Below are 169,972 nucleotides of genomic sequence, written 5' to 3' on the forward strand. Positions count from 1 at the left end.
TCCTCGTGCGTGTAGTAGCGGTAGAACATCACGACGAACGTGACCGCGCCGATCACCGCCCCCATCACACAGGACCTGATGATGGCCGCGCCGGCCTCGCTGTACAGGAATCCGAAGGCGGCGCCCACGAAGGCCGCCCACACGATGGCGTGCAGCTCGCGCCGCATGTGCGGAGCGAGGGCGCGGACGCCGACGTAGGCGATCATGAACACGGCCGCGGTGACGAAGCCGAAGAGCAGGTTCCAGCCGGTGATCTCGCCGCCGGAGCGCCGGTTCGCCGCGGCCCAGTAGCCGTAGACGAGCCCGAGGACCACCGGTGTCACGATGCCCGCGACGCGGTGGGTCCGTGCGCTGAAGACGTCGGGCAGCGGGGTGAGCGCCACCGGGGTCCGTGCGCCGGGCGTGGGTGCCGCGTGAGCCATGAGAGCACTCCTCTCTCCTCGCCCCCGCCATCAAGGGCACACCCGGGAGCGGTCGGACGGCAAGTCGGCGTGCGTGCCGGCCTCGGCGCCGCGGGACCGGGTACCCGGATGCGGCGCGCCGGACGCCGTGCTTGTCTGAGGCGCATGAGGGCCGTCAGCGACGGTGCATCCGGCCTGAAGAGCGACGCACGCCGGCAGGACCTGCTGCGCGTGCGGGGCCGCAGCGTCGCCTGGGTGCCGCCGCTGGTGCTGCTCGTAGGCATCGTGGTGGTCGACTTCTACACCAGCAGAGACTTCCGGGTGCTGTCCTGGATAGTCCTGGTCCCCGGTATCGCCGCCGCGATCTGCGGGGTGCGGGGCACGGCCGTCTTCGCGGTCCTCGCGCCCGCCACGTACGTAGCAGCCGACGCCCTCCTGCCGCACCAGTACCAGGCCGGGCTGCCCGACCTCGTCCTCGCCGGCATCGGTGGCGTCCTCGCGACGGCGGCCTGCGTGGTCCGGGTGCGCGGCGAGCGCCGCATGGTGCACATCCAGGACGTCGCCGCCACCATCCGCCGCACCGTGCTGCGCCCGTTGCCGCCGGGCTGGGGCGGCCTGGAGCACGCCGCCGTCTATCTCGCCGCCGACAGCGAGGCCAGGGTCGGCGGCGACTTCTACGACATCCAGATCGGCCTGCACGGCACCCGCGTCATCCTCGGCGACGTGCAGGGCAAGGGGCTGGGCGCGGTGGAGGTGGCGGCCGCGCTGCTCGGCACGTTCCGGGAGGCCGGGTACCACGAGCCGGACCTGGCGACGGTCGCCCTGCGTCTGGAGGAGCGGCTCCAGCGGCACGTCCTCATGCGGGAGGCCCTCGGCCGGGAGGAGTGCGACCGTTTCGCCACCGCCGTGCTGATCAACTTCTCCGACCGGCAGCCGGAGGCCGTCGAAGCGGTCGTTCTCGGCCACGACTGCCCGCTCGTCGTCGGCCCCGACGGCGTACGGCGCCTGCCGCCCGGCCACGGCCTCCCGCTCGGCATGGCCGAACTCGACCCCCGCGGCGAGTTGTTCCCCGTGCTGCACGCCCGCCTGCGTCCCGGCGAGACCCTGCTGCTGACCACGGACGGCGTGACCGAGGCCAGGGACGGCGAAGGCACCTTCTACCCGCTCGCCGACGACCTCGTCGCGGCCGTCGCCGCGGACCCGGGCATCGTGCGGCCCCGGCGGCTGGTGGCCTTCGTGCGGGAGCACACCCTGCGGCACTGCGGCGGGCATCTCGCCGACGACACCACGGTGTTCGCGGTGCGGCGGAGCACAGGTGCCGGGAAAGGTGGGGGGAATGGGGACGGAAATGGACGTTCGCGGGGCTGAGAACCCTTCTTCGCACCCGCAGCGGTTACGGTGCTGCCGTAAGTGATCGACGGGGGATGGGGAGGGACCGATGCCCGGAACCGTGCTGTTGCTCGCCGCCTCACCGGCCGGCAAGGGCTGTCTGGTGGACGCCGCCTCCGTGCTTCCCGTCCTCGCCGCGGTGCCGCCCCCGGTGCTCTCGGGCACCGACACCGCGAACGTCGTCGAGCTCGCCGACCCGCTGGAGCCGCAGGCCGTCCTCACCCGGCTGCGTGCCGCCGCGACCGCGCCGGGGCCGCTCACCGTGTTCGTCGCCGGGCAGCTCCAGCTGGACCGGCGCCAGCACCTGCCGCACCTCGCGCTGGCCCGCTCGACCCCGGCGACCGTGCGCTACACCGGGTTCCCCTGGCACTGGTTCCGTGAGGAACTGCGGCTGCGCCCACCGGGTTCGACCTCGCTCGTCGTCGATCTGCACGCGGATGCGGAGACCTGGGAGTGGCTGCTGGCCAACCCCCTCGACTCGGGGCGCACCAGTGCCGTGTACGGCCGCGTCGCCCCGCCGCCGAACCGCCGTACGGTGGCGGGCCCGGCGTACATGAAAGCCGTCGCGACCCTTCTGCGCAGCGGCCATCGCCCGCCCCTGGACCAGCTGCACCAGCAGGCCCTCACCCGCATCGCGCCGGAGGCCGGCGTGGGCACGGACATCGTGCTGACGGCCCAGGCCCCCGCGCCGGCCTACATCCCGAGCCCTCCACCGTCCCCGGCACCCGCCGTGCAGGCCTCCGTGCCGGCCGGCCCGCCGCCGACGCCCGAACCGGCTCGCGCGACTGTCGCCCCGCCGACCGTCGTGCTGACGCCTGAACCGTCCCCGGTACCCGCCGTGCAGGCCCCCGTGTCGGCCGTCCCGCCGCCGACGTCCGTGCCGGGTCCGTCCCGCCCCGCGCAGCGCCCCGTGCCGGCCGGCCCGCCGCCGACGCCCGAACCGGCTCGCGCGACTGTCGCCCCGCCGACCGTCGTGCTGACGCCTGAACCGGCCCCGGTACCCGCCGTGCAGGCCCCCGCGCCTGCCGTCCCGCCGCCGACGCCCGTGCCGGGCCCGCCCCGCCCCGCGCAGCGCCCCGTGCCCGCCGCCCCGCCGCCGGCCCTCGTGCCGATGCTCGTGCCGGGTGCCCCGCCCCGCCCCACGCGGAGCCCCGATCCCGTCGACCCGCACGCCGCGATCACCGCCGCCGTGCAATCCGGGCAGCACGGTGACGCAGACGCGCTGGCCGCGCTGGAGGAGCACGGGGCGATGCGGGCGCACGGGCCCGCGTCGCCGGAGGCGCTGCACTGGAGCGAGGTGCGGGCGGACCTGGCGATGCTGGCGGGCGACCCGGCGCGCAGCTGCCGTACCTGGCTGACCGTCGCCTCGGCCCGGCTCGGCGCGGGGCAGAGCCCGGACACGCCCGCGGTGGAGGCCGCGGTGGACCGGGCCCACCACCAGTGGGGCCTGATCCGCGACGCGGTGCTCGCGCGTGAACTGGGCACCGCCCTGGCCGAGTTGCGCAGCCGGGTGCCGGGGCGCCGCAGGGGCGCCCTGGCCAACGTCCATCAGCGCCTGAAGGAGCTTCAGGTCAGCGGGTGAAGGCCGAGCCAGCCTACGGAAATCGGCTCCACACGCAGCCCTACGGGACTCCGCTCGTGCTCAGCACCGAACTGGGCGCGTGGAAGCTCGACACGAGCGATCCGCCGCTGTACAGCCGTAGGGACATGACGCTGGGACCCGAGAGTTCCTCCTAGCGGCGCCGGAGCGTCACCCGGACGGCTCGGCGCGCTGGTGGTGGTCCTCCCGGGGTGGTGCCTTATGAAGACGTGCCGATCTTGGGCGCGTCCTCGACACCAGCTCAGGAGGCCCGCGATGCCCCGTCCCCCGGTCCGTGCCGTCATCGTCTCGGCGCTCTCCGCAGGCGCGCTGCTGGCCGCGCCCGCGTGCTCCGTCTCGTGGCCGGACAGGGCGGCCTCGGCCCGGCCCGCCTCCCCCGCGGCACCGAGCGGCGGGACGACACGGGCGCCCGCCGCCGCCCCGACGCTCACCGAGGCGCAGGCGCGGTCGGCGCTCATCACCGAGGCCGACCTCGGTGAACCCTGGGTGGCCACCGAGGGGTTCGCCACCTGGCGGGACACCATGCTGAAGGCGTCCACCGGCTCGGCGGAGTGCCGGCGGCTGCTCGACGCCCTGTACGCGGAGGACTTCTTCGGGCCGGACGCCCGCACCCGCGCCTCGACCGGGCTGGACGACCCGTGGGACGGGGCCCAGCTGCGCTACCGGATCGTGGCCCACCGGCCCGACGACGTCGACGCGACGCTGGCCTGGCTCGGCAGCCTGCCCTACGAGTGCGGGCAGTTCACCGCGTCCGCGCGCGGCGGGCAGCTGGAGGTGGAGGTCAGTGAGGCCGAGATGCCGCAGGTCGGGGACGCCCGCCAGGGTCTGCGGATCGTCCTGCGCGGTGTCTCCGACTCCGACGAGGCGCCCACGCTCACCCTGCACCTCGCCGCCGTCCGGGTCGGCGACGACGCGATCACCGTCACCAACGGCGGCCTCGCCGACGTACCGGCCGACGCGACCTGGGCGGCCGTCGAACTCGGCGCCCACCGCCTGCAGGAGGTCCGGAAGCAGGGCCGGCAGGACGTCTAGGGCAGCCCTAGGCCATGCGCTCGACGGCGTCCTTGGCCTCCTTCAGGCCCGCGCCGGTGATCTCCCGGTAGACCTTGATCGCCTGGATCTTCTTGTCGTTCCGCAACAGCGCGACGACCTCTTCCATGCGCGGGTCGACGGGTTCGCGCAGCCCCAAGTGGTCGATGATCAGGTCGAGTTTGCGCTCGACCCGGGCAACGCGCTTGTCGGCCCGGTCGATCCGGCTCTGGACGCCCATGACGGCCAGGACACCGACGAGGATGAAGAAGACACCCGCTATTTCCATGGTCGACGATCCTAGGGGGCGGATCCTCCGCACTCCTCGCCCTGTTCCTCGTCGAACCGCAGTCGGTGCGTCACCACGTCCCGTGCCGTGTCCAGTGCCGTACGTCCGTGCGCGAACGCGTGGGCCCGCAGCCGGGCCAGCGCCTCGTCCGTGCCGACGCGCAGCTGGGCCATGATCATGCCGGTGGCCTGGTAGACCTGGTCATGGTCGGTGGCGAGGCCGCTCAGCCACCGCTCGTCGCCGGGCTCGCCGGCCTCCTCCAGGTGTGGCAGCGCCATCAGCGCCACGGTCATCATCCCGGCCACCGTGCGCGCCGTGAGCAGGTCCCGGTCGGTGAGGCCGCCGGGGGACTCGCGGTAGAGGTCGAGCGTGCCCACGCACACCGTCGCGCTGCCGAGCGGCATCGAGTACACCGCCCGCACCCCGGCGGCCGTGGCCTGCTGCGCGAAGACCGGCCAGCGCTGCACGTCCTGTCCGGCCGTCAGGTCGCGGGCCAGCACGGGGGCGCCGCTCTCCGCGGCCGACCGGCAGGGCCCGTCGCCCAACGTGGCCTGGATCTCGGTGACATACGCCGCCTGCGCGCTGCTCGCGCCCAGCTGTACGGGCAGGCCGTGGCTGTGCAGCGACACGCTCGCGCCGCTCACGGGCAGCAGTTCCACCGCCACGTCGCACAGCCGCCCCGGTATCTCGCCCGGCCCCACTCCGCGCACACCCTCGGCGACGGCGTCCGCGGCGCCGGCCCCTTCCCGCTCACCACAATGCTCGTCTCTGGGCCGCACGGCTGCCTCCTCGCTCCCGAGCGCGGCCTACTGGTCCAGCCTTCCGACCCCGCCCGACTACCCCTGCGACCCCCTATGAAACCCGCCCGCACGCCACGCCCCGGGCCATGGAGACCCGCCCGCACGCCACGCCCCTCAAGCCGCCTGATCCCGCCTGACTGCCAGGCAGGGAGGGGGCGCGACTGCCAGGCAGGGAGGGGGCGCGGGGAACCGCGCGATCAACCCCCATCGGCCCGCGGACGACCGACGACCCGGCCGCTGTCACGGCTCCACGGAGGGACCGCCCGACTGCCACGCCCTGCAGGGGTGCGGGGCGGTGTCGATACGCGGCTCCGCCGCGTGGGTGCGACAGGTCACGACGGCGCCGCACCTGCCCGACTGCCCACCTCGCCACTCACCGCTTCTCATACGGATCAGCCGGCTCCCCGACCCGCCGCACCGCCCCGGCATCCACCACCGGCGGCCAAGCCGCATCCGTCCCGAGCGAGCCCCGCGGACGCCACGTCCCGGTCACCGTGACCCACGAGTCGACCGGCGGAGCCTCGCCACCCCGCACCTCGACCTTGCTGGTGGTCGCGTCGGCGGCACAGCAGGCCACCAGGAGCCGCGTGACGTACCAGGTGCCGTCGTCGTCCCGGGTGACGAACCCGGTCAGCGTCACCGTCCGCCCCGCCAGCGACCGCCCGCTGTCATAGATCGCCCGTGAACTGAACTCCGCGAGCGTCAGCTCCACCGGATTCCCGGCGGGCAGCGCCGGGAAGCGCCCCACTCCCTGGGCCGCTCGCTGCGCCGCCTCACGCTCGGCGCTGTAGGAGCCGAGGGCGGGTGGCGGGAAGAGGAGAAGGGCGAGGGCGGGGAGGGTGAGGAGCCAGGCGATACGGGGGCTATGGTGGCCGCCGTGCTGATCGTGGGCGTGGGAATCGTCGCCGGAATCGTCGTGCTCGCCGTGCTCGCGTTGTTGATCGCGGCCGGCGTGTTCGCCGTGCTCAGCGTGCTCGCCCTGCTCGGCGTGCGGTTCCTGTTCCGGTCGCCCGACGACCGCCGCGGCCACCGCCAGCAGCACCAGCAGGAACCCCGACACGACCAGGTATGGCCGTAGTCCCGCCTGCACGTACCGCAGATACAGCTCGCTGAACAGCGAGATCCGCAGGATCGCCGCCCCCGTCAGGAGCAGCAGCACCGCCGGCCCGTACCGCCTCACAGCAGCCACCACCCCACGAGCACGCTGCTCACCACGGCCACCACCCACGTCACCGCCGAGAACCGCACCGCGAAGGACCGCCCGAAGGTCCCCGCCTGGAGGGCGATCAGCTTCAGGTCCACCATCGGGCCGACCACCATGAACGCCAGCCGTGCGGTCGGCGAGAAGCCGCTCAGCGACGCGGCGACGAACGCGTCGGCCTCGCTGCACACGCACAGCACGACCGCGAGCAGCGCCAGGAGCAGCACCGACACCCACACCGACCCGGTGAAAAGGTCCAGTACCGAGCGCGGCACCACGATGTTGAAGGTCGCCGCGGCGGCCGCGCCGAGGACGAGGAAACCGCCCGCGTGCAGGAAGTCGTGCTGGAGCCCGGCCGCGAACGCGCGCAGCCCCCGGGCGCCGTGCCCGGCGTGCCGCTCGGGCGGACGCAGCCACTCCTCGCGGCCGAACCGCGCCCACAGCCAGCCCATCACGACCGCCGTGGCCAGCGAGGCGACCAACCGCCCGAGCACCATCTCCGGCTGCCCGGGAAAGGCGACGGACGTGGCGACGAGAACGACCGGGTTGATGGCGGGCGCGGAGAGCAGGAACGCGAGGGCGGCGGCCGGAGCCACCCCGCGCCGCATCAGGCTCCCGGCCACCGGCACGGACGCGCACTCGCATCCCGGCAGGACGACCCCGGCGGCTCCGGCGACGGGCACGGCGAGGGCCTGGTTGCGCGGCAGCAGCCGGCTGAACACCTTCTCCGGTACGAAGGCCCCGATCGCCGCCGAGACGACCGTGCCCAGCAGCAGGAAGGGCACGCCCTGCACCGCGATGGCCGTGAAGACGGTCCACCAGGCGGCGACGGCCGGGGTGTACAGGTCCAGGGCGAGCAGCGGCCCGAGGACCGAGGCGACCGTGGCGATGGCGATGAGCGCGGCACCGCCGACCACGGCGTACACGAGTGTGCGTACGACGAGCCGCAGCCCGTCGACCACGGTCCGCTGGTTCTCCACCGTGCCTGTCCCCACCTGTTCGAATTGCTCCGCGAAGGCTAACCGGTGGGGGCTGTGGGCGCGCTGGGGTTCCTCACAGAGGAGGCTGTGCGGGTGCGGGGCCCAGGGTGGTGGTGCCGGGTGCCGTACGGTGCCCGAGCCCGGTGCGGTACGCGTCGAGCGCCGCCTCCACCCGGCCGGTGCGGCGCAGCAGGTCGCCGAGCAGCCGGCACAGGTCGGCCAGGTCACCGGCCGCGCCCGCCCGCTCCAGCAGGCTCAGGGCGCGGACGTAGTGCTCCTCCGCGGTCTCGGTGTCCCGGGAGTCCTCGGCGATGATCCCGAGCAGCCGGTGCGCGGCGGCCGCGTGCAGGGCGCCGCGCTCGGGGCTGAGGTCGCTGAGCACCTCGTGCAGCAGGGCGGCGGCCTCGTCGGACTTGCCGCGCCGGTGCAGTACGTCGGCGAGCTCGACGGCGACCTGGCTGGTGTACAGCGCGGCCCGCTTGGCGGTGAGCATGGTCCGGGCCTCGCGCATCTCGGCCTCGGCGCGCTCCAGGTCGCCGTTCTGGGCGTAGACGTAGCCGCGCATCCAGTGACAGTTCGCGAGTTCGGTACGGATCTGGAGCTGCCGGTACAGCTCGGCGGCCTTGGCCAGGGAGGCGTCGGCCTCGGCGATCCGCCCCTCGGCGAGCAGGGTGCGGGCGACGGACCGGTGCATCCGGGCGACCAGGGCCGGGTCGCCGGCCTGCGGGGCGAGCGCGAGGGCGTACTCGGCGGCCTGGGCGGCCCGCGCGTGGGCGCCCATGTCCATGTACGGGCCGATGACGCTGGCGTAGAGCAGCAGCAGGGCGTCGGGGTCGTGCAGCCCGCCCCGGTTCAGCTCGTCGAGGGTGGATTCCAGCAGGTAGACCGCGTAACGGAGTTCGCCGGTGAGGTAGTGCGAAACGGCTCGCCCGCGCAGCGCCGGGACGCGGGCCGGCAGGGGGGCGCCGGCCTCCGCGAGCACCTGCTCGGCGCGCTCGAAGTGGTGCCGTGCGGAGGTGAGTTCCCCGGCGTCGATGCCGCACTCGCCGAGTCCGAGCAGCGCCGCCGCCCGCTCCTCGGCGAACCCGTTGCCCTCCGCCTCCGCGAGCAGCGCGGTGTACTGCTCCGCTGCCGCCTCGGTGTCACCCGTGGCGAGTATCCGCTGCGCCTCGGTCAGTCGCAGCCGCAGATCCGTGACGAGGTGCGCGGCACGGCCGGTGGCCAGCTCCTCGAAGGCGACGCCGAGCCGCTCGGCGATGTGCCGCAGCGCGTCGTCGGAGGCGCGCACCCGGCCGGCCTCCAGGGTGGAGATGTAAGCAGGGGTGTACGCCGGCTCGGCCAGCTGCTTCTGCGTCAGCCCGCGGTCGGCCCGCAGCTGCTGCACTCTGCGCCCGATGGTCCCGGGATCATCACGATCCGACATCGCTCACTGCCCCCAACTCGCCCTGTGCCTCTTGCCGTTCGAGTCTGACAGCGCTTAGGTTAAACCGCGTATTAAACGTGGTTAACCCATTGCTGTTGCGAGGTCGCCATGCAGGAAAGCACCAGCACCACCGAGCGCTACACCCGAGGCGTGGCCGCCGCGCTGGTAGCTGTGGCGACGCTGATCCTGGCGGCGAACGCGGGCCCGGCGCGGGCGACGGTGCCGGAACCGGAACAGCAGCGGACTCCGCAGGTCAACCCGGTTCAGTCACTGCCGTAGACCTTGAAGGACATGCATTGACGACCCACGCCCGCATTCCCGAGACCACGGCGCCGGGAACGGTCGTCCTGCTCAACGGCACGTCCAGCTCGGGCAAGAGCAGCATCGCCCGCGCGCTGCTCGACGTCCTGGACGGATCCTGGTTCCACCTGCCCGTGGACGCGTTCCACGCCCTGCGCGGCGGAAGCCCCATCGCCGACGAGGATCTCCAGGCCGAGATCGACCGCACCGCCAAGGGTTTCCACCGCGCGGTCGCCGGGATGGCCGCGGGTGGCAACAACCTCGTCGTCGACTACCCCCTCAGCCGCCGCTGGCGGCTGCTGGATCTTCTCGACCTGCTGGTGCCCGAGCACACGGTGCTGATCGGCGTCCGCTGCCCGCTGCCCGAACTGGAGCGCCGGGAGCGTGCACGCGGGGACCGCCAACCGGGCTTGGCGGCCATGCAGTTCGATCAGGTGCACGCTCACGGCCGACACGACCTCGACGTCGACACCAGTGTCCTCACGGCAGCCGAGTGCGCCGACCGCATCCGCGCGTTCCTGCCGGACCGGCGCCGCCCGACGGCGTTCGAGGAACTGCGCCGGACGCTTCGGAGCCCCGTGCCGCGGATCCGGACCGCGGACTCCTCGGGCTCGAATTAGAACTCCGCTGTGTCCAGCTCGAAGCCGAGGGGCTCGGGCAGGGGCACGGCGAGGCCGAGCTTGTACTTGGGGTTCTGGGTGTAGGCGTCGCCGGACGGGTCTGAGTGGACGGTCACGTCACCCTCCTCCCGGTCGATCAGCAGGTAGACGGGGATGCCGGCGCGGGCGTAGCCGTGGATCTTCTTCTCGCGGTCGCGTTCGGCCGTGCTGTCCGAAGTGACCTCGGCGACGAGGAGAACGGAGGGCGTCTCGTGCCACTCCTCGCCGTCGTCGAAGCTGCCTTTCGGGGCGATGACCAGGTCGGGGACAACGTGGCCGGTCTCGGAGGCGCCAGGGACATTGAGGCCGATGCCGGTATACCGGCCCACTCCTTTGTCGTGGTCCCTGAACTGCCCGCTGAGCTCGGACACGATCTCCTCGTGCTCCCCGTTGGCGGGTGGCGTCACGCAGATCTCTCCTTCGATCAGCTCCACGCGCCAGCCCAGGGGGGCCGCCGCGCTGATGCGCTCGAAGGCTGTCTCTACGCTCGTGTCCGAGTGGTCGGGCACGTCGCTGTCCGCATCGCTCTCGCCGTCGGGGTCGTCGTACGGCCCGTAAATGGCCTCGCCCTGATACCCCGGCATGATGATCGGCTCCGCCGTCGCCATGACAGACCTCCTTCGCTCGCCGCGACGTTCTCAGGGTAGACGCGGAGCGCGTACGAGGAATCCGGAGCCGTTCACTCGAACGGGCGTGCTGTTACGTTTCGGCGATGTGCTTCACGAAGACGGCGTACGCCTCCGGTGAGAGCGTGAGGTTGCCGACCTCGGGGTTCTTGGAGTCACGGACGGCTATGTGGGGGGTCAGGTCGGCGACCTCGACGCATTCGCCCCCTGTGTTGCCGCTGTAACTGGACTTACGCCAAAGGACGTTGACCTGTGCCGGCTTGCTGTCCATAACGCTCCTCCAGTACGCCCTTGATCAGTTCGGCCGAATCCTCCACGGAGAGGGCGGCTCCCTGCAAGCCAGCGTAACGAAGGGCGGCTTCGCGGATGGTTTCCGAACTGGCCGTCATATGGCCGGAGATCAGGTCCTCTGTATAGACGACGTCCGGGTCGTCATCGAAGCGGAGCAGGGTGAACGACCCGGCCAGACTCACATGCTCACCCACACGGAACGGCAGCACCTGGAGACGGATCCAGCGCTCGTCCCTGAGGCTCAACAGGTGGAGGAGTTGGTTCCGCATGACCTCCACGCCGCCGATGGGCCGATGCAGCACCGCCTCGTCGAGCGCCACCAAGGTCAAGGGAGGCCGCGTCCGCTTGAGGATGCGCTGTCGTTCCATGCGGGCTGCGAGTAACTCGTCGAGCTTCTCCGGCTGACCTGTGGCCAGCACGGCACGCGCGTACTCCTTCGTCTGAAGCAGTCCGTACACCAGCTGACACTGATAGGTGGAGACGTAGGTCGCTTTCGCCTCCATGTCGGCGAAGGGCTGGAACCACGTCGGCAACTGGCTGCGCAGCACCAGCCCCACCAGCCGCGAGAACATCCCGTCCGTCACCAGCGCCGCATCCACCCGCTCGGCGAATTCCCTGGTCGGAACCTTCAGCGTCGTCTCGATCTGGCCGATCAGCGAGCCGGAGCAGAACAGCACCGAACCCAGTTGCTTCAGTGTCAGCCCCGCCTCCTCCCGCTTCCGGCGCAGCTCGTAGCCGAAGTAGTCCAACGGAGAAGCCGTGGGGTCGAGTTGACGAATGTGAACCAAGGCCTGCCACCCCCAAGTCGGTCTGTTGCCGAGCGTAACCACATGACTTCGCAGTGGTGACGAGAACTGCAAAAATCACCCGCGCCCGAGCGACCGCCCCTGTTACCGTCGCCCCATGCAGCGCGCCAATCCGTCTCTGACGACGACGCCGGACCCCGTCCCGGCGCCGCGCTGAAAGCTGAGCGAATCCGAAGCCCCGGGGCGAGTGCCCCGGGGCTTCGTCGTGGGCGCTCGTCCCTTCATCCGAAGGAGCAGCCATGCACGATCACCGCCGCCTCGGCCGCGAGCTGGGCATCTTCGACACCGATCCCCTGATGGGCGCCGGCCTGCCGTACTGGCTGCCGGACGGGGCGACCGTCCGGCATGTGCTGGAGGAGTACATCCGGGACGTGGAGCGCGAGGCCGGGTACCGGCACGTGTACTCGCCGGTGCTCGGCAAACGGGAGCTGTACGAGACCTCCGGGCACTGGGACCACTACAGCGACGACATGTTCCCGCCGATGGAGCTGGGCGCCGAGCAGGTCGTCCTGCGTCCGAGCCTGTGCCCGCATCACGCCCTGATCTACCGCTCCCGCGCACACAGCTACCGCGAACTACCCCTGCGCATGGCCGAGCTGGGTGGCATGTACCGCTCGGAGCTGTCCGGCGTCCTCGGCGGCCTCACCCGCGTGCGGGCGATCCACCTCAACGACGCCCATGTCTTCTGCACCCTGGACCAGGCGGCGGAGGAGGCCGGGGCGGCGCTGGAACTCATCGCGCGTGCTTACGCCGATCTGGGGATCAGGGCCGTACGGCACCGTCTCTCCCTCCCCGGCGAGGGCGGCAAGTACGTCGCCGACCCGGAGTTGTGGGCGCGGGCCACCGCCCTGCTGCGAGAGGTTCTCGACGCCACCGGGATCGCGTACGAGGCCGTCGAGGGCGAGGCTGCCTTCTACGGTCCGAAGATCGACGTCCAGATCGCCGATCCGGCGGGGCGTGAGGCGACCCTGTCGACCGTTCAGATCGACTTCCACCAGCCCGAACGCTTCGACCTGCACTACATCGGCCCCGACGGCGCGAAGCACCGCCCGGTCATGGTCCACCGCAGCATCATCGGCAGCGTGGAGCGGGCGGTGGCTCATCTGCTGGAGCAGCACGGCGGCGCGTTCCCGGCCTGGCTGGCGCCCGTGCAGCTGCTGATCCTGCCGGTGGCGGAGGCGCAGTACGGGCAGGCGGGAAAAGTTCTGGACCGGGCCCGCCGAATGGGTCTGCGCGCGGAGCTGGCCGGTCCCGAGCAGGGCACCCTGGGCGCCCGCGTGCGCGAGGCACGGCTCGTGCCGTACGTGGCGGTCATCGGCGAGCGGGAGGCGGCGGACGGCGACCTCGTGGCCGTACGGCTGCGGGACGGGCGCAGGCCGGGGGCCGTACCTGCCGAGGAGCTGATCGCCCGGATCACCGCTCGCGTCGCGGCACGCGGCGCCGAGCTGTGGGAGGAGTCGTAGAACGGGAAAAGACGTCGTACGGCGCCGCGCGCACATGCCTGCACGGCGGCGCCGTACGACGACGCACTCCACCTGTACGACACCGTAAGGTCGCTCCCGTAGGGGCGCCACCGCACCCGTGACGAGGGGAGCCACTCGTGCCGAACGACGGCCTGCCGATTCCGGTGATCATCGACTGCGACACGGGCGTGGACGACGCCCTGGCCCTTTTGTTCGCCGTACGCCATCCGGGGCTGGACCTGCGCGCGGTCACCTGCGTGGCGGGCAACACGGACGTGGACGGCGTCGTGCTCAACACCCTGACCGTGCTGGAGCAGGCCGGTGCCCCCGGGATCCCCGTGGCCCGGGGCGCCGCCCGCCCGCTGATCGAGCCCTCGCGCTCGGCGCGGCACGTGCACGGCGAGGACGGCATGGGCGACCTCGGCCTGCCCGCGCCGGGTCGCCGCGCGGCGGACGTGGACGCGGTGACGCTGCTGCGCCGCGAGATCCTGGCTTCCCCGCGCCCGGTGACCCTGATCCCCACGGCGCCGCTGACCAACATCGCCCTGCTGCTGCGCACGCACCCCGAGGTCACCCGCAACATCGAGCGGATCGTCTTCATGGGCGGCGCGGTGGCCTGCGGGAACGCCACGCCGGTCGCGGAGTTCAACGTGTGGCACGACCCGGAGGCGGCGGCGATCCTGCTCACCGCGGGGGTGCCGGTCACCATGTACGGACTGGACGTCTTCCAGCGCGTCGTGGTCCCGGGCGCGGACGTACGGCGCCTGCGCGAGAACCCCGAGCCCGGCACCCGCCTCGCCGGCGAACTCCTGGCCCACCGCCCGTCCGCGCCGGACGTCACCGCCGACCCCGAGGCGGGCGGCATCGGCGACGCGGGCGCGGTCTGCGCGGTCGTGGACCCGGCGGGCATCACCACCCGCCTCCTGCCCGTGGAGGTCTCCCTCGCCCCCGGCCCGACCCGAGGCCAGACCATCGTCGACCGCCGCCCTCGCCCCGGAGAATCAGAACTCCACACAGGCCCCCGCGAACAGGCTTTGGTGGACGTGGCCTTGGACGTGGACGTCGAACGCTTCGCGAAGTTGTATCTGTCGACGGTGGAACGCGCATGATGCCCCGCCGCGATGCGCCGACCGGCTGAGGCGGTCCGGCCGACTGCACACGAAAGGGGCCCGGGGATCACCCTGGGCCCCTTCGCGTGGGGACGGTCAGGAGTTGGAGGTGCGGCGGCGCTTGGAGGCCACGACGAAGGCTGCTCCGCCTGCGAGCAGGACGACCGCGCCGATCGCGATCGGGCCGGTCGCGCTGCTGCCGCCCGTCTGGGCGAGGTCTTCGTCGCCGCCGTTGGGGGACGGGGCGGGGGCCGACGGGGAGTCGGAGGGCTGCGGGGACGGGGGTTCGGTGGAAGGGGTGTCCGAGGCGGGCGGGGAAGTCTCCTCGGCCGGGGTCGACGGCTCGTCGGTGGCCGGCTCGGACGGCTCCGCCGGCGGGGTCGCCGGGGGCTTCTCGGTCGCCGGGGGCTCCGTCGTGCAGTCCTTCGAGCCGCCGTTCCAGGCCGCGATCAGCTTGTCCTTGATGACCGGGCGATCCGGTCCCTTGGGCAGGTCACCGTGCTCGAAGCCGTCCTTCGCGTCGAGCTTGCCGTCGAACTTCACCGCACCGCGGTACAGGTCGATCTGTGCGAAGCAGCCCGCGTCCGGCACGGCGATGTCGAGGCTGTCGGTGCCGCCCGGCTTGACCGTGACGGTGTCGAAGTCGACGAAGACCTGCTCGCCGGAGGTCGCGAAGGTCGCCCCGTGGGCGAGGTAGGAGGCGAGCGAGGCCGTGCAGGTCGCCGCGTCGGCGGCGGCACGCACCTCGATGTGCACCTTGCCGTCGTCGGTGACCTTCAGGTTCTGGTCGTCGACCTTGACCGAGTCGTAGAAGTTCGTGCCGTCGAGCGAGAACTGGCAGCGATCGGTGGCCGTTTCCGTGCCGGCGCCGGTGCCGGGCTCGTAGGTGCCGCCGGACTTCCAGCCGTCGCCCCCGTGCGACCCGTTGGCCCAGGCGCCGGAAGCGGCGGCGACGGTGGCCGCGCACAGGGCGAGCGACGCGGCGCCCGTCCCCAGCAGGCGTCGCGCGATGACACGTCTCGCTATGGACATGCGTATCCCCTCGTGGGGTGAGTGGTCGAAGAAGAAACACTGGGCTCATTGGTCACATGCGCCACAGCGTGTGCACATCGTCGGGGGACGGGCGAAACGCTGTCAACCTGCGGTGACGCAAGGGAAGTTCAAAGGTCAATTACGATTCCGTCACGCGCGGAATGATCCGGTCCGCTCTTCGCGGTGTTCGCTTTCCCGGCCAAGTGGACAGAGTTCTCACTGTCGCCCGTACACGCCCCGAGGAGACCGCGTGAGCGTCCGCACCACCACGCCCGACCTCTCGTCCAGCAACCCCGACTGGTGGCGCCAGGCCGTCATCTACCAGGTCTACCCTCGCAGTTTCGCCGACGGCGACGGCGACGGCCTCGGCGACCTGAAGGGTGTCGCCCAGCGCCTCACCCACCTCGCCGCCCTCGGCGCGGACGCCCTGTGGCTCAGCCCCTTCTACCCCTCCGAACTGGCCGACGGCGGCTACGACGTCGCCGACCACCGCGACGTCGACCCGCGCCTGGGCACCCTCGACGACTTCGACGCCATGGTCACCGAGGCCCACCGCCTCGGCCTGAAGGTCATCGTCGACCTCGTCCCCAACCACACCTCCCACCAGCACGTCTGGTTCCAGGAGGCGCTGCGCGCCGGCCCCGGCTCCGCCGCCCGCGAGCGCTACGTCTTCCGCGACGGCCGCGGCCCGCACGGCGAACTCCCGCCCTCCGACTGGCAGTCCGTCTTCGGCGGCAGCGCCTGGCGCCGCGTCCCCGACGGCCAGTGGTACCTCCACCTGTTCACCCCGCAGCAGCCCGACCTCAACTGGGCGCACGAGGAGGTGCGCGCCGACTTCCGCACCACCCTGCGCTTCTGGTCCGACCGCGGCGTCGACGGCTTCCGCGTCGACGTGGCCCACGCCCTCGCTAAGGACCTGAGCGAGCCGCTGCGCGACCTCGGCACGCCCGAGCTGAGCCACGAGGACGCCCTCCCGGACCTGCCGCCCGGCACCCACCCCTTCTACGACCGCGACGAGGTCCACGAGATCTACCGCGACTGGCGCAAGATCCTCGACTCCTACCGCCCGCCCCGCATGGCCGTCGCCGAGGCCTGGGTGAACCCCAGCTCCCGCCGCGCCCTGTACGCCCGCCCCGACGAACTCGGCCAGGCCTTCAACTTCGAGTACCTGCAAGGAAGCTGGGACGCCGAGGAGCTCAGGCGGATCATCACCGACTCCCTCGACACGGCCCGCGCGGCGGGCGCCTCCGCCACCTGGGTGCTGTCCAACCACGACGTCGTACGCCACACTTCACGCCTGATGCTCCCGCCCGGCACCGACGTGGGCTCCTGGCTGCTGTCCGGCGGCCGTGCCCCGGCCGTCGACGAGGCGGCCGGCCTGCGCCGCGCCCACGCCGCGACCCTCCTCATGCTGGCGCTGCCCGGTTCGTCGTACGTCTACCAGGGCGAGGAGATCGGCCTGCCCGAGGTCGCCGACCTGCCCTTCGAGGTCCTCCAGGACCCGATCTGGGAACAGACGGGACGGGTGCGCAAGGGCCGCGACGGCTGCCGGGTGCCGCTGCCGTGGACGACGACAGGGCCGTCGTACGGCTTCGGCGCGGGCGGTTCCTGGCTGCCGCAGCCGTCCGGGTTCGCGGCGTACGCCGTCGAGGCCCAGGACGGCGTGGAGGGCTCCACCCTGGAGCTCTACCGCCGGGCCCTGCGCCTGCGCCGCAAACTGCTGGACGGCGAGGATCTGACGTGGGTGGCGGACACCCCGCCCGGCGTCCTGCACTTCGCGCGCTCGGCGGGCTGGCGCTGCGTGGCCAACCTCTCCGCCACGGAGGTGGAGTTGCCGGCGGGCGAGGTGCTGCTGGCCAGTGGTCCGCTCGAAGGCGGGCTGCTGGGCCCGGACACGACGGTCTGGCTGGCGTAGAGCCGTGTTCCGGGGCTTCAACGTCACCTGAGGTTCGCCCGATGCCGGAGGGGGCGGGGTCACCTGGTCGGCCGGGAGCCTGGGCGAGGTCGTCCCCTTCTGGAGGGCCGGCTTCCCCACCGGGTATTCCCACAGCCCGGCCGCCCGCACCTTCACCACGAAGTCCCGGTCGGCCTCCGTGAGCGGACCCTGCGGGGTCTGGGCGATGACATGGTCCGCCGAGCTGGAGACGGTGCTGAAGCCGAGCATCGACGGACAGGCGAGCGCGGCGAGCGTGAGACTCGGCGCGCCGCCCACGAAGAGAGATCCGATCACGCGCCGCGAGATGCGCACGGTGCTGCCTCCTGCCCGACGGCCCGAGGGCCCGCCCCACGGTGGGGACGGGCCGGGTTGTTCGTACGGGGGTACGGATCGCGTAGCGCCGGAAACCCTTTGGCCTGGCATCGGCTCCGTATAGCCCGGTCCGGGCGGCTCAGCGCTCGGCGCCCTTGCGGAACGTCGCCCGGGCCCACAGGAAGCCGATCAAGGCCAGGCCCGCGCACCAGGCGAGGGCGATCCAGGCGTTGTTGCCGATGCCGGTGCCGAGGAGCAGGCCGCGCAGGGTCTCGTTGATGGGGGAGAAGGGCTGGTACTCGGCGAACCAGCGCAGTCCGGTGGGCATCGAGTCGGGGGTGACGAAGGCGCTGCTGAGGAAGGGCAGGTAGATCAGCGGCATCGGGGCGTTGCTCGCGGCCTCGACGGTCTTGGAGTTCAGGCCCATCGCGGCCGACAGCCAGCTCAGGCCGAACGCCAGGAACATCAGCAGACCGAGGGCGGCGGCCCACTCGACGGCACCGGCCTCCGGGCGGAAGCCGATCGCGTACGCCACCCCGGTCACCAGCGCGAGGATCGCGACGACCTGCACCATGTTGCCCAGCACATGCCCGGTGAGGACCGAACTTCGTGAGATCGCCATGGTGCGGAAGCGGTTGATGATGCCCTCGGTCATGTCGGTGCAGACGGAGATGGCGGTGGTGATCGTGCCGGAGGTCACCGCCATCACGATGATGCCGGGGACCAGGTAGTTGATGTAGGCGTCCCGGTCGCCGACGCCGATTCCCTCGCCGATCGCGCCGCCGAAGACGTACACGAACAGCAGCAGCATCAGGACGGGCAGCGTGACGATCTGGACCGTCAGGGACGGGTAGCGCTGCATGTGCTTGAGGCTGCGCCGCAGCATCGTCATGGAGTCGCGGAAGGCGTAGGAGCGGTTGGCGGAGGGGGCGGAGGCGGGGGCAGTGGTGGCGGTGGTGGCCATCGAGGGGTCCTCTCGGGGCAGGTAGGGCAGGTAGGGCAGGTGGGTGGAGCAGGTGGGGCAGGTGGGGCAGGTGGAGCAGGTGGAGCAGGTGGAGCAGGCGGAGCAGGTGGCGTAGGTCGGGTAGGTGGGGCATGTGGGCAGGTCGGGTAGGTGGAGCAGGTGGAGCAGGTGGAGCAGGTGGTGCAGGTAGGGCAGGTGGGGCAGGTGGTGGAGCAGGTGGGGCAGGTGGGGCAGGTGGGGCAGGTCGGGCGGAGTGCGGTGGAGGCAGGTGCCGCGGGTCAGGCCGCGGCGGGCGCGTGGGTCTCCGTCAGCGCCAGGAACACGTCGTCCAGGTCGGGCGTGTGGACGGTGAGGGACTCGGCCTCGACGCCGGCCGACTCCAGCAGGTCCAGGACGGCCCGCACGGTGGCGGGGCTGCCGTCGCCGGGGATGTTCAGGGCGAGGTTCTCGGGGTCGCTCTGGGCGACGTCGAACACCGCGGCGGCGGCGTCCAGTTGATCCTCGGCGGCGAACCGGAGGCGGATGTGGCTGCCGGGGATGCGCCGCTTGAGCTCCTCGGCGGTGCCCTCGGCGACGATCCGGCCGCCGTTCAGCACGGCGATGCGGTCGGCGAGCTGGTCGGCCTCCTCCAGGTACTGCGTGGTGAGGAAGATCGTGATGCCGCGGTCCTCGACCAGGCCGCGGATCAGCGCCCACAGCATGCGGCGGCTGCGCGGGTCCAGGCCGGTCGTGGGCTCGTCGAGGAAGATGATCCGCGGATCGCCGACCAGGGTCATCGCGAGGTCGAGCTTGCGGCGCATGCCGCCGGAGAAGGTGGCGGCGGTCTTCTTCGCCTCCGCCGCCAGGTCGAACCGGTCCAGCAGGTCCGCGGCCCGGCGGCGGCCCTCGGCGCGGCTCAGGTGGTGCAGGTCCGCCATCAGCAGCAGGTTCTCCTCGGCGGTCAGCAGCCCGTCGACCGCGGCGAACTGGCCGGTGACGCCGATCGAGCGGCGCACGTCGTCGGCCTGCCGGGTGAGGTCGTGTCCGGCGACGCGGGCCTGGCCGCCGTCGGCGGAGATGAGCGTGGACAGGATCTGGACGGTGGTGGTCTTGCCGGCGCCGTTGGGGCCGAGCAGAGCGAAGACCGACGCCTCGGGGATCCGCAGATCGATGCCGTCGAGCACCTGCTTCTCCCCGTACGACTTGCGCAGGCCCTCTGCGTGGATGGCGGTCATGACTCTCCCCGGTGACGTGAGTGGTGGTGCCGGTCGGCGACGTGAGTGGTGGTGCCGGTCGGCGACGTGAGTGGTGGCGCCGATGGGCGACTTGAACGGTGTGCAACTCGAAGACTTGAACACCGTAAAACCAGACTTGCACGGTGTGCAAGTCCTTTCGCCCAAGAACTTTTACGGTGTGCAAGTGGCGGTTAGTCTGGACCCATGGCGCGAGAGACCCTGAACCGAGAACAGATCGTGCGAGCGGCGATCGAGCTGCTGGACGCGGAGGGCATCGACGGCCTGAGCATGCGCAAGCTCGGCCAGAGGCTGGGCTCGGCGGCGACGGCGATGTACTGGCACGTCGGCAACAAGGAGAACCTGCTGATCCTCGCGGCCGACGAGGTGTGGAGCGAGATCACGCTGCCGGACGTCCCGGCGGTGGGCTGGCGGTCGGCGGCGCGCGAGCTGATGTACGCCGTGCGCGGGCTGTGCGACCGGCACCGCTGGCTGGTGCGCGTGATCACCACGTACTACGCCGCCGGCGAGGGCATGGCCCGCTTCCAGGAGTGCGCGTACGAGACCTTCGACGCCGCCGGGTTCCGGGACGCCGACCTCGACTGGGCCGTGAGCACCCCCTTCATGTTCGTGACGGGGATGGCGTTCATGAGCGGCAGCGAGGTCGCCGGGATCAAGGAGCGGGCGGAGCAGGAGTCGGCCGAGCAGCCGGAGAAGGAGGCCGAGGCCATCGCGCAGATCAACGCCCTGGCGGCGAAGTACCCGCGGCTGAGCGCCAGCATGGAGGCGCAGGCGCAGCGCGGGCAGGGCTTCGCCGAGCAGGTCGACGAGGTCTTCGCGTTCGGCGTGGAGACGATCCTCGACGGACTGGCGGCCCGGCTCGCGGGGCGGTCCGACGCCGTCTGAGTGAGATCCGGCCGCGCGGCGCGGACCGCGGGCGTGGCACACCGGGCGGCGCCGTCCCGCTGCCCGAGGATCCGGACGCGTGGCAGGCACCTTCGACGAACTGGTCGCGATGCAGCGGGCGGCGGACCGGGCCCACAGCCGGGTGGAGGAACTCCGGGACGAGTACGGCCCTCCCACCCGCACCCCCTGGACCGGGCCCCGGACCGAGACCTACGAATCCGCCTGCCGCACCTGCCGCACCTGCCGCGCCTGCCGCACCTGGCGCACCCTCGCCCAGGAGGTCCAGTCGGCCATCACCACCCACGCCGCGGAACAGGGCACGGCACGCAGCCGGACCGAATCGGACGTGAAGAAGGCGGCCCGGCATCCAGGGGCGGAGATGGAGGCGGAGGCGGGTGGGTGACCGTCCCGGCGTCCGGGTGCGGATGCCGGGGGGCGAGGGGTCGGCCTGGCATCCGGATGCGGAGGCGCAGGGCGGCGGGTGGCCGGCCTTGTGCGGTCGGGGCCGCCGCCTCGCGCCCGGACGGGTGGTGTGCGTCGCTCCGACGGCTCCTACGGCCGGTCGGCGCGTGTCATCGGCGGGTGCGGCCGGGAAACTCCCCGGTGAGGGTGGGGTGCCGCCGAGGTGTGTGAGGAGCTCCGCCGCGATGAGCTGGTCCCGCAGGTCTTGGAAGACGCCGGTGCTTGTGTCGCTCGCGGTGGCGGGCGCGGTGCTCGTGCCGGGGACGGCATACGGCGGTGAGGGACCGGGCGGGCCGGGTGGGCCGGCGGGTCGGGGCGGGCCGGGCGGCCAGGGGCTGTGGGCCTCCGCAGCCATCGAGCCCGGGCGGAAGGGCGTCGTCGAGGTCGGCGGCTATGAGGGCGAGCCGCTCGGCGAGGGATCGGTGCTGACGTTGACGGCGCCCGCCAAGGCGCGGGTGACGGGTGTGCCGTTCGCCGGGCTCGGGTACCGGGGCGCGGTGACGCCGGGCGGGAACAGCGGGACGTACGCCTTCGTGGGTGGGGCGGTGTCGACGTGGAGGGGGCACACGTTCCCCTTCGTCGTGTCCGTCGACCCGGACGCCGAACCCGGCACCCGTCTCCCCGACTGCACCCTCGCCCTGAGGGACGCCGAGGGCACCGTGGTCCGGCGCGGCACCTGCTCCGTGACGGTCGCACTGCCCGCTCCCGTCCTGTCCCACCCCGCGTCGGGCGTACCGCTCGGCGCGCTGCCGGAGACGTCGGGCACGGCCTATCCGGGCGCCCAGATCACCGTCCGCGACGCGCAGGAGGACGAGGTCTGCGCGACGACGGCGGCACCGAACGGCACCTGGTCCTGTGTACCCGCCCGCGTCCTCCCCGCCGGCGCGGGCCGCCTCCAGGCGACGGCCACGCTGAACGGGGTCAGCGCGACGAGCGAGCAGATCGACATCGTGGTGACCGGGTCGGCGCGGGATCAGCACGACACGGTTTCGGATGGTGGGGGCGGGCGGCGCCAGGTCCTTCCGCGGGTCTGAGTGGCATGAGGTGGCGCCGTGGTTGGTGCCGTAGTGATGTCGAGTGATGTCGAGTGGCGTCATCCGGTGCCACTTCGGTGTCACGTGGGGCGCTCCATGGTGCCCGGGCGGGCGTGATGCCGTGACGATGGCGGTTGCCTTCTCCTTGTTTCCGCAGGTCGGTGACGCCAATGGCGTTCACACCTCTTCTGTGGCACCAAGCGGGGTTGCGCGTGGCGCCATGATGGCGTCATGGCCCCGGCCGACGGCGACGAGGGCGGCACCGCTCGTGTCAATCTGCGTCTGCCCGCCCACCTCAAGGCGCGCCGAGGAGGCCGGCCTGGAGGAGTTCGGCGCGGACTTCTGGGCGGACGTCCTCGCCAACCCGCCGTTGGTGATGCTGCGCTGCCGCGCCTGACGGCGGGCCGGGCCTCGGGGCCGCCGCGCGGCAGGCGCCACTTCCGCACCAGGCCCTAGCTAGTAGCGCACCGCCCGTTCCACCTCCGCCCGCACGTCCCCGCTCAGGTCGCGGGTGCTGCGGGCGGTGCCCTTGCCGGACTGGTTCGCCGGCACGTCCGACACCGTCACCACGGACGCGTCGAGGAGGTTGCCGTCCTGGTCCTTGAAGTTGATCTGGACGGCGAAGGACTTCGTCGAGTCGGTCGTGTTCTCCGCCGTGACCTCCACCGAGGCGCGGCCGTCGGAGTCGGTCGTGGTGTCGCCCAGCTGCACCGAGCTCTTGGCGTCGATGCCGCCCTTGATGTCCTCGAACCGGCGGCCCGCCTCCGCCGTCGCCGAGGCGAAGGCCGACGCCGCCCTGCTGGCCACCGAGGCGGGCGTGTCGTCGTCGGAGCAGGAGGTCAGGGCGGTGACGGCCAGGGCGACGGTCATCAGGAGGGTCGTGGTCGTTCGCCGGTGGGGGCGGTGAGCGGGCATACGGGCTCCAAGGGTGCGTTCCGGTCCCTTCAGTGAAGATCCGTGCCGGCCCGTCCGCACTCCGGGCGTCACCCGATCGGCGTCTCCCCCGTGGTGGACGCCCCCTGTCCGGCCGATCGTCGTACCGACCCAGGAACCCGACCGCGGATCACGCGAGAAGTGGGGTACGGCAGCCATGAGCCAGCAGCAGTCGCAGTCGCAGCCGCAGCTGCAGTCGCATGCGAGCGATGCCGCCCACAGCCCTCCGGGGACCGGGGCGGCCGGCGGGGCCGGTGGATCAGGTACGTCCCGGGCGACCTGGCCCTCCGCCGGAGCCGGCACCGAGCCGTCCGCCGCCTCCGGCGGCGCCCCGACCTCCGACCGGGTCACCGGCGGACTCGTCTTCGCCGGTGTGCTGATGCTGGTGAACGGGCTGCTGGCCATCCTCCAGGGCATCTCCGCCATCGCCGAGGACGACGTGTACGCCCGGATCGGCGACTACATCTTCAAGGCCAACCTCACGGCGTGGGGCTGGATCCTGCTCGGCCTCGGCGTCCTCGCCCTCGGTGCCGGCTACGGCATCCTCCAGGGCGCCTGGTGGGCGCGGATCACCGGCATCTTCCTGGCGTCCCTGAGCATGGTCGCCCACTTCCTGTTCCTGCCGTACACCCCGGTCTGGTCGGTGATCATGGTGGGCATCGACTTCTTCGTGATCCTCGCCCTCGCCCTGGCCCCGGACCCCTCCGACACGGCTGCCGCTGCAAGGCGCGGCACCGCCTCAGCAACTCGCTGATCCTGGCCGGGTCGATCAACCCCCAGCCACCCTGTCCGGATGCGGGCAGGGTGGCATGGGCATCGGGCCGTACCCGGGTGCTCAGGTGGTGCGGCTCAGGCGTGGCCTATTCCGCCGCCGCCGAAGGAACCGCTCTTGCCGGGGAGCCAGCGTTTGCGGTGCTGGTCCTCGCTCCGTCTGCTGCCCGCGTGGTGCAGGTCGTGCGGCAGCAGGCGTTCCCGGCCCTGCGCGTGCGGGACCTCGTCGGGTTCGCGCACCTCCCGGAGCTCATGGACCGGGCCGGTGTCGGGCAGGTGCGTCTGTTCATCCGGAGTGGGCCGTGGCAGCTCCCGGTCACGGACCCGCATGCCGAACTGCACCGCCCAGACCAGTGCGCCGGCGATGACCATTCCACCAACGAAGGCGGCGATCACGTTGAGTACTTCGCTCGACGTGGCCGCGAGTTCAAACGTCGCCGTACTCATGCCCCAATTATCACCGAAACGGGCGAATAAGCTCCCGGAGGAAGGAACGGGTCCGCGCTCCGGCGGGTCTACGCGCGTTCCTCCCACTCCTCCTCGTCGCCCAGGTCCGTGAACAGCGTCAGCTGGAGGGCTCCCGGCGCTTCGAGACGCGAATTCAGGGAGTTCCACGGCGTACGGGTCGGCTCCGCCAGGACCTCCGCCCCGGCCGCCGCCAGTCTCGCGGTCGTGGCCGGGGAGTCGTCCACCTGGAAGGCGACCCTGATGTGCCCGGCGACCCGGCGGCCGACCTCCACCTCGTCGATGAAGTCGGCGTGGCCGGGGTCGGTCAGTTCCAGGGTCGCCCGGCCGGCGTCCAGGATGGTCACCCTGCCGTCGGGCGAGGAGAACGCGGCACGCTCCGGGAGCCCGAGTTCGTCACGGTAGAAGCGCAGCGCCTCGTCGTAGTCGGCGGCCGTGACCACCAGGCGGAGCTCGTGGACGCGGGCGGGACGTTCGGCCGGGCTTACGGACTCGGACATGAGCGGCTCCTCTTCGGCGGTCGTCCTCGGTCAACCAGGTCGCGGAGGCGGTTGATTCCGCCGGGGCCGTACGCCCCGCACCGCCCAGGCCCGTGCCGTGAGCGGGACGGAACCGTCCGGCGCGACGGTCACCCGCGCACGCAGTGCGTCGCGCAGACGGTCGCGGGCGGCCGGGGCGAGGGTGGCGACGAAGCCCGGGGCGGGGCCCTGGCCGGCGAGGAAGGGGTCCCACAGGTCGGCGAAGTCCGCGAAGAGCGTCGGCACCTCGACCGGGGTCGTCGAGACGTCGGCGAGTCCCGCGTCGGTCCACAGCCTGTGGAGAGCCTCCGGGCCGCAGCCGGGGAAGCGGCGGGCCTCGTCCAGCGCGGCGGCGGCCGGGTCGGTCGCGGCGGCCACCGCCCAGAAGGCGTGCAGAAAGCATATCGAGCGGTTCGGGAAGCCGCGGATGTGCCCGCGCTGCCACGACCACAAGCTCCGGCTGCGCGTCGGCCGGCGTATCCACAACGCGTGGCGCCGCACCCACCAAGCCGGCGCCCGCTGAGGCATCGACCGCGCTGCCGAGGGGCAGCGTCCATCAGATCGCCCCGATGCGAAGGAGCATGCGCATGAGCAGCAAGCCACCCTCCCGTATGGCCACTTAGCTGTGCCCGCCGACCTCTTGGCGACCGCCCTGTACGGGTTCGGCCAGTACGAGGCGGCCGCGATCGAGCAGCGGGCCGACGGGCTGCGACCCAGCACCAAGACGTGCGAGGCAGTCGTATGGCTGTGGGAGAACGGGCACCAGGACGAGGCCACCAACCTGATCGGCACGGTGTGCGCGGTCCTGCGCGGCCGGCCTGTGCCGGGAGGCGTCGGCCGTATCACGCACGGCGCAGTCATCGACGCGTTCGGCGTGGAGCTCGGCGAGCTCGGCATGACGCCGGACGGCGGGTGGGCGCCGATCGCCGCGCACCTCAACCGCGAGGTGCCGCGCGGGTTCTGACCCCACGCGCCTTCAGCCCCCTGCATGGCTCACACGGTCATGCAGAGGGCTTCGGCGTACCCGGCCCAGGTGTGCACCGTCGACCTTGGCCTCTCCCCGCGCTACTTTGATTGAAGCCCGCGCCAAGGCACTGAGCGCATCACGCGCTCCTGATCGAAAGTGACTTGGCCATGGGCATGTCCCTCACCCCGGCGCGTACAGCGCGTCTCTTCGCCGGCCTCGGCACCCAGCAGCAGGCATTCCCCAGCAGCGGGCGGCCCGTTCCGCTGCCGCACTGCCCGGCCTGCCGCCGCCGACCGTCCGAGATCGTGCTCAAGGCGGACGGATCCGCCGTCGACTTCGACGAGTGCGGCCACCGCTTCACCCTCACACGGGCGGCGCTCCTCGCCGGCCTCGCGGCGCAGCGTTCAGTCTGAGCCGCTAAAGCGCCCGCCTCGATCCGTCGGGGCGGGCGGCCTCGGCATGCGCCAGGGGAACGGGTGTCAGAGCTCGACGTAGCATCGGAGTGGGCGCGGGGCCTGACAAAAGGACATCCCCATGTCTGCGCCCTACATCCCTGACGGCGTCATCCTTCGCGGCGGCCCCTACGACGGCCGCACACTCCCGTTGCTCGGCGACCCGCTCTGCCCGGCCGATGTGCTGGCGTACCACGACGACGCCGACCGCCACGTCCATACACCGCGCCCCCTCGTCGAGGAGGACGACGGTCCGCTGTGGCTGTACGTGTGCCTGCGTACCGAGCCGCTCAGTTGAGGAGCACGTGCCCAGAAACCCCGCGCCGAGAGCCGTGCCAAGCGTGTGCCATCTGGCCGCAACGTCGCAGGTCAGGACCGCCCCACCGCATCGGTCAGTGCTTCTCGCCCATGGCCGCTCGCAGCCAGTCGAGCGGAGCTTGGGCCAACAGCTGGTCGGCGAGCAGCTGGCCGGACTTGGTGACGATCCGGGCCCGGCTGTTGTCCACCCACCGCTGGGCCGCCTCGTACCCCTGCCCCTTGTACTCCAGGCCCTGCAGCATGCACTCCAGCTTGTCCGCGTCGCGCGCGCAGATGGCCTCGGGTGTCTCGCGCGCCTCGTACTCGGCGACGACCGCACGGACCACGTCGCGCAGGACCTCGGGCATGCCGGCCGTCTGGTCCGCCGTCACCGCTACCGGGTCGCCCGGGGCCGCGTACTTCTTCCCCAGGTGGTTCACGTCGCCGGTGCGCGTCTCCTGCGAGTCGTGCCACACCGCCAGGTGCGCGGCACGCGCGGCGTCGGCGCCCTCCAGAGTGGCGATGACCGAGGCGATGACGGACGTGCGCCACGCGTGCTCGGCGACGCTCTCGGGGTCACGAACGCCCGCCATCCACCAGCCCGTTCGCCGGGCCGTCTTCAACGTGCCCGACTCCCACAGGAAGTGGGCCACGTCCGCCAGGTCCTGGTCACCCACTGGTGTCCCCTTTCACGCCTCGGCGAGGCGGATTGCGTACCGGATGCCCTCCAGCTCCCGCCGAGCCTTCGGCGAAAGCCCGGAGTCATCCAACATCACAGGCAGGCGTTTGCGCAGTGCCTGCCCGGCCGCCGACTGTGCGCGCAGCAGGATGGGGCGCGCGGCGAGCAGGGTCCACAGCGTGTGAACGTTGAGGTCAAAGAAACCGTGCTGCGGGGTGAGGCCGCGGACCAGGTGGGCCATCAGCCGGTTGCCGTGCCAGGGGCCGGGCGTCGCCTCGCCAATGAAGTCGTCCGACAATTGGACGTGCGAGGACTCACCGACCCAGTACGCCCAGTAGTTCAGGTTCGCCGCCTCGGCCTGGTGGTCATCACCGAGGGTGCGGCCGATGAAGTGGGCCATGCGGTCCCGGTCGCCCTGCCGCGCTGCCACGGCCGCGACGGAACGGGAGTTGAGCCACCGCGTCAGCCAGTCGTCCGGCCGCTCGGTCCGCTGCTGGTGCGCCAGCCACTCGGAGGTGTCGGCGTCCCGGTCGAACCCGGCGAGGTGGAGGGCCTGCCGACGCAGCAGGAAGTCCCGGCCCCCTCGTGCCTGTTCGGCCGTCGCGCGCATGCGGCTGAAGAAGCGGCGTCGGTCGACCGTGGGCAGTTCCGGCGCCGTCGGCACCGGCCCGCGGCGCGGACGAGGGGGCGCCGGAAGGTCCCGCACAGGGCCGGGCGGAACACCGTTGAGCGGCCAGGTCAGCACCTCTACGAGGTCGCGCTGCATGACCCAGGCCCCGAGTGGATTGGGCCCGGCGGGCGCCTCGTCCTCCAATGCGCTGGCCAGCAGCATGTCAGCTGCCATCGCCCGTTCGAGGGCGGACAGTAGGGCGGGCACCGCGCCCATCTGCATGAGTAGGTGGCGGTGTACCAACATCTGCCCCACTGGCAGGGAAGTCAGCGGCCGACGCCCCGTCTCCCAGCCAGCGACCGTGTCCGCCGCCACCCCGAACAGCTCCGCGAGGCTGTCCTGCGTGTGCCCTGACTGCTCACGGATGACCCGGAAGACGTAGCCCGAGATGATGCCCGCGCGGCCTCGCCCGGGCGTTCCCTGACCACTGGTCGGGGTTCCGTGCGCCTGCTGCCCCATGGCGTCCCCCTTGCCCGCTCACGACGGGCTCTTACCCGTACTCACGGTCACTACAGGCGGCAATCACGCCTACCTACTGTCATGGGTGATTACCGGGCAACTCAGCGTAGTGGGAGTGATGTCGCCATGACCGCCTCCAGCGGAGAAGGAACCCGAGCGGGCGGGGATCCGCCAGACATCGCCACGATGCGCGCCACGGCGGCGCCCGTCCTCGGTCCGGACGATGGACCGGACGCGTTGCCGCCGAACGCTGCGGGCTTGAAGACGCTGGATAGCACCCTGCGCGGTCACCTTGAGGTGCTCATCCCCGAGGTGCAGAAGGCGGCCGGTCCGCGCCCCGAGAACGTACAGACGTATTGCGCACTCGCCTGCGTGGGCGAGGCGCGCGGGAAGCTGACCGTGGCTGCCGGCGACGCGCTGCCTTCCCGCGTCCGCCACGCCCGGCGCCTGGCCCGCGTCCTGCTCGCCCTGTGCGAGCACTACGAGCGGCTCACCGGCAGCGGGGAGACGGCTGAGCAGACCGCCCTGCGGCTCATGGGAGAGCACGCTACGACGTGCCCGACGTGCCGGACGCGGGACGACGAGGGGCACGCTGACGTCCCCTGCGCCGACGCCGACCGGCTGTACGACGCGTGGCGGCAGACGCGGCGCGGCGCCTTCGCGCATGTCGGCTGACGAGCTCCCGCACTCGGCAGCGCGCGGCGCGCCGGCAGCGGGATGACCGCGGCCGCCTCTGCCCCCTTCGGGGCCGCCGCCATGAGCTCCCGTCCGCCCTCTCAGTGCTCCACGCGTTACGAGAGGACGGGCGGGCCAGCGCCTCGCATCCGAGGCGTCCGTCCACATGAGGAGGAAGAGCGTGACCATCGCGTTGGAACGTCCCGTGGGCACCACCGACCCGATCACCCTGGTTGAACCCAAGGTGGCGAGCCGGCTTGTCTACCGCATCACCACCGACCACCCGGAGATCAGCGACGAGACCGCGCGCCGCATCGTCGGCCAGGCCGCCGCGTTCGTCGCCGCCTCCGGCCAGCGGCCGAGTCGGGGCCACGTACCGAGCGAGCTGGTCGACTACGGCTGGCACGCGTTCATCCTGCACACCGTCGACTACGCCGCGTTCTGCGAGCGCGTCGCCGGCCGGTTCGTCCACCACGTCCCCACAGGCGAAGACGAGCAGGTGCCCGGCGGAGCGGCGGCCGCGCGTGAGCGCACTATGGCCGCGATCGAGGCCGCCGGATACACCGTGGACGCCGAGCTGTGGAACTCAGCGGCCGACTGCAACCAGTGCCACGCCGGATGCCACGACAGCCCGAAGAGCGGCTGACAGCACAGTGCCAGCTGTAAGACACTCCAGCCGTCCGGCCTTGCGTCGGGCGGCTGGCCCTGTGAGCGGAGACCACGTGACAGACACGGCGATCGCCTGGGACACCTACGCACGCCAGCGGCCAGAGCGTCGGCCGGTGAACTCCCGCGGCGAGACAACCTGGTTCAACTGGACCCAGTACGAAGACCACGGCCCCGGCGCCGAACTGCTCGACCTGCCCGCGGGCGGGCGCGTCCTGGACCTGGGCTGCGGCAAGGGCGGCAACGCGGTCCACCTGGCCTCGCTCGGCATGCAGGCCGTCGGCGTGGACGTGTCGCACGTGCAGCTGCGCGCGGCCGGCCAGCGGTGGGGCGAGGTGCCGGGGCTGGAGCTGCACCACACTGAGGCGATCGCCTACCTGCAAGACCCCGGGGAGCCGTTCGACGCCGCTTACTCGGTGTACGGGGCCGTGTGGTTCACCGACCCGGACCTGCTGCTGCCCCTGGTACGTGAGCGGCTGCGCCCGGGCGGCCGCCTGGTGTTCTCCCAGCGTCCGCCGGTCGAGGGCTGCTACGGCTGCCAGGCCTCCTACATCCCGCGCGGAGACGACGAGGACCCACTCGTGGTGAAGCGCTGGGACTACGAGCCCGCGGTGTGGGTGCAGCTGCTCGCCGAGTACGGATTCGGGGAGGCACGGGCCACCGTGCTCGATGCGCCGCCCGGTCGGCGCAAGGTCGGAACGCTGATCGTGTCCGCCCGCGCCTGATCACTCGCTGCGGACACGACGATGGCCGGGTTCCCGCTGGCACACGAATCCGGCCCCGCGGACCGGCGCGGCGGCGGCCGCGGCCACGAAAGCCCCGGAGCGGTCGCAGCCCAGCACCCGGCGCGGGTCGTGCCGCTCCGCCACCAGCGCCGACAGCGCGCCCGTGCCGCAGAAGAGGCACCGCGAGCGACGATCGGTCGGCATGCGCGGCGATCGTGGACCGGGCGGGGCCGGGGGAGTCGTACCGGAGGACCTCGGGGCTGCGGTGACGAGGTGGCGGGCGGCGGCCACGGGAACGGGGGAGGGCCGCCGCCCGCCGGGGCGTCAGCCGCCGGTCTTGCCGAGCAGCTTGTTCATCTCCTGGATCTCGGCGGTCTGGGCGGTGACCACGGCGTCGGCGAGCTCGGTCGACGGGCCGTGGCGGCCCTCGCCCTTCTCGGTCTCGGCCATCTTCACGGCGCCTTCGTGATGTTCGACCATGAGGGTGAGGAAGAGGGTGTCGAAGGCCTTGCCGGACGCCTTCATGAGCTCGTCCATGTCCTTCGCGTCCATCATCCCGGCCATCCCCGAGCCGCCGGAGTGACCGGCGTGGCCCGTGCCGGGCGCGGCCGACGGCACGTCCTCACCCCAGGCCCTCAACCAGCCGGACATGGTCTTGATCTCCGGGTCCTGGGCCTTGCGGATCCGCTCGGCGAGGTCCTTGACCTCGGCGGACGAGGCGCGGTCGGCGGCCATCTCCGCCATCTGCAACGCCTGCTGGTGGTGCGGGATCATGCCCTGCGCGAAGGTGACGTCCTGCGCGTTGTGCGCGTCGGCGCTCGCGGTGGACGAGGAGGACGCGTCGGCCGCGGCGTCCGAGCCGCCGCCGTCCGTGCCGCACGCGGCGAGGACGAGGGCGGCGGTGACGGCCGTGGCGGCCAGGACGGTCCGGCGGACGAAGGTACGTGTGCTGGTCATGCTGAGAACTCCTGCGGTGTGCACGGGATGCCGCGCCCTCGCGGGGCGTGGCACGGACATGGCTGAGCGCCGTACGCCCCGGTGGTGACGGGGACGGCCCGGCCTTGTCCTAGGTCCGCAGGATCTGCAGTTCGGCCAGTGAGGGAGGCGCGCGGTCGCCGTCCGGCACCGCGGCCGGTGAGCGGCGGTCGAGGTCGCCCGTGACGCCGGTCCCGGCCGGGGAGGGCACCAGGGCCGGGAGCACGGGACCGGTGGCGACGGCGCCGGAGGCACAGGTCGGGTCGGCGTGCCGGTCGTGTCCGCCGCTCGTGCCGTCGCCGCTGCAGACGGCCTCGTCGGTCATGGCCGCCGGATGCCCGCTCATGGCGCGGGCGTGCCCGTGCCCCGGTGCGGAGTGCGACGCGTCCGTGCCGCCGGGCCCGAGTCCGTGCATGCCGAACAGCCCGGCGAGCAGCCCGAGCAGCAGAAGCATGCGCCACGGTCCCGGGATCGGGAGCCGCGGCGCACGGTGATGCTGTGCACGGGCTGTCACGCCCTCATCGTACGTACGCCGTGCGTGAGCGACTCAACAGACCTCCGGCAGACGGCCCTACGGTGACTTTGCCATCTCTTTACAACCCGTCCCCCCGCTGCCTCGTCTCTCCGCTCGACCCGTCACCCAGCCCGCCGGACACGGCAGTACCGGCGGACCGACGAAAGAGAGCGAGTCCATGCGCCGCACCACGTTCAGCGCCCTGGCACTGACCTGCACGGCCCTCCTGGCCGCCGCCACCCCCGCGTTCGCCGACTCGGCCACCCCGAGCCCCGTCCCCAGCCCGACCCGGGCCCCCTCGGCCACCGCCTCGCCGACCCCCACCACCGAGCCGACCCGGCACCCCTCCCCCGTCCCCTCGGCCCCGTCGGCCGAGCCGACCCGGGCGCCGGGCGGCGGTCAGGTCTCCGTCCGGCCGTCCGGGGCGCCCGACACCGGCGTGACGCCGGCCTCGGGCACCGGGAGCGACAGGGGCGGGCTGATCGGCGGTGGCGCGGCCGCGCTGCTGCTGGCCGGCGGCGCCACGACGTTCGTCGTACGGCGTCGGAGGGCGACCGGCGCATGACGGGGCTCTCCAGGCGGGCGTTCACCACGGCGGCGCTGGCGTCGCTGCTGGTGGGCTGCGCCGGACAGGCCACCGAGCAGGACGCGAGCGCGAGCGCCAGAAGGTCGAGAGGGCGGGACGGGACGGGCGACGGCTCGTCCTCCGACTCCTCGGCGTCGGCGAACTCGGCTCGCGCGCTGGGCCGTTCGGTGCCGGTCCGGCTGCGGATCCCGGCGATCGGCGTCGACACCCCCGTCATGGGGCTCGGCCTGGCGCGGGACGGCACCGTGGAGGTGCCGCCGATCACCGCCGACGACCGGGCGGGCTGGTACCGGCACTCGCCGACGCCGGGCCAGGTCGGCCCGTCGGTGATCCTCGGCCATGTCACGGTCGGCGCCTACGGCGACGGTGTCTTCCGCCGCCTGGGGGAACTGCGGCGGGGCGACCGGATCGTGGCGCGCAGGCAGGACGGCTCCTCGGCGGAGTTCACGGTCGGCGCCGTCCGGACGGTGGCCAAGGCCGACTTCCCGGCGGACCGGGTCTACGGGGACGTCGACCGCCCGGAGCTGCGTCTGATCACGTGCGGGGGCCCGCGCGAGGGCCAGGAGTACCGCGACAACGTGATCGTGTTCGCGTCGCTGAGCCCGGCGGCCCCTTGACCGAGGAAGAGGGATCCGGATCCGGGCCGGGCGGCCGGGGGAACGCGAGCCGACGGCCCGGCATCCTCCCTCATGGGCCCGCAGGAGCCGGCCCCGCGAACGTCGTTCCGCCGTCCCGATCATGGAGTGCGTTGAAACGGTCCCGAGACAGGGCAGCGTCCGAGCTGTTCGCTGCCCTGTACCCGCGCCTGGCCGGCTGGTGCCGCCGTCTCGTCGACGACGACGAGACGGCGCACGAGATCGCCTCCGAGGCCTTCACCAGGCTGTGGGCCCGCTGGAACCGGGTGGAGGAACCGCGCGGCTTCCTCTACGTCACCGCCGCGAACCTCGTCCGGGACCACTGGCGCAAACTGGAGCGCGAGCGCAGGGCGATGCGGCGGGCCACGACGGAGGCGGCCGTCAACGCGCACACGGAACAGACGGACCCGTCGGTGCGTCTGCTGGTCCAGTCCCTCCCCGAACGGCTCCGCACCCCGATCCTCCTCCACTACTACGCTGACATGCCGATCCGGGAGGTGTCCGTGCTGACCGGACGCAAGGAAGGGACCGTCAAGGCCGATCTGCACGCGGCCCGCGAACTGCTCCGCGTCCACCTGAGGAGAAGCCTTGACCACACGCTTTGACGAGGACGACGTGGACGGCCCGGAGTTCGGCCCCGACGATCCCCTCGCGGTCATCCTCCGCCCGCCGGCTGACCACCTCGCCCCGCCCTCCGGCCACTACGAGACGCTGCGCCGCAAGGCGTCCCGCCGGCGCCTGCTGCGTACGGCGACCGGGGTGGGCGTGACCTGCGCCGTGGCGCTGCTGGTCGCGCTGCCGTTCACCACGGGCCGCTCCGACGGGCCGGCCGACCCCGCGCCCCCGCTCGCGCCCCCGTCCACGAGCGACCGCACGACACCGCCCTCCCCCTCGCCCACCACCCCGCGTCCCTCGGCGTCCGCGACCCGCACCCCGCCCCCGGGCCGGACGGCGTCCCCGACGCCGACCGCGCGGCCCGGGACACCGACCTCGGAGCCCACCCGCAATCCACAGGCTGTGGGTTCCCGGACGCCGGACGCGACGCCGACCCCCACGCCCCGGCCGTCTACGGAACCGACGCGCAGGACCGGCGACGAGGCGACACCGTCCGCCGGGTAGTCAGGTGGCGGCGGGTCAGTGCGCCGCGAACTGGACCCCGGTCGGCTGCGCCACGTCGGGACGTATCGCGAGCCCGTCGACCGTCAGCGTCTCGCCGTAGATGTCCGTGAGCCGGATCGCCGCCCCGCAGCCCGCGCCCTGCCCGGACAGGAAGTAGTTGTACTCGGTGCGCGTCAGCCGCTGCCAGCCGCCGGCCGTGCGCACCTCCAGGCGGGCCAGGGGGTTGCGGTGGCCCACCGCCTGGATCTCGCACCAGTAGCGGCTGGAGCCGGTCTTGTAGCGGACCGAGATCTTCTCGGAGACATCCGGGCTCAGCAGCCGCCAGGTGATCGGGATCTGTCCCGTGACGGGCGCGGCCAGCCTGGCGAAGGCCTGGGCGCTGAGGTCGAGTTGGCCGGGGGCGCAGGGCAGGGGGCACTCGTTGGTGATCCGGACCGTGACGGTGGCACCGCTCGCCGCCCGGACCCGGACGTACGCCCCACAGGCCTTGGAGGTCTCGTAGTCCGTGGTGTTCATCGCCGCGGTCATGACGTCGTCGGTCGGGCCGAACAGGCAGGCCCCGTCGCCGTCACCGGTGTCGTAGAAGGTGGCGGTTCCCTTGTGGTCGACGCCGGGGCGTATCCGCCCCGCCAACGGGGCGGAGGCCGAGGCGGGTCGAGGGGTGGCGGTGGGGGACGCCTTGGTGGGCTTCGGCGCCGGCTTCTTCGGTGTGGACGTCGGCTCGGGCGTGGGCTTCGGCTTCGGGGCGGGTGTCGAGGGCGGGGTGGCCGAGCGGGCGGTCGCGGCGGCCGGCTCGGCCGTCGACGCGACCACCTTGGTCTCACCGTCGGGGCGCAGGGCCACGACCAGGGCCACGGCCACGGCGACGGCCGCCACGACGGCGGCGGAGACGAGGGCCGTGCGCCGCTTGTCCGGGGACCGGCGATGGGGACGGGAACGGGGACTGGATGCCACGGGTGGGTCCTTACGCGATTCGGTGAGAGCTGGCCATGTGTCAGTGGTCGCCGAGGGCGGAAAGGTTGCCGCGCGTTCCGGGGTACGCGGAAATTCCCTCGCGCCGTCCGCGAGCCGGGAGTTACGCTCGCCGCGATGACGACTCATTCTGCTGACAGATCGGGGGTCCCGTCCGCGCAAGGTGAGTGCTGATGGGCACTCCGAACGCGAACGGGGAACCCCGGGTTTCCTTCTGGCCGCGCGTGCGCGAGTTCGCCGTGCCGGCCTCCATGATCGAGACCGCGACCGCCCGCCGGCTCGCCGGGGACTGGGCGGGGGCCTGTGCCGCCGCGGGTGTCGACGTCGATCTCAATCTGCGCTCCCTGGTCCGTGACCACGGGCGGGAGGCCGCCGCCCGGGTCCGCGAGGACCTGCGCGCCCTGGCCCCCGACCTGCTGCGCTGGCACATGCCCCGCATCGCCCCGGACGGACTGCTGCGCCCGGGGGTGACGCTCGCGCTCGCCCGTTACGGCGGCACGGGACGCGGGCGCCGGCAGCCGCTGCAACTCGTGGTGCGGACTCCGCCCGCGTGGGCGGACGCCGGCCAGCGGATCAGCCTGGCGCTGTGGGACGGGGGACACGGGCGCGGCGGAGCGGCCCCGCCGGACGGACCTGCCCCTCCCCACCCGCATCCCCGGCCCAGCCGGCGGTTCCGGCTCGATCTGCACCGGCATCTCTGGGACGCCGGCCGCGCCGGTGAGCTGCGGATCCGTGCCGGGGCCGGGGCGGGTTCCGACCTGCCGGGCGACGGCGTGCCGTACGGGTTCCTCTGTGCCGTCGACCGGTGGGCCGACGAGGCGTCGCTGCTGCTGCGTGCCGAGGGACGCTCCCGCGGTGCCGTGGTCGTGCGGCTGGGGGACCGGCACCGGGTCCTGCTGGAGGTGCCCGCCGGGGACGGGGACGGGGACGGACACGGGGACGGGGACGGAGCGGGCGGGCCGCGGATCGTGGAGTGCGCCGGGCGCCGGGCCTGCGCGTCGCCCTCGCTGCCCGTGCTGCCCGACGCCGCGACCTGGGTCCTGCCCGACCTGGAGCTGCTGCGGGCCGGTGCGATCGACGCCGGCCGGCTGCATCCGCTGGTCGCCTCCGCGCTCGTACCGGAGCGTTCCGGGGCGGGAGACGCCCGGTCCGCCGAGGGGCACGGATCGGCGCGGTACGTGACGTGCCGGGGCGACCGGCATCGGATCGGGCTGGTCGACGGGGTGCTCGCGCCCCTCGACCACGCGCCCGACGAGATCCGGCGCGAGGAACTCCTCGCCGCGCTCACCGGCACCCCGCTGCCCTGTCTCCAGGCCATCGACGACGCACACCGCCGTCCCGAGTGCCTGCCCGACGTCCGCGAACGCCTCTGGCACGGCGACATCGCCGGGGCGTTGGCCGTCGTCGAGGGGCTGTTGGGGCCGGACGCGGTGCTGCGGGCCGGGGCACTGCGGGACGAGCTGGAGGCGATCGCGCGGCGCCGGGTCGCCCACGGGCTCTTCCGGGCCGGGCTGGCCGGCCCCCGGCCGGGACCCGTCCGCTACGACGAACGCGTCCCCCGACGCTCCGGCGCCCACCGCGCCCGCCCGCGGCACGCGACCTTCTCCTGACCCGCGCGACCGATCCTCTGCCCACTCCGCACAGACCCACGGTGATGACACATGCCTGCTTCCACCCTGCCCTCCTCGCCCTCCACCTCCCAACTCGACGTGGCCGCCGACCTGTTGGCGCTCCTTCGGGACACCACGACCGAACCCCGTCCCGACCCCCGGCTCGAAGCCCTCACGCTGGCCGTGGCCGCCGATCTGCCCGTCCTGCTCTGGGGCGAGCCGGGTATCGGCAAGACGGCCGCGCTCACCCAGCTCGCCGCCGAACTCGACCTGCCGCTGACCACGGTGATCGCCAGCGTCCACGAACCGTCCGACTTCTCCGGGCTGCCCGTCGTCGGGGACGACCCCGCCGAGCAGGGCGTGCCGATGGCCCCGCCGGACTGGGCCGTACGGCTGGTGCGGGCCGGGCGGGGACTGCTGTTCCTGGACGAGCTGTCGACCGCGCCGCCCGCCGTGCAGGCCGCGCTGCTGCGGCTGGTGCTGGAGCGCAGGGTCGGCGCGCTGCGGCTGCCGCCCGGGGTGCGGATCGTGGCCGCCGCCAACCCGCGCTCCTCGGCCGCCGACGGCTGGGAGCTGAGCGCGCCGCTGGCCAACCGGTTCGTGCATCTGCAATGGGCCCACGACCACGAGGTCGTCGTACGCGGACTCGGCGGGACCTGGCCACGGGCGACCCTGCCGCGGCTCGACCCGGAAAAGCTGGCCGGGGCCGTGGACTTCGCGCGGCGCGCGGTGCGCGGGCTGCTGTCCGGGCGGCCGGCGCTCGTGCACCGGCTGCCGAGCGGGGAGGCGCGCCGGGGCGGTGCCTGGCCGTCGCCGCGCAGCTGGGAGATGACCCAGTCCCTGGTCGCCTTCGCCACCGCCGCCGGGTCCTCGCGGGAGGTGCTGTCGATGCTGGTGCGGGGCACCGTGGGCGACGGGCCGGGACTGGAACTGCTGGCGTGCGTGGACCGGATGGACCTGCCCGACCCGGAACTGCTGCTGGCCGACACCGCGGGTGCCGAGCTGCCCGAGCGCGGGGATCTGCGGCAGGCCGCGCTGGACGCGGTGGTGGAGGCGGTACGGTCCCGGCCCGACAGGTCCCGCTGGGACGCGGCCTGGGCCCTGCTGGTCCGCGCCCTGGAGACGGGTGCCCCGGACCTGGTCGTCGTCCCCGCGAGCACCCTCGCCTCCCTGCGCCAGGAGGACTGGGACGTCCCGACGACGATCGAACGCCTCTCCGGCGTGGTGACCCTGTCCCGCCGAGCGGACCGGGCGGCGGCCCGGACAACGGCGATCACGGAGAAGCAGAAGGCCCACCGATGACCCCCGACCACGAGCGGCCCTCCCCGCCCGCCCCCGGCACGTCGCCCGGTCCCGACCGTGGCAGCCCCTCGGCCCGTGCCGGTGACGGGCTTCCCGACCCCGCCCGCGACCGGTCCGGGCGCCCGGGACGCGAGCGGACCTTGTCCCCCGGCCCCGGCGGAGTCACGTCCCTCGATCGGGACAAGCTCTTCTCCGCCCGGTTGCATGCCGCGCGGGTGCGGCCCTATCTGGCGACCGCTCTCTTCGCGCTGCACGTCGTCGAGTCGAGGTCGGTGCCGACGATGGCGGTCGACCGGCAGTGGCGGTGCTACGTGTCGCCGGCGTTCGTGGCGCGGACGCCGGTCGAGGAGCTGGCCGGGGTGTGGGTGCACGAGGTGTCGCATCTGCTGCGCGACCATCACACGCGCAGCGACCGGGTGGCACGCGAGCGCGGGCTGACCGGGCCGGGGGAGCGGCTGCGGATGAACATCGCCGCGGACTGCGAGATCAACGACGACGTGTACGGCGACGGGCTGGCCCGCCCCGAGGGCGCCGTCGACCCGGCGAGCCTGATGCTGCGCGACGGCGAGCTGATGGAGGACTATCTGCGTCAGTTCCGGCTGGGCCCGCGGATGCAGGACCTGGCCTGGCTCGACTGCGGCAGCGGCGCCGACGGCCTGGAACGGGTGTGGGACCTCGGGCCGGACGGCGCGCACGGGCTGAGCTCCCAGGAACGGGACGCCGTCCGGTTCCGGGTGGCGCAGGGCATCACCGGCCGCCCGGGCAGCGTCCCCGACAGCTGGCAGCGGTGGGCGGAGGAGGCGTTCCATCCGCCGCAGCCCTGGCGCGAGTTGCTCGGCGCGGCCGTACGGTCGGCCGCCTCCGGGCCCGGCGCGGGCGAAGACTACACCTACGGCCGGCTCTCGCGCCGTTCCGCCTCCGTGCCCGGCGCCGTGCTGCCGAGCCTGCGGCGAAGGCCGCCGCACGTCTGCGTCGTCATCGACACCTCCGCCTCGGTCAGCGACGCCGAACTGGGCAGCGCGCTGCTGGAGGTCGCCGCGATCTCCCGTGCCGTGGGCGGGCGCCCCGACCTGGTCAGCGTGGTGTCGTGCGACGCGGCGGCCGGGGGCGTGCACCGGGTGTGCCGCGCCGAGGGGATTCCGCTGGTCGGGGGCGGCGGCACGGATCTGCGCGAGGGCTTCGCGACGGCGCTGCGGGCCCGGCCCCGGCCGGAGGTCGTCGTCGCTCTGACGGACGGTCAGACCCCGTGGCCGAGCACCCGGCCGCCGTGCCGGACGGTCGTGGGGCTCTTCCCCCGCTTCCCGCGCTCCCGCGGCCGCACGCGCGACGAGGACGCCCCCGAGTACGCGCCGGACACCCCGCCGGCCTGGGCGCGGGTGGTCGAGATCGGGGCGGGCGCCACGGGCAGGTGAGACCTGGGTCCCATCGGGCGCTCGTACTCCCGGCGGACCCGCACCCCGCCCGTACTGCATTCTCAGTACCGGCGATTGTCGGCAGCCGCACGACGACACGGCACCCCCCTCCCCGAGAGCCTGGGCACACGTTCGAGTCCCAGATGTGGAGACCCCTTGCCGTGGCTACTTTCCTGTATCGACTGGGCCGTCTGGCCTTCCGGCGGCGCTGGTACGTCGCCCTGGTCTGGGCGGCCGTCCTGGCCGCCGTCGGCCTGGGCGCGCTGAAGGCCCCGGCCGCCGCCGACGAGGGATTCTCCATGCCGGGGATCGAGTCCCAGAAGGCGTTCGACCTGATGGAGGAGCGCTTCCCGGGGGCGACGGCCGACAGCGCGACCGCGCGGGTCGTCTTCGTCGCGCCGGGCGGCGAGAAGGTCACCGCTGCCGACAACAAGAAGGCCGTCGAGGAGGCCGTGGCCGAACTGGGCGACGGCTCGCAAGTGGCGTCCGTCGTCGACCCGTTCCGGGCGAAGGCCGTGAGCCGGGACGGCACCACCGCGTACGCGACCGTCACCTACAAGGTCGCCTCCGCCGACCTCACCGACGCCGGCCGCACCCATCTGGAGAAGGCCCTCGACGACGCCCGCGACAGCGGACTGACCGTCGAGGCCGGCGGCAGCGCCATGGACGACGGCGGCGGCGCGGGCGGGGCCGCCGAGGCGATCGGCATGGCGATCGCCGCCGTGGTCCTGCTCGTCACGTTCGGTTCGCTGGCCGCCGCCGGGCTGCCGCTGCTGACCGCCGTCGTCGGCGTCGGCGTCAGCATGGCCACGATCCTCGTCCTGGCCGAGGCGCTCGGCCTGTCCACCACGACCGGCACCCTCGCGATGATGCTGGGCCTCGCCGTCGGCATCGACTACGCCCTGTTCGTCGTCTCGCGCTACCGCGAGGAGCGCGCCAAGGGCCGCGCTCCCCAGGAGGCCGCCGGACTCGCCGCCGGTACGGCCGGTTCCGCGGTCGTCTTCGCCGGACTCACCGTCGTCATCGCGCTCGCCGGACTGTCGGTCGTCGGCATCCCGATGCTCACCAAGATGGGGCTGGCCGCGGCGGGCGCCGTCGTCGTCGCCGTGTTCATCGCGCTCACGCTGGTCCCCGCGGTCCTCGGCTTCTGGCCCAACGCCGTGCTCCCGAGGCGGGCCCGCAGAAAGGGCCGTATCGAGGAGACCGCCGACAGCAACGGCGGCACCCGCTGGGCGCGGTTCGTGCTGCGCCGGCCCGTACCGGTGCTGCTGCTCGGCGTCGTGGGCCTCGGCGCGCTCGCCGTACCGATGACCCAGCTCCAGCTGGGCATGCCCGGCGACGAGGCCAAGGCGACGTCCACCACCGAGCGGCGGGCCTACGACGCGCTCGCCGACGCGTTCGGGCCGGGCTTCAACGGGCCGCTGACCGTCGTCGTGGACGCCAAGGGCGACAGCGACGCCAAGGGCGCCGTCACCACCGTCTCCGAGAAGATCGCCGGCACCGAGGGTGTCGTGTCCGTCTCTCCCGCCCGCTTCAACGAGGCCGGGGACACCGCCGTCTTCTCCGTGGTGCCGTCCACCGCGCCGACCGACGAGAGGACCAAGGACCTGGTGACCACCATCCGGGGTGAGCGCCCGGCGACGGAAGCCGAGACCGGGGCGACCTTCGAGGTCACCGGCACCACCGCGATGAACATCGACATCGCCGACAAGGTGCAGGCCGCGCTGGTGCCGTACCTGGTCGTCGTGGTCGGCCTCGCGGTCGTGCTGCTGCTGGTGGTCTTCCGGTCGCTGCTCGTCCCGCTGAAGGCGGCCGCCGGCTTCCTGCTGTCGGTGCTGGCCTCGCTCGGCGCGGTCGTCGTGGTCTTCCAGCAGGGACACGGCGCCGAGCTGCTGGGCGTGGAGCAGACCGGGCCGATCATGAGCCTGATGCCGATCTTCCTGGTGGGCATCGTCTTCGGGCTCGCCATGGACTACGAGGTCTTCCTCGTCTCGCGGATGCGGGAGGCGTACGTCCACGGCGAGTCCGCCACCGAGGCCGTCACGTCCGGCTTCCGGCACAGCGCCCGTGTGGTCGTGGCCGCCGCCCTGATCATGATCGCGGTGTTCGCCGGGTTCATCGGGGAGAGCGACTCGATGATCAAGATGATCGGGTTCGGGCTCGCCTCCGCCGTCCTGCTCGACGCGTTCGTGGTCCGGATGGCGATCGTGCCCGCCGTGCTCGCCCTGCTCGGCGACAAGGCGTGGTGGCTGCCGAAGTGGCTGGACCGGGTCCTGCCCCGCGTCGACGTGGAGGGCGAGGCGCTCGGCGGCCGCTCCGCGGCACCGGATCCCGCACCGGCCGACCTGGAAGTGGCGCGCACCTGATCCGCCCGTCCGCCCCCGGGGACCGTCCGTGACGAAGGACACGGGCGGTCCCGTCGGCCGTTCCCGGCAGGGGCGGACACCATGGACCCAGCCCACCGACCGGAGAGCACGATGACCACCACCCCGGAGCGGCGCTACGCGGACCGCCTCGACGAGTTCGCGGGCCGGCACCCCTTCGTCGTCGACCTGGCCCTGGTCGCGGCGCTCATGGGCTGCGCCACCCTCGGCGCGATGCTCACCCTGCCCGGCGCCGATCCGCCGGACCAGGACGGGACGGCCTCCTGCCTGATGGGCGTCGCCTGCCTCGCCCTGCTGAAGCACCGCAGCCACCCGCGTCTCGCGGTCGTCGTGTCCGCGGTCTGCGCCGCGATCGTGGTGGCCTTCGGGTACCTGCTCACCCCCTTGCTGCTCGCCCCCGTCATGGCGGCGCTCTACTGGCTGGCCGTCCTGACCGACCGCAGGACCACCCGCGCCTACGGCATCGCCACCTTGGTGGCGGTGATCGTCGCGGCGGCGATCTCCGACTCCATGGAGCATGTGTCGCTGCTGCTCAGGACGATCGGCCCGGTCTTCTGGCTGCTGCTGCCGCTGGCCGTCGGCAACATGACCGGGCTGCGCCGCGCCTACCTCAGGGCGGTGCAGGCCCGCGCCGAGCACGCCGAACGCACCCGCGAGGAGGAGGCCCGGCTGCGGGTCACCGAGGAGCGCATGCGCATCGCCCGTGAGCTGCACGACGTCGTCGCCCACCACATGGCCCTGGCCAACGCCCAGGCCGGCACGGCCGCGCACCTCGCGCTCACCGACCCGGAGCAGACGCAGAAGATCCTCACCGACCTCACCGGCACCACCTCCTCCGCGCTGCGCGAGCTGAAGGCCACGCTGGGGCTGCTGCGGCAGAACGGGGAGGCGGACTCCGCGCCCCTCGAACCGTCGCCCGGACTGGCCCGGCTGCCCGAGCTGGTGTCGGCCTGCGCGTCCGCGGGCGTCACCGTCACCGTCGCCACCGAGGGAGAGCCCCAGCCGCTGTCCCCCGGCGTGGACCTGACCGCGTTCCGCATCGTGCAGGAGGCCCTCACCAACGTCACCAAGCACGCCACCACGGAAGCCGCCTGCGTACGGCTCGCCTACTCCGGCTCCCGCCTGGAGATCACGGTCACCAACGACGGCCCCGCCACCACCCGCGTCCTGCTGACCGGGACGGCGGACAGGCACGGCTTCGGCGTCATGGGCATGCGCGAACGCGCCCAGTCCATCGGCGGTGAACTCAGCGCGGGCCCCCGTCCCGAGGGGGGCTTCGAGGTCACCACCGCCCTGCCGTTGCAGCCGCACGGCGCCGGGCAGCGGGAGGCGACCGCCTGAGCGGCGCGGACCCCGCGTGCGAGAATCCGCGTACCCCCGTCCGCATCCGATCCATCGAGGTTCCCGTGACCAAGCCCGTCGCCCGCGAGCCGTTGCGGCGCAATGCGCGGGCCAACCGGGAGCGCATCCTGGCCACGGCCCGCCAGGAGCTCGGCCGCAACCCGGACGCCACGCTGGAGGAGCTGGCGCGGGCCGCGGGTGTCGTACGGCGCACCCTGTTCGGTCACTTCCCGGGGCGCGAGGCGCTGCTCGAAGCCCTCGCGGACGAGGCGTCCGAGGCGTTGCGCAGCGCGCTGACGGAGGGGACCGCGTTCGCGGAGACCGAACCGGCCGAGCGGGCGTTCGCCGGGTTCGTGTTCTCGCTGTGGCCGGTCGGCGACCGCTACCGGCTGCTGCTGGCGCTGGCCAGGCGCGACCTGGGCGTGCAGCGGGTGGCCGAGGTGCTGGCCCCGGCGCGTGCGACGGCCACGGCGATCCTGGAGCGCGGGCAGCGCGAGGGCGTCTTCCACACACATCTGCCGGCCGAGGCGATGAGCGGCGGCCTGGAGGCGATGACGGTCGCGCTGCTGGAGTCGGTCAACGACGGACTGCTTCAGGACGACGGGACACGGGTCGCCGTCGCCCTGCTGATCGCGACCGGTGTGCCGGAGGAGCGGGCGAGGTCGGTGGTCGAGGCGGTCGCGCCGGCCTCCGAGGCGCAGCGGGGCGGGGCCGACGACTGAGCGGGGCGCTGCCGACGACTGAGCGGGGCGGGAGGGCGAGTGGGCCGGGGCAGCTGGGGCTCGGCGCTGGGCGCGTCCCTTCCCGGCCGGCGCGTTCCGAGGCGGCCGGATGTGCGGGGCCGCAGGGCGAGCGGGGCCGGACGGGAAGAAGGACGGGAAGAAGGACGGAAAGAAGGACGGGAAGTAGGACGGGAAGTAGGACGGTGCCGGGCGTCCCCTCCCGGCACCGTCCGGGGGCCGTGCGCCGCTCTAGGCACGGCCCGTTCCGGGGTGGCTGTCGCTCAGGCGGTGCCCGAGCGGGCCTCCTGCGGCTCGGTCGGCTCCGTCGACTTCTGTGCCACCTCCGATGCTTCTGACTCCCGCGACCGCCCGGACTCATCGGTCGTGCCGGCCGCGGCCCGCTCCGGCCGCGCCGCCCGGCGGCCCGGCAGGACCGCGAGGACGATCAGCGTGCCGGCGGCCATGATGATCCCGCCGATCAGGCTGGTCTGCGCGACGCTGTGCGCGAAGGCCTCGTGGACGGCGTCGACCAGGGCCTGGGCCTGCTGGGCCCCGCCCGCCGGGTTCTGCGCGACCTCCTGGGCCACCGCGAGCCCGCCGCCCACCGAGTCCCTGGCCGCCTCCAGCGCGGTGTGCGGGAGCTGTCCACCGATCAGGTCCGTGAGCTTGTCGCGGTAGGCGGTGCCCAGCAGCGAGCCGAGGATCGCGATGCCGAGGGCGCCGCCCAGCTCCAGCGAGGTGTCGTTGGCGCCACCGCCGACGCCCAGCTCGGACTCGGGGAAGGAACCCATGATCGTGTCGGTGGCCGGGGACACGCTCAGACCGATCGCGAAGCCCAGCATGAGCAGCGACGCCAGGAAGTCGGTGTACGTCGAGCCCGACTCGATCCGGGCGAGCAGCAGGACGCCCGCCGTGCCGATCAGCATGCCGGTGGCGACCATGGCCTTCACACCGAGCTTCGGCGTCAGCCGCCCGGTCACCGCGGCGCCGACGAACACGGCACCGGCCAGCGGCAGCAGCCGTACGCCGGTCTCCAGCGCGTCGTAGTCGAGCACGAACTGGAGGTACTGGGTGGCGTAGTAGAGCGCGCCGAAGGTGCCGAAGAAGAAGAACAGCACCGCGAGCATCGAACCGCCGAACGGCCGCTGGGCGAACTTGCGCACGTCCAGCATGGGGTGCGGGTGGCGCAGCTCCCAGGCGACGAAGGCCGGCAGGCCGACACCGGCTGCCACGGCCGCGGCGATCGGGCCGGGGCCCCAGCCGAAGTGCGGGCCCTCGATGGCCGCGTAGACCAGCGAGCCGACGGAGACGATGGACAGCAGACCGCCGACGTAGTCGATCCGGCCCATGCCCGGTGCCTTCGACGGCGGCACCAGCGCCAGCGCGCCGACGGCGGCGACGACCGCGATGGGGACGTTGATCAGGAACGTCGAGCCCCAGGCGTGGTCCTCGAGGAGCCAGCCGGCGACCAGCGGGCCCACGGCGATGGCGAGGCCCGAGGTGGCGGTCCAGCCCGTGATGGCCCTGGCGCGCTCCTCCCGCGGGAAGATCGCGACCAGCAGCGACAGGGTGGCCGGCATGACGACGGCGGCGCCGACGCCCATGACCGCGCGGGCGGTGATGACCAGGGCGGTCTCGTCGACGAGGCTGCCCATCACCGAACCGCTCGCGAAGATCAGCAGGCCGGTGACCAGCGCGCCGCGACGGCTGTACTTGTCGCCGATCGCGCCCAGCACGAGCATCAGCGCGGCGTACGGGACGGTGTAGCCGTCGATGACCCACTGGAGGTCGCTGCTGCTCAGGTGCAGATCTTGGGTCATGTCCGGCGCGGCCACGATCAGTGACGTGTTCGCCATGACGACGATCAGCAGGCTCAGGCAGAGCACGAGCAGGGCCCACCAGCGCCGGGTGTACGGCCCGGTCATCTTCTCGACGGGTGTGTTGGCAAGGAAGGGCACGGGGACTCCCAGGGAGCTGCGAGTTAATTGCACATCGATGAGCAGACTAGTTTCTTGCTCGTCGATGTGCAAATATCTCGGTCAGCCCCCTTGAACCCCTCCCCTCGCACCGAGGTGCCGCCGTGAGCAGCCCGACCGACCGGCCACCCGCACGACAGCGCCGCAGGACGCGTGCCACGCGCGCCCGCATCCTGGACGCGGCCCTGCGGGAACTGGGCCGCAACCCCGACAGCAGCCTCGGTGACATCGCCGAGGCCGCCGGGGTGGCGCGGCGCACCCTGTACACCCACTTCGCGGGGCGCGCGGCACTGGTGAGGGGCCTGACCGAGGACGCGGTGCGGGCGATCGGGCATGCGATGGCCGACTTGAGCGCACTCGATGCCGGGGCGGGTTCCGGTCCCGGGGTGGGCTCCGGTCCGTGCTCGGATCCCGACCTTGGCGCGGGCTCCGGCCCGGTCCTGGGTCCCACCTCCGGCTCGGGGTCCACCCCCTGCTCGGGTCCCACCTCCGGCTCGGGGTCCACCCCCTGCTCGGGTTTCGGCACCGGCTCGGGGTCCACCTTGGGCTCGGGTTTCGGCACCGGCTCGGCTCCCACCTCCGGTTTGGGTTTCGGTGCCGACTCGGGTCCCACCTCCGCCTCGGATGCCACCCCCAGCTCGGGTTCCACCCCCGGCCCGGACCACGACCCCGCGAGTGCCCTGGCCCGCTTCGTCCTCACCCTCTGGCCGGTCGGTGACGCCTATCGCACGCTGATCGGCCTCGCCCCCCAGGACCTGGGCCCGGACCGACTGAGGGAACTCCTCGCCCCGGCCCGCGAGACGGTCGCCGGCATCCTCGCCGAGGGCCAGAGCCGGGGCGTCTTCCACGCGGTCGTCCCGCCCGGCCCGCTCAGCGTCGCCATCGAGGCCCACCTGCTCGCCCTCCTCGGCACCGTCAACGCCGGGATCTGGGCCGACGACGGTTCCGGCGCCGCGACCTCCGCGCTGATCGCCGCCGGCGTCGACAGTGCGACCGCCACCGCCACGGTGCGCCGCCTGCGCGCCCCGGGCCGCTTCCCGATGGCCCGACACCACTGACCACCCCGAGGAGGGCAACTCCCACGCATCGGACGCGGCACGGACACGACGACCACGCCTACGACCACGACTTCGACCACGAGTACGAGCCCTCGCGGGAAGAGGCGGGCGTTGCGCGTCAGCCCGACTGCGACGGGGTCTGCTTCATCCCGTCGACGACGGCCCGCTGCATGATCGCGTTGGTGAACAGCACCGTGCCGGGGGTGATCAGGGCGTCCGTGCCGGTGCCCTTGCGGACCTGGACGGAGCGCTCACCGAGGAAGACATGGGTCTTGCGGTCGAAGATCCACTCCTCGCGTTCTCCGCTGGTCTCGTCGAGCCGGGCCACCGCGATGCCGTGCCGTCCGGCGGCGTCCACCGCGTCGTCGACCACGACCACACCGGGGATCTTCGCGGCGGCCTTGAACAGCGCCGGGTACAGCTCCGCCGGCGGGTAGCTCTCGATGAGCAGGTCACCGATGGTGGTGAACGCCTGCTGGTCGGGAGTGTTGCCCATCCCCTCGGTCTCCTTGTAGATCTTGGCGAGCAGCTCGTCCGGGTCGGTGGTCAGCGCGGCCAAGTAGTCGTACGAGGGGGCGTTCAGCGTCGCCTCGGGGGTGTTGCCCTGCTCGTCGGGCAGGCTCAGGGTCTCGCCCTCCGGGCTGTCGTTGACCGTGGGGTCGATGAGCCAGCCCTCGGTGCCGTCGGCGGACTCCCACACCTGACGGGTGTGCAGCGGGTGACCGGCCAGGCTGGACTTGTCGCCGACGGTCTTGATGAAACTGTCGGCGGACTTGGACTCGATGTAGATGAACTGCCCCGGCTTGACCTCCGGGTGGGAGGTGTCGGCCGCCGCCAGCGAGATCCGGTCGATCAGCTGGGGCATGCCCTTGGTGGTCGCCGTGCCGATCTTCGTCGTGAGTGCGGGTCCGGTGGCGACGCCGCTGTCCCTGACGCCGCCACTGCCGGACTGCCACACCCCGGCGACGACCGCCGCGGCCACGGCGACCGCCGTCAGGGGCAGCGTGATCGCCGGGCGGGGGAGGCGCGGGCGGCGCTTCGGCGCGGGTGCCGGCGTCACGGTGCGCTCGGCGCGCTGCATGTCGTGGATCTGGGCCATCAGACGCTCCTTGTGGAACTCGTGGCGGCCCGACGGCAGGTCACGCGCCGTTCCCGAGAGCAGTTCGGAGGTGCTCCGGTCGGTCTCGGCCGGGTGCGGCCGGGGCGTGTTCGCGTTCATCGGTGTCCCTCCTGTGCGGGCCGGATCACGTTCGTGTGATCACCTCTTGTCTGTCGGGCGGGCCGGCCGCCTTCCCGATTTCCGTGAACTTTTCCGTACGGCGTCCCGGCCACGGGGCGGGTCGCCGTGTCTTCTGCGTCCTCTGCGTCCTCTGCGTGCGCGCGCAGCTTCTTGCGGGCCCGGGACAGCCGGGAGGCCACCGTGCCGACGGGGATGCCCAACGCCAGCGCGGCGGCCTCGTAGTCCAGGCCCTCGCCCAGACAGAGCGTGACGACCTCGCGTTCGGGTCTGCGCAGCCTGGCCAGCGCGGACAGGGCCAGCGTCAGCCGGTGCCGGTCGTCGAGCCGGTCGGCGACCTCGTCGGCGTGGTCGGGCACCGACAGCTCGGCCGCCGCGGCGGCGGTGGCGGCGGCCCGGTAACGCCGGTTGCTGCGGTACTGGTTGCGGGCCGTGTTGGTGGCGATGCCCAGCAGCCAGGGCCGCAGCGACCCGCCCTCGGCGTCCACCCGGTCCCGCAGCCGCCATGCCTCCAGGAAGGTCGCGGCCATCACGTCCTCGGCCACGGACCAGTCGGCGGTCAGCCGGAAGGCATGGTTGTACACCGCACGGGCGTAGCTGTCGAAGAGCTCCGCGAACGCGCTCGATTCCCCGGCCCGTACCCGGGTTCGCATATGAGTGCTCACTTCAATGAGCTGTCCGGAACCATGGACCGACTTCCCGTGATCTGGGTCACAGGGTGATAGCCGCCCCGGGCGTTCGATCTGGAGCTCCGGAACCGGGTCTCAGGCCCGGCGCGCAGCGCCGTTGCCGGAAAGGCGGTGTTCACGTATCGCATTTGGCCCCAGCCCGCCAAGACGGCCGCGTCACCCCGCCCGCGCATCGCGGACGTCGGCTGACACGGCCGTTGGCCCCACTACCGTGGGCCGGAGACCTGACTGTCGCTCAGAGACCGAACTCCTGCGCGGAAAGCCCGAGTACCGAGCACGCCTCGCGCAGGACCTGTTCCTCGGCCGGGGCGATGTAGCCGTCCGCGCCCGCCACGACGAAACCGGTCTGTACGACCGCGCGGGCCTCCGCCGGCTTCTTCGCGGCCTTCGCGATCTCCTGCAGGGCCTCGGCCTTGCCCTGCTGGAAGTTGAACGACATCTGGTCGACGTGCTTGTTGAACCGCTGGCGCAGCTGCTCGGACGGGAAGTTCTGCAGGACGTCGTTGTTGAGGATCAGCGACTCCACGTGCTGCCGCTCGGCCGGGTCCACGTTCCCGTCGGCGGCGGCGACCAGGGCGCACATCGCCATGCTGGCGTCACGGTAGGCGCCGCTCTTGAGCTCCGTCTTGAGCGAGGTGAGCTGCGACTTCAGCGCGCTGACCAGCTGCGCCTTGGATCCCCCGCCGGACCGTCCGGGTCCGCCGGACCCCGTCCCGGGCCGCCCGTGTCCACCGGTTCCCCGTGCGCCCTGGGCCTGCTGCTGCAACCCCTTGGCCTGGTCCTTGATCCGATCCCACATCGCCATCCGTGCCACCTCGGCTTCAGCCCGGTCGTTCCGGTAGTCCTCGTGCGCTTCGCGTGTCATCCGGCCAACGTCCGCCCTGCCCCAGGAGTTCCACGGAGCCCCGAGGCCGTTCAGGCGCAGGAGGCGGCCGGCTAGGACCCCGGCGCGCGGAACGCGACCTGGCGGCGGGACGCCTCGTCGATCTCGTCGACGGTGAGGAGGGGAGTGGCCCGGGTGTGGAGGGCGCCGCTGGCCTTGACGGTGAGGCTGACGGCGGCCATGGACACCGGGTCGGGGAAGTCGACGATCATGACGATGTCGTCCTGGCCGAAGGCGAAGTACATGGCCTCGACCTTGCCGCCGAGGCCGCTGACGACCTGGTCCACGGCGGCGCGGCGGCCGCTGGCACCCTCCTTGAGCAGCCCCTTGGTGCCCTCGGACGTGTAGGTCGCCTGGATGAGGAACTTCGGCATCGGGACGCTCCCTGCCCGTCGCTGGTCCGGTATGCGCAAGGGCCTTCCCGCTGCCGGCCCGGCCGCCACCGCCGGCCCGGCAGGTTCACCCGTTGGCAGCCGCACCTCTTTCCAGGACGCCCGTCACCAGGTCACGGGCGTAACCGGTTCCCCGTGGCCGTCGCGGCGATCCTGGTCGTGCCGCCGGTCGTCGACGAGAGCCGGGCCGAGCGTCGCGTGCCCGGCGGCATACCGTCCCGGTGGGCTCGTGTGCCGTCGTGGTGTTCCAGGTCGGCCCACCAGTCGGCGCCGTCCTCCAGATAGCGCAGAAGGATGCCCTCGCGCAGTGCCCACGGGCAGATCACCAGGGACTTCACGGCGCTCAGCTTCATCGCGGCATGGCCGATGATCGCGCCGGCCAGGCTCTGCCGGGACCGCGGGCCGGAGATGCCGGGCAGCGCGGCCCGCTCGTCGGCGGTCAGCCCGGACAGCTGCTCGATCGCCCGGCGCAGATCCTGCCGGCGCAGGGCGCGTTCGACGAACGGACCGTGCCGGCCGGGAGCGGCGCCGCACAGCCGCGCCAGTTGCTGGAACGTCCGTGAGGTCGCGACGGCGGTGTGCGGATGCTCCCAGCGGATCCGGGCGGAGACGTCCCGCAACTGGTGGCGCACCTTGCGGCGCATGGCGACCATGGCGGCCGGCGAGGGCGGGTCCGCGGAGCCGAAGAACTCGTTGGTGAGGCGGTTGGCGCCGAGCGGCAGCGAGGCCGCGAAGTCGGGCGTCCGGCCCCGGCCGAAGGCGACTTCGAGGGTGCCGCCGCCGATGTCGAACAGGGCGAGCGGGCCGGAGCGCCAGCCCATCCAGCGCCGGGCGCCCAGGAACGTCAGCCGGGCCTCCGCCTCACCCGGCAGGACGCGCAGGCGCAGGCCGGTACGGCTGTGGACGGCTCCCAGGACGTCCGCCCGGTCGGGTGCGTCGCGCACCACGGCGGTCGCGAACGCCAGCGGCTCGGGGGCGTCCCACTGCCGGGACATCTCGCAGGCCGCGAGGAGCGCCTTGACCAGATGGTCCGTGGCCTCTTCGCCGAGGGAGCCGTCGGCGCCGACCTGTTCGGACAGGCGGAGCTTCCACTTCGCGGTGTGCACCGGAAGCGGCACCCCGTCCCCGACGTCGCACACGGCCAGTCTGACCGTGTTGGAACCGATGTCCAGCACACTTATTCTCATGGGTGCGGCGTACCCCGGACGGCATGCCTGATGCACCGTCAACAACACGCCGGGCCCGAGCGGTGTCCCTCGATGCCCTCAGTCCTCACCCCGGACGATGTTCCACTCGGTGCCGGAAGGGGCCGAGCGCGGGGAACTGCGGTCCTCGACGGGCGCGAGGCAGGTGCGTATCGCCTTGCCGCGCCGATGACGGGCCGCCTTCGTCCAGCCCGTCTCGGGCACGTGCAGGACATCTCTTTTCGCGGTGCGCGCGGTCACGGCGCTTCAACTTCTCTCTCCGTGCGAATGGGGGCCGGACCCGGCTCCCGATGGACGCGAGGCCGGGTTCCCCGCGACCACGGCCGTGAAACATCAGAGGCCGGGTCGCCCGCCGGCGCCGAGCCGGCCCCGAGCCCGCCCGGCGCCCGTCACGGCCGTCGGCTGTCCGGCAGATGTCAACCCGTGCAGGACCGTTGACACCCGGCTGCCCCCACCCGAGACTCATGGTCCGCCGCCTATGAAGGAATTTTCACCTAGCGAGCAAAGGTGCGTCGGCGATCTGGTTCCTCCTGACCGCCGCCGGCGCCCTGCTGCTCAAGGCCCACCTGCCGCTCGGCGTGACCTACGTCGTCGTCGCCGTCACCGGAGTCTGGCTGTTCAGCGCGCAGGTGATGGTCTACGCCGCCACCAACACCGTCTACCGCGACAGCGAGCGGGCCGCGGGCCTCGGCTGGGTCACCGGAGTCGGCCGTACCGGAGCCGTCGTCGGACCCTGGCTGATCGGCGAGCTCGCCGCGAGCGGCAACGAGAGCTGGGGCTTCACCACCTTCGCCCTGGCCGGACTCGGCGGCGCGCTCGCGATCTGCCTGGTCCCGGCGGCGCGCAGGTCCGGCCGCGGCGGCAGCCCGGCCCCCGCACCCGTGGCGGCCAACGCCGGCTCGTGACACGGGTGGTGGGCGGAGGGGGAGCGGAGGGGGCGCGCCCTGTCCGGGACACACTCCCTCCGCCGCCGTCCCGTTCCCGGAGCGCTCTCTCACCGCCGCTGCCCTTCCCGGGTCACCGTCCCTCCGCCGCTGCCGCTCTTGGGTGACTCGCCCTCCGCCGGATGCCCTCCCGGGTCACTCTCCTTGCGCCGGATGTCCTTCCCGAGTCACTCGCCCTCCGCCGCTGCCGCTCTTGGGTGACTCGGCTTGCGCCGGATGCCCTCCCGGGTCACTCTCCTTGCGCCGGATGCCCTTCCGGGTCACTCCCCCTTCGCCGCCCCGTCCCGTGCGTCCTCCGCCGAGCCGTCCTTCGTCGCCGCCTCCCAGATGCCCGTCGCCACCCGCTCCGCGAACTCCGTCGGTGGTGGGTCGTTCGGCAGCCGGGCCGGGACCGTCGTGCCCTTGCGGGGGCCGGCCCGGTCGGCGAACAGGCTGACGGTCAGGGCGAGCCGGGGGTCGTGGCCGGTGGTCCACACGGTGCGCCGGGTGGAGCCGCCGCCCGCGCCGCCGGTGGTGAAGACCGCCGGCTCCGCCGGAACCAAGCCGGCGCCCGGTTTCGCGCCGACGGCGACCGGCGTGGCCCCGTCCCCCGTCCGCAGGCCGGCCAGGAACGCCTCCTTCTCGTCCAGCACCCGCGACACCTCGGGGCGGGCCCGGTAGACGGTGCGGCCCTCCCGCGTGACGCGCGAGACGGTGTACGGGGCGGCGTACCGGCCGTCCGCCGCGACCGTCGCGTACGCCGAGGCCAGGTTGAGCGGTGTCGGCGCCGCCGTGCGCAGCAGCCGGCCGAGCGGGTCGCCCACCTTCACCCTGCCGAACGGCTCCAGCGCCGTGCCGCCCTCCACCGCCCCGCTCACCGCGTCGTTGAACGGCTGGCGGGCGTAGTCCGAGCCCCCGTACAGCAGCCGTACCGCGCCGTCGCCGGGCACCATCCCCACCACGGCGGTGTGCACCCGCACACCCTTCTCGCGGCCGGGACCATCCTGCGCCAGTTGTGTGGCGCGGTCCTGGAGGGCCAGGTCGAAGGTGGTCGTCACGCTGTAGCCACCGCTCGCGAGCTGGTCCTCGGTGATACCGAGCCGGTCGGCGGCCTCCTTGGCGGCGACGTCGATCAGATACTGCCGCTGACCCTCCGTCTCGCCCGGCGGATAGAACCGGAACGCCGGGAAGCGCGCCTCGGCCCGCTGCTTCGCGGTGATGGCGCCGCTCGACGCCATCGCGTCGAGCACCCACTCCCAGCGGTCCGCCAGCTTGGTGGTGACCTTCGCGTCGGAGCCCGCCTTCTCGTAGTACGAGGGGATGTTGACTATGGACGCCAGCGCCGCGCCCTGCGCCACGGTCAGTTCCTTCGCGTCCACGCCGAAGTAGTTGCGCGCGGCGGACTGGATCCCGGCCGCGCCCCGCCCGAAGTACACGGTGTTGAGATAGCCCTCGAGGATCTCGTCCTTGCCGCGGGTGCGGTCCAGCTTGATCGCGATGAGTGCCTCGCGGGCCTTGCGGGTCAGCGAACGCTCCGGGCTGAGCAGGGCGTTCTTCACGTACTGCTGGGTGATGGTGGAGCCGCCCTGCTGGTCGCCGCCCGTCAGCGTGGCGAGCGCGGCCCGGGCGATGGCCCGCGGCGAGATCCCCCGGTCGGTCCGGAAGGACCGGTTCTCCGCGGCGATCACCGCCTCCTGCACATGCCGGGGCACCGAGGACAGCGGCACGTCCTGCCGGTCGACCGGCCCGCGCCGGCCCAGATAGTCACCGCCGGAGTCGAGGAACACGGTGCTCTGGGTGACGGTCTCGGGGTGCGGCCTGGGAATGGTCGTCAGCTGGTACGCCACGACGGCCGCCGCGCACAGCAGTGCGACCAGGGTGAGGAAGGCGTACAGCAGCCGGCGCAGCCGCCGGCCCCGGGTGCGCCGGAACCTGATCCGCAGCGGGGTGCGCTCACGGTGCCGCCCACCGGACGGGGACCGCGGTGCCGTCGTCGTCCCGTTCATATCCGCCACCACTCAAGGGCCGAGCGTGCGGCGACCTGGCCGGAGGCGTCGTACACCGTGACGATCCGCTCGTCCTTTCCGCCCTTGCCGAGGGAAAGGACCGATTTCATGTCGTCGTCGGACACGGGCGCGCTCGCGTACCACAGGCCCCACCCCGGACTGCCCGCCAGCACCAGGACTTTCGCGGTGCTCCTCCGCTCGCCGGTTCTCACCTCGATGCGGTCCGGTTCGCCGTCCAGCCCGTGGAAGACGCCCGACAGCAGGAACCCGCCGCTGACGCCGTCCATCCGCAGCGAGACGCCGGGTTCGTCGCGCGGTACGCCGGTGTCGTCCTGTCCGCCGGGGCCGACGGTGGGGACGGGCACCGCCCAGTGCGCGCCGTCGGCCGTCAGCCACACCCGCACGCCGGGACCGGCGGTCACCCGCTCGCCCGGCGCCACCACCCGGACCGGACTGGCCGCCCCGCCCTCGTCCCGCACTCCGTACGCCCCGTCCTGCTCCATGCCGGCGCCGATCCGGTCGGCGGCGAACAGGGCGGCGGGCACGAACACCGCCGCGCACGCGAGGGCGGCCACGGTGACGCGGCGGCGCCGCAGCTCCCCGCCCCGCGCCCGGACCTCCGACAGCGGCACCTCGGACACGACGACGTCCGCGGCGGCGCGGGCGTACGCCTCGCGCAGCTGTCCCGCGTCGGCGCCGGACGCCCGCAGCCCGTGCCGGACGTGAGCCCGCACCGCGCCCACCGAGCAGCCCAGCAGCTGCGCGGTCTCCGCGTCCGTCAGCCCCTCCCAGAACCGCAGCACCAGCACGGCCCGCCGGCGCGCGGCCCGCCGTCCGCGCAGCCGGCGCAGATGGCCCCGCACCAGGCAGCGCCGGACGTGGAAGTCCACGTCGTCCCGCGGTACTCGGCGCCACGACGCGCTCATCCGCGCCAGCGTTCTCCGCACCAGTTCCCGAGCCGCGGCGGGGTCGTCGGTGAGCAGCCGCGCGGTCACCACCAGCCGGGGCCAGTGGGTGCGGGCGTAGGCGGCGAAGTCATGGCCCGCGGGGAGCACGTCGTGGGTCGGGGGCACGTGGGGGTCCTTCGGTCCGGGAACACGGTCGGGGCCGCACGCACCGGCGTCCGGCCTGGTCGGCACGGGCAACCTCCCGCTCGTGCCGGTAGGTTGAACAGCCGTCGGGCCGTACCGCCGCGGATGTGGCCAACACCGCCTGCGGAAGAGGGAGCCGGGAACCCGTGTGCGCCGTCTTCCTGGTGGGGTTGCGTCGCGCGTGGTGCGACCTGAGTGGATGGAGCGACCTACGGGACCTGTACGCACGGCAGAGGTGGCCGGGTTGCACGAGAAGGCCGGCGAATCCGGTGGGGGCATGACCGACGACGAGTTCGACGCGTTCTACGCCGCCGCGTTCCCCCGGCTGACCGGCCAGCTCTACGCCTTCACCGGGGACCACGGCGAGGCGCAGGACGTCGTGCAGGAGGCGTTCGTACGGGCCTGGGACCGGCGCCGGCAGTTCCTGGCGGACAGCGCCCCCGAGGCATGGATCCGTACGGTGGCCATGCGCCTCGCGGTGAGCCGCTGGCGGCGGGCGAGGCGCTGGCTGGAGCTGGTGCGGCGCACGCCGCCGCCGGATCCCGCGCCGGGGCCGGGGCCGGAGTACACCGCTCTGGTCGCCGCGCTGCGCGAACTGCCCGAGGCACAGCGGATGGCGATCGTCCTGCACCATTTGTGCGACCTGAGTGTCGAACAGGTAGCCTCCGAGACCGGTGCCCCCGTGGGGACGGTCAAGGCGCGGCTGTCGCGGGGGCGGGCGGAACTGGCGAAGCGTCTTGCGGGGGACGAGGCCGACGGGCCGGTCCGGAAGGAGCGCGGCCGTGTCCGATGAACTCTCCGCCGCACTGCGCGAGCTGGCGGCCGAGCAGGCGACCGCGCCGGTTCTCGACGGCCCCGGGATCCGGGCCCGCGCGCTGCGCCGCAGACGCCGTCGCCGTACGGCCGTCGGCCTCGGCGCGGGGACCGCGGCCCTGGCGGTCGTGGGCTTCGCCGTGCACGTGAACCTCGGCGGGCAGCCGGACGGTCCGCCCGCGAGCCGGATCCCGCCCGCGGCCTCGCACTCCGGCTCGGTCCCGCCGTCCACGGCGACCCCGATGCCCGCCGCCGGCACGCTCGACCTGCTCCGGTTCACCCTCACCGTCGACGGCCGGGACCTGCCGGTGGTGTCGAAGTACGCCGACAGGAACGGGTTCTCCGGCCCGCTGACGGTCGTCGCCAGGCACGCCTCGCGCGACCTGCCCTTCGAGGTGCGCTCCAAGGGCCCCGTCAAGGTGAACGTGCCCTACGTGGTCGAGCTCCGTGACACCGAGGACCGGCCTTTCTACATCGGTGCCTTCACCAAGCCGCTGGCCCTGGGCGACTTCGAGACCCGCAGCGACTGGATCGGCCTGGACACCGGGGACGCCGCGTGGTTCTACGCCCGCACCCGGATCGGCGACGCCCTCGCGGTGACGACCTTCGACTCGCCGGCCGGCACGCCCTCGGCCGGTGCCGCGGAGTCCGCGGCGGGAGCGGGCCGGTCCCCGGGTGGCTAGTGCCCCGGCAGGCAACGTTCGCCCCGTCGCGACGCCCGGCACGCACTCTCGCCGCACCGGGTACAAGCCCAAGTACGTCCAGTACGAGGGCTTGCACCCGGCACGCCGAGAGCACGCACCGGACGCCGCTCCTTGACGGGCAAACGTTGCCTGCCGCGGCACTAGAGGAAGGCGGCCAGACCGTCGAGGAAGCGGTCCACGTCGTCCTCGGTGTTGTAGGGGGCGAGGCCCACGCGCAGTGCGGGATTCTCCAGCTTCAGCGCGGTGAACGGCTCGTACGCGTAGAACGACCCCGCCGGCGCCACCACCCCGCGCCCGGCGAGATGCGCCTGAGCCTCGCGCGCGTCGCGGCCCTCCAGGGTCATCAGCAGGGTCGGGGTGCGGTCGGGCGCCTTCGAGTGCAGGGTGACCGCGTCGCCCAGGGCCGCCAGGCCCTCCTGGAGCCGCGCCCGCAGCACCCGCTCGTGCTCGTGCAGGGCACCCAGCGAGTGCGTCAGCCGCTCCCTGCGCCCGGTCCCGGTACCCGGGTCCATCGCGGCGAGGAAGTCGACGGCCGCGGTCGTGCCCGCGAGGATCTCGTACGGCAGGGTGCCGAACTCGAACCGCTCCGGCACGGTGTCCGGCGAGGGCAGCAGCTTGTCCGGGCGCACACCGGCGAGGAGTTCGGGCGCCGCCGCGAGCACCCCGCAGTGCGGTCCGAGGAACTTGTACGGCGAGCAGACGAACAGGTCGGCGCCGAGCGCGGGCACGTCGACCAGGTGGTGTGCGGCGTAGTGGACGCCGTCCACATACACAAGGGCGCCGGCCTCGTGGGCGCGGTCGGCGATCCGGCGTACGGGCGGCTTGGTGCCCAGCACGTTGGAGGCCGCCGTGACCGCGACCAGCCGGGTCCGAGGCGTCAGCGCCCGCTCGCAGGAGCCGAGGTCCAGCTCTGTCGTCTCCGGGTCGATCTCGATCCAGCGGACCGTCACCCCGGTGCGTTCGGCGGCCTGCACCCAGGGGCGGACGTTGGCGTCGTGGTCGAGCCGGCTCAGCACGATCTCGTCGCCCGCGTTCCAGTCCTTGGCCAGGTGGCGGGCGAAGTCGTACGTCAGCTGGGTGGCGCTGCGCCCGTGGACGACGCCGTCCGCCGGCACGTTCAGCAGGTCGGCGCAGGCGGCGCGGAACCCGGCGACGGCGTGCTCGGCGTTGAGCTCGGACGGGCTGACGGTGCCCCGGTTGGACAGGGGGCCGGTGAGCGTCGCGGCGATGGCGTCGGCGACGGGCCGGGGGGTCTGCGTGCCGCCCGGCCCGTCGAAGAAGGCGAGTCCGCTGTCCAGGGAGGGGAAGTGGGCCCGCAGGGCGGTGACGTCGATGGCCATGGTCTCGGCTTTCTGTCGGGCGGTGTTCCGGGCGTCGGGCTGCCCTTACTCTGGCGGCGACCTCGCGACACGTAAAGCGATGGATTCCGAAGAGAGAGTTCATGTCCCGTGAAGTCCTTGCCATGAAGTCCCAGCCGGATCTGAAGCTCCTCGCGACCTTCCTGGCCGTGGTGCGCCGGGGCTCGATGGCGGAGGCCGCGGCGGAACTCGGCTATGTGCCCTCGGCGGTGTCCCAGCACATCGCCGCGCTCGAACGCGACATGGGCGTCGAGCTGATCGTCCGTCGTCCGGGCAGCCGGCTGATCCTCACCGCGGCCGGCCGCTCCCTGGCGCGGGCGGCCGGGACGCTCTTCGACGCGACCGCCCGGTTCCAGGACGCCGCCCACGGCATCGCGAGCCGGGAGATCGCCGAACTGCGCGTCGGGATCTACCCGAGCGCGATGACGTATCTGCTCCCGCCGATCCTGGCCACGCTCAGGGACCGACGACCGGGGCCCCGGATCCGGCTCGTGGTCGTGGAGACGGACGAGGGCGTGCCGAGGGTCAGGTCGGGGGACATCGACCTGCTCGTCGCCTACCGCTATCTGCCCGAGGACCCGCCGGCCCCGTCCACCGCGCTGACCGTCACCGCACTGGGACGCGAACCGCTGCTCCTGGTCGCCGGTGCCGAGCCCGGCCGGCGGCGCCCGGTGGAGCTGGCCGAGTGCCTGGAGGGGGAGTGGGTCTCGGGCCATGTCCACAACCCCGACCGGCGGTTGCTGCTGCGCTGGGCCGGAGAGCTCGGGATCGCGCCCCGGGTGACGCTGGAGACCGACGACCTGCACAGCATGCTCGCGATGATCCGGGCCGGTCTCGCGGTGGGCCTGATCCCCGCCACGCTGCTCGGCCGGGGACCGGACACCGGGGTCGAGCGGGTGGTCCTGCCGCCCGGCGTCGCACCGCTGCACCGGGAGATCCTCGCCGTCGGCAGGCCGGGTGAGCGTCCCCCGGTCGTCGACGAGCTGGTCGCACTTCTGCGGGCGGCCGTGCGGGGCCTGCGGCCGCGGCACTGACGGCGCCGCCACTCGCTAGTGCAAAGTTCATCCGGTGGGGCGCACTCCACATTTCGGGATCGATGGTCACGTCCCCCGGGAAAAACCACGCTCGTCCGGGGCCCATGGGATCCGGCCGGTACTGCTGCACCCGCGAACGCACGTGTTGACTCAAGCGACGCCTATCACATGACGTTGCTCGCGTCGCCCCTCGAAGAAAACATTCTCGATCGTTCTGTCATGCAGCACCGCAGGTGACAGCACGCAGACCCTGGAGTAGCCTTCACGGCAGTCCGGCGGCATTCTTGTTGCTCTGCTTCACGGCAAAAGAGAAGTGGCACGGCGAGTGAGATCCGTATTCCAAGGAACAGCGCAGGTGGGAGCGTTGGCGATTTCTCGGGAGAGGATTCTGCAGTGGATTACGCGGGGGAGGCTCTTGTTGATGAAAAGGGTCAAGCGGATGGCGATGAGATTCCTGGCCGGCAGACCGGGACGCGGAACGGCTTATCGGTTGAATTGAGTCCGGTCGAATCCGTCCCGACGAAATCGATCCGGCCCGGTGATTCTCCCCGACTGGAAGGGGAGGATCATTCGCATGCCCAGACTCTTGCGGATGTCGAACACTCGCTGCCGCCGATCATCGTGCACCGCCCCTCGATGCGCGTGATCGATGGATCGCATCGCCTCCTGGCGGCGTTGATGAAGGGCCAGGAGACCATTGAGGTCCGGTTCTTCGAGGGCCCCGAGGAGTTGATGTTCCTCATCGCGGTGCAGGAGAACGTCACGCACGGCCTGCCGCTTTCCCGGGCCGACCGCGAGGCGGCGGCACGCCGGGTGCTCGCCGCGCAGCCCCACTGGTCCGACCGGGCCGTCGCGGCGGTGACCGGGCTCGCCGCCAGAACCGTGGCCGCGCTGCGCAGGACGATCATGGAGCGTTCAACTGCGAACCAGACGCAGTTGAACGTGCGACTGGGGCGGGACGGCCGGTACCGGCCGGTCAACTACAGCCAGGGCCGGCTGCGCGCCAGCGAGGTGGTCGCGGCCTACCCGGAGATGCCGCTGCGTGAAGTGGCACGTCAGGCCGGGGTTTCGGTGGCCACTGCACGCGATGTCCGCCAGCGGATCCAGCGGGGGGCTGATCCGCTCCCGCCGAAACTGCGGCCGGCCGGGCAGGATGCCGTGTCCGACGGCGAGGGCACACTCGAGCCACCCGCCGACCGAACGGTCGGTGAGCAGCCGCCCGCCGTCCGCCAGCGGCCGCCCGTCTTCGCGCCCGCCGACTGGTCGCTGCTGCGCGCCAAGCTCCTCCAGGACCCCCTGCTGCGGTACTCGGAATCGGGCCGGACCCTGTTCCGCTGGTACGACACGCACACCATCGGCACCCGGGACGTGGTGGCGGGCGTCGAGGGAGTGCCCCCGCACTGGGTCAACGAGATCGCGGCCGTGGCGCGTTCCTGCGGGGAAATCTGGCTGAATATAGCGAGAGAGCTGGAAGGTCAACGGAGAGAGACGTGATGTGCGCCCCGGGAATGCCGGTGGCCGGGACCCGAATAGGTTCCCGGCCACCGGCATTCTTATGCTCTCCTTGACGCTCGAACCGGGTCGTACGACGATTCTTTCGCCTCTCGCGAAAGGAAGGTCGTATGCCAAGTCTGACCCGCGAGGAAGCACGGGAACGCGGTTCCCTGCTTCTGGTCCGCGCTTATTGTGTCGACCTCGATCTGACTTCCGGATCGGACACTTTCCGCTCGACGACGAAAATCCGCTTCGACGCCCGGGAGTCCGGGGCGGAAACTTTCTTGGACATCGAGCCGAAGACGCTTCGGTCCATCACGCTCAACGGCCGGGAACTGGATGCCGAAAAATTGTCGGACGGCAGGTTTCCGCTGACCGGACTCGACTCCGAGAACGAACTCGTCGTGGTGGCCGACATGAGCTACTCGAATGAGTGCGAAGGGCTCCACCGCTATGTCGACCCGGCCGACGGCGAGACGTATGTGTATTCCTTCGTCTACGTCGACAACGCGCCCCGCGTCTTCGCCTGTTTCGACCAGCCCGACCTGAAGGCCCCGTACGAGTTCGACCTGACGGTCCCCGAGACCTGGCAGGTGCTCGGCAACAGCGAGGCGGTCCGGACCGGCCCGGGCCGCTGGAAGCTCACCGAGTCGCCGGCGCTGGCCACCTATCTGACCGCCCTCGTCGCCGGGCCGTACGCCTCCTTCCGGACCGAGCACAACGGCATACCGCTCGGGCTGCACTGCCGGGCCTCGCTCGCCGACTCGCTGAAGACCGACGTCGACGAGGTCTTCGAGATCACCGCCCAGTGTCTGGACGCGTACACCGAACTCTTCGGCGTGGGACACCCCTTCGCCAAGCTCGACCAGGTCTTCGTGCCCGAGTTCAGCGTCCTGTCGCTGGACCACCCCGGCTGCGTACTGCTGCGCGAGCAGTACCTGTTCAGCTCGGCCGCCGCCGACAGCGAGCGCGAGACCAGGGCCGTCGTCCTCGCCCACGGCATCTCCCTGCTGTGGCTCGCCGGACTGGTGACCAACGCCTGGTGGAACGACCTGTGGCTGGGCCAGTCCCTCGCCGACTACATGGCGCACCGCGTCACCAGCGAGGTCACCCGCTTCCCCGGGCCGCCCACGACGTTCGCCGCGCGCCGCAAGGGCCAGGCCTACCTGCCCGACCAGCGTCCCTCCACCCACCCGGTCAGCATCGAGGGCCCCGACGTGCGCACGGTGCAGCTGGAGCTGGACCGGATCTCGTACTTCAAGGGCCACTCGGCGCTGCGCCAGCTCGCCGCGCACATCGGCGACGACGCCCTGACCGCCGGACTGCGGACCTACTTCGACCGGCACGCCTACTCCACCGCGACCTTCGCGGACTTCCTCGCCGCGATGGGCGAGGCGGCCGGCACCGACCTGACCGACTGGGCCGAGAAGTGGCTGCACACGCCCAACGTGAACACCCTCACCCCCGAACTCACCGTCGCCGACGGCCGCATCACCGCCGCCGCCGTCCTCCAGGGCGCCCCCGACAGCCACCCGGTCCTGCGCCCGCACACCCTGGACGTGGGCCTCTACTACGCCGACGACAGCACCACCGTCCGGGTCCGGATCGACGGCGCGCGCACCGAACTGCCGGAACTCGTCGGCCGCCCCGCGCCGGACTTCCTCCTGCTCAACGACGGCGACCTGACCTACGCCAAGATCGGCTTCGACCCCGTCTCGCGGGCAGCCCTGGCGGACACGCTGCCCGGGCTGTCCCCGCTGAACCGGGCGATGGTGTGGTGCGCCCTGCTGCTGGGCGTCCAGGACGGCACGTACCCGGCCTCCGCCCATCTGGCCCTGGTGAGCGGGATGGTCCGCCAGGAGACCGAACTGTCGATCCTGGCCGAGGTCCTGGAACAGGCCCGGCACGACGTCGCCGACCGGTTCCTCGCCCCGCACCAGCGGCCCGCGGCGACGGCCCGGATCGCCGCCGCCCTGCGCGAACGGCTCGCCCGCACCGACGCCGACGACGAGCGGCTGATCACCCTCTTCCGGGGGCTGGTCGACTTCACCGCGGACACCATGGAGCTGTCCGGCTGGCTGGCCGGCGACGGACTGCCGCCGGGGCTGGGGCTCGACACGGACATGAGCTGGCGCATCCGCTACCGGCTCGCCGTGCTGGGCGGGATGGACACGGCCGACATCGCCGCGGCCCTGGAGGCCGGACCGGGCGCCGTCGCCGAGCAGTTCGCGGCCAAGTGCCGGGCGGCGCTGCCCGAGGCGTCCGCCAAGGAGGCGGCGTGGCACGCGATCACGCGCGGCACGGACCTGTCCAACTACGAACTGTGGTCCCTGGCCGAGGGGTTCTGGCAGCCCGAGCAGACCGCGCTCACCGAGCCGTACGTCGAACGGTTCTTCAGGGACATGCCGGCCGCCGCCCGGCGGCGCGGTGATCTGGTGCTGGACCTGCTGCTGCGCTTCCTCTACCCGCGCTACGCCGCCACCCCCCGCACGCTCGAAGCGGCGCAGGGGATGCTCGCGCTCGACGGGCTCCCGGTGACGCTGCGCCGCCGGGCCGCGGACCACACCCACGATCTGCGGCGGGTGATCGCGGCACGGGCGGCACGGGCGGATGAAGGGTGACGCCGTGAGGGTCGCGATCGTCGGCGGCGGGGTCGCGGGCACCCTGCTCGCCTGGCGGACGGTGCGGGCGCCGGGCGGCGCGGAGGTGGACCTGTTCACCGACGGCACCGGGGGGCGGGCGGACGCGTCGAGGGTCTCCGGCGGGCTGGTCCGGGGGTTCGAGCCCACGGTGGCGGCGACCGGGCCGGCCGCCGAGAGCCTCGCCGAGATCAGGGGCAGCGACGTCCTGCGCGAGTGGTCCGGGTACCGGGAGACCGGCGCGCTGTACGTCCTGCCGGCGGGTGCCGACGCGCGGGAGCCGGCCGAGGTCGTGGACGCCTATCTGCCGGGCTCGGCCGAAGTCGTCGGCCGGGACGGGGTGGTCGGCGCGTTCCCCTTCCGGACCCTGCCCGCCGGCGCGGTCGCCGTGGTGGAGCGGTACGCCGGGCACATCTCCCCGCACCGGCTGCGCACGGCGGCACTGCGGGCGGCGGCGCAGGCGGGCGTCACCGTCCACGAGGCGCCGGTCGGCGAGGTGACCCAGGACCCGGCGGTGCGCACGGCGGACGGCCGTACCCTCCGCTACGACCGGGTGGTCGTCGCCGCGGGCGCCTGGACGCCGAAGCTGCTGGCCCGCAGCCGGCTGCCGGTGGCGGGGCTGCGCACCAAGCACATCCAGTACAGCCTGTGCCAGGCGCCGCTGGAGGGGCTCGGGCCGTTCGTCGAGGAGAACTCCGGTCTGTACGGCCGGCCCCACGAGGACGGCGGCTTCCTGCTCGGGCTGCCCTCCGACCGGTGGGGAGTCGACCCGGACGTGATGGCACCGGACGAGGCGCTGGCGAGGCGGGTCGCCCAGAGCGCGCGGCGGGTGTTCGGTGTGCCGGTCGCCGTGGGGCGCACCGTCGCCTCCTGCGACTGCTATCACGACCCGGCGGGGCTGGAACTGCGTTCTCTCGGGCCGGGTCTGCACACTTTCACCGGGGGCAGCGGAGGCGCGGCGAAGACGGTCGTCGCCGCGAGCAGGAAGGCCGCCGCGGCGCTGCTGGCCTGACTTCCGTACGCGATTTCGAGGCAGTCCGCAATGAGTGCGGGCCGGGAACAATCCCGGCCCGCACTCTTTTTTTGTGCGTGTTCAACTTCCCTGATCTACGCGCGTTCAACTTCGCTTTTCCGTTCAACTCCGGCTGCCCGACCGCTGTTGATTCGGCCATCCGGACCCGCGAAGATTTCACGCGGCCGCAGGAATCGCAGCGAGAGAGAGATATCAATGGCGCAGCTTCCGCATGGCTTCGGAATTACTGGTTTCGGTTACTCGTTCGGAGCGGACCAGAATGTCGAAGAAGTAGCGGGAACTTATGTCCCCGACCCGGAACGCATTGTGCGGTGGGGTTACCACACCTTTCACCGGGCACCTGACGACATCACCACGACCGACCTCGCGGCCCGGGCCGCGCGCGACGCCCTGTCCCGCACCTCGATGACCGTCGACGACGTCGACCTGCTGGTGCTGGCCACCTCCGAGCACCCCGAGTACCCGCACTGGGACGGGTCGGCGGCGCTGGGCCGGGCCCTGGGGATGGAGAGCCGGCAGACCCTGCTGCTGAACGAGGGCTGTGCCTCGGGCGTCACCGGACTGGGCATCGTCGCCGGGGTCCTCGCCGTGCAGCCGGAGATCAGCACCGTGCTGTTCGTCGCGGTGAACAGGGTCAGCGAGTTCCACCGCAACCGCATGACGGTCAACAACGCGGTGCACAGCGACGGCGCCGTCGCCGCGGTCCTGCGCCGCGGCCACGAGCGCAACGCCTGGCTCGCCACCGAGCAGTTCACGATCCCGGACCTGTGCGACTGGTTCCGCACCGACTACGGCGGCGCGGTGGCCCCCGTGCCACCGGAGGGCTGGTCGAGCAGGACGGCGCCGGCCGGTCACGTGCGCGTGCAGGAGCACTTCCGCAAGGACCCCGCGCGGCTGCGCGAGTTCGGGCAGGCCGCGATCACCCGCACCCTCGACGTCATCGACGGGGCGTGCAAGCGGGCCGGGGTCGGCCGCGACGAGGTCACGCACGTCATCTACATCAACGACCCGGACGGCATCGCCGACATCGCCGAGCCGCTCGGCCTGCCGCTGGAGCGCACCAACGCCGCAACGGCCAAGGTCCACGGCCACATGGGCTCCGCCGACCAGCTCACCGCGCTCGGCGAGCTGATCGAGCAGGGCGTCGTCGCACCCGGCGACCTGGTCGCGCTGACCGGGATCTCCATCGGGATGCGCTGGTACTGCTCCCTCGTCCGGGCCTGACCCGCGTCCCACAGGAAGGCATCGCACCGTGAGCGAGAGCGACAACCCGGCGGCGGCGCTGCGTGCGGCCGTACGGGAACGACGCATGCCCGACCACCGCACCAGCAGGGCAGTGCTGGAGAGCGACGACCCGGCCCTGGCCCGCCAGGCCGGCCGGATCCTGAAGGACCTGGCCGTGGACGGGGACCGGCCCCGCGAGGTGTCCGTGGCCGTCCTGGCCACCTGCACCGTCGGCCCGTTCGAGCCCCTGCTGCGCGCCCAGTTGGTGGGCGCCGGGCTGCTGCCCGCCCTGCGCAGCGCGGACTACGGCACCTTCGGCATGTCACTGGCGACCGGGTCGTTCACCCGCGACGGGGACCCCGGCCTGGTCGCCGTGCTGCTGGACGCCGGGTACTTTCTGCCGGGCGACTTCGGCGCCGCCGAGCCGGACGTACTGGAGAAGTACGTCGACGCCCGGCTGGAGGAACTGCGCACCCTGCTGGCCGGCGCCCTGAAGCACACGGCCGCCACCGTCGTCGTGCACACCGTCCCGCTGCCCGCCCAGGTCCGCAACGGGATCATCAGCGTGCGGGCCCGCGCCCAGGTGGCCCGCTCCTGGTACCGGCTGAACGCGGCCCTCCTCGCCCTCGCCGAGGAACACGACCAGCTGGTCGCCGTGGACCTCGTCGGCGAACTGGCCGAGACACCGGTCCAGGCGTGCGACGTACGGCTGCACCGGTACGGCGATCTGCCCTACAGCGACGACGCGTTGCTGCTGCTGGCGCGGCTCGTGCGCCGGGTCGCCCAGGCCCGCGCGGGGCTGTCCCGCAAGGTCCTCGCCCTGGACCTGGACAACACCCTGTGGGGCGGCGTCCTCGGCGAGGCCGGGCCGCAGGGCGTCCAGGTGGGCGGGCTGTACCCCGGCAACTGCTACACCGAACTCCAGCGCACGGTGGCCGCTCTGCGCGAGCAGGGCGTCGTGCTGGTCCTGGCCAGCAAGAACGACCGGGACCAGGTCGAGAAGGTCCTCACCGAGCACCCGGACGTGCTGCTGCGGCCCGAGGCGTTCTCCGTGCGGATGGTCGACTGGGCGGCGAAGGCGGGCAATCTGCGCCGGGCCGCCGAGGCGCTGTCCCTGTCGACCGGGTCGTTCGTCTTCATGGACGACTCCGACTTCGAGCGTGCCCAGGTCGGCGACGAACTGCCCGAGGTCGCCGTGGTCTCCGCCGCCGGTGACCCCGCCCACCTGGTGGACTCGCTGCTGCGGCACGGCTGGTTCGACGTCATGGCGCTCACCGACACCGACCGCAAGCGCCCCGAGCTGTACCGCAACCGTGCGCTGCGCGGCGACTTCTCGTCCGGGTTCGACTCCTCGGAGGACTTCCTGCGGGCGCTGGACCTGAAGGTCGAGGTGGCGCCGGCGACCGAGTACACGATCGGCCGGATCGCCCAGCTCGCCGCCCGCACCAACCAGTTCAACCTCACCGGGATCCGCTACGACGAGGCGGCCACCCGGCGGATGAGCGAGGACGCCGGGCATCTGGTGCTGTCGGTGTCGGTCGCCGACCGCTTCGGCGACGAGGGCATCGTCGGCGCCCTGTGGGTCGAGCGCACCGACGAGGTGTGGCGGGTCCTCAACCTCGTCCTGAGCTGCCGGGTGCTCAGCCGCGGCGTGGAGCGGGCGGCCGTCGGCCGGCTCGCCGACCTGGCCGCGCGGGCCGGCGCCCGGACCGTCGAGGGGCACTACCGGCCCTCGGACCGCAACGGCGTCGCCGCGGACTTCTGGACCGGCGCCGGATTCACCCCGGCCGCCTCCCCGCAGGAGACGGAGACACGGGTCTTCACGCTCGACGCGGCCACCGCGAGAGAAATCGCACCGGAATGGATCGCACTGAACGAAAGGAATGGATCCCCGCATGAGTGAAACGGGCTCGATCGAGGAGTCGGTGAGGGAGATCATCGCGGACGTGCTGGGCGCCGACCCCGCGGACATCCCCGCTGACCAGGCACTGGCCGCGCTCGGCTGGGACAGCATGAATTCGATGGAGGCCCTGGTGCGCCTGGAGAAGCAGTTCTCCGTCGATCTGGACCTGCGGTCCTTTCACGCCGCCTACACCGTGACCGACATGGTCGCGCTGGTCGAGAAGTTCTAAGAATTCAGGGAGGGACCAATTGCGGCACCAGGAAGTCGAAGTCCTCGCCATCGGCGCCGGCCCGGCCAACCTCGCGCTCGGCATAGCGCTGGAGGAGCTGGCCCCCAAGGAGCTCGCGGCGGGCACGCTGATCATCGAGCAGCACGACGACACCGTGTGGCAGCGGGGCATGCTGCTGCCCTGGACCCAGAGCCAGGTCTCGTTCCTCAAGGACCTGGTGACGCTGCGCAATCCGCGCAGTGAGTTCTCCTTCGTCAACTACCTCCACTCCATCGGCAGGCTCGACGAGTTCATCAACCTCGGCACGTTCACGCCGTACCGCTCGGAGATCTCCGGCTACCTCCAGTGGGTGGCCTCCTCGCTGCGCGAGGTGCAGGTCGAGTACGGGCGGCGCTGTGTGTCGATCGAGCCCGGTCCGTCCCGGGGCGGCGAGGTCTCCCACTGGCTGGCGCGCACCGCCGACGGCACCGTGATCTCCAGCCGCAACCTGGTGATCGGCGCGGGCCGGGACGCGTTCGTACCCGCCGAGCTCACCGCGCTCCCCGAGCGCCGCGTCATCCACAGCACCCGGTACTCGCACCGGATCGAGGCGCTCGACCCGGACGAGGTGCGCCGGATCGTGGTGATCGGGGGCGCGCAGAGCGCCGCCGAGCTGCTGTGGGCCGCCTACCAGCGGTTCCCCGAGGCGCAGTGCACGATGCTGATGCGCTCGATCGGACTGAACGCCTACCAGACCAGCAAGTTCACCAACGAGCTGTTCTACCCGTCCTTCATCGACGACTTCTACGCCACCCGCGCCGAGACCCGCCGCCAGGTGCTGCGCGAGATGCACGTCACCAACTACGCCGGGCTCGCCCCCGGCATGCTGGAGACGCTCTACCGCGAGATGTACCAGGAGCGCCTCCAGGGCACCGAGCGGCTGCGGATGCTCACCCTGACCGATGTCGCGGGCGCCCGCATGGACGGCGACGAGGTCGTCCTCGACACCGTCGACCGCAAGTCCGGCGAGCGCGGCGAGCTGCGCTGCGACCTCGTGCTGCTCGGCACCGGCTTCGTACGGGACATGCCCGCCATGGTGCGCGAGCTGGCCGCCACGACCGGTGCCGGCGAGGCCGCCGTCGACCGCAACTACCGGATGCGGCTGCCCGAGTCGTACACCGCCAACTGCTACCTCCAGGGCGTCAACGAGGCCACCCACGGCATCGCCGACTCCCTGCTCAGCGTGCTCGCCAGTCGCTCCCAGGACATCGTGACCGACCTGCTGGCCCGCCGCGGCGCCCCGTCCGACGAGGCCCTGCTCGCCCAGGCCCTGTGAGCGGGGCCCCGCCGAACCCGTCAGCGCACCCAGCGGCAGAGGAGACACACGTGGAAATCCGAGAGCTCGACCGGGACAACCTCGCACCGGACAACGGACTGCGCGCCCAGCGCCTGTTCCCCTGGCCGGCCCTGAACGCGCCCTTCGAGGGCTCCTGGTGCGTCGTGCCCCCGGGCGCGGCCTCCGGTCCGCACAGCCACCACGAGTACGAGGTCTGGATCGCGATGACCGGTGAGGCGGCGATCCTCAGCGAGGGCAGGAAGGTGCCGTTCACCGCCGGTGACGTCGTCCACTTCCGCCCCGGCACCCGCCACCAGGTCGTCAACGACTCCGACGCCGACTTCCAGATGTACGCGGTCTGGTGGGACGCCGAGCTGGCGGAGAAGTTCTCCGTCCGGCACCGGGAGGAGACGGCATGAGCGGGCGCAGCCGGCGCCGCGCCGTCGTCGTCGCGGCGACCCCCACCCCCAACGGGGACCTGCACATCGGCCACATGGCGGGCCCGTATCTCGCGGGCGACGTCTACAGCCGCTATCTGGCGGCCGACGGCCGGGACGTGATCTACACGACCTGCACCGACGACAGCCAGACCTACGTCACCACCACGGCCCGCCGACTCGGCGTCCCCGCCGAGCAGTTGTGCGCCGAGTCCACCGCGAAGATCGAACGGACCATCTCCGCGATGGGCCTGTCGATGGAAGGGCTGCCGCCCATCGACGACCGCTACCGCGCCACGGTCCTCGAGTTCTTCACCCGGCTGCACGAGACGGACCGGCTGCGCGAGCGGACCGTACGGCTGCCGTACGCGCAGGAGTCCGGCCGGTATCTGTACGACGGCCTGATGACCGGCAGCTGCCCGGTCTGCCTGACCGGCAGCGCCGGAGGCGTCTGCGAGGGCTGCGGGCATCCCAACAACGCCGACGAACTGCTCGGCGCGCGCTCGGTGCTGGAGCCCGACTCGCCGGTGACCACCCGCGAGGTCACCATCCTGGTGCTGCCCATGGAGGAGTACCGCGAGCGGCTGACCTCGTACTTCGCCGAGCGCCTCGGACGCTGGCGGCCGCACGCCGCCCAGCTCATGAGGGAGTTGCTGGCCCGTCCGCTGCCGGAGATACCGGTGACGGTGCCCGGCGAGTGGGGCATCGCGGCGCCCTTCCCCGAGACGCCGGGGCAGATCCTCTACCCGTGGGTGGAGGCCATGCCGGCCGTCATGTACAGCACCTGGTGGTCCGCGGACCGGCGCGGTGAGCGCACCGAGGCCGTCGACGAACTCTGGCGGGCCGGGAGCGGGACGGAGCTCGTGTACTTCCACGGCTTCGACAACGTCTACCACTGGGGTCTGCTCGACCTCGTCCTGCTGATGGCGCACGGCGACCGCTATGTGCTGCCCGAGGCCAACATCAGCAACGAGTTCTACGACCTGGAGGGCGAGAAGTTCTCCACCAGCCGCAACCACCTGATCTGGTCGGCGGACCTGCTGGCGGAGGTGCCGAGGGACCTCGTCCGCTTCTATCTGGCCCTGACCGCACCGGAGTTCCAGCGCACCAACTTCAGCACCGCCGCCCTCACCGAGGTGACCGGGCGACGGCTGACCGGGCCGTGGAACCGGCTGGCTCAGGCGCTGTCCGCGCTCGCCCCGGCCGGTGCGGCGAGCCCGCTGCCGACCACCGCGACGGGCCGGGAGCGGGCCGCCGCGATCATCGAGCGGTTCCGTCTCACCTACGAGCTGGACGGCTTCAATCTGGGCCGCACCGCCGAGAACGTCGTCGCGGGCCTCGACCGGCTGACGGCGGCGGCCGAGGAGCCGCGCGAGCGGGACGACGCGCTCGGCGCCGGGGACCTGCTGCTCCAGGTGCGGGCGCTGCTGGCCTGCGCCGCCCCGCTGCTCATCGACGCCGCCGCCGAGGCGACGGCCGCGGGCGTGGACCTGGCGCTGGACGCCGAACAGCCCGAGAAGATCACCCCGTTCGCCCTGCCCAGGCTGCCGGAGGCGGCCCGGCCCGGCGTCGATCGCACGGAGGTGGCGGCATGAAGCTGCTCACGCTGGAGACGGTGCAGTACCTGAACTACTACCACGGCCGCTACCGGCAGGTGGAGGACCTCGGCGTCGACCTCTACGTCCTCAACGGCGAGGGCACGGACGACTTCTGGCGGGCCGACCGCTATCGCACGGCGGGCTCCCGGAAGATCGGCGACATCGTCGACCGGGCCCGCGCATGGCACGCGGAGGAACGTTTCGACGGGGTGATCACCTTCTCCGAGTCCTCCGTCATCACCGTCGCCGCGGTCGCCGACGCACTCGGCCTGCCGGGCATCGGGGTGCCGGCCGCCGTGTGCAGCAGGAACAAGTACCTGATGCGCCGGGCCTATGAGCGGGCGGGCGCCCCGATCCCCTCGTACCGGCTGGTGGAGAGCCTGGACGACGCGCTCCGGGCGGCGGCCGACTTCGGCTACCCGGTCATCCTGAAGCCGACCCTGGGCGCCGGAAGTCACTTCGTCTTCCGGGTCGACAGCCCCGAGGAGATGGCGTTGCGGCACGCCCAGGCCGCCGAGGGCATCCGTGACCTGTTCTGGGTCAACTCCGAGGCAGAGGGCGTGGACCTCGGGCCGAACGGACTGCTCGTCGAGTCCTTCCTCGACGGCCGCGAGTTCCTGATGGAGGCCGTCGTCTGGGACGACGAGGTCTACCTCGGCTCGATCGTGGACCGCATCACCGCCGAGGGCGGCACCTTCGACGACGACGTCCACCACGCGCCGACCTCGCTCGGCCCCGAGGACATCGAGAAGGTGCACCGCGCGGTGCGGGCCGGGGCGCACGCCCAGGGACTGCGGCGCAGCGTCATGCACGCCGAGGTCAGGTTCCACGACGGCGAGCCGCACCTGCTGGAGATCGCCGCCCGGGTCGGCGGCGGGGGCCTGGACCTCATCGCCCGCAAGACCGCCGACCACGATCCGATCAGGGCCGTCGTCGACATCGGGCTCGGAGTGCGCCCCGACGTACGGCACTTCGCGCCGACCGGCGTCCACATCACCGCGATGTGCCTCATCAGCGAGGCGGGTGTGGTCGAGAAGGTCGACGTGCCGGCGGAGGTCGCCGAGTCGGACAAGGTCTTCCTGCTCAAGATCACGGCCCGGCCGGGCGACGTCATCCGCCGGCCCCCGGACGGCAACACGATCCTCGGCTTCCTCGGCACGACCGGAACCTCCCAGGAGGAGGCGTTCCGCACGATGAACGACTTCGCCTCCCGGATCAAGGTGACCTTCCGGCGGCAGACGCCGCAGCTCCAGGACGCCGCCACCGCCTCCTGAGCCCGCACCGCCCGACGCCTCCCGCCCACTTCCGCGCAAGGAGAATCGACAGTGCAGCAAGACACCTCGTCCGCACGCCGGAACACCGCGGCCCAGGGCGGCCGCCCGGTTCGGACGGTGCGGCCCCGGCGCTATCTGATGTGCTCGCCGGTCCACTTCGACGTCGTCTACTCCATCAACCCCTGGATGGAGCCGGAGAAGCCCACCGACGCCGCGCTGGCCGTCGCCCAGTGGGAGCGGCTGCGCAGCCTCTACCTGGGCCTCGGCCACGAGGTCGAGCTGATCGAACCGGTCGCCGGCCTGCCCGACATGGTCTTCGCGGCCAACGGCGCCACCGTCGTCGACGGCCGGGTGCTGGCCGCCCGGTTCCGCCACGAACAGCGCGCGGACGAGGGCCCGGCATACGCCGCCTGGTTCCGTGAGCGCGGCTACGACGTGCACGACTCCTCCCACATCAACGAGGGCGAGGGCGACTACCTCGTCACCGGCGACCGCATCCTCGCCGGCACGGGCTTTCGCACCGACCGGCGCTCGCACGCCGAGGCGGAGCAGTATCTCGGCCTGCCGGTGGTGACGCTGGACCTGGTCGACCCGCGCTTCTACCACCTCGACACCGCGCTGGCCGTCCTCGACCACGAGGAGATCATGTACTACCCGGCGGCCTTCACCCCCGAGAGCCGCCGGACCCTGCGCGAGCTGTACCCGGACGCGATCGAGGCGACCGAGGACGACGCGGCGGTGTTCGGCCTGAACGCCGTCTCGGACGGCCGGCACGTGCTGCTGCCCGAGCAGGCCACCCATCTCATCGACGAGCTGTGGGCGCGCGGCTTCGTGCCGATCGGTGTGGACCTGTCCGAGCTGCTCAAGTCCGGCGGCAGCTCCAAGTGCTGCACGCTCGAGATCCGCGACGCGGAGCCGGAGGCCGGCGCATGACGATCAATTACGACGGACGCAGGTTCCGCCCCGCGGAGGCGGACGCCCAGGGGCGCACCGCGCTCTACCGGCAGGAGGGCGACCTGCTGTGGGGCACCTTCTCCGGCGGCAGGGCCCGGCGCGGCTCGCTGACCGGGGTGTGCGCCCCCGACGGCTCGCTGGACTTCGCGTACTCCATGGTCCTGGACGACGGCGAGGTCGTGTCCGGCCACTGCCGCAGCACCCCGGAGCTCCGCGAGGACGGCGGCATCGATCTGCGCGAGGAGTGGGAGCGCTTCGGCACCCACGCCGCGAAGGGCGTCTCGTACCTGAAGGAGGTCAAGTGATGTCGCCGTCGACGACCCCGTCCGCCACGCCCAGGAAGGGCGGCACGGTGACCTGGGCGTGCGCCCCCGGGTTCCCGCCCGCGGTGATCTTCCCCTTCACGCCGGCCGAGCGGATGGGGACGCGGAACATCTACGAGTTCCAGATGCTGATGTACCGGCCGCTGTACTACTTCGGCAGCCAGGGCACCCCGGACGTGGACTACGACCAGAGCATCGGCGAGCCCCCGCGGTGGAGCGAGGACGGACTGACCGTCACCGTGAAGGTCAAGCCGTGGAAGTGGTCCAACGGCGAGACGCTGTGCGCGGACAACGTCCTGTTCTGGGTCAACCTGATGAAGGTCAAGGGCGACCGGTACGGCGAGTACGTCCCCGGCTACTTCCCGGACAACCTGACCTCCTACGGCAAACTCGCCGAGGACACCGTCTACTTCACCTTCGACAAGGCCTACTCGAAGAAGTGGGTGCTGATGAACCAGCTCAGCACCATCACCCCGCTGCCCAAGGCGTGGGACCGCACCACCGAGGGGCCCGCGAACGCGTCGGGCGGCGTGGCCGACGTTCCGGCCGTCTACGACTACCTGATGGCGGAGCAGGGCGACATCATCGACGAGGGCAACGCACACCGCACCCGGTGGGCCGACAGCCCCGTGTGGAGCGTGGTCAGCGGACCCTGGCGGCTGAAGAGCTACACGCTTCAGGGCATGGTCACCTTCGTGCCCAACGAGCACTACTCCGGCCCCAACAAGCCCTACCTGGACGAGTTCCGGCAGGTCCCGACGTTCTCGGACGACGAAGAGTACGCGATGCTCAAGGCCGGCCCGCACGCCGAGGGCGGCATCCAGGTCGGCTACCTGCCGCTGAGCTTCGCCTCGGAACCGGCCACCGACCCCACCGTGGGCGGACCCAACCCGCTCGCGGACACCTACACGCTGGTGCCGCAGGTCGCCTTCTGCATCCGCTACTTCTGCCTCAACTACAACAACCCCACGGTGGCCGCGAAGGTCTTCCGGCAGACCTACTTCCGGCAGGCGCTGCAGAGCACGCTCGACCAGGACTCCGCCGTACGCGACATCTACCAGGGCTACGCCTACCGGCAGAACGGCCCCGTGCCGATGGTCCCGGCGACCGACCTCGTCTCCCCGCGCCAGCGCGAGGGGGCCTGGCCGCTGCCCTTCGACGTCGACCGGGCCCGTGAGCTGCTCGCGGCCAACGGCTGGGACACCAGCACCACTCCGGCCGTGTGCGTGAACCCCGGCACCGGACCCGGCCAGGCCGGCGAGGGCATCCCCGCGGGCACCAAGCTGAGCTTCTCCCTGCGCTACGTCGAGGGGCGCCCGGCGCTGACCCGGCTGATGGAGAAGTACCGCAAGGACGCCGCGGCCGCCGGGATCGAGCTGCGGATGGAGGAGGTGTACGGCTCGGTGCTCGTCGCCGAGGACGCGCCCTGCGCCGCCGGACCGGACTGCCTGTGGGAGATGACCTGCTGGAACGGCGGCTGGGCCTATCACTACCCGAGCGGCGAGATCCTGTTCCAGACCGGTGCCGGCGGCAACTTCGGCCACTACAGCGACCCGCGGGCCGACCAGCTCATCGAGGCGTCCGTCACCTCCGACGACCTGGAGGCGCTCTACACCTACCAGGACTTCATCGCCGAGCAGGTGCCGGTCATCTTCACGCCGAACTTCCCCATCCGGCTCTTCGAGGTGGCCAACAACCTCGGCGGGTTCGGGCCCGTGAACCCGTTCGGAATGATCAACCCCGAGAACTGGTACTACCGCGAGGACGCGTGAGGTGACTCTGTCCGCGACTCCCGTGGCGCCCCTGGGATCCCACGCGCTGCTGATGTTCCTGCTCCAGGTGGGGGTCCTGCTCGGCACGGCCGTGCTCCTGGGCCGGCTCGCACAGCGGCTCGGCATGCCCTCCATCGTCGGCGAGCTCTGCGCGGGCGTGGTGCTGGGGCCGTCCCTGCTCACGCCGCTGGCCCCCGCCTTCGCCGCCTGGCTGCTGCCCCAGCAGCCGCAGTCCATGCACCTGCTGGACGCGGCGGGCCAGCTCGGGGTGCTGCTGCTGGTGGGCATCACCGGCATGAACATCGACCTCGGGCTGATCCGCAGGAAGGGCAGGGCCGCCGTCCTGGTCAGCACCGGCGGCCTCGTGGTGCCCTTCGCCGGCGGGGTCGCGGTCGCGCTGGCGATCCCGGCCGCCCTGCTCGTCGACGGCGTGGACCGCACCGTCTTCGCCCTGTTCGCCGGTGTCGCGCTCTGCGTCAGCGCGCTGCCGGTCATCGCCAAGACCCTGCTCGACATGGGGCTGCTGCACCGCGACATCGGGCAGCTCATCGTCGGCGCGTCCGTGGTGGACGACATCGCGGGCTGGCTGCTGCTGTCCGTCGTCTCGGCGATGGCCACCACCGGCGTGCACGGCCCGGACGTCGCCTGGTCCGTGGTGAACCTGATCGCGATGCTCGCCTGCGCCTGGTTCGTGGGCCGCCCGCTGGTCCGCCGCCTGCTGCGGTGGGCCGGCCGGGCCGGCAACGGCGGCTCGGTGCCCGCCGTGTGCACCGTGCTGATCGTCCTGGGAGCCGTGGCCAGTCACGCACTCCACATGGAGGCGATCATCGGTGCCTTCATCGTCGGTGTCCTGATCGGCTCGGCCGGGGAACCGGACCGCGAGCGGCTCACCCCGCTGCGGATCATGGCCGTCACCGTCCTCGCCCCGCTGTTCTTCGCGACCGCGGGGCTGCGGATCGACCTGACCGCCCTGGCCCGCCCCGAGGTCGCGCTGTGCGCCCTGCTGGTGCTGACCGTCGCCGTCGTCGGCAAGTTCGCCGGGGCGTACGCGGGGGCCAGGGCCGCCCGGCTCGGCCACTGGGAGGCGCTCGCGCTCGGCGCCGGGATGAACTCCCGCGGGGTGATCGAGGTGATCATCGCGATGGTCGGGCTGCGGCTCGGGATCCTGACCACCGGGATGTACACGATCATCGTGCTCGTCGCGATCGTGACGTCCGTGATGGCCGCGCCCCTGCTGCGCATGTCCGTACGGCGCATGCCCGTCACCCGCGAGGAACGGGTCCGCGAGCGCGTCATGGCCGGCGGCCCGGCGCCGGAGTCGAATTCCTGACGCACAGGCACTGAATTTCCGACGCGCCGGATTTCCGCCGGTGAACCGGCACTAACGTGAGGCCGACCCGTCCACCTGTGCGTGCTCGGCCCCCCAACTCCCCGAAAGGAAAGGTGACATGAGAGAAGTGCAGAAGGCGACGGGAGAGCGGCCGCTGCTGCTCGTGGTGGCGACGGGCATGCGGACGTACCGCGAGTATCTGCTGCGCTCCATTCGCGAGGAGTTCGACATCCATCTCTTCCACGTGGACGAACCCACCTGGGAGAAGGAGTACATCCGCGGCTGGACGGTCCTGCCCAGCACCCTGGACGGCCCGGCGATGGCCCGCGCGGCCCGCGAGCTGCACGCCGCGACGCCCGTGGCCGGTGTCCTGTGCTGGGACGAGGGACGCATCCACGCCGCCTCCTACGTGGCCGAGGCCCTCGGCCTGCGCAACGGCGAGCCGGACGTCATCTGGCGGTTGCGCGACAAGGGCCAGACCCGGGCCGCCCTGGACGAGGCCGGCGTCGCCCAGCCCCGCTCCGTCGCGGTCAAGACGCTCGACGAGGCCCTGGCCGCCGCCGACCGCGTCGGCTACCCGGCGATCCTCAAGCCACGCGGCCTCGGCGCCAGCCTCGGCGTCGTACGCGTCGAGGACGCCGGCGAGCTCGCGGAGAGGTTCCCCTTCACCGCCGGGATGAAGGGCCCCGACCCCGAGCCGCTGCTCTACAGCACCGATCAGCCGGTCCTCGTCGAGGAGTTGGTGACCGGCGAGGAGATCAGCGTCGACGCGGTCGTCCAGGACGGCAAGGCGGTACCGCTGTTCATCGGCCGCAAGGTGGTGGGCTATCCGCCGTACGCGGAGGAGATCGGCCACTTCGTCGACGCGGACGACCCGCTGCTCACCGACCCGCAGCTGCTGGACGCCCTCCAGGACACCCACACCGCGCTCGGCTTCCGCGACGGCTGGACGCACAGCGAGTTCATGCTGACCGCCGCCGGACCGCGGCTGATCGAGGTCAACGGCAGGCTCGGCGGGGACATGATCCCCTACCTGGGCATGCTGGCCACGGGCATCGACCCGGGCCTCGCCGCGGCGCGTGTCGCCTGCGGCATCACCCCCGAAACGACCCCGGCCCACCGGAGGGTCGCGGGCATCCGCTTCTTCTACGTCGAGCACGACGACACCCGCATCGAGTCCGTCTCGTTCCACGAGGCGGGGCTGCCCGCCGCGCTCGAACAACTGGTGCCCGTGGCCAGGGCCGGTGCCGTCGTGTCCCCGCCGCCCAAGGGCACGGTCTGGGGGCGGATCGCCTTCGCCATCGCCACCGGCGGCGCCGTCGAGGAGTGCGGCGCGGCACTGGACGCCGCCGAGGCGGCACTGCACGTGCGCAGCGGTCAGGACGCCACCCATGCGAGAGAAGAGTGAACGTGCATGGCAACTGAGGAGAAGAAGGACGACAACGTGGCGATCTGGGCCACGTTCCGGGATTCGTCGGCGGCGGTGAAGACCATCCTCGCGGGCGTGCTGCTGAGCAAGCTCGGCGGATTCCTCAACGTCTTCATCGTGCTGTACCTGACCTACCGCGGTTACTCCGAGAGCGAGGCGTCCTACGCGCTGGGCGCCTACGGAGCGGGCGGGGTCGCGGGTGTGCTGCTCGGCGGCACCCTCGCGGACCGGCTCGGGGCGCGCAACGCGACGATCCTGGGCATGGCCGGCACCGCGGTGCTCACCGCGGCGCTGCTCTACCTGCCGAACTATCCGACGCTCGTCGTGGCGGTCGTCCTGGCCAGCCTCATGGCCCAGCTCTACCGGCCGGCCGCCGCCGCGCTGCTCTCCGAACTCACCTCGGGCAGCAGCCAGGTCGTCGTCTTCGGCATGTACCGCTGGTGCCTGAACGTGGGCGCGATGGCGGCGCCCATGGTCGGCCTCGGGCTGTACCACCTCGACGGCGAGAGCTACACACTGCTGTTCTGGGGCGAGGCGGTGATCGCGCTGGCGTACGCCGTCGTCGCGGCCGCCGTCCTGCCCCGCCGGGCCGCGCGGGGCACCGCCGAGGCGGCCCCGGCCGAGGAGGAGAGCGGCACGGCGGGCGGCTACCGGGCGATGCTCCGCGACCGCCGGTACGTGCTCTATCTGACGGCCACCCTGTTCAACGCGATCATCTACGTGCAGTACCTGTCGACGCTGCCGCTGGACGTCGAGGCCCATGACCTCGACCTGTTCTGGTACACGGCCGCGGTCTCCCTCAACGGCTTCATGGTGATCGCCTTCGAACTGCCGCTCACCAAGGTGACCGGGCAGTGGCGCACCAGGATCGTCGTGGGCCTGTCCTTCGGACTGGTCGGTCTGGGTGTGGCCCTGTACGGCATGCCGATGGGCGCGGCCGTGATCATCGGCGCCACCCTGGTGTGGACGCTCGGTGAGATCATCGGCGGTCCCGCGGTGTTCGCCCACCCGGCGACGGCGGGCCCGGCGCATCTGCGCAGCCGCTACATCGGCGCGTTCCAGTTCATGCACGCGCTCGGTACGGCCATCGGCCCGGTCCTGGGCGGCCTGCTGTTCGTGCGGCTCGGCCACGACGTGTGGCCGCTGCTCGGTGTGATCGGGCTGGCCGCGGCGGGGCTGGGTGTCGCCGCGATCCGTACTCCGGCCCCGGAGCGGAGCGAGCCGACGGACGAGCCGGCCGCGCAGCCGGCCGACGCCTGAGCGCTCCGCCGGAAGGCTGCGCGAGGGGCCGTCGGTCGACTGCGGCTCCGTCGTGGCCGGTCGCGCAGTTCCCCGCGCCCTTTTGGGGCGCTGCCGAACCGCAGCGGACTCGCCCGGCCTGCTCAGCCGGATTCCCCACACACACCAAACGGCCGCCGTCCCCGCGAGGGGCGGCGGCCGTCGTGCTGCCGTCGGCGCCGGTCAGCCGAGGGCGAGGCTGCGGGCGAACTCCTGCAGCGCCGGGCCCGGTACGGGGACCACGGAGGTCTGGTAGCCGGCCATCATCGGCGGTATCACGTCCTCGTACTTCCGCAGCCAGACGTCGGTGGCGTAGACGGACTGCGACAGCCGCACGCGCTCTTCCTCGGAGCGGAAGGCGCGCAGCAGGTGGTAGCCGTCCTCGTCGTTCAGGGAGGGCCCGTTGGCGAGCACGGTGATTCCGCACTCGCGCATGAGCGGCACCGTGCCCTCCTCGCTGATCCTGTGGAACTCCGGCCGAAGGCCCGGCTTCACGGTGAACAGCCGGATCTCCAGCAGCCATGGTGCGCCGGCGCTGCTCATGTCGTCTCCTTCGCTTCTCACTTGACCCGGACTCCGGCCTTCCAGACCCCGGTGATGTGCTCGGGCTGTGCGATGACCTCGATGTCCACGAGCGGGTCCTCGTCGAGGACCAGGACGTCGGAGTCGTAGCCCTCGCGCAGCTGACCGGAGAGCGGGGCCTGCGGTCCGAGGGTGGCGGGGCCGATCGCGGTGCCGGACTCGATGGCGTCCAGCGGCGTCATGCCGGTCTTCACCAGCAGGGGCAGCTCCCGGCCGTTGCGGCCCCAGGAGTCGGGCATCTCGGTGCCGGTGAGCGCGACGTCGGTGCCGGCGGCGATCGTCACGCCCTGCTCGCGGGCGATGGCGACGGCCTCCGCGTGCCGCCCCGCCGTGGCCTGGAGCTTCTTCAGCGCGTACGCCGGCAGCAGGTGACCGTTGTCGAGGAGTTCCTGGAAGATCGTGCGGGTGGTGACGAGGATGGCGCCGCACTCGCGCATGGCCACGGCGGCCTCTTCGTCGATGTAGGTGCCGTGCTCGATGGTTTTCACCCCGGCCTCCAGCGAGGCCATGATGCCGGGCTTGCCGTGGCAGTGCGCGGCGACGATCCGGTCGGCCATCCCGGCGACCTCGACGATCGCGCGCAGCTCCGCGTTCGTGAACTGCTGGTGGATGGGGTGGTCGACCTCGGACAGCACACCGCCGGAGGCGCAGACCTTGATGAGCTTGGCGTTGCGGCGCAGCTGTTCGCGCGCGGCGCGGGCGCACTCCGCGGGCCCGTCGGCCAGCCTCAGTTCACCGCCGAGGTGCCCGAAGTCCTCCACCCACGACGTCGGATAGCTGTGCAGGTCGGCGTGGCCGCCGGTGGTGGACAGGGTGGTGCCGGCCGGATAGATCGACGGGCCCTGCACCGTGCCCTCCTCGATGGCGCGGACCAGGTGGATGCCGAGTCCGCCGGTCTCGCGCACGGAGGTGACTCCGGCGTTCAGCGCGTTGCGCAGATCGGTGGTGATCCGGGCCGCCCGCAGGGCGATCGGTTCCTGGGGCAGCAGGGAGAGGTCGGCCGACCGCAGCCCCATGAAGTGGCCGTGGCAGTCCCACAGTCCGGGCATCACGGTACGGGCGCGGACGGTCTCCGCTTCCGGTGTGTCGGGGGCCTCGGCGAGAGGGCCGGCGTAACGGATGGCCTCCTCGTCGAATATGACGCAGCCGTTCTGAATCGGCTGGCCACGGCCGGGAATTAACTGTTCCGCTTCGATTCGCTGCAACATGCAGGGAGCAAATCAAAGTGGTGTTCCGACGACAACAGGTGTTCGGGCTGGGCAAGTTGTCGCTTGGGGCCGGGCCGTTTTCACGGTGTCAATACGGTCTGCGCGGCCTGGGAATGGCCGGCCTGTTGTGCGGCCCGGTGCCGGAACACATGGCGATATGTCTGCGGGGACACGGTGGTGACCCGGCCGAAGTGATACCGGAGATTGGCGGCCGTACCGAACCCGGTGCTGCGCGCGATCTGTTCCACCGGCTCGTCCGTGGTCTCCAGCAGCTCCTGCGCGAGGCGGACCCGCTGCTGCAGCAGCCACTGCAGCGGAGTGATGCCGAGCCGGTCCCGGAACCGCCGGGCGAAGGTGCGCTCGCCCAGGTGGGCGGCGCGCGCGAGCTGCGGCACGGTCAGCGGCTCGTGCAGCCGCTCCTGCGCCCACTGCAGGACCGGCGCGAGATCGTCGCTCGTCTCCGCCCGCACCACCGGCTTGGTGTACTGCGACTGGCCGCCCTCGCGGTGCGGCGGTACGACCATCCGGCGGGCCACCTCGTTGGCGACGGCGGCGCCGTGGTCCTGACGCACCAGGTGCAGACACAGGTCGATGGCCGAGCCGGTGCCGGCCGAGGTGAGGATGTCGCCCTCGTCGGTGTAGAGCGCGGAGGGGACGAAGTCGACCTCGGGGAAGCGGTGGGCGAAGTCCCCGGCGTTCATCCAGTGCGTGGTCGCCGTACGGCCCGTCAGCAGCCCCGCCGCGGCCAGGACGTAGGCGCCGGTGCAGATCGAGACGATCCGCTTGCCCCTGCCGTGCGCCTCGCGCAGCACCTCGACGAGCCGGGCGGGCGGGTCGAGCTGGACGGGCCGGGCACACGCCGTGACGAGGATGGTGTCGGCGTCGAGCAGGTCGTCGAAGCCGTAGGGGGTGTGCACGGCCAGGCCGGTCGCCGTGCGCAGCGGAGTGGAGGAGTCCCCGCACATCCGCAACTCGTACCAGGGGTCGATGAGATCGGAGCGGTCGGTCCCGAACACCTCGCAGGGAACGGCCAGTTCGAACGTCGGGGTGGCATCCGTAATGGCGAGCGCGATCACGTGGGGACGCATGTCGGTAATTTAGCGCACGATGTCAAAACTGCCGATGGTGCCGGCGAGAGCCCGCGGGCGATGCTGGCCGGCATGAGCGAAGCCAAGACAGAACCCTCCGGGGGAACCCTCAGCGCGGTCCAGGGCACCGCGATGTATGTGGGCGCCGTGCTCGGCACCGGTGTCATCGCCCTGCCCGCGCTCGCCGCCGAGGCGGCCGGCCCCGCCTCACTGCTCGCCTGGCTGGCCCTGGTCGTCCTGTCGGCCCCCCTGGCCGCTGCCTTCGCCGCTCTGGGAGCCCGCTACCCGGACGCCGGCGGCGTCTCCACCTACGCCATGAAGGCGTTCGGCGAGCGTGCCTCCGCCGTGGTCGGCTGGTGCTTCTACCTCGCCGTGCCGCCCGGCGCGGCCGCGGCGGCGCTCTTCGGCGGCGCCTATGTCTCCTCCGCGGTGGGCGGCGGCACCACCACCACGACCGTGACCGCCGTCGGCCTGATGGTGGTCGTCACCGCCGCCAACGCGCTGGGCCTGCGGGTGACCGGGCGGTTCCAGTTCATGCTGGCCGGCCTGCTCGTGACGCTGCTGCTGATCGCGGTCGCGCTGTCGCTGCCGAAGGCGGACACGGCCAACCTCGAACCGTTCGCCCCGCACGGCTGGTCCGCGATCCTGCCGGCGGCCGCGCTGCTGGTGTGGAGCTTCGCGGGCTGGGAGGCGATCACGCACCTGGCGGGCGAGTTCAAGCGCCCGGCGCGGGACCTGCCCCGGGCCACCTACTCGGCCGTCGTGATCGTGGGCGGGTTGTACCTGCTGGTGGCCTTCTCGGTCATCGTCGTCCTCGGCGCCAAGGCCTCGGAGTCCGACGCGCCGCTCGGCGACCTGATGGCCGCGGGCCTGGGCGGCGACGCCCGCTACCTCGCCGCGGGCGCGGCGCTGCTGCTCACCACGGGCGCCATGAACGCCTACTACGCCGGTGCCGCCAACCTCGGTGCCGCCCTCGCCCGGGACGGCGCGCTGCCCGCGTGGATGTCCCGGGGCAGCGTCGCCGGCGAGGTGCCGCGGCGCAGCCTCGCGGTGGTGTCCGGCCTGTCCTTCCTGGCCCTGTTCGCCGTGGTGGCCTCCGGCCTCGGCACCGAACCGCTCGTCCTGCTCACCACCGGCTCGTTCGTCGCCGTCTACGCGATCGGTGTCGCCGCCGCCGTGAAGCTGCTCCCGAAGGGCACCAAGGGCCGGGCCTCCGCGCTGGGCGCGTGCGTCGCCGTCGCCGCCCTGCTGATCATGGCCGGCCTCTATCTGCTGTGGCCGCTGGCCGTCGCCGGCGCCGCCCTGCTCTACCTGCGGGTGAACCGGCGCCGCCGGGCCGGCGAGCAGGCGCAGGCCGCCGTGCCCGGGACGCCGCCGCTGGAGACCGCCTCCGACGCCCGGGAATCCGCCTCGTGACGCCTCAGTCTCCGTCCGCGGTCACGGACATGGTGTCGGTGACCGCGGACGACGTACGGTCCGCACCGACCGCGCGGAGTCTCGGGGCCGCGGTGGCCACGTTCCTCGGACTGGACGCCGGCACCTCGGCCCCGCCCGCACCGGCCTCGTACGCACCGCTCGCGCACGACGACCCCGCCGCCGCCCTGAAGTGGCTGAACTCCTGGGGATGCAGGATCCGTTACCCCCGCCCCGGGGAGCCGGACCTCTTCGCCCCCGCCCTGCACGAGTGGACCGCCCGCTGGTACGAGCTCCTCCCGGGACCGGGCACCCGGCTCGGCGAACTCACCGACGACGACATCGCACCCCTCGGCGAGTGCTACGCCGACCTGTGCGCACTCGCCGCCGGAACCCCTGACCGCCCCCGGACCCTGGGCGCGACCGCCGCCTCGAAACTGCTCCACGGGCTGCGCCCCTACTCCCTGGTCCCCTGGGACGAGGCCATCGCCCGCAAGCTGCACGGCACCAGGGACGCGGCGGCCTACCTCGCCCACCAGCGCCTGAACCGGGACTGGGCCCGGCACGTTCTCGCCGACAGCGGCCTGGACGAGGAGGCGCTCGCCAACTTGTACGGGTGTCCCGGCAGACCGCTTTCCAAGATGCTGGACGACTACGCGTACCTCACATTGACCCGATCGGACACACGGTGATCCTTCGCATAGACCACATCGGGCTGGCCACCGCGGACCCCGAGGGCGTGGCCGCCTTCATGACCACGCTGGGCATGCGCAAATACGACGAAGGGCATGCCGACGACTACGGAGTGGCCTGCGAGTTCTGGCAGTTCGGGGGCGGCCTCGGCAACCCGGCCGTGGAGATCGTCTCCCCGACCCAGGAGCGCTCCGCCATCGAGGGCCGCCTGGAGCGCCAGGGCCCGGGGCTGTACCACCTCGCCTTCGAGGTGGACGACCTGGAGAGCGAGACGGCCCGGCTGCGCGGCCAGGGCTTCACGGCGATCGACGCGGAGCCCTGCAAGGGCGCGCGCGAGGGCATGACCGTGGCGTTCCTGTACGCCCCGGCGCCGGCCAACCTGCTGATCGAGCTGGTCCACTACGCACCGGACCTGGGGAGGGACGTGTGATCACCCTCGACGACGTCCGGGCGGCTGCGCTGCACCTGCCCCGTACCGAGGAACACCTGATCCGGGAGTACGTGAAGTTCAAGGTCGGCCGCATCGTGTACGCCTCGGTCTCCCCGGACGAGACGACCATGGGCTTCGCCTTCCCCAAGGAGGAACGCGAGTCGCTGATCGCCGCGGAGCCCGAGAAGTTCCAGCTGCCGCGCACCTCGGACATGCGCTACAACTGGGTCCACCTGCGGATGCCGGTCCTCACCCCGCGGGAACTGGTCCCGCTGGTCCTGGACGCGTGGCTGATGGCGGTGCCCCGGTCGGTGGGCGACGCCTACCTGGAGTCGCTGCCCGCTCAGCCCTGACGGGCGGCGTCCTGCCGGCGCACCATCTCGTTGATCCGGTCGGGAGCGTACGGGGACGTGCAGCCCGGGGAGGTCGGGCAGTCCTTGAGCACCTCCAGGCGCTCACCGACGGCCAGGGCCCGGGCCCGGTGCTCGGGGTGCTCGATCCCGATCTGCGCCAGGCAGTGGTTCATCGCCCACTGGAGCCGGTCCGGGGCGTCCTTCATCCGCGCCTCGATCACGTCGAGCAGTCCCACGAGATCGAGGCCCGCGGGCCTCTTCGCCACGCGCTCGGTCGTCAGCGCCCAGCCGGCAGCGGCGACCACCGGGTCCGGGTCGGCGGACCAGGCCAGGCGCAGCACCTCGGCGTGCGGGTTCTTCTTCACGACGTGGTTCACGGCCCGCACCTTGGGATCCTCCAGCCCGGCGAGCTCCTCCATCACCTCGGCCACGGTCGCCTCGGTCACCGTCGTGTCGGCCACGTCGGCCTCCTGTCGCTCGCCTGTGCTGCGGATGTGCCCTCCACGGCCCGAGCGTAATGTGGGCCGGGTACATCCGGACCGCGCCCGCCGGGCGTGAACTCTCGTAGGTCCCGGGTGGTTCCCCCGCACACTTTTCCGTGGCCGGGGTGCGCCCGGACGAGCGGAGGATCAGCGATGGGTACAGTCACCACCGACGACGGCACCACGATCTTCTACAAGGACTGGGGTCCCCGCGACGGCGAGCCGATCGTCTTCCACCACGGATGGCCACTGAGCGCCGACGACTGGGACAACCAGATGTTGTTCTTCTCGGCGCAGGGCTACCGGGTCATCGCCCACGACCGCCGCGGCCACGGCCGCTCCACGCAGACCGCCGGCGGCCACGACATGGACACCTACGCCGCGGACGTGACCGCCCTCACCGACGCCCTCGATCTGCGCGGCGCCGTCCACATCGGCCACTCCACCGGCGGCGGCGAGGTCACCCGCTACGTCGCCCGCGCCAAGCCCGGCCGCGTCTCCAAGGCGGTCCTGGTGGGGGCCGTACCGCCGCTGATGCTGAAGACGGAGGCCAACCCGGGCGGCCTGCCGATCGAGGTCTTCGACGGCTTCCGCGACGCTCTCGCCGCCAACCGGTCACAGTCCTTCATCGACATCCCCACCGGGCCCTTCTACGGCTTCAACCGCCCCGGCGCGCAGGTGTCGCAGGGGCTGATCGACAACTGGTGGCGGCAGGGCATGACGGGCGCGGCCAACGCCCACTACGAATGCATCAAGGCGTTCTCCGAGACCGACTTCACCGAGGACCTCAGGCAGATCGAGGTGCCCGTGCTCGTCGCGCACGGCACCGACGACCAGGTCGTGCCGTACGAGGACTCGGCGCCCCTGACGGTCGAGCTCCTCAAGAACGGCACGCTGAAGACGTACGAGGGCTATCCGCACGGGATGCTGTCCACCCACCCGGAAGTCCTCAACCCGGACATCCTCGCGTTCATCCGTTCCTGAACCCGGCGGGTTCGGACGTGTCGTCCGGCTCCGTCGTGCCGGGCCGTGAGCGGAACGTCCGGCGGTAGGCGTCCGGAGGCACGCCCACGGTCCGGTTGAAGTGCCGGCGCAGCGTCGTGGCGGTGCCCATGCCGGTGGCCGTCGCGACGGCGTCGACCCCGTCGTCGGTGTTCTCCAGCAACTCCTGGGCGCGCCGGATGCGTTGGGTCAGCAGCCATTGCAGCGGGGTCGTGCCGGTCACCGCCCTGAAGTGCCGGCCCAGATGGCGTGAGCTCATCCCGGCCCGGCGCGCCAGGTCCTCCACGGTGAGCGGCCGGTCGAGCCGCTCGATCGCCCAGGGCAGCAGCGCGGCCAGCGGATGGTCGTCCCGGCTGGGCACCGGGGCGGCCACGAACTGGGCCTGGCCGCCCGCCCGGTGCGGCGGCACGACCAGGCGCCGCGCGACGGCGTTGGCGACGGACGAGCCGTGGTCGAGCCGGACCAGGTGCAGGCAGAGATCCATGGCGGCTGCCTTGCCCGCCGAGGTGAGCACGCTGCCGTTGTCCACGTAGAGCAAGTCCGGGTCGACCGCCACCCGCGGAAAGCGCTCGGCGAGCACGTCGGTGTGCGCCCAGTGCGTGGTGGCCCGCCTGCCGTCCAGCAGCCCGGCGGCGGCCAGCACGAACGCCCCGGTGCACAGCGAGGCCACCCGCGCTCCCGCCTCATGGGCCGCGCGCACCGCGTCCACGAGATCGGCGGGCGGCTCCACATCGACGTCCACCCAGCCGGGGACGATCACGGTGTCGGCGTGCCGGAGCCGGTCCAGCCCGTGGTCGGCCTCCAGCCGGAACCGTCCGACCCGCACGGCGCCCGTCCCGCAGACCTCGACGTCGTACCAGGGGACGCCCACCCCGTCCGGAGCGGAGCCGAACACCTCGTAGGCCAGGGACAGTTCGAAGTGCAGCATGCCCTCGGTGACGGCCAGTGCCATCGCGTTACCCATGTCCGAAAGTGTACGGGTCTCGTCGTTCCGGACACTCACGAGGAGCGGCCCGCCCCCGCCAGGATGTCTGCACAGGACGAACTCGGCGGATCATTTCGAGCACGGGGAGAACCCATGACATCGGCATCGGCGGCATCCGGATCGGCATCGGCATCGGCGACGGGACGGACCGTCGCGGTGTACGGCGCGTACGGCCACACCGGACGCTTCGTCGTGGCGGAGCTCATGGAGCGCGGATACGTCCCGCTCCTCTCCGGCCGCGACGCCGACAAGCTGCGCGCACTGGCGGCCACCGTGCCGGGCGCGGAGATCCGCCCGGCCTCCGTCGAGGACCCGTCCGCGCTCGACCGTGCCCTCGCGGGAGCGGACGCCGTGATCAACTGTGCCGGCCCCTTCGCCCTGACGGCGGCCCCCGTGATCGAGGCGGCCCTGCGCGCGGGCATCCCGTACGTCGACGTGGCGGCCGAGATCGAGGCCAACGCCGACACCTTCGCGCACTTCACGGACCGGGCCCGCGAGGCCGCAGCGGTGATCGTCCCCGCGATGGCCTTCTACGGCGGTCTCGGCGACCTCCTGGCCACCGCCGCGATGGGCGACTGGACGACGGCCGACGAGGCGACGATCGCGTACGGCCTGAGCGGCTGGCACCCCACCGAGGGGACCCGCGCCGCGGGCACGGTCTCCCGGGACCGCCGGGCCGGCCGCCGAGTCCGTTACACGGACGGCAGGTTGGAGTACCACGACGGCGAGTCGTCGGTGCTGAAGTGGCCCTTCCCGGACCCGATGGGGACCCGGGAGGTCGTCGGGGAGTTCACGATGGCCGACGTGGTCACGATCCCCAGCCATCTCGCCGTTCCCGAGGTGCGCACCCACATGGCGACCGAGGCGGCCAGGGACCTCGCGGCCCCGGACACTCCGGCGCCGGCCGCCGCCGACGAGGCGGGCCGGTCCGACCAGACCTTCCTGGTCGACGCCGTCGTCCGCTCCGGCTCCGCCGAGCGGCGCGCCACGGCGAGCGGCCGGGACATCTACGCCGTCACGGCACCCCTCGCGGTGGAGGCGGCCGACCGCATCCTCACCGGCCGTACCCGCGCCACCGGCGTGGCCTCCGCGGGCGAGATCTTCGACGCACCGGACTTCCTGCGTGCCCTGGCCCCGCACATCTGCGTCGAACTGCCCCGGTTCTGAGGCCTGGAGCCAGGGCCGGGAACCGCCCGGTCCCTCAACCGGTCCCGTCGCGAAGGCCCTTGTCGATCTCGCCCAGTGCGCCGATCAGCCGCGTGTAGTCGTCGGCCGGCAGCGGCCTGACGAAGTGCTCCTCCACCACGTGGGCGTGCACGGCCGCCGCGCGCAGGAACACGGCACGCCCCTCGGCGGTCGCCTCCACCAGGGTCACCCGCCGGTCCCCGGGGGACGGCACGCGGCGGACCAGGCCGGCGTCCTCCATGCGGTCGATGAGGCGGGTCGTACCGCTGCTGGTGAGCGTGAGGTCGTCGGCGAGCTGCCGCTGGGAGACCTCCTCGCCGGGCCGGCGGCAGAGCCGCATCAGCACCTCCAGCATGGTGTGGCTGATCCCGCACTCGCGCCGCAGCGCGCTGTCGATCCGCTGTTCCAGACGGGTGGCGGACTTGATCAGCAGACCGAAGTCCCGCACGAGCTCGCTGCCGGCGGCGCGGGCGGCGGCACTGACGGCGGCTTCGTCGCCGGGCTGGGGCGTGGCGTCCATGACGGTCGAGTTTACTGCCCGGTCACTTACTGCGCTCTCAACCACTCCTCCCGCAATTGCTGAGCAATCAATTGCTGACCAGTCACTGAAATTGTACGGTGGGCCCTCCGCGAGCGAGAGGGAGTTCAGTGGATCTGCAGCACTGGCTCGGCCGAGCCACCCACGCGATACAGGACTGGGCCGACACCTTCGGCCCCTACCGGCCCCACCCGTCCCTCCACGTGGACGACGACAGCTTCGGGGCGGTCTTCGAGGAGTTCACGGCCCGGCTGGCGGACAACTACCCCTTCTTCCACCCGCACTACGCGGGTCAGATGCTGAAACCGCCGCACCCGGCGGCCGTGGTCGGCCATCTGACCGCGATGCTGATCAACCCCAACAACCACGCCCTGGACGGCGGCCCGGCCACCGCGGCCATGGAACGCGAGGCGGTCGCCCGGCTGGCCGCGATGTTCGGCTACGGCACACACCTCGGCCACCTCACCACCAGCGGCACGATCGCCAACCTCGAAGCCCTCTTCGTCGCCCGCGAACTGCACCCCGGCCGGGGTATCGCGCACAGCGCGGACGCCCACTACACCCACGGCCGCATGTGCCACGTCCTGGGCCTGCCGAGCCACCCGGTCCGCACCGACGACCGGGGCCGGATGGATCTCGACGCGCTTCAGGACGTACTGCGCACGGGCGAGGTCGGCACCGTGGTCCTCACCACCGGCACCACCGGAGCGGGCGCGGTGGACCCCGTGCACGAGGTGCTGCCCCTGGCCGAGCGCCATGGCGTCCGTGTCCATGTGGACGCCGCGTACGGCGGCTTCTTCACCCTCCTCGCCGGCGCCGACGGCCCCGAGGGTCTGCCCCCGGAGCCCTGGCGGGCGATCGCCCGGGCGGACTCGATCGTCGTGGACCCCCACAAGCACGGCCTCCAGCCCTACGGCTGCGGCGCGGTGCTGTTCCGCGACCCGGAGGTGGGCCGCTTCTACCTCCACGACTCGCCCTACACCTACTTCACCTCCACCGAACTCCACCTCGGCGAGATCAGCCTGGAGTGCTCCCGCGCCGGCGCCTCCGCGGCCGCCCTGTGGCTCACCTTCCAGCTCCTGCCGCCCACCCCCGACGGCCTGGGCCGGGTCCTCGCGGCGGGCCGGCGGGCGGCGCTGCGCTGGGCCGACCTGATCGAGGCGTCCGACGCCCTGGAGCTCTACCGGCGGCCCGAGTTGGACATCGTCACCTACTTCCCCGCGGTCGCCCCCGCGACCCTCACCGGCATCGACGCGGCCTCGGCCCGCATCCTGGCCGACGGCATGACCGGCCCCGACCCGGTCTTCCTCAGCACCCTCAGGGCCGACCGCGAGTCCTTCACGGCCCGCCACCCCGAAGTCGTCGCGGACGCGGACGGCGCCCGGATCCTGCGCAGCGTCCTCATGAAGCCGGAGTCCGAGGACCACGTGGAGCATCTGCACCACCGCCTCGAACAGCTGGCGGGTTCCGCCTGAACGAGCGCGTGGCGCCACCCGTCCGTGGCGGGAACGGGCAGCGCCACGCGGTGAAACCGGCGACTGCTGGAGCGCGTTTCAGTGGTGGTGGCCCTGCCGGCCGAGGCTCTCCACCGGGCCCGCGCCGGGGCGCGTCCACTGCGGTACGGGGCGGCTGGTCGGACCCCAGGTGGGGTTCCCGTCCGCGTCCGAGCGCCAGCTCCAGCACGCGTCACGCCCCTCGGGCCACCCGTCGGGGTTGTCCTCCCACGCCTCGCCGCGGCCGTGAGGCGTCATGTCGAGCAGACCGAGGGCCGGGTTGACCCGCTCGTTGCCGCGGCCAGTGCGTCGCCCTGGCGGGTGTGGGCCTTCTCGCGGACCAGCAGCTCGTCACGGGCGGCCTGCCAGGTGGCCAGGTCGACGACGGGCGGCCGCCCGCGCGGCGCGGTGCTCGGATCGCTCGGCGTGTTCGTCATGACTTCCTCCGTGGTGTCCGTGTGCAGGTCAGTGGAGGGTCGGCCGGTAGGTGAGCTCCTGGGTGCGGCCGTCGAGCGTGTGGTGCTCGACCAGCTCCAGGTCGAAGTCGGCCGCACCCCGGAAGATCGGGTCGATGCCGGTCCGACCGGTGATGACGGGGAAGAGCGTCACCTGCACGAAGTCGACCAGGCCGGCGGCCATCAGCGCCCGGTTCATCGACAGGCTGCCGTGCGAGCGCAACGGCACCTCGGACTCCTCCTTGAGCCGGGCGACGACGTCGACGGCGTCACCGCTCACGAGCGTCGCGTCCGGCCAGTCGAGGGGGCCTTCGAGCGTCTTCGACACCACCGTCGCCGGCATGTTCCGCATCCGGGTGACCCAGGGGTCACGCACGGACGCCTCGGTGTTCGACGCCAGGATCCGCACGAAGGCCCGGTAGGTGTGGGCGCCGAAGACCATCCGCTGCTCCGTGTCGTACCGCGCGAGGCGATGTTCGAGCAGCTCGGGGCCCTGCTTGCCCCAGTAGCCCGACCAGTCGGCGCTTGCCGCGCCGTAGCCGTCGAGGCTGGAGAGGACGTCGAAGGTGTACGTGGCCGTCATGGCGTTCTCCTCGGTGCGGTGGCTCGATGCGGTTGCGGACCGGCGGTCCTTCGGGGTGGGTCTCGATGACCGTCACACCCATGGACCCGGTCCGCCGCCGAAACTCATCGTTGTGCCCACCGCACCCGAGGAGCGGAGCGGCTCGCCCCGAGCGACCGGATCGGCCGGGGCCGGGTCTCAGCGCACCGGGAAGCCGAAGGAGTAGCCCTGCTCCTTCAGCCAGGGCAGGACCCGGCGCAGGGCCTCGACGGTCTGGGAACGGTCGCCGCCCGCGTCGTGGAAGAGGAGCGTCGGCCCGTTCGGCAGCTCTTGCCGGACGGTGGCGACGATCGCGTCCGCGCCCGGCTGCTCGAAGTCCTTGGTGTCCACGTTCCAGCCCAGCGGACGCATGCCCCGCTCGGCGGCGAGCTTGCGGCTGTAGGGCGTGAAGGCACCGCCCGGAGCCCGGTAGTACATCGGCCGTACGCCCCCGGACGCCTTGGTGATCATGCGCTCGGCGTCGAGGATCTGCTGCGACTGGTAGGCCTGGGAGTTCTTGTCCATCGTGGTGTCGTGCGACACCGAGTGGTCGCACAGCCGGTGCCCCTGCGCGACCACCTTCTTGACGAGGTCGGGGTGGGCCTGCGCCTGCGTCCCCACCATGCAGAACGTCGCCTTCACCCCGTACTCCCGCAGCACGTCCAGCACTTGGGGGGTCCAGTTCGGGTCGGGGCCGTCGTCGATGGTGATGTTGACGCCGCGTGCCCCCTTGTCCGAGGCGTGCACGATGCTCACGTCGACCGGCCTGACCGCGGGCGCGGCCGGCACGGACGCCTTCGGCGAGGAGTCGCCCACGGCACCGGCCTGCGCGGTCCACACCGAGGCACCGGTGGCGAGCACGGTCACCCCGAGCGCCGCGCCGATCAGCTTGCCGTACCAGCCCCGCCCACCACCGTGCCGCGCCATGTCCGCCCCACCTTCGCGTAGTTCCTCGCCGACCCCCCGGCCGCACTGCGACCACCTGGCAGGACGAGGGAAATCGGCCCCGGGCTCCGCCCGTTACCGATCAAGGACAATTCCGGGGAGGTTCGCGGACAACCCGCCGGCCGGAGCCCGGAACCCACCGTGTTCGGAACCAGCCGTGTTCGGAACCAGCCGTGTTCGGGTCAGCCGAAGGGGACGGCGTCGGTGGGGGCGGTGTGCCAGTTGGTGACGACGGGCTTGTCGACGGTGATGGTGCCGACGGGCAGGGAGACGGGGTCGGGGTCGTTCTCGCCGACGGCGACGATGATGCTGTCGAGCTCCTTGCCGCCGTCCGTGCCGGTGGACTTGGGGTTGACGCCGGCGTAGGCGGCGGTGCTGCCGCTGAGCTTGATCTGCTCGCCCACGGACTGCTCCGCGGGACCCGCCTGGGTGCCGTCGGAGCCGAAGGCCACGGTCGGGAGTCCGGCGGGCAGGTAGCAGGTGATGCCCGGCTTGGCCTTGGCGATGACGAGGATGTATCCGCCGGCCTGGGTCTCGGACCGGGTGCTCCAGGAGATGTCGTTGGCGCCGCAGCTCTGCTCGACCTGCTCGCGCCCGCCGTTGCCGGTGTCGGCGCCGGACCCGGCCCCGTCATCGGTCCCCTTGCCCGAGCCGCCGCTGCCCTTCCCGGTGTCCTTGCCGCCGCCCGCGCTCGACGAGCCGGACGAGGAGCCCGAGCCACCCGCCTGGCTCGGGGAGGAGGAAGGCCCCTTGGAAGCACCCGTGTCCTTGGTCGCGTCCGAGTCCTGGCATGCCGTCATCAGCATCGCGCCGCCCACGAGGGCCGCGGAGACGAGGAGGGCCTTGCGACGGTTGCCGAACATGAAATCCCCTTGGTGATCGGTTGGCCGAGGCCGAAGCGGTTTCGGCGGCTCGGTGCTGCTCGATCAGCAGGAGGGGGCCGTGAGCCGGGAGGATCCCGGTGCCTTCGTTCCAGGACATCGCTGTCACAGAGCGGTGACATGATCACGAGGGCGGGAGCCCGGGTCACTTCACCGGCGTACCGGTCAGGTCGCCCAGCTCGGCGGCGAAGAGCTGCGCCGGGTCGAGCCCCATGCCGGAGAACTGGCCCGCGAGCTCCAGGGACAGGACGCCGTGCAGCCGGGTCCAGAAGGTCAGGGCGCGGTGGAGGGCCGCGGGCGGAGCGGGATGGTCGCCCGCCCAGTCCCGGTGTCCCGCGAGGTGCGCCTCGAACTCAGTCGCCGGGCCGTCCGCCGGCAGCGCGGCGCAGGCGTCCAGGAGGGTCGCCATGATCTCCGACGAGATCGCTGTGGTGTCGTCGGGCGCGTGGTAGCCCGGGACGGGCGTGCCGTAGATGAGGAAGTAGCGCTGGGGGTCCTTCAGGGCCCACGCCCGCAGGGCGTGCGCCAGCCCGGACAGGCCGGCACCGGCCTCCGCGGCGGCGCGGAAGGTGTCGGCGAGGCTTCGGTACGCGTCTCTCACGAGCTCGGTGATCAGCTCGTCGCGGCCTCCGAAGTACCGGTACAGCGCGGGTCCGCTCATGCCCATCTGCTTGGCGATCGCGTTCAGGGAGAGCGCGGAGGCGCCGGCCGTGGCGATCTGCTCCCACGCCCGTTCCTTGATCTCCGTACGCACCTGGGCGCGGTAGCGCTCACGCGGGGTCTTCGCTTCCGAGTTCACCATAGTTAGAGGTTATCACTGAAGTTATTGACACTCTCGAACCCATCGAGTTATAACTTCTAACGAACGCGAAGCCGAGTAACTCAATGGCCCTGTGGAGGTCGTCGCCATGAACACCGAAGGACTCGTCGAGGTCGTGCTGCCGGGCAAGGTCGAGCCCGAGGGGCTGCAGATCCGGCACGGGGCGGTGCCCGCCGCGGGCCCCGGCCAGGTCGTGATCCGGATGGAGGCGACCGGCGTCTCCTTCGCCGAGCAGCAGATGCGGCGCGGCCGCTACTACGACCAGCCGCCCTTCCCGTTCGTGCCCGGCTACGACCTCGTCGGTACGGTGCTGGCGACCGGCGAGGGCGTGGCGCCGGGCCTGGCCGGCACCCGGGTAGCCGCGCTGCTCAAGGTCGGCGGCTGGGCCAGCCATGTGCTCGTGGACGCGGCGGACGTGGTGCCGGTGCCCGCCGGGATCGGCGCGGCCGAGGCGGAGACCCTCGTCGTCAACGGCATCACCGCCTGGCAGATGCTGCACCGCAAGGCGCGGGTCCGTGCCGGGGACACCGTCGTGGTGCACGGCGCGAACGGCGGCGTCGGCTCGGTCCTGGTCCAGCTCGCCCGGGCCGCGGGTGCGCGGGTGATCGGTACGGTGTCCGAACGCCACCACGACGCCCTGCGGGAACAGGGAGTCGCCCCCGTCGACTACCGCGCCGGCGACGTCGCCGCCCGCATCCGCGAACTCGCCCCCCGCGGGGTGGCCGCCGTCTTCGACCACGTCGGAGGCCGCGGCATCGTCGACTCCTGGCGGCTCCTCGCCCCCGGCGGCACGCTCGTCTCGTACGGCAGCGCCTCCACCCGGGACGACGAGGGCTCCAAGCAGTGGCCCGTCCTCAAGCTCCTCTTCCGGGTCTGGCTGTGGAACACCCTCCCCAACCGCCGCCGCGCCTGCTTCTTCAACGTCTGGGCCGGCCGGGCCCTGGCCAGGAACCGCTTCCGCGCCCGCCTGCGCACCGACCTCACCCAGGTCTTCGCCGCCCTGCAGCGCGGCGAGGTCAGCGCCCGGATCGCCGCGCAACTGCCGCTCACCCGCGCCGCCGACGCCATGCGGCTGGCCGAGTCCGGCACCGTCGCCGGGAAGGTCGTCCTGAACCCGTAGCGAGCCCGCCGCCGCCCCACCTGTTCGTACCCACGTCGAGAGGATCACCATGCTTGCCAACAGCTCTGCCGCCTCCCCCTCCTCGCGGCCGCGCCGGTCACGGACCCGCACGGCCGCGGTCACGGTCGCGCTCGCCGTCACCGGCGTCCTCGCCGGCACCGTCCCGGCCGCCCAGGCGACTGCGCACGGCACCACGTCCCGGTGCGGCGGCCGCGGCGTCGACGAGGACGCCGTCATCCGCTACCGGTCCGACGTCGTCATCAAGGCGCCCCTGAGCAGGATCTGGAGACTCCAGACCGACGTCGAACGCTGGCCGTCCTGGCAGCCCCCGGTCAGCACCGCCGAACGCCTCGACCACGGCCGCCTCAAGCCGGGCTCCCGGTTCCACTGGACGACCCCCGCACCGGCCACCCCGTCGACCCCCGCCACCACCCTCTCCATCACCTCGACCGTCCAGGAACTCCGCCGCGACAACTGCATCCTGTGGAGCGGCCCCGCGATCGGCGAGGGCCTGCGCATCGACGAGGGCGTCCACCTGTGGACCTTCCGCAAGGTCAAGGGCGGCGTACACGTCCACACCGAGGAGACCTGGACCGGCGACCAGGTCGAGTCGGACGTCCCCACCGCGACAGCGGCCCTCGGCGCAGGCCTCGAAGCCTGGCTCCACGACCTCAGGGCAACCGCCGAGCACCCCACCACCCCGACCGTCTGAACCGTCCCCCTCCTGACCGGCAAAAGGCCCAAGTTCTCCGGGACTTGGGCCTTCGGCGCTCTTGCCCGGCGTATCGCGGTCTCGTAGGTCCGGTCGGCCGACACCGCGGTGACCGAACCAGCGGCGTGCGTGTGATCTGCCCGGTCTCCGGGGCCACCCGGGGCAGCGCGTTGCACGGCCGTTCGTACCCGGATGCGCAGACGTCCTTCGCGGTCCGCGGGGCGAGGAACAGGGGCTGTCCGTCGACCGCACCGAGCGCTTGCGCCTTCTTCGGCAGTGTGGCGACCTCGGTCGGGCTGCCCGACCTCGGTCGGGCCGGCGCGGCCGAGCTTCATCAATTGTCCGTGTCCCTCTGCCTTCGCCGGGAAGCGCGTTCGGGTCACGCCGACGCCGGTGGCGCCTTTCTGACGTGCAGCACATGGCCGTCGAGCGGCAGTGGCGCCCGGTCCACCAGGGCCAGGCCGGCGTCGGCGAACAGCCTGCCGTAGTGGTCGGCCCGCCGTTCGCGCCCGCCGACGTTGCACATCATGTGGAGGTCCCAGGCGGTGGCCAGCGAGACCGAACCGTCCGGGGGAAGCACCCGCTCGACGACGAGCAGATCGGCGTGGTCGGGCATCGCGCGGGCGCAGTGGCGCAGGATCTCGCGGCAGCGCTCGTCGTCCCAGTCGTGCAGGACGCGCGACAGGACGTAGACGTCACCGCCCGCGGGCACGTCCGCGAAGTCACCGGCAAGGAAGGCGCATCGCGTGCCGTGGCCGGCCTCCTCCAGCCGGTGGCGGGCGGCCTCGACCGCGTGCGGGCGCTCCAGCAGGATCCCGTTCAGGCGCGGGTGGGCGGCGAGGACACGGCCGAGGAGTTCCCCGTTGCCGCCCGCGACGTCGACCACGGTGGCCCCGCCGGGTGCCTCGGCCGCCGCGGTGAGCACCGGATGCGTGGGGACCGGGTCGAACATGGCGGACCCGGCGGCCATGGACTGGTCGAAGAGCTCCGCGAGTCGGGGGTCGCGGGCGAAGTGGTCGAAGTGGTTCTCGCCGAAGAGGTGCTCGAAGGCGACCTGCCCCGTGCGCACCGTGTGCCCGAGCCCCGCGAAGGACTGGTAGAACGGGCCGCCGTACATCAGCGCCAGCGCCCGCATCGACCCCGGGGCGTCCGTGCGCAGCAGTGCGCCCGGCGCGGTCAGCCGGAAGCCGTCGCGGCCCTCCGCCACCGCGCCCAGCATCACGAGATAACGCAGCAGGGTCGCCAGATTCCGCGGTCGCGCGCCGACCTCCCGCGCCAGGTCCTCGACACCGGTCCCTCGCTCGGCGTCCATGGCGTCGGGCACCCGGAGCTGCGCGAACGCGGCCAGCGCCTGTGTCGTCCACGCCCCGGTCAGCAGGCGAAGGAGCGTTTCGGCGGGTTGCCGTGCGCGATGCTCGTCCAGGTGGGCGGCGAGTACGTCGCGGTGGTCGCCGGGGACGTACAACTCCACGCGCCGGTAGGCGACCTTGGCCTCTTCGGGCGCGGCGAAGTAGAACACCGTGCCGTTCTCGTGCGGGTTGTAGCCGCCGCCGTCCGGGCGGGCTCCGTAGCGCGCGAAGGTCGCGCACAGGCCACGCAGCACCAGCGGGCCGGGCACCGGGACCTCGAAGGCGACGTGCGCCTCGTGCTGATGCTCCCGCTCGTGCGCGGCGATCGCATCCAGGTCCGAGCCCGGCGGCACGGTCAGCGCGAACACCTCGACCATGCGGTGCGCCCCGTCCGCCCCGGCCACGGCGGGGCGCAGGATACGGACGTCCAGCTCGGCGGCCCGCCGCCGATGACGCACGGCCAGCCGCCCCCGTACGACGACACTCGGCTGCGGCGGCAGGGCCGCGACGAGCCCGCAGTCCGCGAGCATGGCGTCCAACTCCGCCTCGCCGGAGGGGAGGACGAGCAGCGCGGCGTGGGAGAAGCGGCAGTGCTCGACGAGCGCGCGCAGCTCCGGACCGTCGAGTCCGGGCAGCAGCAGCGGGAGCAGCGTGGCGGTGTCCTGCTCCTTGACGAAGTCGACCGTCGCGAGCAGGCGGGACGTGTCGCCCGACAACGTCGTGATCATTGCGGGGATCCTCATTCAGGTGTGCGGATGACGCAGGAGTGGAGAGAGAAGGGAGACGGGCGGGAGGCGGGGCCGGACCTCAGACGCCGACGTAGTGCTCGGCGAACCAGTCCTGCCGGCTGCGCGAAGTACGCAGCGAAGAGATGCGGGCGCGCCGCAGGGAGTTGTGGAACAACGACGTGCCGTCGGAGCCGGACGGCCCGTGCAGCAGCCCGGTCATCCAGTGCGAGAACTCCTGCGCACGCCAGATGTACGACAGGCACCGCGCCGAGTAGGCGTCGAGGCCCTCGCAGTCGTCGTGGACGAGGTCGTCGATCAGGGCGCGGGCGAGGATCGACGCCTCCAGGACCGCGAGGTTGGCGCCCTTCGCCGCGGACGGGCTGATGAGGCCGGCGGCGTCGCCCACCAGGAACAGCGAGCCGTGCCGCAGCGGTTCGAGCACGTCGGACTCCAGGTCGACGAGGGCTCGCTGCACGACGCGGCCGCGGTGCAGCGGGCCGTACTCCGCCGCCCGCATCCGCAGCTCCAGCTCGTCCCAGATCCGTTCCTCGGACCAGGCGTCGGCCCGGGTGCCGCGCTCGCACTGGAGGTAGTAACGGGTGACCTCGCTGGTCCGCGCCATGTGTCCGGCGAAACCGCGTTCGTGCACCGCGTACCCGACGGCGTCCAGGCTGGGCGGCGCCTCGGCGAGCAGCCCGAGCCAGGTCACGCCGTGGTCGCAGTGCTGCCGGCGCACCGAGCCGGCCGGCAGCGAACGCCGGGCGACGCCGTGCCGCCCGTCGCACCCGGCCACGTACCGCGCCCGCCACTCGCCGGGCCGCCCGTCCGCCCCGCGTACGCTCACCGAGGGCCGATCGGTGTCGGCGTCACGGACGGCCACGGCCTCGGCGGCGAACTCGACCCGCCCGCCGGCGGCCAGGAACCGCGTCAACAGGTCGGTGACCAGGAGCTGTTGGGGATAGACGGTGTGCCGCTCACCGCGCCCGAGCGTGCCGTAGTCCAGCCGGAACCTGCCGTCCTCGGTACGGAACTCGCAGGTGCTGTGCGCCTGTCCGTGCCGTTGCAGCCCCTCGGCGAGCCCGTGCCCCTCCAGGATCCGTACGGTGCCGGCGGCCAGGAACCCCGCGCGCGCCCGCGTCTGGATGTGCGTGCGCTCGGCCCGCTCCAGGATGACGCAGTCGATCCCGCTGTCCTGAAGAAGGTTCCCCAGCACGAGCCCGGCCGGTCCGGCGCCGAGGACGACCACGTCGGATGTGCTCCGGGTCTGCCTGTCTGTCACGAAAAGGGATAGTAGGTTGCGTCAAGTGGCCTACCATACCGAAATCACCTGATCGGGAAGGGTCGTGGCAGTGCGGTGGGGCGTGAGGGCGGCGGAGCGCGCGGGTGGCGCCGCAGACGTGAACGGATGGGCGTCCGCCTCCGACACCCCCACCGGCGCGGTGACCACGGCGATCCCGCAGACCGGCGGCGAACCCGGAACATCCGGTCGACCAGGTCGTATGCCTCCCCCTCAGCCCCGGCTCAGGCTCAGGCTCAGGCTCAGTATCCGCGAGAGGTGTGCCGGCCGCCGGCCGGGGCGGCCATCGGCGGCCCGGGTCAGTGCCGGCAGCCGCATCCCGAGGCGGCCTTGGCCTGCGCCACCGTGCTGGAGGGGTCGGCGGTCCGCTCGTCCGACGTGCAGCAGTCGGTGACACCGCAGCACGCGTGCGCCCGCGTGGCCGAGTCGTCCGACTCCTCGGAGCCGGACGGCTTGACCGCGCGGACGACGGCGGAATGCATGCCGTCGGCGACGGGGTGGGTCGGCGTGATCTCGACACCGGTGAACCCGGCGCCCTCGAGCCCCGCCCGGTACTCGGCGAAGGACAGCGCGCCGGCGATGCAGCCGGCGTAGTCGCCGCGCTCGGCCCGCTGTTCGCAGGTGAGGGAGTCGTCGGCGACGACGTCGGAAACGCCGATACGGCCGCCGGGCCTGAGGACGCGGAAGGTCTCGGCGAAGACGGCGGCCTTGTCCGGGGACAGGTTGATGACGCAGTTGGAGATGACGACGTCGATGGTGCTGGCAGGGAGCGGGACTGCCTCGATGGTGCCCTTGAGGAACTCGACGTTGGTGGCTCCCGCCCGCTCGGCGTTGGCCAGGGCGAGGGCGAGCATCTCGTCGGTCATGTCGAGCCCGTACGCCTTGCCGCTGGGGCCGACGCGGCGCGCGGAGAGCAGGACGTCGATGCCGCCGCCGGAGCCCAGGTCGAGGACGCGCTCGCCCTCGCGGAGTTCGGCGACGGCGGTGGGGTTGCCGCAGCCGAGGGACGCGGCGACGGCCTCGGCGGGCAGCGCGTCGCGCTCGTCGGCGGCGTACAGGGTGGAGCCGAAGTTCTCGTCGACCTCGACGGGCTGCGGCCCGCAACAGGCGGTACCGCCCTCGGTGACCTTCACGGCTGCGGCGGCATAGCGCTGCCGGACGGTTTCGCGCAGGTCGGTGGACTGCTCGCGCATGGCGTCGCTCCTCGGAGAGACGGGGCACGGTGGTGCCCCGAACGGCCTGTATTGACGTTCGTTGATACAACCTTGCGCCTTGGATCGAAAAACGTCAACATAGAGAAATGTCGAAACAAGGGCCGGAGGTGCTCGACCGGAACGCCGACTGCTGCTCCGCAGTGTCCGCGGCACCCCTCCACGAGGAACGGCGGCGGAACCGGCCTCTTCGCAGAGGCGGCACTCCGGGTCTTCGGCAGCGGCCCGGTGTCGTGGATGGTCTGCGATGCCCGGTCGCCGACGGCGTCGATGACGTACGACTTCCAGTTGCTGCCCGACCGCCGACCGCCGACCGCCGACCGCCGACCGCCGACCGCCGACCGGCCGTGCCCGTGCCCGGGGCCGACTGGGAGGAGTTCGGGTGGCGGCCCGACGGGTGTGGTCGAGCCGACTGCCGCATGCGAAGTACGGCACGTCCGAGGAGGCGGTGTTCGTCCCGGTCTCGTGGTTCCTCCGTCCAGGTCGGGGCGGCGGCAGCGTCTGATGAAGATGCACGAGGAGGGAGGTGCGTTCCTGGTCAGGGCGGTGATCATCCGCATAGGCAAAGAGTTTGTAAGACTTCGGCGCAGCCTGTCAGGGTTCGTGACTGATCACCTCCGTGACCGGGAGGTGCAGCACCAACTACTGGGGAATCAATGCGCACTACCGTCATGCGTCGCATATCTTTGGCCGGCATCGCGGCCGTCACCAGCACGGCCCTGCTCGCCACCGCGGCTTCCACCGCCGTGGCCGCCGACAGCACCCGCACCGAGGCCGTCGCCCTGGCCGCCGCGAGCGAATCGACGGCTCCGGCCCTGACCGCGGAGCAGCGGAAGTTCATCGAGGACGGGATGGGGACGGACGCCCTCGCCGAGATCTCGAAGGCCATGAGCGAGCAGTCCGCCGCCGCGACCGGGCGTCAGACGCGGGCGTTCCCCATCGCGGCCGTCGCCATCGGCGCCGCGGCATGGTGCGCGAGGGGCGCCCTGGCCAGCATCCCGACGTCCGTGCTCAGCGACATCGCGGCCGGCAAGGCTTCCAGCAAGAAGACGTACGTACGGAACGCCATCATCGGCTGCCTCGGCGGCGAGATCGGCGGCTGGGCCTGGAAGGTCCTGCCGGGCTGGGTGAAGAACAAGGCCATCAACATGGTCATCGCCTTCATCATCAAGTACGTCCGCTAGGGTCGCACCGCACGACGAGACCCAGAGGCACCCATGGCGTACATGTTCATCTTCGGCTGTTTCTGCGTGCTGAGCGTGGCCAGTCTGCTGGCGGCACGCGTCGGATACCGAGGTGAGGTCTGCAACAAGTCCGTCGGGTACGACGTCCCGGCGGAAGTGAAGGCCGATCCTGTGCTCAGAAAGCGGGCCGATCAGCTCGTGGCTTTCTGGTGCACCGGCGCCGCGGTACTCAGCTTGGCGCCGCTCGTGCCGATCGGCAGCGTCATCATGAGCGGCGGCGGCAAGTCGGTCTCCACCTGGGGGCTGCTGGTCTTCGCGCTCTACGGGATGGCCGTGGTGATCGTGGGGGCCTACCCGTTCGAGAAGATCAAGCATCTCGGCAGCGACTGAACCTTGGCGCCAACGCCGAGACCGGCCCTCGGGGAGGACACAATCCGTCCCCGAGGGCTTCGTCGTGCCTGTCCTCCCTCACGCCCGTCACCGGGTTTCGGCCGAGTCGTATGCAGCGGCACCTCCGGCATCGACACCAGCCGCGGTGGACATGCGGCGCATCGTGAAACACCGGCTCGCCCTCCCGGCTTCGCCGTCCGTATGACTTCGCCGGAGCCGGTCCTCCGGTGGGTCCTTCCCGATGCCGGCCGGGAGGCTCTGGGGCTGTCGGATCAGAACGGACCGTGGAGACTGCCCAGCCTGTCGGTCAGGCGCAGGTTCTCGGAGTAGTCGACGGGGCAGGCGATGACGGAGACCGAGTTGTCGTCGAGGGCGCGGCGCAGTGCGGGCAGCAGTTGGTCGGCGGTTTCGATCACGTAGCCGCGTGCGCCGAAGCTTTCGGCGTAGGCGACCAGGTCAGGGTTGGTGAACCGGGTGTGGCTGTGGCGGCCGAGTTCGAGTTCCATCTTCCAGGTGATCAGGCCGTATTCCTCGTCCACCAGGACCAGGACGACCAGCGGGACGCGTTCACGGACGGCCGTCTCCAGTTCCTGAGAGTTCATCAGGAACGAGCCGTCCCCCATCATCGCCAGGACGCGCCGGTCCGGCCGGGCCAGCTTGGCGGCGATGGCCCCCGGCAGTGCGAACCCCATCGTGGACAGGCCGTTGGAGACCAGGCAGGTGTCCGGTTCGTAGGTGGGGTAGAGACGGGACATCCACATCTTTCCGGCGCCGGTGTCGGCGAGCACGATGTCGTGGCGGTCCAGCGCGGTGCGCACATCGGTCACGACACGCTGCGGCACCAGGGGAAACGCGTCGTTGTCACGTCCGTACTGCAGCTCTTCGTCGAGCAGGGTGCGGATTTTCTCGCTGCTTCCCGAATCGAAGGTGAGTCCCTCGGGCAGTGCTGCCGCGAGCGCGTCCAGCGCCTGTGAGGGGTCACTTTCGACACCCACGGTGACCGGGTAGTGGGTGTCCACCTCGGCGGGGAAGCGGTGGACGTGAACGATCCGCTTGTCGCCGTTCGGGTTGATCTTGGCCGGGTCGAACTCCTGGATCTCGTAGCCCACGCAGAGCACCACATCGGCCGCGTCGAAGCCGAAGTTTCCGTAGTCGTGGCGCATGAAGCCGACCGCGCCGAGGGCGTTCGGATGGTCGTCGGGAAAGACGCCCTTGCCGTGGAAGGTGGTCGCGACCGGGATGTTCAGCCGTTCGGCGAACCGCACCAGGGCGGCCGAGGCCCCGGCTCGGGCGGCGCCATGGCCTGCCAGCACGACCGGGTGCCGGGCGGCCGAAAGCACTTCGGCCGCCCGTGCGATCTGGGAGGGTGACGGCGCGTCGGCCCGCACCGTATCGATCTGCAGCGGCGCAAGCGGTCCGGCGGGACGCTCCGCTTCGACGTCCTCGGGGACCGCGAGGAACACGGCGCCGGGCCGTTCGCTCTGCGCCGTCTTGAACGCCCTGCGTGTCATCTCCGGCACCGCGTCCGGACACTCGATACGGGCCGACCACTGGGTGACGGGAGCGAACATCGATACCAGGTCGATGACCTGGTGCGACTCCTTGTGGATGCGGCGCAGGGAGCCCTGGGCGGCCAGGGCCACCAGCGGCGCACTGTTCGTCATGGCGTCCGCTGTGCCGAGCAGCAGATTGATCGCACCGGGCCCCAGCGTGGCCGAACACACACCGGCCCGGCCGGTCAGCCGCCCGTAGATCTCCGCCATGAACGAGGCGGCCTGTTCGTGGCGCACCAGGACGTACCGGATCCCGGAGCCGTTCAGCGCGTCGACGAAACGGATGTTCTCCTCACCGGGGATCCCGAAGACGTACTCCACGCCCTCGGCTCGCAGACACCGCACCAACAGGTGCGCGACGTCCTCCACTGCTGCAGTGTCCCGCGACCCGGTCGCGCTTTCGGTGCCCATGGGGCGACCGTAGGCACGCCCCGCCCGCCCCGGCCACCTGTCGGCCGCCGTCCGGGGACCGGTGACGGGTAGCGACCCGTGCCGGAGCTCAAGTACCGCCGATGCCATGCGGAGGCGCTGTGGTGGCGCCTTCCGCGGTCGGCCCGGACACCGGATCCGGATATGGACCCGCCGCCGGACACCGAGCGGCGGCAGGCTCAGGGAGCACCGCGTGACCGCTTCGTCGCCCGGCACCGACGCACCGCCGGCGCGGTACGACGACCTGCGGGCCCTGGTGATCGACTGCACCCTCAAACGGCCGCCGGGCACGAGCAACACGCAGGGAGCTGATTGACCGCAGCACCGCCATCATGGACGCGCAGAGGGTACGAGTCGACGTCCTACGGGCAGTGCCCCACGACATCGCCACCGGTGTGCGGCCCGACGTGACGGAGCGGCTGGGATACGGACGCCTGGCCGGACCTGTACCAGCAGGTCCTGGCGGCCGACATCCTGGTACGGGCGGGCCCCACCTGGCTGGGTGACAACAGTTCCGTGATGAAGCAGGTGATCGAACGCCGCTACGCCTGCTCCAGCCTGCTCAACGACGTCGGCCAGTACGCCTATTACGGCCGCGTCGGCGGCTGCCTGATCACCGGCAACGAGGACGGCGTCGAGCACCCATCGAGCCCCATGAGGGTCTCGCCCGGAATCGGAGCGTCTTCCTGGCACGGATCGCCGCGGCCTTCGGGATCTCGGTCGGCACGGCCCACGCCTACACCTCGGCCGCCGCCGGCCTGCTCGCCGAGCAGGCACCGGGCCTGCCCTCATGGGCTCGCTTCTGCCAGCAGTCCCCGGGCTCTGGCAAGACCGTACGCGGCCAGGGTGTACGCGTCGGAGATCCGGCCGCTGAGGAGCATGTCCTCGAACTCTTTCACGGACAGAGCCCGGCACCCCTCGATGCCCTCCTCCCGCGCGCCTGGGTTGGCGCCATCTTGGAAAGTGGCCGCATCGACATGCGCGAGGTACAGCTGGTCGCGTCCGGCGCGTAGACCGGTGTCGGGTGACATGGGCCCCAGATGCGTCAGGTCGCTCGCCTCGCACCCCACCTCTTCCTGTAGCTCCCGGCGCGCGGTCGACGCGCTGTCCTCCCCGGGGGAGCCGAAGCCGCGCGGAATCTCCCAGTGCCACCCGCGCTCCGCGTGGCGAAAGTGACGCAGCAGGATGAGCCGTCCGTCGCTGAGCACGGGCAGCACCGCGGCGCCTGCCGCCTCGGCCGCGGACACCAGGCGGATGTAGGTGCCAGTACGGCCGGAAGGAAACCGCACGGCATCGCGCAGCACACAGACGTAAGGGTCGCGGTAGACGACGCCGATGTCCCCCGACTCCTCCGGGAGCCCGGAAGTGACGGCGAGTTCCGTGACCTCTTTCGCCACCCTCTCCTGGTCCGCCCGGTTGAGAAGGATCTCGATCGCCCCTCCCGGCGGGTTCACGAACATGTCAGGATGCCGCTCGCGCAGCGCGTCGTATGCGGCGAGCCGGGCCTTCCTGCGCTGTTCGCTTCCCGCTCCTTCGCCGACGGTGCCATCGGTCTCTTCGTGGCCGTCACTTCGGTCCATATCTGCCCCTCGCCCGCGGCGATTGCGTGCTTCGATCATAGATACAAGGCGAGAGGCAGGCGCTTGATGCGCGCTGCCACGTCCTCGTAGTCGTGGACGACCTCGCGGTAGTGACCGTGCAGAGCCTCGACAACGTCGAAGACCCCGGTCCCCGAGGGGCCGAGCGCCTTCCGGCTCTGCCGTAGCAGGGCGCGCACTGTGGCCACCATGGCGGTGTCCAGCACATCCCATAGCGGAACGCCGATGGCGCCGGCCCCGCTGATGATCAACGACCGCATGAAACCAAGCACGTCACCTCCCTCCGACCGCATCCCTTGGCCGGCCAAGCAGGCACCCAGGATGGCGAGCTTGTTCCGCGGGAGGCTGAGATGCAGAGCGAGGTCGAACTGGGTGAGCATGTCCTCCTTGCCGAGGTTCAGCAGTGGGCCGTACCCCTCGGGCGTGTCCACATAGGTGCCGTGGCCCGCGTACACGAAGAACTCCGGTTTGTGAGCGGTCAGCGCCGCTATGCCGTCCCAGTTGGAGGGCAGCCGCCGGATGGGGCCGTCCAGCCCCTGTGGCACGTTTCCGGCCACCGCGATGTGCTCGGTTGGCCATCCCGTCCGGACGATCTCGCCGCCCGTGGCGTCGGCGTCGGTGACCAGCAGCGCGGCCAGATCATCCTCGCGTTCCACCAGTTGCCGTTTGAGCAGGTGCCGTCCATGGGCTACGAAAGCGGCCACGCTCACTGACTGCGACAGCGGAACCCGCGCAGCGAGAGGACGTGTATCACCCGGCTCCAAGGCGACATGCAGGGGGATGGCAAAGACATCGTCTGTCGGGATCAGGGTGAGATGGGATGGGAGACCGCCGTGGCAGGCTGACTTCCATGCCGGGGCGATGAGGAGTTCCCAGACGCGCCGACAGGTCTGCTCGCTCGGTGCCCGCTTCCCGGGATCCGCCAGGTCCGCCGACACCTGGCGGACCAGCTCGGACACCTGGTCGTATGGCACTGACGGGAGCAGCGTCATCAGCCCCTCCCGGCAGACCACCATGCCCAGGGAGTCGGGAACGGCCTGGCCTCCCGTGCCGCGGACACCGTCCGGGGCGGCGAAACGAAAATACCGGACTACGCAGGAGCCCGGGTGGTTGAGGGTGTATTGGGCGAGGCGGTGAGCGATGTCCTCGTCATGGGCCGCCGAGGTAAGGGGATGGTGCACAAACCGGTCTTCGTACTCCCGTTCCCGTTCGGCGAGCAACTCCAGCAGTTCCGTCTGCCGCTCGGCGGCCATTGGCTGGGGCGCCGCCCTGTGTCTCTCTCCAGTGCCTGTGGGGTGCGGCGCTTCGGCGCCAGCCATACGACGGGACGGGGGAGCGAGTACCGGAGGACGCGAGGAGGCGATCAGGTCCAGCAGCTCACGGCCGGAGGACTCCTCCACCAGGGACAGGACCTTCTCCAGGTTCTCTCGGGAGTCGTCCCCGGAGACGGCGTGGGCCGCGATCGCCTGCAGATAGGCCGGTCTCACATGGCGGGCGTAGGCCCGCTTGTAGAGCGGCAGAGCGATTGCCGCCCGTACAGACCTTGCCATGTCGAGTTGGCGGGAGAGCAGGTCGTCCGGTTGGCTCTCCTTGGGGAGACTGCGGGCCACACGCCGGTATCCCTGCACGGTGAACGCGTGGAAGTCGACATCCATGCCGGTTTGACGGCCCGCTCCAGGCGCGTCGTGATCCAGCTCGTCCAGGAGACGGCCCAATTCCTTCAGCCCCTCGGGCCCGCCCTGGTTGATTGCGAGGTTCTGCCGCGCGATGCGCTTGCCCCGTTCCCATCGCAGCCCCAGCAGTCTTTCGAAGTGCTTTGTGGAACGTTCCCTGTCGCTGTCGCGGAAGCCCTGGTTGGTGACCGACTGCGCGATCCGGTATTCATCTCCCAACATCTCCGAGATGGCCAGGGACCGCGCGGTGACTTCCAACGATCGGGGATTGTCACCGGCTTGCCCCACCGCCGTCGCGAGATTGTGGAGGGCGTTTGAATAGCCCCGCAGGAACTCCCGGTGCTTGATGGGAGCGCTGCGGGAGGGAAGTACTTCGGTGTTCACGCCGTGTCTCTGGCCCAAGGCGGTGATCTCGTCACACAACGCCTCCAGGGAGGTGATGAAGGAGCGGGCATCCGTGCCACCGTCCCCCGCTCGCGCTGTCTGGTTCCGTTCCTCGTACCGGGCCCGCGCGTGGTTGCTTTGCAGGTCGGGAAGGACCCACCACAGGCCCGACTCCTCTGCCACGGTGACGGCGGTATCGAAGGACAACCGAGCGGTGGTGTAGCTGCCCAGCCGGTACTGGATCCTGCCCGCTCCGTCGAACCACCTGGCGATCACATAGGGCGTAAAGGTGTCCGCCGGGTCCAGCCTCCCTTGCGACCACGATTCACGCAGTCGCTCGGCATCGCCCCGGGAGGCCTCGATCAGCCTCAAGCCCGTGAGTAGTTCGTAGGCCACGTCGGCCTGGACGATCTCGCACCAGTGGGCGCCCACCCGGCGTGCCATACCTTCGGTGCCGCGCTGCGTCCCCGGGCCGTACACTTCGGCCAGGCGAAGCATGCCGATCGCACGCGACTGGTGCATCGGTACGTCGAAGTCGGCGTCGAACCGGGTGATGAGCTGCTCGACGTTCAGCGCTTCTACGAAGGCCATGACTGAGGAGTCGGAGTCCGGCTGATGAGGTCCCTCGGCATTCTGGCTCATACGAAAACCTCGCTCTCGAATTGCGTGAGGACGGTCAGAGAACTTGGGAAGCCACGAAACGAATCGGAAGCACGCCCGAAAATCCATGCCGGGAAGTCATCGGGACCGGGAACGCCGTCGGACCAGGAAGTGGTACGCGCCGTAGGTGAGCAGACCGGCCACCCCGGCGCACGGCAGCGTCACCACCATGGGAACCGTGCCGTGACCGCTGCGCACACCCCAGGCTGCGACCGCTGTCCAGCCCGCTGTGGTGCCGACTAGGCCGGCGGCGCAGGAGTCCAGCCAACGGTACGAGGTGGACACCGCTGCCCCTCCAGCAGAGCGCAGCACCGCTAGGGGGAGCGCGAGAGCGAGTGCCGCGAGCAGCAGGATCAAGGGGGACTGCAGCGCCCGGGAGACCGGGAGCTTGTAGTTGAAGGCTTGGACTGCGGTGAGCGCTGTGATCACCGCCCCCAGAACGGACGTCTGGATCAGCGTCAGCTGGTTGCGTCGCTCGGTGAGCACCCGCTCGGTGATGGCCGAGGCTACGGAGCGCGCCGCGTCGGCACGTTCGCGTGTCGCCTCCAGATGGACCTGGTCACTCTCCATCTGCCTGATCAGCGCTTCCGCCGCAGCCAAATCCGTGTCCGGCCAGGTATGGCCCGGGCCTCGCCGCCGAACGGCAGGTGTGTTCAGGCGCATATTGTCGATGGCGATCGAGACGGTGCGGGTGAGCTGCCGCTGCTGCGTGATCGTCCAGAGGAGGCCGTGGGGACCGAAGAATTGTGTGCGGTCGAGTAGGTCCGCCGCTCTCTGAACCCGGTCCAGAGGGACCGGGGCGCCGGAGGCGGCTGGTTCGAGCGTCTGCAGTAACGCCGTGGTCTCCCGGTCACTCTGATCTATCCGGGGTTGCAGCGGATCGGAGGACGCGTACAGCCGCCTCGCGTGGTTCACCCTGGCAGCGTTCATAAGATAACGCGTCAGCGGTCTGAGGCCCTGATGGGCAGGTACCGTCCAGGCCCAAGCGTCCAGAGCGCTTTCCAGCCGGGCCGGGGCCAGGACATACAGATCGGAGACCATCTTCAGAGAGTCGTACTCCTCGGCTCGCCACACGCGGAAGCCTTCGTTCGTCTCGTCGAAACCCTCCCACCATGGCCCGCTTCCGCCGGACGGCGCGCATCTGCGGATTTGGTCGCAGAGTGAGCGCCTGCCTCCCCTGAAGCCACCCAACAGCGCCTCGAAAATGCGGAATTCGTGCAGGATTCCATGGGGAGAGGGAAGCGGTCCCGCCGCCGTGAGAGCCGTCGTCCATTCGTTGAGGAGATCGCTCCACTGCCCCAGATCCGTTTGCGTGTCATTGGGGGCCAGCAAGGCGACCAGGCCGGTCACATCGTGTTCCGCGAACGCGAACGCGGAATAGATCTCGTCCGCGCTGTCCCGCGTGGCGGCGGTCAGCATCGTGAACTCTTGGGCCTGGTCCGGGACCTGCGGCAGCACGGGCTCTGGTTCCGGGAGTCCTACGATCGGTGACGTCATGCCCAGTGCCCGACATGCCGTCCACAGCGCGCCGACATAGGGGTGGGCCGACTCGGAGTTTTCCGCGGAACGCGGCGCGAAGCACGTGACAATGAGGGCTGGCTTGATAAAGGCGCGCACTGCGGATGACCTGCTTCCCGACACAGGCTGGACAGACGTGATGCTCAGCCGACCGACCGCGTTCCCTCGGCGGAGTCGGGTGGAGACGGCGGTTGCCCGAGTTCGAGTTTGAGCCGACGGACCAGGTAATTGAGCTGCTCCCGCTGCTGTGGCGGGATAGGGGTCTTCTCCGGGCCGAGCTGGGCCTCGGCGCGGAACGCGCGCTCCTCCAGCGACTGCAGCGTTTCGAGAGCGGTCCGCACTGCCTCCTCGTCGCGACGTGTGAGTGCCGTCGCCAAGGCCCTGAACGCTGATCCTGCCGCCAGCCAGTCCTCGTCGGTCAGAAACCAACCATCGATGGGTTCCACGCGACGGTGTACTCGCTCGATGTCGATGGCGCTCACGCCCTGCCCCTCTTGGAGAGTCTTGCCGGGGGAGGCCCACTTTCCCGCTGGGGGGACACTGGTGCAGGCTGGAAGCGGAGTAGCCCTCGGTGTTCGTATTATAGCGCTCCGCAATCTCGGCACGCTGGGAATAGCGGCCACCGCGAACAGCCGCGAGCCCGACACCACGTACGTCCTCGGCGCGAATGTCGCTACGGCCGGACTGCTCGACCTGGACCACGTGTCGGCCTGGCTGCGCATCCTCGTGGCGGGTTGGCCCGCGGTCGCATTCCTCGGCGGCACGCTCCTCGCTCACTCGGCACCGACCGGGCAGGCCGGCCAAGGGACCGAGGCTCTGGCCCAGTTCGAGGACATCGAGGACCAGGAGGGGACCCCCGCCCCTGCACTGGAGCTCCCAGAACGCCGGCCGCCGTGCCCGACCCGGTCCCAGCCCCTGCTTTTCCGCCCGCCGTCTCCGTCCTGGCCGCCCTGGTGGAGCACGCCCGCAAGGTCGCCGCCGAGCACCACACCCGCACCGGAACGGCCATCGAGTCCTTCCGGATGAGGCGGTCCGGAATTCGGTCTATGCGCTTGGCATCCCCGTCGGGCGTGATTCCGGTCGTCGACCGGAACGGTGGGCGGTCCAGGAGGCCAAAGACCTGGCGGACGATGTCGAGCTCGATCTGCGGCCTGTGAGTGCGCGGATGCGGCGGAGGCAGCGTCGCCATGAACCGCACTGATTCGTCTGTGTCCCGCCCAGCACGCACGCCAATTGGTGGCTGCGGTGGTTGTTCAACTGGAGCGGCGCACGGGGTTGCACGACACAGGGACGGTGCTGTTCGGCTCGTTGGAAGAGGCCAAGCTGCACGCTGGTGAGGGTCGAGTGCGTCCCTCGTTCCCGCGTCGGGTGCGAGCACACGACGGAATGCGCCGGACCAGGGTGAGGGAAAGCCATCGGTGGGTGGTGAGGGCGACGGTGCTGAGTTGGGCTGCGGGTGTGCTCGGCATCCCGGCTGCTTCTGGGCCTTGGTGGGACGAACTTCCGTTGTACGGGCCCCGATTGGACCCCAAGCAGGTGTACGGCACGTTCGGCGTGGTTGGTGGTGAGGTGACATTGTGGGACCCCGAATCGGGCGACGCGTTCCCAGTGCCCTCCGATGCTGTACAGGTGCTCTCCGCAGGGGAGGGTGAACCCGGCGCCGCGATTCCCCGTAGTTGTCGTTCCTGAGTGGATGACGATCTCGGTAAAACCAAGCCCCATGTGCTCACGAGTAGCGTGATGCCGCGTGTGCACCGCGGGCCTGCGCGTCCGCCGACTGACGGACGCAGCGGGATGGGCATGGTCACCGCCTTGCGTGCTTGAGAACGGCAGTCAGGGCGTGATTGCAAGCGTTCGTAGGGCTGCCGCCGAAGCGACCAGGCCCTGCCACTCCAGCCTGGCGATCACGTCGTCGACTGTGCCTGGCGGCTTTCGCCAACTGTCCGCGATTCTTTGTACCGCGCAGTAGACGACCTGCGGGGCCAGATCGATCTGTGCCCCCAGGAGGCGTCCGGATGCACAGCTTCAACGTCCCAGGGGGCCAGGGCTTCGGTAGGGAAGTCCTTCAGGTTGAAGGTGACGACGACCTGTGCCTTGGCCCGGATCGCCGCGGCCAGGACATGCCGGTCGTCCGGGTCTGGCAGCTTCACGGCATCGATCAGTGGTTCGTGTCCTCTGACCAGGCAGTCCCGGATTGCAGCGTTCATCAAGGCGCGGACGCGGTCGAACTTCTCGGGCGGGATGTCCTGGTGGTTCTTGAGGAGGTTACGGAATGTCTCGTCGAGGATCTGATCGGTCCACTTGGCTTGGACGAGGCCACCCTGCGCGATTCGGATGAGGACGTCGCGCAGAGTGCTGGGGTAGAGGACGTTGGCGTCGTAAATGGCGACGAAGGCCATGTGCTAGATCATTCCCATTTCCTGGCCGAGCTGGGTGAGCTCGTCGGCGGCTTCGCGGCGACGCTGGTCGTCCTTGCGCTTGTACTCCAGGAGCGAGGACGCGGTGATCCGCCGGTGTGTGCCGACGGTTCGGTACTCGATTTCTCCGACCTCGAGCAGCCCGATCAGGAATGGGCGCGCGACACGTTGAGCATGTCCGCTGCCTGCTGTGTGGTGAGCTCGGCGTCGGACGGGACGATCGAGACGGCGCGACCGGCCCTCAGGTGGGCCAGCATGCCGGCAAGCAGTTCCACGGCCTCGCGAGGCAGGGCGAGAGGCTCGCGCTCTCCGTCCTTGACCGTCACGGTGATATCTGCGAGGTCCTGGTGCGCCGCCAGGTAGCTGCGGACCTGTGTGAGTGCGTGAGCTGCAGCCGCGGCCTTTTCCGGTGGAAGCTTCACGGGCCGGATGTCTGTCTTGGTCATGGTGCGCCCCTGTCGGTGCGGAGGCAGGCGTCGAGCCTGCGTATACCCGTGTCGCCTGCCCTCACCCGTGAGGTGGCGCTCTGGATCACCGACCGTCGCGCAGCTTCGTTTCTGTTCCGCCGAACAGGCCTCAATGCGCTCCATGGCAGCCCCCGGTCGGCCCGAGCTCACCTGCTGTCGCAGGGGATCGACCGCGCTTGAGCTTGCATCAGGAAACTGATCGGTTTACAGTCTCTGGAAACCGATCGGTTTCTCATTCTCCCGGGAGAGAGTCATGACTGTTTTGAAGGGCGCGAACGTCTTCGTCACCGGCGGCAGCCGCGGCATCGGCAAGGCGCTGGTGGAAGAGCTGTACGCGCGCGGCGCCGGCAAGGTCTACGCCACGGCCCGCGACCCGCGCAGCGTGACGCACCCCGACGCCGTCCCAGTGGCACTGGAGGTCACCGACCCCGCCTCGGTCGCGGCCGCCGCCGCACAGGCACAGGACGTGACCGTCCTGATCAACAACGCCGGTGCCTCGGTCGGCGCCTCCTTCCTCGACTCCCCGGTCGACGACATACGCCGGGAGTTCGAGACCAACTTCTACGGCCCGCTCCTGGTCGCCCGCGCCTTCGCACCGGTCATCGAGCGCAACGGCGGCGGCCACCTCCTCAACGTGCACTCCGTGCTGTCCTGGATCGCGCTCGGCGGCTCCTACAGCGCCTCCAAGGCCGCCCTGTGGTCGCAGACCAACTCCCTGCGCCTGGAGCTCCAGCCGCGCGGCATCGCCGTCACCGGCCTCCACGTCGGCTACGTCGACACAGACCTCGCGGCTGGCGTCGAGGCGCCCAAGTCCAACCCCCGTGACGTCGCCGTACTCGCTCTCGACGGCGTCGAGGCCGACGCGTACGAGGTGCTCGCCGACGACATCTCCCGGCAGGTCAAGACGGGCCTGGCCGGCGACCTGGCGGGGCTGTACCCCCAACTCGCCAAGTAGGCCAGTTTTCTGAGACCGGAAAGGGCATTGCGATGAGTGCGAATTCAGAGACGAAGAAGTTCTACGCCCTGAACATGTTCGACGTGGTTGACCTGGAGAAATACGTTGCGTATTTCAGCCGCTTGCCCGAAGCGGCCCCGCAGTATGGTGGTCGAATGGTGGCGTTCGGCCGTTTCCGGGACAACGTGGCCGGTGACCTCACGCCACGGCAGGTGCTGTTCCTCGTTGAATGGGAGTCCGAAGAGGCGTTCAACCGCTTCCGGGACGATCCGGAACTGGCCGACTTGCATCCGCTGCGGGAGAGCGGGACGGCGTCTTACATCTGGCAGACGTTCGATGGTTCCGACATGAGTGACCCCACAGACGTTTCGCTCGATGATGTCCTGGCGGTGCTCAAGCCTTAGCCTCGATCCTTTGTGAGGGCCCATCGGCGGAGTCGGTGGGCCCTTTCGCATCCCGGAGCGCAGGGGGGTGGGCCGGCGGCCCGGTGCCGACGGCGTCAGCCGGCCAGCTGGTTCATCTTGCGGATCTGCTTGTCGAAGACCGTGGCGGGAGCGAGGCGGCGCAGTACGCGTGCGCGTCCGGCCAAGGGGCCGGCGGTGTAGCGCGGCCTCGGCTTCGGGTCGGTCGCGGCCGCCACGATCGCCCTGGCGACGACGGCGGGGGCGTCGCCGCTCCTGACCGCTTCCGCCATCACGCGGTCGACGGTCTGCCGCTGCTTCGCGTACGCGTGCAGGGGCGTGTCGGGCTTCGCGCTGTTGGCCTCGAACCCGGTCCTGGTGTAGGCGGGTTCGACGAGGAGGGCACGGACGCCGTGGTCGCGGACCTCGTGGTCCAGGGACTCGGTGTAGCCCTCGATCGCGTGCTTGGAGGCGGCGTAGGCGGCCATATAGGGCTGGGGCAGGAACCCGAGCACGGACGAGATGTTGATGATGCGCCCGCGTCGCTGGGCGCGCATGTGCGGCAGGACCTCGTTCACCATGCGCATGACCCCGAAGACGTTGGTGTCGAAGAGGGACTGAGCTTGTTCGACGGAGGTTTCCTCCGCTGCCCCCATCGAGCCGACGCCGGCGTTGTTGACCAGGACGTCGATCCGCCCGAACCGCTCGGTCACCTCCTGGACCAAGTCGGTGACCGAGGCGTCACTGGCGACGTCGAGGCCGAGGAACGTCACGCCGTCGAGCGGAGTGACGCGGGAGGCGTCACGGCTTGTGCCGACCACGTTGAATCCGGCTGCGACGAGGGCGAGCGCGGTTTCCTTCCCGATACCGGAGGAGGCGCCCGTCACGAGGGCCACCGGCCGACCTGTCGTCATCATGGACTCCTGCATTCACTCGAAACCGATCGTTTTCCGCTACAGTAAACCGATCGGTTTCCGTGTGCAAGGTCGAGCAGGAGATGGGGTCATGGGCGGGATCAGTGCGCAGGAGCGGCGTGAGGACGTCATTCGTGCGGCGATCGCCGAGTTCGCGCGCGCCGGGTATCGCGGCACCACCACCGCGGCGATTGCCGAACGCGTCGGCGTCACGCAGCCCTATCTCTTCCGGCTTTTCCCGGACAAGAAGGCGATCTTCGTCGCCGCTCTGGCGCGGAGCGCGGAAGACACTCGCCTGGCTTTCGAGAGGGCGTCCGACGGGGTGGAAGGAGGTGAGCGGGCTCGGCAGGCGATGGCGGACGCCTATGCCCAGCTGATCTCGACGCGCCCCGAAACGCTCCTGATGCAGATGCAGGGATACGCCACCGTGGCAGCCGCCGAGGCCCGCGGCGACGACCTGATCGGTCAGGTCGTCCGGGCGGGCTGGATGAAGATCTGGGACACCGTGCACCAGTCGCTGGGCGCCGATGCCGACGAGACCGCAAGCTTCTTCGCCTGCGGCATGCTCGGCAACACGCTTGCGGCCATCGGGCTGCCCTCGGCTGCCGGGCGGTGAGTGAAGAGCCCTGGACGGTGGTGCGTCAGCGCACGGCCGCCGCGTCGAGCAGCGTGGTGACCGTGGGTGCGACGAGCCCGGTCAGGTTGTCGGCCTGAATCCCCGCGCGGGCGCTCGCGCCGTCGAAGACCAGGCTGAGCTGCCGGGCCAGCAGATCCGCATCGCCCGCTCCGCCCTGCTCGGCCTCGGTACGGAAGAAGGCCGTCAGATTCGCCTTGACCTCGTGGGCCACGCGGCTCGCCGGGTGGCTCTGGTCCTTGAGTTCGACCTGCACGGCCAGGTACCGGCAGCCCCGGAACTCGGGCGCCCCCGCCTGTGATTCCACCTGCTCGAATACGTGCAGGATCCGCTCGCGGGGTGACCGGCCGTCGTCCGCCGAAGGCAGGAGAGTCGCCGCGTAGGCGGAGGCGCGCTCCTGCAGGCTCGCTGCAAGGAGTTCGTCCTTGCTCTCGAACAGTTGGTACATGGAGCGCTTCGATACCCCCGCCGCCTTGCACAGCGCCTCTACGCCGATGCTGACGCCGTCTCGGTAGGTGAGCGTGGCCGCCGCCTCCAGCAGGCGCTCCCTGGGGCTCAGTTTCATTTCGGTGGTCATGCCGTGAGGTTAACCCGGAGCGGACGAAATGAAAACCGATCGGTTTCCGAAGGTCTTCGGAAGAAGCTCGGCGACGGCCTGGGGGAAGGGCCGTCGCCGAGCCACGATGGTGTGCGCGCCTGCCGTCCCCGTCAAGGCGACGCACACCGGGGCCACTCCGAGTAGTGGCCCGTCTTGGGAAACCTGCCGTTATGCCGGTACGGCGGTCTTCTCCGGCTTCGTCTCCGCCGGGATGTGGTGCAGTCCCTTGCGGTCGTAGAAGGGGTGACTGTCGCTCATGATGTACGTGTCTCCCGGCCGGTGGACGCGCCGCGTTTCGCCAGGGGATGCCAGCCACCGGTGACTTCCTTGACGGGTTTGTGAGGGAAGCGGCGCCGGGCGTACTCCTGCGCATGGGAGCCCGGCAGGACGTACAGGGTTTCCTTCTTGTCCTGGAGCGGCCGCAGCACCGTGTCCATGAAGCTCTTGCGGTCGTCCAGGTACGGGCCGAGGACGTCCTCGCCGGCCGGGCAGACGGCGAGGCAGTAGCCGGACTTGTAGCCGGGCGGAGAGCTCAGGCTCTGCCACATCGAGGCGCTCTCGGAATCACTGACCCGGGAGCGGTAGTCGGCGGCGTCCTCGCTGTCGGCCACCGTCTGCGCCCAGTCGGTGAACCCGCTCATGAACTCTCGGTAGTTGTGCGTGGTGCAGGCCAGCGCGTCGAAGGCGCCGTCCTTGGCGATGGCGCCGACCGGGCAGGCGGCGACGCACAACTTGCAGTCGATGCACGGGTTGTAGTCCAGCGCCTGCCCGTACTCGCTCACCTCCGCGTCCACGAGGACGGTGACCAGCAGCACGAAGCTGCCGAACTTCGGGTGGATGACATTGCGGTGCAGGCCCATCACGCCGAGCCCGGCGGCCACCGCGACCGTCTTGTGCGCCACCACCCAGATCCGCTCGCTGGGGAAGCGGTCCATCTCCTGGGGGAAGCCGACTGAAGGGTTGAGTGCGCGGTATCCAGCGTCCTGGAGTGCCTGGGTGACCCTGCGGGCGGCGTGGTTGGCCTGTTCGTCGGTCTGGTGGAACTCCTGGTTGGCCACGCTGCGGGCGGGGGAGCGGCAGTTGTCGCGGTTCATCCGGACCGCCATCGCGATCAGGCTGCGGGTGCCGGGCAATGCGGACAGCGCGTGCTCGCGCTCACCGGCCAGGTCCGGGTGGTCGAGGCTGACCGCGGCGACATCGTCGGCCCCGGCCGCCAGGCACAGCTCGCGCAGCCAGGCCGCGTCGATCACCGCGGGCGGGCGGTCCGCGGCACCGGCCCCGCGCCGGGCGAGTACGGCCTGTACCGACGGGTGGGCGGCCAGCTTCGCCGGAAGCCTGGGGGGCGGGGCTGTCGTCCGCTCGTCAGCGTCACGCGCGGCAGTCATCCGTACTCCTGAGGACTCGGGTGCGAGACTCGCCTGCACGGCGAGAAACCGATCAGTTTCACCACCGTAAACCGATCGGTTTCCGTGCGCAAGTCCCAGCGGCGGGCTGCTGGATGCCTGCGAGGCTGTGCGCCTGCGGCTGGGGCTTTTGGTGATGAAGTCGCGACCCTCGCGGCGGTTGGTGACGCCGGCAGATTTTCTCGGGCCGCCGGAGGTCGGCTGTGACTCGCCGGGCGCGTCGGTCGCCGCGGCTGTTCGTGAAACGCGATGCGTCAGTGCATGTGCGCCGCATCGAGCAGGGCGGCCACGGTGGGGGCGACGAGCCCGCCCTGCATGTCGGCCTTGATCCCCGCGCGGGCGCTCGCGCCGTCGAAGACAAGGATGAGCTGTCGGGCCAGCAGGTCCGGGTCGCTCGCCCCACCCTGTTCGGCCTCGGCGCGGAAGAAGGCCGTCAGGTTCTCCTTGACCCGGCGGGCCACCTGGCTCGCGGGGTGGCTCGGGTCCTTGAGCTCGATCTGCACGACGAGGTACCGGCAGCCCTGGAAGTCGGGTGCACCCGCCTGTGCCTCCGCCTGTTCGAAGACGTGCAGGATCCGCTCGCGGGGTGGACGGTTGTCGTCCGCCGTGGGAAGGAGTGCCGTCACGTAGGCGGAGGCGCGTTCCTCCAGGCTCGACGCCAGCAGTTCGTCTTTGCTCTCGAACAGCTTGTACATGGAGCGCTTGGACACTCCCGCCGCCCTGCACAGCGCGTCCACGCCGATGTGGACGCCGTCCTGGTAGGTGAGCGTGGCCGCTGCCTCCAGCAGTCGCTCTCGGGAGCTTGGCATTGCTTCGGTGGTCATATGGCGAGGGTAACTCGATTCTGACGTATTGGAAACCGATCGGTTTACGGTGGGTGCCGGTGCCGGTGCCGGTGCCGCGAGGAAGAGGCAGAAGCGGGCGGCGCCTTGATGGGGGTGCGTCCGGACGTCGGCACCCCCATCGTGGTCCCCGGCTCAGTGAGCGAGCACAGGCTCGCCCTCCGACGGCGCCAGAGCCGAGTTCGGCATCAGAAACGCTGTGAGCACCGCACCGACCACGAAGATGCCGGCGCCCCACGCCAGGGTGGCCGTGTAGCCCTCGACGCCGGCCTGGGCCACGGTCAGAGCGCCCGGCTTGTGCGAGGACAGATAGTCGGTCGCGGCCGACGAGGCGACGGTGGTCAGCAGCGCCGTACTGATCGAACCGCCCACCTGCTGGCTCGTGTTGATCAGCGCCGACGCGACACCCGCGTCCTCGTGGTGGACGCCGGAGGTCGCCCCCTGGAACGAGGTGGTCATCACCGCACCGATACCGAGACCCAAAAGGATCATGCCCGGCATGATGTCGGCGACGTAGGCGCTGTCCAGCGTGAGCCGGGTCAGCAGGGCCATGCCGGATGCGGAGACCAGGAAGCCGGCGACCACCACGACCTTCGGGCCGACCCTGGGCAGCAGCAGCGAGGGCACCGTGGTCGACGAGGCGACGATGCCGCCGACCATCGGCAGGAAGGACAGCCCGGCCTCGATCGGCGAGTAGCCGATGCTGGCCTCCAGGTAATAGGTCAGGAACAGGAAGATCGAGAACATCCCCATGCCCAGGACGAACACGGCCAGGAACGAACCACCTCGGGTCCGGTCCAGCACGACTCGCAGCGGCAGCAGCGGATGCGCGACCCTGAGCTCCAGCCAGGCGAACACCGCGAGCAGTACCACGCCGCTGATCACGGAGCCGAGGGCGACCGGGTCGGTCCAGCTGGTGGATTCGACGTGCGCGAAGCCGTAGACGATGCCGAACAGCGCGGCGCTCACCACGACAGTGCCGGGGATGTCGATCCTGGGCCGCTCGGTCTGTGCGGGCTTGGCCAGCAACAGCAGCGCACCGACCAGCGCGACGCCCGCGAAGACGACGTTCACGTACATCACCCAGCGCCACGACGCCCACTCGGTGAGCATCCCGCCGAGCAGCAGCCCGACCGCGGCGCCCGCACCGGACAGCGCACTGAAGATGCCGAACGCCTTCGGCCGCTCGGCCGGGTCGGTGAAGGTCACACTCAGCAGCGACAGCGCCGCGGGCGCGAGCAGCGCGGCGAACAGGCCCTGAGCCACACGCGCCCCGACGAGGATCTCGAAACTGCCGGCCGCGCCACCGACCACGGACGCCACCGCGAAACCGAACAGACCGGTCACGAAAGTCGTACGCCGGCCGAACAGGTCACCGAGCCGGCCCCCGAGCAGCAGCAGGCTGCCGAACGCCAGGGCGTACCCCGTGATCACCCACTGCCGGCTGCCGTCACTGAAACCGAGGTCGTGCTGCGCTTCGGGCAGCGCGATGTTCACGACGGTCGCATCGAGCGTGACCATGAGTTGCGCCACGCCCAGCACGACGAGCACCCACCAGCGCACGGCATGTGAGCCGCGGCGGCCCGAGTCTGTTGTCCCGGAGGCGGGTGCTCCGCGGTCGAAGGTCGTAGTCATGTCTTCCCTTTGCTGCTGGTCGAGGGCAGGACACCGGTTGGAAACCGATCTGTTTCCACTTAGGGAAACAGATCGGTTTCCTGTGTGCAAGTGAACGGGTTGCTTCTGGCCTGGGCGTGGCCCGGCAAGGCCAGAAGTCCGCACAGGTCGACGCCGCCCTCGACAAGTCATTGGCTGTTCCGCGTCGCGACGCGGCTGATCGGCCGCCGGGGTGGCCGACATCCACCAGGCCGGACAGGCAGGTGGAGGGCTCGTCATTCCCGGGATCCACGGGTACGGAACGCCCCGGTGGAAGCCGGTAGCCTGTCGGGCTTGCGCTCGGAAACCGATCGGTTTACTTTGGTGGAAACTGATCGGTTTCTCATCTTCCGGTGAGAGTCATGACCGTTTTGGTGATCCACTCACTCCAAAGGAGTCGGCGAGATGCCCAGCCAAGAGTCACGTCCCACGATTCACATTCCGGGGACCACCAGCCACACGATCCCCCCTCGCGGCGGCCGGGAGGGAGAACTGCGCTACCTCAAGGCGGGCACCGGTGCCCCCCTGGTCCTGCTGCACACCGTGCGCACGCAGGCCGAGCACTTCCGCCACCTCATCCCGCTGATCGCGGACCAGTACACCGTGTACGCCCTCGACCTGCCGGGGATGGGCTACTCCGAGATCGTGCCGAGGGCGTCGTACGACGAACCCGCGATGCGCGCGGGCGTCGAGCGGCTGCTGACCGAACTCGACCTGAACGACGTGACGTTGGTCGGGGAGTCCATGGGCGCGGTGCTCGCCCTGACCGCCGCGGCCGATCTCCCGGAGCGGGTGCGACGCGTGGTCGCGGTGAACACCTATGACTTCCGCGGCGGCATCGCCCGGTCGAGCCTCCTCGCCCGTGTGGTGGTCAGCGGAGTCCTCGCGCCCGGAGCGGGCCCGGTGATCGCCGGGGTGGAGCCCAGGCCCGCCCTCAGCAAGATCCTTCAGGGCGGCCTGGGCGACAAGAGTGCACTGCGGGAGGACTACGTGGACGAACTCCTCCAGGTGGGAAGCCGCCCCGGCTACTCGACCGTCGCCCGTGCCGTGTATCAGGCCCTGCCCAGCCTCATCGCAGCCCGCTCGCGTTACCCCGAGATCAAGGCTCCCATCCACCTCGTCTACGGCGAGAAGGACTGGTCCCGCCCCTCGGACCGGGAAGCCAACCGCCGACTGCTGCCAGCCGCCGAGTTCACACAGGTATCGAAGGCCGGGCACTTCATCGCCCTGGAGCGGCCCGACGTGCTGGCCGACCTGCTGAACGCAGCGGCCTGACCACACTGCGGCCCGAGGAGCGGCGCATGACGGAAACTCAGATCGAGTTCGACGTTCCGGCGGAGATGCATGACGGCACCGTGCTGCGCGCCGACGTCTACCGGCCGGGCGGCAGCGGGCCATGGCCGGTCCTGCTGAGCCGACTGCCCTCGGGGAAGCGGATGCCCATGACGATCGCCATCCTCGATCCGCTGGCGGCGGCCAGGCGTGGCTACATGGTCGTCATCCAGGACACCCGCGGCCGGTTCGCCTCTGACATGTCACCCCCAAATTGGCCTAGACAATAGAAACCCCAGGTCACTGACCTGGGGTTTCTGCTCGGCGGGAAGACGGGACACGCCATGATCGCTGGTAGGGACGTGGGGCTAGGAGAGGGCGATCTCGATCGCAAGGGCGCCGAGGGCTTCCTTCTCGGGTGGGTAGATGGCGCGAATGTTGGCCAGTTGCTCATCGCGGGTGGCCGTCGGGTTGACGTTGGCCGGTCCCTCGCCGTCGAGCAGGGCCTCGAAGTCGGCGTACTCAGTGACCCCGATGACCCTGACCTCGCAGGTCTCGTCGGTGCCTTTGATACGGAAACGGATGGTGTCGCCGGCGGCGAGGTCGGCGAGGTGTGGGTATTTCACCCGTACCTCGATGGTCTTGGTGCCCGCGGCGACGAGGTCGAAGTACTGCCGGTACAGGTTGAGTTCGCGGACGCGGGCGGTGGTGTCGGTCATGGGGCAGGAATGCTCCTGGGCGCTGGGGCGGTCATCATGCGGCCGATCTCGGTTGCGGAGTACGAGCGGAAGAAGTGGCGGGGGTCGGACAGCATCGTCTCGGTCAGGGCCAGCAGCTGGTCGGCGTACTCGGTGACGCTGCCGGGCCATTGCCGGATGTCGAGCATCCAGTCCGCCGCGCCTGTCGGCAAGGAGGCGTGACCCTCGCGGATCAAGGACTTGGAGAGTTTGGCACCGGTGTCGGTGACGACCTGGGGGCAGAAAAGGCGGGGAGGAAGCTGGGCGCGGGTGAGGCCGACGGCCTGGAGGGCTTCGTCGATGAGGAGGGAACCGAAGATCCAGTCGCCACCCTTGACCATGACGTGCAAGGTGCCGCCCTCTGTCGGGTTGGTCAGAGCGAGTTCCTTGACCAGATTGCGGTACAGGGTGGCCAGGTCGAGATAAGCGCCGGACGTGGGTGTGATGGCGGCCTGGTAGGGGCCGTGGTGCAGGCAGACCGCAGCGACGGTGGCGCTGTCGCCGTCGGTGAGGTGTACGCGGGTGCGTTCGGCGTGCTTCTCGGCCCAGCCGCAACCCGCGTGCGGGCACGGGATGCGTAAGTGCGGGGTGCCGGTGGAGGGGGCGAGCCACCAGCGGGCGGCGTCGAGGCGGGGAAGGAGCCGTAGCCAGGTGCGGCGGAAGTGCTCGTCGGCCTGCTGCTGGGTGTAGGTCTCGATGCGGTACTGGATGCCCAGGCGTCGGGACAGGGCGGTGAACAGAGGCTGGTAGAGGGCGTCGACGAGGTCGGTGAGGGCCTGTGCGTCCACGGCCTGGGCGTAGGTGCGCTGGTAGTCGTGGCCGCTGATCGGGTCCGTGGCCAGCTGGTACGGGGCGTTGTCGAGGGCGCTGAACAGGACCTCGGTGCGGATGCCGAAGCGATCGCACAGGCGAGAGGCCATCGCGAAGGCCAGGGACTGTACGAGGGAGGTGCCGATGTGTGGGACGCCGTTGATCTGGGTGCCGACGACGAGCACCAACCGCGCCGGCGGAGTGGCCAGGATGCGCGGGGTCAGGACGTCCTCTGCACGCAGCAGGGCGTTGGCCAGGACGGTGTTCGGGGAGACGGGGTAGGTCGTCACGGGGTGTCCCCTTGCGGTCGGGTCGAAACGGGGGCGCGTGGTCGCGTCCTAGTGGGCGTCGGCCACGTACGGGTGTTGGAGGGCGGCGCGCAGGAGGCCCGGGTCGGTGAGGGTGTCGTCGTCCGGCAACTCGCACCAGCCGCCGAACCAGTCGTCCATCAGCTCCAGGCCGGGTGCCACGAGCCATGAGTTGCTGGAGAGGTGCCGGACCGGAAGGTCGCCCCAGTCGCTGTCGGCGGTGCCGGTCTGGATCGCGTAGTAGAGGCGTTCGTTGGGGCCGTCGTAGAGCACCGGGCCGATCGGGGCGCCGATGGCGCGCAGGTGGGCCAGGGCCAGGAGACCGACCTCCGCAGACGTTCGTACGAGATCCCACCCGTCGCCGACTTGCAGCATGCGCAGTCCGGGAATGTCGCCGACCATCGGGGCGCGGCGCAGCGCGGTTCGTACGGACATCAGGTGCCTCCCTTCAGCTGGAGGCGGACGAGGCGCTCGTTGCCCGCTGCTGGCCTCGCGGAACGAACCACGATCAGTCGAACGCCAGTCGCTGCTATCAGCCGCTTCCGCTCGGCGGCGACGGGCCTGGGACCGAGATGGCCGAGCGCGGGGACCAGGACACCGTAGACGTCGGGAAGCTGGAGGGCGTCGAGGAGCCCGACGAAGGCGGGGGCATGGATGGCGACAGCCGGCTCGCGGTCGGTGAACACGCCGCACAGGACCAGTTCGTGGCTTTGGCAGTACTCGGTGAGGCAGTCGGCGAGTGCCGTGTTGCGGGCCGTGCTGCCGGTGAGGTGGCGCAGGTAGCCGAAGACGTGCGGGCCGGTGACGGAGCGGCGTTCGGTGAGGGGTTCGTCATCCATGACCAAGAGCGTCGGCCGTGGCGAACGGCCTTGAAATGACCTGCTGTTGTACTTCCGTTGCACTTCCCGCCCCACATGGTCACTGAGAGTGCTTCCATACGTGACGGAGGGAGGTCAGCCGTGGTCAGCGTGCAGCAGTGGAGTGGCCGGGAGGCGAGCGCCCTGCGTGCCGCGCTGCGCATGAGCACCCGCGCCTTCGCCGACCACCTCGGCGTGGCCCTGCGCACGGTGGCCAAGTGGGAGAGCCTGGGCGCCGAAACACATCCCCGGCCCGATACGCAGGCCATCCTCGACACCGCGCTTGCCCGCGCCGACTCCGCAGCCCACGCCCGGCTCGAAGCGCTGCTGTTCCCGGAGCGGAAGAGCGTGCGCCCGGCGGACTACGAGACGTGGACCGAGGACATCGAGCGCGCCGTGGTCTGCGTGAGCCGCCAGAACTTCCCCTTTGCCTCGGCGCTGCTGAATCGCTGGCTGGGCCGCCATGACCCGCACGATCTCGACGACAAGGGGCTTTACCTGTACGGGCGTTCACTGGTCCTGCTCGGGGATGTGCAGCGAGACCAGGGAGCGATTCTCGGTCCGCTTTCCGCCCGCCAGTCCTACCTGACGGCGCGCGGCATGTTCTGCGAACTCGACATCCCGCGCCGGGTGGCCCAGATCGAGCTGTCCCTGGCCGTGGTGCAGGAGATGTCCGGCCAGCTGGAAGCCTCCGCCCGCCACTACGAGCAGCTTGCCCGGGACGAGTGACTGAGCCGGCGCGACCGGGCTCGTGCCCGGCTGTGGGTGGGTACGGCGCTGAGCAAGGAGGGTGACAACGAGTACGCCACCGAGGTCATGACGGCCGCCACCTGCGAGTTCGAGGCTCTCGGTGAGCCGGAGGACTGGTCCGTGGCACACCAGAAGCTGGCCTTGGCCCACCGCGGCGCCGGCCACCTCGACCAGGCCCTGCACTACATCGACATCGCCCGCACCACCGGCACGGTCGACTCCCCGATGCAGCGCGTGCGATTGGACACCGCGTACGGGCACATCCTTCTGTCGGATGCGGCGACCCGGAATGATGGGCTGTCCGTCCTCGACCAGGCGGCGCAGGTGGCCCAGCAGTTCGGGCTGAGCCACCAGCTGCGCAGCATCGAGGGCATCCGAAAGGGCCAGCAAGGATGAGCCAGGGAGTGCCAGTGCCGCAGCACCAGCAGCGCCAGATCACCGACGAGCAGTTCCACGACGCGACGCTGATCTGGAACTACCACCAGATGGGCCACGAGCTGCGGCCCTGCTCGGCGGCGATCGGCCTGGGCAGCCACGACCTGGGCGTCGCGACCACGGCCGCCGACCTCTACCGCGCCGGCCTCTTCCCGGTCGTGGTGTTCAGCGGCGGAAACAGCCCCACCACCCGGGCCCGCTTCCCGCGCGGGGAGGCCGTGCACTACCGGGAACATGCGCTGAGTCTGGGGGTGCCGGACGAGGCGATCCTCGTGGAGCCGAAGGCTGCGAACACCGGCCAGAACATCACGTTTTCCAGGGAGTTGCTGGCCGAGGCCGGCGTCCAGGTCGACTCCCTGCTGCTGATCTCCAAGCCGTACATGGAGCGCCGCTCGTATGCGACCTGCCGCAAGCTGTGGCCCGAGGCCGAGGTCGTCTGTGCCTCCGAGCCACTGGAGTTGGACGACTACATCAAGTCCATCGGCGACGAGAAGCTCGTCGTCGACATGCTCGTCGGCGATCTGCAGCGGGTGATCGAGTACCCGAAGCTCGGCTTCGCCGTCGAGCAGGACGTACCGGGGGATGTGCGTGAGGCTTACGAGCGCCTTCTGCGGGCCGGCTTCGACAGCCGCCTCATCGGCACCTGACCCGCCCCGGGGCGGGGTGTGTGCGATCCACCAGCCGAACCTCTTCCCGAGGCTGTCCACGCTGGCCAAGCTGTACGCCGCCGACCGGTGGATCGTCGACGACGTCCAGTTCGCCCGCCGCGACTACCAGCATCGGGCTCGTCTCGCCGATCTGGACGAGCCCGCACGCCAGCAGTGGCTCACACTCCCCACGCATCTTCCCCAGGGGCGCTCGACGTTGATCAGCCAGGCACGGCTCGTTGACCCCCAGCGCTCGCGCAAAACGGTCCAGCTGCTCGTGCGGCAGTACTACGGCCGAAGCCCCCACTGGAAGGCCGTGTCCGATGTCCTCGACGTGTCCTGGACACGCTCGACACCTCGGACCGCCTGGCCGACGTCGCGAAAGAATCGACGATTGCCCTGCTCACGGTTCTTGGCTGGTCAGGGGCCGTGTTGGCCAGCGGCGAGATCCCGACCCGCCCAGGTCGCTCCGAGCGCCTGGCGGATCTCGCGGCAGCCACCGGCAGCACCCACTATCTATGTGGCACCGGCGGTCTGCGCTACGTCGACGCCGCCCCCTTCGATGCCCACGGCATTCCCGTGCTGCCCTTCCACACCCCTGTGGATGACCTGCTCTGGCTGTGGGCCCGACGAGCCAGCAGCCTCTGGGCGCTGAGCGCGGTCGGCCCCGGTGAACTGGCTAGCCAACTCGCCGCCCTCGGATCGCGCCCGTTCACTCAGGAAACACCCGTAACGCCTGCTGCGGTTCGGAAGGGGCGGCGCGCTCACCGCAACGGCTCCGATGATCGTTCGCGAGGCCCAGGTCTCCCACTGACGTAGCCCCTCAGCCTCGGGACGGGGGCTCTTCGGATGTCCGGAATCATCGCGCCCTGCGGGGTTGATCGTCTCGGCCCGCCAAGGGACGGGTGACGCGACGGTTACCCGGCTCCGCAGTGGAAGCGCGTACGGGCATGGCGGTGGCGTCGGCGGGCAGATCGGCCATGCGGTGCAGCCGCCACACCAGGACATCGGTGATCGGGTCCGCGGTCGCGAGCTCCCGCCGTTTGGCGGCTTCGGCCAGGAGCCCGGCCGGGTCGTGTCCGGCTGCCTCGGCGTCAGCGAGCGTGGCGGCCAGCGCAAACCAGCCCGGCTCGGCCAGAGCCTGTTCCGCCAGCTCCGGCACGGCGTTGCGTAGGTAAGCGGCCTGTCTCTGACGCAGCGGCTGGGACAGGTGTCGGCCTCGCTGGTACAGCACTGCCAGTGGGATGCCAGCGGCGGCTTGGTAGGCGGCGCGCAGGTGCTCAGCGGCCTGGCGTGCGGCAGCGGCCTGCTGGGCGTGGTTCTTCTTGGCGTGCCAGTGGGCGGCGGCGGTGACGAGGAAGAACACCATGTCGATCACCATGGCGGTGGTGGCGCCGTCTTCTCCACGGCCGAGGGCGGGGCCGCTGTGGACGAGGTCGCGGGCGGCCTGCCGCAGGGCGCGGTCGTGCCCGCGCTCGGCCTGCACGTCGGAGCGGGTGGCCCGCTCGAACACGAAGGCTGCCTCGCGTAGTTCGGTACGGGTGTGGGCGGCGGAGGTCTTGGCAAGCGCGTCCAGGATCTCTCCGGCGGCGGCGATGTGCGCGGCCACCTCGGCATCCTCGCCGTGATCGATGACCAGCATCGCCTGCCAAGCGGCTGTGGTCGTCCGGCGCCGAGCTGTGGAGGGTCCGCTCGGCGCCTGGGCGGAGGCCGTGGTGTCCGGGCCCTGGCTTGGGGTGTCGCCGGAGAAGCGCTTGCGGATGCGGGGCAAGGACAAGTCGGGGGCGAGGGTGGACCCGGCGTAGTAGACGGGCTCGGTGCCCCCGTTGCGGTCGTCGGGCATCGCCCTCAGCTCCGGACGGTTGGCGCGCGCTCTGCAGGACTGGATGGGCGCGCACTTCCGCCTGCCCGCCCCCGACATCCCGTCTCTGACCTCGTTCAGCCGCCTGGGCTCGGACGAGGATCAGATCCCCCATCCCGGAGAGGCGGCCGGCACAGACGTCCCGGCGGAGGAAGCTGCCTCCTTGGTGCGCGCACGCTGGGGGCTCGGGAACGCACCGATCCCGAACGTGGTGCACCTGTTGGAGGCGCACGGCGTCCGAGTCTTCTCCCTCTCCAGGGACTGTCCTGAAGTCGACGCGTTCTCCTTCTGGGAACGGGGGATCCCATTCGTTCTGCTGAGCACCGAGAAGACAGCAGAACGCGGGCGCTTCGACGCCGCCCACGAACTCGGACACCTCGTCCTGCACGGCGAGGAACAGATGCCACACGGCCCACAGGCCGAGGCGGAAGCGCACCGGTTCGCAGCCGCATTCCTCATGCCGCGGGCGGACGTCCTCGCCCACGCGCCGCATGGCGCGAGCACGAGTTGGATCCTCCAAGCCAAGCGCCGTTGGAAGGTTGCAGCCATGGCGCTCGCAAACCGGCTGCGCTTGCTCGTCGACCCCGGCGTGAGCCCCAGCACGTGACACCCGCGACGGCTGTGCGCCTCCCTGCGCCGCCGCCTGGCGACGAGGCGGTGCTGGTGGGAGCCCTCCGCGAAGGCCCGCGCACGCCTCATCCGTGAACTGATGCTTTGCGTAAGCGACTTCGCCGCCACGGCATGCAGCAGTGGCGCAGGTCACACGAAATGCGTCTCGCCATTTGAGACGCTTGAGGGGTCGGTTGCCCAAAGAGGCCCGTGAACACCCCTGAAGTGGCCGCTTCACCTCGACTTAGGGCACGCAGAGGGCGCGGAGCCCCCAAAATGGTCTAGACAACAAACAAACCCCAGACTACTGACCTGGGGTTTCATCATGGAGCGGGTGACGAGAATCGAACTCGCGCTCTCAGCTTGGGAAGCTAAGGGTATCTGGAGCCCGCTACGGGGCTGACCCGCGGTGGAGCGGTGTTGGCGCCTGGGTGGGCGGTCGGCTGGTTCCCCGGTGTTCCCCGTGGTTCCCCGCACGATCTGGCACGGGACTGGCACGCAGTCCCAAGACCTTCCGTGCGAGCTCCCGGGAACCAGCTGGGTGTCACACCCCCCCGACTAGACTTACAGATCACCCAGTCTGGGGCTGTGCGTCGAAGGGAGCGTCCAGCGTGACCGCATCTCCACCTAACCGACCGATCTTCCATATGACGCACGTACGCAGCCTCCCGGACATATTTGCTGCTGGTGCCTTGCTATGCGAGTCCGAAGTGGTCCGCCAGGCGGTTAACTACACGGACATCGGGATGCCAAGCATCAAAGATCGTCGACGGAGGACGCCGGTCGACTGCGATCCCGGTGGAACCCCCTGTGACTACGTACCGTTCTACTTTGGCCCCCGCTCGCCGATGCTCTTCTCGATCCACAAGGGCAACGTGCCGAGCTACCGCGACGGGCAGGACCCTGTCGTGTACTTGGTGACGACGCTCGCGGTAGTAAGAGCCACGGGCAACCCGGCGGTGTTCACGGAAGGTAACGCCGGAGCTGCCTTCGTAAAGTTTCACAAGGATGAGCCGACTTCATTGGAGAGCGCTATCGACTGGGCTCTGATGAAGGAGAGATACTGGTTCGATACTCCGGAGGATCCGACCAGGGCGAACCGCCGACAGGCAGAGTTTCTAGTCCACAAGGCAGTTCCGCTTGATGCTATCCAAAATATCGTTGTACGGAATGAAGCTCGCGCTAATGAGGTGCGGGAAATTTCACGGAGATTCGGCGTTTCGATTCCCGTGATGGTCTACAATAATTGGTACTACTAGGAGCGGAGAGGGTGAGGGCGGTGATCAGGGAATCTGAAGGCAACCTTCTGGACGCCAACACGGAAGCCATCGTAAACACAGTGAACACGGTTGGCGTCATGGGTAAGGGGATTGCGCTGCAATTCAAGCAGGCATTCCCTGAGAACTACAAGGCGTATAAGGCTGCTTGTGATGCCGGTGACGTACGAATTGGTGAGATGTTCGTATTCGACGCTCACACGCTGGGGCCTCGTCGCTACATCATCAACTTCCCGACTAAGCAACATTGGCGCGCTAAGTCGAAGCTCCCGGATATTAAGAGCGGGCTGGAGGCGCTTGTCGACGTTGTCCAGAAGTTGCATATCGGCTCCATTGCAATTCCTGCGCTTGGTTGTGGGAACGGAGGGTTGGAGTGGTCAGAGGTAAGGCCCTTGATTTATGAAGCGTTTGATCGAATTCCTGATTTGAGGGTCACGCTTTTCCCGCCGACTGGCGCGCCGCAGCCAGAGTCAATGCCTGTTGCGACTCAAGCCCCCAATATGACTAAAGGTCGGTCAGCTTTGGTGGCATTGATTCATGGCTATGTTGAACAGGCCAAGTCAGAGCGATTTGAAGCGTCAGAGGGTGCCTCGCTTCTTGAGATTCAAAAGTTGATGTACCTCCTCCAGGCCGTGGGGCAGCCTATGCGGCTTTCCTATGCTAAGGGAAGTTATGGCCCGTACGCAGAGAACCTGAACTTCCAGCTCCAGCGAATGGAAGGGCATTTGATTCGGGGTTACGGAGACCGCAGTCAAAGAGTGCTCGACTTTCACCCCATCAAGCTAATTCCCGGCGCTGTAGATGCTGCGGAATGGTGGATAAACGCTAATGACGACGGAAGCCTGAACGATGCGGTTTCCAAGGTTTTGAAGCTGATTGACGGGTTCGCTTCGCCCTATGGGCTAGAGTTGCTGTGTACTACTCATTGGGCTTCGCAACACCTTGAGGAGTCCGCAGAGTTCACAAGCGCTGTAGAGGCTGTCCAAGCATGGAGCCGTCGTAAGGCGGAGATCTTCACCAAGCATCACATTGATGTGGCGTGTAAGCAATTGGAAGCCAACGGGCTTGGAGCTGCTTGATCTGGCAAGCAGGAGAATAGCTAAAATCAGGCAGATCTCACGACCTCATCCAAAGCGGATTGAGCCGCCGTAAGGAACGCGCCTTGCGCCTGCGAAAGGGACTCGATGCTTTCGTTTAGTTCGCGAGTATGGCGAGCGGCTTCTGCTGGATCGGTCGACTTTAGAGCGGAACTCGCCGAGCTAACGAGTAGAGTCAGCCTGGTGTGAATAAGAGCTGCCTGGTGAGAAACTTCCATGGGACCCTCCACCATTACGACCGCAGTTCTGAGGTGCAGGGCCGAGACAGCCTCGTGAGCCTCATTCAAGAGCTCATGCCTCCGTTCCGAGTTCCCATTCTCTGAGCCGACTTCCGAATTAACTTTGGCGAAGGTGAATAGCAGATCCTGAGCCTTCGCGAAGAAGTCCACGTATGCAGCCTGTCGGCGATCCCTTCTCCACCTGTAGTGCTCGACCTTCAGTTCGCGTTCCTGTGCCCGCTCTGTTGCCTCGTCCTGACGTTGCTGCTGCCGGTCGGCAGAGGCCTCTTTTCGCCGCTCCAGTCGCGCACTCGTAAAACTGGTGAGTCCGCCGCCAGCTAGCGTGCCCGCTATTCCTACCAATGACAAGAGAAGTGACGAATCAGCCATAGCAGGGATTGTGCCGGATTATTTCTGCTGCCAAGCAGGCTTTGCGGATTTTCATCAAGGTCGCATGCGCATCTGAGGTCGGCGGAGCGGCTTTGGGGTGGCGCTGCTTTGGCGCGAGTGATCATGGCCCCGTAAGCTTCCGGCGCGTCGGGCAGTCTGTGGACCTGCCCGGTAAAGCACGACGTTGGGGCCATGATCTTCGAGGCTCGCGCCAAAGTGGCTCCGTAAAGCCGTGGAGCCGACCGCCCCAACCACGACGCACCCCTTCTCTGGCATCAGGCGGCTGCATGCTTGAGCGCGGCATGGGCGCCGGCCGGGCTGGAGCGGGGCGGAGACAGGAGCGCAGGCCCGGCCGGAGGCCGGGCCGCGCGCGGGGAGCGGAGCGAGCCGCCTTGAACCAGTAGAGAAAGTTGTAACTCAGTCGTCGCGGGCGGCTGTGTCCTCCCTCGTTGGATGCCGGCTCCGCGGCTTCAGCCAACCCTTGACGCTGCCTGCGTCTGATCTGTTCCCCGCAAGGCGGCTCGGCTGCAGGCCGGCGGGCCGGCCTCGCCGTCCACCTGAGAGAAGCGAGTGGGGTGCACCGATCAAAAGTACCGACGAGCCTCGTGAAGAATAGAGGTAAGTCGCGAAGAGGAAGCCACATCGCCGCTGCCAAAGATGCTTTCCATTTCTTCCTCCACCTCAGCGATGCGTGAGATGACCGCAGGGTTTTGTGCAATCGCGGAGGGAAGCTTCGTGGAGTTAGTAGGGCGAGCTGAAATGATTTGGTCGGCAGTGACGCGAGCTGTCGATAGATCTGCTTCGTTGAGGTAGGCCCCTTTAAGGACAGCGCCTTGGAGATCGGCCTCCTGGAGTTTCACGCCGATAAGGTTTGCGTTAGTAAGGTCAGCCAGACTTAGGCTAGCTCGTGTGAGGTCAGAACCTGTGAGGTCGGCGCCAGGAAGGTCGGCTCCAAGCTTGGCGCCTCTGAGTAGAGAGTGGCAGAGCCTTGCGTCACGAAGGACAGAATTGAAGAAGTCGCATTCTTCTGCCTGTGCGTGACTCAAGTCGGCGTTGGTGAGATCGGCACTTCTGAGAATTGCCTTCCGCAGATCGGTCTTTCTAAGGTTAGCGTTCTTCAGGTCTGCCGCTCCCAACTTGACTCCAGGGCACTTTGCGTTCTCCAAGTTAGCGTTTGTAAGATTAGTGCCCCAGAAATGGATGGACGTGAGGTCGGCGTTGCCGAGTTCAGCGTGTGTGAGATGGAGAAGCGAGAGATTGATCGGAACTGAGGAATCCGTGTGACGGCGGCATGCGGCTCCGGTCAGTGCTCTTAGCGCCTGCTGTACGTCATCTTCGGGATATGTAGGCGGTGATGCTGGAGCTGTACCCGCGATACTCGTGCCATTCCGGGCCGCCCGACGTGAGGCGGTGATTTGTTTCTTCCTGCTAAACGGATCGTCTCTGCGAGGCGATGAAACTTGCCCTTGGAGTCGATTCGGAGCCCAGCGCGCATTGGAGATATCCCGAACTTGATCTGTTCGGTGTGGTGCCCGCTTACGAAGGAACGAGGCTAGTACTTGAGTAGCGTGGCTAGCTTGGTCATGCGCATCCTGGATGATCTGCTCCAGGGCTAGCACTCCTCCAATGCGCACATACGGCTCGTCTGAACCGAGGCGCTCAAGCGCTTTGGTGAACCGGTCCGTGACCTGGCCGCGCCGAGTCAGCCGATAAGTGAACGCGGTATAGATCAGGGCAACACTCGCACCGAGTACTGCCGCCAACTGCACCACGGATGTGCGGAAGCCGGTAACTAGGGCGGCTGAGCCGGACCGAAGGTCCTTCCGGCTCAGGTACTCTCCGTCGACCAGCCAAGGGCCGCGCCAGAGCAGCAGCACGGTACCTACGACCACAGTGATCACGACCAAGGTGCCGCCCGCCAAAAGTGCGAACCGGCGCACCTGAATTTTGCTCATGGCTCATCACACCGTCTCTGCATCATGCAGGGGGGAGAAACCCTGGAATCGGCCGCGAGGTGCTGCATGTGCCGTTGTTGATCAGTTGGCCGCTGTGGTGACACTGCAGAAGGTGTAGGCGCAGGCCGGGAGTTCGGTACTGACACGGTGTGCGAGCGGTACGAAGAGCACCGGTCGGATCGTCCACGTGACGCGGATGCGGTCCTGGGTGATCGACACAGCACAGGGTTCCGACCGCAGGAGGGCTCGCCGCGTCTCAATGCGCCCCTCGTACAGCCAGTCCCACGCCTCGTCGGACGCTTCGGAATCCAGCGCCGGAGTGATCGCACGCAGAGCGATCGCAACCCACCTGTCGGCCTGTGCCGCCGAGTACGCATCGATTGATGCCAGAAGCGCCGGCCGCCGTTGCTGGTCCAGGTCTTCCGTCCAGCACTCGCACCAGTAGCCCCACCGTGGCTTGTCCATCAGCACGGGTGGCCTCCTCGGCGCGGGTAGGCGAAGAGTTCGGCGGTGACTGTGTGGCCGCCGTCGGTCTCGTGGACCACGACCCGGTGCGCGACCACGCTGACCATGCCGAGACCTCGACCGTGCTCGGCCTCCTGGTCCTGGTGCTCGGCCTTCGGGGCCATGCCGGTGCCTCCGTCGTCCGTGACCGACAGGGCGATCACCTGCGGGGATACCGCGAGCGCCAGGTGGAAGCTGCCGGACTCCCGGCCGCTGGCCGTGTGGAGGATCGCGTTCGCGCTCAGCTCGCTCACGATCAGTTCGGCGTCCTCGGCTAACGGTGAGCCGCGCAGGATGTCGCGGGTCCATCGGCGGGCCCGGCTCACCTCTTCCGGAAATCCTGGGCAAGTGAGCCCCCAGACCCGTGTACTACTCGTATACTCGTGCATACAAGTTCCTTCGTGCTGGTAGGCCGCCATGTGCAGCGGGTTCGGGCTAGACGAGTTTCACGCCGTCGTGGGCGCGGATGGCAGGCGGAGACGCCGCGTCCATCGCGTCCAGGACGCGGATCGCGTACGCCTCGTCGGCGAGTTCGGACACTTCTTCGCGGGTGGCCCAGCGCAGTGCGCGGGTTTCGTCGCCAGTCGTGGGCGTGCCGTCGGCCGCTTCACAGCGGAAGACCAGCGAGACGATCAGGCCCGTCATGTTCTTGTAGACGCCGGTCAAGGTCGCCGGAATGGCGATCTTGATGCCGGTCTCTTCGAGGACTTCGCGTTGCAGGGCCTCGGGGATGGTCTCCTCGCGTTCGAGGACACCGCCCGGCGGTTCCCACTTGCCGTTGTCGCGGCGCTGGATGAGGAGGGCCCGGCCGTGGGCGTCTATGACGACCCCGGCGACGCTCACGGAGTGCGGGCGTTCAGTGCTCACGTTCCTCGGCCCTCTCGGCTGGCTAGGCTCTCCACCGTAGCAACAACACTCGCCCACTCGTCTAGATACCTAAAGGAGTACACGTGAGCCCTGCTCTTCCTTCGGGCCTGCTCGGTGATCTCGACCCCACGAGCGACCGTGCGGTCTTCCGGCAGATCGCCGACCAGCTGCGTGAGGCCATCGACCGTGGGCGGTTCAGAGAGGGCGAGAGGCTGCCCTCCGAAGCTGAGCTTGTCGAGCACTTCGGAGTGTCCCGGATGACCGTCCGGAACTCCTTCTCCGTTCTCCAAGGGGAAGGGCTCGTACATGCCGAACACGGCAAGGGCGTCTTCGTCCGGCCTCGGCCTCCCGTACGGCGGCTCGCCTCCGACCGGTTCGCCCGGCGTCACCGTGAGCAAGGGAAGTCCGCGTTCATCGTCGAGGCCGACGCGGCCGGCGGTCACCCCCAGGTCGACAGCCTTGAGGTCAAGGAAGAGAAGGCCAGCCAGGGCATCTCCACCCGGCTCGGCTCTGTGCGGCGTGTACTTGCCCGGCATCGGCGGTACCTCCTCGACGGGAAGCCGGTTGAGTTCGCCACCTCCTATCTCCCGCTCGACATCGCCCGCGGTACGCCTATTGCTGAGCCCAACCCTGGCCCCGGCGGCATCTACGCCCGGCTCGAAGAGCTGGGTCATCGCCTCGATCACTTCGAGGAAGAGGTTCGTGCCCGGATGCCTTCGCCCGACGAGGTGAGGACGTTGCGCCTGGCCGCCGGCGTGCCCGTGATCCATCTGATCCGCACGGCATTCGACACCGAGGGGCGGGCCGTCGAGGTCTGCGACACGGTCATGGCGTCGGACGCGTACGTCCTGTCGTACCAGCTCCCGGCTACGTGAGCGGGTGATGGGCGGTGGTGCGCGGGGACGCTTCTCCGAACTCGTACACCCCAACACGCATACTCGTATAGACGAGTGGGCAAGTTGTGTGGCAAGGTGGTCCGCGTGATCCCGGAGATCGGGTTCGCGGGACGACTCTTGTATAGACGAGTAGATAGGGGAAAGTGCCTTGCGCACCATCCGTGTTGAGACCTCCGCCGCGACGATCCTTCTCACCGAGGCTCCTGAGCCCAAGGTCCGTGACCGTCAGACGGGCGAGATCGCCAAGGACGCCGTCAGCGGTGAGGCGCTGATGACCATCGGGGTCGTGTACATCGAGGACGGGGAGTCCTCGCTGGTCAAGGTCACCGTTCCCGAGGGAGGCGTCTCCGAAGGACTGACGCTCGGAGCTCCGGTCTCGCTGCCGGGGCTGATCGCCCGACCGTGGGAGAGCGTGTTCAACGGACAGCAGCGGCACGGCATCGCGTTCCGGGCCGCCGCCGTCACCCCGGCCGCGTTCCCGGCCGCGATGGGGGCCACCGCCTGATGACCGATCTGACGACGTTCCTCGAAGTGGGTGGTCCTGTCGCCGCGTTCGGCGGCGGGGCCGCCTACGCCAGGGCCAAGCACCCGGCGGCGTACTGGTCCACGGTCGGACTGCCCATATCCACGGTCCGGCTTCTCAGCTCGTACGGCTCCGTCATGGAAGCCTGCGGCCTGACCGTTCCGCCCTCCCGGCTGCGGGTCCTGGCCGTCAAGGCCACCACCCGCCGTGAGGTGCGACCGGTCCCGCCCCGCCGGGGCATCATCCGCCCTACGTCGACAGGGCTGAGGCTTCGCCTCCGGCTGGCACCCGGACAGGAACCCGCCGACGTCGCCGCCTCGGCCGAACGACTGCGACACGCCTGGGGCGTTCACGCCGTGTACGTGACGACCGTCAAGCCGGGGGTGGTTGAACTGCGGCTGGTCGGCTTCAACGTGCTGCGGCGGGTGCACATGCCGCGCAAGGTCGGGGGCGGCTTCCTCAAGGTGCCGGTCGCCTTGCGGGAGGACGCCACGCCCTTCGTGCGTGACTACCGAACCATCCCGCATCAACTCACCCTCGGCGCCACGCTGTCGGGCAAGTCAATGTACTTGCGCCACCTGATCACCGGACTTGCCCCTCAGCCGGTCGCCCTGGTCGGTATCGACTGCAAGCGCGGCGTCGAGCTGGCTCCGTTCGCGCCCCGGCTCTCGGCGCTGGCCACCAACCCGGAGCAGGCGGCCGAGCTGCTGCCCGCTCTGGTCAAGGAAATGGAGGACCGATACGACCTCATCAAGGCCCGGCAGGGCATCACACCCGACACCCCGGACGAGGAGATCACGTCCGACATCTGGGGCCTGCCCGAGAACCAACGGCCCGTGCCCGTTGTGCTGTTCGTCGATGAAGTGGCAGAGCTCTTCCTCACCGCCACCCGCAAGGACGAGGAACGCCGTGACGAGATGGTCACCCAGCTCATCCGGCTCGCCCAGCTCGGCCGCGCCGCTGGCATCTACCTGGAGGTCTGCGGGCAGCGCTTCGGCGCCGAACTCGGGAAGGGCGCGACCATGCTTCGCGCGCAGTTGACGGGTCGCGTGTGCCACCGCGTCAACGACGAAGCCTCCGCCAAGATGGCCCTCGGCGACATCGCCCCGGAAGCCGTACTGGCCGCCTGCGCCATCGCCCCCGAGTTGCCCGGCCTCGCCGTCGCGGGCGACACCTCCGGCGGATGGTCCCGCATCCGTACCCCGTACCTCTCCCTCGGCGACGCTGCCGAGACCTGCCGGGAGTCGGCGCACTTGGTGCCTGACCTGCCCGCACTCAGGCCCTTCCGACCCGACGTGCCCGTACGTCCGGTCGAGGCTCCGGTCCCGCCGTTTGTCCGGCCGCGTCCCGTGACCGACTGACCTTCCACCCTCCACACGGCGTGATCGCCTCGCGCCACGTCCCTACCCCTCCCATGTCTGAAACCGAAAGGAGCCGCAGCATGCGTGCCTACCTGGCCCGTGTCGACGCGGTGTTGGTCCAGGCCCTCATCGCCGCGGCCTTGTCCTTCGCTCACATTCACGACGTCGCCATGGCGGCCGGGCAGGACGGTTGGAAGGCGTGGGCTTACCCGGTCAGCGTTGACCTGCTGCTCGTCGCCTCCTGGCGTCGGCTGCGCTCCGGCACTGCTAAGGCGGGGGCCTGGTGCTGGTTCGTCATCGCGCTCGCCGCGTCGCTCGGTGCCAACGTCGCTACCGCCGGCCTTCTCGACCTCGGCAACGTCCCGGCCTGGCTGCGCATCCTCGTCGCGGGCTGGCCTGCGGTCGCCTTTCTCGGCGGAACTCTCCTCGCTCACTCGGCGCCGGTGAACGACGCCAGCGAAGTGATCGAGGACCAGGAGGACGAGCCCGAAACCGCGCTCGAACCACCGTCCCAACCTGCCATCGAACCGATGTCGGAACGCCCATCCGTCCCGGTCCCGTCCGCTCTGGTCGACCACGCTCGCAAGGTCGCCGCCGAACATCACGCTCGCACTGGCGCTCCGATCGACCTCCCGACGCTCCGTACCCGTCTCGGCGTTCCACCGGCCATGGCCGAAGCCATCGCCGTCCACCTTTGAGAGGAGACCTGGTGTTCGCCAACCGCCGTTTCCGCAACGTCAGCCGCATCGGTCCCGTGCAGGTCGCCACGTCGTACGACGGTCGCGGCCGAGAGAAGCACACGGCTGTGTGCACGGCCCCCCGCTGCGGCTTCTCCGCCGACTACGACAGCCGGGCCGCCGCCGAACTCGCAGCCCGCACCCACCGCTGCCCGGTTCGCTGAGAGGACCTCGAAAACCATGACCGTAAGTCTGCCGCTGGTCGTCGTGCTGGGCTTCTTTGCCTGGGGCGCAGTCAAGTTCCTGGGTGTCCGTGCCTGGGTCGTCGTCCTGGTCGCCCTCTTCGGCTTCTGGCTCTCGCACACCTTCCTCGCCCCCGCCATCGAATCCGGCACGCGCTCCGGCGTGGACGTCATAAACGGCTCACATGACTAGACGAGTAGATAAGGAGTCTCCGGCCGTGTTCCTGCCCAAGTACCCCGACAACCCCACCCCGCCGCCCGCGCACACCCACGCTCCGACCGACCCGGTGGTCCCTACCCGGCGACCTGCGCTCCCGGCCGTCTCCGTCAGCACCGGTGCCGTCGTCGCCGTGCTCACGGGTGGCGTGGTCCTCACGGCGCTCCTGGCCGCCGTCGCGGTCTCGGCCGTCTCGGTGGCCATCGCCGCCGTGGTCCTGCGCTCCCTGCTGCGCGAGCGGCGCTGATCCCCGCATGACCCCTGGGGCGGCCACGACACCGCCAAGCATCCGGCCGCCCCGGGGCCCATCGCTCCTGACCGATCCAGTCAGAAGGAGACAGTCATCTTCACCCGCCCCACCCCGCCCCCGCTCCCGGAACTCGCCAAGCTGGCCCAGCACGGCACGCTGCCGGGCATCCTCCGGCAGCTCTCCGGGCTCGGCGGCTGTACGCAACCGATCCGCCTCGACGGGCACCGCACCGAGTACGACGTCGACACCGGGACGGGCGAGATCGGCCGAGTGCTCCAGCAACTCGACTCGTCCACGCTCCCCGCCGGCCAACTCCTCGTCCGCTGCAACAACCGGCGTGTGACCCGCTGCCCGGCCTGTGCGGAGGTCTACCGCCGGGACACCTTCCACCTGATCACCGCAGGACTCCGAGGTGGCAAGGGCAACCCTGAACACGTCGCCGCACACCCCCGCGTCTTCGCCACCCTCACCGCCCCCGGCTTCGGCCCGGTCCACAACCGCCGTACCGATGGCCGCCCTTGCCGCTGCGGCACCCACCACGACCAGGACGACGACTCCCTTGGCACTCCACTGGACCCCGACACCTACGACTACGAGGCAGCCGTCCTCTGGAATGCTCATGCCGGTGTTCTCTGGCGTCGCTTCTCGACGTACCTCCGCCGGGAGGTAGCCAAGCGCGCGGGCCTCTCACAGCGTCGCTTCCGCCAGCACGCCCGTGTGTCCTTCGCCAAGGTCGCTGAGTATCAGAAGCGCGGAGCCGTCCACTTTCACGCGGTCATCCGTCTCGACGGCTCCGGCGGCGGAGACACCGCGCCTCCGGCCTGGGCCACTGCGGACCTGCTGACGGACGCCATTCGCGCTGCCGCTGCCAAGGTCCGCATCGACGGTCCGGTCATCGACGGACGGCCCCACACCTTCACCTTCGGCCGCCAACTCGACGTCCGCACGATCCGATCCGCAGACTTCAACGACGGCCAGGAGCTGACCGAGCGCGCCGTCGCCGCCTACATCGCGAAGTACGCCACCAAGGGCACAGAAGCCGCGACCGGCGGGGCCCTCGACCGCCCGCTGAAATTCGCCGCCGAACTCGCCCAACTCGACATCAGCGACCACGCTCGCCGCCTGATCCGCGCCGCCTGGACCCTCGGCGCACGCAAGGACCTGGAACACCTCCGCCTACGCGCCTGGGCTCACATGCTCGGCTTCCGCGGCCACTTCTCCACCAAGTCCCGCCGCTACTCCACCACCCTCGGCGCCCTCCGCGACGCCCGGGCCGAATGGCGCCGTGCGCAAGCCGCTGCCGGAACACCCAAGGGCGAGACCAGCACGGCGTACGTCCTGGCGCACTGGGTCTTCGCCGGGACTGGCCTCTCGGACACCGAGTCCTGGCTTGCCGCATCCCTCGAACCCGCTCCCGGAACGGAAGGAGAGCCCACCGCATGACCGACCGCTACCTGTCCGTCGACCAGGTCGCCGAGCTGCTCGGCACGAGCGCCCGCTTCCCTCGGCGGCTGATCGAGGAGCGGCGCATCCGGTACGTGAAGGTGGGGCGCCACGTCCGTATCCCCGAGAGCGCGGTCGCGGAGTTCATCTCCTCCCGCACTGTCGAGCCGATCAGGCGGGCCCGGCCCCGGGTGCCCTACAGGAGGGCTGCCTGATGGCCAACAGCAAAGGCAGGCGGCGCCGCTTCGGGGCGATCAGACGGCTTCCGTCCGGCCGGTACCAGGCGCGCTATCCGGGGCCTGATGGCGTGATGCGTCCGGCCCCCGTCACGTTCGAGACCACGGCGGACGCGGACGACTGGCTCGCCGAGAAGCAGACGGAGATCCGCCGTGGCGAGTGGCGTGACCCGGAGGCTGGTGCCGTCAGCTTCCGCACGTACGCCGATAAGTGGGTGGAGGAACGGGAGTTGGCCCCACTGTCTCAGGACCTCTATCGCTACCTCCTCGACAAGCACCTGTTCGCCCTTGCCGAGTTGGACTTGGACGAGATCACCGCACCGCGCGTCCGCGAGTGGCGGGCCGAGCGGCTACGGATCACGGGCGCCAAGACAATCACGGCCAAGGCGTACCGGCTGCTGAAGGCCATCATGGAAACCGCCGTGGATGACGAGCTGATCCAGCGCAACCCGTGCCGGATCAAGGGCGCTGGTAAGGAGAGGGCTGCTGAGCGGCGTATCGCCACCGTCGCGCAGGTCGATGCGCTCGCCAACGCCGTGGGGATGCGGTGGCGGCTCATGGTCTACCTGGGTGCCTACGGTCCGATGCGGCCGGAAGAGCTGGCCGGCCTCCGTCGTCGGGACGTCGACCTCGACACCCTTCGTATCCGTGTCCGCCTCGCCGAGCCGGAGCGGATGAACGGGCGACGCGTCCAGGGCGACACCAAGTCCGAGGCAGGTACTCGCACTGTGATTCTTCCCGCGTTCCTCCGTCGCGAGCTCCGCTGGCACCTTGAGAGCTACGCCGAGTCGGGCCCCGACGGGTTGCTGTTCGTCGGAGAGAAGGGCGCTCCCTTCCGGCGTAGCACCTTCGGGCGGAAGTGGCGGAAGGCGCGTGAGATCGTCGGCGTTCCGGAGGGCTTCCGGTTCTACGATCTCCGGCACACGGGCCACACGCTCTCCACCCGCTCCGGCGCCACCCTCAAGGACACGATGGTCCGCGCCGGCCAGTCCTCGGAGAAGGCAGCGCTGATCTATCAGCACTCCGACGACGAGCGGCAAGAGGAGGTCGCCGCCGGGCTGGACGCGACAGTCCGGAAGGCTCGGGACGCTGCCCGCACGGAGAAGGAGCCCGCCAAGCCTTCTGGCACGAATCTGGCACGCGAGAGCTGATCACAGCGGACAGCAAAAAGGCCCGGGTCTCTGACCTGGGCCTTAGTCGTGGAGCGGGTGACGAGAATCGAACTCGCGCTCTCAGCTTGGGAAGCTGATGTTCTACCATTAAACTACACCCGCGTAAGACACCCGATTCGGCATGATCCGGAGTCGGTGTCCGATTGCCTGGTCACTGTACCTCATCACTGCCCTCCGGCGCTGAAGCCGCGGGGTCTGAGTGCGTTTCAGGGGTGGGATCCTGGTGCGGGGCAACGGAGTTGGGGCGTACGGTGGAGGCGTGGGAGAGGGTCCGCGCCGGGTCGGAGTGCCGCCTGGAGGGCCGTCCCTTTGATCCCGTAATGTGGCCTCTCGTCGTCAGGCAGGCAGCAGCCAGACGCGGCTCTTGGGGAAGGGACTCTAGGACTTGATGGAGCGCACCGTCGTCCGTTGTGCCGATGGGCACGTGTTCAGCACCGCTTCGTTCCCGATGCAGCAGGCCGAGCGCCTCGGCCCCGGCCGGCTCGTCCGATGTCCCCGCTGTGCCCGGCTCCGCAGTGTGGTGCCGGTGCAGTTGGAGAAGCAGTAGCGGAGCGCAGGCACACGCAGTACCAGCAGTGACAGCCTGGCGCGCGGGCGGCGCGATTGTCGTCGTCCCGCGCGCCTTGCGTATCCTCGGGGCGTGCTTCTCTCAGACAAGGACATCCGGGCCGAGATCGACGCCGGGCGGGTACGGATCGATCCCTACGACCAGACCATGGTGCAGCCGTCCAGCATCGACGTACGGCTCGACCGGTACTTCCGGGTGTTCGAGAACCACCGGTACCCGCACATCGACCCCTCGATCGAGCAGGCGGACCTGACGCGGCTCGTGGAGCCCGAGGGCGACGAGCCTTTCATCCTGCATCCCGGGGAGTTCGTTCTCGCCTCGACGTACGAGGTCATCACTCTGCCTGATGATCTCGCCTCGCGGCTGGAGGGGAAGTCCTCCCTGGGGCGGCTCGGGCTCGTCACGCACTCCACCGCCGGGTTCATCGACCCCGGGTTCAGCGGGCACGTCACTCTGGAGCTGTCCAACCTCGCGACGCTCCCGATCAAGCTCTGGCCCGGCATGAAGATCGGTCAGCTGTGCATGTTCCGGCTGACGTCGCCGGCCGAGTTCCCGTACGGCAGCCAGCGCTACGGATCCCGCTACCAGGGACAGCGCGGGCCCACCGCCTCCCGGTCCTTCCAGAACTTCCACCGGACCCAGGTATGAGCGACAGCCAAGCACGCGAGGATCTGACCTACGAGCGGTTCGGCGTCGCCGTCCGTGAACTCGCGCAGGCCGTCGCCGACGACGGGTACGCGCCGGACATCGTGCTCAGCATCGCCCGGGGCGGCGTCTTCGTCGCCGGTGGGCTCGCTTATGCCCTCGACTGCAAGAATCTGCATCTGGTGAACGTCGAGTTCTACACGGGTGTGGGAACCACACTCGAGATGCCCGTCATGCTCGCGCCCGTGCCCAACGCGATCGACTTCACCGACAAGAAGGTGCTGATCGCCGACGACGTCGCCGACACCGGCAAGACGCTCAAGCTCGTCCACGACTTCTGCGTCGAGCACGTCGCCGAGGTGCGGTCCGCCGTGATCTACGAGAAGTCCCACTCGTTGGTGAAGTGCGAGTACGTGTGGAAGCGCACCGACGAGTGGATCAACTTCCCGTGGAGTGTGCTGCCGCCGGTACACAAGTCCGGTGAAGCGGCCAGGCCGAACAAGGAAGCCGTCTGAGCTGACTGCGTTCAGCGGTAGGAGCAGGTCAACCGCGATGGAGTAGTGGGGCGTCGCCCTGCCCGGGAGTGGTCGTTGAGACGGCCGTGCCACGAATGCTCCGGATTCGGTTGCCCGTGTGCCGGAACCCCCGGTCGAGCGCCGGCTCGCCGACCCCTGTCCCTACGTCGCGTGGCTCCGGCGGCACGCGCCGGTCCCGACGGAGGGCAAAGCCAACGGGACGACCGTGGGGCAGATCGCCCGCTACGAGGACGTCGACGCGCTGATCGCCGACGGCAGGCTGGGCAAGCGGTCCGAGCGGGTGGCCCGCTACGTCGCGGGGCCACCCTGAACCTGATCGGCAACGGACCCTCGCGCTGCTCCAGCACCCCGACCGGGCCGAGCGGCTGGACGCCGGGCCCGACCTGATCGCGCCGGCGGTGGAGGAACTGCTGCGCCTCGACGCCCTCGTGAGTGACGCCTCGTGCGTGACGCCCCGTGCGTGACGCCACTTTCCGGGCCGCCGCGGAACCGGTCGAGCTGCCCACCCGGCTGCCACACCACCCGGCTGCCCCACCCACCCGGCCAGGGAAGCGCTGCTCACCGGGGACCGGCTTCCGGCGGCCTGCGCCGAACACCACGGGCTGGTCAACCGCCTCGTACCGGACGGCCGAGCGGTGACCGCAGCGCTTGACTTCGCCGAGCGCCTCCGCCGCCCACACGCGGTACCGGACGGTCGAGCGGTGACCGCGGCGCTCGACCTCGCCGAGAGGATCAGCCGCCGCACGCGCGACGCGGTCGCCACCGTCAAACAGATCGTCCACACGACACGGGGTCACGACGAATCGACCGCCTTCACCCTCCAGGACTCGAGGACTCGAGGACTCGAGGACTTCAGGACCCCAGGACCCCAGGACCCCATCAGCGACCGGCTGATGACCTCCCCACAGGCGGTCGCCGGCACCCGCCGGTTCACCTGGCGGACAACCTGACGTCCCGACAACCAGTGTCCTTGCGCGGACTCACCGCATGCCCGGGCCGATCGCGGGTACCCGGTCCCTGACGACGATCCGTCGTCCCGGGGCGGCTCTGTGCAAGAGGGTGCGCGCTATGACTGAGATCCCGGCAGAGGTCTTCGAATCTGTGGCCCGGAAGGCTCTGCAAGACCTGTCCACCGCGGTGGACCTACGGGCGCTGGAAGCGCTGGCCGGCTGTGACGTGCTGATTCCTGCCATCGGCGGGATCCGGTACACGGGTGACCGCAGTGAACTCGTGCGGCTCGTGCTCCCGGTGATCGAAAGCGCCTGTGACGTCCCCGCGGTCATGGTCTTCACCTCGGAGGAGCGGCTGCTCAGGGCCTTTCCTCAGGTGCCCTGCTACCGGCCTGTCACCCTGCGGGACCTGGCCTCCCGGTGGCCGAGCGATGAGGTGGTGCTGGTGATCGACGCCGGGGACGAGGACGAGCTGACCCTGTCCGCGCACCGGGCACGGTGGCTGCTCGGCCGCTGCCTCGTGTGAGCGTCATACGTCGCCCGCGGAAGGACGTCGAGTCCGCCCTGCGGGGCCTCGACCCGCGACCCGGGCCTGCGCCGCAGCGTCCGGCGCAGGGGATGAGAAAGGGCCCCGCCGTCACGGCGAATTCCAGGGGCCCCTTCTTCCGTGGACGGCCGTCCTCCCGAACGTGCCCGGTTTCCCGAACGTGCCCAGCTTCTAGAACGTGCCCAGCTTCACGATCGACAGCAATGCGATCAGCTGGATCGCGCTCGCGCCCAGGGCCTTGGGCCACGGGAGGTCGTGGGACTTGGACACCATCAGGGTGAGCAGGGCGCCGCCCGCCACCCAGGTCGCCCAGCCGAGGGCCTGGACCAGGGTCGCGTCGCCGCCCGCGAACATGGCGAAGACCAGGCGGGGCGCGTCCGTGAGGGACATGATCAGCATCGAGAGGCCGACGGTGGGCTGCCAGGCGCCGTCGCCGCCCAGCTGGCGGGCCATGGTGTGGGTGACCACACCCAGGACGAAGGCGGAGACCGCCATCGCGACCGCCGTCGTCAGGACGATCGGGACCGCGTTGGACAGGGTCGCGTTGATCGCGTCCTCGCGGGCCGTGTCGAAGCCGAAGACGGCGAGCAGGCCGTAGAGGAGCGTCACGATGAGGGCCGGGCCCCACATCGTGTAGTCCCGCATCTGGAGGAACGTCTGCGAGGGGGAGAGGACGATGCCGCGCAGCAGGGCCTTCCAGTGCAGACGGGGGCCGATCGGGCCGGCCGGGGCCGAGCCCGCCTGGTAGGTCCCGCCCTGGGTGTAGGGGTCCTCGCCGACGGAGAAGGCCTGGGTGTGGCCCGGGTTGTTCGCCGCGTACGGGTCGGGGGCGCCGCCGCCGGGGCCGTGCGGGTAGTCACCGTCGCCGAAGTACTCCGGCTCGCCGTGGCCCCCGTGACCCCCCTGACCCCCGTGGCCGCCGCGACCGCCATGGCCGCCGGGGCCGTAACCGCCTTGGCCACCGCCCCTGTTGGCCTGCGGCCAGCCGCCACCGCCGCCGCCCGGGCCGCCGTACGGCTGCTGCGGCGGCGGGGGATAGCCGTACGACTGTCCCTGGGGCGCCTGCTGCCCGTACGGAGGTTGTTGGGGGCGCGTCTGCGGGGTGCCGTTGTTCCGGCTGCCCCGTCCGATCCTGAATCCAGCCACGTCTTCGAACGTACCTGGTCCCGGAGATCGGTGTGCCGGGCCCTGCGCTCAGGGCCCGGCTTTGCGGCCGACCTGTGACATCCCCTAGGGGGCGCGGCGGCCCTCTTGCGGGTGTCCCGTCGGGGTTCCGCCGTACGGGGTAGGGCCGGCCAGGTGGATCAGTATCAGTGTCAGTATCCGGATCAGTATCAGGATCAGTGTCAGTGTCAGGATCAGTGTCAGTGTCAGTGTCAGTGTCAGGATCCTGACACTGATCCGGGTCGGGATCAGCGCAGCATTACCTGGCCCAGGCGCAGGTAGCCCGACGGCAGGCCCAGTGAGCCGGGGCCGAAGCTGATCGCCTTGCTGGTGGTGATGCCGGAGGCGGCGCCGCGCAGATGGTAGATCGAGCCCGCCGGGTGGTTCTCGCCGTCCGCGCCGACGGACAGGTCGGCCCTGCCGTCGCCGTTCAGGTCGGACAGCCGTACCGACGCGCCGAAGCGGTCGGCGGACTCGGCGGTACCGGGGACGCCGCCCGTGTTGTCCGGGAGTCGTCCTGGGGTTCACGGTTCGGGCGACGGCGATCACGGGGACCTGTGGCGGGGCGTGATGGTTGATACGCCATCTGCGCAGGAACTAGTTCAGCACCGCCCCGACCGCGGGGCTCCCCGCCGTGGACACCCCCAGGGTTCCCGGCCCGAAACTCACCGCGCCCGTCGTCGTCACGCCGGACGTCGTCCCCCGCAGCGACCACACCGAACCGTCGCCGCCGTTCTCGCCGGTCCCGGAGACCGAGAGCTCGGCGCGGCGGTCCCCCGAGTGGTCGGTGAGCAGGACGCGGGTGCCGAAGCGGTCGCCGGACTCGGAGACGCCGGGCACGCCGGACGTGTTCTGCGTGTACGACTGGACGCCCGTCGTCCGCAGGCCGGAGGCCGAGCCGTACAGGACGGTGACCATGCCGGCGCCGGAGTTCTCCCCGGACGCGCCGATGGCGAGGTCGGCGTACCCGTCGCCGTTGACGTCTCCGAAGGAGACGTGGCTGCCGAAGCCGTCGCCGGACTCCGAGGCGCCCGGCACTCCCGGCGTGTCCTGGGTGAGGGCCAGCGGGGCGCGGGAGGTGTCCTTGCCGCCTGGTCCGCCGTAGACGACCGTGACCTTGCCGCCCTTGGCGCCGGCCGGGTCGGCGGAGGTCTCCCGGTGGTTGCCGATGGCGATGTCGGCGTAGCCGTCGTTGTCGATGTCGCCGATGGCGGAGACGTAACCGGCGGGCAGGGACTGCATCCAGTCCGTGTAGTTGCCGATGTACGGCTCCGGCACCAGGTGGGTGATCGCGTCGTCGGTGCCGGACTTGCGGCCGTGCACGACGAGGTTGGTGTTCCCGGCGCCCGTGACGGGCCCGACGGACAGGGACGTGATGCCGTACGAGGAGGCGTACGGGTCGGGGAAGCCCGCGCCGGAGGCGCCTGTGCTGCTGCTGGTCCTGGTGAACGGGCCGTCGACGAAGGCGAGGGCGACCGAGCCGGTGGTCCCGGCCGCGATGTCCAGGTCGCCGTCGGCGTCGAGGTCGGCCGCCGCGAGCGCCTGCCCGTAGTGGTCCACCTCCCGCTTGAAGGGGTTGGTGACGGTACGAGCTCCCGACAGGCCGGACGCCGAGCCCCAGACGACGATCACCAGGCCGTCGTTGGTGTCGCCGTCGACGTCCTCGCCGGGCGTGCCGATGAGCAGGTCGGCGTAGCCGTCGCTGTTCAGGTCGGCGGAGGCGACGGCGGAACCGAAGGCGTCGCCGGTCTCCGCGGTGCCGGGGATGCCGGCCGTGTTCTGGGTGATCAGCCGCCGGGTCGAGGTCTTCACTCCGCCGGCGCTGCCGTGCACCACGGAGACGGCGCCCGCCTTGGACCTCCCGGCGACCGTGGCCCCCGGTGCGCCGATCGCGAGGTCCGTGTAGCTGTCGCCGTTGAAGTCGTACGGGGCGGCGGGCGTGGCCGCGTGTGCGGCCGGGGCGGACAGGGTGAGCGGGGTCAGGGCCGCCGCGAGGAGGGCGGCGACGGCGGTACGGGTGCGCATGAGCTTCCTCGCGGGGGAGCGGAGCCGACGGGCCGTCATCGGGCTGTCGCCCAGCCGAAGTTGGCGTCGCCCTGGAGTGAGACGGCGCGGGCCGTGATGTTCTTGGCGCCCGTGGTGGTCAGGCCGGTGGAGGTGCCGCGCAGGTAGGTGACCATGCCGTAGCCGTTCTCGTGGCCGGAGCCCGTGACCAGGTCGGCCCTGCCGTTCCTGTCGAGGTCGACCAGGCGTACCGACATGCCGAAGGAGTCGTTGCTCTCGGCGGTGCCGGGCACTCCCGAGGTGTCCTGGGTGTAGCCCTTGGCGCCCTTGGTGGTCAGGCCCGAGGCGGAGCCGAACAGCACGGTCACCATGCCCGCGTCCCGTACCGAGCCGAGGTCCTCGCCGGGGGCGCCGACGACGACGTCGGCGTACTTGTCGCCGTTGATGTCGCCCACGCCGAGCGCCGCGCCGAAGGAGTCGCCGCTCTCGCCCGCGCCGGGCACGCCGGTGGTGTCCTGGTGGACGACGGTCGGCGTCTGAGCGGGGTCGGGGCCGTTCGGGCCGCCGTACCAGACGGTGATCTGGCCGCCCTTGTGGCCGCCGGGCTTGTGGGCGTACGGGTCCGGGTGGTCGCCGAGGACGAGGTCGCCGTAGCCGTCGCCGTTGATGTCGCCGATCGCGCCCGGGAAGCCGTCGGCGTCCGGCAGTTCCGTCATCGTGTACCTCGTGCCGGTCCAGCGGAACTGGAAGATCTGGCCGCCGGTGTCGCCGTCCACGGCGTGCGGGTAGATGCGCTCGTCCGCTCCGTCGCCGCTCAGGTCGCCCGCGGTCACCTCGTGCGTCGTGCCGAGCTCGCCGACGGTGGTGTGGCTGAGGGGGCCGCTCGTGCGGGTGAAGGGGCCGTTGTAGAGGCGGGTACGGTCCTGGCCGGTGACGGTCACGTCGATGTCGCCGTCGCCGTCGAAGTCGCCGGTCGCGACGCCGGAGCCGTAGCCGCCGTACTCGGCGAGCGTGGACGGCTGGGGCAGCCCCTTGCCGCCGGACAGGCCCGACGCGCCGCCCCAGAGCACCATGGTGTTGCCGACGCCGTCCCGGTCGCCGATGGTCTCGTTCGGGATGCCCACGACGAGGTCGGAGTAGCCGTCGCGGTCGAGGTCGCCGGCGGCCAGACTGGAGCCGAACAGGTCGCCGGTCTCGGCCGCGCCCGGCACTCCGGCGGAGTCCTGGTGGATGACCGTCCTGCGGGTGGAGGTCACGCCGGACGCCGAGCCGTACAGCACGACCACCGCGCCGGCCTGCGACCGGCCGCTGACCGTGGCGCCCGCGGCGCCGACCGCGACGTCGAGATAGCCGTCGCCGTTGAAGTCGCCGGACAGGCCGGAGGGTGCGGCGGAGGCGCTGGCGGCGGGCAGGGCGGTGAGAAGGCTGGTGGTGAGGGTGGCGGCCATCAGGAGCGTGCGCTTGCGCAAGGCGGGTTCTCCCAGGGGTGGGCGGGGCCCGAGGGGGCGGGCTCGGTGGGCGCGTGTCCGCCCGTGTCGGCCGGGAGTTGTCCTCGGGTTCACGGGCGGGTCGGCGATCATGAGACCCACGGGGTGGCGCAGGGGTTGTACGTGAGTTCGGTTACTTCTCGGCCTTCCCGTGCCGCACCGCGCACCCGTCCCGGCAGGGCGGCGCCGGTGCCGCGGGGCTGACGGCAGCCGCGTGCGCGCCGGCTCACGAGGCCAGGAACTCCGAGCTGGAGAACGTCACCGACGGCTCCGTCGCCACCAGGCCCTTCTTCGTCCCCGGGTACACCGCCACCGTGTCCTTGGTCTCGCCGACGTACGTCCGCACCACCAGGTCGGCCCGCCCGTCCCCGTCGAAGTCGCCGGTCGTCACGACGCGCGTGGTGCCCCGTGCGGGTGGCTGGACGGTCACCATGCCCGCCGTCGTCAGTCCCGCCGTACGGCCGTGGAAGATCCGCAACTGCGAGCCGCTGGAGAGGAGTTCGCTCAGGCCGTCGCCGTCGAAGTCGGCCGCGTCGAGCTCGGAGCCGGGGAACGGAAGGGTTCCGCGTACGGCCGCTGCCGTCGCGTCGTAGCGCAGGGACGTTTCGCCCATCGTGCCGATCGCCGCGTCGAGGGTCGCCCTGCCCTTGCCGAAGGTGCCGAGGGCCACGTCGATGCCGGCCGGGAGGGCGGCTCCCGTACGGGTGGGGCCGGCCGGGCCGCCGAGGACGACCGCCGAGGTGCCCCGGCCTTGCGCCGCACGGACCACCAGGTCGTCGTATCCGTCGTCGTTGACGTCGGCCGCCGGGCCCGTGGGGACGTTGCCGGGGCCCTGGACCGGGGCGCCGGCCTCGCGCGGGCTGCCCTTGCGGCTGAACGGGCCGCGCAGGAAGCTCAGTCGACCGCCGGACGCGTGCACGACCAGGTCCTGCGCGCCGTCGCCGTCGAAGTCGCCGCACACCGGCTGGTCGGGCCAGTCGTTGCCGAAGCGGGCACCGCCCGGGATCACGAGCTTGACCGCGTTGCCGGTGAGGCCCTTCGGGGAGCCGAACAGGATCTGCAGCGGCACCGGGGGCGGGCCCTGCCCGTCGAAGGGCGGGTCCGTGGACACGACCAGGTCGGTGAAGCCGTCGCCGTCCAGGTCGCAGGTCGCCTCCGCGTCGAAGACGGCCGGGCGCTGCCCCTTGGTCGGGGCCGCCTGCCGCTCGGGGCTGAGCAACTGCCGGGCGCCCGGGGCGAGTCCGCGCTCACCGCCGTAGACGATGCCGATGCCCGCGTCGTCCGCGTGGGCCTGCGCCTTGACCAGGTCGTTGAGGACGAGGTCGCGACGGCCGTCGCCGTTGAAGTCGTCGGGGGTCTTGCTGCCCTTGCCCTGCGGGACCGGGAGGAGCGCGGGGGCGTCGGCCACCTGGACGGGGGTGTGCCGGGCCGGCTCCGCGTCGTCGTGCGCGGTGGTGGGGCCGCAGGCGGCGACCGTGAGGGCGAGGGCGCCGAGGGTGCCGGTCAGGGCCGCCGTACACTTCCCGCTTCTTCGCGCGCGCACCGCTCACCTCGTCGACATCAGGGGCAACAACTGGGTAATGATGCACGCGTTCGAGGGGGAGGCGACAGCCCTGTGCGGGGGTGCGCGGGCCATCGGCCGAGGCGTGACCGCCCAATTGGTTTCAATCGATACCGTATCGATTGAACGGACAGCGGTAATCTGGCCACATGACCGCCGACGTTCCGCACGCGACCGCCGCCTCGCGAGCGACCGACCGCCCCGGTGACACCTCGCCCTTCGCGCTCGGCCTGCTGCTGCGCCGGGCGCACTGGCGGGCGCACACGGCGATGACGGAGGCGCTGCGCCCGCTCGGCATCGAGCTGCGCCACTTCGCCGTACTGATCGTGCTCGTCAACCGCGGGCCCACGGTCCAGCGCGATCTGGCCGCCGCCACGGGGACGGACAAGGCGGGGGTCATGCGGGTCGTGGACGACCTGGAGCGCAAGGGGCTGGCCGTGCGCAAGGCCGTGCCGGGTGACCGGCGGGTGCGGCAGGTGGAGATCACGCCCCAGGGCGTCGAGCTGTTCGACGCGGCCCACGCTGCGGCCGAGCGGCCCGCCGAGAGCCTGGCCGCCGTGCTGGGGCCCGGCGAGACCGAGCAGCTGAGCGAACTGCTGACCCGGTTCGCCCACGCCGAGGGCTGACGACGAACTGCGAGAAGGTGTACGCCGTGTGAGACCCGAAGGCGAGGTCCCGCACGGCGTACGCGTGCGTCGCGTTACGCGGCGAGCCGCTTCGCCACAGCGACCGCGACCTGGGACCGGCCCAGTGGTCCGACCTCGGGATGCACCTCCAGACCGTGATGCTGCTGCTCCGCGCGGAGGGGCTGCACAGCTGCACGCAGATGGCGTGGGCGAAGTACCACAGGAGCGTCGCGGAGGTCCTGGTGCCGCCGGACGACCTCGTCCTGTTCTGCGGCATGTCGATCGGCTTCGAGGACGACACGGTCCACCACCCCCGCACGGGCCGGGCACCGCTCGACGAGACGGTCACCTTCGTGGCCGCCCACTGACGTGCTGATGTAACGGCTGCTACATTCCAGAGTGTGACTGATATGGAGTACGGCGGCGGGGGCGACGACGCGCATGACGGAACGCGCTGGATCGTCCTCGTCGTCAGGGTCCCGGCCGAGCCCTCCCGGCACCGGGTGGCCGTCTGGCGCGAGCTGCGCAAGACCGGCGCGCTGTCCCTCGGGCAGGGGGTGTGGGCCGTACCGGACGTGCCGCTGTTCGCCGACGGGATCGGCCGGGTACTGGAACTGACCGAGCGCGCCGGCGGCGAGGCCGTGTCGCTCGCGGCCACCGGGCGGGGCAATCAGGACGGGCGGCGGCTGCGCGCCATGTTCACGGCCGCCCGCTCCGCCGACTGGGCCGAGTTCATCGCCGACTGCGGCAAGTTCGAGGCGGAGCTGGCGAAAGAGATCCGCATCGCCAAGTTCACGCTCGCCGAGCTGGAGGAAGAGGAACAGTCGCTGGAGCGGCTGCGCCGCTGGCACCGGGACCTGACCGCGCGGGACGTCTTCGGCGCCCCCGAGTCCGCCGAGGCCGGCGAGCGGCTGAAGGTCTGCGTGGCGGCCTGCGAGGACTACGCCGAGCGTGTCTTCGCGGCACTGCACCAGGTACCGGAGCAGCGGATGCCCGAGGAGGGGAAGCGGGAGCCCGGCGAGGAATCCGGCCGATGACCACATCCCCGCCCCGATGACCGCACCCCCGCCCCGGCAGGCCGCCCCCGCGTCCCGGATGTGGCCTCTGTACGCCGCCGGCTTCACCACCGCCTTCGGCGCGCACGGCATCGCCGCCAACCTCGGCGGCCACTCCGACGACGCGGTGACCTCCCTGCTCGTCCTCGGTGGCCTGCTCGCCCTCTACGACGGCGCCGAGGTGCTGCTCAAGCCGGTCTTCGGCAGCCTCGCCGACCGGATCGGCGCCCGCCCGGTGCTGCTCGGCGGACTGGCCGCCTTCGCGCTCGCCTCCGCCGCCTACGTCGTCGCGGACAGCCCCGCCTGGCTCTGGGCCGCCCGGCTCGGCCAGGGCGCCGCCGCCTCCGCGTTCTCGCCGTCCGCCGCCGCGCTGGTCGCCCGCCTGAACCCGGCCGCCGAACACGGTCGGGCATTCGGCAGTTACGGCTTCTGCAAGTCCATCGGCTACACCCTGGGCCCGCTGCTCGGCGGCGTCCTGGTGTGGGCCGGCGGCCTCGGGCTGCTGTTCGTGGTCCTGGCGGTGCTCGGCGCCGCCGTCGCGCTGTGGGCCGCGGTGGCCGTCCCGCACGTACCGCCGCTGCCCCGGCGGCGGGAGACGGTCGTCGGCCTGGCCCGGCGGCTGGCCGACCCGGCCTTCCTGCGGCCCACCGCCGCCCTGGCCGCCGCGACCGCCGCCCTCTCCGTCGGCGTCGGCTTCCTGCCGGTCTCCGGCGCCGCCGCCGGCCTCGGCACGGTCGCCACCGGCGCCGCGGTCTCGGTGCTGGCGGCCTGCGCGGCCGTGGTACAGCCGAAGGCCGGGCGGGCCCTGGACGACGGCCGCCTCGGCACCCGCGCCGGCCTCACCGCCGGGCTGCTGACCACGGCGGCGGGACTGGCCTGCGCGATGCTCCCCGGCCTGGCCGGCGTCCTCCTCGCGGCAGCCCTGATCGGCGTCGGTACCGGCCTGATCACCCCGCTCGGCTTCGCCGCCCTGGCCGCCTCCACACCCACCGAACGGCTGGGCCGGACCATGGGCTCCGCCGAGCTCGGCCGGGAGCTCGGCGACGCGGGCGGACCGCTGCTGGTCGCCGCCGTCGCCTCGCTGGCCACCCTCACCCACGGCTACGCCGCCCTCGCCCTGCTCATCGCCGCCGGCCCCGTCCTCGCCCTGCGCAGAAGCGCCCGGAACGCCGCCGAGAACACCGCGTAAAAGATCTTCTGAATTTCTTCGGCAGTGCCGGTCATTGGATCTTCCCGATAATCACCGTTGACGCGTATTCCCCCGAATGCCAGATGTCCGGCCCGCTGTTGTGCTCGTTAGGTGAATGTGACGTGGCGGGAAAAAAATGCGGCTGAGGACAGTTCGATGAGCCCGTTCCGGGCAGCTGATCAGACCACTGCGGAAAGCATCACCGGGTGCTCTGATCTGCTCGAGGACTTCCTCAGAGCAATCAGCCGGATGGAGAGTGAATATCTCCGTGCGGCTCTGGAGGGGGAGAAGATCTAGAAATGAGGTCCGACTATGACGCGGTAGAGCAGCAGCCTCATTACGCTCAGCGGCTCGACATGCAGAACCTCTGGCAGGCCCCTGAGCAGGGGATCTCCTCGTCGGGTGGCTGGGATCTGGACGCGGAGCTGGCTCACATGCTGAGCACGACGCAGGGCCTGGATCTCGCCGATCTCGTGCCCCCTCCGCCGCCGCCCCCGCGGAGTGACGACAGGCCCCAGGCCCGCCCGGTCCATCGGAAACGACCTCAGACGGGCGCCCGGATCTTCGGCGGAAATCCGAAGATCGTGAGCGTCTCCGTTCTGGTCACGTTAATCACCTTGTGTGCGGTGACGATGCTCACATGGTCCATCTCGTATTCGTACGATCAGCTCCGCGACATCGCGCTTCTCGTCGTTTCGGAGAAGCTGGCCCAATGGTGGCCGCTGACGGTGTACGGACCGTGGCTGCTGGCCGGTCTGTCCATCCTGCGGGCCTCCGTCCAGCGCCGGACCGCCCGGCGGTCCTGGGCCGTCATGCTGATCTCCTCCGGCACCGCGGTCGCCCTGTGCATCGGCCAGTCGGCGGATTCCCTGCTCGCGATGGTGATCGTCGGAATTCCCCCGATCACCGCCCTGGTCTGCTTTCGCGAGCTTGTCGGCCAGTTTTCGACGCGCCCCGGTCCGAAGCACGCCGCCGACACGATGAACAACCCCAAGCAGCCCAAGTCGTAGACCGCCGCCGGGGTTCCGGGACCCGGGTCCGGGTCAGGACCGGTACGGCTGCTGAGGCCGCCCGTACGGCTGCTGACCCCCGGGGCCCCCGGCGGCGGCCTGCGCCCGGAGCTGCTCGGCCTGCTCCTGGGGCACCTTGTGCTCCGCACCGCAGAAGGTGCACTGCGTGGCGTACTTGGTCGAGACCGGGAAGAGCGGCACGAAGAACAGCGTGAACTTGGTGACGCGCTTGCGCAGCGTGTGCGCCGCGGGGTTGCCGCACTGACCGCACACCAGCGTGAGTATCGCGAGCTGGTAGCGGTAACCCTTGGTGCCGAAGATGATCACGCGGCGGTCCTTTCCGATCAGTTCCTGCGCCAAGCGTGCCTCACGACGACGCCCCCTGTCCCGTGTCGGGGGCAGGGGGCGTCGGACGCAGGGCCGTGACGGCTACTTCACCGGCTCGGGCTCCGGCTCGTTCTCCGTCTGCGCGGTGTCCTCGGGGTCCACCGGCGTCTTGACCGACTCCAGCAGCAGCTGGGCGACGTCGACGACCTGGATGGACTCCTTGGCCTTGCCCTCGTTCTTCTTGCCGTTCACGGAGTCCGTGAGCATGACGAGACAGAACGGGCAGGCGGTGGAGACGATGTCCGGGTTCGTCGAGAGGGCCTCGTCGACGCGCTCGTTGTTGATGCGCTTGCCGATCCGCTCCTCCATCCACATCCGCGCGCCGCCGGCGCCGCAGCAGAAGCCGCGCTCCTTGTGGCGGTGCATCTCCTCGTTACGCAGGCCCGGGACACTGGCGATGATCTCGCGCGGCGGCGTGTAGATCTTGTTGTGCCGGCCCAGGTAGCACGGGTCGTGGTAGGTGATGATGCCCTCGACCGGGGTCACCGGGACCAGCTTGCCCTCGTCGACCAGGTGCTGCAGCAGCTGGGTGTGGTGGATGACCTCGTAGTCGCCGCCGATCTGCGGGTACTCGTTGCCGATCGTGTTGAGGCAGTGCGGACAGGTGGCGACGATCTTCTTCGCCGACCTGGGCTTGCGGGACTCCTCCGTCACCTTGCCCTCGTCGTCCGTCTCCTCGCCGAACGCCGTGTTCAGCGCCATGACGTTCTCCATGCCGAGCTCCTGGAACAGGGGCTCGTTGCCGAGGCGGCGGGCGGAGTCGCCGGTGCACTTCTCGTCGCCGCCCATGATCGCGAACTTCACGCCCGCGATGTGCAGCAGCTCGGCGAAGGCCTTGGTGGTCTTCTTGGCCCGGTCCTCCAGGGCGCCGGCGCAGCCGACCCAGTACAGGTACTCGACCTCGGTGAGGTCCTCGATGTCCCGGCCGACGACCGGGACATCGAACTCGACCTCCTTGAGCCACTCCAGGCGCTGCTTCTTCGCCAGGCCCCAGGGGTTGCCCTTCTTCTCCAGGTTCTTGAGCATCGTGCCCGCCTCGGACGGGAACGCGCTCTCGATCATCACCTGGTAGCGGCGCATGTCGACGATGTGGTCGATGTGCTCGATGTCCACCGGGCACTGCTCGACGCAGGCGCCGCAGGTGGTGCAGGACCACAGGACGTCCGGGTCGATGACGCCGTTCTCTTCGGCGGTGCCGATCAGCGGACGCTCGGCCTCCGCGAGGGCGGCCGCGGGGACGTCCTTCAGCTGCTCCTCGGAGGCCTTCTCCTCGCCCTCCATCGTCTTGCCGCCGCCGGCCAGCAGGTAGGGCGCCTTGGCGTGCGCGTGGTCGCGCAGCGACATGATCAGCAGCTTGGGAGAGAGGGGCTTGCCCGTGTTCCAGGCGGGGCACTGCGACTGGCAGCGGCCGCACTCGGTGCAGGTGGAGAAGTCCAGCAGGCCCTTCCAGGAGAACTGCTCGACCTGGGAGACACCGAAGACGTCGTCGTCACCGGGGTCGGTGAAGTCGATCGGCTTGCCGCCGGAGGTCATCGGCAGCAGGGCGCCGAGGGCGGTGGAGCCGTCCGCGTTGCGCTTGAACCAGATGTTCGGGAAGCCCAGGAAGCGGTGCCAGGCCACACCCATGTCGGTCTTCAGCGAGACCACGATCATCCAGATGAACGAGGCCGCGATCTTCAGGGCGGCGAAGAAGTACGTGAGGTGCTGGAGCGTGGAGACGTCCATGCCCTCCAGCCAGTGCACCACCGGGTACGAGATGAAGAACGAGGCCTCGTAGCCGTCCACGTGGTGCTGGGCGCCCTCCAGCGCGTGCAGCATGAAGATGCAGACACCGACGATGAGGATGATCGTCTCGACGAAGTAGGCCTGGCCGGTGTTCGAGCCCGCGAAGCGGGACTTGCGGCCCGCCCTGCCCGGCCGGGACAGCTGCCGGATGACGACCAGCGTCGCGATGCCGACCACCGTCATGGTGCCGATGAACTCGACGTAGATGTTGTACGGCGCCCAGTCGCCGATGACCGGCAGGATCCAGTCGGCCTTGAAGAGCTGGCCGAAGGCGTTGACGATCGTCAGCAGCAGTGTGTAGAAGCCGATCGCGACGAACCAGTGCGCGATGCCGACGATGCCCCAGCGGTTCATCCGGGTGTGCCCCAGGAACTCCTTCACCAGGGTGACGGTGCGCTGGTAGGGGTCGTTGGTCCGGGATCCTGCGGGCACGGGCTGACCGAGCCGCATGAAGGTGAAGATCTGGAGGAGGGCGCGGCCGAACAGTGCCACGCCGACCACGATCAGGACCAGCGACACGATGATCGCGGCGAGTTGCATTTCGGGGCTCCTCGGGCCTGCGAGGCGACATTACTAAGCGGTAACTTATGCAGTCCTCTGAGACTACCCGCATCCTCGGTCGCACTGTAGCCAGGCGCGGGGTGATCTGAATCGCTGAGGCTTGCCTTAAGTGCGCATCAGGGTTCTCTTCCGAACGAATCGTGTTATTCATCCCGAAATGGTATATACGCCACTAATCTAAGCCCGTGCTTTACGGGATCGCCGCCGCCACCACCGCCCTCGTCGTGACCGCCCTCCTCGCGATGCTGCTCCGCCTGCCCGCCCTGCGCTTCGGCATCGTCGACCGCCGGCGGCAGCGGCCGCTGCCGCTGCTGGGCGGGGTCGCCGTCGCGCTCGTGACCTGCCTGGTCGCCGCCGCCGGCGAGTGGACCCGGTTCGCTCCGCTGGGCTCCGAGATCGGACGCCTGCTGATCGCCGCGGGCGCCGTGGCCTGCCTCGGGCTGGTCGCCGACGTGCGGCGGGTCAAGGCGCGCTTCCTCGTCGGCGGTACGGCCGTGGCGGCGGCCTGCGTGGTGCCGTACGGCGACACGGGCATCCTGCTCGGGCTGGTCGCCGTCGGCTGGATCGTCCTCGTCGCCGTCGGCTTCAAGGCGCTGGACCACGCGGACGCCCTGGTCGGCACCGTCGGGGTGCTCACCGCCTTCGGTGTCGGCATCTGCGCGGCGGCCGAGGTGATGGACGAACTCGCCGTGCTGCTCAGTGTGCTGGCCGCCGCCCTGACCGGGTTCCTCATGCACAACTGGCACCCCGCGCGGATCGGCCTCGGGGCCACCGGCTCCCTGTTCGTCGGGTTCGTGCTCGCGTCCTCGGCCGTGATGACGCGCGCCGGGCTCGATCCGGTGTCGAGCGCGGGCGTGCTGTACTCGCTCACCGCCCTGGCCACCGCCGACGTCGTACTGGTGGCACTGTCGCGCCGACTGGCCGGACGCCCGCTGCTGCGCCGCGGACCCGACCATCTGGCCCACCGGCTGCGCCGGATCGGGCTCACTCCGCAGGGCGTGACCGTACTGCTGGGTGTCGCGGCCTTCTGCGGGGTACTCGTCGGCGTCCTCGTGCACCTGGGATGGATGGCGCGCTCCGGGGCGCTGTGGGTGGCGGTGGTCGCGCTGATCGCCGTCTTCGCGCTGCTGCACATCAAGACCTACGGACCTCGGCGTCAACCGAGAGTTCCGGTGCAGGACTCCGCGCGAGTCTCGGACCGTGTGGCGTCCTCGCAGGTCGGAGCCCAGTTGCGTGTAAGGAACGGATAAGAGTTGAGTGGGGTCGACTCAGCTCTGTTGACCCATATCGAGCCGTCGTGCACACTTGAGTCCGTTCCACTCAAGTCAGCTGGAGGAATCAACCATGGCACGTGCGGTCGGCATCGACCTGGGCACGACTAACTCCGTCGTCAGCGTTCTGGAGGGCGGCGAGCCCACCGTCATCACCAACGCCGAGGGTGCCAGGACCACGCCGTCCGTCGTCGCCTTCGCGAAGAACGGCGAGGTGCTGGTCGGCGAGGTCGCCAAGCGCCAGGCGGTGACCAACGTGGACCGGACCATCCGTTCGGTGAAGCGTCACATGGGCACCGACTGGAAGATCGAGCTGGACGGGAAGCCGTTCAACCCGCAGCAGATCTCGGCGTTCATCCTCCAGAAGCTGAAGCGTGACGCCGAGGCCTACCTGGGCGAGAAGGTCACGGACGCGGTCATCACCGTCCCGGCCTACTTCAACGACTCCGAGCGCCAGGCGACGAAGGAGGCCGGCGAGATCGCGGGCCTGAACGTCCTGCGCATCGTCAACGAGCCGACGGCCGCCGCGCTGGCCTACGGCCTCGACAAGGACGACCAGACGATCCTCGTCTTCGACCTCGGTGGCGGCACCTTCGACGTGTCCCTCCTGGAGATCGGCGACGGCGTCGTCGAGGTGAAGGCCACCAACGGTGACAACCACCTCGGTGGTGACGACTGGGACCAGCGCATCGTCGACTACCTGGTCAAGCAGTTCCAGGCCGGTCACGGCGTGGACCTCAGCAAGGACAAGATGGCCCTCCAGCGCCTGCGTGAGGCCGCCGAGAAGGCCAAGATCGAGCTGTCCTCGTCCACCGAGACCTCGATCAACCTGCCCTACATCACCGCCTCCGCCGAGGGCCCCCTGCACCTCGACGAGAAGCTGACCCGCGCGCAGTTCCAGCAGCTGACCGCGGACCTCCTGGAGCGCTGCAAGACCCCGTTCTTCAACGTCATGAAGGACGCCGGCGTCTCCATCGACGAGATCGACCACGTCGTCCTCGTCGGTGGCTCCACCCGTATGCCCGCCGTCGCCGAGCAGGTGCGCGAGCTGACCGGCGGCAAGGACGCCAACAAGGGCGTCAACCCGGACGAGGTCGTCGCCATCGGCGCCGCCCTGCAGGCCGGTGTCCTCAAGGGTGAGGTCAAGGACGTCCTGCTCCTCGACGTGACCCCGCTGTCCCTCGGCATCGAGACCAAGGGCGGCATCATGACCAAGCTCATCGAGCGGAACACGACGATCCCGACCAAGCGGTCCGAGATCTTCACCACCGCCGAGGACAACCAGCCCTCCGTGCAGATCCAGGTCTACCAGGGCGAGCGAGAGATCGCGGCGTACAACAAGAAGCTCGGGATGTTCGAGCTGACCGGTCTGCCGCCGGCCCCGCGCGGTGTCCCGCAGATCGAGGTCGCCTTCGACATCGACGCCAACGGCATCATGCACGTGACCGCGAAGGACCTCGGCACGGGCAAGGAGCAGAAGATGACCGTCACCGGTGGCTCCTCGCTGCCGAAGGACGAGGTCAACCGGATGCGCGAAGAGGCCGAGAAGTACGCGGAGGAGGACCACGCCCGCCGCGAGGCCGCCGAGTCCCGCAACCAGGGCGAGCAGCTCGTCTACCAGACGGAGAAGTTCCTCAAGGACAACGAGGACAAGGTCCCAGGCGAGGTCAGGACCGAGGTCGAGGCCGCCGTCGAGGAGCTGAAGACCGCCCTCAAGGGCGAGGACACCGCCGAGATCCGCACCGCCACCGAGAAGGTCGCCGCGGTCTCCCAGAAGGTGGGCCAGGCCATGTACGCCGACGCCCAGGCCGGTCAGGCCGCGGGCGGCCCCGAGGGTGCCGCCGGCGGCAAGGCCGACGACGACGTCGTGGACGCCGAGATCGTCGACGACGAGCGCAAGGACGGTGTCGCGTAATGACGGAGGAGACCCCGGGCTTCGAGGAGAAGCCCGACGTCCCCTCCGGCGCGACCCCTGACGACGCCGAGCCGAAGGCCGCAGCCTCGCCGAACAGCGAGGGGGCGGCCCCGGCCGGGGACGGAGCAGCAGACGCCGGTCTGGTGGCCCAGCTGGACCAGGTCCGTACGGCGCTCGGCGAGCGCACGATGGACCTCCAGCGGCTCCAGGCCGAGTACCAGAACTACCGCCGCCGCGTGGAGCGCGACCGGATCACGGTCAAGGAGATCGCCGTCGCGAGCCTCCTGACCGAGCTCCTGCCCGTGCTCGACGACATCGGCCGCGCACGGGAACACGGCGAGCTCGTCGGCGGGTTCAAGTCCGTCGCGGAGTCGCTGGAGACCGTCGCGGCGAAGATGGGTCTGCAGCAGTTCGGCAAGGAGGGCGAGCCCTTCGACCCGACGATCCACGAGGCGCTGATGCACTCCTACGCGCCGGACGTCACCGAGACGACCTGCGTCGCGATCCTCCAGCCGGGGTATCGCATCGGCGAGCGCACCATCCGCCCCGCGCGGGTGGCCGTGGCCGAGCCCCAGCCGGGCGCGCAGACCGTCAAGGAGGAGTCTGCCGCCGAGGCGGCCGACGACAAGGAGAGCGGTGGCCCGGACGAGGGCTGACGTTTCAGACGCGACGGGAAAGGAGGGACGTCGGGGATGAGCACCAAGGACTTCATCGAGAAGGACTACTACAAGGTCCTCGGCGTCCCCAAGGACGCCACCGAGGCCGAGATCAAGAAGGCGTACCGGAAGCTCGCCCGCGAGAACCACCCGGACGCCAACAAGGGCAACGCCAAGGCGGAGGAGCGTTTCAAGGAGATCTCCGAGGCGAACGACGTCCTCGGCGACCCCAAGAAGCGCAAGGAGTACGACGAGGCACGCGCCCTGTTCGGCAACGGCGGCTTCCGCCCGGGGCCGGGCGGCGCGGGCGGCGGTTCCTTCAACTTCGACCTGGGCGACCTCTTCGGAGGCAACGCCCAGGGCGGGGGCCAGCAAGGAGCCGGCGGCTTCGGCGGCGGACTCGGTGACGTCTTCGGGGGCCTGTTCAACCGCGGCGGTGCGGGCACCACCCGTACCCAGCCCCGGCGCGGCCAGGACATCGACACCGAGGTCAGTCTCAGCTTCACCGAGGCGATCGAGGGTGCGACGGTCCCGCTGCGGATGTCCTCGCAGTCGCCGTGCAAGGCGTGCGCGGGCACCGGCGACAAGAACGGCACGCCCAGGGTGTGCCCGACCTGCGTCGGCACCGGCCAGGTGGCACGGGGTTCGGGCGGCGGCTTCTCGCTGACCGACCCCTGCCCGGACTGCAAGGGGCGCGGCCTGATCGCCGAGCACCCGTGCATGGAGTGCAAGGGCAGCGGCCGGGCGAAGTCGTCGAGGACCATGCAGGTCCGCATCCCCGCCGGGGTGTCGGACGGCCAGCGCATCCGGCTGCGCGGCAAGGGCGCGCCGGGAGAGCGCGGCGGCCCGGCCGGCGATCTGTACGTCACCGTGCACGTCGACGCCCACCCGGTGTTCGGCCGCAAGGAGGACAACCTGACGGTGACCGTCCCCGTGACCTTCACGGAGGCGGCCCTCGGCGGCGAGGTCAGGGTTCCCACCCTGGGCGGACCGCCGGTCACCCTGAAGCTGCCGCCCGGCACGCCCAACGGCCGCACCATGCGGGCGCGGGGCAAGGGCGCGGTCCGCAAGGACGGCACCCGCGGAGACCTCCTGGTCACCGTCGAGGTGAGTGTCCCCAAGGACCTGACGGGGAAGGCTCGTGACGCGCTTGAGGCGTATCGCGAGGCCACCGCGGGCGAGGACCCGCGGGCGGAGCTGTTCCAGGCCGCGAAGGGAGCATGACGGAGATGGACGGTCGTCGACGCGGTGACAATTTCCGCGGTCCTTATGAACTGACCGAGGAGACCCCGGTCTACGTCATCTCGGTGGCGGCCCAGCTCTCCGGCCTGCACCCGCAGACACTGCGCCAGTACGACCGTCTGGGCCTGGTGTCCCCGGACCGCACCGCCGGCCGCGGCCGCCGCTACTCGGCCCGCGACATCGAACTGCTCCGCCAGGTGCAGGCGTTGTCGCAGGACGAGGGCATCAACCTGGCCGGCATCAAGCGCATCATCGAACTGGAGAACCAGGTCGCCGCGCTCCAGTCCCGGGTGGCGGAACTCCAGTCCGCCCTGGAGGGCGCGGCGGCGGCGATGCAGCAGCGCGAGGCGGCGGTACACGCGTCGTACCGCCGCGACCTGGTGCCGTACCAGGAAGTGCAGCAGACCAGCGCACTCGTGGTGTGGCGCCCGAAGAAGCCGAAGGACTAGGCGGACGCGCACGGACAGGGGCCCGGAGGATTCTCCGGGCCCTTTCGTGCGCCGTCGGGGCCTGCCGTCGGCCACCGGCCGTCGGCGACCGTCGCAGAGCTCCAGTGAGGCGCTCTGCGTGCTCTGGCGGCCGTAGGCGTCCACGGCGTACACCTCGGCGACGCAGGGGCCGTCGAGAGCAGGGTGCCCGCGGCGGTCGTGCGTCTGGCTGAGTTCATTCGATCCTCTGGTCGAGTGCGGGGCAGCGGCGGGCGCTGCCCTCATCAGGACCCGTGAGGAATGGGGTTGGTTGTACGGATCTTGGTCGCGTGCTCGATCAGGGTTTGGTGACGGGGTTGTAAGGGGTGTCTGGAGGCGTTCCGCTCCGTCTTCACATGATCAGCGGAGCGTGGTGTTGCGCACTCGTTAAGTGATTCCGCTTGACGCTGGGGGCCGTCGGCGCGTTGGCTTTTCAGTCATCTGGGCGCGTTGGCGCGCCCGTGTCCCGATGGCACCAGAAGTGAGCTTCTCTATGCGTCCCTTGCGCCCCCTGCGCCGCACCGCCACCGCCGTGGCCGCCGCGTCCACGATGACCCTCTCGCTGGCCGCGTGCGGGGCACTGGGCGTCACCGGGGACAGCAGTGAGGCGAGTCCGACCAAGGGCGACGACATCACCGTCGGGCTGTTGCTGCCGGAGACGGCGAACACGCGCTACGACAAGTTCGACTACCCCATCATCAAGAACAAGGTCGAGGAGCTGACCGACAAGCAGGGCAGGGTCGTCTACCTCAACGCGGACGCGGACGCCTCGAAGCAGGCGAGCCAGCTCCAGAAGATGATCGACGACCGCGTCGACGTGATCCTGCTGGACGCCGTCGACTCGCACGCCATCGCCGACGGGGTGAAGAAGGCCAAGGACGCCGGCATCCCGGTCATCGCCTACGACCGCCTGGCCGAGGGCCCGATCGACGCGTACGTCTCCTTCGACAACGAACTCGTCGGTGAGGTCCAGGGCCGCACGCTCCTGGAGGCGATGAACCCGGTCGACTCCTCCGACAAGATCGTCATGATGAACGGCTCGCCCACCGACCCGAACGCGGGGCAGTTCAAGGCGGGCGCGATGTCCGAGCTCAAGGGCGTGGTGGACATAGCCAAGACGTACGACACCAAGGACTGGAAGCCGGAGAACGCCCAGGCCAACATGGCCGAGGCGATCAAGGCCGTCGGCGTCAACAACATCAAGGGCGTCTACTCCGCCAACGACGGCATGGCCGGCGGCATCATCAAGGCCCTCCAGGCGGCCGGCGTCACCGAGCTGCCGCCGATCACCGGCCAGGACGCCGAACTGGACGCCGTGCAGCGCATCGTGAGCGGCGAGCAGTTCATGAGCGTGTACAAGTCGTACCCGCAGGAGGCCGAGAGCGCCGCCGAGATGGCCGTGGCCAAGGTCCAGGGCCACGACATCCAGTTCGACTCGCTCACCCAGGACCAGGTCGACAGCCCGACCGACAAGGACATCCCGGCGCTGCTGGTCCCCGTGGTCGCCCTGACCGGGAAGAACATCAAGGAGACCGTCGTCGCCGACGGGATCTACACGGTGGACGACATCTGCACCTCCGAGTACAAGGCGGACTGCAGCTCGCTCAAACTGAGGTAACACCTTTCTCCGCGCCAAGTGCCGCCGGGGCGCTGCCCCGGCGGCACTTGGCTGTCCGCGCACCGTCCGCCGGCCGGGCCGTACCGGTCGCCCGCGCGTTGACGTCGTATGCGATTTCTTGTTCGCGAACTCCCCGGGGACGCCCCGGCCCTCGGCGTGCCCGCCAAAGGCCGGAAATGCACCCCCAGCTTGTTGCAAGTCGACGTGCGGAGGCCCGTGGATAACGGGGCGAACCGGTATCTTACGGCGGCCGTCCCGGCAGAAGCCGTGTTGCGGAGCACGGCCGGTCCGCGCATAGTTGCGCTGCGGAAGCGCGAGCGAAACCGCGGGGCCGACAGGGCCGAGCACGGTGGGTCCGCCGACCGGGCCCCGCCCTGCCGGTGCGTCCCGGCAGGGGTGTCGACACCGCGCTCCGGAGGTGAGCGAGCCGGCGACAGAGGCAGGAACCGGGGGTGGATGGGCGATGGCCGGGCACGGGGCGCAGGAGCATCCACACGGTGCCGACCGGCTGTGCGAGGCCGGGGACCGGGTGTACTCCCGGGCCGTACGACGCGGCCGTGTGCCGCGCCAGGACGCGGATCCGGTGCCCTGCCTGCTGGAGTTGGCGCTGCTGCACCCCGACCCCGACGACATGGACTGGCTGGTGCCGACCTCGCCGCAGGAGGTCATGACGCGGCTGCTGCGCGGGGTCTACGACGAGGTCAGCGCGAGCCAGCGGCGGATGGGCTCGGCGGTCGCGGCCTTCGAGTGGTACGCCGCGCTCGGCCCCCAGCCGTCACCGGTGTCCGGCACCGACACCGCCATGCCGGCATCGGCCATCCGGGTCCTGGAGGGCGACTCGCGCATCCAGGGCGCACTGGACGAGGCGACGCAGGCGTGCACGACCGAGGTGCTGACCGTGCAGCCCGGTGGCATCCGGCCCGAGCACGAGCTGACGGAGGGCCTGCACCGGGCGATGGCGCTGCGCGGGCGGGGCGTGCGGATGCGCGACCTGTACACGCATGTGGCCCGGCACGGCCAGGGCCTGCTCAACTACCTGGAGCTGATGGGCGACTCGGTGGAGGCCCGCACGCTGGACGAGGTCATCGACCGGCTCATCCTGTTCGACCGCACGGTGGCCTTCATCCCGGCGAACGCCGACCGCACGCTCGCCCTGGAGCTGCGGCATCCCGGGCTCGTGCACTACTTGGTGACGGTCTTCGAGCGGCTGTGGCGCCTCGCGATCCCGCTGACGGCGCCGCTCCCCGACACCGGCATCGAGGGCATCTCGCACCGCGAGCAGTCCATCGCCGCGCTGCTCGCGGAGGGCCACCAGGACGCGGTGATCGCGGAGCGCCTGGGGATAAGCGTCCGCACGTGTCGCGCCCACATCGCCCGGCTCTCGGAGACGCTGGGGGCTGCCAGCCGTACCCAACTCGGGGTGCGGATAGCGCAGGTGGGGCTGGATCGGTCGTGGGCTTCTTCGTCGGAGGCGGCGGTGATCAGGGTCGCGGGGTTTCCCGCAGGTCAGGGGCTGCCGGGTCAAGAATCCCCGACCGGCCTATGAGGTAGCCGAGTTGGGCCCGGCTCTCGCTGCCCAGCGTCGCCGCGAGCTTGGCTATGTGGACACGGGCGGTGCGGATGTTCATGCCGAGGCGGTCGGCTATCGACGCATCGGTGTGTCCCTCGACCAGCAGACTCGCGATGGCGCGCTGGCGCGGGCTGACGCCGTTGAGGGCGGGCGGCTGGACGGCTTCCGGGTACATGGGTGTGGCCAGGCGCCAGAGGCGGTCGAAGGTGGTGGCGAAGTAGGACACCAGGGTCGGGTGCCGGACCTCCAGGGCGGCGGAGCCGGCCGATTCGGCGCGGATGAAGGCGATTTCGCGGTCGATGACGACGAGTCGGTCGGTGACCTCGTCGAGCGTGCGGACCTCCGCGTCGCCCCTGAGCTGCTCGTAGCGGCCCGTGACGGCGGCGGAGTGGCGCTGGGTGTGCTGGTAGAGGGCGCGGATGCGGCCGCCCCGGTCGAGCAGGGCCTGATCGCGGTCCAGGGAGGCGGCCAGCCGGGCGGCGGGGTTCTGCCCGTTGTAGGGCTGGATGGCGAGGAGCTCGCGGCGGGCGTCGGCCATGGCCTCGCCGATGGCCTCGTTGATCCGCTCGGGGCCCCGCCGGAGGCAGATGGCCGGTGGGTCCGCCGGCGCCGTCGTCCGTCCGCCGATCCGCATGAGCGGCTCGAAGGTCTCGGCCAGCCGCTCCCCGCGCCGTCGCTCGTCGGCGACACGGTCCTCGGAGACCCGCAGCAGCCTGTGGAGGGCGAGAGCGGGCGCCACGGGCTCCAGCCGGTCCAGGTCCTCGACCGTGGGCTGGAGCAGGCCGAAGTCGATCAGGCAGGGCACTTCGTACACGTCCGGGGCATCCACGTACCCCTCGCGCAGGGCCTGGGCGTACAGCCGCAGCCCCGGCTCGCACATGTCGTCCGCTCCGTGGCTGTGTGCCGGTGCGTTCACGCGTCGTTCTCCCCTGCGGTTCACTGCTCCTGTTCCAGGATCCCCGACTGTGCGATGAGATAGCCGAGCTGTGCGCGGCTGCCGCTGCCCAGCGAGGCGGCGAGTTTCGCAATGTGCGCGCGGCAGGTGCGGACGTTCATACCCAGCCGACGGGCTATGGCCTCATCGACGTGTCCCTCCACGAGCAGCTTGGCGATGGAGTGCTGGATGTCGGTGATGCCGTCGGGGGCCGTCTCGTACGGGGCGCCGGCGGTCAGCGGGACCGCGCGGTTCCACATGAACTCGAAGACCTTGATCAGGTAACGGATGAGCCCGGGGTGACGCAGTTCCAGGGCTACCTGCTGGTCGTCCCGGGTGGGGATGAAGGCGACCGACTCGTCGCAGATGATGAGCCGCTCCACCAGCTCGTCGATCGTGCGGTACTCCACTTTCCCGTTGGAGAGCTGGGCGACGTAGGCCAGCTTTTCCGGGTTGTAGCGCGCCGTGTGCTGGTAAAGGGTTCGTATCCGCGCGCCTCGTTCGATCATCGGGCGATCGCGCTCCAGCCCCTGGAGGAGCTGGTGCTCGGAGAGACGGTTGCTCGGCTGGACCGTGAGCATCTCGGTGTGGCACTGGGCCGTGGCCAGATTGAGGGCGGCGTTGATCCGCTGCCCGCCCTCCAGCACGGTGATGGAGTGCGTGCTTCCCGGCACCTGGGTACTGAGATCCATGAACGGCTGGAGTGCCTCGGCCAGATCGACCGACATCCGTCTGCGTTCGGCGATCTCCCGCTCGATCGGATTGAGACGCTGAGCGAGGGCAACCGACGCCGGCACGGGGCGCAGCCAGTTCGCGTCGTCAGGGTCCGGGTAGAGCAGAGCGAACTCCATCAGACAGGGTGCGGACACCACGTCCGCACGTGCGATACGCCCCGTGCGCAGTGCGTTCGCATAGAGTCGGCCACCTTCCGCGCACATCTCGGTCATCGCATGGGGATGTGTCGCTTTAGTCGGATTCGCTGCCAAATCTCCACCCCCCAGGGTCCTGAACATGCAGGAACATGATGCACCGATCGTGTGGCCATGAAGTGCCCGAATGAGCCATCGTCTTACTCGACGGGGGAAGAGGGGACCTTCAAGTGAGGACGAAGCCGACTATGCGGAACAGAATGCTTCGCTCGATTCTTGTCGCCGCCTTCTCCACCGTTGTGGCCTTCGGAGTCCTGAGTGGCCTCTCGGAAGCGAAGAGCGACTCGCGAGCGGACAGTACGTGGCCGTCGTCGAAGACGACTGTCACGATCGCCGGGGACAGCACTTGGCCCACCTCCGCCGCGCGGGACCGCGCCGAGGGGCCGGCATGACCACCCCACCCGACGACCGCTCCTTCCGCCGCGAAATGGCCACCGCCTACCGCTCCGGCTGGCACTTCATCGACCTCGTCACCGCGATCCCCCACCCCGGTGACTCGTTGATGGTGACGGTGTTCGGGGAGCCGGTCGTCGTGACGCGGGACGAGGACGAGGACGTCAGGGCGTACCGGTGTCTGCGGCGGCCTCGGGGGGCGCCGCAGCCCGTCCGGTGTGCCGTCCGCTACGGAATGATCTTCGTCAACCTCGATCAACGAGACCACCGGCTGGTGGAACCGGAGGCCCCGGCCCCAAGGACCATCTCAGCCACCCCCCGCAGTGCCTGACGCGATTCCCCCGTCGTAACAGATCGCTCAGGTGCTTCCCCCC

Annotated in this window: 170 protein-coding genes, 1 tRNA gene and 12 pseudogenes; 104 read left to right on the plus strand and 79 right to left on the minus strand. The window is 70.8% G+C overall.

The window, feature by feature from the left end; genetic code table 11:
• Positions 1–422, minus strand: a 422-nt coding sequence (locus AC3ETA_RS20510; RefSeq protein ID WP_432194360.1) for a hypothetical protein, incomplete at its 3' end; no start/stop codon positions are given.
• 144 nt (positions 423–566) lie between these two features.
• Here AC3ETA_RS20510 and AC3ETA_RS20515 point away from each other — a divergent pair.
• The 4 genes from AC3ETA_RS20515 to AC3ETA_RS20530 all read left to right on the plus strand — a co-directional run bounded on the left by AC3ETA_RS20515 (position 567) and on the right by AC3ETA_RS20530 (position 4,422).
• On the plus strand, positions 567–1,769 hold the full coding sequence (locus AC3ETA_RS20515; protein ID WP_432194361.1) for a PP2C family protein-serine/threonine phosphatase: 1,203 nt from the start codon (positions 567–569) through the stop codon (positions 1,767–1,769).
• A 70-nt stretch (positions 1,770–1,839) separates the two neighbouring features.
• On the plus strand, positions 1,840–3,372 hold the full coding sequence (locus AC3ETA_RS20520) for a hypothetical protein (protein WP_432194362.1): 1,533 nt from the start codon (positions 1,840–1,842) through the stop codon (positions 3,370–3,372).
• Positions 3,369–3,527: a hypothetical protein gene (locus AC3ETA_RS20525; protein ID WP_432194363.1), complete on the plus strand. Its 159-nt coding sequence runs from the start codon at positions 3,369–3,371 to the stop codon at positions 3,525–3,527. The genes AC3ETA_RS20520 and AC3ETA_RS20525 overlap by 4 nt, the downstream gene beginning before the upstream one ends.
• Positions 3,528–3,645: 118 nt before the next feature.
• Positions 3,646–4,422, plus strand: a complete 777-nt coding sequence (locus tag AC3ETA_RS20530; RefSeq protein ID WP_432194364.1) for a hypothetical protein — start codon at positions 3,646–3,648, stop codon at positions 4,420–4,422.
• Between the two features lie 7 nt (positions 4,423–4,429).
• Here the strand turns inward: AC3ETA_RS20530 and AC3ETA_RS20535 are convergent, their stop codons facing one another.
• The 5 genes from AC3ETA_RS20535 to AC3ETA_RS20555 all read right to left on the minus strand — a co-directional run bounded on the left by AC3ETA_RS20535 (position 4,430) and on the right by AC3ETA_RS20555 (position 9,112).
• Positions 4,430–4,708, minus strand: coding sequence for a ribosomal protein L7/L12 (locus AC3ETA_RS20535; RefSeq protein WP_432194365.1), 279 nt, complete (start codon positions 4,706–4,708; stop codon positions 4,430–4,432).
• An 11-nt stretch (positions 4,709–4,719) separates the two neighbouring features.
• Entirely contained in the window at positions 4,720–5,487 is a 768-nt protein-coding gene (locus AC3ETA_RS20540) for a GAF and ANTAR domain-containing protein (RefSeq protein WP_432194366.1), read from the minus strand.
• A 394-nt stretch (positions 5,488–5,881) separates the two neighbouring features.
• Entirely contained in the window at positions 5,882–6,688 is an 807-nt protein-coding gene (locus AC3ETA_RS20545) for a TIGR03943 family putative permease subunit (RefSeq protein WP_432194367.1), read from the minus strand.
• The gene (locus AC3ETA_RS20550; protein ID WP_432194368.1) at positions 6,685–7,704 is read right to left on the minus strand and encodes a permease; all 1,020 of its coding nucleotides are present in this window, start codon (positions 7,702–7,704) and stop codon (positions 6,685–6,687) included. Before AC3ETA_RS20550 ends, AC3ETA_RS20545 begins: the two co-directional genes overlap by 4 nt.
• A gap of 58 nt (positions 7,705–7,762) precedes the next feature.
• Complete coding sequence (locus tag AC3ETA_RS20555) at positions 7,763–9,112, minus strand: helix-turn-helix domain-containing protein (RefSeq protein WP_432194369.1); 1,350 nt, start codon at positions 9,110–9,112, stop codon at positions 7,763–7,765.
• 108 nt (positions 9,113–9,220) lie between these two features.
• Here AC3ETA_RS20555 and AC3ETA_RS20560 point away from each other — a divergent pair, with 108 nt between their 5' ends.
• Both AC3ETA_RS20560 and AC3ETA_RS20565 read left to right on the plus strand, forming a co-directional pair.
• Positions 9,221–9,391 (plus strand): hypothetical protein, encoded by a 171-nt coding sequence (locus AC3ETA_RS20560; RefSeq protein ID WP_432194370.1) that lies wholly within the window; start codon positions 9,221–9,223, stop codon positions 9,389–9,391.
• Between the two features lie 17 nt (positions 9,392–9,408).
• Positions 9,409–10,032, plus strand: coding sequence for a chloramphenicol phosphotransferase CPT family protein (locus AC3ETA_RS20565; RefSeq protein ID WP_432194371.1), 624 nt, complete (start codon positions 9,409–9,411; stop codon positions 10,030–10,032).
• On the opposite strand, the gene AC3ETA_RS20570 is transcribed toward AC3ETA_RS20565, so the two are convergent.
• From AC3ETA_RS20570 to AC3ETA_RS20580, 3 genes are all read right to left on the minus strand, one after another.
• The gene (locus tag AC3ETA_RS20570) at positions 10,029–10,679 is read right to left on the minus strand and encodes a Uma2 family endonuclease (RefSeq protein WP_432194372.1); all 651 of its coding nucleotides are present in this window, start codon (positions 10,677–10,679) and stop codon (positions 10,029–10,031) included. The genes AC3ETA_RS20565 and AC3ETA_RS20570 overlap by 4 nt on opposite strands.
• 91 nt (positions 10,680–10,770) lie before the next feature.
• Positions 10,771–10,968, minus strand: coding sequence for a DUF397 domain-containing protein (locus tag AC3ETA_RS20575; RefSeq protein WP_432194373.1), 198 nt, complete (start codon positions 10,966–10,968; stop codon positions 10,771–10,773).
• Positions 10,928–11,776 (minus strand): helix-turn-helix domain-containing protein, encoded by an 849-nt coding sequence (locus AC3ETA_RS20580; RefSeq protein WP_432194374.1) that lies wholly within the window; start codon positions 11,774–11,776, stop codon positions 10,928–10,930. The genes AC3ETA_RS20575 and AC3ETA_RS20580 overlap by 41 nt, the downstream gene beginning before the upstream one ends.
• Positions 11,777–11,964: 188 nt before the next feature.
• On the opposite strand from AC3ETA_RS20580, the pseudogene thrS reads away from it, so the two are divergent.
• Both thrS and AC3ETA_RS20590 read left to right on the plus strand, forming a co-directional pair.
• Positions 11,965–13,257 (plus strand): annotated as a pseudogene (gene thrS / locus AC3ETA_RS20585) (threonine--tRNA ligase); the annotation flags it as partial.
• A gap of 137 nt (positions 13,258–13,394) precedes the next feature.
• The gene (locus AC3ETA_RS20590; RefSeq protein ID WP_432194375.1) at positions 13,395–14,366 is read left to right on the plus strand and encodes a nucleoside hydrolase; all 972 of its coding nucleotides are present in this window, start codon (positions 13,395–13,397) and stop codon (positions 14,364–14,366) included.
• A 96-nt stretch (positions 14,367–14,462) separates the two neighbouring features.
• On the opposite strand, the gene AC3ETA_RS20595 is transcribed toward AC3ETA_RS20590, so the two are convergent.
• Complete coding sequence (locus AC3ETA_RS20595) at positions 14,463–15,398, minus strand: LAETG motif-containing sortase-dependent surface protein (RefSeq protein WP_432194376.1); 936 nt, start codon at positions 15,396–15,398, stop codon at positions 14,463–14,465.
• Between the two features lie 250 nt (positions 15,399–15,648).
• Here AC3ETA_RS20595 and AC3ETA_RS20600 point away from each other — a divergent pair, with 250 nt between their 5' ends.
• Positions 15,649–17,313 (plus strand): glycoside hydrolase family 13 protein, encoded by a 1,665-nt coding sequence (locus AC3ETA_RS20600; RefSeq protein WP_432194377.1) that lies wholly within the window; start codon positions 15,649–15,651, stop codon positions 17,311–17,313.
• Positions 17,314–17,397: 84 nt separating this feature from the next.
• Here the strand turns inward: AC3ETA_RS20600 and AC3ETA_RS20605 are convergent.
• From AC3ETA_RS20605 to AC3ETA_RS20615, 3 genes and pseudogenes are all read right to left on the minus strand, one after another.
• Positions 17,398–17,646, minus strand: a pseudogene (locus AC3ETA_RS20605) (DUF4142 domain-containing protein); the annotation flags it as partial.
• A 139-nt stretch (positions 17,647–17,785) separates the two neighbouring features.
• Positions 17,786–18,610, minus strand: coding sequence for an ABC transporter permease (locus tag AC3ETA_RS20610; protein WP_432194378.1), 825 nt, complete (start codon positions 18,608–18,610; stop codon positions 17,786–17,788).
• Positions 18,611–18,888: 278 nt separating this feature from the next.
• Positions 18,889–19,824, minus strand: a complete 936-nt coding sequence (locus AC3ETA_RS20615) for an ATP-binding cassette domain-containing protein (protein ID WP_432194379.1) — start codon at positions 19,822–19,824, stop codon at positions 18,889–18,891.
• 204 nt (positions 19,825–20,028) lie between these two features.
• On the opposite strand from AC3ETA_RS20615, the gene AC3ETA_RS20620 reads away from it, so the two are divergent.
• From AC3ETA_RS20620 to AC3ETA_RS20635, 4 genes and pseudogenes are all read left to right on the plus strand, one after another.
• Positions 20,029–20,727, plus strand: coding sequence for a TetR/AcrR family transcriptional regulator C-terminal domain-containing protein (locus AC3ETA_RS20620; RefSeq protein WP_432194380.1), 699 nt, complete (start codon positions 20,029–20,031; stop codon positions 20,725–20,727).
• A 79-nt stretch (positions 20,728–20,806) separates the two neighbouring features.
• Positions 20,807–21,130, plus strand: a complete 324-nt coding sequence (locus tag AC3ETA_RS20625; RefSeq protein WP_432194381.1) for a hypothetical protein — start codon at positions 20,807–20,809, stop codon at positions 21,128–21,130.
• A 244-nt stretch (positions 21,131–21,374) separates the two neighbouring features.
• Entirely contained in the window at positions 21,375–22,223 is an 849-nt protein-coding gene (locus tag AC3ETA_RS20630; RefSeq protein ID WP_432194382.1) for a carboxypeptidase regulatory-like domain-containing protein, read from the plus strand.
• A gap of 234 nt (positions 22,224–22,457) precedes the next feature.
• Positions 22,458–22,679 (plus strand): annotated as a pseudogene (locus AC3ETA_RS20635) (hypothetical protein); the annotation flags it as partial.
• Here the strand turns inward: AC3ETA_RS20635 and AC3ETA_RS20640 are convergent.
• Complete coding sequence (locus AC3ETA_RS20640; protein WP_432194383.1) at positions 22,680–23,093, minus strand: FxLYD domain-containing protein; 414 nt, start codon at positions 23,091–23,093, stop codon at positions 22,680–22,682.
• A 220-nt stretch (positions 23,094–23,313) separates the two neighbouring features.
• Here AC3ETA_RS20640 and AC3ETA_RS20645 point away from each other — a divergent pair, with 220 nt between their 5' ends.
• A complete protein-coding gene (locus AC3ETA_RS20645) occupies positions 23,314–23,910 on the plus strand; it encodes a DUF7144 family membrane protein (RefSeq protein ID WP_432194384.1) in 597 nt (198 codons plus the stop codon).
• Positions 23,911–24,005: 95 nt separating this feature from the next.
• Here AC3ETA_RS20645 and AC3ETA_RS20650 read toward each other — a convergent pair whose 3' ends face one another.
• From AC3ETA_RS20650 to AC3ETA_RS20660, 3 genes are all read right to left on the minus strand, one after another.
• Positions 24,006–24,374 carry a DUF6479 family protein gene (locus AC3ETA_RS20650; protein ID WP_432194385.1) on the minus strand — a complete coding sequence of 123 codons (369 nt, stop codon included), beginning with the start codon at positions 24,372–24,374 and terminating at the stop codon, positions 24,006–24,008.
• A 68-nt stretch (positions 24,375–24,442) separates the two neighbouring features.
• On the minus strand, positions 24,443–24,892 hold the full coding sequence (locus tag AC3ETA_RS20655) for a VOC family protein (RefSeq protein WP_432194386.1): 450 nt from the start codon (positions 24,890–24,892) through the stop codon (positions 24,443–24,445).
• A 30-nt stretch (positions 24,893–24,922) separates the two neighbouring features.
• A complete protein-coding gene (locus tag AC3ETA_RS20660; RefSeq protein ID WP_432194387.1) occupies positions 24,923–25,288 on the minus strand; it encodes a hypothetical protein in 366 nt (121 codons plus the stop codon).
• A gap of 247 nt (positions 25,289–25,535) precedes the next feature.
• Between AC3ETA_RS20660 and AC3ETA_RS20665 the strand changes: the two genes are divergently transcribed.
• The 3 genes from AC3ETA_RS20665 to AC3ETA_RS20675 all read left to right on the plus strand — a co-directional run bounded on the left by AC3ETA_RS20665 (position 25,536) and on the right by AC3ETA_RS20675 (position 26,627).
• Positions 25,536–25,874: a hypothetical protein gene (locus AC3ETA_RS20665; RefSeq protein WP_432194388.1), complete on the plus strand. Its 339-nt coding sequence runs from the start codon at positions 25,536–25,538 to the stop codon at positions 25,872–25,874.
• Between the two features lie 170 nt (positions 25,875–26,044).
• Positions 26,045–26,290 (plus strand): hypothetical protein, encoded by a 246-nt coding sequence (locus AC3ETA_RS20670; RefSeq protein WP_432194389.1) that lies wholly within the window; start codon positions 26,045–26,047, stop codon positions 26,288–26,290.
• Positions 26,291–26,411: 121 nt separating this feature from the next.
• Positions 26,412–26,627, plus strand: coding sequence for a hypothetical protein (locus tag AC3ETA_RS20675; protein WP_432194390.1), 216 nt, complete (start codon positions 26,412–26,414; stop codon positions 26,625–26,627).
• A gap of 94 nt (positions 26,628–26,721) precedes the next feature.
• Here AC3ETA_RS20675 and AC3ETA_RS20680 read toward each other — a convergent pair whose 3' ends face one another.
• Positions 26,722–27,303 (minus strand): HD domain-containing protein, encoded by a 582-nt coding sequence (locus AC3ETA_RS20680; protein WP_432194391.1) that lies wholly within the window; start codon positions 27,301–27,303, stop codon positions 26,722–26,724.
• 12 nt (positions 27,304–27,315) lie between these two features.
• Entirely contained in the window at positions 27,316–28,434 is a 1,119-nt protein-coding gene (locus AC3ETA_RS20685) for a helix-turn-helix domain-containing protein (RefSeq protein ID WP_432194392.1), read from the minus strand.
• A gap of 186 nt (positions 28,435–28,620) precedes the next feature.
• Here AC3ETA_RS20685 and AC3ETA_RS20690 point away from each other — a divergent pair, with 186 nt between their 5' ends.
• The 3 genes from AC3ETA_RS20690 (at position 28,621) to AC3ETA_RS20700 (ending at position 30,500) form a co-directional block, all read left to right on the plus strand.
• Positions 28,621–29,109: a DUF6415 family natural product biosynthesis protein gene (locus tag AC3ETA_RS20690; RefSeq protein ID WP_432194513.1), complete on the plus strand. Its 489-nt coding sequence runs from the start codon at positions 28,621–28,623 to the stop codon at positions 29,107–29,109.
• 181 nt (positions 29,110–29,290) lie between these two features.
• On the plus strand, positions 29,291–29,755 hold the full coding sequence (locus AC3ETA_RS20695) for a glycine-rich domain-containing protein (protein WP_432194393.1): 465 nt from the start codon (positions 29,291–29,293) through the stop codon (positions 29,753–29,755).
• A 76-nt stretch (positions 29,756–29,831) separates the two neighbouring features.
• Positions 29,832–30,500, plus strand: a complete 669-nt coding sequence (locus AC3ETA_RS20700) for a class I SAM-dependent methyltransferase (protein WP_432194394.1) — start codon at positions 29,832–29,834, stop codon at positions 30,498–30,500.
• On the opposite strand, the gene AC3ETA_RS20705 is transcribed toward AC3ETA_RS20700, so the two are convergent.
• The 3 genes from AC3ETA_RS20705 to AC3ETA_RS20715 all read right to left on the minus strand — a co-directional run bounded on the left by AC3ETA_RS20705 (position 30,501) and on the right by AC3ETA_RS20715 (position 31,929).
• On the minus strand, positions 30,501–30,704 hold the full coding sequence (locus AC3ETA_RS20705) for a class I SAM-dependent methyltransferase (RefSeq protein ID WP_432194395.1): 204 nt from the start codon (positions 30,702–30,704) through the stop codon (positions 30,501–30,503).
• A gap of 120 nt (positions 30,705–30,824) precedes the next feature.
• Positions 30,825–31,457, minus strand: coding sequence for a DUF305 domain-containing protein (locus AC3ETA_RS20710; protein ID WP_432194396.1), 633 nt, complete (start codon positions 31,455–31,457; stop codon positions 30,825–30,827).
• 109 nt (positions 31,458–31,566) lie between these two features.
• Positions 31,567–31,929: a DUF6153 family protein gene (locus AC3ETA_RS20715; protein ID WP_432194397.1), complete on the minus strand. Its 363-nt coding sequence runs from the start codon at positions 31,927–31,929 to the stop codon at positions 31,567–31,569.
• Between the two features lie 238 nt (positions 31,930–32,167).
• Between AC3ETA_RS20715 and AC3ETA_RS20720 the strand changes: the two genes are divergently transcribed.
• The 4 genes from AC3ETA_RS20720 (at position 32,168) to AC3ETA_RS20735 (ending at position 34,329) form a co-directional block, all read left to right on the plus strand.
• Positions 32,168–32,554: a sortase-dependent protein gene (locus AC3ETA_RS20720; RefSeq protein ID WP_432194398.1), complete on the plus strand. Its 387-nt coding sequence runs from the start codon at positions 32,168–32,170 to the stop codon at positions 32,552–32,554.
• Positions 32,551–33,192 carry a class F sortase gene (locus AC3ETA_RS20725; protein ID WP_432194399.1) on the plus strand — a complete coding sequence of 214 codons (642 nt, stop codon included), beginning with the start codon at positions 32,551–32,553 and terminating at the stop codon, positions 33,190–33,192. Before AC3ETA_RS20720 ends, AC3ETA_RS20725 begins: the two co-directional genes overlap by 4 nt.
• Positions 33,193–33,323: 131 nt before the next feature.
• Positions 33,324–33,815 (plus strand): RNA polymerase sigma factor, encoded by a 492-nt coding sequence (locus AC3ETA_RS20730; protein ID WP_093746674.1) that lies wholly within the window; start codon positions 33,324–33,326, stop codon positions 33,813–33,815.
• Positions 33,799–34,329, plus strand: a complete 531-nt coding sequence (locus tag AC3ETA_RS20735; RefSeq protein WP_432194400.1) for a hypothetical protein — start codon at positions 33,799–33,801, stop codon at positions 34,327–34,329. The genes AC3ETA_RS20730 and AC3ETA_RS20735 overlap by 17 nt, the downstream gene beginning before the upstream one ends.
• A 15-nt stretch (positions 34,330–34,344) precedes the next feature.
• On the opposite strand, the gene AC3ETA_RS20740 is transcribed toward AC3ETA_RS20735, so the two are convergent.
• The gene (locus AC3ETA_RS20740) at positions 34,345–35,283 is read right to left on the minus strand and encodes an expansin EXLX1 family cellulose-binding protein (protein ID WP_432194401.1); all 939 of its coding nucleotides are present in this window, start codon (positions 35,281–35,283) and stop codon (positions 34,345–34,347) included.
• 191 nt (positions 35,284–35,474) lie between these two features.
• Between AC3ETA_RS20740 and AC3ETA_RS20745 the strand changes: the two genes are divergently transcribed.
• The 6 genes from AC3ETA_RS20745 to AC3ETA_RS20770 all read left to right on the plus strand — a co-directional run bounded on the left by AC3ETA_RS20745 (position 35,475) and on the right by AC3ETA_RS20770 (position 44,072).
• The gene (locus AC3ETA_RS20745; RefSeq protein ID WP_432194402.1) at positions 35,475–36,911 is read left to right on the plus strand and encodes a hypothetical protein; all 1,437 of its coding nucleotides are present in this window, start codon (positions 35,475–35,477) and stop codon (positions 36,909–36,911) included.
• 51 nt (positions 36,912–36,962) lie between these two features.
• On the plus strand, positions 36,963–38,213 hold the full coding sequence (locus AC3ETA_RS20750) for an AAA family ATPase (RefSeq protein WP_432194403.1): 1,251 nt from the start codon (positions 36,963–36,965) through the stop codon (positions 38,211–38,213).
• On the plus strand, positions 38,210–39,625 hold the full coding sequence (locus AC3ETA_RS20755) for a vWA domain-containing protein (RefSeq protein WP_432194404.1): 1,416 nt from the start codon (positions 38,210–38,212) through the stop codon (positions 39,623–39,625). The genes AC3ETA_RS20750 and AC3ETA_RS20755 overlap by 4 nt, the downstream gene beginning before the upstream one ends.
• A 161-nt stretch (positions 39,626–39,786) precedes the next feature.
• Positions 39,787–41,991, plus strand: coding sequence for an MMPL family transporter (locus tag AC3ETA_RS20760; protein ID WP_432194405.1), 2,205 nt, complete (start codon positions 39,787–39,789; stop codon positions 41,989–41,991).
• A gap of 111 nt (positions 41,992–42,102) precedes the next feature.
• Positions 42,103–43,350 (plus strand): sensor histidine kinase, encoded by a 1,248-nt coding sequence (locus AC3ETA_RS20765; protein WP_432194406.1) that lies wholly within the window; start codon positions 42,103–42,105, stop codon positions 43,348–43,350.
• Between the two features lie 65 nt (positions 43,351–43,415).
• Positions 43,416–44,072: a TetR/AcrR family transcriptional regulator gene (locus AC3ETA_RS20770; RefSeq protein WP_432194407.1), complete on the plus strand. Its 657-nt coding sequence runs from the start codon at positions 43,416–43,418 to the stop codon at positions 44,070–44,072.
• 281 nt (positions 44,073–44,353) lie between these two features.
• On the opposite strand, the gene AC3ETA_RS20775 is transcribed toward AC3ETA_RS20770, so the two are convergent.
• Positions 44,354–46,030, minus strand: coding sequence for an MFS transporter (locus AC3ETA_RS20775; RefSeq protein WP_432194408.1), 1,677 nt, complete (start codon positions 46,028–46,030; stop codon positions 44,354–44,356).
• A gap of 122 nt (positions 46,031–46,152) precedes the next feature.
• Between AC3ETA_RS20775 and AC3ETA_RS20780 the strand changes: the two genes are divergently transcribed.
• On the plus strand, positions 46,153–47,106 hold the full coding sequence (locus AC3ETA_RS20780) for a TetR/AcrR family transcriptional regulator (protein ID WP_432194409.1): 954 nt from the start codon (positions 46,153–46,155) through the stop codon (positions 47,104–47,106).
• 118 nt (positions 47,107–47,224) lie between these two features.
• On the opposite strand, the gene AC3ETA_RS20785 is transcribed toward AC3ETA_RS20780, so the two are convergent.
• The 6 genes from AC3ETA_RS20785 to AC3ETA_RS20810 form a co-directional block, all read right to left on the minus strand.
• Complete coding sequence (locus AC3ETA_RS20785) at positions 47,225–48,325, minus strand: CU044_5270 family protein (RefSeq protein WP_432194410.1); 1,101 nt, start codon at positions 48,323–48,325, stop codon at positions 47,225–47,227.
• On the minus strand, positions 48,322–48,996 hold the full coding sequence (locus AC3ETA_RS20790; RefSeq protein WP_432194411.1) for an RNA polymerase sigma factor: 675 nt from the start codon (positions 48,994–48,996) through the stop codon (positions 48,322–48,324). Before AC3ETA_RS20790 ends, AC3ETA_RS20785 begins: the two co-directional genes overlap by 4 nt.
• Before the next feature lie 271 nt (positions 48,997–49,267).
• Positions 49,268–49,837: a tellurite resistance TerB family protein gene (locus AC3ETA_RS20795; RefSeq protein WP_432194514.1), complete on the minus strand. Its 570-nt coding sequence runs from the start codon at positions 49,835–49,837 to the stop codon at positions 49,268–49,270.
• 131 nt (positions 49,838–49,968) lie between these two features.
• A complete protein-coding gene (locus AC3ETA_RS20800) occupies positions 49,969–50,289 on the minus strand; it encodes a GYD domain-containing protein (protein ID WP_393507448.1) in 321 nt (106 codons plus the stop codon).
• A 131-nt stretch (positions 50,290–50,420) separates the two neighbouring features.
• Positions 50,421–51,494, minus strand: coding sequence for a Ppx/GppA family phosphatase (locus AC3ETA_RS20805; protein ID WP_432194412.1), 1,074 nt, complete (start codon positions 51,492–51,494; stop codon positions 50,421–50,423).
• A 78-nt stretch (positions 51,495–51,572) separates the two neighbouring features.
• Entirely contained in the window at positions 51,573–51,752 is a 180-nt protein-coding gene (locus AC3ETA_RS20810) for a hypothetical protein (protein ID WP_432194413.1), read from the minus strand.
• Positions 51,753–52,090: 338 nt separating this feature from the next.
• Between AC3ETA_RS20810 and AC3ETA_RS20815 the strand changes: the two genes are divergently transcribed.
• Positions 52,091–52,417 carry a hypothetical protein gene (locus AC3ETA_RS20815; protein WP_432194414.1) on the plus strand — a complete coding sequence of 109 codons (327 nt, stop codon included), beginning with the start codon at positions 52,091–52,093 and terminating at the stop codon, positions 52,415–52,417.
• 299 nt (positions 52,418–52,716) lie between these two features.
• Here the strand turns inward: AC3ETA_RS20815 and AC3ETA_RS20820 are convergent, their stop codons facing one another.
• Positions 52,717–54,441, minus strand: a complete 1,725-nt coding sequence (locus AC3ETA_RS20820; RefSeq protein WP_432194415.1) for a transglycosylase domain-containing protein — start codon at positions 54,439–54,441, stop codon at positions 52,717–52,719.
• Positions 54,438–55,514, minus strand: a complete 1,077-nt coding sequence (locus tag AC3ETA_RS20825) for a sigma factor-like helix-turn-helix DNA-binding protein (RefSeq protein WP_432194416.1) — start codon at positions 55,512–55,514, stop codon at positions 54,438–54,440. Before AC3ETA_RS20825 ends, AC3ETA_RS20820 begins: the two co-directional genes overlap by 4 nt.
• A gap of 295 nt (positions 55,515–55,809) precedes the next feature.
• Here AC3ETA_RS20825 and AC3ETA_RS20830 point away from each other — a divergent pair, with 295 nt between their 5' ends.
• On the plus strand, positions 55,810–56,325 hold the full coding sequence (locus AC3ETA_RS20830; RefSeq protein ID WP_432194417.1) for a SigE family RNA polymerase sigma factor: 516 nt from the start codon (positions 55,810–55,812) through the stop codon (positions 56,323–56,325).
• Positions 56,315–57,028 (plus strand): hypothetical protein, encoded by a 714-nt coding sequence (locus tag AC3ETA_RS20835; protein WP_432194418.1) that lies wholly within the window; start codon positions 56,315–56,317, stop codon positions 57,026–57,028. The genes AC3ETA_RS20830 and AC3ETA_RS20835 overlap by 11 nt, the downstream gene beginning before the upstream one ends.
• Before the next feature lie 161 nt (positions 57,029–57,189).
• On the opposite strand, the gene AC3ETA_RS20840 is transcribed toward AC3ETA_RS20835, so the two are convergent.
• A complete protein-coding gene (locus tag AC3ETA_RS20840; protein ID WP_432194419.1) occupies positions 57,190–58,389 on the minus strand; it encodes a cysteine desulfurase-like protein in 1,200 nt (399 codons plus the stop codon).
• 101 nt (positions 58,390–58,490) lie between these two features.
• Between AC3ETA_RS20840 and AC3ETA_RS20845 the strand changes: the two genes are divergently transcribed.
• The 17 genes from AC3ETA_RS20845 to AC3ETA_RS20925 all read left to right on the plus strand — a co-directional run bounded on the left by AC3ETA_RS20845 (position 58,491) and on the right by AC3ETA_RS20925 (position 79,655).
• Positions 58,491–59,441, plus strand: a complete 951-nt coding sequence (locus tag AC3ETA_RS20845; RefSeq protein ID WP_432194420.1) for a LysR family transcriptional regulator — start codon at positions 58,491–58,493, stop codon at positions 59,439–59,441.
• A gap of 393 nt (positions 59,442–59,834) precedes the next feature.
• Positions 59,835–60,935: a ParB/RepB/Spo0J family partition protein gene (locus AC3ETA_RS20850; protein ID WP_432194421.1), complete on the plus strand. Its 1,101-nt coding sequence runs from the start codon at positions 59,835–59,837 to the stop codon at positions 60,933–60,935.
• 128 nt (positions 60,936–61,063) lie between these two features.
• The gene (gene pepN / locus AC3ETA_RS20855; RefSeq protein WP_432194422.1) at positions 61,064–63,556 is read left to right on the plus strand and encodes an aminopeptidase N; all 2,493 of its coding nucleotides are present in this window, start codon (positions 61,064–61,066) and stop codon (positions 63,554–63,556) included.
• 4 nt (positions 63,557–63,560) lie between these two features.
• Positions 63,561–64,586 (plus strand): NAD(P)/FAD-dependent oxidoreductase, encoded by a 1,026-nt coding sequence (locus tag AC3ETA_RS20860; protein WP_432194423.1) that lies wholly within the window; start codon positions 63,561–63,563, stop codon positions 64,584–64,586.
• 216 nt (positions 64,587–64,802) lie between these two features.
• Entirely contained in the window at positions 64,803–65,831 is a 1,029-nt protein-coding gene (locus tag AC3ETA_RS20865; protein WP_432194424.1) for a 3-oxoacyl-[acyl-carrier-protein] synthase III C-terminal domain-containing protein, read from the plus strand.
• 28 nt (positions 65,832–65,859) lie between these two features.
• A complete protein-coding gene (locus tag AC3ETA_RS20870) occupies positions 65,860–67,734 on the plus strand; it encodes an HAD-IIIC family phosphatase (RefSeq protein WP_432194425.1) in 1,875 nt (624 codons plus the stop codon).
• Positions 67,727–67,963, plus strand: coding sequence for an acyl carrier protein (locus tag AC3ETA_RS20875; RefSeq protein ID WP_030949748.1), 237 nt, complete (start codon positions 67,727–67,729; stop codon positions 67,961–67,963). Before AC3ETA_RS20870 ends, AC3ETA_RS20875 begins: the two co-directional genes overlap by 8 nt.
• Positions 67,964–67,982: 19 nt before the next feature.
• On the plus strand, positions 67,983–69,278 hold the full coding sequence (locus AC3ETA_RS20880) for a SidA/IucD/PvdA family monooxygenase (protein WP_432194426.1): 1,296 nt from the start codon (positions 67,983–67,985) through the stop codon (positions 69,276–69,278).
• Positions 69,279–69,328: 50 nt separating this feature from the next.
• Positions 69,329–69,697, plus strand: a complete 369-nt coding sequence (locus tag AC3ETA_RS20885) for a cupin domain-containing protein (RefSeq protein WP_393507483.1) — start codon at positions 69,329–69,331, stop codon at positions 69,695–69,697.
• Positions 69,694–71,310 (plus strand): class I tRNA ligase family protein, encoded by a 1,617-nt coding sequence (locus tag AC3ETA_RS20890; RefSeq protein ID WP_432194427.1) that lies wholly within the window; start codon positions 69,694–69,696, stop codon positions 71,308–71,310. Before AC3ETA_RS20885 ends, AC3ETA_RS20890 begins: the two co-directional genes overlap by 4 nt.
• The gene (locus tag AC3ETA_RS20895) at positions 71,307–72,587 is read left to right on the plus strand and encodes an ATP-grasp domain-containing protein (protein WP_432194428.1); all 1,281 of its coding nucleotides are present in this window, start codon (positions 71,307–71,309) and stop codon (positions 72,585–72,587) included. Before AC3ETA_RS20890 ends, AC3ETA_RS20895 begins: the two co-directional genes overlap by 4 nt.
• A 51-nt stretch (positions 72,588–72,638) precedes the next feature.
• A complete protein-coding gene (ddaH, locus tag AC3ETA_RS20900; protein WP_432194429.1) occupies positions 72,639–73,520 on the plus strand; it encodes a dimethylargininase in 882 nt (293 codons plus the stop codon).
• Positions 73,517–73,846: an avidin-fold protein gene (locus tag AC3ETA_RS20905; protein WP_432194430.1), complete on the plus strand. Its 330-nt coding sequence runs from the start codon at positions 73,517–73,519 to the stop codon at positions 73,844–73,846. The genes ddaH and AC3ETA_RS20905 overlap by 4 nt, the downstream gene beginning before the upstream one ends.
• Positions 73,846–75,636, plus strand: coding sequence for an ABC transporter substrate-binding protein (locus tag AC3ETA_RS20910; RefSeq protein WP_432194431.1), 1,791 nt, complete (start codon positions 73,846–73,848; stop codon positions 75,634–75,636). The genes AC3ETA_RS20905 and AC3ETA_RS20910 overlap by 1 nt, the downstream gene beginning before the upstream one ends.
• Position 75,637: 1 nt before the next feature.
• Positions 75,638–76,966, plus strand: coding sequence for a cation:proton antiporter (locus AC3ETA_RS20915; protein WP_432194432.1), 1,329 nt, complete (start codon positions 75,638–75,640; stop codon positions 76,964–76,966).
• A 118-nt stretch (positions 76,967–77,084) separates the two neighbouring features.
• Positions 77,085–78,374 (plus strand): ATP-grasp domain-containing protein, encoded by a 1,290-nt coding sequence (locus tag AC3ETA_RS20920; RefSeq protein ID WP_432194433.1) that lies wholly within the window; start codon positions 77,085–77,087, stop codon positions 78,372–78,374.
• A 6-nt stretch (positions 78,375–78,380) separates the two neighbouring features.
• Positions 78,381–79,655 carry an MFS transporter gene (locus tag AC3ETA_RS20925; protein ID WP_432194434.1) on the plus strand — a complete coding sequence of 425 codons (1,275 nt, stop codon included), beginning with the start codon at positions 78,381–78,383 and terminating at the stop codon, positions 79,653–79,655.
• 201 nt (positions 79,656–79,856) lie between these two features.
• On the opposite strand, the gene AC3ETA_RS20930 is transcribed toward AC3ETA_RS20925, so the two are convergent.
• The 3 genes from AC3ETA_RS20930 to AC3ETA_RS20940 form a co-directional block, all read right to left on the minus strand.
• Positions 79,857–80,216: a hypothetical protein gene (locus tag AC3ETA_RS20930; RefSeq protein WP_432194435.1), complete on the minus strand. Its 360-nt coding sequence runs from the start codon at positions 80,214–80,216 to the stop codon at positions 79,857–79,859.
• Positions 80,217–80,233: 17 nt separating this feature from the next.
• The gene (locus tag AC3ETA_RS20935) at positions 80,234–81,463 is read right to left on the minus strand and encodes a metal-dependent hydrolase family protein (protein ID WP_432194436.1); all 1,230 of its coding nucleotides are present in this window, start codon (positions 81,461–81,463) and stop codon (positions 80,234–80,236) included.
• An 80-nt stretch (positions 81,464–81,543) separates the two neighbouring features.
• Complete coding sequence (locus AC3ETA_RS20940; RefSeq protein WP_432194437.1) at positions 81,544–82,551, minus strand: GlxA family transcriptional regulator; 1,008 nt, start codon at positions 82,549–82,551, stop codon at positions 81,544–81,546.
• A gap of 72 nt (positions 82,552–82,623) precedes the next feature.
• Here AC3ETA_RS20940 and AC3ETA_RS20945 point away from each other — a divergent pair, with 72 nt between their 5' ends.
• The 4 genes from AC3ETA_RS20945 to AC3ETA_RS20960 are packed head-to-tail and all read left to right on the plus strand — an operon-like array spanning position 82,624 to position 85,440.
• The gene (locus tag AC3ETA_RS20945) at positions 82,624–83,967 is read left to right on the plus strand and encodes an APC family permease (RefSeq protein ID WP_432194438.1); all 1,344 of its coding nucleotides are present in this window, start codon (positions 82,624–82,626) and stop codon (positions 83,965–83,967) included.
• Positions 83,964–84,656 (plus strand): hypothetical protein, encoded by a 693-nt coding sequence (locus AC3ETA_RS20950; RefSeq protein WP_432194439.1) that lies wholly within the window; start codon positions 83,964–83,966, stop codon positions 84,654–84,656. The genes AC3ETA_RS20945 and AC3ETA_RS20950 overlap by 4 nt, the downstream gene beginning before the upstream one ends.
• Positions 84,653–85,087, plus strand: a complete 435-nt coding sequence (locus tag AC3ETA_RS20955) for a VOC family protein (protein WP_432194440.1) — start codon at positions 84,653–84,655, stop codon at positions 85,085–85,087. Before AC3ETA_RS20950 ends, AC3ETA_RS20955 begins: the two co-directional genes overlap by 4 nt.
• Positions 85,084–85,440 carry an MmcQ/YjbR family DNA-binding protein gene (locus tag AC3ETA_RS20960; protein WP_093597849.1) on the plus strand — a complete coding sequence of 119 codons (357 nt, stop codon included), beginning with the start codon at positions 85,084–85,086 and terminating at the stop codon, positions 85,438–85,440. The genes AC3ETA_RS20955 and AC3ETA_RS20960 overlap by 4 nt, the downstream gene beginning before the upstream one ends.
• On the opposite strand, the pseudogene AC3ETA_RS20965 reads toward AC3ETA_RS20960, so the two are convergent.
• Positions 85,431–85,817, minus strand: a pseudogene (locus AC3ETA_RS20965) (DNA alkylation repair protein); the annotation flags it as partial. The gene AC3ETA_RS20960 and the pseudogene AC3ETA_RS20965 overlap by 10 nt on opposite strands.
• Before the next feature lie 258 nt (positions 85,818–86,075).
• On the opposite strand from AC3ETA_RS20965, the gene AC3ETA_RS20970 reads away from it, so the two are divergent.
• Positions 86,076–86,906, plus strand: coding sequence for an alpha/beta fold hydrolase (locus tag AC3ETA_RS20970; RefSeq protein WP_432194441.1), 831 nt, complete (start codon positions 86,076–86,078; stop codon positions 86,904–86,906).
• Here AC3ETA_RS20970 and AC3ETA_RS20975 read toward each other — a convergent pair.
• Complete coding sequence (locus tag AC3ETA_RS20975; protein WP_432194442.1) at positions 86,893–87,888, minus strand: helix-turn-helix domain-containing protein; 996 nt, start codon at positions 87,886–87,888, stop codon at positions 86,893–86,895. The genes AC3ETA_RS20970 and AC3ETA_RS20975 overlap by 14 nt on opposite strands.
• A gap of 114 nt (positions 87,889–88,002) precedes the next feature.
• Between AC3ETA_RS20975 and AC3ETA_RS20980 the strand changes: the two genes are divergently transcribed.
• A complete protein-coding gene (locus AC3ETA_RS20980; protein WP_432194443.1) occupies positions 88,003–89,076 on the plus strand; it encodes a saccharopine dehydrogenase family protein in 1,074 nt (357 codons plus the stop codon).
• A gap of 34 nt (positions 89,077–89,110) precedes the next feature.
• On the opposite strand, the gene AC3ETA_RS20985 is transcribed toward AC3ETA_RS20980, so the two are convergent.
• Positions 89,111–89,614 carry a MarR family winged helix-turn-helix transcriptional regulator gene (locus AC3ETA_RS20985; protein WP_432194444.1) on the minus strand — a complete coding sequence of 168 codons (504 nt, stop codon included), beginning with the start codon at positions 89,612–89,614 and terminating at the stop codon, positions 89,111–89,113.
• Positions 89,615–89,742: 128 nt separating this feature from the next.
• Here AC3ETA_RS20985 and AC3ETA_RS20990 point away from each other — a divergent pair, with 128 nt between their 5' ends.
• Positions 89,743–91,107 carry a pyridoxal phosphate-dependent decarboxylase family protein gene (locus AC3ETA_RS20990; RefSeq protein ID WP_432194445.1) on the plus strand — a complete coding sequence of 455 codons (1,365 nt, stop codon included), beginning with the start codon at positions 89,743–89,745 and terminating at the stop codon, positions 91,105–91,107.
• A gap of 78 nt (positions 91,108–91,185) precedes the next feature.
• Here AC3ETA_RS20990 and AC3ETA_RS20995 read toward each other — a convergent pair.
• From AC3ETA_RS20995 to AC3ETA_RS21015, 5 genes and pseudogenes are all read right to left on the minus strand, one after another.
• Positions 91,186–91,562, minus strand: a pseudogene (locus tag AC3ETA_RS20995) (hypothetical protein).
• A 28-nt stretch (positions 91,563–91,590) separates the two neighbouring features.
• Positions 91,591–92,163: a dihydrofolate reductase family protein gene (locus AC3ETA_RS21000; RefSeq protein WP_432194446.1), complete on the minus strand. Its 573-nt coding sequence runs from the start codon at positions 92,161–92,163 to the stop codon at positions 91,591–91,593.
• A gap of 177 nt (positions 92,164–92,340) precedes the next feature.
• On the minus strand, positions 92,341–93,108 hold the full coding sequence (locus tag AC3ETA_RS21005; protein WP_432194447.1) for a polysaccharide deacetylase family protein: 768 nt from the start codon (positions 93,106–93,108) through the stop codon (positions 92,341–92,343).
• Positions 93,109–93,308: 200 nt separating this feature from the next.
• Complete coding sequence (locus AC3ETA_RS21010) at positions 93,309–93,989, minus strand: DUF4232 domain-containing protein (RefSeq protein WP_432194448.1); 681 nt, start codon at positions 93,987–93,989, stop codon at positions 93,309–93,311.
• 163 nt (positions 93,990–94,152) lie between these two features.
• The gene (locus tag AC3ETA_RS21015; protein WP_432194449.1) at positions 94,153–94,809 is read right to left on the minus strand and encodes a TetR/AcrR family transcriptional regulator; all 657 of its coding nucleotides are present in this window, start codon (positions 94,807–94,809) and stop codon (positions 94,153–94,155) included.
• A 106-nt stretch (positions 94,810–94,915) separates the two neighbouring features.
• Here AC3ETA_RS21015 and AC3ETA_RS21020 point away from each other — a divergent pair, with 106 nt between their 5' ends.
• Positions 94,916–95,947, plus strand: a complete 1,032-nt coding sequence (locus AC3ETA_RS21020) for a medium chain dehydrogenase/reductase family protein (protein WP_432194450.1) — start codon at positions 94,916–94,918, stop codon at positions 95,945–95,947.
• A 49-nt stretch (positions 95,948–95,996) separates the two neighbouring features.
• Positions 95,997–96,659, plus strand: coding sequence for an SRPBCC family protein (locus AC3ETA_RS21025; protein WP_432194451.1), 663 nt, complete (start codon positions 95,997–95,999; stop codon positions 96,657–96,659).
• A gap of 379 nt (positions 96,660–97,038) precedes the next feature.
• Here AC3ETA_RS21025 and AC3ETA_RS21030 read toward each other — a convergent pair whose 3' ends face one another.
• The 3 genes from AC3ETA_RS21030 to arsM form a co-directional block, all read right to left on the minus strand.
• Positions 97,039–98,736, minus strand: coding sequence for a methyltransferase (locus AC3ETA_RS21030; protein ID WP_432194452.1), 1,698 nt, complete (start codon positions 98,734–98,736; stop codon positions 97,039–97,041).
• 79 nt (positions 98,737–98,815) lie between these two features.
• Complete coding sequence (locus AC3ETA_RS21035) at positions 98,816–99,982, minus strand: 4-hydroxybenzoate 3-monooxygenase (protein ID WP_432194515.1); 1,167 nt, start codon at positions 99,980–99,982, stop codon at positions 98,816–98,818.
• A gap of 350 nt (positions 99,983–100,332) precedes the next feature.
• A complete protein-coding gene (arsM, locus tag AC3ETA_RS21040) occupies positions 100,333–101,226 on the minus strand; it encodes an arsenite methyltransferase (RefSeq protein WP_432194453.1) in 894 nt (297 codons plus the stop codon).
• A gap of 689 nt (positions 101,227–101,915) precedes the next feature.
• Here arsM and AC3ETA_RS21045 point away from each other — a divergent pair.
• Both AC3ETA_RS21045 and AC3ETA_RS21050 read left to right on the plus strand, forming a co-directional pair.
• A complete protein-coding gene (locus AC3ETA_RS21045) occupies positions 101,916–102,428 on the plus strand; it encodes a hypothetical protein (protein WP_432194454.1) in 513 nt (170 codons plus the stop codon).
• 42 nt (positions 102,429–102,470) lie between these two features.
• The gene (locus tag AC3ETA_RS21050) at positions 102,471–102,818 is read left to right on the plus strand and encodes a hypothetical protein (protein WP_432194455.1); all 348 of its coding nucleotides are present in this window, start codon (positions 102,471–102,473) and stop codon (positions 102,816–102,818) included.
• A gap of 272 nt (positions 102,819–103,090) precedes the next feature.
• Here the strand turns inward: AC3ETA_RS21050 and AC3ETA_RS21055 are convergent, their stop codons facing one another.
• Complete coding sequence (locus AC3ETA_RS21055; protein WP_432194456.1) at positions 103,091–104,782, minus strand: acetolactate synthase large subunit; 1,692 nt, start codon at positions 104,780–104,782, stop codon at positions 103,091–103,093.
• Positions 104,783–104,993: 211 nt separating this feature from the next.
• On the opposite strand from AC3ETA_RS21055, the pseudogene AC3ETA_RS21060 reads away from it, so the two are divergent.
• Positions 104,994–105,442: pseudogene (locus AC3ETA_RS21060) on the plus strand (flavodoxin family protein); the annotation flags it as partial.
• A 146-nt stretch (positions 105,443–105,588) separates the two neighbouring features.
• Here the strand turns inward: AC3ETA_RS21060 and AC3ETA_RS21065 are convergent.
• The 4 genes from AC3ETA_RS21065 to AC3ETA_RS21080 form a co-directional block, all read right to left on the minus strand.
• Positions 105,589–106,419 carry an NUDIX hydrolase gene (locus AC3ETA_RS21065; protein WP_432194457.1) on the minus strand — a complete coding sequence of 277 codons (831 nt, stop codon included), beginning with the start codon at positions 106,417–106,419 and terminating at the stop codon, positions 105,589–105,591.
• Positions 106,416–109,097, minus strand: a complete 2,682-nt coding sequence (locus AC3ETA_RS21070; RefSeq protein WP_432194458.1) for a CHAT domain-containing protein — start codon at positions 109,095–109,097, stop codon at positions 106,416–106,418. The genes AC3ETA_RS21065 and AC3ETA_RS21070 overlap by 4 nt, the downstream gene beginning before the upstream one ends.
• 96 nt (positions 109,098–109,193) lie before the next feature.
• Positions 109,194–110,756, minus strand: coding sequence for a CATRA conflict system CASPASE/TPR repeat-associated protein (locus AC3ETA_RS21075; RefSeq protein ID WP_432194459.1), 1,563 nt, complete (start codon positions 110,754–110,756; stop codon positions 109,194–109,196).
• Positions 110,757–110,776: 20 nt separating this feature from the next.
• Complete coding sequence (locus AC3ETA_RS21080) at positions 110,777–111,115, minus strand: CATRA system-associated protein (RefSeq protein WP_432194460.1); 339 nt, start codon at positions 111,113–111,115, stop codon at positions 110,777–110,779.
• A gap of 175 nt (positions 111,116–111,290) precedes the next feature.
• On the opposite strand from AC3ETA_RS21080, the pseudogene AC3ETA_RS21085 reads away from it, so the two are divergent.
• Positions 111,291–111,790 (plus strand): annotated as a pseudogene (locus AC3ETA_RS21085) (hypothetical protein); the annotation flags it as partial.
• A gap of 676 nt (positions 111,791–112,466) precedes the next feature.
• Here the strand turns inward: AC3ETA_RS21085 and AC3ETA_RS21090 are convergent.
• The 3 genes from AC3ETA_RS21090 to AC3ETA_RS21100 form a co-directional block, all read right to left on the minus strand.
• Positions 112,467–112,583, minus strand: coding sequence for a VapC50 family PIN domain-containing toxin (locus AC3ETA_RS21090; protein ID WP_488187642.1), 117 nt, complete (start codon positions 112,581–112,583; stop codon positions 112,467–112,469).
• Positions 112,538–113,032: a PIN domain-containing protein gene (locus AC3ETA_RS21095; protein WP_432194461.1), complete on the minus strand. Its 495-nt coding sequence runs from the start codon at positions 113,030–113,032 to the stop codon at positions 112,538–112,540. Before AC3ETA_RS21095 ends, AC3ETA_RS21090 begins: the two co-directional genes overlap by 46 nt.
• Before the next feature lie 164 nt (positions 113,033–113,196).
• Entirely contained in the window at positions 113,197–113,496 is a 300-nt protein-coding gene (locus tag AC3ETA_RS21100) for a hypothetical protein (RefSeq protein ID WP_432194462.1), read from the minus strand.
• A gap of 274 nt (positions 113,497–113,770) precedes the next feature.
• Here AC3ETA_RS21100 and AC3ETA_RS21105 point away from each other — a divergent pair, with 274 nt between their 5' ends.
• Both AC3ETA_RS21105 and AC3ETA_RS21110 read left to right on the plus strand, forming a co-directional pair.
• Positions 113,771–114,472, plus strand: coding sequence for an SDR family oxidoreductase (locus AC3ETA_RS21105; RefSeq protein WP_432194463.1), 702 nt, complete (start codon positions 113,771–113,773; stop codon positions 114,470–114,472).
• Positions 114,473–114,504: 32 nt separating this feature from the next.
• A complete protein-coding gene (locus AC3ETA_RS21110; RefSeq protein WP_432194464.1) occupies positions 114,505–114,876 on the plus strand; it encodes a DUF1330 domain-containing protein in 372 nt (123 codons plus the stop codon).
• A 95-nt stretch (positions 114,877–114,971) separates the two neighbouring features.
• On the opposite strand, the gene AC3ETA_RS21115 is transcribed toward AC3ETA_RS21110, so the two are convergent.
• Positions 114,972–115,787, minus strand: a complete 816-nt coding sequence (locus AC3ETA_RS21115) for an oxidoreductase (protein ID WP_432194516.1) — start codon at positions 115,785–115,787, stop codon at positions 114,972–114,974.
• Positions 115,788–115,878: 91 nt separating this feature from the next.
• On the opposite strand from AC3ETA_RS21115, the gene AC3ETA_RS21120 reads away from it, so the two are divergent.
• Entirely contained in the window at positions 115,879–116,403 is a 525-nt protein-coding gene (locus AC3ETA_RS21120; protein WP_432194465.1) for a TetR/AcrR family transcriptional regulator, read from the plus strand.
• Between the two features lie 25 nt (positions 116,404–116,428).
• Here the strand turns inward: AC3ETA_RS21120 and AC3ETA_RS21125 are convergent, their stop codons facing one another.
• From AC3ETA_RS21125 to AC3ETA_RS21140, 4 genes are all read right to left on the minus strand, one after another.
• Positions 116,429–116,998, minus strand: a complete 570-nt coding sequence (locus tag AC3ETA_RS21125) for a TetR/AcrR family transcriptional regulator (protein WP_432194466.1) — start codon at positions 116,996–116,998, stop codon at positions 116,429–116,431.
• A 275-nt stretch (positions 116,999–117,273) separates the two neighbouring features.
• Entirely contained in the window at positions 117,274–118,404 is a 1,131-nt protein-coding gene (locus tag AC3ETA_RS21130) for a 4Fe-4S binding protein (RefSeq protein ID WP_432194467.1), read from the minus strand.
• 272 nt (positions 118,405–118,676) lie between these two features.
• Positions 118,677–119,246 (minus strand): TetR/AcrR family transcriptional regulator, encoded by a 570-nt coding sequence (locus AC3ETA_RS21135; protein WP_432194468.1) that lies wholly within the window; start codon positions 119,244–119,246, stop codon positions 118,677–118,679.
• A 153-nt stretch (positions 119,247–119,399) separates the two neighbouring features.
• A complete protein-coding gene (locus AC3ETA_RS21140; RefSeq protein WP_432194469.1) occupies positions 119,400–120,899 on the minus strand; it encodes an MFS transporter in 1,500 nt (499 codons plus the stop codon).
• Positions 120,900–121,322: 423 nt separating this feature from the next.
• Here AC3ETA_RS21140 and AC3ETA_RS21145 point away from each other — a divergent pair, with 423 nt between their 5' ends.
• Entirely contained in the window at positions 121,323–122,192 is an 870-nt protein-coding gene (locus tag AC3ETA_RS21145) for an alpha/beta fold hydrolase (protein WP_432194470.1), read from the plus strand.
• 26 nt (positions 122,193–122,218) lie between these two features.
• Complete coding sequence (locus AC3ETA_RS21150; RefSeq protein WP_432194471.1) at positions 122,219–122,479, plus strand: CocE/NonD family hydrolase; 261 nt, start codon at positions 122,219–122,221, stop codon at positions 122,477–122,479.
• A gap of 78 nt (positions 122,480–122,557) precedes the next feature.
• Here AC3ETA_RS21150 and AC3ETA_RS21155 read toward each other — a convergent pair whose 3' ends face one another.
• The 4 genes from AC3ETA_RS21155 to AC3ETA_RS21170 are packed head-to-tail and all read right to left on the minus strand — an operon-like array spanning position 122,558 to position 124,883.
• The gene (locus AC3ETA_RS21155; protein ID WP_432194472.1) at positions 122,558–122,908 is read right to left on the minus strand and encodes an ASCH domain-containing protein; all 351 of its coding nucleotides are present in this window, start codon (positions 122,906–122,908) and stop codon (positions 122,558–122,560) included.
• Positions 122,905–124,026 (minus strand): hypothetical protein, encoded by a 1,122-nt coding sequence (locus AC3ETA_RS21160; protein WP_432194473.1) that lies wholly within the window; start codon positions 124,024–124,026, stop codon positions 122,905–122,907. Before AC3ETA_RS21160 ends, AC3ETA_RS21155 begins: the two co-directional genes overlap by 4 nt.
• A gap of 48 nt (positions 124,027–124,074) precedes the next feature.
• Positions 124,075–124,479, minus strand: coding sequence for a hypothetical protein (locus tag AC3ETA_RS21165; RefSeq protein ID WP_432194474.1), 405 nt, complete (start codon positions 124,477–124,479; stop codon positions 124,075–124,077).
• Positions 124,479–124,883, minus strand: a complete 405-nt coding sequence (locus AC3ETA_RS21170) for a recombinase family protein (protein ID WP_432194475.1) — start codon at positions 124,881–124,883, stop codon at positions 124,479–124,481. Before AC3ETA_RS21170 ends, AC3ETA_RS21165 begins: the two co-directional genes overlap by 1 nt.
• Positions 124,884–125,003: 120 nt before the next feature.
• On the opposite strand from AC3ETA_RS21170, the pseudogene AC3ETA_RS21175 reads away from it, so the two are divergent.
• The 4 genes and pseudogenes from AC3ETA_RS21175 to AC3ETA_RS21190 all read left to right on the plus strand — a co-directional run bounded on the left by AC3ETA_RS21175 (position 125,004) and on the right by AC3ETA_RS21190 (position 127,552).
• Positions 125,004–126,047: pseudogene (locus AC3ETA_RS21175) on the plus strand (helix-turn-helix domain-containing protein).
• Positions 126,044–126,733 carry a YdcF family protein gene (locus AC3ETA_RS21180; RefSeq protein WP_432194476.1) on the plus strand — a complete coding sequence of 230 codons (690 nt, stop codon included), beginning with the start codon at positions 126,044–126,046 and terminating at the stop codon, positions 126,731–126,733. Before AC3ETA_RS21175 ends, AC3ETA_RS21180 begins: the two are co-directional and overlap by 4 nt.
• Positions 126,669–127,007, plus strand: a pseudogene (locus AC3ETA_RS21185) (WbqC family protein); the annotation flags it as partial. The gene AC3ETA_RS21180 and the pseudogene AC3ETA_RS21185, both read left to right, overlap by 65 nt.
• A gap of 125 nt (positions 127,008–127,132) precedes the next feature.
• Positions 127,133–127,552 carry a WbqC family protein gene (locus AC3ETA_RS21190; RefSeq protein ID WP_432194517.1) on the plus strand — a complete coding sequence of 140 codons (420 nt, stop codon included), beginning with the start codon at positions 127,133–127,135 and terminating at the stop codon, positions 127,550–127,552.
• A gap of 40 nt (positions 127,553–127,592) precedes the next feature.
• On the opposite strand, the pseudogene AC3ETA_RS21195 reads toward AC3ETA_RS21190, so the two are convergent.
• A pseudogene (locus AC3ETA_RS21195) lies at positions 127,593–128,579 on the minus strand (mobilization protein); the annotation flags it as partial.
• Between the two features lie 40 nt (positions 128,580–128,619).
• Here AC3ETA_RS21195 and AC3ETA_RS21200 point away from each other — a divergent pair.
• The 3 genes from AC3ETA_RS21200 (at position 128,620) to darG (ending at position 131,559) form a co-directional block, all read left to right on the plus strand.
• Positions 128,620–129,201 carry an ImmA/IrrE family metallo-endopeptidase gene (locus tag AC3ETA_RS21200; protein ID WP_432194477.1) on the plus strand — a complete coding sequence of 194 codons (582 nt, stop codon included), beginning with the start codon at positions 128,620–128,622 and terminating at the stop codon, positions 129,199–129,201.
• Positions 129,202–129,814: 613 nt separating this feature from the next.
• Complete coding sequence (darT, locus tag AC3ETA_RS21205; RefSeq protein WP_432194478.1) at positions 129,815–130,462, plus strand: type II toxin-antitoxin system toxin DNA ADP-ribosyl transferase DarT; 648 nt, start codon at positions 129,815–129,817, stop codon at positions 130,460–130,462.
• A gap of 20 nt (positions 130,463–130,482) precedes the next feature.
• A complete protein-coding gene (gene darG / locus AC3ETA_RS21210; protein WP_432194479.1) occupies positions 130,483–131,559 on the plus strand; it encodes a type II toxin-antitoxin system antitoxin DNA ADP-ribosyl glycohydrolase DarG in 1,077 nt (358 codons plus the stop codon).
• A 1,210-nt stretch (positions 131,560–132,769) separates the two neighbouring features.
• Here the strand turns inward: darG and AC3ETA_RS21215 are convergent.
• The 4 genes from AC3ETA_RS21215 to AC3ETA_RS21230 form a co-directional block, all read right to left on the minus strand.
• A complete protein-coding gene (locus AC3ETA_RS21215; protein ID WP_432194480.1) occupies positions 132,770–134,140 on the minus strand; it encodes a pentapeptide repeat-containing protein in 1,371 nt (456 codons plus the stop codon).
• 81 nt (positions 134,141–134,221) lie between these two features.
• Positions 134,222–134,605: a hypothetical protein gene (locus AC3ETA_RS21220; protein WP_432194518.1), complete on the minus strand. Its 384-nt coding sequence runs from the start codon at positions 134,603–134,605 to the stop codon at positions 134,222–134,224.
• Positions 134,605–135,033: an ATP-binding protein gene (locus tag AC3ETA_RS21225; protein WP_432194481.1), complete on the minus strand. Its 429-nt coding sequence runs from the start codon at positions 135,031–135,033 to the stop codon at positions 134,605–134,607. The genes AC3ETA_RS21220 and AC3ETA_RS21225 overlap by 1 nt, the downstream gene beginning before the upstream one ends.
• Positions 135,034–135,079: 46 nt before the next feature.
• The gene (locus tag AC3ETA_RS21230; RefSeq protein ID WP_432194519.1) at positions 135,080–135,487 is read right to left on the minus strand and encodes an NUDIX hydrolase; all 408 of its coding nucleotides are present in this window, start codon (positions 135,485–135,487) and stop codon (positions 135,080–135,082) included.
• Positions 135,488–135,594: 107 nt separating this feature from the next.
• On the opposite strand from AC3ETA_RS21230, the gene AC3ETA_RS21235 reads away from it, so the two are divergent.
• The 10 genes from AC3ETA_RS21235 (at position 135,595) to AC3ETA_RS21280 (ending at position 142,507) form a co-directional block, all read left to right on the plus strand.
• Positions 135,595–136,386, plus strand: a complete 792-nt coding sequence (locus AC3ETA_RS21235; protein WP_432194482.1) for a GntR family transcriptional regulator — start codon at positions 135,595–135,597, stop codon at positions 136,384–136,386.
• Positions 136,387–136,555: 169 nt separating this feature from the next.
• Positions 136,556–136,912 carry an SCO3933 family regulatory protein gene (locus AC3ETA_RS21240; RefSeq protein ID WP_432194483.1) on the plus strand — a complete coding sequence of 119 codons (357 nt, stop codon included), beginning with the start codon at positions 136,556–136,558 and terminating at the stop codon, positions 136,910–136,912.
• Positions 136,912–138,291, plus strand: coding sequence for an FtsK/SpoIIIE domain-containing protein (locus AC3ETA_RS21245; RefSeq protein ID WP_432194484.1), 1,380 nt, complete (start codon positions 136,912–136,914; stop codon positions 138,289–138,291). The genes AC3ETA_RS21240 and AC3ETA_RS21245 overlap by 1 nt, the downstream gene beginning before the upstream one ends.
• Positions 138,292–138,371: 80 nt before the next feature.
• Entirely contained in the window at positions 138,372–138,989 is a 618-nt protein-coding gene (locus AC3ETA_RS21250) for a DUF2637 domain-containing protein (RefSeq protein ID WP_432194485.1), read from the plus strand.
• A gap of 11 nt (positions 138,990–139,000) precedes the next feature.
• Entirely contained in the window at positions 139,001–139,192 is a 192-nt protein-coding gene (locus tag AC3ETA_RS21255) for a mobile element transfer protein (protein WP_432194486.1), read from the plus strand.
• Positions 139,193–139,208: 16 nt separating this feature from the next.
• Positions 139,209–139,403, plus strand: coding sequence for a hypothetical protein (locus tag AC3ETA_RS21260; RefSeq protein WP_432194487.1), 195 nt, complete (start codon positions 139,209–139,211; stop codon positions 139,401–139,403).
• A 25-nt stretch (positions 139,404–139,428) separates the two neighbouring features.
• A complete protein-coding gene (locus AC3ETA_RS21265; RefSeq protein WP_432194488.1) occupies positions 139,429–139,674 on the plus strand; it encodes a SpdD protein in 246 nt (81 codons plus the stop codon).
• Positions 139,675–139,815: 141 nt separating this feature from the next.
• A complete protein-coding gene (locus AC3ETA_RS21270) occupies positions 139,816–141,120 on the plus strand; it encodes a replication initiator (protein WP_432194520.1) in 1,305 nt (434 codons plus the stop codon).
• On the plus strand, positions 141,117–141,335 hold the full coding sequence (locus tag AC3ETA_RS21275) for an excisionase family DNA-binding protein (protein ID WP_432194489.1): 219 nt from the start codon (positions 141,117–141,119) through the stop codon (positions 141,333–141,335). The genes AC3ETA_RS21270 and AC3ETA_RS21275 overlap by 4 nt, the downstream gene beginning before the upstream one ends.
• Positions 141,335–142,507, plus strand: a complete 1,173-nt coding sequence (locus AC3ETA_RS21280; RefSeq protein WP_432194490.1) for a tyrosine-type recombinase/integrase — start codon at positions 141,335–141,337, stop codon at positions 142,505–142,507. The genes AC3ETA_RS21275 and AC3ETA_RS21280 overlap by 1 nt, the downstream gene beginning before the upstream one ends.
• A 49-nt stretch (positions 142,508–142,556) precedes the next feature.
• Here the strand turns inward: AC3ETA_RS21280 and AC3ETA_RS21285 are convergent.
• Positions 142,557–142,630, minus strand: a tRNA-Gly gene (locus AC3ETA_RS21285).
• Between the two features lie 538 nt (positions 142,631–143,168).
• Between AC3ETA_RS21285 and dcd the strand changes: the two genes are divergently transcribed.
• The 5 genes from dcd to AC3ETA_RS21310 all read left to right on the plus strand — a co-directional run bounded on the left by dcd (position 143,169) and on the right by AC3ETA_RS21310 (position 145,753).
• Positions 143,169–143,744 carry a dCTP deaminase gene (gene dcd / locus AC3ETA_RS21290; RefSeq protein ID WP_432194491.1) on the plus strand — a complete coding sequence of 192 codons (576 nt, stop codon included), beginning with the start codon at positions 143,169–143,171 and terminating at the stop codon, positions 143,742–143,744.
• The gene (locus tag AC3ETA_RS21295; RefSeq protein ID WP_432194492.1) at positions 143,741–144,256 is read left to right on the plus strand and encodes a phosphoribosyltransferase; all 516 of its coding nucleotides are present in this window, start codon (positions 143,741–143,743) and stop codon (positions 144,254–144,256) included. Before dcd ends, AC3ETA_RS21295 begins: the two co-directional genes overlap by 4 nt.
• Positions 144,257–144,374: 118 nt before the next feature.
• Positions 144,375–144,587, plus strand: coding sequence for a hypothetical protein (locus AC3ETA_RS21300; RefSeq protein WP_432194493.1), 213 nt, complete (start codon positions 144,375–144,377; stop codon positions 144,585–144,587).
• Positions 144,588–144,978: 391 nt separating this feature from the next.
• A complete protein-coding gene (locus AC3ETA_RS21305; protein ID WP_432194494.1) occupies positions 144,979–145,227 on the plus strand; it encodes a hypothetical protein in 249 nt (82 codons plus the stop codon).
• A 118-nt stretch (positions 145,228–145,345) separates the two neighbouring features.
• Positions 145,346–145,753: an SseB family protein gene (locus AC3ETA_RS21310; protein WP_432194495.1), complete on the plus strand. Its 408-nt coding sequence runs from the start codon at positions 145,346–145,348 to the stop codon at positions 145,751–145,753.
• 192 nt (positions 145,754–145,945) lie between these two features.
• Here AC3ETA_RS21310 and AC3ETA_RS21315 read toward each other — a convergent pair whose 3' ends face one another.
• The 5 genes and pseudogenes from AC3ETA_RS21315 to AC3ETA_RS21335 all read right to left on the minus strand — a co-directional run bounded on the left by AC3ETA_RS21315 (position 145,946) and on the right by AC3ETA_RS21335 (position 151,972).
• Positions 145,946–146,920, minus strand: coding sequence for a Yip1 family protein (locus AC3ETA_RS21315; RefSeq protein WP_432194496.1), 975 nt, complete (start codon positions 146,918–146,920; stop codon positions 145,946–145,948).
• A 266-nt stretch (positions 146,921–147,186) separates the two neighbouring features.
• A pseudogene (locus tag AC3ETA_RS21320) lies at positions 147,187–147,387 on the minus strand (FG-GAP repeat protein); the annotation flags it as partial.
• Positions 147,388–147,535: 148 nt separating this feature from the next.
• On the minus strand, positions 147,536–148,963 hold the full coding sequence (locus tag AC3ETA_RS21325) for a hypothetical protein (RefSeq protein WP_432194497.1): 1,428 nt from the start codon (positions 148,961–148,963) through the stop codon (positions 147,536–147,538).
• Between the two features lie 35 nt (positions 148,964–148,998).
• Positions 148,999–150,411, minus strand: coding sequence for an FG-GAP-like repeat-containing protein (locus AC3ETA_RS21330; RefSeq protein ID WP_432194498.1), 1,413 nt, complete (start codon positions 150,409–150,411; stop codon positions 148,999–149,001).
• A 244-nt stretch (positions 150,412–150,655) separates the two neighbouring features.
• A complete protein-coding gene (locus AC3ETA_RS21335; RefSeq protein ID WP_432194499.1) occupies positions 150,656–151,972 on the minus strand; it encodes an FG-GAP repeat domain-containing protein in 1,317 nt (438 codons plus the stop codon).
• Between the two features lie 167 nt (positions 151,973–152,139).
• Here AC3ETA_RS21335 and AC3ETA_RS21340 point away from each other — a divergent pair, with 167 nt between their 5' ends.
• The 5 genes and pseudogenes from AC3ETA_RS21340 (at position 152,140) to AC3ETA_RS21360 (ending at position 155,870) form a co-directional block, all read left to right on the plus strand.
• Entirely contained in the window at positions 152,140–152,616 is a 477-nt protein-coding gene (locus AC3ETA_RS21340; protein ID WP_432194500.1) for a MarR family winged helix-turn-helix transcriptional regulator, read from the plus strand.
• Positions 152,617–152,699: 83 nt separating this feature from the next.
• Positions 152,700–152,984 (plus strand): annotated as a pseudogene (locus AC3ETA_RS21345) (nitroreductase family protein); the annotation flags it as partial.
• Between the two features lie 42 nt (positions 152,985–153,026).
• Positions 153,027–153,653 carry a Chromate resistance protein ChrB gene (locus AC3ETA_RS21350; protein WP_432194521.1) on the plus strand — a complete coding sequence of 209 codons (627 nt, stop codon included), beginning with the start codon at positions 153,027–153,029 and terminating at the stop codon, positions 153,651–153,653.
• Positions 153,654–153,669: 16 nt separating this feature from the next.
• Positions 153,670–154,860: an MFS transporter gene (locus AC3ETA_RS21355; RefSeq protein ID WP_432194501.1), complete on the plus strand. Its 1,191-nt coding sequence runs from the start codon at positions 153,670–153,672 to the stop codon at positions 154,858–154,860.
• Positions 154,861–155,159: 299 nt separating this feature from the next.
• A complete protein-coding gene (locus AC3ETA_RS21360) occupies positions 155,160–155,870 on the plus strand; it encodes a DUF2637 domain-containing protein (protein ID WP_432194502.1) in 711 nt (236 codons plus the stop codon).
• Positions 155,871–155,903: 33 nt separating this feature from the next.
• Here the strand turns inward: AC3ETA_RS21360 and AC3ETA_RS21365 are convergent, their stop codons facing one another.
• Both AC3ETA_RS21365 and AC3ETA_RS21370 read right to left on the minus strand, forming a co-directional pair.
• Positions 155,904–156,197, minus strand: a complete 294-nt coding sequence (locus tag AC3ETA_RS21365) for a zinc-ribbon domain-containing protein (protein WP_432194503.1) — start codon at positions 156,195–156,197, stop codon at positions 155,904–155,906.
• A 102-nt stretch (positions 156,198–156,299) separates the two neighbouring features.
• A complete protein-coding gene (locus AC3ETA_RS21370) occupies positions 156,300–158,582 on the minus strand; it encodes a (Fe-S)-binding protein (protein WP_432194504.1) in 2,283 nt (760 codons plus the stop codon).
• A 206-nt stretch (positions 158,583–158,788) separates the two neighbouring features.
• Here AC3ETA_RS21370 and AC3ETA_RS21375 point away from each other — a divergent pair, with 206 nt between their 5' ends.
• The 7 genes from AC3ETA_RS21375 (at position 158,789) to AC3ETA_RS21405 (ending at position 167,318) form a co-directional block, all read left to right on the plus strand.
• Complete coding sequence (locus AC3ETA_RS21375) at positions 158,789–159,853, plus strand: MraY family glycosyltransferase (RefSeq protein ID WP_432194505.1); 1,065 nt, start codon at positions 158,789–158,791, stop codon at positions 159,851–159,853.
• A 94-nt stretch (positions 159,854–159,947) separates the two neighbouring features.
• Positions 159,948–161,789 carry a molecular chaperone DnaK gene (gene dnaK, locus AC3ETA_RS21380; RefSeq protein ID WP_432194506.1) on the plus strand — a complete coding sequence of 614 codons (1,842 nt, stop codon included), beginning with the start codon at positions 159,948–159,950 and terminating at the stop codon, positions 161,787–161,789.
• A complete protein-coding gene (gene grpE, locus AC3ETA_RS21385) occupies positions 161,789–162,445 on the plus strand; it encodes a nucleotide exchange factor GrpE (RefSeq protein ID WP_432194507.1) in 657 nt (218 codons plus the stop codon). Before dnaK ends, grpE begins: the two co-directional genes overlap by 1 nt.
• 36 nt (positions 162,446–162,481) lie before the next feature.
• Positions 162,482–163,669 carry a molecular chaperone DnaJ gene (gene dnaJ / locus AC3ETA_RS21390; protein WP_432194508.1) on the plus strand — a complete coding sequence of 396 codons (1,188 nt, stop codon included), beginning with the start codon at positions 162,482–162,484 and terminating at the stop codon, positions 163,667–163,669.
• A 5-nt stretch (positions 163,670–163,674) separates the two neighbouring features.
• Complete coding sequence (locus AC3ETA_RS21395) at positions 163,675–164,136, plus strand: heat shock protein transcriptional repressor HspR (RefSeq protein ID WP_107905303.1); 462 nt, start codon at positions 163,675–163,677, stop codon at positions 164,134–164,136.
• Positions 164,137–164,647: 511 nt separating this feature from the next.
• On the plus strand, positions 164,648–165,772 hold the full coding sequence (locus tag AC3ETA_RS21400) for a sugar ABC transporter substrate-binding protein (RefSeq protein ID WP_432194509.1): 1,125 nt from the start codon (positions 164,648–164,650) through the stop codon (positions 165,770–165,772).
• Positions 165,773–166,235: 463 nt separating this feature from the next.
• On the plus strand, positions 166,236–167,318 hold the full coding sequence (locus AC3ETA_RS21405; RefSeq protein WP_432194510.1) for a helix-turn-helix transcriptional regulator: 1,083 nt from the start codon (positions 166,236–166,238) through the stop codon (positions 167,316–167,318).
• Here the strand turns inward: AC3ETA_RS21405 and AC3ETA_RS21410 are convergent.
• Positions 167,254–168,258 carry a helix-turn-helix transcriptional regulator gene (locus AC3ETA_RS21410; protein WP_432194511.1) on the minus strand — a complete coding sequence of 335 codons (1,005 nt, stop codon included), beginning with the start codon at positions 168,256–168,258 and terminating at the stop codon, positions 167,254–167,256. The genes AC3ETA_RS21405 and AC3ETA_RS21410 overlap by 65 nt on opposite strands.
• 20 nt (positions 168,259–168,278) lie before the next feature.
• Positions 168,279–169,223: a helix-turn-helix transcriptional regulator gene (locus tag AC3ETA_RS21415; protein WP_488187641.1), complete on the minus strand. Its 945-nt coding sequence runs from the start codon at positions 169,221–169,223 to the stop codon at positions 168,279–168,281.
• A 370-nt stretch (positions 169,224–169,593) separates the two neighbouring features.
• On the opposite strand from AC3ETA_RS21415, the gene AC3ETA_RS21420 reads away from it, so the two are divergent.
• The gene (locus AC3ETA_RS21420) at positions 169,594–169,929 is read left to right on the plus strand and encodes a Rieske (2Fe-2S) protein (RefSeq protein ID WP_030945423.1); all 336 of its coding nucleotides are present in this window, start codon (positions 169,594–169,596) and stop codon (positions 169,927–169,929) included.
• Positions 169,930–169,972 lie beyond the last annotated feature (43 nt).

This window comes from Streptomyces sp. bgisy027 (assembly GCF_057710365.1).

Bases quoted from the DNA above. Each gene is read 5' to 3' on its own strand.
- AC3ETA_RS20515 (WP_432194361.1), top strand. From the start codon at position 567: ATGAGGGCCGTCAGCGACGGTGCATCCGGCCTGAAGAGCGACGCACGC.
- AC3ETA_RS20520 (WP_432194362.1), top strand. From the start codon at position 1,840: ATGCCCGGAACCGTGCTGTTGCTCGCCGCCTCACCGGCCGGCAAGGGC.
- AC3ETA_RS20530 (WP_432194364.1), top strand. From the start codon at position 3,646: ATGCCCCGTCCCCCGGTCCGTGCCGTCATCGTCTCGGCGCTCTCCGCA.
- AC3ETA_RS20535 (WP_432194365.1), bottom strand. From the start codon at position 4,708: ATGGAAATAGCGGGTGTCTTCTTCATCCTCGTCGGTGTCCTGGCCGTC.
- AC3ETA_RS20555 (WP_432194369.1), bottom strand. From the start codon at position 9,112: ATGTCGGATCGTGATGATCCCGGGACCATCGGGCGCAGAGTGCAGCAG.
- AC3ETA_RS20560 (WP_432194370.1), top strand. From the start codon at position 9,221: ATGCAGGAAAGCACCAGCACCACCGAGCGCTACACCCGAGGCGTGGCC.
- AC3ETA_RS20570 (WP_432194372.1), bottom strand. From the start codon at position 10,679: ATGGCGACGGCGGAGCCGATCATCATGCCGGGGTATCAGGGCGAGGCC.
- AC3ETA_RS20575 (WP_432194373.1), bottom strand. From the start codon at position 10,968: ATGGACAGCAAGCCGGCACAGGTCAACGTCCTTTGGCGTAAGTCCAGT.
- AC3ETA_RS20595 (WP_432194376.1), bottom strand. From the start codon at position 15,398: ATGTCCATAGCGAGACGTGTCATCGCGCGACGCCTGCTGGGGACGGGC.
- AC3ETA_RS20610 (WP_432194378.1), bottom strand. From the start codon at position 18,610: ATGGCCACCACCGCCACCACTGCCCCCGCCTCCGCCCCCTCCGCCAAC.
- AC3ETA_RS20615 (WP_432194379.1), bottom strand. From the start codon at position 19,824: ATGACCGCCATCCACGCAGAGGGCCTGCGCAAGTCGTACGGGGAGAAG.
- AC3ETA_RS20620 (WP_432194380.1), top strand. From the start codon at position 20,029: ATGGCGCGAGAGACCCTGAACCGAGAACAGATCGTGCGAGCGGCGATC.
- AC3ETA_RS20630 (WP_432194382.1), top strand. From the start codon at position 21,375: ATGAGCTGGTCCCGCAGGTCTTGGAAGACGCCGGTGCTTGTGTCGCTC.
- AC3ETA_RS20640 (WP_432194383.1), bottom strand. From the start codon at position 23,093: ATGACCGTCGCCCTGGCCGTCACCGCCCTGACCTCCTGCTCCGACGAC.
- AC3ETA_RS20645 (WP_432194384.1), top strand. From the start codon at position 23,314: ATGAGCCAGCAGCAGTCGCAGTCGCAGCCGCAGCTGCAGTCGCATGCG.
- AC3ETA_RS20650 (WP_432194385.1), bottom strand. From the start codon at position 24,374: ATGAGTACGGCGACGTTTGAACTCGCGGCCACGTCGAGCGAAGTACTC.
- AC3ETA_RS20655 (WP_432194386.1), bottom strand. From the start codon at position 24,892: ATGTCCGAGTCCGTAAGCCCGGCCGAACGTCCCGCCCGCGTCCACGAG.
- AC3ETA_RS20670 (WP_432194389.1), top strand. From the start codon at position 26,045: ATGGGCATGTCCCTCACCCCGGCGCGTACAGCGCGTCTCTTCGCCGGC.
- AC3ETA_RS20675 (WP_432194390.1), top strand. From the start codon at position 26,412: ATGTCTGCGCCCTACATCCCTGACGGCGTCATCCTTCGCGGCGGCCCC.
- AC3ETA_RS20685 (WP_432194392.1), bottom strand. From the start codon at position 28,434: ATGGGGCAGCAGGCGCACGGAACCCCGACCAGTGGTCAGGGAACGCCC.
- AC3ETA_RS20690 (WP_432194513.1), top strand. From the start codon at position 28,621: ATGCGCGCCACGGCGGCGCCCGTCCTCGGTCCGGACGATGGACCGGAC.
- AC3ETA_RS20705 (WP_432194395.1), bottom strand. From the start codon at position 30,704: ATGCCGACCGATCGTCGCTCGCGGTGCCTCTTCTGCGGCACGGGCGCG.
- AC3ETA_RS20710 (WP_432194396.1), bottom strand. From the start codon at position 31,457: ATGACCAGCACACGTACCTTCGTCCGCCGGACCGTCCTGGCCGCCACG.
- AC3ETA_RS20715 (WP_432194397.1), bottom strand. From the start codon at position 31,929: ATGCTTCTGCTGCTCGGGCTGCTCGCCGGGCTGTTCGGCATGCACGGA.
- AC3ETA_RS20720 (WP_432194398.1), top strand. From the start codon at position 32,168: ATGCGCCGCACCACGTTCAGCGCCCTGGCACTGACCTGCACGGCCCTC.
- AC3ETA_RS20725 (WP_432194399.1), top strand. From the start codon at position 32,551: ATGACGGGGCTCTCCAGGCGGGCGTTCACCACGGCGGCGCTGGCGTCG.
- AC3ETA_RS20745 (WP_432194402.1), top strand. From the start codon at position 35,475: ATGGGCACTCCGAACGCGAACGGGGAACCCCGGGTTTCCTTCTGGCCG.
- AC3ETA_RS20750 (WP_432194403.1), top strand. From the start codon at position 36,963: ATGCCTGCTTCCACCCTGCCCTCCTCGCCCTCCACCTCCCAACTCGAC.
- AC3ETA_RS20755 (WP_432194404.1), top strand. From the start codon at position 38,210: ATGACCCCCGACCACGAGCGGCCCTCCCCGCCCGCCCCCGGCACGTCG.
- AC3ETA_RS20765 (WP_432194406.1), top strand. From the start codon at position 42,103: ATGACCACCACCCCGGAGCGGCGCTACGCGGACCGCCTCGACGAGTTC.
- AC3ETA_RS20785 (WP_432194410.1), bottom strand. From the start codon at position 48,325: ATGAACGCGAACACGCCCCGGCCGCACCCGGCCGAGACCGACCGGAGC.
- AC3ETA_RS20790 (WP_432194411.1), bottom strand. From the start codon at position 48,996: ATGCGAACCCGGGTACGGGCCGGGGAATCGAGCGCGTTCGCGGAGCTC.
- AC3ETA_RS20795 (WP_432194514.1), bottom strand. From the start codon at position 49,837: ATGGCGATGTGGGATCGGATCAAGGACCAGGCCAAGGGGTTGCAGCAG.
- AC3ETA_RS20800 (WP_393507448.1), bottom strand. From the start codon at position 50,289: ATGCCGAAGTTCCTCATCCAGGCGACCTACACGTCCGAGGGCACCAAG.
- AC3ETA_RS20805 (WP_432194412.1), bottom strand. From the start codon at position 51,494: ATGAGAATAAGTGTGCTGGACATCGGTTCCAACACGGTCAGACTGGCC.
- AC3ETA_RS20820 (WP_432194415.1), bottom strand. From the start codon at position 54,441: ATGAACGGGACGACGACGGCACCGCGGTCCCCGTCCGGTGGGCGGCAC.
- AC3ETA_RS20830 (WP_432194417.1), top strand. From the start codon at position 55,810: ATGACCGACGACGAGTTCGACGCGTTCTACGCCGCCGCGTTCCCCCGG.
- AC3ETA_RS20840 (WP_432194419.1), bottom strand. From the start codon at position 58,389: ATGGCCATCGACGTCACCGCCCTGCGGGCCCACTTCCCCTCCCTGGAC.
- AC3ETA_RS20845 (WP_432194420.1), top strand. From the start codon at position 58,491: ATGTCCCGTGAAGTCCTTGCCATGAAGTCCCAGCCGGATCTGAAGCTC.
- pepN (WP_432194422.1), top strand. From the start codon at position 61,064: ATGCCAAGTCTGACCCGCGAGGAAGCACGGGAACGCGGTTCCCTGCTT.
- AC3ETA_RS20865 (WP_432194424.1), top strand. From the start codon at position 64,803: ATGGCGCAGCTTCCGCATGGCTTCGGAATTACTGGTTTCGGTTACTCG.
- AC3ETA_RS20875 (WP_030949748.1), top strand. From the start codon at position 67,727: ATGAGTGAAACGGGCTCGATCGAGGAGTCGGTGAGGGAGATCATCGCG.
- AC3ETA_RS20890 (WP_432194427.1), top strand. From the start codon at position 69,694: ATGAGCGGGCGCAGCCGGCGCCGCGCCGTCGTCGTCGCGGCGACCCCC.
- AC3ETA_RS20895 (WP_432194428.1), top strand. From the start codon at position 71,307: ATGAAGCTGCTCACGCTGGAGACGGTGCAGTACCTGAACTACTACCAC.
- AC3ETA_RS20905 (WP_432194430.1), top strand. From the start codon at position 73,517: ATGACGATCAATTACGACGGACGCAGGTTCCGCCCCGCGGAGGCGGAC.
- AC3ETA_RS20910 (WP_432194431.1), top strand. From the start codon at position 73,846: ATGTCGCCGTCGACGACCCCGTCCGCCACGCCCAGGAAGGGCGGCACG.
- AC3ETA_RS20920 (WP_432194433.1), top strand. From the start codon at position 77,085: ATGAGAGAAGTGCAGAAGGCGACGGGAGAGCGGCCGCTGCTGCTCGTG.
- AC3ETA_RS20925 (WP_432194434.1), top strand. From the start codon at position 78,381: ATGGCAACTGAGGAGAAGAAGGACGACAACGTGGCGATCTGGGCCACG.
- AC3ETA_RS20930 (WP_432194435.1), bottom strand. From the start codon at position 80,216: ATGAGCAGCGCCGGCGCACCATGGCTGCTGGAGATCCGGCTGTTCACC.
- AC3ETA_RS20935 (WP_432194436.1), bottom strand. From the start codon at position 81,463: ATGTTGCAGCGAATCGAAGCGGAACAGTTAATTCCCGGCCGTGGCCAG.
- AC3ETA_RS20940 (WP_432194437.1), bottom strand. From the start codon at position 82,551: ATGCGTCCCCACGTGATCGCGCTCGCCATTACGGATGCCACCCCGACG.
- AC3ETA_RS20945 (WP_432194438.1), top strand. From the start codon at position 82,624: ATGAGCGAAGCCAAGACAGAACCCTCCGGGGGAACCCTCAGCGCGGTC.
- AC3ETA_RS20970 (WP_432194441.1), top strand. From the start codon at position 86,076: ATGGGTACAGTCACCACCGACGACGGCACCACGATCTTCTACAAGGAC.
- AC3ETA_RS20975 (WP_432194442.1), bottom strand. From the start codon at position 87,888: ATGGGTAACGCGATGGCACTGGCCGTCACCGAGGGCATGCTGCACTTC.
- AC3ETA_RS20980 (WP_432194443.1), top strand. From the start codon at position 88,003: ATGACATCGGCATCGGCGGCATCCGGATCGGCATCGGCATCGGCGACG.
- AC3ETA_RS20985 (WP_432194444.1), bottom strand. From the start codon at position 89,614: ATGGACGCCACGCCCCAGCCCGGCGACGAAGCCGCCGTCAGTGCCGCC.
- AC3ETA_RS21000 (WP_432194446.1), bottom strand. From the start codon at position 92,163: ATGACGGCCACGTACACCTTCGACGTCCTCTCCAGCCTCGACGGCTAC.
- AC3ETA_RS21005 (WP_432194447.1), bottom strand. From the start codon at position 93,108: ATGGCGCGGCACGGTGGTGGGCGGGGCTGGTACGGCAAGCTGATCGGC.
- AC3ETA_RS21010 (WP_432194448.1), bottom strand. From the start codon at position 93,989: ATGTTCGGCAACCGTCGCAAGGCCCTCCTCGTCTCCGCGGCCCTCGTG.
- AC3ETA_RS21015 (WP_432194449.1), bottom strand. From the start codon at position 94,809: ATGGTGAACTCGGAAGCGAAGACCCCGCGTGAGCGCTACCGCGCCCAG.
- AC3ETA_RS21020 (WP_432194450.1), top strand. From the start codon at position 94,916: ATGAACACCGAAGGACTCGTCGAGGTCGTGCTGCCGGGCAAGGTCGAG.
- AC3ETA_RS21025 (WP_432194451.1), top strand. From the start codon at position 95,997: ATGCTTGCCAACAGCTCTGCCGCCTCCCCCTCCTCGCGGCCGCGCCGG.
- AC3ETA_RS21030 (WP_432194452.1), bottom strand. From the start codon at position 98,736: ATGATCACGACGTTGTCGGGCGACACGTCCCGCCTGCTCGCGACGGTC.
- arsM (WP_432194453.1), bottom strand. From the start codon at position 101,226: ATGCGCGAGCAGTCCACCGACCTGCGCGAAACCGTCCGGCAGCGCTAT.
- AC3ETA_RS21045 (WP_432194454.1), top strand. From the start codon at position 101,916: ATGCGTCGCATATCTTTGGCCGGCATCGCGGCCGTCACCAGCACGGCC.
- AC3ETA_RS21050 (WP_432194455.1), top strand. From the start codon at position 102,471: ATGTTCATCTTCGGCTGTTTCTGCGTGCTGAGCGTGGCCAGTCTGCTG.
- AC3ETA_RS21055 (WP_432194456.1), bottom strand. From the start codon at position 104,782: ATGGGCACCGAAAGCGCGACCGGGTCGCGGGACACTGCAGCAGTGGAG.
- AC3ETA_RS21065 (WP_432194457.1), bottom strand. From the start codon at position 106,419: ATGATCGAAGCACGCAATCGCCGCGGGCGAGGGGCAGATATGGACCGA.
- AC3ETA_RS21070 (WP_432194458.1), bottom strand. From the start codon at position 109,097: ATGAGCCAGAATGCCGAGGGACCTCATCAGCCGGACTCCGACTCCTCA.
- AC3ETA_RS21095 (WP_432194461.1), bottom strand. From the start codon at position 113,032: ATGGCCTTCGTCGCCATTTACGACGCCAACGTCCTCTACCCCAGCACT.
- AC3ETA_RS21100 (WP_432194462.1), bottom strand. From the start codon at position 113,496: ATGACCAAGACAGACATCCGGCCCGTGAAGCTTCCACCGGAAAAGGCC.
- AC3ETA_RS21105 (WP_432194463.1), top strand. From the start codon at position 113,771: ATGACTGTTTTGAAGGGCGCGAACGTCTTCGTCACCGGCGGCAGCCGC.
- AC3ETA_RS21110 (WP_432194464.1), top strand. From the start codon at position 114,505: ATGAGTGCGAATTCAGAGACGAAGAAGTTCTACGCCCTGAACATGTTC.
- AC3ETA_RS21115 (WP_432194516.1), bottom strand. From the start codon at position 115,787: ATGACGACAGGTCGGCCGGTGGCCCTCGTGACGGGCGCCTCCTCCGGT.
- AC3ETA_RS21120 (WP_432194465.1), top strand. From the start codon at position 115,879: ATGGGCGGGATCAGTGCGCAGGAGCGGCGTGAGGACGTCATTCGTGCG.
- AC3ETA_RS21125 (WP_432194466.1), bottom strand. From the start codon at position 116,998: ATGACCACCGAAATGAAACTGAGCCCCAGGGAGCGCCTGCTGGAGGCG.
- AC3ETA_RS21130 (WP_432194467.1), bottom strand. From the start codon at position 118,404: ATGACTGCCGCGCGTGACGCTGACGAGCGGACGACAGCCCCGCCCCCC.
- AC3ETA_RS21135 (WP_432194468.1), bottom strand. From the start codon at position 119,246: ATGACCACCGAAGCAATGCCAAGCTCCCGAGAGCGACTGCTGGAGGCA.
- AC3ETA_RS21140 (WP_432194469.1), bottom strand. From the start codon at position 120,899: ATGACTACGACCTTCGACCGCGGAGCACCCGCCTCCGGGACAACAGAC.
- AC3ETA_RS21145 (WP_432194470.1), top strand. From the start codon at position 121,323: ATGCCCAGCCAAGAGTCACGTCCCACGATTCACATTCCGGGGACCACC.
- AC3ETA_RS21150 (WP_432194471.1), top strand. From the start codon at position 122,219: ATGACGGAAACTCAGATCGAGTTCGACGTTCCGGCGGAGATGCATGAC.
- AC3ETA_RS21155 (WP_432194472.1), bottom strand. From the start codon at position 122,908: ATGACCGACACCACCGCCCGCGTCCGCGAACTCAACCTGTACCGGCAG.
- AC3ETA_RS21165 (WP_432194474.1), bottom strand. From the start codon at position 124,479: ATGTCCGTACGAACCGCGCTGCGCCGCGCCCCGATGGTCGGCGACATT.
- AC3ETA_RS21170 (WP_432194475.1), bottom strand. From the start codon at position 124,883: ATGGATGACGAACCCCTCACCGAACGCCGCTCCGTCACCGGCCCGCAC.
- AC3ETA_RS21180 (WP_432194476.1), top strand. From the start codon at position 126,044: ATGAGCCAGGGAGTGCCAGTGCCGCAGCACCAGCAGCGCCAGATCACC.
- AC3ETA_RS21200 (WP_432194477.1), top strand. From the start codon at position 128,620: ATGGGCGCGCACTTCCGCCTGCCCGCCCCCGACATCCCGTCTCTGACC.
- AC3ETA_RS21215 (WP_432194480.1), bottom strand. From the start codon at position 134,140: ATGAGCAAAATTCAGGTGCGCCGGTTCGCACTTTTGGCGGGCGGCACC.
- AC3ETA_RS21220 (WP_432194518.1), bottom strand. From the start codon at position 134,605: ATGGACAAGCCACGGTGGGGCTACTGGTGCGAGTGCTGGACGGAAGAC.
- AC3ETA_RS21225 (WP_432194481.1), bottom strand. From the start codon at position 135,033: ATGCACGAGTATACGAGTAGTACACGGGTCTGGGGGCTCACTTGCCCA.
- AC3ETA_RS21245 (WP_432194484.1), top strand. From the start codon at position 136,912: ATGACCGATCTGACGACGTTCCTCGAAGTGGGTGGTCCTGTCGCCGCG.
- AC3ETA_RS21250 (WP_432194485.1), top strand. From the start codon at position 138,372: ATGCGTGCCTACCTGGCCCGTGTCGACGCGGTGTTGGTCCAGGCCCTC.
- AC3ETA_RS21260 (WP_432194487.1), top strand. From the start codon at position 139,209: ATGACCGTAAGTCTGCCGCTGGTCGTCGTGCTGGGCTTCTTTGCCTGG.
- AC3ETA_RS21275 (WP_432194489.1), top strand. From the start codon at position 141,117: ATGACCGACCGCTACCTGTCCGTCGACCAGGTCGCCGAGCTGCTCGGC.
- AC3ETA_RS21280 (WP_432194490.1), top strand. From the start codon at position 141,335: ATGGCCAACAGCAAAGGCAGGCGGCGCCGCTTCGGGGCGATCAGACGG.
- AC3ETA_RS21295 (WP_432194492.1), top strand. From the start codon at position 143,741: ATGAGCGACAGCCAAGCACGCGAGGATCTGACCTACGAGCGGTTCGGC.
- AC3ETA_RS21310 (WP_432194495.1), top strand. From the start codon at position 145,346: ATGACTGAGATCCCGGCAGAGGTCTTCGAATCTGTGGCCCGGAAGGCT.
- AC3ETA_RS21325 (WP_432194497.1), bottom strand. From the start codon at position 148,963: ATGCGCACCCGTACCGCCGTCGCCGCCCTCCTCGCGGCGGCCCTGACC.
- AC3ETA_RS21340 (WP_432194500.1), top strand. From the start codon at position 152,140: ATGACCGCCGACGTTCCGCACGCGACCGCCGCCTCGCGAGCGACCGAC.
- AC3ETA_RS21350 (WP_432194521.1), top strand. From the start codon at position 153,027: ATGGAGTACGGCGGCGGGGGCGACGACGCGCATGACGGAACGCGCTGG.
- AC3ETA_RS21355 (WP_432194501.1), top strand. From the start codon at position 153,670: ATGACCGCACCCCCGCCCCGGCAGGCCGCCCCCGCGTCCCGGATGTGG.
- AC3ETA_RS21360 (WP_432194502.1), top strand. From the start codon at position 155,160: ATGAGGTCCGACTATGACGCGGTAGAGCAGCAGCCTCATTACGCTCAG.
- AC3ETA_RS21370 (WP_432194504.1), bottom strand. From the start codon at position 158,582: ATGCAACTCGCCGCGATCATCGTGTCGCTGGTCCTGATCGTGGTCGGC.
- dnaK (WP_432194506.1), top strand. From the start codon at position 159,948: ATGGCACGTGCGGTCGGCATCGACCTGGGCACGACTAACTCCGTCGTC.
- grpE (WP_432194507.1), top strand. From the start codon at position 161,789: ATGACGGAGGAGACCCCGGGCTTCGAGGAGAAGCCCGACGTCCCCTCC.
- dnaJ (WP_432194508.1), top strand. From the start codon at position 162,482: ATGAGCACCAAGGACTTCATCGAGAAGGACTACTACAAGGTCCTCGGC.
- AC3ETA_RS21395 (WP_107905303.1), top strand. From the start codon at position 163,675: ATGGACGGTCGTCGACGCGGTGACAATTTCCGCGGTCCTTATGAACTG.
- AC3ETA_RS21400 (WP_432194509.1), top strand. From the start codon at position 164,648: ATGCGTCCCTTGCGCCCCCTGCGCCGCACCGCCACCGCCGTGGCCGCC.
- AC3ETA_RS21405 (WP_432194510.1), top strand. From the start codon at position 166,236: ATGGCCGGGCACGGGGCGCAGGAGCATCCACACGGTGCCGACCGGCTG.
- AC3ETA_RS21415 (WP_488187641.1), bottom strand. From the start codon at position 169,223: ATGACCGAGATGTGCGCGGAAGGTGGCCGACTCTATGCGAACGCACTG.
- AC3ETA_RS21420 (WP_030945423.1), top strand. From the start codon at position 169,594: ATGACCACCCCACCCGACGACCGCTCCTTCCGCCGCGAAATGGCCACC.